The 225,686-nt window shown below is 60.4% G+C and carries 219 protein-coding genes and 1 tRNA gene (2 of these 220 cut by a window edge); 126 read left to right on the forward strand and 94 right to left on the reverse strand.

Annotated features, from left to right (window positions below):
- Window positions 1–611 carry the 5' portion of a glycosyltransferase family 2 protein gene (locus AC1Q5O_RS04315; RefSeq protein ID WP_492561948.1) on the reverse strand. It extends 391 nt beyond the left edge of the window, so the window shows 611 of its 1,002 coding nt (coding positions 1–611); it begins with the start codon at window positions 609–611; its stop codon lies beyond the left edge, outside the window.
- An 847-nt stretch (window positions 612–1,458) separates the two neighbouring features.
- On the opposite strand from AC1Q5O_RS04315, the gene proS reads away from it, so the two are divergent.
- From proS to AC1Q5O_RS04330, 3 genes are read left to right on the forward strand one after another with little or no spacing between them, the layout of a single operon-like run.
- The gene (gene proS, locus AC1Q5O_RS04320; protein ID WP_403173263.1) at window positions 1,459–2,808 is read left to right on the forward strand and encodes a proline--tRNA ligase; all 1,350 of its coding nucleotides are present in this window, start codon (window positions 1,459–1,461) and stop codon (window positions 2,806–2,808) included.
- Complete coding sequence (locus tag AC1Q5O_RS04325) at window positions 2,805–4,094, forward strand: lipoprotein-releasing ABC transporter permease subunit (protein WP_223615177.1); 1,290 nt, start codon at window positions 2,805–2,807, stop codon at window positions 4,092–4,094. Before proS ends, AC1Q5O_RS04325 begins: the two co-directional genes overlap by 4 nt.
- Window positions 4,094–4,780 (forward strand): ABC transporter ATP-binding protein, encoded by a 687-nt coding sequence (locus AC1Q5O_RS04330; RefSeq protein ID WP_105735461.1) that lies wholly within the window; start codon window positions 4,094–4,096, stop codon window positions 4,778–4,780. Before AC1Q5O_RS04325 ends, AC1Q5O_RS04330 begins: the two co-directional genes overlap by 1 nt.
- 5 nt (window positions 4,781–4,785) lie before the next feature.
- Here the strand turns inward: AC1Q5O_RS04330 and AC1Q5O_RS04335 are convergent, their stop codons facing one another.
- A complete protein-coding gene (locus AC1Q5O_RS04335; RefSeq protein ID WP_492561949.1) occupies window positions 4,786–5,049 on the reverse strand; it encodes a hypothetical protein in 264 nt (87 codons plus the stop codon).
- 84 nt (window positions 5,050–5,133) lie between these two features.
- The gene (locus tag AC1Q5O_RS04340; RefSeq protein ID WP_492561950.1) at window positions 5,134–5,715 is read right to left on the reverse strand and encodes a histidine phosphatase family protein; all 582 of its coding nucleotides are present in this window, start codon (window positions 5,713–5,715) and stop codon (window positions 5,134–5,136) included.
- 138 nt (window positions 5,716–5,853) lie between these two features.
- Here AC1Q5O_RS04340 and dnaE point away from each other — a divergent pair, with 138 nt between their 5' ends.
- Together dnaE and AC1Q5O_RS04350 are read left to right on the forward strand one after the other, a co-directional pair.
- Entirely contained in the window at window positions 5,854–9,363 is a 3,510-nt protein-coding gene (dnaE, locus tag AC1Q5O_RS04345; protein WP_492561951.1) for a DNA polymerase III subunit alpha, read from the forward strand.
- A 117-nt stretch (window positions 9,364–9,480) separates the two neighbouring features.
- Window positions 9,481–10,362, forward strand: a complete 882-nt coding sequence (locus AC1Q5O_RS04350) for an AraC family transcriptional regulator (RefSeq protein ID WP_492561952.1) — start codon at window positions 9,481–9,483, stop codon at window positions 10,360–10,362.
- A gap of 266 nt (window positions 10,363–10,628) precedes the next feature.
- Here the strand turns inward: AC1Q5O_RS04350 and AC1Q5O_RS04355 are convergent, their stop codons facing one another.
- Both AC1Q5O_RS04355 and AC1Q5O_RS04360 read right to left on the reverse strand, forming a co-directional pair.
- Window positions 10,629–11,945, reverse strand: coding sequence for a DNA polymerase IV (locus AC1Q5O_RS04355; protein WP_492561953.1), 1,317 nt, complete (start codon window positions 11,943–11,945; stop codon window positions 10,629–10,631).
- Window positions 11,946–12,015: 70 nt separating this feature from the next.
- The gene (locus AC1Q5O_RS04360) at window positions 12,016–12,306 is read right to left on the reverse strand and encodes a DUF3572 domain-containing protein (protein ID WP_223615170.1); all 291 of its coding nucleotides are present in this window, start codon (window positions 12,304–12,306) and stop codon (window positions 12,016–12,018) included.
- A gap of 301 nt (window positions 12,307–12,607) precedes the next feature.
- Between AC1Q5O_RS04360 and AC1Q5O_RS04365 the strand changes: the two genes are divergently transcribed.
- Window positions 12,608–12,979 (forward strand): response regulator, encoded by a 372-nt coding sequence (locus tag AC1Q5O_RS04365; RefSeq protein ID WP_008122893.1) that lies wholly within the window; start codon window positions 12,608–12,610, stop codon window positions 12,977–12,979.
- A gap of 28 nt (window positions 12,980–13,007) precedes the next feature.
- Window positions 13,008–14,387 (forward strand): PleD family two-component system response regulator, encoded by a 1,380-nt coding sequence (locus AC1Q5O_RS04370; protein ID WP_464660032.1) that lies wholly within the window; start codon window positions 13,008–13,010, stop codon window positions 14,385–14,387.
- Between the two features lie 83 nt (window positions 14,388–14,470).
- Here the strand turns inward: AC1Q5O_RS04370 and rpmG are convergent, their stop codons facing one another.
- From rpmG to topA, 8 genes are all read right to left on the reverse strand, one after another.
- A complete protein-coding gene (gene rpmG, locus AC1Q5O_RS04375; RefSeq protein WP_105735448.1) occupies window positions 14,471–14,638 on the reverse strand; it encodes a 50S ribosomal protein L33 in 168 nt (55 codons plus the stop codon).
- Window positions 14,639–14,849: 211 nt separating this feature from the next.
- Window positions 14,850–15,137: a DUF982 domain-containing protein gene (locus AC1Q5O_RS04380; RefSeq protein ID WP_492561954.1), complete on the reverse strand. Its 288-nt coding sequence runs from the start codon at window positions 15,135–15,137 to the stop codon at window positions 14,850–14,852.
- Window positions 15,138–15,141: 4 nt separating this feature from the next.
- Window positions 15,142–19,041 (reverse strand): autotransporter domain-containing protein, encoded by a 3,900-nt coding sequence (locus AC1Q5O_RS04385; protein ID WP_492561955.1) that lies wholly within the window; start codon window positions 19,039–19,041, stop codon window positions 15,142–15,144.
- Window positions 19,042–19,187: 146 nt separating this feature from the next.
- Window positions 19,188–20,366: an MFS transporter gene (locus tag AC1Q5O_RS04390; RefSeq protein WP_346307232.1), complete on the reverse strand. Its 1,179-nt coding sequence runs from the start codon at window positions 20,364–20,366 to the stop codon at window positions 19,188–19,190.
- A gap of 3 nt (window positions 20,367–20,369) precedes the next feature.
- Complete coding sequence (locus AC1Q5O_RS04395) at window positions 20,370–21,131, reverse strand: NUDIX hydrolase (protein WP_492561956.1); 762 nt, start codon at window positions 21,129–21,131, stop codon at window positions 20,370–20,372.
- Entirely contained in the window at window positions 21,106–21,537 is a 432-nt protein-coding gene (locus AC1Q5O_RS04400; protein WP_472461292.1) for a DUF983 domain-containing protein, read from the reverse strand. Before AC1Q5O_RS04400 ends, AC1Q5O_RS04395 begins: the two co-directional genes overlap by 26 nt.
- Window positions 21,534–23,858 carry a ribonuclease R gene (gene rnr, locus AC1Q5O_RS04405; RefSeq protein ID WP_492561957.1) on the reverse strand — a complete coding sequence of 775 codons (2,325 nt, stop codon included), beginning with the start codon at window positions 23,856–23,858 and terminating at the stop codon, window positions 21,534–21,536. The genes AC1Q5O_RS04400 and rnr overlap by 4 nt, the downstream gene beginning before the upstream one ends.
- Window positions 23,859–23,869: 11 nt before the next feature.
- Window positions 23,870–26,476 carry a type I DNA topoisomerase gene (gene topA, locus AC1Q5O_RS04410; RefSeq protein ID WP_492561958.1) on the reverse strand — a complete coding sequence of 869 codons (2,607 nt, stop codon included), beginning with the start codon at window positions 26,474–26,476 and terminating at the stop codon, window positions 23,870–23,872.
- Between the two features lie 351 nt (window positions 26,477–26,827).
- On the opposite strand from topA, the gene AC1Q5O_RS04415 reads away from it, so the two are divergent.
- The gene (locus tag AC1Q5O_RS04415; RefSeq protein WP_492561959.1) at window positions 26,828–27,028 is read left to right on the forward strand and encodes a hypothetical protein; all 201 of its coding nucleotides are present in this window, start codon (window positions 26,828–26,830) and stop codon (window positions 27,026–27,028) included.
- Here AC1Q5O_RS04415 and dprA read toward each other — a convergent pair.
- The 7 genes from dprA to AC1Q5O_RS04450 all read right to left on the reverse strand — a co-directional run bounded on the left by dprA (window position 27,002) and on the right by AC1Q5O_RS04450 (window position 34,013).
- A complete protein-coding gene (gene dprA / locus AC1Q5O_RS04420) occupies window positions 27,002–28,129 on the reverse strand; it encodes a DNA-processing protein DprA (protein ID WP_492561960.1) in 1,128 nt (375 codons plus the stop codon). The genes AC1Q5O_RS04415 and dprA overlap by 27 nt on opposite strands.
- Entirely contained in the window at window positions 28,126–28,734 is a 609-nt protein-coding gene (gene plsY, locus AC1Q5O_RS04425; protein WP_464660041.1) for a glycerol-3-phosphate 1-O-acyltransferase PlsY, read from the reverse strand. Before plsY ends, dprA begins: the two co-directional genes overlap by 4 nt.
- 22 nt (window positions 28,735–28,756) lie before the next feature.
- The gene (locus tag AC1Q5O_RS04430; protein ID WP_492561961.1) at window positions 28,757–30,043 is read right to left on the reverse strand and encodes a dihydroorotase; all 1,287 of its coding nucleotides are present in this window, start codon (window positions 30,041–30,043) and stop codon (window positions 28,757–28,759) included.
- Entirely contained in the window at window positions 30,040–31,005 is a 966-nt protein-coding gene (locus AC1Q5O_RS04435; RefSeq protein WP_403173316.1) for an aspartate carbamoyltransferase catalytic subunit, read from the reverse strand. Before AC1Q5O_RS04435 ends, AC1Q5O_RS04430 begins: the two co-directional genes overlap by 4 nt.
- 276 nt (window positions 31,006–31,281) lie before the next feature.
- Window positions 31,282–32,067 carry an ABC transporter ATP-binding protein gene (locus AC1Q5O_RS04440; protein ID WP_492561962.1) on the reverse strand — a complete coding sequence of 262 codons (786 nt, stop codon included), beginning with the start codon at window positions 32,065–32,067 and terminating at the stop codon, window positions 31,282–31,284.
- A complete protein-coding gene (locus tag AC1Q5O_RS04445) occupies window positions 32,064–32,840 on the reverse strand; it encodes an ABC transporter permease (protein WP_223615159.1) in 777 nt (258 codons plus the stop codon). The genes AC1Q5O_RS04440 and AC1Q5O_RS04445 overlap by 4 nt, the downstream gene beginning before the upstream one ends.
- A gap of 225 nt (window positions 32,841–33,065) precedes the next feature.
- Window positions 33,066–34,013, reverse strand: coding sequence for an ABC transporter substrate-binding protein (locus tag AC1Q5O_RS04450; RefSeq protein WP_346307223.1), 948 nt, complete (start codon window positions 34,011–34,013; stop codon window positions 33,066–33,068).
- A 281-nt stretch (window positions 34,014–34,294) separates the two neighbouring features.
- Here AC1Q5O_RS04450 and AC1Q5O_RS04455 point away from each other — a divergent pair, with 281 nt between their 5' ends.
- Together AC1Q5O_RS04455 and AC1Q5O_RS04460 are read left to right on the forward strand one after the other, a co-directional pair.
- A complete protein-coding gene (locus AC1Q5O_RS04455; protein WP_464660048.1) occupies window positions 34,295–35,926 on the forward strand; it encodes an acyl-CoA dehydrogenase family protein in 1,632 nt (543 codons plus the stop codon).
- 413 nt (window positions 35,927–36,339) lie between these two features.
- A complete protein-coding gene (locus AC1Q5O_RS04460; RefSeq protein ID WP_130269200.1) occupies window positions 36,340–36,687 on the forward strand; it encodes a DUF6105 family protein in 348 nt (115 codons plus the stop codon).
- On the opposite strand, the gene ruvX is transcribed toward AC1Q5O_RS04460, so the two are convergent.
- Complete coding sequence (gene ruvX, locus AC1Q5O_RS04465; RefSeq protein WP_105733017.1) at window positions 36,657–37,151, reverse strand: Holliday junction resolvase RuvX; 495 nt, start codon at window positions 37,149–37,151, stop codon at window positions 36,657–36,659. The two genes, AC1Q5O_RS04460 and ruvX, sit on opposite strands and share 31 nt — an antisense overlap.
- A gap of 129 nt (window positions 37,152–37,280) precedes the next feature.
- Here ruvX and AC1Q5O_RS04470 point away from each other — a divergent pair, with 129 nt between their 5' ends.
- The 10 genes from AC1Q5O_RS04470 (at window position 37,281) to AC1Q5O_RS04515 (ending at window position 45,517) form a co-directional block, all read left to right on the forward strand.
- A complete protein-coding gene (locus AC1Q5O_RS04470) occupies window positions 37,281–37,985 on the forward strand; it encodes a metal-dependent hydrolase (RefSeq protein WP_223615155.1) in 705 nt (234 codons plus the stop codon).
- 69 nt (window positions 37,986–38,054) lie between these two features.
- On the forward strand, window positions 38,055–39,647 hold the full coding sequence (locus tag AC1Q5O_RS04475; RefSeq protein WP_492561963.1) for a hypothetical protein: 1,593 nt from the start codon (window positions 38,055–38,057) through the stop codon (window positions 39,645–39,647).
- 90 nt (window positions 39,648–39,737) lie between these two features.
- Window positions 39,738–40,025, forward strand: a complete 288-nt coding sequence (gene gatC, locus AC1Q5O_RS04480) for an Asp-tRNA(Asn)/Glu-tRNA(Gln) amidotransferase subunit GatC (RefSeq protein WP_223615153.1) — start codon at window positions 39,738–39,740, stop codon at window positions 40,023–40,025.
- Window positions 40,026–40,034: 9 nt separating this feature from the next.
- Window positions 40,035–40,517 carry a GNAT family N-acetyltransferase gene (locus AC1Q5O_RS04485; RefSeq protein WP_492561964.1) on the forward strand — a complete coding sequence of 161 codons (483 nt, stop codon included), beginning with the start codon at window positions 40,035–40,037 and terminating at the stop codon, window positions 40,515–40,517.
- Window positions 40,518–40,529: 12 nt separating this feature from the next.
- A complete protein-coding gene (gene gatA, locus AC1Q5O_RS04490; RefSeq protein WP_346307125.1) occupies window positions 40,530–42,011 on the forward strand; it encodes an Asp-tRNA(Asn)/Glu-tRNA(Gln) amidotransferase subunit GatA in 1,482 nt (493 codons plus the stop codon).
- Window positions 42,002–42,481: a GNAT family N-acetyltransferase gene (locus AC1Q5O_RS04495; RefSeq protein WP_463011310.1), complete on the forward strand. Its 480-nt coding sequence runs from the start codon at window positions 42,002–42,004 to the stop codon at window positions 42,479–42,481. The genes gatA and AC1Q5O_RS04495 overlap by 10 nt, the downstream gene beginning before the upstream one ends.
- Window positions 42,482–42,490: 9 nt before the next feature.
- Window positions 42,491–43,285: a YdcF family protein gene (locus AC1Q5O_RS04500; RefSeq protein WP_288195072.1), complete on the forward strand. Its 795-nt coding sequence runs from the start codon at window positions 42,491–42,493 to the stop codon at window positions 43,283–43,285.
- Entirely contained in the window at window positions 43,285–44,463 is a 1,179-nt protein-coding gene (locus AC1Q5O_RS04505) for a BaiN/RdsA family NAD(P)/FAD-dependent oxidoreductase (RefSeq protein WP_492563075.1), read from the forward strand. Before AC1Q5O_RS04500 ends, AC1Q5O_RS04505 begins: the two co-directional genes overlap by 1 nt.
- Before the next feature lie 12 nt (window positions 44,464–44,475).
- The gene (locus tag AC1Q5O_RS04510) at window positions 44,476–45,216 is read left to right on the forward strand and encodes a GNAT family N-acetyltransferase (RefSeq protein WP_492561965.1); all 741 of its coding nucleotides are present in this window, start codon (window positions 44,476–44,478) and stop codon (window positions 45,214–45,216) included.
- A gap of 121 nt (window positions 45,217–45,337) precedes the next feature.
- Window positions 45,338–45,517, forward strand: coding sequence for a hypothetical protein (locus tag AC1Q5O_RS04515; RefSeq protein ID WP_346305684.1), 180 nt, complete (start codon window positions 45,338–45,340; stop codon window positions 45,515–45,517).
- Between the two features lie 437 nt (window positions 45,518–45,954).
- On the opposite strand, the gene AC1Q5O_RS04520 is transcribed toward AC1Q5O_RS04515, so the two are convergent.
- The gene (locus AC1Q5O_RS04520; RefSeq protein WP_464660065.1) at window positions 45,955–46,110 is read right to left on the reverse strand and encodes a hypothetical protein; all 156 of its coding nucleotides are present in this window, start codon (window positions 46,108–46,110) and stop codon (window positions 45,955–45,957) included.
- Window positions 46,111–46,200: 90 nt separating this feature from the next.
- Window positions 46,201–47,733 carry an acyl-CoA carboxylase subunit beta gene (locus tag AC1Q5O_RS04525; RefSeq protein ID WP_223615145.1) on the reverse strand — a complete coding sequence of 511 codons (1,533 nt, stop codon included), beginning with the start codon at window positions 47,731–47,733 and terminating at the stop codon, window positions 46,201–46,203.
- Between the two features lie 178 nt (window positions 47,734–47,911).
- On the opposite strand from AC1Q5O_RS04525, the gene AC1Q5O_RS04530 reads away from it, so the two are divergent.
- Together AC1Q5O_RS04530 and AC1Q5O_RS04535 are read left to right on the forward strand one after the other, a co-directional pair.
- Window positions 47,912–48,994: a YjgN family protein gene (locus AC1Q5O_RS04530; RefSeq protein ID WP_492561966.1), complete on the forward strand. Its 1,083-nt coding sequence runs from the start codon at window positions 47,912–47,914 to the stop codon at window positions 48,992–48,994.
- A gap of 1 nt (window position 48,995) precedes the next feature.
- The gene (locus tag AC1Q5O_RS04535; protein WP_492561967.1) at window positions 48,996–50,054 is read left to right on the forward strand and encodes a M48 family metallopeptidase; all 1,059 of its coding nucleotides are present in this window, start codon (window positions 48,996–48,998) and stop codon (window positions 50,052–50,054) included.
- 1 nt (window position 50,055) lies between these two features.
- On the opposite strand, the gene AC1Q5O_RS04540 is transcribed toward AC1Q5O_RS04535, so the two are convergent.
- The 6 genes from AC1Q5O_RS04540 to AC1Q5O_RS04565 form a co-directional block, all read right to left on the reverse strand.
- A complete protein-coding gene (locus tag AC1Q5O_RS04540) occupies window positions 50,056–50,526 on the reverse strand; it encodes an SRPBCC family protein (protein ID WP_492561968.1) in 471 nt (156 codons plus the stop codon).
- Window positions 50,516–50,884, reverse strand: a complete 369-nt coding sequence (locus AC1Q5O_RS04545) for an ArsR/SmtB family transcription factor (protein WP_464660075.1) — start codon at window positions 50,882–50,884, stop codon at window positions 50,516–50,518. Before AC1Q5O_RS04545 ends, AC1Q5O_RS04540 begins: the two co-directional genes overlap by 11 nt.
- A gap of 46 nt (window positions 50,885–50,930) precedes the next feature.
- Window positions 50,931–51,170: a helix-turn-helix domain-containing protein gene (locus tag AC1Q5O_RS04550; protein WP_492561969.1), complete on the reverse strand. Its 240-nt coding sequence runs from the start codon at window positions 51,168–51,170 to the stop codon at window positions 50,931–50,933.
- Between the two features lies 1 nt (window position 51,171).
- Window positions 51,172–51,357, reverse strand: a complete 186-nt coding sequence (locus AC1Q5O_RS04555) for a helix-turn-helix domain-containing protein (protein WP_492561970.1) — start codon at window positions 51,355–51,357, stop codon at window positions 51,172–51,174.
- 70 nt (window positions 51,358–51,427) lie between these two features.
- A complete protein-coding gene (locus AC1Q5O_RS04560; protein WP_403173420.1) occupies window positions 51,428–51,664 on the reverse strand; it encodes a hypothetical protein in 237 nt (78 codons plus the stop codon).
- Between the two features lie 80 nt (window positions 51,665–51,744).
- On the reverse strand, window positions 51,745–51,984 hold the full coding sequence (locus AC1Q5O_RS04565; protein ID WP_492561972.1) for a helix-turn-helix domain-containing protein: 240 nt from the start codon (window positions 51,982–51,984) through the stop codon (window positions 51,745–51,747).
- A 124-nt stretch (window positions 51,985–52,108) separates the two neighbouring features.
- On the opposite strand from AC1Q5O_RS04565, the gene AC1Q5O_RS04570 reads away from it, so the two are divergent.
- Complete coding sequence (locus AC1Q5O_RS04570) at window positions 52,109–52,267, forward strand: hypothetical protein (RefSeq protein WP_492561973.1); 159 nt, start codon at window positions 52,109–52,111, stop codon at window positions 52,265–52,267.
- 23 nt (window positions 52,268–52,290) lie between these two features.
- On the opposite strand, the gene AC1Q5O_RS04575 is transcribed toward AC1Q5O_RS04570, so the two are convergent.
- From AC1Q5O_RS04575 to AC1Q5O_RS04595, 5 genes are all read right to left on the reverse strand, one after another.
- Window positions 52,291–52,611 carry a BrnA antitoxin family protein gene (locus AC1Q5O_RS04575; RefSeq protein WP_492561974.1) on the reverse strand — a complete coding sequence of 107 codons (321 nt, stop codon included), beginning with the start codon at window positions 52,609–52,611 and terminating at the stop codon, window positions 52,291–52,293.
- Window positions 52,611–52,856 carry a BrnT family toxin gene (locus AC1Q5O_RS04580; protein WP_492561975.1) on the reverse strand — a complete coding sequence of 82 codons (246 nt, stop codon included), beginning with the start codon at window positions 52,854–52,856 and terminating at the stop codon, window positions 52,611–52,613. Before AC1Q5O_RS04580 ends, AC1Q5O_RS04575 begins: the two co-directional genes overlap by 1 nt.
- An 81-nt stretch (window positions 52,857–52,937) precedes the next feature.
- Window positions 52,938–53,252 (reverse strand): BrnA antitoxin family protein, encoded by a 315-nt coding sequence (locus AC1Q5O_RS04585; RefSeq protein WP_492561976.1) that lies wholly within the window; start codon window positions 53,250–53,252, stop codon window positions 52,938–52,940.
- A complete protein-coding gene (locus AC1Q5O_RS04590; RefSeq protein ID WP_492561977.1) occupies window positions 53,252–53,497 on the reverse strand; it encodes a BrnT family toxin in 246 nt (81 codons plus the stop codon). The genes AC1Q5O_RS04585 and AC1Q5O_RS04590 overlap by 1 nt, the downstream gene beginning before the upstream one ends.
- A 111-nt stretch (window positions 53,498–53,608) precedes the next feature.
- Window positions 53,609–54,049 (reverse strand): VOC family protein, encoded by a 441-nt coding sequence (locus tag AC1Q5O_RS04595; protein ID WP_492561978.1) that lies wholly within the window; start codon window positions 54,047–54,049, stop codon window positions 53,609–53,611.
- Between the two features lie 332 nt (window positions 54,050–54,381).
- Here AC1Q5O_RS04595 and AC1Q5O_RS04600 point away from each other — a divergent pair, with 332 nt between their 5' ends.
- The 5 genes from AC1Q5O_RS04600 to AC1Q5O_RS04620 all read left to right on the forward strand — a co-directional run bounded on the left by AC1Q5O_RS04600 (window position 54,382) and on the right by AC1Q5O_RS04620 (window position 57,863).
- Window positions 54,382–54,963 carry a cold-shock protein gene (locus tag AC1Q5O_RS04600; protein ID WP_223615133.1) on the forward strand — a complete coding sequence of 194 codons (582 nt, stop codon included), beginning with the start codon at window positions 54,382–54,384 and terminating at the stop codon, window positions 54,961–54,963.
- A gap of 8 nt (window positions 54,964–54,971) precedes the next feature.
- Window positions 54,972–55,484, forward strand: a complete 513-nt coding sequence (locus AC1Q5O_RS04605; protein ID WP_492561979.1) for a DUF192 domain-containing protein — start codon at window positions 54,972–54,974, stop codon at window positions 55,482–55,484.
- Window positions 55,485–55,693: 209 nt separating this feature from the next.
- A complete protein-coding gene (locus AC1Q5O_RS04610) occupies window positions 55,694–56,464 on the forward strand; it encodes an alpha/beta fold hydrolase (RefSeq protein ID WP_492561980.1) in 771 nt (256 codons plus the stop codon).
- A gap of 261 nt (window positions 56,465–56,725) precedes the next feature.
- The gene (cysE, locus tag AC1Q5O_RS04615; RefSeq protein ID WP_492561981.1) at window positions 56,726–57,550 is read left to right on the forward strand and encodes a serine O-acetyltransferase; all 825 of its coding nucleotides are present in this window, start codon (window positions 56,726–56,728) and stop codon (window positions 57,548–57,550) included.
- 106 nt (window positions 57,551–57,656) lie between these two features.
- A complete protein-coding gene (locus tag AC1Q5O_RS04620; protein WP_105733161.1) occupies window positions 57,657–57,863 on the forward strand; it encodes a DUF3126 family protein in 207 nt (68 codons plus the stop codon).
- Between the two features lie 43 nt (window positions 57,864–57,906).
- Here AC1Q5O_RS04620 and AC1Q5O_RS04625 read toward each other — a convergent pair whose 3' ends face one another.
- A complete protein-coding gene (locus AC1Q5O_RS04625; RefSeq protein ID WP_492561982.1) occupies window positions 57,907–58,632 on the reverse strand; it encodes a hypothetical protein in 726 nt (241 codons plus the stop codon).
- A 151-nt stretch (window positions 58,633–58,783) separates the two neighbouring features.
- Between AC1Q5O_RS04625 and AC1Q5O_RS04630 the strand changes: the two genes are divergently transcribed.
- On the forward strand, window positions 58,784–59,311 hold the full coding sequence (locus tag AC1Q5O_RS04630; protein WP_492561983.1) for a gamma carbonic anhydrase family protein: 528 nt from the start codon (window positions 58,784–58,786) through the stop codon (window positions 59,309–59,311).
- Window positions 59,312–59,323: 12 nt separating this feature from the next.
- On the opposite strand, the gene AC1Q5O_RS04635 is transcribed toward AC1Q5O_RS04630, so the two are convergent.
- The 3 genes from AC1Q5O_RS04635 to AC1Q5O_RS04645 all read right to left on the reverse strand — a co-directional run bounded on the left by AC1Q5O_RS04635 (window position 59,324) and on the right by AC1Q5O_RS04645 (window position 61,568).
- Window positions 59,324–59,941 carry a transglutaminase-like cysteine peptidase gene (locus AC1Q5O_RS04635; protein WP_403173460.1) on the reverse strand — a complete coding sequence of 206 codons (618 nt, stop codon included), beginning with the start codon at window positions 59,939–59,941 and terminating at the stop codon, window positions 59,324–59,326.
- Window positions 59,942–60,226: 285 nt separating this feature from the next.
- Window positions 60,227–60,835 (reverse strand): PilZ domain-containing protein, encoded by a 609-nt coding sequence (locus tag AC1Q5O_RS04640; RefSeq protein ID WP_464660094.1) that lies wholly within the window; start codon window positions 60,833–60,835, stop codon window positions 60,227–60,229.
- Window positions 60,836–60,938: 103 nt separating this feature from the next.
- A complete protein-coding gene (locus AC1Q5O_RS04645) occupies window positions 60,939–61,568 on the reverse strand; it encodes a PAS domain-containing protein (protein ID WP_492561984.1) in 630 nt (209 codons plus the stop codon).
- Window positions 61,569–62,013: 445 nt separating this feature from the next.
- On the opposite strand from AC1Q5O_RS04645, the gene AC1Q5O_RS04650 reads away from it, so the two are divergent.
- Together AC1Q5O_RS04650 and AC1Q5O_RS04655 are read left to right on the forward strand one after the other, a co-directional pair.
- A complete protein-coding gene (locus AC1Q5O_RS04650; RefSeq protein WP_288193936.1) occupies window positions 62,014–62,712 on the forward strand; it encodes a rhomboid family intramembrane serine protease in 699 nt (232 codons plus the stop codon).
- Between the two features lie 125 nt (window positions 62,713–62,837).
- Entirely contained in the window at window positions 62,838–63,269 is a 432-nt protein-coding gene (locus AC1Q5O_RS04655) for a CBS domain-containing protein (RefSeq protein WP_492561985.1), read from the forward strand.
- Between the two features lie 19 nt (window positions 63,270–63,288).
- Here AC1Q5O_RS04655 and AC1Q5O_RS04660 read toward each other — a convergent pair whose 3' ends face one another.
- The 3 genes from AC1Q5O_RS04660 to folE all read right to left on the reverse strand — a co-directional run bounded on the left by AC1Q5O_RS04660 (window position 63,289) and on the right by folE (window position 65,476).
- Complete coding sequence (locus AC1Q5O_RS04660) at window positions 63,289–64,188, reverse strand: patatin family protein (protein WP_464660099.1); 900 nt, start codon at window positions 64,186–64,188, stop codon at window positions 63,289–63,291.
- Window positions 64,189–64,403: 215 nt separating this feature from the next.
- On the reverse strand, window positions 64,404–64,823 hold the full coding sequence (gene hisI, locus AC1Q5O_RS04665) for a phosphoribosyl-AMP cyclohydrolase (protein WP_403173479.1): 420 nt from the start codon (window positions 64,821–64,823) through the stop codon (window positions 64,404–64,406).
- Window positions 64,824–64,849: 26 nt separating this feature from the next.
- Window positions 64,850–65,476, reverse strand: coding sequence for a GTP cyclohydrolase I FolE (gene folE / locus AC1Q5O_RS04670; protein WP_223615120.1), 627 nt, complete (start codon window positions 65,474–65,476; stop codon window positions 64,850–64,852).
- Window positions 65,477–65,754: 278 nt separating this feature from the next.
- On the opposite strand from folE, the gene AC1Q5O_RS04675 reads away from it, so the two are divergent.
- Together AC1Q5O_RS04675 and yidD are read left to right on the forward strand one after the other, a co-directional pair.
- Window positions 65,755–66,201 (forward strand): iron-sulfur cluster assembly scaffold protein, encoded by a 447-nt coding sequence (locus AC1Q5O_RS04675; RefSeq protein ID WP_288193931.1) that lies wholly within the window; start codon window positions 65,755–65,757, stop codon window positions 66,199–66,201.
- 7 nt (window positions 66,202–66,208) lie between these two features.
- The gene (gene yidD / locus AC1Q5O_RS04680) at window positions 66,209–66,574 is read left to right on the forward strand and encodes a membrane protein insertion efficiency factor YidD (RefSeq protein ID WP_492561986.1); all 366 of its coding nucleotides are present in this window, start codon (window positions 66,209–66,211) and stop codon (window positions 66,572–66,574) included.
- A 41-nt stretch (window positions 66,575–66,615) separates the two neighbouring features.
- On the opposite strand, the gene AC1Q5O_RS04685 is transcribed toward yidD, so the two are convergent.
- Both AC1Q5O_RS04685 and AC1Q5O_RS04690 read right to left on the reverse strand, forming a co-directional pair.
- On the reverse strand, window positions 66,616–67,035 hold the full coding sequence (locus AC1Q5O_RS04685) for a hypothetical protein (protein ID WP_492561987.1): 420 nt from the start codon (window positions 67,033–67,035) through the stop codon (window positions 66,616–66,618).
- Complete coding sequence (locus AC1Q5O_RS04690; protein WP_492561988.1) at window positions 67,032–67,697, reverse strand: nucleotidyltransferase domain-containing protein; 666 nt, start codon at window positions 67,695–67,697, stop codon at window positions 67,032–67,034. The genes AC1Q5O_RS04685 and AC1Q5O_RS04690 overlap by 4 nt, the downstream gene beginning before the upstream one ends.
- 176 nt (window positions 67,698–67,873) lie before the next feature.
- On the opposite strand from AC1Q5O_RS04690, the gene AC1Q5O_RS04695 reads away from it, so the two are divergent.
- Both AC1Q5O_RS04695 and thrS read left to right on the forward strand, forming a co-directional pair.
- Window positions 67,874–68,125, forward strand: a complete 252-nt coding sequence (locus tag AC1Q5O_RS04695) for a helix-turn-helix domain-containing protein (protein ID WP_492561989.1) — start codon at window positions 67,874–67,876, stop codon at window positions 68,123–68,125.
- A gap of 319 nt (window positions 68,126–68,444) precedes the next feature.
- Window positions 68,445–70,427: a threonine--tRNA ligase gene (gene thrS, locus AC1Q5O_RS04700; RefSeq protein WP_492561990.1), complete on the forward strand. Its 1,983-nt coding sequence runs from the start codon at window positions 68,445–68,447 to the stop codon at window positions 70,425–70,427.
- 80 nt (window positions 70,428–70,507) lie between these two features.
- On the opposite strand, the gene AC1Q5O_RS04705 is transcribed toward thrS, so the two are convergent.
- Window positions 70,508–70,825 (reverse strand): hypothetical protein, encoded by a 318-nt coding sequence (locus AC1Q5O_RS04705; RefSeq protein ID WP_492561991.1) that lies wholly within the window; start codon window positions 70,823–70,825, stop codon window positions 70,508–70,510.
- On the opposite strand from AC1Q5O_RS04705, the gene AC1Q5O_RS04710 reads away from it, so the two are divergent.
- The 3 genes from AC1Q5O_RS04710 to AC1Q5O_RS04720 all read left to right on the forward strand — a co-directional run bounded on the left by AC1Q5O_RS04710 (window position 70,824) and on the right by AC1Q5O_RS04720 (window position 72,960).
- The gene (locus AC1Q5O_RS04710) at window positions 70,824–71,237 is read left to right on the forward strand and encodes an MbcA/ParS/Xre antitoxin family protein (RefSeq protein WP_492561992.1); all 414 of its coding nucleotides are present in this window, start codon (window positions 70,824–70,826) and stop codon (window positions 71,235–71,237) included. The genes AC1Q5O_RS04705 and AC1Q5O_RS04710 overlap by 2 nt on opposite strands.
- A complete protein-coding gene (locus AC1Q5O_RS04715; protein ID WP_492561993.1) occupies window positions 71,231–71,929 on the forward strand; it encodes an RES family NAD+ phosphorylase in 699 nt (232 codons plus the stop codon). The genes AC1Q5O_RS04710 and AC1Q5O_RS04715 overlap by 7 nt, the downstream gene beginning before the upstream one ends.
- 206 nt (window positions 71,930–72,135) lie before the next feature.
- Entirely contained in the window at window positions 72,136–72,960 is an 825-nt protein-coding gene (locus tag AC1Q5O_RS04720; RefSeq protein WP_464660107.1) for a lysophospholipid acyltransferase family protein, read from the forward strand.
- Between the two features lie 29 nt (window positions 72,961–72,989).
- Here AC1Q5O_RS04720 and AC1Q5O_RS04725 read toward each other — a convergent pair whose 3' ends face one another.
- Window positions 72,990–74,018 carry an RgsD C-terminal domain-containing protein gene (locus tag AC1Q5O_RS04725; RefSeq protein ID WP_492561994.1) on the reverse strand — a complete coding sequence of 343 codons (1,029 nt, stop codon included), beginning with the start codon at window positions 74,016–74,018 and terminating at the stop codon, window positions 72,990–72,992.
- A 124-nt stretch (window positions 74,019–74,142) separates the two neighbouring features.
- On the opposite strand from AC1Q5O_RS04725, the gene AC1Q5O_RS04730 reads away from it, so the two are divergent.
- Entirely contained in the window at window positions 74,143–74,724 is a 582-nt protein-coding gene (locus AC1Q5O_RS04730; protein WP_223615112.1) for a nitroreductase family protein, read from the forward strand.
- A gap of 6 nt (window positions 74,725–74,730) precedes the next feature.
- Window positions 74,731–75,336 carry a flavin reductase family protein gene (locus tag AC1Q5O_RS04735; RefSeq protein ID WP_492561995.1) on the forward strand — a complete coding sequence of 202 codons (606 nt, stop codon included), beginning with the start codon at window positions 74,731–74,733 and terminating at the stop codon, window positions 75,334–75,336.
- 212 nt (window positions 75,337–75,548) lie between these two features.
- Here the strand turns inward: AC1Q5O_RS04735 and AC1Q5O_RS04740 are convergent, their stop codons facing one another.
- Window positions 75,549–76,418 carry an HpcH/HpaI aldolase/citrate lyase family protein gene (locus tag AC1Q5O_RS04740; protein WP_492561996.1) on the reverse strand — a complete coding sequence of 290 codons (870 nt, stop codon included), beginning with the start codon at window positions 76,416–76,418 and terminating at the stop codon, window positions 75,549–75,551.
- Window positions 76,418–76,873, reverse strand: coding sequence for a MaoC family dehydratase (locus AC1Q5O_RS04745; RefSeq protein ID WP_223615109.1), 456 nt, complete (start codon window positions 76,871–76,873; stop codon window positions 76,418–76,420). The genes AC1Q5O_RS04740 and AC1Q5O_RS04745 overlap by 1 nt, the downstream gene beginning before the upstream one ends.
- 182 nt (window positions 76,874–77,055) lie before the next feature.
- Between AC1Q5O_RS04745 and AC1Q5O_RS04750 the strand changes: the two genes are divergently transcribed.
- From AC1Q5O_RS04750 to lpdA (AC1Q5O_RS04770), 5 genes are all read left to right on the forward strand, one after another.
- Window positions 77,056–78,204 (forward strand): DUF2336 domain-containing protein, encoded by a 1,149-nt coding sequence (locus AC1Q5O_RS04750; protein WP_492561997.1) that lies wholly within the window; start codon window positions 77,056–77,058, stop codon window positions 78,202–78,204.
- A 290-nt stretch (window positions 78,205–78,494) separates the two neighbouring features.
- Window positions 78,495–79,742 carry a 3-methyl-2-oxobutanoate dehydrogenase (2-methylpropanoyl-transferring) subunit alpha gene (locus tag AC1Q5O_RS04755; RefSeq protein WP_346305911.1) on the forward strand — a complete coding sequence of 416 codons (1,248 nt, stop codon included), beginning with the start codon at window positions 78,495–78,497 and terminating at the stop codon, window positions 79,740–79,742.
- Window positions 79,743–79,745: 3 nt separating this feature from the next.
- The gene (locus AC1Q5O_RS04760) at window positions 79,746–80,759 is read left to right on the forward strand and encodes an alpha-ketoacid dehydrogenase subunit beta (protein WP_492561998.1); all 1,014 of its coding nucleotides are present in this window, start codon (window positions 79,746–79,748) and stop codon (window positions 80,757–80,759) included.
- Window positions 80,760–80,768: 9 nt separating this feature from the next.
- Entirely contained in the window at window positions 80,769–82,064 is a 1,296-nt protein-coding gene (locus tag AC1Q5O_RS04765) for a dihydrolipoamide acetyltransferase family protein (RefSeq protein ID WP_492561999.1), read from the forward strand.
- Window positions 82,065–82,068: 4 nt separating this feature from the next.
- Window positions 82,069–83,466 carry a dihydrolipoyl dehydrogenase gene (gene lpdA / locus AC1Q5O_RS04770; RefSeq protein WP_492562000.1) on the forward strand — a complete coding sequence of 466 codons (1,398 nt, stop codon included), beginning with the start codon at window positions 82,069–82,071 and terminating at the stop codon, window positions 83,464–83,466.
- A gap of 637 nt (window positions 83,467–84,103) precedes the next feature.
- On the opposite strand, the gene parE is transcribed toward lpdA (AC1Q5O_RS04770), so the two are convergent.
- Together parE and AC1Q5O_RS04780 are read right to left on the reverse strand one after the other, a co-directional pair.
- The gene (parE, locus tag AC1Q5O_RS04775; RefSeq protein WP_346305109.1) at window positions 84,104–86,209 is read right to left on the reverse strand and encodes a DNA topoisomerase IV subunit B; all 2,106 of its coding nucleotides are present in this window, start codon (window positions 86,207–86,209) and stop codon (window positions 84,104–84,106) included.
- A 131-nt stretch (window positions 86,210–86,340) separates the two neighbouring features.
- Entirely contained in the window at window positions 86,341–86,721 is a 381-nt protein-coding gene (locus AC1Q5O_RS04780) for a helix-turn-helix domain-containing protein (protein ID WP_223615098.1), read from the reverse strand.
- A 184-nt stretch (window positions 86,722–86,905) separates the two neighbouring features.
- On the opposite strand from AC1Q5O_RS04780, the gene AC1Q5O_RS04785 reads away from it, so the two are divergent.
- Window positions 86,906–87,832 carry a DMT family transporter gene (locus AC1Q5O_RS04785; protein ID WP_288193913.1) on the forward strand — a complete coding sequence of 309 codons (927 nt, stop codon included), beginning with the start codon at window positions 86,906–86,908 and terminating at the stop codon, window positions 87,830–87,832.
- Between the two features lie 98 nt (window positions 87,833–87,930).
- Complete coding sequence (locus AC1Q5O_RS04790; protein WP_492562001.1) at window positions 87,931–89,943, forward strand: acetyl-CoA carboxylase biotin carboxylase subunit; 2,013 nt, start codon at window positions 87,931–87,933, stop codon at window positions 89,941–89,943.
- A 124-nt stretch (window positions 89,944–90,067) separates the two neighbouring features.
- On the opposite strand, the gene lipB is transcribed toward AC1Q5O_RS04790, so the two are convergent.
- Window positions 90,068–90,784 carry a lipoyl(octanoyl) transferase LipB gene (gene lipB / locus AC1Q5O_RS04795; protein ID WP_492562002.1) on the reverse strand — a complete coding sequence of 239 codons (717 nt, stop codon included), beginning with the start codon at window positions 90,782–90,784 and terminating at the stop codon, window positions 90,068–90,070.
- On the opposite strand from lipB, the gene AC1Q5O_RS04800 reads away from it, so the two are divergent.
- The 4 genes from AC1Q5O_RS04800 to AC1Q5O_RS04815 all read left to right on the forward strand — a co-directional run bounded on the left by AC1Q5O_RS04800 (window position 90,783) and on the right by AC1Q5O_RS04815 (window position 95,355).
- Window positions 90,783–91,088 (forward strand): hypothetical protein, encoded by a 306-nt coding sequence (locus tag AC1Q5O_RS04800; RefSeq protein ID WP_403173555.1) that lies wholly within the window; start codon window positions 90,783–90,785, stop codon window positions 91,086–91,088. The genes lipB and AC1Q5O_RS04800 overlap by 2 nt on opposite strands.
- Window positions 91,053–91,137 (forward strand) — tRNA-Leu (locus tag AC1Q5O_RS04805). The genes AC1Q5O_RS04800 and AC1Q5O_RS04805 overlap by 36 nt, the downstream gene beginning before the upstream one ends.
- Window positions 91,138–91,350: 213 nt before the next feature.
- Complete coding sequence (locus tag AC1Q5O_RS04810; protein ID WP_492562003.1) at window positions 91,351–94,512, forward strand: autotransporter domain-containing protein; 3,162 nt, start codon at window positions 91,351–91,353, stop codon at window positions 94,510–94,512.
- Between the two features lie 105 nt (window positions 94,513–94,617).
- Complete coding sequence (locus AC1Q5O_RS04815; protein WP_492562004.1) at window positions 94,618–95,355, forward strand: BPL-N domain-containing protein; 738 nt, start codon at window positions 94,618–94,620, stop codon at window positions 95,353–95,355.
- Between the two features lie 114 nt (window positions 95,356–95,469).
- On the opposite strand, the gene AC1Q5O_RS04820 is transcribed toward AC1Q5O_RS04815, so the two are convergent.
- From AC1Q5O_RS04820 to AC1Q5O_RS04840, 5 genes are all read right to left on the reverse strand, one after another.
- Window positions 95,470–95,832 carry a hypothetical protein gene (locus AC1Q5O_RS04820; RefSeq protein ID WP_346307721.1) on the reverse strand — a complete coding sequence of 121 codons (363 nt, stop codon included), beginning with the start codon at window positions 95,830–95,832 and terminating at the stop codon, window positions 95,470–95,472.
- Window positions 95,833–96,054: 222 nt separating this feature from the next.
- On the reverse strand, window positions 96,055–97,326 hold the full coding sequence (locus AC1Q5O_RS04825; RefSeq protein WP_492562005.1) for an alkyl sulfatase dimerization domain-containing protein: 1,272 nt from the start codon (window positions 97,324–97,326) through the stop codon (window positions 96,055–96,057).
- Window positions 97,327–97,454: 128 nt separating this feature from the next.
- Window positions 97,455–98,201 (reverse strand): ABC transporter ATP-binding protein, encoded by a 747-nt coding sequence (locus AC1Q5O_RS04830; protein ID WP_223615090.1) that lies wholly within the window; start codon window positions 98,199–98,201, stop codon window positions 97,455–97,457.
- Window positions 98,202–98,242: 41 nt separating this feature from the next.
- On the reverse strand, window positions 98,243–99,049 hold the full coding sequence (locus tag AC1Q5O_RS04835) for an ABC transporter permease (RefSeq protein ID WP_492562006.1): 807 nt from the start codon (window positions 99,047–99,049) through the stop codon (window positions 98,243–98,245).
- Between the two features lie 185 nt (window positions 99,050–99,234).
- Window positions 99,235–99,699 (reverse strand): GNAT family N-acetyltransferase, encoded by a 465-nt coding sequence (locus tag AC1Q5O_RS04840; RefSeq protein WP_472461252.1) that lies wholly within the window; start codon window positions 99,697–99,699, stop codon window positions 99,235–99,237.
- Between the two features lie 270 nt (window positions 99,700–99,969).
- On the opposite strand from AC1Q5O_RS04840, the gene AC1Q5O_RS04845 reads away from it, so the two are divergent.
- A complete protein-coding gene (locus tag AC1Q5O_RS04845) occupies window positions 99,970–102,015 on the forward strand; it encodes an oxidoreductase (protein WP_492562007.1) in 2,046 nt (681 codons plus the stop codon).
- Window positions 102,016–102,080: 65 nt separating this feature from the next.
- Here AC1Q5O_RS04845 and AC1Q5O_RS04850 read toward each other — a convergent pair whose 3' ends face one another.
- The 7 genes from AC1Q5O_RS04850 to AC1Q5O_RS04880 form a co-directional block, all read right to left on the reverse strand.
- Entirely contained in the window at window positions 102,081–103,082 is a 1,002-nt protein-coding gene (locus AC1Q5O_RS04850) for an ABC transporter substrate-binding protein (protein ID WP_223615085.1), read from the reverse strand.
- 399 nt (window positions 103,083–103,481) lie between these two features.
- Window positions 103,482–104,864 (reverse strand): FAD-binding oxidoreductase, encoded by a 1,383-nt coding sequence (locus AC1Q5O_RS04855; RefSeq protein ID WP_492562008.1) that lies wholly within the window; start codon window positions 104,862–104,864, stop codon window positions 103,482–103,484.
- Entirely contained in the window at window positions 104,861–105,673 is an 813-nt protein-coding gene (locus AC1Q5O_RS04860; protein WP_223615083.1) for an ABC transporter permease, read from the reverse strand. Before AC1Q5O_RS04860 ends, AC1Q5O_RS04855 begins: the two co-directional genes overlap by 4 nt.
- 3 nt (window positions 105,674–105,676) lie before the next feature.
- Window positions 105,677–106,507 (reverse strand): ABC transporter permease, encoded by an 831-nt coding sequence (locus AC1Q5O_RS04865; protein WP_492562009.1) that lies wholly within the window; start codon window positions 106,505–106,507, stop codon window positions 105,677–105,679.
- Between the two features lie 69 nt (window positions 106,508–106,576).
- Window positions 106,577–107,692: an ABC transporter substrate-binding protein gene (locus AC1Q5O_RS04870; protein WP_223615081.1), complete on the reverse strand. Its 1,116-nt coding sequence runs from the start codon at window positions 107,690–107,692 to the stop codon at window positions 106,577–106,579.
- A gap of 229 nt (window positions 107,693–107,921) precedes the next feature.
- Complete coding sequence (locus tag AC1Q5O_RS04875) at window positions 107,922–109,028, reverse strand: ABC transporter ATP-binding protein (RefSeq protein ID WP_464660153.1); 1,107 nt, start codon at window positions 109,026–109,028, stop codon at window positions 107,922–107,924.
- Window positions 109,029–109,154: 126 nt separating this feature from the next.
- A complete protein-coding gene (locus AC1Q5O_RS04880) occupies window positions 109,155–110,045 on the reverse strand; it encodes a LysR substrate-binding domain-containing protein (RefSeq protein ID WP_492562010.1) in 891 nt (296 codons plus the stop codon).
- Window positions 110,046–110,152: 107 nt separating this feature from the next.
- On the opposite strand from AC1Q5O_RS04880, the gene AC1Q5O_RS04885 reads away from it, so the two are divergent.
- The 3 genes from AC1Q5O_RS04885 (at window position 110,153) to AC1Q5O_RS04895 (ending at window position 114,397) form a co-directional block, all read left to right on the forward strand.
- A complete protein-coding gene (locus AC1Q5O_RS04885; RefSeq protein WP_492562011.1) occupies window positions 110,153–111,742 on the forward strand; it encodes a zinc-binding metallopeptidase family protein in 1,590 nt (529 codons plus the stop codon).
- A gap of 15 nt (window positions 111,743–111,757) precedes the next feature.
- A complete protein-coding gene (locus tag AC1Q5O_RS04890) occupies window positions 111,758–112,693 on the forward strand; it encodes a dimethylarginine dimethylaminohydrolase family protein (RefSeq protein ID WP_492562012.1) in 936 nt (311 codons plus the stop codon).
- A 279-nt stretch (window positions 112,694–112,972) separates the two neighbouring features.
- Window positions 112,973–114,397 (forward strand): aldehyde dehydrogenase family protein, encoded by a 1,425-nt coding sequence (locus AC1Q5O_RS04895; RefSeq protein WP_492562013.1) that lies wholly within the window; start codon window positions 112,973–112,975, stop codon window positions 114,395–114,397.
- A 30-nt stretch (window positions 114,398–114,427) separates the two neighbouring features.
- On the opposite strand, the gene AC1Q5O_RS04900 is transcribed toward AC1Q5O_RS04895, so the two are convergent.
- Genes AC1Q5O_RS04900 through AC1Q5O_RS04915 form a run of 4 tightly spaced genes read right to left on the reverse strand, consistent with a single transcriptional unit; the run spans window position 114,428 to window position 118,723 of the window.
- The gene (locus AC1Q5O_RS04900; RefSeq protein ID WP_492562014.1) at window positions 114,428–116,014 is read right to left on the reverse strand and encodes a 5-guanidino-2-oxopentanoate decarboxylase; all 1,587 of its coding nucleotides are present in this window, start codon (window positions 116,012–116,014) and stop codon (window positions 114,428–114,430) included.
- The gene (locus AC1Q5O_RS04905) at window positions 116,011–117,198 is read right to left on the reverse strand and encodes a pyridoxal phosphate-dependent aminotransferase (RefSeq protein WP_492563077.1); all 1,188 of its coding nucleotides are present in this window, start codon (window positions 117,196–117,198) and stop codon (window positions 116,011–116,013) included. The genes AC1Q5O_RS04900 and AC1Q5O_RS04905 overlap by 4 nt, the downstream gene beginning before the upstream one ends.
- The gene (locus AC1Q5O_RS04910; RefSeq protein WP_492562015.1) at window positions 117,198–117,854 is read right to left on the reverse strand and encodes a TetR family transcriptional regulator C-terminal domain-containing protein; all 657 of its coding nucleotides are present in this window, start codon (window positions 117,852–117,854) and stop codon (window positions 117,198–117,200) included. Before AC1Q5O_RS04910 ends, AC1Q5O_RS04905 begins: the two co-directional genes overlap by 1 nt.
- Window positions 117,851–118,723 (reverse strand): dimethylarginine dimethylaminohydrolase family protein, encoded by an 873-nt coding sequence (locus tag AC1Q5O_RS04915; RefSeq protein ID WP_492562016.1) that lies wholly within the window; start codon window positions 118,721–118,723, stop codon window positions 117,851–117,853. Before AC1Q5O_RS04915 ends, AC1Q5O_RS04910 begins: the two co-directional genes overlap by 4 nt.
- 170 nt (window positions 118,724–118,893) lie before the next feature.
- Between AC1Q5O_RS04915 and AC1Q5O_RS04920 the strand changes: the two genes are divergently transcribed.
- The 9 genes from AC1Q5O_RS04920 to AC1Q5O_RS04960 all read left to right on the forward strand — a co-directional run bounded on the left by AC1Q5O_RS04920 (window position 118,894) and on the right by AC1Q5O_RS04960 (window position 129,752).
- A complete protein-coding gene (locus tag AC1Q5O_RS04920; RefSeq protein WP_105732939.1) occupies window positions 118,894–119,718 on the forward strand; it encodes an ABC transporter ATP-binding protein in 825 nt (274 codons plus the stop codon).
- Window positions 119,719–119,778: 60 nt separating this feature from the next.
- Window positions 119,779–120,558 carry a transporter substrate-binding domain-containing protein gene (locus AC1Q5O_RS04925; protein ID WP_403173655.1) on the forward strand — a complete coding sequence of 260 codons (780 nt, stop codon included), beginning with the start codon at window positions 119,779–119,781 and terminating at the stop codon, window positions 120,556–120,558.
- A gap of 264 nt (window positions 120,559–120,822) precedes the next feature.
- Window positions 120,823–121,536, forward strand: a complete 714-nt coding sequence (locus AC1Q5O_RS04930; RefSeq protein ID WP_223615218.1) for an ABC transporter permease — start codon at window positions 120,823–120,825, stop codon at window positions 121,534–121,536.
- Window positions 121,536–122,375 (forward strand): ABC transporter permease, encoded by an 840-nt coding sequence (locus AC1Q5O_RS04935; protein ID WP_492562017.1) that lies wholly within the window; start codon window positions 121,536–121,538, stop codon window positions 122,373–122,375. Before AC1Q5O_RS04930 ends, AC1Q5O_RS04935 begins: the two co-directional genes overlap by 1 nt.
- Window positions 122,376–122,569: 194 nt before the next feature.
- Window positions 122,570–124,576, forward strand: a complete 2,007-nt coding sequence (locus AC1Q5O_RS04940; protein WP_492562018.1) for a CocE/NonD family hydrolase — start codon at window positions 122,570–122,572, stop codon at window positions 124,574–124,576.
- A 121-nt stretch (window positions 124,577–124,697) separates the two neighbouring features.
- Complete coding sequence (locus AC1Q5O_RS04945; protein WP_346307278.1) at window positions 124,698–126,287, forward strand: ABC transporter substrate-binding protein; 1,590 nt, start codon at window positions 124,698–124,700, stop codon at window positions 126,285–126,287.
- Window positions 126,288–126,298: 11 nt separating this feature from the next.
- Window positions 126,299–127,258 carry an ABC transporter permease gene (locus AC1Q5O_RS04950; protein WP_223615068.1) on the forward strand — a complete coding sequence of 320 codons (960 nt, stop codon included), beginning with the start codon at window positions 126,299–126,301 and terminating at the stop codon, window positions 127,256–127,258.
- 9 nt (window positions 127,259–127,267) lie between these two features.
- Window positions 127,268–128,098, forward strand: a complete 831-nt coding sequence (locus AC1Q5O_RS04955) for an ABC transporter permease (protein WP_288193685.1) — start codon at window positions 127,268–127,270, stop codon at window positions 128,096–128,098.
- Complete coding sequence (locus AC1Q5O_RS04960; RefSeq protein WP_464660164.1) at window positions 128,091–129,752, forward strand: ABC transporter ATP-binding protein; 1,662 nt, start codon at window positions 128,091–128,093, stop codon at window positions 129,750–129,752. The genes AC1Q5O_RS04955 and AC1Q5O_RS04960 overlap by 8 nt, the downstream gene beginning before the upstream one ends.
- A 28-nt stretch (window positions 129,753–129,780) precedes the next feature.
- Here the strand turns inward: AC1Q5O_RS04960 and AC1Q5O_RS04965 are convergent, their stop codons facing one another.
- The 6 genes from AC1Q5O_RS04965 to AC1Q5O_RS04990 form a co-directional block, all read right to left on the reverse strand.
- Window positions 129,781–130,731, reverse strand: coding sequence for an alpha/beta hydrolase (locus AC1Q5O_RS04965; RefSeq protein ID WP_492562019.1), 951 nt, complete (start codon window positions 130,729–130,731; stop codon window positions 129,781–129,783).
- Window positions 130,728–131,510 (reverse strand): carnitinyl-CoA dehydratase, encoded by a 783-nt coding sequence (locus AC1Q5O_RS04970; RefSeq protein ID WP_223615064.1) that lies wholly within the window; start codon window positions 131,508–131,510, stop codon window positions 130,728–130,730. Before AC1Q5O_RS04970 ends, AC1Q5O_RS04965 begins: the two co-directional genes overlap by 4 nt.
- Window positions 131,503–133,575, reverse strand: coding sequence for an acetate--CoA ligase family protein (locus AC1Q5O_RS04975; RefSeq protein WP_492562020.1), 2,073 nt, complete (start codon window positions 133,573–133,575; stop codon window positions 131,503–131,505). The genes AC1Q5O_RS04970 and AC1Q5O_RS04975 overlap by 8 nt, the downstream gene beginning before the upstream one ends.
- 189 nt (window positions 133,576–133,764) lie before the next feature.
- On the reverse strand, window positions 133,765–134,928 hold the full coding sequence (locus tag AC1Q5O_RS04980) for an acyl-CoA dehydrogenase family protein (protein WP_130269263.1): 1,164 nt from the start codon (window positions 134,926–134,928) through the stop codon (window positions 133,765–133,767).
- A gap of 3 nt (window positions 134,929–134,931) precedes the next feature.
- Window positions 134,932–135,993 carry a carnitine 3-dehydrogenase gene (locus tag AC1Q5O_RS04985; protein WP_464660169.1) on the reverse strand — a complete coding sequence of 354 codons (1,062 nt, stop codon included), beginning with the start codon at window positions 135,991–135,993 and terminating at the stop codon, window positions 134,932–134,934.
- A gap of 4 nt (window positions 135,994–135,997) precedes the next feature.
- Complete coding sequence (locus AC1Q5O_RS04990; RefSeq protein ID WP_105732925.1) at window positions 135,998–136,903, reverse strand: beta-keto acid cleavage family enzyme; 906 nt, start codon at window positions 136,901–136,903, stop codon at window positions 135,998–136,000.
- Window positions 136,904–136,979: 76 nt separating this feature from the next.
- Between AC1Q5O_RS04990 and AC1Q5O_RS04995 the strand changes: the two genes are divergently transcribed.
- The gene (locus AC1Q5O_RS04995; RefSeq protein ID WP_464660171.1) at window positions 136,980–137,969 is read left to right on the forward strand and encodes a GlxA family transcriptional regulator; all 990 of its coding nucleotides are present in this window, start codon (window positions 136,980–136,982) and stop codon (window positions 137,967–137,969) included.
- A 93-nt stretch (window positions 137,970–138,062) separates the two neighbouring features.
- A complete protein-coding gene (locus AC1Q5O_RS05000; RefSeq protein ID WP_223615059.1) occupies window positions 138,063–138,542 on the forward strand; it encodes a thioesterase family protein in 480 nt (159 codons plus the stop codon).
- Window positions 138,543–138,727: 185 nt separating this feature from the next.
- Here AC1Q5O_RS05000 and AC1Q5O_RS05005 read toward each other — a convergent pair whose 3' ends face one another.
- Complete coding sequence (locus AC1Q5O_RS05005; RefSeq protein WP_492562021.1) at window positions 138,728–139,624, reverse strand: LysR substrate-binding domain-containing protein; 897 nt, start codon at window positions 139,622–139,624, stop codon at window positions 138,728–138,730.
- Between the two features lie 157 nt (window positions 139,625–139,781).
- Between AC1Q5O_RS05005 and AC1Q5O_RS05010 the strand changes: the two genes are divergently transcribed.
- The 3 genes from AC1Q5O_RS05010 to AC1Q5O_RS05020 are packed head-to-tail and all read left to right on the forward strand — an operon-like array spanning window position 139,782 to window position 145,945.
- Window positions 139,782–141,014: an aromatic ring-hydroxylating oxygenase subunit alpha gene (locus tag AC1Q5O_RS05010; RefSeq protein WP_492562022.1), complete on the forward strand. Its 1,233-nt coding sequence runs from the start codon at window positions 139,782–139,784 to the stop codon at window positions 141,012–141,014.
- Between the two features lie 42 nt (window positions 141,015–141,056).
- Complete coding sequence (locus AC1Q5O_RS05015) at window positions 141,057–143,504, forward strand: GcvT family protein (protein ID WP_492562023.1); 2,448 nt, start codon at window positions 141,057–141,059, stop codon at window positions 143,502–143,504.
- Entirely contained in the window at window positions 143,501–145,945 is a 2,445-nt protein-coding gene (locus AC1Q5O_RS05020; RefSeq protein ID WP_492562024.1) for a GcvT family protein, read from the forward strand. The genes AC1Q5O_RS05015 and AC1Q5O_RS05020 overlap by 4 nt, the downstream gene beginning before the upstream one ends.
- Before the next feature lie 181 nt (window positions 145,946–146,126).
- Here AC1Q5O_RS05020 and rocD read toward each other — a convergent pair whose 3' ends face one another.
- The gene (gene rocD / locus AC1Q5O_RS05025) at window positions 146,127–147,335 is read right to left on the reverse strand and encodes an ornithine--oxo-acid transaminase (protein WP_492563080.1); all 1,209 of its coding nucleotides are present in this window, start codon (window positions 147,333–147,335) and stop codon (window positions 146,127–146,129) included.
- Between the two features lie 28 nt (window positions 147,336–147,363).
- On the reverse strand, window positions 147,364–148,347 hold the full coding sequence (rocF, locus tag AC1Q5O_RS05030; protein WP_374042729.1) for an arginase: 984 nt from the start codon (window positions 148,345–148,347) through the stop codon (window positions 147,364–147,366).
- A 176-nt stretch (window positions 148,348–148,523) separates the two neighbouring features.
- Here rocF and AC1Q5O_RS05035 point away from each other — a divergent pair, with 176 nt between their 5' ends.
- From AC1Q5O_RS05035 to AC1Q5O_RS05060, 6 genes are all read left to right on the forward strand, one after another.
- Complete coding sequence (locus AC1Q5O_RS05035; protein ID WP_492562025.1) at window positions 148,524–148,949, forward strand: Lrp/AsnC family transcriptional regulator; 426 nt, start codon at window positions 148,524–148,526, stop codon at window positions 148,947–148,949.
- 29 nt (window positions 148,950–148,978) lie between these two features.
- Window positions 148,979–150,373, forward strand: a complete 1,395-nt coding sequence (pabB, locus tag AC1Q5O_RS05040; RefSeq protein ID WP_492562026.1) for an aminodeoxychorismate synthase component I — start codon at window positions 148,979–148,981, stop codon at window positions 150,371–150,373.
- Entirely contained in the window at window positions 150,370–150,960 is a 591-nt protein-coding gene (locus AC1Q5O_RS05045; protein WP_492562027.1) for an anthranilate synthase component II, read from the forward strand. Before pabB ends, AC1Q5O_RS05045 begins: the two co-directional genes overlap by 4 nt.
- A 150-nt stretch (window positions 150,961–151,110) precedes the next feature.
- A complete protein-coding gene (locus tag AC1Q5O_RS05050; protein ID WP_472461231.1) occupies window positions 151,111–152,559 on the forward strand; it encodes an aldehyde dehydrogenase family protein in 1,449 nt (482 codons plus the stop codon).
- Window positions 152,560–152,707: 148 nt separating this feature from the next.
- Window positions 152,708–154,120 (forward strand): magnesium transporter, encoded by a 1,413-nt coding sequence (gene mgtE / locus AC1Q5O_RS05055; RefSeq protein WP_223615051.1) that lies wholly within the window; start codon window positions 152,708–152,710, stop codon window positions 154,118–154,120.
- Window positions 154,121–154,245: 125 nt separating this feature from the next.
- Window positions 154,246–154,632 carry a MerR family transcriptional regulator gene (locus AC1Q5O_RS05060; RefSeq protein WP_105733149.1) on the forward strand — a complete coding sequence of 129 codons (387 nt, stop codon included), beginning with the start codon at window positions 154,246–154,248 and terminating at the stop codon, window positions 154,630–154,632.
- 182 nt (window positions 154,633–154,814) lie between these two features.
- Here the strand turns inward: AC1Q5O_RS05060 and AC1Q5O_RS05065 are convergent, their stop codons facing one another.
- Window positions 154,815–155,789, reverse strand: coding sequence for a heparan-alpha-glucosaminide N-acetyltransferase (locus AC1Q5O_RS05065; protein ID WP_492562028.1), 975 nt, complete (start codon window positions 155,787–155,789; stop codon window positions 154,815–154,817).
- Window positions 155,790–156,003: 214 nt separating this feature from the next.
- On the opposite strand from AC1Q5O_RS05065, the gene AC1Q5O_RS05070 reads away from it, so the two are divergent.
- Window positions 156,004–157,203, forward strand: a complete 1,200-nt coding sequence (locus AC1Q5O_RS05070) for an MFS transporter (protein ID WP_492562030.1) — start codon at window positions 156,004–156,006, stop codon at window positions 157,201–157,203.
- Here AC1Q5O_RS05070 and AC1Q5O_RS05075 read toward each other — a convergent pair.
- Complete coding sequence (locus tag AC1Q5O_RS05075) at window positions 157,198–157,917, reverse strand: DUF599 domain-containing protein (protein ID WP_464660191.1); 720 nt, start codon at window positions 157,915–157,917, stop codon at window positions 157,198–157,200. The two genes, AC1Q5O_RS05070 and AC1Q5O_RS05075, sit on opposite strands and share 6 nt — an antisense overlap.
- Before the next feature lie 584 nt (window positions 157,918–158,501).
- Between AC1Q5O_RS05075 and AC1Q5O_RS05080 the strand changes: the two genes are divergently transcribed.
- The 3 genes from AC1Q5O_RS05080 to AC1Q5O_RS05090 all read left to right on the forward strand — a co-directional run bounded on the left by AC1Q5O_RS05080 (window position 158,502) and on the right by AC1Q5O_RS05090 (window position 162,125).
- Window positions 158,502–159,902, forward strand: a complete 1,401-nt coding sequence (locus AC1Q5O_RS05080; protein WP_464660193.1) for an L-serine ammonia-lyase — start codon at window positions 158,502–158,504, stop codon at window positions 159,900–159,902.
- Between the two features lie 155 nt (window positions 159,903–160,057).
- Window positions 160,058–161,587 carry a nucleobase:cation symporter-2 family protein gene (locus tag AC1Q5O_RS05085; protein ID WP_492562031.1) on the forward strand — a complete coding sequence of 510 codons (1,530 nt, stop codon included), beginning with the start codon at window positions 160,058–160,060 and terminating at the stop codon, window positions 161,585–161,587.
- A gap of 103 nt (window positions 161,588–161,690) precedes the next feature.
- Window positions 161,691–162,125: a DUF1489 family protein gene (locus AC1Q5O_RS05090; protein WP_492562032.1), complete on the forward strand. Its 435-nt coding sequence runs from the start codon at window positions 161,691–161,693 to the stop codon at window positions 162,123–162,125.
- Window positions 162,126–162,135: 10 nt separating this feature from the next.
- Here the strand turns inward: AC1Q5O_RS05090 and AC1Q5O_RS05095 are convergent, their stop codons facing one another.
- Both AC1Q5O_RS05095 and AC1Q5O_RS05100 read right to left on the reverse strand, forming a co-directional pair.
- On the reverse strand, window positions 162,136–162,405 hold the full coding sequence (locus AC1Q5O_RS05095) for a hypothetical protein (protein ID WP_464660197.1): 270 nt from the start codon (window positions 162,403–162,405) through the stop codon (window positions 162,136–162,138).
- A gap of 48 nt (window positions 162,406–162,453) precedes the next feature.
- The gene (locus tag AC1Q5O_RS05100; RefSeq protein WP_492563083.1) at window positions 162,454–163,914 is read right to left on the reverse strand and encodes a serine hydrolase; all 1,461 of its coding nucleotides are present in this window, start codon (window positions 163,912–163,914) and stop codon (window positions 162,454–162,456) included.
- A gap of 173 nt (window positions 163,915–164,087) precedes the next feature.
- Between AC1Q5O_RS05100 and AC1Q5O_RS05105 the strand changes: the two genes are divergently transcribed.
- From AC1Q5O_RS05105 to AC1Q5O_RS05130, 6 genes are all read left to right on the forward strand, one after another.
- A complete protein-coding gene (locus AC1Q5O_RS05105) occupies window positions 164,088–164,420 on the forward strand; it encodes a phasin family protein (protein WP_464660199.1) in 333 nt (110 codons plus the stop codon).
- Between the two features lie 186 nt (window positions 164,421–164,606).
- On the forward strand, window positions 164,607–164,960 hold the full coding sequence (gene clpS, locus AC1Q5O_RS05110; protein WP_105733146.1) for an ATP-dependent Clp protease adapter ClpS: 354 nt from the start codon (window positions 164,607–164,609) through the stop codon (window positions 164,958–164,960).
- A gap of 6 nt (window positions 164,961–164,966) precedes the next feature.
- Window positions 164,967–167,441 carry an ATP-dependent Clp protease ATP-binding subunit ClpA gene (clpA, locus tag AC1Q5O_RS05115; protein WP_492562033.1) on the forward strand — a complete coding sequence of 825 codons (2,475 nt, stop codon included), beginning with the start codon at window positions 164,967–164,969 and terminating at the stop codon, window positions 167,439–167,441.
- 66 nt (window positions 167,442–167,507) lie between these two features.
- A complete protein-coding gene (locus AC1Q5O_RS05120) occupies window positions 167,508–168,266 on the forward strand; it encodes an AzlC family ABC transporter permease (protein ID WP_492562035.1) in 759 nt (252 codons plus the stop codon).
- Window positions 168,263–168,613: an AzlD domain-containing protein gene (locus tag AC1Q5O_RS05125; RefSeq protein ID WP_464660203.1), complete on the forward strand. Its 351-nt coding sequence runs from the start codon at window positions 168,263–168,265 to the stop codon at window positions 168,611–168,613. The genes AC1Q5O_RS05120 and AC1Q5O_RS05125 overlap by 4 nt, the downstream gene beginning before the upstream one ends.
- A gap of 79 nt (window positions 168,614–168,692) precedes the next feature.
- On the forward strand, window positions 168,693–169,631 hold the full coding sequence (locus AC1Q5O_RS05130; protein WP_464660206.1) for a phosphatase PAP2 family protein: 939 nt from the start codon (window positions 168,693–168,695) through the stop codon (window positions 169,629–169,631).
- Here AC1Q5O_RS05130 and AC1Q5O_RS05135 read toward each other — a convergent pair.
- From AC1Q5O_RS05135 to AC1Q5O_RS05150, 4 genes are all read right to left on the reverse strand, one after another.
- Window positions 169,628–170,062 (reverse strand): HIT family protein, encoded by a 435-nt coding sequence (locus AC1Q5O_RS05135; RefSeq protein WP_492562036.1) that lies wholly within the window; start codon window positions 170,060–170,062, stop codon window positions 169,628–169,630. The genes AC1Q5O_RS05130 and AC1Q5O_RS05135 overlap by 4 nt on opposite strands.
- 250 nt (window positions 170,063–170,312) lie before the next feature.
- Window positions 170,313–171,497 (reverse strand): GNAT family N-acetyltransferase, encoded by a 1,185-nt coding sequence (locus AC1Q5O_RS05140; RefSeq protein ID WP_492562037.1) that lies wholly within the window; start codon window positions 171,495–171,497, stop codon window positions 170,313–170,315.
- 115 nt (window positions 171,498–171,612) lie between these two features.
- Window positions 171,613–172,332 carry a glycerophosphodiester phosphodiesterase gene (locus AC1Q5O_RS05145; RefSeq protein WP_492562038.1) on the reverse strand — a complete coding sequence of 240 codons (720 nt, stop codon included), beginning with the start codon at window positions 172,330–172,332 and terminating at the stop codon, window positions 171,613–171,615.
- A gap of 2 nt (window positions 172,333–172,334) precedes the next feature.
- Window positions 172,335–172,799: a RidA family protein gene (locus AC1Q5O_RS05150; protein ID WP_492562039.1), complete on the reverse strand. Its 465-nt coding sequence runs from the start codon at window positions 172,797–172,799 to the stop codon at window positions 172,335–172,337.
- Between the two features lie 120 nt (window positions 172,800–172,919).
- Here AC1Q5O_RS05150 and AC1Q5O_RS05155 point away from each other — a divergent pair, with 120 nt between their 5' ends.
- The 16 genes from AC1Q5O_RS05155 to lpxB all read left to right on the forward strand — a co-directional run bounded on the left by AC1Q5O_RS05155 (window position 172,920) and on the right by lpxB (window position 187,645).
- Window positions 172,920–173,744 carry a cell envelope integrity EipB family protein gene (locus tag AC1Q5O_RS05155; protein ID WP_403173760.1) on the forward strand — a complete coding sequence of 275 codons (825 nt, stop codon included), beginning with the start codon at window positions 172,920–172,922 and terminating at the stop codon, window positions 173,742–173,744.
- A gap of 77 nt (window positions 173,745–173,821) precedes the next feature.
- Window positions 173,822–174,049 carry a type II toxin-antitoxin system RelB family antitoxin gene (gene relB / locus AC1Q5O_RS05160; RefSeq protein WP_105732895.1) on the forward strand — a complete coding sequence of 76 codons (228 nt, stop codon included), beginning with the start codon at window positions 173,822–173,824 and terminating at the stop codon, window positions 174,047–174,049.
- Entirely contained in the window at window positions 174,033–174,299 is a 267-nt protein-coding gene (locus AC1Q5O_RS05165; protein ID WP_492562040.1) for a type II toxin-antitoxin system RelE family toxin, read from the forward strand. The genes relB and AC1Q5O_RS05165 overlap by 17 nt, the downstream gene beginning before the upstream one ends.
- 192 nt (window positions 174,300–174,491) lie before the next feature.
- On the forward strand, window positions 174,492–175,286 hold the full coding sequence (gene rpsB, locus AC1Q5O_RS05170) for a 30S ribosomal protein S2 (RefSeq protein ID WP_223615036.1): 795 nt from the start codon (window positions 174,492–174,494) through the stop codon (window positions 175,284–175,286).
- 117 nt (window positions 175,287–175,403) lie between these two features.
- On the forward strand, window positions 175,404–176,327 hold the full coding sequence (tsf, locus tag AC1Q5O_RS05175; RefSeq protein ID WP_346306826.1) for a translation elongation factor Ts: 924 nt from the start codon (window positions 175,404–175,406) through the stop codon (window positions 176,325–176,327).
- Window positions 176,328–176,428: 101 nt separating this feature from the next.
- Complete coding sequence (gene pyrH, locus AC1Q5O_RS05180; protein ID WP_105732891.1) at window positions 176,429–177,151, forward strand: UMP kinase; 723 nt, start codon at window positions 176,429–176,431, stop codon at window positions 177,149–177,151.
- Between the two features lie 57 nt (window positions 177,152–177,208).
- Complete coding sequence (gene frr, locus AC1Q5O_RS05185; protein WP_105732890.1) at window positions 177,209–177,769, forward strand: ribosome recycling factor; 561 nt, start codon at window positions 177,209–177,211, stop codon at window positions 177,767–177,769.
- Window positions 177,770–177,809: 40 nt separating this feature from the next.
- Window positions 177,810–178,529: an isoprenyl transferase gene (locus tag AC1Q5O_RS05190; protein WP_346306825.1), complete on the forward strand. Its 720-nt coding sequence runs from the start codon at window positions 177,810–177,812 to the stop codon at window positions 178,527–178,529.
- Window positions 178,526–179,377, forward strand: a complete 852-nt coding sequence (locus AC1Q5O_RS05195) for a phosphatidate cytidylyltransferase (RefSeq protein ID WP_464660220.1) — start codon at window positions 178,526–178,528, stop codon at window positions 179,375–179,377. Before AC1Q5O_RS05190 ends, AC1Q5O_RS05195 begins: the two co-directional genes overlap by 4 nt.
- Before the next feature lie 54 nt (window positions 179,378–179,431).
- Window positions 179,432–180,571: an RIP metalloprotease RseP gene (gene rseP, locus AC1Q5O_RS05200; protein ID WP_492562041.1), complete on the forward strand. Its 1,140-nt coding sequence runs from the start codon at window positions 179,432–179,434 to the stop codon at window positions 180,569–180,571.
- 229 nt (window positions 180,572–180,800) lie between these two features.
- Window positions 180,801–183,170, forward strand: a complete 2,370-nt coding sequence (gene bamA / locus AC1Q5O_RS05205; RefSeq protein WP_346306822.1) for an outer membrane protein assembly factor BamA — start codon at window positions 180,801–180,803, stop codon at window positions 183,168–183,170.
- 53 nt (window positions 183,171–183,223) lie between these two features.
- On the forward strand, window positions 183,224–184,282 hold the full coding sequence (gene lpxD / locus AC1Q5O_RS05210) for a UDP-3-O-(3-hydroxymyristoyl)glucosamine N-acyltransferase (protein WP_223615029.1): 1,059 nt from the start codon (window positions 183,224–183,226) through the stop codon (window positions 184,280–184,282).
- Window positions 184,275–184,760, forward strand: a complete 486-nt coding sequence (gene fabZ, locus AC1Q5O_RS05215) for a 3-hydroxyacyl-ACP dehydratase FabZ (protein WP_223615028.1) — start codon at window positions 184,275–184,277, stop codon at window positions 184,758–184,760. The genes lpxD and fabZ overlap by 8 nt, the downstream gene beginning before the upstream one ends.
- Window positions 184,760–185,593: an acyl-ACP--UDP-N-acetylglucosamine O-acyltransferase gene (gene lpxA, locus AC1Q5O_RS05220; protein WP_464660225.1), complete on the forward strand. Its 834-nt coding sequence runs from the start codon at window positions 184,760–184,762 to the stop codon at window positions 185,591–185,593. Before fabZ ends, lpxA begins: the two co-directional genes overlap by 1 nt.
- Window positions 185,577–186,467, forward strand: a complete 891-nt coding sequence (locus AC1Q5O_RS05225) for an LpxI family protein (protein WP_472461219.1) — start codon at window positions 185,577–185,579, stop codon at window positions 186,465–186,467. The genes lpxA and AC1Q5O_RS05225 overlap by 17 nt, the downstream gene beginning before the upstream one ends.
- Window positions 186,464–187,645 carry a lipid-A-disaccharide synthase gene (gene lpxB / locus AC1Q5O_RS05230; RefSeq protein WP_492562042.1) on the forward strand — a complete coding sequence of 394 codons (1,182 nt, stop codon included), beginning with the start codon at window positions 186,464–186,466 and terminating at the stop codon, window positions 187,643–187,645. Before AC1Q5O_RS05225 ends, lpxB begins: the two co-directional genes overlap by 4 nt.
- A 62-nt stretch (window positions 187,646–187,707) precedes the next feature.
- Here lpxB and gltA read toward each other — a convergent pair whose 3' ends face one another.
- Both gltA and gltX read right to left on the reverse strand, forming a co-directional pair.
- A complete protein-coding gene (gltA, locus tag AC1Q5O_RS05235) occupies window positions 187,708–189,000 on the reverse strand; it encodes a citrate synthase (RefSeq protein WP_105732880.1) in 1,293 nt (430 codons plus the stop codon).
- 301 nt (window positions 189,001–189,301) lie between these two features.
- Window positions 189,302–190,726: a glutamate--tRNA ligase gene (gene gltX / locus AC1Q5O_RS05240; protein ID WP_463012919.1), complete on the reverse strand. Its 1,425-nt coding sequence runs from the start codon at window positions 190,724–190,726 to the stop codon at window positions 189,302–189,304.
- A gap of 232 nt (window positions 190,727–190,958) precedes the next feature.
- Between gltX and AC1Q5O_RS05245 the strand changes: the two genes are divergently transcribed.
- Window positions 190,959–193,280: a ComEC/Rec2 family competence protein gene (locus AC1Q5O_RS05245; protein ID WP_492562043.1), complete on the forward strand. Its 2,322-nt coding sequence runs from the start codon at window positions 190,959–190,961 to the stop codon at window positions 193,278–193,280.
- On the opposite strand, the gene lexA is transcribed toward AC1Q5O_RS05245, so the two are convergent.
- Complete coding sequence (gene lexA / locus AC1Q5O_RS05250; protein ID WP_105733144.1) at window positions 193,274–193,993, reverse strand: transcriptional repressor LexA; 720 nt, start codon at window positions 193,991–193,993, stop codon at window positions 193,274–193,276. The genes AC1Q5O_RS05245 and lexA overlap by 7 nt on opposite strands.
- A 188-nt stretch (window positions 193,994–194,181) precedes the next feature.
- On the opposite strand from lexA, the gene AC1Q5O_RS05255 reads away from it, so the two are divergent.
- Window positions 194,182–195,024, forward strand: a complete 843-nt coding sequence (locus AC1Q5O_RS05255) for a GNAT family N-acetyltransferase (RefSeq protein ID WP_492562044.1) — start codon at window positions 194,182–194,184, stop codon at window positions 195,022–195,024.
- A gap of 4 nt (window positions 195,025–195,028) precedes the next feature.
- On the opposite strand, the gene AC1Q5O_RS05260 is transcribed toward AC1Q5O_RS05255, so the two are convergent.
- Window positions 195,029–196,057: a substrate-binding domain-containing protein gene (locus tag AC1Q5O_RS05260; protein ID WP_223615020.1), complete on the reverse strand. Its 1,029-nt coding sequence runs from the start codon at window positions 196,055–196,057 to the stop codon at window positions 195,029–195,031.
- Window positions 196,058–196,477: 420 nt separating this feature from the next.
- Between AC1Q5O_RS05260 and AC1Q5O_RS05265 the strand changes: the two genes are divergently transcribed.
- From AC1Q5O_RS05265 to AC1Q5O_RS05290, 6 genes are all read left to right on the forward strand, one after another.
- A complete protein-coding gene (locus tag AC1Q5O_RS05265; RefSeq protein ID WP_464660236.1) occupies window positions 196,478–197,740 on the forward strand; it encodes an ABC transporter substrate-binding protein in 1,263 nt (420 codons plus the stop codon).
- A gap of 116 nt (window positions 197,741–197,856) precedes the next feature.
- Window positions 197,857–198,804: a carbohydrate ABC transporter permease gene (locus AC1Q5O_RS05270; RefSeq protein WP_346306815.1), complete on the forward strand. Its 948-nt coding sequence runs from the start codon at window positions 197,857–197,859 to the stop codon at window positions 198,802–198,804.
- Window positions 198,804–199,634 (forward strand): carbohydrate ABC transporter permease, encoded by an 831-nt coding sequence (locus tag AC1Q5O_RS05275; RefSeq protein ID WP_223615017.1) that lies wholly within the window; start codon window positions 198,804–198,806, stop codon window positions 199,632–199,634. The genes AC1Q5O_RS05270 and AC1Q5O_RS05275 overlap by 1 nt, the downstream gene beginning before the upstream one ends.
- Window positions 199,635–199,639: 5 nt before the next feature.
- Complete coding sequence (locus AC1Q5O_RS05280) at window positions 199,640–200,650, forward strand: ABC transporter ATP-binding protein (RefSeq protein WP_472461213.1); 1,011 nt, start codon at window positions 199,640–199,642, stop codon at window positions 200,648–200,650.
- A 46-nt stretch (window positions 200,651–200,696) separates the two neighbouring features.
- Window positions 200,697–201,479: a ThuA domain-containing protein gene (locus tag AC1Q5O_RS05285; RefSeq protein ID WP_492562045.1), complete on the forward strand. Its 783-nt coding sequence runs from the start codon at window positions 200,697–200,699 to the stop codon at window positions 201,477–201,479.
- Window positions 201,480–201,586: 107 nt separating this feature from the next.
- Window positions 201,587–202,636 (forward strand): Gfo/Idh/MocA family protein, encoded by a 1,050-nt coding sequence (locus tag AC1Q5O_RS05290; RefSeq protein WP_492562046.1) that lies wholly within the window; start codon window positions 201,587–201,589, stop codon window positions 202,634–202,636.
- 92 nt (window positions 202,637–202,728) lie between these two features.
- Here the strand turns inward: AC1Q5O_RS05290 and AC1Q5O_RS05295 are convergent, their stop codons facing one another.
- The 5 genes from AC1Q5O_RS05295 to AC1Q5O_RS05315 are packed head-to-tail and all read right to left on the reverse strand — an operon-like array spanning window position 202,729 to window position 208,189.
- Complete coding sequence (locus AC1Q5O_RS05295; RefSeq protein WP_492562047.1) at window positions 202,729–203,937, reverse strand: molybdopterin molybdotransferase MoeA; 1,209 nt, start codon at window positions 203,935–203,937, stop codon at window positions 202,729–202,731.
- A gap of 3 nt (window positions 203,938–203,940) precedes the next feature.
- Window positions 203,941–204,441, reverse strand: a complete 501-nt coding sequence (gene moaC, locus AC1Q5O_RS05300) for a cyclic pyranopterin monophosphate synthase MoaC (RefSeq protein ID WP_464660246.1) — start codon at window positions 204,439–204,441, stop codon at window positions 203,941–203,943.
- Entirely contained in the window at window positions 204,438–205,256 is an 819-nt protein-coding gene (trpC, locus tag AC1Q5O_RS05305) for an indole-3-glycerol phosphate synthase TrpC (RefSeq protein WP_492562048.1), read from the reverse strand. The genes moaC and trpC overlap by 4 nt, the downstream gene beginning before the upstream one ends.
- Before the next feature lie 2 nt (window positions 205,257–205,258).
- Window positions 205,259–206,278: an anthranilate phosphoribosyltransferase gene (gene trpD / locus AC1Q5O_RS05310; RefSeq protein ID WP_426136858.1), complete on the reverse strand. Its 1,020-nt coding sequence runs from the start codon at window positions 206,276–206,278 to the stop codon at window positions 205,259–205,261.
- An 18-nt stretch (window positions 206,279–206,296) separates the two neighbouring features.
- Complete coding sequence (locus AC1Q5O_RS05315) at window positions 206,297–208,189, reverse strand: SurA N-terminal domain-containing protein (RefSeq protein ID WP_492562049.1); 1,893 nt, start codon at window positions 208,187–208,189, stop codon at window positions 206,297–206,299.
- A 154-nt stretch (window positions 208,190–208,343) separates the two neighbouring features.
- Here AC1Q5O_RS05315 and tpiA point away from each other — a divergent pair, with 154 nt between their 5' ends.
- The 17 genes from tpiA to AC1Q5O_RS05400 all read left to right on the forward strand — a co-directional run bounded on the left by tpiA (window position 208,344) and on the right by AC1Q5O_RS05400 (window position 224,112).
- Complete coding sequence (tpiA, locus tag AC1Q5O_RS05320) at window positions 208,344–209,108, forward strand: triose-phosphate isomerase (RefSeq protein ID WP_492562050.1); 765 nt, start codon at window positions 208,344–208,346, stop codon at window positions 209,106–209,108.
- A gap of 112 nt (window positions 209,109–209,220) precedes the next feature.
- A complete protein-coding gene (secG, locus tag AC1Q5O_RS05325; protein ID WP_492562051.1) occupies window positions 209,221–209,682 on the forward strand; it encodes a preprotein translocase subunit SecG in 462 nt (153 codons plus the stop codon).
- Between the two features lie 208 nt (window positions 209,683–209,890).
- Window positions 209,891–210,571 (forward strand): L,D-transpeptidase, encoded by a 681-nt coding sequence (locus tag AC1Q5O_RS05330; RefSeq protein WP_223615007.1) that lies wholly within the window; start codon window positions 209,891–209,893, stop codon window positions 210,569–210,571.
- 145 nt (window positions 210,572–210,716) lie between these two features.
- Window positions 210,717–212,345: a CTP synthase gene (gene pyrG, locus AC1Q5O_RS05335; protein ID WP_223615006.1), complete on the forward strand. Its 1,629-nt coding sequence runs from the start codon at window positions 210,717–210,719 to the stop codon at window positions 212,343–212,345.
- A 55-nt stretch (window positions 212,346–212,400) separates the two neighbouring features.
- On the forward strand, window positions 212,401–213,297 hold the full coding sequence (locus AC1Q5O_RS05340) for a VOC family protein (RefSeq protein WP_492562052.1): 897 nt from the start codon (window positions 212,401–212,403) through the stop codon (window positions 213,295–213,297).
- Entirely contained in the window at window positions 213,294–214,127 is an 834-nt protein-coding gene (gene kdsA, locus AC1Q5O_RS05345; protein WP_223615211.1) for a 3-deoxy-8-phosphooctulonate synthase, read from the forward strand. The genes AC1Q5O_RS05340 and kdsA overlap by 4 nt, the downstream gene beginning before the upstream one ends.
- Window positions 214,128–214,269: 142 nt before the next feature.
- Complete coding sequence (eno, locus tag AC1Q5O_RS05350; protein WP_223615004.1) at window positions 214,270–215,547, forward strand: phosphopyruvate hydratase; 1,278 nt, start codon at window positions 214,270–214,272, stop codon at window positions 215,545–215,547.
- Window positions 215,548–215,730: 183 nt separating this feature from the next.
- Entirely contained in the window at window positions 215,731–216,063 is a 333-nt protein-coding gene (locus tag AC1Q5O_RS05355; protein WP_223615003.1) for an FtsB family cell division protein, read from the forward strand.
- A gap of 128 nt (window positions 216,064–216,191) precedes the next feature.
- Window positions 216,192–217,223 (forward strand): pyruvate dehydrogenase (acetyl-transferring) E1 component subunit alpha, encoded by a 1,032-nt coding sequence (pdhA, locus tag AC1Q5O_RS05360; protein WP_346305418.1) that lies wholly within the window; start codon window positions 216,192–216,194, stop codon window positions 217,221–217,223.
- 13 nt (window positions 217,224–217,236) lie between these two features.
- Window positions 217,237–218,625, forward strand: coding sequence for a pyruvate dehydrogenase complex E1 component subunit beta (locus tag AC1Q5O_RS05365; RefSeq protein ID WP_492562053.1), 1,389 nt, complete (start codon window positions 217,237–217,239; stop codon window positions 218,623–218,625).
- A gap of 16 nt (window positions 218,626–218,641) precedes the next feature.
- A complete protein-coding gene (locus AC1Q5O_RS05370; protein ID WP_492562054.1) occupies window positions 218,642–219,973 on the forward strand; it encodes a pyruvate dehydrogenase complex dihydrolipoamide acetyltransferase in 1,332 nt (443 codons plus the stop codon).
- Between the two features lie 8 nt (window positions 219,974–219,981).
- Complete coding sequence (locus tag AC1Q5O_RS05375; protein WP_492562055.1) at window positions 219,982–220,620, forward strand: SGNH/GDSL hydrolase family protein; 639 nt, start codon at window positions 219,982–219,984, stop codon at window positions 220,618–220,620.
- A 23-nt stretch (window positions 220,621–220,643) separates the two neighbouring features.
- Window positions 220,644–222,089, forward strand: a complete 1,446-nt coding sequence (gene lpdA / locus AC1Q5O_RS05380) for a dihydrolipoyl dehydrogenase (RefSeq protein WP_492562056.1) — start codon at window positions 220,644–220,646, stop codon at window positions 222,087–222,089.
- A 22-nt stretch (window positions 222,090–222,111) separates the two neighbouring features.
- Window positions 222,112–222,375, forward strand: coding sequence for a hypothetical protein (locus AC1Q5O_RS05385; protein ID WP_403174018.1), 264 nt, complete (start codon window positions 222,112–222,114; stop codon window positions 222,373–222,375).
- Window positions 222,376–222,390: 15 nt separating this feature from the next.
- Window positions 222,391–222,669, forward strand: coding sequence for a GlsB/YeaQ/YmgE family stress response membrane protein (locus AC1Q5O_RS05390; RefSeq protein WP_223614997.1), 279 nt, complete (start codon window positions 222,391–222,393; stop codon window positions 222,667–222,669).
- Window positions 222,670–222,683: 14 nt separating this feature from the next.
- The gene (lipA, locus tag AC1Q5O_RS05395; protein WP_130269307.1) at window positions 222,684–223,649 is read left to right on the forward strand and encodes a lipoyl synthase; all 966 of its coding nucleotides are present in this window, start codon (window positions 222,684–222,686) and stop codon (window positions 223,647–223,649) included.
- Between the two features lie 4 nt (window positions 223,650–223,653).
- Window positions 223,654–224,112 carry a type II toxin-antitoxin system RatA family toxin gene (locus AC1Q5O_RS05400; RefSeq protein WP_105732851.1) on the forward strand — a complete coding sequence of 153 codons (459 nt, stop codon included), beginning with the start codon at window positions 223,654–223,656 and terminating at the stop codon, window positions 224,110–224,112.
- A 76-nt stretch (window positions 224,113–224,188) separates the two neighbouring features.
- On the opposite strand, the gene AC1Q5O_RS05405 is transcribed toward AC1Q5O_RS05400, so the two are convergent.
- Entirely contained in the window at window positions 224,189–224,818 is a 630-nt protein-coding gene (locus AC1Q5O_RS05405) for a DUF1062 domain-containing protein (RefSeq protein ID WP_492562057.1), read from the reverse strand.
- Window positions 224,819–225,173: 355 nt separating this feature from the next.
- A protein-coding gene (locus tag AC1Q5O_RS05410) for a class I SAM-dependent methyltransferase (RefSeq protein WP_492562058.1) crosses the window boundary here: on the reverse strand, window positions 225,174–225,686 show its 3' portion. Its footprint extends 216 nt past the window's final position; 513 of the gene's 729 nt are visible here — the last part of the coding sequence; the start codon falls outside the window, past its right edge; its stop codon occupies window positions 225,174–225,176.

Below are 225,686 nucleotides of genomic sequence, written 5' to 3' on the forward strand. Positions count from 1 at the left end.
TCGTCGAAACGCAGGCCCGTCCGGTCAAAGAAACTCAGCCTGCCCATCCAGCTGCCGGTTGCCAGCAGAATCCTGTGCGCTTCGTTGCGCTGGCACCGCCGCCGGGCCTTGCGTTCGCTGTCCATGCCCCTGCGGTTGAGACCGGCCCAGACCAGTTGCGCGGAAAACGGCGCGTCGGCGGAAATCGGCGCGGCGCGCACGGGGGAGCCGACGATATCGAGCGTCGAGGCATCCAGTTCCGCCAGCAGTTCAATCAGCCAGTCGGGTTCCACCCGTTCATCATCATCGGCAAATGTCATGAGATCGTGATTGCCGGCCAGGGCGCATGCCAGCGCATGGTTGCGGGCGCGGGCAATGCCGAGACGCGGTTCCACCTCGTACTGGACCGTCCATTGCGGCACGAGCGCCCGGAAATGCGCGATGACATCGTGCAGCGTTGCCTTCTCATTGTTCTCGACGATGAGAAAATGGAGGTTGACACCATGGGGCACGCCCATGGTGGCATAGGACTGCAACAAGTTCTGCAGCATGAGCGGACGATTACGTGTAATCGTGCTTATGCATATGCTGCGCTTGCCGGGCTCAGCCGCGCCGCGTGTGTAAATTCCCATGGTTCGTCCCCGAACATTGTAACGTCGCTGATGTGCCAATCCCCGCGCCTGGCACACCGATCCTGCGACGCCGATTTAACAGGCGAAGATGAGCTGAACATTGCGACATTGGTCTAAGATCGCGCTGCGGGGATGAGACGACATCGCGCGAATCGACACCGGCATCATCGTGCCGTTGCGGATCTTCCGGATGGTGGGGGTGAAGGGAAATATCCCATCAGGTGTGAAGGCTGGTCGGGGTGAAGCGCGTCTGCCTGTCGCCCAAGTAGTTGCAAAATAGAACTGAAGCAACGTGATCGAGGCGCGGCAGTCTGCGCAACCACCTTTAAGTTTATTTGATAAGTGCTTGTATTGCCGCAACAAGACAAAAAAAATGCAAGGCTTTCGCCTTGCATTGTTAGATCGCGTCTGACCCTATTCCATTTGCATGGTGGCTGCGTATTACCGCGCCAAAGGTCACATCCTCCCAAGACTTTGACCGCGCTGGAAAGCAGAATTATTCTTACTTTCTCATTATGATTAAAAAAATAGCGGACTGCCTTCGAAATGTCACGAAAAATATTCGGTACAGTCATTTTTTGCTTACAAATCTGGCAGCGTAACAAAACTGTCACAAATCTGAGATGTCTCATTTGGCGTTGGCGGGTTCCCAACCCGCTGTTAAGCCGCTAAGAAACATTGCTGCGTCGCGGATTAATCCGGGTTTTGGGCGGGACGCGGCAACACATTTGGCGGCGTATGAGTCTTTCCGGAAATCGGCAACGATTTTTGGGTAATACGCTAACTTTGCACTTGGTTTTGCCTGATTCTTCAAGCATTCAGGCTGTGTTTCAATTTGGTGATCTCAATGCGGCTTTCCCGTTATTTCCTGCCTATCCTGAAAGAAAATCCCAAAGAGGCGGAAATCGTCTCGCACCGGCTGATGCTGCGTGCCGGCCTGATCCGTCAGGAGTCGGCCGGCATCTATGCCTGGCTGCCGGCAGGCCTGCGCATCCTCAACAAGGTGTCCAACATCATCCGCGAGGAACAGAATCGGTCCGGCGCCATCGAGCTGCTGATGCCGACGATCCAGTCCGCCGATCTGTGGCGCGAAAGCGGCCGTTATGATGCCTATGGCGACGAGATGCTGCGCATCAAGGATCGCGGTGACCGCGAGATGCTGTTTGGCCCGACCAACGAGGAAATGATCACCGAGATTTTCCGGGCTTATGTGAAGTCGTACAAGGACTTGCCGCTCAATCTTTATCACATCCAGTGGAAGTTCCGCGACGAGCGCCGCCCGCGTTTCGGCGTCATGCGCTCGCGTGAATTCCTGATGAAGGATGCCTACAGCTTCGATATCGATTTCGAAGGCGCCAAGGCCGCCTACAACCGCATGTTCGTGGCTTATCTCCGCACCTTCTCGCGCCTCGGCATCAAGGTCATCCCCATGCGTGCCGATACCGGCCCCATCGGCGGCGACCTCAGCCACGAATTCATCATCCTGGCCGAAACCGGCGAGAGCCAGGTCTATTGCGACCGTGCCTATCTCGACCTGCCGGTTCCCGGTGCCGATACCAATTTCGATGACAATGCGCAGGTCGCCGATATCGTGACGAAATGGACGACGCCCTATGCGGCGACGGATGAAATGCACGACGAAGCCGCCTGGGACAAGGTCGGTGCATCCGAACAGCTTGCCGCACGCGGCATCGAGGTCGGCCACATCTTCCATTTCGGCACCAAATATTCCGAACCGATGGGCGCCAAGGTCACCGGTCCCGATGGCAAGGAACACATGGTTTCCATGGGCTCCTACGGCATCGGCCCCTCGCGTGTCATCGCCGCGATCATCGAGGCATCCCATGACGAGAACGGCATCATCTGGCCGAAGGCCGTTGCGCCGTTCGGCGCGGGCATCGTCAACATGAAGCCGGGCGACGAGGCGTGCGACGCGGCATCCGCCAAGGTCTACGAGGCCTTGACGAATGCCGGTCTCGAGCCGCTGCTGGACGATACGGATGATCGTCCCGGTGCGAAATTCGCCAAGATGGACCTGATCGGCCTGCCGACGCAGGTGATCATCGGGCCGCGCGGTGTTGCCGCGGGCGAAGTCGAGATCAAGGATCGCGCGACGGGTGAACGGGAAACCCTGAGCATTGAAGCTGCAATCAACAAGCTTGCAGGCCCCGCTGACTTTCAGGCTGGAACTCTATGACAGAATCGGCCGTCACTGCTGTACAACAGGGTCCCAAGCCGTTCTCTGCCTATGAACGGATGATCGCATGGCGCTATCTGCGCGCCCGGCGCAAGGAAACGTTTATTTCGGTGATCGCCGGTTTCTCCTTTACCGGCATCATGCTCGGCGTGGCGACGCTCATTATCGTCATGGCCGTCATGAACGGTTTTCGCAGCGAATTGCTGACGCGCATTCTCGGCATCAACGGCCATGTCATCATGCAGCCCATGGACCGGCCGCTGGATGACTATGACAATGTGATCAAGCGGATCGATGCGGTTCCCGGTGTTTCCTTCGCCATTCCCGTCGTGGAAGGCCAGGTGCTCGGCCAGGGCAATGTCGGGCAGGGCACCGGCACGCTCGTGCGGGGTCTGCGCGAAGAGGATATCAACAAGCTCCAGCTCGTCGCCAAGAACGTCAAGCAGGGCACCTTCGCCAATTTCGACAAGGCGGGTGGCGTGGCCATCGGCACGCGCATGGCGGAAAATCTGGGGCTCGGCATCGGCGACAAGCTGACATTGATGTCGCTGGACGGCGATGTGACGCCGCTCGGGGTTTCGCCGCGGGTAAAATCCTATCCCGTCGTCGCCATTTTCCAGATCGGCATGTCCGAATACGACGCCTCGATCGCGCTCATGCCGCTGGATGAAGCGCAGCTCTATTTCAACCAGGAGGGCAAGGTCCAGTCCATCGAGATCTTTGCCAACAATCCCGACAATGTCGACGCGCTGAAAAAGCCCATCGAGGATGCGGCGCAGCGTCCGCTGATGCTCACCGACTGGCGCCAGCGCAACGTCACCTTCTTCTCCGCCCTGCAGGTGGAGCGCAACGTCATGTTCATGATCCTGACGCTGATCGTTCTCGTGGCGGCCCTGAACATCATTTCCGGCCTGATCATGCTGGTGAAGGACAAGGGACGCGATATCGCCATCCTGCGAACGATGGGCGCGACGCGCAACTCGGTCATGCGCATCTTCCTGATGACGGGCGCGGCGATCGGCGTGACCGGTACGATTGCCGGCGTGGCCCTGGGTGTCCTCGTCTGCCTCAACGTCGAGCGCATCCGGCAATTCTTCTCCTGGTTGTCTGGTACGACCCTGTTCAATCCGGAGCTTTATTTCCTGAGCACCTTGCCCGCCAAGATGGATTTCAATGAAACCTTCACGGTTATCCTGATGGCGCTTGTCCTGTCGTTTCTGGCAACGCTTTTCCCCGCATGGCGCGCGGCCAAGCTCGATCCCGTTGAAGCCTTGAGGTACGAATAATGTCAGCCGGGCCCATTCTTCAGCTGACCAGCGTCGGCCGCCGGTACAATGAGATCGACCGGGAGCTGGTTATTCTGGACGATGCCAATTTCTCCCTCGGCAGGGGCGAGATGGTCGCGCTTGTCGCGCCGTCGGGCGCCGGCAAGTCAACGCTTCTGCACACGGCGGGTCTCCTGGAGCGGCCTGACAATGGCGATGTGATTCTGGACGGCCGCGCCTGCGGTTCGCTGTCCGATGAAGAGCGCACCGCCATCCGCCGCAACGACATCGGTTTCGTCTATCAATTCCACCATCTCCTGCCGGAATTTTCCGCGCTGGAGAACGTGATGATGCCGCAGATGATCCGCGGCATGAAACCGCGCGTTGCCTCCGAACGCGCACAGCAGCTGCTTGATTACATGAAGGTGGGGGCACGCGCCTCGCACCGGCCGTCGGAACTGTCCGGCGGCGAGCAGCAGCGCGTTGCCATCGCCCGCGCGGTGGCCAATGCGCCGCTTGTGCTGCTTGCCGATGAGCCCACCGGCAATCTCGATCCGGTGACGTCCTCCTATGTGTTCGAGGCGCTGGAAGCCCTGGTGCGCCAGTCCGGCCTGTCGGCGATGATCGCCACGCACAATCACGAACTGGCCCGCCGCATGGATCGCCGCGTCACGCTCAAGGACGGCAAGATCACTACGGTCTCCTGATCCGTTCACACCATGGAAAGTAAACGGGCGCGGAAAAATCCGCGCCCGTTTGCGTTTGGCGGCACCCGCTCGCCGGTCCGCGTTTTACCCTCTGTTAAGAAATCGACAACCATAGCGCCAATGGCAGCTTTGGCACGCTTGACTTTGGAACAAAAATAGAACAAAACATATACATAGAGCAAACGAAGAAGGGTTTTACCGATGAGCGAACTTTTCCAGGACGTCATGTCATTCGTTACAGTCAGTCTGTTTATTGCAACATTCGCCATGTGGGTCAGCGTTATCTGAAAGAACCGGCGGGGCCGGGATGACTAGGTTTTCCCTGGTTCCTGGCCCGCGGGCGTCGCCCATCATCATGTCTGGTTCCACATGCGGACAACCGGTTCGGTCAGGTCGTGCTCATAGCCGAGGACGCTGATGCTGGTGGTATCCAGAACGAAAAGCGCGCCGCCTTCGGGCGGCAAGCCAAGCCAGCGGGCCGTAAGCACCCGCAGGAAATGCGAACTCGAGAAGATGAGAATCCTGTCATTCGCCGCGCGGATGGCATGGATGATCCGGTCGGCGCGCGCACCGACATCGGCTGCGGATTCGCCGCCGGGGCAGCTGTCGCGAAAAAGCTGCCAGCCGGGGCGCTCCGCCAGGATCGCCTTGGTGGTGATGCCCTCATAGGTGCCGTAATCCCATTCCGCCAGATCGTCCTTGATGATGCTGGCGTCGCCGAATCCGGCGAGGGCACAGGTTTTCGATGCGCGCTGGGAAGGGCTCGACCATACGGCGGAAAAGGCAAGGCCCTGCAGGCGGCCTGCCAGGGTGCGGGCTGCCGCTTCGCCAGCTGCCGTCAGCGGCATGTCGGTTCGCCCGGTGTGCTGGCCGGACAGGCTCCATTCCGTCTGCCCGTGTCGCACCAGATAGATTTCGGGATATGCATTGCTCATTCACGGGCCTTTCGCTGGCACATCACAGGTTGTTCACAGTCGCACGATCCGGCGGTCAAAGTATAGGTGGACACCCCCTGACCATTGTTCGAGAATGCGCGGGTGGTGAATCAGCGCGTTCGCCGGAATTTTCTGGAGATGGATACAGTGGCAGACGGACAGGGCAGACCCGGCGAAGGCAGTGCGGAAAAGCAGGCGCTTCGTTTCGTCCATCTGCGGGTGCATTCCGCCTATTCCCTGCTGGAAGGCGCGCTGCAGGTCGCCAAGGTCATCGATCTCGCCACGTCCAACAAAAGCCCGGCCATCGCCATCACCGACACCAACAATCTGTTCGGGGCGCTCGAATTTGCCCAGAAGGGTTCGAAGTCCGGCTTGCAGCCGATCATCGGCTGCCAGCTCGACATCGCCTTTCACGACCAGGCGGAGGAAAGCCGCAGCGCCAACCGGCGCGAAGCGCTCGGGCTTGCGCCGCTCGTGCTGCTGGCGGCGACGGAAACGGGCTATGCCAATCTCGTCCGGCTTGTCAGCCGCGCCTATCTGGAAACGCCCGCCGGCGATCCCGTCCATGTTGCCGCGTCCTGGCTGCCGGGTCTTACCGACGGTATCATCGTTCTTTCCGGCGGTCCCGAGGGGCCGATCGCCAAGGCGATCAAGGACGACCGCATCGACCGCGCCCGCCAGCGGCTCATCCATCTGCGCTCGCTCTACGGCGACCGGCTCTATGTCGAGCTGCAGCGTCATCGCGGCTATGACCGCGCCCTCGAAGCGACCCATATCGCGCTTGCCTATGAGCTGGAACTGCCTCTGGTTGCCACCAATGACGTGTTCTTCTCCAAGAGCGCCGACTATGAGGCGCATGATGCGCTGCTGGCCATTGCGGCGGGTTCACTGCTGTCCATCGACGATCGCCGCCGCCTGACGCCGGACCATTATCTCAAGACCGAAGACGAGATGGTGGCGCTGTTCGCCGATCTGCCCGAGGCGCTGGAAAATACCGTCGAGATCGCGCTGCGCTGTTCCTATTATCCGAAGAACCGCGCGCCGATTCTGCCGCGCTTTACCGGCGAAAGCGACGATCCTGAAGCGGCCCTGCAGGAGGAAGCCGACGAACTGGCCCGGCAGGCGCGGGAAGGCCTGGCAAGCCGCATTGCGACGCTCGGCATGGCCGATGGTCATACGGCGCAGGAATATGCCGACCGGCTGGAATATGAGATTTCCATCATCACCCGGATGAAATATCCGGGTTACTTCCTCATCGTTTCCGACTTTATCAAATGGGCGAAAGCCCATGATATTCCTGTCGGTCCCGGCCGCGGCTCCGGTGCGGGTTCGCTCGTTGCCTATGCACTGACGATCACCGACGTCGATCCGCTGCGCTTCTCCCTGCTGTTCGAACGCTTCCTCAATCCCGACCGCGTCTCGATGCCCGACTTTGACATCGACTTCTGTCAGGAGCGGCGCGACGAGGTCATCCGCTATGTTCAGGCCAAGTATGGCCGCGATCAGGTGGCGCAGATCATCACCTTCGGAACGCTGCAGGCGCGCGCCGTGCTGCGCGACGTCGGCCGCGTGCTCGAAATGCCCTATGGGCAGGTGGACCGCCTGACCAAGATGGTTCCGGCCAACCCGGCCAATCCGGTGACGCTGGCAAAGGCCATCGAGGATGAGCCGCGCCTGCGCGAAGAGCGCGACAAGGAGCCGGTTGTCGAGCGCCTTCTGGACATTGCGCTGAAGCTGGAAGGGCTGTACCGCCACGCCTCGACCCACGCCGCCGGTATCGTCATCGGCGACCGTCCGCTGTCGGAACTTGTGCCAATGTACCGCGATCCGCGCTCGGACATGCCGGTTACGCAGTTCAACATGAAGATGGTGGAAGAGGCCGGGCTGGTCAAATTCGACTTTCTCGGCCTGAAAACCCTGACGGTGCTGCAGACTGCGGTCAATCTGGTCAAGCGGCGCGGCATCACCGTGGATTTGTCCAATCTGCCGCTCGATGACAAGCTCAGCTATGAAATGCTGTCGCGCGGCGAGACGGTCGGCGTGTTCCAGGTGGAAAGCACCGGCATGCGCAAGGCGCTGATCGGCATGAAGCCTGATCGGATCGAGGACATCATCGCGCTTGTGGCGCTGTACCGTCCGGGTCCGATGGAAAACATCCCGACCTACAACGCGCGCAAGAATGGCGATGAGGAGATGGCGTCGATCCATCCCAAGATCGACCATCTCGTCAAGGAAACCCAGGGCGTCATCATCTACCAGGAACAGGTGATGCAGATCGCGCAGGAAATGTCCGGCTATACGCTGGGCGAAGCCGATCTGCTGCGCCGCGCCATGGGCAAGAAGATCCGCTCCGAGATGGACATGCAGCGCGTCCGTTTCGTTGACGGCGCGGTGGAACGCGGCGTGACCAAGCCGCAGGCCAACTTCATTTTCGACCTCTTGGCAAAGTTCGCCGACTACGGCTTCAACAAGTCGCACGCCGCCGCCTATGCCATCGTGTCGTTCCAGACCGCCTATATGAAGGCGCATTATCCCGTCGAGTTCCTCGCTTCGTCGATGACCTACGACATGGCGAACACCGACAAGCTCAACGATTTCCGCCGCGAGGCACTGCGGCTGGGCATCGAGGTGGTCACCCCTTCGGTCAACACGTCGTTCCGCCTGTTTGAAGTGGGCGACAACCGTATTTTCTATTCGCTCGCCGCCATCAAGGGCGTGGGCGAGGCGGCGGTCGACCATATTGTCGAGAAGCGCGGCGACGCGCCCTATGCCAGCCTTGAGGATTTCTGCGAACGCATCGATCCGCGCGTCGTCAACCGGCGCGTCTTCGAAAGCCTGATCAATGCCGGGGCGTTCGACTGCTTCGGGCGTGAACGCCCGGCGCTCATAGCCGGTCTCGACCGCATCATCGGCCATGCGCAGCGCACGCAGGAAGACAGTGTCAGCGGGCAGGCGGATATTTTTGGCGGCATGGCCGCAGGGGGCTCGCAAGGGCTGCAGCTGCCCAATGCGGCGCCATGGCTGTCGGCGGAAAAACTGCGGCGCGAATTCGAAGCGGCGGGTTTTTACCTCTCCGCCCATCCGCTCGACGAATACCGGCCGATCCTGGAAAAGATGCGGGTGCAGAGCTGGGCCGAATTTTCCGCTGCGGTCAAGCGCGGCGCCAATGCCGGACGGCTTGCCGGAACCATCACCGCCAAGCAGGAACGCAAGACCAAGACCGGCAACAAGATGGGCATCATCCAGTTTTCCGATGCATCGGGTCAGTTCGAGGCCGTGCTTTTCTCCGAGGCGCTGGCGCAGTACCGCGATCTCCTGGAGCCGGGACGCTCCGTCGTGGTGACGGTCGGCGCCGAAGACCGGCCGGAGGGCATCAGCCTGCGCATCCAGACGGCGCAGTCGCTCGAGGATGAAGCCACGCGCATGCAGAAGGCCTTGCGCCTCTATATGCGCTCCAGCGAGCCGCTGAGCGCCATCACGCCCTATCTCGCCCCGCAGAATGACGGCCAGATCGTCTCGCTCATCCTGATCAAGGAGAATGGCGCCAGCGAAGTGGAGATCGAACTGCCCAACCGCTACCGCGTCGGCCCGCAGGTCGCCAGCGCCATGAAGGCCATTCCCGGCGTCGTCGATGTGGAGATGGTTTAGGTCACACCGTACTGAGGCACGTTGGACTGCACTGATCGATCCCTCCCAAACCGCAAGATCGGTCGAGCGTCGTATATCCGCGAGGGGCTAGCTGGTGCCGCCACGGAGGAACAGGCGATGAAGGCGGCACTTGAAAACTACCATGCCCGGATGCAACGGGTGCTGGATCACATCGAACAGCATCTTGACGATGATCTGGGCCTGGAAGCGCTGAGCGGCGTCGCGGCGTTCTCGAAATACCATTTCCACCGGCAGTTCATGTCGACCTTCGGGTTATCAGTGCATCGCTATGTCCAGCTTGCCCGTATGAAGCGCGCTTCGTACCGGCTGGCCTACATAGACGCCCAAAGCGTCACGGATATAGCGATGGATGCCGGTTACGACGCACCCGATGCCTTCGCCCGCGCCTTTCGGCAACGGTTCGGGCAATCGCCTTCGTCGTTCCGGAAATCTCCCGACTGGGAGCCGTGGCTTGCGGCCTTCGGGCCTTTTGACAACGCAAGGAGCAAGCTCATGCAGAAGACTTTTACCACCAGTGACGTGACGATTCGCGATGTCGCCCCGACGCGGGTGGCGATCATGGAACATCGGGGTGACCCCGCGATGATCGGTGCCACCATCCAGCGGTTCATCGCATGGCGCAAGGCCGCTGGCCTGCACCCCAGGACAAGTCCGACCTTCACGGTTTGGCATTCCGAGCGGCGTCCCGCATCGCCCGCCGATTACAGCATGGACCTTTGTGTCGGCACCGGCCAGCCGATCGAGGCGAACGGCGAGCAGATCAAGGCCGGCGAGATTCCCGGTGGTCGCTGTGCGGTGCTGCGCGTCGTCGGCAACACCGACAATCTGGAGCCCGCCGCGCTCTATCTGTATCGCGACTGGCTTCCGGCCAGCGGCGAGGAAGCGCGCGACTTCCCGATCTATTGCCAGCGTCTGAGCTTCTTCCCGGAGGTGCCGGAGCATGAAGCGGTTGCGGACCTGTTTCTGCCGCTGAAATAGCGCCGGTCAATGGTGGCCTGGCCATCTCTCCTTCGCTTTGCTGCAAAAGGCATCTTGTGTGGTGCGTGGTTCGACAGGCTCACCATGAGGGAGCGTGAGGATTGCAGGGAGCTATATCCTGCAGGATTGCTCATACCTCGATGTTTCCGAATAGTCTTGCAGCCCACTCAGCCCCTCATGGTGAGCCTGTCGGACCACGCACAAATGGTCTTGCAGCAGGGCCGGATTCAATCTTTTAAACAAATCTGACAAACCTTTGAATCAAATCAATCAATCTCGTCCGGGACCGGCCGTGTCCTTTGCCTGATCTTGCCGAAGGTATAGCCGGTTTCGACGGCATTGTTGCCGAATTTTCCGCGCAGCTTGTCGATGGCCGTCTCCGCCACGGCCCGCTTGGTCGCCTGCACATCGACGAGGTCGAGCGGATCGGCGCGGCCATCGTCGCTGAGGTCACTCACGCCGATGCCGATGAGCCGGAACCGCGTACCGTCGATCTCCTTTTCCAGCAGCGCCAGTCCCGTGCGGAAAATCCGGTCGGCAAGCTGGGTCGGGTCGGCCAATTGCCGGTTGCGGGTTTTCAGCTTGAAATCGCTCGACTTGAGCTTGAGAACCACCGTCCGTCCGGCAATGTCGGCGGCCTTCAGGCGGCGTGACACTTTTTCGGACAGCGAGCGCAGAATCGGAACCAGCTCTTCCAGCGTGCCGATATCCTCGTTGAACGTTGTTTCCGCCGAAACGCTCTTGGATTCGCCGTCCGGCTCCACCCGGCGCGTGTCGATGCCGCGCGACAGCTGGTAGAGGCGCTGGCCCATGCTGCCATAGGCAGCCATCAGCGCGCCAAGCTCCATGGTCTGCAATTGGCCGATGGTGCGGATGCCGTCCCGTTCCAGCGTGGCGGCAAACACCTTGCCGACGCCCCAGATCATCGTCACCGGCTTGTCATGCAGGAAATGCGGGGTTTCCGCTTCGCCGATGACGGAAAAGCCGCGCGGCTTGTCAAAATCCGAGGCGATTTTTGCCAGGAACTTGCAATAGGACAGGCCGACGGAAACCGACAGGCCCATTTCCTTCTCCACCCGGTTGGAAAACTGCGCCATGACCCGCACCGGCGGATCGTGGTGCAGGCGCTGCGTGCCCGACAGGTCGAGAAACGCCTCGTCGATCGACAGCGGTTCCACCTGCGGCGTCAGATCGCGCATCATCTGGCGGATTTCGCGCCCCACGCGCACATATTTTTCCATGTTCGGACTGATGACCACCGCATGCGGGCAGGCCTCCAGCGCCTTGAACATCGGCATGGCGGATTTCACGCCATGAATGCGCGCGACATAACAGGCGGTGGAGACCACACCGCGCTTGCCGCCGCCGATGATGACGGGCTTGTTGCGCAGCTCCGGATTGTCGCGTTTTTCCACCGAGGCGTAGAATGCATCGCAATCCACATGGGCAATGGAGAGCCTGTAGAGTTCCGGATGGCGCAGCAGGCGCGGGCTGCCGCATTGCTGGCAGCGGCGCCCGGCCGAGGTCTGCGCTGTCAGACAGTCGCGGCAGAATCCAAATTCAGGATCGTTGAGGGGGGCCATGATGCTCGGAACATAAATAGAACATGCCGAACTTACTGAAGAGACAAGCCTCTTGCAAGCCGTTTGCGCGTTAGTACACATCCTCCTGCCGTCCGCCCGGCAGCAGCCGCAGCGCCTGCTGGAACAGGGCAGGGTCCGTCTCTGTCGCCTCGCAATAGCGCATCAGGGTCGGCTCATGCGCCAGGTAGAACTGCAGCACGCCGGCCAGAAATCCCGGCTCCTGCGCCGCTTGGCGGATTTGATCCGCCGTGATGCCCGTAAGGGCAAGAAAGCGCGGCAGCAATTCACTGTCCTGCGCCAGGAAAACCAGGGCATTGATCGCCAGATCCTGTGCGTTCTCGAGGTTCATCTGCTGTTTCATTCTGCCTGTCTGTCCCGAAATGTGTGTTCATCCGAACACCCTTGAAAACAATATTCCCGTTTGACCGCCTGCCGCGACCCCATTGCAGGCGGAAGGGCCAATGACCAATTGAATCTCTACAAAAGAAGATGTTCAATAAAGCCTTGGTTAAACATGATCTGCAGCATTTTTTGACCGCCGTGAAGAGTTACCTTTTCATCAATCAAAACGCGCTATTACTTGCATCCATTCAATGATGCTGCGGTGGGAGCCTTGTCAAGGCGGCAATCCCACGCCACGCATGATCAACGGGACGTTGCCAATGGTGAAGAAAGTCATGATTGTCGAGGACAATGAGCTCAACATGAAGCTCTTCCGCGACCTTATCGAAGCCAGCGGCTATGAAACGATCCGCACACGCAACGGTCTCGAAGCCCTCGATCTGGCGCGCGAGCATCGGCCCGACCTGATCCTCATGGATATCCAGCTGCCGGAGGTTTCCGGGCTCGAAGTGACCAAATGGCTGAAGGCGGATGATGATCTGCATGTGATCCCCATCATCGCCGTCACGGCCTTCGCGATGAAGGGTGACGAGGAGCGTATCCGGCAGGGCGGCTGTGAGGCCTATATATCCAAGCCGATTTCCGTGCCGAAATTCATCGAAACCATCAAATCCTACCTTGGCGACGCTTGACCCGTCAGTTTTCCCGGAGAAGTGAACTATGACGGCCCGCATACTTGTCGTAGATGATGTTCCTGCCAACGTGAAGCTTCTGGAAGCGCGGTTGAGCGCCGAATATTATGAAGTCGTGACGGCGTCGAACGGCTATGAAGCGCTGGAATTCTGCGAAAACAACAGCGTCGATGTCATCCTTCTCGATGTCATGATGCCGGGGATGGACGGGTTCGAGGTCTGCCGCCGGCTGAAATCGCAGCCCGCCACCGCGCATATCCCGGTCATTCTGGTGACAGCGCTCGATCAGGATATGGACCGGATCACCGGCTTGAATTTCGGCGCCGATGATTTTCTCACCAAGCCGGTCAACGACCTGCAACTGCTTGCCCGGGTGAAAAGCCTGGTGCGGCTGAAGAATCTCACCGACGAATTGCGGCTGCGGGTGGCAACGACCCGCGATGTCGGCCTTGAATCCATCCTGCGCTTTCCCAGCGGTGTCGAAGCCATAGCCCGGGATGCCAAGGTACTGCTCATCGACGAGCGGCCCGGCAGCGTCGAACGAATCAGAACCATTCTGGCGGAAGAATGCACCGTCGACGTGCAGACCGATCCGCAGACGGGTTTTTTCGACGCCATTCAGGGCAATCACGATTGCCTGATCATCGCATCGAGCTTTGCCGATTACGATCCGCTGCGCATTTGCGCACAGTTGCGCTCGCTCGACAACACGCGGTCGATGCCGATCATATTCGTCGCGGATCAGGGCGAGGAACCGAAGGTCCGCCGCGCGCTGGAGCTTGGCGTCAACGATTATGTGGTGCGGCCGCTCAATTCCAACGAATTGCTGGCGCGCCTGCGCACGCAGCTGCGCCGCAAGGCCTATCATGACGGCCTGCGCGCCAGTGTCGTCAAGACTTACGAGATGGCGGTCACCGACAGCCTGACGGGCCTGCACAACCGGCTGTATCTGGAAACGCACCTGGCAACCCTGTTCAAGCGCGCGGTGGACCGCCGCCGTCCGCTGTCGATCCTGATGACGGACATCGACCGCTTCAAGCTGATCAACGACACCTATGGCCATGATGGCGGGGATGAGGTGCTGCGCGAATTCGCCCAGCGCCTGCGCCGCAACGTGCGCGGCAGCGACCTCGCCAGCCGCTATGGCGGGGAAGAGTTCTTCATCGTCATGCCCGATACGGACCTGACGATGGCGGCCATTGTCGCCGAGCGTATCCGGCGTGAAGTGGCCTCGACGCCGTTTTTCGTCGATGACGGCGCCACCAGCGTGCCGGTGACCATCAGCATCGGCATTGCCAGCGTGCAGTCGAAGGATGACAGCGTGCAGAACATGCTCAAGCGTGCCGACGAGGCGCTGTATGGCGCCAAGGCGTCGGGCCGCAACAAGGTTGTCTCCGAGGCGGCCTGAGGCCGCCCGAATCGGATTGCCTATCCCCAGAAACAAAAATGCCGCCCGAAGGCGGCATTTTGAACATGCGGGAAAATCCAGGATTACTTGATCTTGGTTTCCTTGAATTCAACGTGCTTGCGTACGACCGGGTCGTACTTGCGGAAAGAGAACTTCTCTGTCTTCGTACGGCTGTTCTTGCTCGTAACGTAGAAGAAACCGGTGTCAGCGGTCGACAGAAGCTTGATCTTGATATTTGCAGCCTTAGCCATTTTCAGTTTACCTGTCTTTATTAGAAGAGGACCGCCGTTCAGTCCAACAACGTGGCTATAAGCGGAAATTCAGGCGGACATGTACCAACACCCGCCGAAAAGTCAAGGGTGGAGCTATTATTATCTGGCCATCCGCTTGACGTCTCGTTGTGCCCATAAGCGAAACGCATCGCATAATACGTGATTCAGAATGAGGCGCAGATACTCACTTTTATATCTTGACGGAAGACTTCTCCTGGTTGAAATAAATTCCGGCTTCTTTTGCAGCTTCGATGAACGCCCTTTGAACACTCGCAGCACTCGCCTTTCTGCTTGTGGCGTCAATGCACGCCTGATGGGCGATGGACCATCGCACGCCCCGATACTGTTTGGGCCAATAAAGCGTAAGCAATTCAAACGCGTCCTCCACGCAAGTGACGTTGCGTAGAGTTCCGGCCCTGCCAGTCTCGATTGTGACATATGGGAAAGACAGCTTTCTCATCGCAATAGCCGTATTCATTGTCTCAGAACCGTACCGTCAGATCGGCTTTGACGGAGTTGTCGTTGACGCCGGCGGAGAACTGGCCGGTATAGGTGAGGCCGAGCGTCGTTGCCCTGCCGATATCGAAGGCGAGGCCGGCTTCGACCAGTGCCGCATCGGCGGCAATGGGCCGGCCGCTGATGTCGAAGCTTTCGCCGCCGCTGGCAAAGGCGAACTGCGCCTGCGGCGTGACATCGCCATAGGCATGCCGCCAGCCGGCCATGCCCCGCGCCCTCAGCGTTGTGGCATTGCCGAGGGTGAAGGCGCGCGAGGCCCTGAGCCCGAGCGTCGTCGTCGTCAGGTCCGTCGTGGATGATGGCGCCGACAGGGCGGCGATGCCACCGGTTTCGGCAAAGCCCGATGTCTTCAGGTGGGTATAGGCCGCCGCGGCAAAAGGTTCGAGTGCCGCATAGGGCGTCTCGATGCGGTAGGCGGCTTCACCGAAGAGCTGCACCGTGTTGGCGCTGTAGCCGGCGGTGTCCGTCTCCTCCAGCGAGCCGAACGACACCGTGCGGCGCGTATCGATCTCGTGATGCGCCAGGATGGTGCCGAGGCTTAAACGTAGCGCATCGATTGTCGTGCCGCCATAGACACCGAGCTGATAGCTGTCGGCGGAGACGGACGACCCCGCCCCATGCAGCGATGTCGAGCCGTAACCCGCCAGCAGACCAAAGCGCCATGTCTCCGCAATCACCCCATCCATGCCGGTGACGATGCCGCCGGTGCTTCTGTTGTAGGCGGCGGCATTGCCATCGCTCGAACCATGGCTCCAGCCGCCATAGGCCTGCCCCCACAAAGCGGTGGTTGAAACGGCCGGAGCTGGTGTTGCCGCATCAAACGCCTCACCGGCATACCGCTTGTCCTTGGCCTCCGGGCCATAGGCGAGCGGCGGTGCAACCGGCGCGGCTTTGGCGGCGACACCGTCAAAGGCGGCGCGCACCCGCTCGGACGCCGCCCCGCTGACCAGCCCGGCATCCTGCAACAGCGTGCCGCGCAACGAGGCATGCGCCTCGCCCGACAGGGCGGAGAAACCGGCGGGCAGATCCTGCGTCACTGTTGAGACAGCCACTGTGTCATAGAGGAGATTACCGCGACCCAGACTTTCAACCCCGGAAGCCGCTGCCTTCTGGTTCTTTGTCTCGCCGACATCGGCAAAGGCAACATTGTTGCGGGCAAGGCTGACTGTGACGTCATTGGCTGCATAGGCGAGTGCGGCGCCGATGAAGTAATAGTGCGGCAGGGCCTTATCGAAGGTCCCGCTCACACCACCCGCAGTTGCTAGTATCATGTATGTCTTATCCAGGAGCGCTAGCGTTTCGGCTGGCGACAGGGGCGCTTTTCCCTCTTCAGTGGTGACGGTGACAACGCCGCCGAGCAGTGTCGCCTTGCCGGCAATCTCCAAACGGTCGCTACGCCCGTCGGCAGCCACCTGAATGAGCAAACCTGTATCTTTGTCGAAAGTGGCATCGGTTGCCACATGTAATGTGCCGATGGAATTGCCCGGCGCGACCATGCCACCCTCATGCACAGCCAGACGCTCCACGGTGCCGATGCCACTGAGCACACCGCCAGTGTTGACCGCCGCTGCGCCGCTGCGGCCATCGACGGAGGCAAAGCCGCCGTTCAAGGCGAGATCGCCGGTCACACCCGTGGCATTGACCTTCACCTGCCCGCCCGCATTCGCGGTTACCGCCGCCGTCGTGCCATCGACGGTTAGAAGCCCCGTATCATTAATGATCGATGTTGAAACCACAGAACCGCCAAGCCCGATGCCAAGCTCGCCGCCATTGATCAAGGTATCGCCGCGATAGGTATTCTTGCCCGTCAGCCACAGCGAGCCCAGCCCCGATTTCGTCAGCCCCGCATCATAGGATTTCGGATCGGCAAGCTTGTCGGAGAGATAGGCCGTGCGCGATTCGGTGAATTGATATTCCGTTTCCAGCGCGGCTATCTGTTCAGCCAGCATTGTCTGTTTCAGCACCGTAAGCGGGTCTTGCTTTCGGCCGGTTTTGTAATCTGCATAATCTGCAGTGGGATCACTCCCGTACGTTGTGACAGATTTCGGATAAGCCTTTTTGAAATCGGCTAGTAGGGCCGAGGCGAGGGGATTTACTGTGATTGTGATATTTTTTGCGAGTGTTATTTTCCAATTAACTTCGGTGGCAGCAGCCACGGCTTTGAACAGCGCCGTCAACAAGGCTTCGGCCGCAGCAATCTTGTCAGAGGAAAATTGTGGTTCGATTGTCTTCGCCAGCTCCGAGCGCTGTTTCTCGCCAAAACCGCTCTCCCAGCCCCGCACCTTCTTCCGCGTAGTCCAAGCCGCCACTTCCTCTGCTTCCTCCCGCTTGCGCTGATCCAGCGCCACCTGCGAGATGTCGTTGCTCCAAGTGTCTTTTACACCGGCACCTAGGTTGGCATCAAACCGGCCGAGGAATTGGGCAGGGCCGTTCATAGCCTTCTTAAGATCGATTAGGCCCCAACCAAAGATATTGGGAAGATTTGTCAAACCAGGTTTCAAAGGAGACACGCTGCGATACAAGCTTCCTAAGGTATGCTGTGATCTGTTGGGATCGTCCTCCATGTTCTGTGCCGTTGTCAGCATTACAGACAAGGATTCAGCATTGGTCATGTAAGGAAAACGCTGCATAATCAATGCAAGCGAGGCCGACGCATGGGGAGTAGCTGCGGACGTGCCATTAAAATTAGGACTATAGCCACCATTTATGCCCGTTGATAGAACATCTGTTGGAGCCATGATGCACCAATATTTGGCAACGCCACATTTATTGTAAACTTGGCCTGTGTCGCGCGCATATCCACTGACTGCGAGCCAATGTCCCTCCAACTCCGGTCTGAAATAGGCGAGGTTTGGCTCCAGACTTGGACTGGTCGGGGACCCAACATCGGCATTGCCCGCCCAATTGGTTTGAAGCACATCATGCTTCTCTACAGATTCTGCAATGGCGTCGAGCCACGTTTTATGGCCACTTGTTCTAAGCTGCTCGAAGTTTTTGTAAGCGTTGGCCAGTTCGTTTGGCGTACTCACTAGACTTTCCGATGGTATACTGGATATTTGTCCCCAGCTATTATTGATAATTCGCGTTCCTTGCTTGCCTAGAGCATCATAAATTGCCTTGAAATAATTATAATCCAGGTTGTTGGAGCCTTGCTGAATACTATCTGTCCCGTTGGTATTCGCTGAATAGATATCAGCCTCGAAGGACACCCCATGAAATTGAACTCCGTCTTTGGCAGCGCCTATTGTGCCACTGACTTCAGTTCCGTGAGCATCGTTGACCCCAGGAATGTAAACTCCGGGCACATTGAAGGCTTCACCCCTTTTGAACGTGCGTTTTTTTTTGTCAGTCCAATTGTTGTCCGCGGAATAACTTCCTTCAACGGCGACTGGATGAAAACGTGAAGTGGTAAATTCCGAGTGAGGTAGATAAATCCCAGAATCCACTACGCCGATTTTGATGCTTTGCCCGTACAAGCCGCGCGCATAGGCATATTCCGCTTTCAAAGCACCAATGCCCCAATTGCCCTGAAACTCCTTGTCGGCACGCCATGTCGCCGCGGCCTTCTCCAGATCATCCGTCCTGCTGCCATCGGCGTTGAAATATTTGCCCGGCACCTCCTGCGCATGGGCGCCGGGTCCAGCGGCAGCGATGATCAGCGCGGCACAGACGCTGCTCATCAGATGGTTGCGGAATTTGGACAAACGATCAGAACGCGCGGAAAAAGCCGCACCTGTGGCGTGAAAAGACATGAAATATGGTTCCCGATATAAGCGTCGTTTGAAATGCAGAAATAGAAAACTAAAATGTGAGGCAAAATAGAGTTGCAATGACGTGTAATAGTCAAGTGCAAAATATATGGGCAAAGCGTTAACCCGCCGGTTTTGACGGCAAGTCAGACTAAAGTATTCCGAATTTCCGCCCGTATTGCTCGCATAACTAGAGGGGGTAAGGAGGTTATACTTTGTGGTGTATCTCTGGATGATTCTCCGAGAAGAGACAAATAGGTGGCCTAGTTCCTGCGTCTTATCAGCCGGGAACCGACCAGAAGCGCGTAACCGGCGAAGAATATTGCCAGCGACACCGCAAATCCGCCGGGGCCCATCGCGTCCATGCCAAGCCCCAGTGCCTGCGGACCGACCAGCATGCCGACGGCATAGCAGAACACGAACGCCGCATTGGCCGAGGCGAGTTCGCGGCCAGTCAGCTGTGAGCCGAGATGCGCGAGGCCGACCGTATAGAGCCCGGCCACCACGCCGCCCCAGATGAAGAACAGGCCCGCCACCAGATACCAGTTGGCGGTGATGAAGGGCAGGATGCACATGCCGGCAAGCCCGACCAGCGCGCAGACAAGCAGGATCTTGCGGCGGTCCTGCACATGGTCGCTGAGCAGGCCGATCGGGATCTGCATCAGCACATTGCCAAGGCCGATCGTGGTCAGGAGCAGGGCGGCATCCGCCTCGCTGTAGCCGATGCGCGAGCCATAGACCGGAAACAGTGCAAAGCCGCCGGTTTCCACCGCGCCGAACACGAAGACGGCCGCCGTTGCCGTCGGCACCGCCCAGATGAAGGGGGCGAAGGGCACGTGTTCTTCCTCGTGAAAATCGGGGCTTTCCTTCCAGGCAAGGAGAACAGGCAGCATAGCGAAAATGATGATGCCGAAGCCGACGGCAAACGGCGTGATGCCGGTGCTGCCGATGCGCGAAAACAGCCAGGGCCCGAGCGCAAAGCCCATGGACAGCACCGTGGCGTAGACGCCGAGCACCAGCCCGCGTTTTTCCGGCGGCGCGGCGGTGTTGATCCAGTATTCCGACAGGATGAACAGCATGGTCAAGGCGAAATGCAGGAAGACGCGCAGCACCACCCAGACCCAGAAATCGCTGAAGACATAGAAGCCGAAGAAGGAGCAGGCGCCGATCAGAAGCATCAGCAGCAGGGTCGGCACCACGCCGAGACGGGCGGCGATGGAGGCGGCGAAGGGCGCGGCAACGATGGAGGCGATGCCGGCAACCGCCGCGTTGAGGCCGATCATCGTGGCGGAATGGCCGCGATTTTCCAGGATGACGCTGAGCAGCGGAATGCCGAGGCCGATGGCGACACCGACGGCACTGATCGTCGCGATGGCCGCAACAAGGGCGCGCCAGGATGACCGGACCACGATCTGGTCGGACGTCTTCTGCATTGCATCCATGAACTAGAAGACCTCTCGGACGAAGCGCCCGTATTTCATGCGGTATTCAACGACGGTGTGGCCGGGTTGCAGGGCCGGATTGGTCTCCAGCACCGCCTGCGCCTCCTGGATGATGGCGCGGGTGATCGTCGGAATATCGAGCTTCAGGGCGTCGTTGAAGGGGAGCCAGCACAGCTCCTCAAGCTCGAGCGACGATCCGGTGCCTTCGGGCAGGCTGTCGGCCACCGCTTCGCGGAAGGCCATGAAAAAGCGCGTATCGAAGCGGCGCGAGCCGCCGGGCGGCGTGGTGGCGCGGGCAAAATAGCGCATGGCCGAAAGGTCGGGCAGGATGCCGCGCTGGTCAAAGGCCGCCCAGTCGGGGTGGCCGATGGCGGCGGGTGCGTGCCGGCCGAGGAACAGCCCGGCTTCCTCAAATGTCTCGCGGATGGCGGAAAGGGCGAGGGCGCGGCAGCGCTGGGTGCTGGGGCGCGTGCCCATGCCCTTCAAAAGATTGCCCTCGTCGGCCGGCGTCAGCTCGCCAAAGGCGGCAATCCGGCCATCGGCCCGTTCGGTGCGCCCGCCCGGAAACACGAATTTCCCCGGCATGAAGACATGGCGCATGTGGCGCCGGCCCATGAGGATGCGCAGTTCCTTGCCCGTGCGGTCAACGAGCAGCAGCGATGCGGCGTCGCGCGGCCGCAGGCGGGCATGTGCAGCTTTGGCAGGCGCGGATTTGTCGAGGTCGCTCAATGGCATCGTATCACCGTTCCGGCGGTTCCAGCTCATCGGTTTCGCCGCCGAAACCATGCATGTAATTGGCCCATTGCAATCCAATGATCGCGCCCTTTATCGGTTGGAGCAGGGCGATGGACATGGCAACCGTGAGGGGTGCCCAGATTGCCAGATGCACCCAGCTTGAAAGCAGAACGAGCGTTTCCACCGCGAGGAATCCGCCCAGCACAATATGGCCTACAATTGTGATGGTTATATAAGCAGGAAAATCATCGGCTTGCTGGTGGGTATAGTCCTCGCCGCAGACGGCGCAGCGGTCGACCGATTTGACGAAGGCGCGGAACAGTTTTCCTTCGCCGCAATGCGGGCAGCGGCCGCGAAAGCCGCGCCACATGGCCTGACCGACCGGGCGGACGGGTCTTGCCGGGGCAGTATCCGCACCAAAAATATGTTCCGTCATCCCTTACCTCTTCGCCCGCCGCGGGAAAACCCGCCCGGACGTTTCTGGCTTCCGCGCGCAAAACGCTTGGCCTTGTGGTGCGAGCGCACGCCGCTTGGAACGGCATGCGGTTCGGTCAGCATTTCGAACCGCAATGCACCCGCCACCGGCAGGGCCTCGATCAGGCGCACATCGACGATGTCGCCCAGCCGGAAGCCCTTGCCGCTTCTTTCGCCCGAAAGGGCATGGTTGGTTTCATCGTAAAGATAGTAATCATCGCCGAGGGTTGAAATGGGAATAAAGCCATCGGCACCATATGTCGCAAGGGCAACGAACAGCCCGGCCTTGGTCACACCGGAAATCCGCCCCTGGAAACTGCTGCCGACCTGTCCGGCGAGGTGATGGGCGATCAGCCGGTCGACGGTGTCGCGTTCGGCCGCCATGGCGCGCCGCTCCGAGGTGGAAATCAGCGCGGCGATCTCCGGCAGGTCTTCCTCTTCCTTGCGGGTGATGCCGTCGGGGCCGAGTGCCAGCGCCGCGATCAGCGCGCGGTGCACGATCAGGTCGGCGTAACGGCGGATCGGCGAGGTGAAGTGCGCATATTTCTGCAGGTTGAGACCGAAATGGCCAATATTCTCGGGGTTGTATTCCGCCTGCGACTGCGAGCGCAGGACGACCTGGTTGACCAGTTCCTGCTGTTCGCTGCCTTCGACGCGCTTGAGAATATGGTTGAACTGGTTCGGGCGCAGTTCGGCGCCGCGCGCCAGCGAAATATCCAGCGTGCGCAAAAACTCGCGCAGAATTTCCTGCTTGGCCAGCGAGGGCGCGTCATGGATGCGGAAGATCAGCGGCTGGCGCTTGCGCTCCAGCGTTTCGGCGGCGGCGACATTGGCCTGGATCATGAATTCTTCGATGAGCTTGTGCGCATCGAGCCGCGGCGGAATCACCACCTTGTCGACCTTGCCTTCCGGCGTCAGCAGGATTTTCTTTTCCGGCAGGTCGAGTTCCAGCGGTTCGCGGGAATCGCGCCCGCGCTTGAGCACGGCGTAGGCTGCCCAGAGCGGCTTCAGGATGCTGTCGAGAATGGGCGCCGTCTTCTCGTCGGTCGCACCGTCAATGGCCGCCTGTGCCTGCGGATAGGACAGGCGCGCATGCGAGCGCATCATGATGCGGTGGAATGTGTGCGAAATCTTGCGCCCGTCGGCACCGAAAATCATGCGCACGGCAAGGGCGGGGCGGTCGACCAGTTCCTTCAGTGAGCACAGGTCGTTGGAAATGCGTTCCGGCAGCATGGGAACGACGCGGTCGGGAAAATAGACCGAATTGCCGCGCTTCAGCGCTTCGCGGTCGAGCGCCGAACCCGGCGTGATGTAGGCGGCGACGTCGGCGATGGCGACGGTTGCGATGAAGCCGCCGGTATTCTTCTCGTCCGTGTCCGCTTCGGCGCAGACGGCATCGTCGTGATCCTTGGCGTCGGCCGGATCGATGGTGACGAGCGGCACGTGCCGCCAGTCCTCCCGGTGCGCCATGGTGGCGGGCTTGGCCTTTTCCGCCTCGGCAATGACGCTGTCGGGAAACACGTGCGGGATTTCATGCTCGTGGATGGCGATCATCGATAGCGCCCGCTCGCTGGCAACGGAGCCGATGATCTGGCTGATCCGGGCAAGCGCCAGCCCGTAGCGGCCGATCTTGCTCACTTCGACTTCAACAAGGTCGTTCGCCTTGGCATTGTTCAGCTGGGCCGGGTCGACGGAAAGCTCCGCCTGCCGCCGCTCCACCGGCTCGATCCGCCATTCGCCATTGTCGAGATGGCGCAGCACGCCCAGTACCGCATCCTTGCGGTGTTCGATGCGCTTGATGACGCGGGCCGTATAGGCCGGACCGCTGGGATCGGCGCCCTGGAAAATGCGGGCGAGAACGCGGTCGCCGACGCCGGGCGTCGGGCCCTTCTGGTTGCGCGAGGCGCGGATGAAAACGGTAGGCGGCCGATCCTCGTGATCGGCAGGCCATTCGGCCGGCTTGGCAATCAGCCCGCCATCACCGTCGCGTCCGGTGATATCGAGGACGGCAACACTTGGCAGGCTGCCGGGCACGGCGAGGCGCTTTGCCCGCTTTTCCACAAGGCCGTCATCGGCCAGATCGCGCAGAATGTCTTTCAGGCCGATGCGTGCATCGCCCTTGAGGTTGAAAGCCTTGGCGATATCGCGCTTGCCCGCGCGGTCCGGATTCTCCTTGATGAACTGGAGAATTTCCTCGCGGCCCGGCAGATAGGGCTCGCGACCGGTGTCTGCGGAACTGGCAGGCCGCTTTTTTCCTTTGGGTGGAGAGATACGGCGTGCCAATGTTCGGGTCCTTAACTAGCTTTTTTCGTCGCCGCCTTTTTGGCGGCTGGTTTCTTGGCGGCGGGCTTTTTCGCCGCAGCCTTGCGGGCAGGGGCTTTCTTGGTGCCCTTGGCCCCGGCCTTCTCGGCGATCAGGAGCAGAGCTTCCTCGACGGTGACGGTTGCCGGGTCCTTGCCCTTCGGCAGGGTCGCATTGACCTTGCCCCAATTGACATAGGGACCGTATTTGCCGTCGCGCACGGTGATCGGCCCGCCATCGGGATGTTCGCCCAGATCCTTCAGCGCCGCTGGTGTGCCGCGCCCGCGACCCGGGCCCTTGGCCAGCTTTTCCGCCAGTACTGTGACGGCGCGGTTGAGGCCGATGGAGAACACGTCCTCCGCGCTTTCCAGATTGGCATAGGTGCCGTCATGCGAGAGGTAGGGGCCATACCGGCCGATACCCGCCGAAATCATCTTGGCCGATTCGGGATGCTGGCCCACATCCCTTGGCAGGGACAGGAGCGCCAGCGCCTTTTCATGGTCCATGGCCTCGATGGTCCAGCCCTTCGGCAGGCTGGCGCGCTTGGCTTCCTTGCCGTCGCCGCGCTGCACGTAGGGGCCGAAACGGCCGTTGCGCACGCTGACGTCCTCGTCGGTATAGGGATCCTTGCCAAGCACCTTCGGCTCGTCGCCATTGCCGTTCTCGCCGGAGGCTTCGCTGCCGCCGAGCTGACGGGTGAACTTGCATTCCGGATAGTTCGAGCAGCCGACGAACGCGCCGTACTTGCCGAGCTTCAGCGAGAGATTGCCGGTTCCGCAGACCTGGCAGATGCGCGGATCGCTGCCGTCTTCGCGCGGCGGGAAGACGAGCGGGCCGAGCTGGTCGTTCAGCGCATCGAGAACGTTGGTGACACGCAGTTCCTTGATGCCGTCGACGGAGCCGAAGAAATCGGTCCAGAAGTCGCGCAGAACATCCTTCCAGCGCAGCTTGCCATCGGAAATCTCGTCGAGCTTTTCTTCGAGGTCAGCGGTGAAATCATATTCCACGTAGCGCTGGAAAAAGCTCTCGAGGAAGGCAATGACCAGACGGCCCTTGGCTTCGGGAATGAGCTTGCGCTTTTCGATGGTGATGTATTCGCGGTCGCGCAGGGTGGCGAGGGTTGCCGCATAGGTCGAGGGACGGCCGATGCCGAGCTCTTCCATCCGCTTGATCAGCGTGGCTTCGGAATAGCGCGGCGGCGGTTCGGTCGAGTGCTGCGTCGCGTTGATCTTTTCGCGGGCGAGGGCCTCGCCGGCACGGATCTCGGGCAGGCGGGCGCCGTCCTCATCGACATCCTCTTCCTCGCGGTGATCCACATAGGCACCGAGGAAGCCATCGAACTTCACCACGGAACCATTGGCGCGCAGCTGGGCAAAACTTGAACCGTTCTGCGCGTCAATGTCCACGACGGTCCGTTCGATATCGGCCGACTGCATCTGGCTGGCGATGGCGCGCTTCCAGATCAGCTCATAGAGCCGCGCCTGGTCGGCATCGAGGAACTGGCGCACGTCCTTCGGGTGGCGGTTGAAATCGGTCGGGCGGATGGCTTCGTGCGCTTCCTGGGCGTTCTTCGCCTTGGTCGAGTAGAAGCGCGGCTTCTCCGGCACGTATTTTTCGCCGAATACCTTGCTGATCGTCTGGCGCGCGGCCTGAACCGCTTCCGGCGCCATCTGCACGCCGTCCGTACGCATATAGGTGATCAGACCGGCGGTCTCGCCGCCAAGGTCCATACCCTCATACAGGCGCTGGGCGATCTGCATGGTGCGCGAGGCCGAGAAGCCGAGCTGCCCGGATGCCGCCTGCTGCAGGGTGGAGGTGGTGAAGGGCGGTCCGGGATTGCGCTTGGTCGGCTTGGCTTCGACGGATGCCGCCTTGAAGCTTGCGCCCTCCAGCATGGTGCGCAGCGCACCCGCCTGTTCGGCGTTCTTGATATCGAGCTTGGCGAGCTTCTTGCCGTCGACGGAAATCAGCCGGGCTTCGAAGCCGTCATTGCGCGGCGTCTTCAAGAGCGCTGCAATGTTCCAGTATTCCTCGCGCACAAAGCGTTCGATCTCGGCTTCGCGATCGGCAACGAGCCGCAGGGCGACCGATTGCACGCGGCCGGCGGAGCGGGCGCCGGGCAGTTTGCGCCAGAGCACCGGCGACAGGGTGAAGCCGAAGAGATAGTCAAGCGCACGCCGGGCCAGATAGGCATCGACCAGCGGCATGTCGATGTCGCGCGGATTGGCCATGGCGTCGAGCACCGCGTTCTTGGTGATCGCATTGAACACCACGCGCTTGACCGGCTTGGTGCCGATGGCCTTTTTCTGCCGCAGCACTTCCAGGACGTGCCAGGAGATTGCTTCACCCTCGCGATCCGGATCGGTTGCGAGAATGAGGCCGTCACTGTCCTTCAAGGCCTTGACGATATCGCCCAGACGTTTGGCCGATGCCCCGTCGACTTCCCACGACATGGCGAAATCTTCATCCGGACGTACGGACCCATCCTTGGCAGGCAGATCACGGACATGGCCGAACGAGGCCAGAACCGTATAGCCTGAACCCAGATATTTGTTGATTGTTTTAGCCTTGGCGGGCGATTCGACGACGACAACGTTCATTATTGAATTGGGCTTTCCTGCTCTTGTCACATTACAAAAGCACAGTTTTCACTTCGAAACAGGTCTTGTGAAATGAACAGGCTTGCTCGGAACGTCAAGGCCTGTGCGTGAAAAATCGTTAAATGCAACTTAAAGTTGCTATTTGAAATATTGCAATTAATGATATTATCCATGCGTCTCAGACGCTTTATTGAGAAAGGCAGCGAGTCCCGCCTTTTTTAAGAAAGCGAATCACTATTTGATTGTTTTTGTGGAGGTTCGGACTGGCAAACTGTGAAATCCACCGGATTAAAGACCTATATAATATAACTTTATTTATTTCTGTATAAATGCGTATTTAAGGACGAAGTCATGGGTGAGAACAAGTTCAGTCGGACAGAAAACATAAGATATATTCAGCAAATGCTGGGAGAATTGCGCAGTATGGCCAAGTTGAATGACCTGGACATGCTGGCCTATCTGATCGAAATCGCTTACATCGAAAGCAATGATCTTTTGGCAAAAGAGACAAATATTGTCTCCTCTCTAAAGAAGCGAAACACTTCCACCTGAGTGACGCTGCAGCCGGCCGGCCAGATCGAGTTCGAGCAGAATAAGCGATATGGCCGCCGGATGAATTCCGCTTGTCCTGATGAGGTCGTCGACATCGGCGGGCGTTGGACCCAAAAGGGTGACGACCCGGTCGCGGTCTGTCTCGTTGGGCGGGGGAATGGACGGAAAGGCGGATTCCGGCGCGAAAAATGCCGTATCGTCGAGGGCGGGCCGGTCCACAAGCGGTCCGATGGCCGACAGGATGTCGGCGGTTTCAGTCACGAGAATGGCGCCGTTCTTCAAGAGAGCATTGGTGCCCTTGGCCCTCGGATCGAGCGGCGAACCGGGGATGGCGAAAACCAGGCGACCGAGTTCTCCGGCAAACCGGGCGCTGATCAGCGAGCCGGATCGCTCCGCCGCCTCGACAACCAGCAGGCCGAGGGAAAGCGCCGCGATGATCCTGTTGCGGCGCGGAAAATCCCGGGCGCGCGGCTCCCAGCCGAACGGCATTTCGCTGATGACGGCGCCGCCGCTTGCGGGGATCGCTGCGAAGAGGTCGAGATTATCCGGCGGATAGGGCTTGTCCAGGCCGCCGGCCATGACGGCAACGGTGCCGCTGTCAAGGCTTGCCTCATGCGCCGCCTTGTCGATGCCGCGGGCAAGCCCGGAGATGACGGCGTAACCCGCCTGTCCCAATTCCCGTGCAATGATCCGCGTGAGCTTGATCCCGATGAGCGAGGCATTGCGCGCGCCGACAATGGCGACAGCCGGACGGCGAAACACCGCCGCATCGCCCTTGATCGCCACCAGCGGCGGCGGATTGTCGGCGTGGCGCAGATAGCGGGGATAGTCGGGTTCGCCGATACCGGTGAAGACGGCACCCACGCGCGCGGCCATCGCCATTTCGCGCCGGGCCTCGTCGAGGCTGGCGATCCGGATGGGACGGCGGCCGCCGCCGCGCCGTACCAGTTCCGGCAGCATTTCCAGAGCGTCGGAAGCCGAGCCGTAGCGGGCAATCAGATGGCGGAAGGTGACCGGGCCGACATTCTCACTGCGGATCAGCCGAAGCCAGCTCAGTCGCTGGCTGTCAGAAAGGCGGATGCCTTTCTGATCCTCCGTCACCCCTTGGACCCGATCTTGCCCTCGGTGCCGGCCAGGAGGCGCTCGATGTTGGCGCGGTGCTTGATGAAGACGATGACCGTCAGGATGAGGAAGAGCAGGGCGATGGCGTGGTAGCCCATGACATAGAGAATGATCGGGGTGGCAACCGCCGCGATCAGCGCCGACAGCGAGGAATAGCGGGTGGTGTAGGCAATGATCAGCCAGATGGCGGCGAAGATCAGCGCCACCTGCCAGACAAGGCCAAGCAGGACGCCGAGATAGGTGGCGACGCCCTTGCCGCCCTTGAATTTCAGCCAGACCGGAAAGATGTGCCCGAGAAAGGCGCCGAGACCGGCGACAATGGCGGCCTGCGGGCTGATGGCGCCGGCGATCAGTACGGCAGCGGTTCCCTTGAACATGTCGAGCAGCAGCGTTGCCGCCGCCAGCTTCTTGTTGCCGGTGCGCAGCACGTTGGTGGCGCCGATGTTGCCGGAGCCGATGCTGCGCACGTCGCCGAGGCCCGCGAGCCGTGTCAGGATCAGCCCGAACGGAATGGAGCCGAGCAGGTAGCCCAGGACCAGCGCGGCGAAAAGATATCCTGCCTGCCCGTTGATGAAATCCGACATGCTCTCTTCCCCGGTTTTCTCTTCAGATGGTGAAAACGGACTTGCCCGCCACAAATGTCTGCAGAACGCGGCCCTGGAAACGGGCGCTTTCAAAACAGCTGTTCTTGGAGCGCGACCGCAGCTGTTCTTCCTTCACAATCCACGGCTCGTCAAGATCGACTATGGTCATATCCGCCCGGGTGCCTGGCTTGAGCGTGCCCGCATCGAGGCCGAAAATTTTGGCGGGGCCGCTGGAAAGCGCCTCGACGACGCGGATCAGCGGCACATCGCCATTGTGATAGAGCCGCAGGGCGGCGCCGAGCAGTGTTTCCAGGCCGATGGCCCCGGCCGCCGCATCGGCGAAGGGCAGGCGCTTGGTGTCGACATCCTGCGGATCGTGCGACGAGACGATGATGTCGATGGTGCCGTTGCGCAGCGCCTCGACCATGGCCAGCCGGTCCTCCTCGAGCCGCAGCGGCGGCTGCAGGCGGAAGAAGGTGCGGAATTCGCCGATGTCGTTCTCATTGAGCGAAAGATGGTTGATCGAGACGGCGGCGGTGGCATTGACGCCGTTCTGCTTGGCGCGGGCCACCACCTCGGCGGACATGGCCGTCGAGATTTGCGCGGCGTGATAGGTGCCCTTGGTCAGCGCGGCGAGACGCAGGTCGCGTTCGAGCGGAATGACTTCCGCTTCGCGCGGCGTGCCGGAAAGACCGAGCCAGCTGGCATAGAGGCCTTCATTCATCACGCCCGAAATGCCGAGATAGGGATCCTGTGTCTCGTGCGACAGGACAACCCCGAAATCCCTGGCATAGGTGAGGGCGCGGCGTAAGAGCTGCGTATCGGCGATGGAATGGCGCCCTTCCGTGATCGCCACGGCACCCGCTGCGCGCAGCAGGCCGATTTCGGTCATTTCCTGGCCCTGCAGCCCCTTGGTGACCGCCGCAGCCGGATAGACATTGACCACGGCCGTATCGCGCGCCGTGCGGCGGACGAATTCGACCAGCGCCACATTGTCGATCACCGGATCGGTATCCGGCATCATGATGATGGAGGTCACGCCGCCGGCCGCTGCCGCCTGGCTGGCCGAGGCGATGGTCTCTCGGTGTTCAGCACCGGGCTCGCCGATGAAGACGCGGGCATCGACGAGCCCCGGCAAGACGGTTTTTCCCGTGCAGTCGATAACAGTCGCGCCTTCGGGCGCACCCTGGTTGCGGGCATCGGCGCCGCTGGCAACGATGCTGCCGTTCCTGATGATGATTGTTCCGGTCTCATCGAGACCGCGGGATGGATCGACGATCCGGGCATTGTGCAGAACGGTCGTGCTCATCCCGCTACTCCTTCCGCGTTGCGGCGCGGGTCCAGCAGCGCTTCCATCACCGCCATGCGCACGGCGACGCCCATTTCAACCTGCTCCTGAATGACGCTCTGCGAGCCGTCGGCCACATCCGAGGCGATCTCGACGCCGCGGTTCATCGGTCCGGGATGCATGACCAGCGCGTCGGGCTTGGCATGCTTGAGCTTTTCGCGATCAAGCCCGTGATAGTGGAAATATTCACGCACCGACGGCACGAAGGCGCCCGCCATGCGCTCACGCTGCAGGCGCAGCATCATCACCACGTCGGCGTCTTTCAGACCCTCCTCCATCGAGTTGAAAACCTCGACGCCCATCTGGCTGATCCCGGCGGGCAGGAGGGTCGAGGGGGCGATGACGCGCACCCGCGCCCCGAGGGCGTTGAGCAGCAGGATATTGGAGCGGGCCACGCGCGAATGCAGCACATCGCCGCAGATCGCCACGATCAGCCGGGCAACCTTGCCCTTGGCGCGCCGGATTGTCAGCGCATCGAGCAGGGCCTGCGTCGGGTGTTCATGCGCGCCGTCGCCGGCATTGACCACCGAGCAGCCCACCTTTTGCGCCAGCAGGGCGGCGGCACCGGCGGAGCCATGCCGGATGATCAGGATATCCGGCCGCATCGCATTCAGCGTCATGGCGGTATCGATCAGCGTTTCGCCCTTTTTCACCGAGGAATTGCCGACCGACATGTTCATCACATCGGCGCCGAGCCGTTTTCCGGCCAGCTCGAAGGATGACTGTGTCCGGGTCGATGCCTCGAAGAACAGGTTGATCTGCGTCCGTCCGCGCAGGACACTCTTTTTCTTCTCGGACTGGCGCGAAACCGCGATCTCGCTGTCGGCAAGGTCGAGAAGAATATTGATGTCCTCGGGGGAAAGGTTCTTGATGCCAAGCAAATGGCGGTGGGGAAACAGAAGGGGGAGCGTTTTTGATGTCATATCAAGTCCCCCCTATAGGCTTGATGCCGCCGCCCCGCAAGCGTTTGGCAGCATATCCCGCCCTGTTCCCCCAAAAAATCCCTTGTTCTTATAAGTTCGTGACGCTGCATGAATATTGTGCGTGGTTCGACAAGCTCACCATGAGGGAGGTGGTTTGGCTGCAGGGCTCATCACAAACGTTGCAGAATAGTGCTCCCTGCAATCCCCCGTTTCCCCTCATGGTGAGCTTGTCGAACCACGCACCACGCACGATGCCGATGCAACGAAGCAAGACCCCTAATGCGCCTCGGCGGCCAGAATGGCCTCGCTGCGGATTTCTTCCGTCAGCTTCAGCCGCATCCCGGTGAACTCGGGGCTGGCCTTCACCGTATAATGCCGGGGGTGGCCGAGTGGCACGGGCATGATGGATTTGATCCGGCCCGGCCGTGCTGACATCGTCACCACCCGCGACGCCATGAAGATTGCTTCCTCGATATCGTGCGTGACGAAGATGACGGTTTTCTGCTCGTGTTCCCAGATACCGAGCAGCAGCTCCTGCATCAGCCCGCGCGTCTGGTTGTCGAGCGCGCCGAAGGGTTCGTCGAGCAGCAGGATTTTTGGATTGTTGGCCAGCGCCCGGGCAATCGCCGTGCGCTGCTGCATGCCGCCCGACAGCTGTTTCGGCCAATGGTTTTCGAAACCGCGCAGGCCCACCTTGTCGATATAGGAGGCAACGATGTCGCGCTTTTCTTTTTCGGCAACGCCGCGTTCACGCAGGCCAAAGCCGATATTCTGCTCGATCGTCAGCCATGGAAACAGCGTATAGGACTGGAACACCACGCCGCGATCAGCGCCGGGACCTTTGACCTCCTGCCCATCAAGCGTCACGGTGCCGCTGGTCGGGCGGTCGAGCCCGGCGACAATGCGCAGGAGCGTGGACTTGCCGCAGCCGGACGGACCGAGGATCGAAACGAAGTCGTTATGCGCCACGGTGAGGTCGGTGGGTTGCAGCGCCTCGGTCGGCTTGCCGCCGTGCACGCCCGGAAAGATGCGGCTGACGCCTTTGATGACAAGCGTGCTCATGCGAGCCTCCAGGCGAAAAGCCGGCGATTGACCGATTTGAACAGGAAATCCGAAATCAGGCCGATGACACCGATGACGATGATGCCGAAAATGATCTGCCCGGTGGCGAGCAGCGCCTGGCTGTTGATGATCATGTAGCCGATGCCCGAGGAGGCACCGATCATTTCGGCAACGATGACATAGGTCCAGGCCCAGCCCAGCACCAGCCGCAATGTTTCGGCGATATCCGGCGCATTGGCCGGGATGAGGACACGCTTGACGATGCCGCTGTCATTGGCGCCGAGCGTATAGGCGGCTTCCACCAGATCGCGGCGCGTATTGGCGACGGCCACGGCCACCATCAGGATGATCTGGAATACCGCGCCGATGAAAATCACCAGCAGCTTTTGCATCTCGCCGATGCCCGCCCACAGGATCAGGAGCGGAATGAAGGCCGAGGCGGGAAGATACCGGGCAAAGGAGACGAAGGGTTCCAGCATGGCCTCGATGGGCTTGTAGGCGCCCATGGCAATGCCGAGGGGAACGGCGATGATGGCCGCGATGACAAAGCCGCCGACAACCCGCCAGATCGTCATGCCGATATCATAGAGAAAATTCTGCTGGGACAACAGGAGCCAGCCGTCATGCAGCATGGTCAGGGGATCGGCGAGAAATGTGCTGGATACAAAGCCGCCGAAGGTGGCGGCGGACCATGCCGCAATGAACAGGATAAAGAAGAGGACGCCAAGCAGGACGCGTGACGACGCCCCGATCGGCTGGAGAGGTTGAACCATGAGTGTTCCGATGCAAAGAGTGAAGGTATAACCCTAGGAGTGCCGATGTTGTCCGGTTGAAGTGGCTGCAAGTTGCAGTGCGTGGTTCGACAAGCTCACCATGAGGGAGGTGGTTTGATGCAAGGCCAATCCGATGGGTTGCAGAATAGTGCTCCCTGCAATCCCCCACCTCCCTCATGGTGAGCTTGTCGAACCACGCACCCTCCTCTTGCAGCCATCAGCTGATTACTTGATGAAGCTGGTATCGACGATGGTGCTGATATCCGGCTTCTTCTTGATGACGCCAATTTCAAGCAAAAGGTCTGCCGCCTCGTCGGAGAATTTGGCAAAGTCTTTCTCGAAGAAGGCCTGGTTGGCTGCCTTGTCCTGCCAGCGCAGATATTGCGCGGAATTGCCGAACACCTCTGCTGTCTGCTTCACGTCGGCACCCATGATCGCGTAGGCCTTGTCCTTGTCGGCTGCGATCAGCTCGAGCGCGTCGAAGTAGCTCTTGGCGAAGGCCTTGGCCGCTTCCGGATTCTTTTCGAGGAATGCATTGGTGCAGCCAAAAGTGTCCATCACGACGGGATAATCCAGCGTGGTGGCGATGATCTTGCCCTTGTCCGGGGCGGCGCGCACGGTGGACAGATAGGGCTCATACGTCATCGCCGCGTCGTTCTGCCCGGCGACAAAGGCCTGGGCCGCCGGTCCCGGCTCGAGATTGACGACCTTCACGTCCTTCAGCGACAGGCCGTTGTGCTTCAGCATCCATGCCAGGACGAAATAGGGCGATGTGCCGGGCGCCGATGCGGCGATGGCCTTGCCCTTGAGGTCGGAAATCTTGGCGACATCGCTGCGCACGACCATGCCGTCGGCGCCGAATGACTTGTCCATCTGGAAAATCTGCTTGGTGGCGACGCCATTGGCGTTCCAGGCGATCCAGGTTTCCACCGTGGTGGCGGCGCACTGCACGTCGCCCGATGCCAGCGCCAGATGGCGGCTAGCCTGCGGAATCTTGGTCAGCGTGACGTCAAGGCCGTTCTTCTTGAAGATGCCGGCCTCCTTGGCCAGCGTCAGCGGGGCAAAGCCGGTCCAGCCGGACAGGCCGACGGAAACCGCCGTGTCCGCCTGTGACGGGACGGCGGATGCCAGAAGCGCCGCGCATGCAGCGCCGAGATACCATTTGAATTTCATCTGATTGACCCCTTTGTTCATTTTTTTGGCACGATGAATATAAAGGCATGATAGGCAGGCAGCTTTTCATTTGTCTAGACATAAGCTTGCGCCCGGATACAGAAAAAGCTGCCTGAGACATTTTGCATCGGCGCCGTCATTCGGCTAGAAGAAGATGGATCGGTTAACCGCTTGTCAGAACCTTCATTCCATAAATGCGCGACTCATGATTGCGGCGCTGACGTGTTCGGATGAAACGGGCCATGCCGTGAAGACAGCTCATATTGGATCAGGACATTTTCTTGAAAACCCACGACGTTCTCAACCAGACACCCTCCATGATCGGCCTCAACGCCTATCTCGGCGATCCGTTGCTGATGCAGATCACCAAGCGGTTTCCGCAGGCGACCCGGACGGAGCTGGAACAAAGCGGCCGGTTTGTCCTGTCCGGTGATGCGCAGGATCTGGCGCGGCTCGCCAATACGGAAACGCCCAAGCTGCGCACCCATGACCGCCAGGGCTTTCGCGTCGATGTCATTGATTACCATCCGGCCTATCATGCGCTGATGCGCCGTTCCGTGGCGCAGGGCCTGCATTCGTCCATCTGGGAAGACGGCCCGACGGAAAACGGCCTGCGCCACCAGGCGCGCACGGCGCGCTTCTATACGGCAGCGCAGCTGGAATGCGGGCATCTCTGCCCGATCACCATGACCAGCGCGTCGCTGGCGGCCTTGATGTCGTCGCCAAGCCTGTACCGCGAGTGGTCGCCGCTGGTCCTGCCGCGCAAATATGATTCCAGCAACAAATCCCCGGCCAAGAAGGCAAGCCTGACTCTCGGCATGGGCATGACGGAGAAGCAGGGCGGCACGGATGTGCGCACCAATACGACGCGCGCCGAACCCGCCGGCAGCGGTTTTTACCGGATTACCGGCCACAAATGGTTCATGTCGGCGCCTATGTCCGATGCGTTCCTGGTGCTGGCGCAGGCGCGGGAAGGCCTGTCCTGTTTCCTCGTGCCGCGCATCCTGCCGGACGGATCATCCAACGGCTTTCGCTTCCAGCGCCTGAAGGACAAGCTCGGCAACCGCTCCAATGCCTCGTCCGAAGTCGAATTCGACAATGCGCTGGGCCAGATGGTCGGCGGTCCGGGCGACGGTGTCAAAACCATCATCGACATGGTGACGCTGACGCGGCTGGACTGTGCCATCGCCTCGGCCGGGATGATGCGCGCCGGTCTCGCCGAGGCGGTGCACCATGCGCGCCATCGCATCGTGTTTGACGGGCCGCTGTTCGACAAGCCGCTGATGCTGCGGGTCATGGCCGACATGGCGCTGGATGTGGCCGGCGCGACGGCGCTGACCTTCCGGCTGGCCCGCGCCTTCGACAATGCGGCACAGAATCGCGGTGAGGCGGCCTTCGCCCGGGTGATGACCCCTGTGGTGAAATACTGGGTTGCCAAGATCGCGCCCGCCTTGCTGTACGAGGCGATGGAATGCCTCGGCGGCAATGGCTACATCGAGGAGGGCAATCTGGCCCGCCATTACCGCGAAGCCCCGGTCAATGCCATCTGGGAAGGTTCCGGCAATGTCATGGCGCTGGACGTGCTGCGCGTTCTCAAGCGCGGGCCGCAGCTGTTCGACGAGGTGCTGAACTGGATCGGCGCCCAGCTCGGGCGCGGCGGGCAGGGTACGGTCGAGGTGCTGCGCGCCGCCATGCGTGTTGCGGAAAACGACGAGGGCGCTGCGCGCATCCTGACTGAGCAGCTGGCGCTGGCCGCTGCGGGTGCGGAACTGCGGCACCTGCACTCGGAAGATATCGCCGATGCGTTCATCGAAACCCGCCTCGGCGGGCAGTGGCGCACCACCTACGGCATGCTTGATGCCCGTCACAACGCCAAGAGCATCGTCAACTCGCTCTATCCCCCAGCCAACTGAGCGCCGTTTCTGCCGGCATAGCCGTTGCGCGTGGTTCGACAAGCTCACCATGAGGGAAGTGGTTTGGCTGCAATGCTAATCGGAAACATTGCGGGATAAGGCTCCCTGCAATCCTCACCCTCCCTCATGGTGAGCTTGTCGAACCACGCATAACGCACAGTGGCCGCTGTTTTTCGACGCGCCTTCACACCGCTTTTGTCAAATCTGCGCATCGGCCGCTGATCGGCCCTCTCGCAGGGCCGAAAAGTGCTCCGGCTAATACCTTCAATTTTAATAAAATTTTTTTAAATTAACCTTAACAAACGGTTTACGTTGCGCCTAAACTCTTAGCAGATATCAATGTGATTCGAAAATACCTCGTGATTTCACGGGGTTACACAAACCGCCACCAACTTCCCCGCTAGGAGAAATGAATGCGCAGCTTCCTGATATTCTGGGCAGGCCCGTTAAGCTTTCTGTGGGGTTGGTATTTTCTGTCGTACTACGATCTGAGCATGGGGATGTACTTCTTCAGCCGTGAAATGCACGATCTGGTCTTCACCATTTACGGCAATATTCTCGGGATCGCGCCGGACAGCATTCCGCCGCTGGTCGCCCGTGCCTGCATCGTCGATACGGGGCTGGTTTTCTGCCTGATCGCCTTCCGCCGCCGCAAGCAGATCATCGCCTGGGTCAAGGTGTGGCGGGCAAACCGTGCCGCCGCCGCGGCATCGGCCAATACGGCGCTGGCCTATTCGAAGGAATTGCCGTCTGCGTTCTGACGCAGGCTCTGCAGGCGGTCCAATGCCCCTTGCAGGATGAACGCCGCCGCAGCGGAATCAATCCGCTCGGCGCGTTTTTGCCGTGATACATCCATGCCGATCAGCGCGCGTTCCGCCGCAACCGTCGATAGACGCTCGTCCCAGTAGACGAAGGGCAGGTCGGTCAGCTTTTCCATGTTGCGCACGAAGGCGCGGGTGGCTTGCACGCGCGGGCCTTCGCTGCCGTCCATATTGACCGGCAGGCCAATGACGATGGCGCCGACATTGTCGCTTTTCAGCGCCTTCAGCAGATCCTGCGCGTCGTGGGTGAACTTGCTGCGCTTGAGCACCGGGCGCGGATTGGCAAAGGAAAAACCCCGGTCCGAAATGGCGATGCCGATGGTTTTCGTGCCCAGGTCGAGCCCCGCGACGGTCTGGCCGTCGGCGACGTGATCTTCGAGCTGTTCAATGGTCAGAACCGTCAAGGGTGTTTCCTGCACTTGAATTGGCCGGCGAAAGGCCGTTGTAATTCGCCGTTGTAATTCGAATGAATGTCACATAGCTGCAATAGACGGTTGTGGCGAGCAAAGACTGACAATGGAAGGGAAAACCCCATGAAGATTACCTGGCTTGGCCATTCGGCCTTTCGCATTGAAATCGCCCAGAGCACGATTCTGATTGACCCTTTCCTCAACGGCAATCCGGGTGCGCGCGGCGTTGACCCGAAGGAAGCGACACGCGGCGCCACCCACATCATCCTGACGCACGGTCACGGCGATCATGTCGGCGATACCGCCGCCATTGCCAAGGATACGGGTGCGGTGGTGATCGGCAATGCCGATCTGGTGACCTGGCTCAACAATCGCGGTGTCGCCCGCGTCGATCCAACCAATACCGGCGGGACCGTATCGCACAATGGCTTCACCGTGACCTATGTCAACGCGCTGCATTCCTCGGCACAGATCACCGAAGATGGCGTGTCGCATTCGCTGGGTTCGGCCAATGGCGTCGTCCTGCATTTCGACAATGAGCCGACGCTCTATCACATGGGCGATACGGATATCTTCTCCGACATGGCGCTGGTCAACGAACTGCACCAGCCGGAGATCGGCATCGTGCCGATCGGCGACCGCTTCACCATGGGTGGTGCCGTCGCCGCGTTGGCAACGCAGCGCTATTTCAAATTCGCCAGGGCGATCCCATGCCATTACGGCTCGTTCCCGATCATCGACCAGACCGCCGACAAATTTGTCGCGGCGATGGAAGGCAGCAAGACGCAGGTCTTTGTCGCCGGGACAAATGATCAGTTTACGGTTTGAGTTTGGGTTGCTAAAGCCGTTGTGATTTTGGTCGTCACCACGACGATAGGCTGAGCTATTGGAGGTATTGTGCGTAAACTATTCCTGATTTCCTGCGTCATGGCGTTGTCGACACCGGCTTTCGCCCAGACAATCGATGCCAAGGGCGCCGATGAGCTTGCCAATACCCTGTCGAAATATGTCGGCAAGACCGCACTCAGCAACGGCATTCTCAAGGTAACGCCCGAGGCCGACGGCTACCGCGTTACCTTCAGCACCGATGCTTTCCTCAAAACCATGCCGAAGCAGGACCTGCTGAAGGGCAGCCTGGGGGATTACAGCATCCTGACCAAGCCGCTGGCCGACGGAACATGGAATGTGTCCTCGGGCAACATACCTGCGGCGGCCTTCGACGTGAGCGGGCCCAAGGGCCCTGAGTCGTTCCATTGGTCGGTCGATGGCGGCAGCTGGACCGGATTGTTCGATCCGAAGATCGGCACGTTCTCGACCTCGACCTTCGCCTATGATGCGTTCAAGCTGTCGCTGAAGTCGGCGGAACAGGATATCGACGCCAGCGCCAGCGGGGCAAAAGGGCAGATGCTTGCCAAGGCCGCTGCATCGGGCGGCATCGATATCGATATGACGCAATCCCTCGCAAATTTCAGCGAAACGATCGTCACGAAGCTCCCCACGCCTGATGCGGCCACCGAAGAGGGCGAAGCAGCCAAGACCGAAACGCCGGCTGCCGGTGAACCGGTGAAGGTGACGCTGCGCAGCGGCGAACTCGGCAGCGTTGCCGAGGGCAAGGGCTTCCGCAACCGGGAGCTGCTGGACCTGTGGGCATTCGTCATCGCCCATATGGACGAGAAGAAGCTCAACAAGGCCGGACAGGACGAGCTCAAGCTGAAGCTGCGGGCGGCCCTGCCGCTCTGGGACAAGCTCAAGGGCGAGTATCATTTCAAGGACTTCAACGTTGAAACGCCGCTGGGCAATTTCGCCGCCCAGAACATTTCGCAGGAAACCAACCTCGACGGCATCAGCAAGGATGGCGCCTATCACTACGCCATGCGCACCAACGGCCTGAAATATCCGGCCCTTCCGATCCCCGAATGGGGTGTGCCTTTCCTTCCGACCGATGTGGAACTGGTGATCGGGACTGCCGGTGTCGATCTTGATACGGTCGTCAAGGGCGCCATCGACGATATGGACCTGAACCGCGACAAGGTTCTCTCCGAGGAGTTTGAAGCGGCAACCGCCGCACAGTTCCTGGTTGCGCCGCCCAAGCTGGTGATTTCGAAGAGCCTGGTGCGTACCGCCGATGCGGAACTGACGGTCGAAGGCGAGATGACCTTTGCCGGCCTGAAGCCCGCCAGCCACACCACCTGGGAAATGGCCGGTTTCGACAAGGTTGTCGAGCGCCTGAACAAGGCGGCGGAAACCGACGCCGAAATCCAGAATTACATCACCTTCGTCAAGCTGGCGAAGGATTTCGGCACGGAAGTCGACGGCGGACGGATCCGGTGGGTCGTCGATCAGCAGGCCGACGGTTCCGTTGCGATCAATGGCAATCCCGTGAAAGGTCCGGACCCGGTTGTCGAACCCGGCAGCGAGGATGTCATTGATGTGCCTGCACCCGACGATGAAGAAGACAATCCGGATGCGCAGGCGGACAAGGCGCAGTAATCGGCGCCCGGCATGCCGACTTGTCCGTTGCGCTTGCCCGCAACGGACACTATAGCTGCTTGATCAAGAATTGAATTTTCGGGAATCCCAATGTCTGTCGATATTTCCACCGTCAAACGCGTTGCGCGTCTTGCCCGTATTGCCGTGAGTGAGGATGATGCAACCCGCATGACCGGCGAACTGAATGCCATCCTCGGTTTCGTCGAACAGCTGAACGAAGTCGATGTGGCGGGTGTCGAGCCCATGACATCGGTCACGCCCATGGCCATGAAAAAGCGCCGGGACGTGGTCAATGACGGCGGCAAGGCGGCCGATATCGTTGCCAATGCGCCCGTCACCGAAGAGAATTTCTTCGTCGTTCCGAAAGTGGTGGAGTAAGGCGCAGCCATGACGATCACGGTCGCCATCGAAACGCCCCTGCAGGATGACGTCCGCGCCCTTGTGGATGCGCTGAATGCGCATCTTCTGCCGCTGTCGCCGGTCGAATTCCAGTTCAAGATGACGGTGGAAGAGATGGCGGGCGACGACACCACGGTGTTCATCGCCCGCGACGAAACCGGGCGGGCGGTGGGCTGCGGTGCGCTCAAGCAGCATGACGCGGAAACCGGCAAGATCAAGCGCATGTTCACCCTGCCGTCCGTGCGCGGCAAACGCGTCGGTTCGATCCTGCTCGAGGCCATAACCGGGCTCGCCCGCGACAAGGGCATGTCCCGGCTGGTGCTGGAGACGGGCGTCGGTCCCGGATTTGACGCGGCATGGCGGCTGTATGAGCGTTCCGGCTTCACCCGCTGCGGTGCGCTCCTCGATTATCCGGATTCGGAACACAGTGCATTTTACGAAAAGCGGCTCGCCCTCGCGCCAGCCCAATAAACAGGACTTGATATGACCGATCTGACCGCTCTCACCATTGCCGAGGCGCGCGACCAGCTGAAAGCCAGGGCGATCACCGCCACTGAGCTGACCAGTGCCTATCTCAAGGCAATCGAGACCGCGAACGGGGCCCTGAACGCCTATATCGCCGTCACGCCGGAGAAGGCGCTTGACATGGCCAAAGCATCCGATGCCCGTCTGGCTGCAGGCAAGGCGGGGGCGCTGGAAGGCATACCGCTGGGTATCAAGGACCTGTTCGGCACCGAAGGCATCCACACGCAGGCCTGTTCGCATATTCTCGACGGCTTCAAGCCGCATTATGAATCCACCGTCACCTCCAACCTGTGGGCCGATGGCGCCGTGATGCTCGGCAAGCTCAACATGGATGAGTTCGCCATGGGGTCATCCAACGAAAGCTCCTATTACGGTCCGGTGAAAAACCCGTGGCGCGCCAACGGCTCCAATGCCGATCTGGTGCCCGGCGGTTCGTCCGGCGGCTCGGCCGCTGCGGTCGCAGCCCGCCTGTGCGCCGGTGCGACGGCCACCGATACCGGCGGTTCCATCCGCCAGCCCGCCGCCTTCACCGGTACCGTTGGCATCAAGCCGACCTATGGCCGCTGCTCGCGCTGGGGCATTGTCGCCTTTGCCTCGTCGCTGGATCAGGCCGGACCGATTGCCCGCGACGTGCGCGATGCGGCGATCCTGCTCAAATCCATGGCCTCGGTCGATACCAAGGACACGACATCGGTCGATATCGCCGTTCCCGATTACGAATCCATCATCGGCAAGCCGCTGACCGGCCTCAAGATCGGCATTCCCAAGGAATACCGTGTCGAGGGCATGCCGGAAGAGATCGAAAAGCTGTGGCAGCAGGGCATTGCCTGGCTGAAGGACGCCGGTGCATCCATCGTCGATATCTCCCTGCCGCACACGAAATACGCGCTGCCGGCCTATTACATCGTGGCCCCGGCGGAAGCCTCGTCGAACCTTGCCCGCTATGACGGCGTGCGTTACGGCCTGCGCGTGCCGGGCAAGGACATTGTCGACATGTATGAAAGGACCCGCGCCAGTGGTTTCGGCGACGAGGTCAAGCGCCGCATCATGATCGGCACCTATGTGCTGTCAGCCGGTTATTACGACGCCTATTACCTGCAGGCGCAAAAGGTGCGCACCCTGATCAAGAAGGATTTCGAGGACGTCTTCCATGCCGGTGTCGATGCGATCTTGACACCCGCAACCCCGTCGGCAGCCTTCGGCATCGCCGATCAGGATCTGGCGTCCGATCCGGTGAAAATGTACCTGAACGACATTTTCACGGTCACGGTCAACATGGCGGGGCTTCCCGGCATCGCCGTGCCTGCCGGACTGGACAGCCGGGGCCTGCCGCTTGGCCTGCAGCTGATCGGACGCCCGTTCGACGAGGAAACCCTGTTCCAGACCGCCTATGTCATCGAACAGGCCGCAGGCAGGTTCAACGCGCCGAAATGGTGGTAATCAGGCCTGCCACGCAAGCCGACATCGCGGCACTGGCCGCGGTCGGCTCACGGGCCTGGGCATCGAATATTTTCTCGTTCGAACCGGAACTGCCCGGCATGCGCGCGCATGTCGAGCGTGCCTACCAAGCCTTTGCCGAGGAACATTTTGCCCGCGTGCTGGTTGCCGAGGTGGATGGTGTCATTCTCGGCTGGGGCGCGCGCGAAAAGAACGATGACTACATCTCGGATATGTGGGTCGATCCCGGCCATCAGGGGCAGGGCATCGGTTCGCTCCTGCTCAAGGCGCTGAAAGCCGACATTGCCGCGGCGGGATATGCAACCGCCCGGCTTGAATCCCATGCGCGCAATGCGGGTGCCATACGCCTGTATGAGCGTGAGGGCTTTGAAATCGTGCACCGGAGCCTCGAATGGTCGGAGAGCCTCGAACGCAAGATCGAGAAGGTCAAAATGCTGGCGAACCTGACGTAGGAACTTTCAATGTTTTTCTTTGTTTCCAAGGTGTTCTGGTTCGTTGCTCAACCCCTGAATTTTTCCATTCTGCTGATGGGCCTCGCATTTTTTGCCGTGTGGTTCTCCTGGCGGCGCATGGCGATGACCGCATCCGCCGGGGCATTTCTGATCCTGGGGCTGGCCGTCTGGAGTTCGCTGGGCGCGCTTCTCATGCATCCGCTGGAAGACCGGTTCCAGCGCCCGTCGCCCGCACCGTCGCATGTCGATGGCATCATCGTCCTTGGCGGCGGTTTTGAAGGCGGGGTCAATCTGGTGCGCGGCGGCTACGAGCTCAATGCCAGCGGTGACCGCTTCGTTGAAACGGCGGTGCTGGCGCGGCGTTACCCCGAGGCAAAGGTCGTGGTTACCGGCGGCGGCGGCACGCTGGTGCTGGAGGGCGAGGGCGATGCGGCCACGGCGCCGCGCCTGTTGACGGCGCTCGGCGTTGCCGCCGACCGGCTGGTTCTCGAGAATGAATCGCGCAACACCTACGAGAATGCCCAGTTCACCAAAAAGCTGCTCGACATCAAACCCGGCGAGACGTGGCTGCTCGTCACGTCCGCCTTCCACATGCCCCGGTCGGTCGGGCTGTTCCGCAAGGCGGGTTTTGATGTGGTGCCGTGGCCTGCCGATTACCGCACCTCCGGCATCGAATATCCCGGATTTGCCCAGGACAACCCGATCGATTCCCTGCAGAACCTGACGATTGTCCTGAAGGAATGGGTCGGGCTTTTCGCCTATTGGGCGACCGGCCGCACCGATGAACTGCTGCCGTCGCCATGATGAAGCAGGTGGACGTTCTCATCATCGGCGCGGGCGCTGCGGGCATGATGTGCGCTGTCGAGGCGGGCAAGCGCGGCCGCTCGGTTCTCATTGTCGATCACGCCAGGGCGCCGGGCGACAAGATCCGCATTTCCGGCGGCGGGCGTTGCAATTTCACCAATCTCAACGCCGCCCCGCAGAACTACATCAGCAGAAACCCGCATTTCTGCATTTCTGCGCTGCGCCGCTATACCCAGCGCCATTTCATCGCGCTGGTCGACCGCTATGGGATCGCCTGGCATGAAAAGACGCTGGGCCAGCTGTTCTGCGATGGTTCGGCCAAGCAGATCATCGATTTGCTTGTCACGGAGATGAAGCAGGCCAATGTCGAGCTGCGGTTGCAGACGGCGGTCGAGTCCATCGAGGCGACGGCGGGCGGCTATACCGTTGCACTGTCCGGCGAGCGCGTGCGCTGTACCTCGCTGGTGGTCGCCTGTGGCGGCAAGTCCATTCCCAAAATGGGCGCAACCGGCTTTGGCTATGATGTTGCCAGGCAGTTCGGCCTGGCGCTGACCGACATCCGCCCGGCGCTGGTGCCGCTGACCTTCGATGACAACACGCTGGCGCCGCTGAAACCCCTGTCCGGTATTTCCGTCGATGCCGTCATCAGCCACGGCAAGACAAAATTTGCCGAAGCCATGCTCTTCACCCATCGCGGTCTCAGCGGCCCGTCGATCCTGCAGATTTCGTCCTATTGGCGCGAAGGCGACACGATCAGCGTCGCCATGCTGCCGGGTGTCAAAATTCTTGACGCGCTGCGCGCCGCCCGCGCGCGCAATGGGCGGCAGGCGCTGCAGACAGCCCTGTCGGAGCTTCTGCCGAAGCGGCTGGCGCAGCTGATCGCCGAAAACAGCGGCATCCACAGCCATCTCGCCGATGTCTCCGACAAGCAGTTGCTCGGCGTCGAGAAGGCCATCAATGAATGGCAGGTCAAGCCCGCCGGGTCCGAAGGCTACCGCACGGCGGAAGTCACGCTGGGCGGTGTCGACACGGATGGGCTCGACCAGAAGACGATGGAAGCCAAATCCGTCAAAGGCCTCTACTTCATCGGTGAAGTGGTCGACGTGACGGGCTGGCTCGGCGGCTACAATTTTCAGTGGGCCTGGTCATCCGGCTGGGTGGCAGGGCAGGCGGTTTAGGAGAAAGCAGTGATGGATGATCTGAACTGGCGTGTCGAGGAAGCATGTTTCAATGCGTGGCCGTCGCCGCGGCAGGTTCTGCATGGCGGCTGGCTGCTGCGGTTTTCCGGCGGCGGCGTTCGCCGCACCAACTCGGTCAACCCTTTGCGCGGACCGCGCGCCGAACCTGCCGGCGTGATCGATGCGGCGGAAAAACTCTATGGCGCGCTCGGCCGCGACTTCATTTTCCGGGTTCCGACCATCGCCGATGAAATGGAGTCGCATCTGGTCGAGCGCGGTTACCGTTTCGAGGGCGGCAGCACGGTTCTGCATTGCGACCTGCGCCGCCATCGCCCAGTCGGCGCTGCTGCCGCCGAACTGTCACGCGAGATGACGCCGGGCTGGTCACGTGACGGCAAGCGCATCTCCGGCTGGTCGGACGCCGAACAGGCGGTTTTCACCGATATGATCGCCTCCATCGTCGTGCCAAAGGCCTTTGCCTCCGTCACCATGGATGGCCGGATCGTCGCGAAGGCCTATGGTGCCATCAGCAACGGCCTGCTGGTGCTGGAATCCGTCGCCACCGATGCGGATCACCGCAAACGCGGCTATGGCCAGCGGGCGGTTGGAACCTTGCTCGACTGGGCGCGGGACGAAGGCGCCGAGGGTGCCTGCCTGCAGGTTCTCACCGACAATCAGCCGGCGCGGGCGCTCTATGCCTCGCTGGGTTTTGACCGCGAACTGCACAGCTATCACTATCGCCGGAAACCATAGTCGGCAAGAATCTCCGGCAATGCCGTTAATCGAATTGCCTGATGCCGGGAAACCTGCTTCCCTGACGGCACAGCGTGTCTGTTGAAGCCGCTGTGCAGTCAAACTGGGAGGGAAGACAGCCATGTGGATCAAACTGACCGACGTCAACGGCGATCTCATCACACTCAACTTTGCCCATGTCGTATCGTTCAACCCTTACGGGACGGGAACGCACATCGTGACCGTAACCGCTGGCCTGACCTTCTTCGTCAAGGAGACGATTGACCAGATCCAGCGCAAGGTCGGCATCGAGTCCATTTAAGCCGCCACACGATCACCCCGGTTGCAAAGCCCTTGATGCGTGGTTCGACAAGCTCACCATGAGGGATGTGGTTGGGCTGCAATGCCAATCGCGGGCGCTGCAGAATATCGCTCCCTGCAATCCACGGCCTTCCTCATGGTGAGCTTGTCGAACCACGCACCACAACCACGCACTGAGCCTCCGCCATGCCGGTTGCGTTAACCATAAGAGCGGGATCATCCCGGCCGAAACGGCCTTTTACTGTTGTTTCATAGTGTAATATTTACGTGATATTTACGGACGGGGAACCTTTTTACGATTTGTTGGTTTTATTCAAACGAGAGTCAAAATCGGATACAAATAGTGATTTGTTAAATCGTTTGAATTTTCTTAATGTCACAATGCATCCGAAATACAGACGCATGCTGAAACAGGATTATTCTCTTGGCGAGAGTAGTTTAACTAGAGGTGTGAACAATGCTAACAATAAATAAAGAAACGTCGTCGCCGTCTGAAGCACGTGTCATCAAACTGCCGAAGGTCGGCGTGAAGTCGAGCGCAACAATGGTCAAGGCCGCCGCCAAATTGGCAGAGCCATGTGACAAGCGCACCATTTCGCAGATCCTTCGCGAATCCAGCGGCGGCTTCAGCTTCCGCCGTTAATTCCCCGATATTCTTTCTGTCTTGAATACCGATATCCCGCCCTAGAGCGGGATATTGTCATGTTTCTTCCAGGGATTTTCGAGATCCTTGTTGCGCAGCATGCGCAGTGCCCGTGAAACCCGCTTGCGCGTGGAATGGGGCATGATCACCTCATCAATGTACCCACGCTCGGCCGCCACGAACGGCGACAGGAACCGGTCCTCGTAGCGCTTCGTGTGCGCCGCGATTTTCTCCGCATCGCCAATATCCTTGCGGTAGATGATTTCCACCGCGCCCTTGGCACCCATCACCGCGATCTGCGCCGACGGCCAGGCATAATTGATGTCGCCGCGCAGATGCTTGGAGGCCATCACGTCATAGGCGCCGCCATAGGCCTTGCGCGTGATGATGGTGATCTTCGGCACCGTTGCCTCCGCATAGGCGAACAAGAGCTTGGCGCCATGCTTGATCAGGCCGCCATATTCCTGCGCTGTGCCGGGGAGAAAGCCCGGCACGTCGACGAACGTGACGATGGGAATGTTGAAGCAGTCGCAGAAGCGGACGAAGCGCGCCGCCTTGCGCGAGGCATCGCTGTCCAGCACCCCGGCCAGAACCATCGGCTGGTTGCCGACGATGCCGACGGTGCGGCCCTCGACGCGGCCGAAGCCGACGACGATGTTTTTGGCAAAACTTTCCTGGATCTCGAAAAAATCCGCCTCATCGACGGTTTTGCGGATCAGTTCCTTGATGTCGTAGGGCTTGTTGGCATTGTCCGGCACCAGCCGGTCGAGCGAGTAATCCGGCTCGTCCGTGTCCTGGAAACATTCGATCTCGGGAATATCGGCGGTGTTGGATGCCGGGAGAAAATCAATCAGGCGGCGCATCTGCAACAGCGCCGCCACGTCATTGTCATAGGCGCCATCGGCAATCGACGATTTGGTGGTGTGGATCGACGCGCCGCCCAGCTGCTCGGCCGTCACCGTTTCATTGGTCACGGTCTTCACCACATCCGGCCCGGTGACGAACATGTAGGACGTGTCGCGCACCATGAAGATGAAATCCGTCATGGCGGGGGAATAGACGTCGCCGCCCGCACACGGTCCCATGATCACCGAAATCTGCGGGATGACGCCTGACGCAAGCACGTTGCGCTGAAAGATTTCCGCATAGCCGCCGAGCGCCGCCACGCCTTCCTGGATGCGCGCGCCGCCCGCATCGTAAAGCCCGATGACCGGCGCGCGGTTGCGCAGGGCCATGTCCTGGATTTTCTGCACCTTTTCCGCATGCGCCTCGGAGAGCGAGCCGCCGAACACGGTAAAATCCTTGGCGAAGACGAAAACCGTGCGCCCGTTGATGGTGCCCCAGCCGGTCACGACGCCATCGCCGGCAAATTTTGTCTCTTCCATGCCGAAATCGGTCGAGCGGTGTTCGACGAACATGTCGAACTCCTCGAACGAGCCTTCGTCGAGGAAAATGTCGATGCGCTCGCGCGCCGTCAGCTTGCCGCGCTTGTGCTGGGCCTCGATCCGCGTCTTGCCGCCGCCCTCCCGCGCAATGGTCCTGCGGCGCTCCAGCTCGATCAGCACATCCTTCATGGCATCCTCCTCATTGTGACATTTCTGATATCAGGACAAACCGGCCTGCGAAAGCGGTTTGTCGGCGATATCAAACGTCCGTCGCGGCGAAATTCCGGCCGCGTGATTGCCATCCCGTCCCAAGTCGGGCTAAGCCTGTTCCTGGAGTCCTGTCGGACAAAACTGTTTCGGGGGAAACATGGAAGGCTCGCCACAACCACGGTTCGGCCGTCCGGCTGAATATACCGGTCACCGGTTTTCGTTCTCCGGCACCGCCAAGGAATATTTCGGCATCTGGATCGTCAATGTATTGCTGACGATTGTGACGCTCGGCATCTATTCCGCCTGGGCAAAGGTGCGGCGCAATCGCTATTTCTACGGCAATACCAAACTGGCCGATGGCCGGTTCGATTATCACGCCCGGCCGAAGCAGATTCTGATCGGGCGCATCCTCGTCGTCGGCTATCTCATCCTCTACAATATACTGCTCCGGTTTTCGCCGCTCCTCGGCGGGCTGCTCGGCCTGGTGTTCATCGCCGCGATCCCCTGGCTGATCGCGCGCGGCCTGCGTTTCAGCGCACGCGTCACCAGCTACCGCAATGTGCGCTTCGATTTCACCGGCGGTTACTGGGGTGCGGTCAGGGCTTTCTTCCTCAGCAGCCTTGTGGCGGGGATTTCCTTCGGCCTGCTCGCGCCCGTCGCCAGCCGGTGGACCTTGCGCTACACGCTCGGCAACCTGCGCTATGGCGGCAAGGTGTTTTCGCCGGACCCGACGATCGGCGCGCTTTATCGCGTCTGGGTTTTACCTGCCATACTCACGGTTGCCGGGCTTTTTCTTTTCGGAATCCTGATCGCCGGCGCATCGGCCGGGCTTGCGGCAATGAAGGCGGAGGCTTCGAGCGGCGAAGTGGCATTCATTCTGCTCATATATCTTCTGTTCGTGCCCGTGCTGCTGATCTATGCCGTCACGGGACTGCTCTATTCCGCCGGCATACGCAACGCCGGTGTGAGTGCCACGACATTCGATGACAGGCACTATCTCTATTCCGACATGCCGCGCTGGACCTATGCCTGGGTGATGATTACCAATCTGGTTGTCACCATCGTCACCCTCGGGCTGATGCGGCCCTGGGCTGCCGTCCGGCTGGCGCGTTTTCATGCGGACTACACGGCCATTGTCTTTGACGGCGATGTCGGCGAGATTTTCTCGGATATCAAGGACAGCGGTTCGGCTGTCGGTTCGGAATTCATGGATATCGAAGGTATCGACTTTGGCTTCTGACATGGGAAAACTGACGACAGGCCTCTGGTACCGCGAAGGATCGAGCGCGGGCCGGGGAGCCAGTCTGGTTTTCGCCGACGATGCCGTATCGGTCGTTGCCGTGGATGGAACGGTCCTGTCCGCCGCCGCCTTCGATCAGATCGGCATCAGCGACCGTGTCGGATCGATACCGCGGCGCCTGACCTATCCCGACAGGACCAGCTTCGAGACGATGGACAATGACGCCATCGATGCGCTGGTGGCGGCGCAGCAGGGGCGCAGCGCCGGGTGGGTGCACCGGCTGGAGCGGTTCCATCCGCGGCTGCTGGTGCTCGTCCTCCTGACCTTTGTCTTCGCCTTCTCGATCTACCGCTTTGCCGTGCCCGCGCTGGTTGAAGTCGCCGTGGTGGTCACGCCGCCGGTTGTCCCCGCCCTCATGTCGAAAGGGACGCTGCAAACGCTCGACACCACGGTTTTCTCGCCCAGCACTTTGCCGGATGCCGACAAGGTCAAGCTGAATGAGGGCTTCGGCAAGCTCGCGGCCAAATCCAGCCTCGGTGCTGGCGGCTTCAACCTGAATTTTCGCGACGGCGGCATCATCGGCCCCAATGCCTTCGCCTTGCCGGATGGCACGGTCGTCATCACCGACCAGCTGGTCAGGCTGGCGGCTGGCGACACGGACATGCTGCTCGGCGTGCTTGCCCACGAGATCGGCCATGTGGAGCTGAAACACAGCCTGCGCCAGCTCTACCGCGCCGCCGGGGTTGCCGGGCTGATCATGCTGATCGGCGGCGATATCGGCGGCAGCACCCATGACGTGCTGGTGCAGGGCGGCGGTCTGCTGGCCTTGTCCTACTCACGCGCCGACGAAAGCGCGGCCGACCGGCACAGCGTCGAACTGATGCAGAAGGCTGGTTTTGACCCCGCCGCCATTGCCCGCTTCTTCGCGCTGGTGGAGGACAAGCTCGACGACCACAGCCCCACCAGCATGCTGCAAACCCATCCCGGTACGCCCGAGCGGCGGAAAATGGTGCTCGACTATGCCGGGGAGTTGAAGGCGAGGGCCGGGACGAGCAATTAGTTCAGGCCAAGTGTTGGACGACGGCTGCCAGCTGGCCGATGGCGGTGCCCCAGCCCTCGTCAAATCCCATTTCCTCATGCTTGCGGGCATCGGCGGTGTCCTTGTGCAGGACGCGCGAGGCGTAGCGGGTGCCGCTGCCCTCGGCCGCGAAGGTGATGATCGCGGTCAGGGCCAGCCAGGGTTCGGCCGGTTTCCAGCCGCCGGTCATGACCGTGGTGAACACCAGTTTCGCTTCCGGCACGATCTCCAGGAAACAGCCATCGACGTGCGGCTGGAAATCGCCGCCGTCCTCGCGCATGCGCGTCTCGAACGCGCCGCCGGGGTGAAGGTCAAGCTGGACCACCTTGCATTCGATGGGGGCGGGGATCCACCATTTCGCCAGATGCTCCGGCGTGCTCCAGGCCTGCCAGACGAGGGCGGGCGGCGCCTTGATGAAACGCGCAATGGTCAGTTCGGATGGGTCAACCGGCATCTTCAACACTCCCGTGCATCTGGGTTTCAACATAATCGGCCAGCCGGTCCGCCCGGCCCTGCCAGAGGGCCCGCTGCTCGGCGAGCCAGGTTTCGGCGGCCGCGAGCCTTTCGGTATCCACCCAGCAGGTGCGCACGCGGCCGATCTTTCTGGAATGGATCAGCCCGTCGGCCTCAAGCACCCGCAGGTGCTTCATGAAGGACGGCAATCCCATGGCAAAGGGTTCCGCCAGTTCCTTGACCGGGGCGGGGCCCCGGGTCAGGCGGCTGACCACGGCCCGGCGGGTGGGGTCGGCGAGGGCGTGAAAGGCGGCATCCAGCGATATCTGATAGTTTTCCATATGGAGAACTATAGTCAAAAGTTTTCCATTTGGCAAACTGTTTTAGGTGCAGAAGTGTATCGCGCTAATCCGCCAGCCGGACACCGGCGCCGCCGGCGCGCTCAGTGCCCTTGTCGAGAAAGACCACCCCAGCCGCCGTCAAGGCGTCCTTGAGATCGTCAAGCGTCCGGTCATAGGGGATGCGTTTGCCGGTTTCGAAGGTTGCAATGGTCGCCGGCGCAACCTTTGCCACGTCCGCAAGCTTGGATTGCGACCAGCCAATCAGGGCGCGTGCAGCACGGCACTGTGCGGGGGAGATTGTCACTCTATTTCAGCCTGACACCGGGCCCGCCGTCGACGGTCTGGCCATCGGCGAGGAAGGAAACCCGTGCCTCAAGCACCTGTATGATGGCTTGCAGATTGTTGGTCACCGGCGTTGACTTGCCGGTTTCGAAATTGCGGACGGTGGACAGGCCCACCCGCGCAGCCTTGGCCAGATCCTCCTGGGACATATTGGTGAGCGCGCGTGCAGCCCTGCATTGATCGGCGGTTAAAGGCTTTTTCTCCACGAGGTGTTGACCCTCAGTCCTTCCGGAGTCGTACGCCCGGCTGGCCATGATTGAGAAATTCCACGCCCGCTTCCTCAAGTACGCGCATGACAGCCCGTATCTTGTCGAGGCCGCTTGTGAGTACAGCAGGCCCCTTCTTCTCCATGGCGCTTATCGTATTGATGTTCAGGCCTGCGCCCTTTGCGAGGGTTGTCTGGTCCATATCCACAAGAGCGCGTGCCGCGCGAAGCTGGTTTCCCGTCGTCAGCAATGCACGCTCCCGATCTGGTCCACTTGTGATTGTTCCATAGCCCCGGGCTGGCAGCAATATAGACGATGGTATGAGGGAACTTATTCCCGCCGCAGCCGGATACCCGGCCCGCCATCGATGTTTTGCCCATCGCCGAGAAAAACCACGGACTTGGCTTCAAGCGCCGCTTGAATAGCCCGCAAGGTGGACGCCTTGGGGTCGGCCAGACCGCGCTCGATATTGTTGAGGCCGGTTGTCGACATGCCAGCCAGCGTTGCGAGCTCCGCCTGGGTCAGTCCCAGCATCGCCCGTGCGCCGCGTATTTGCTCAGGAGTAATCATGGTTTTTTGTATTCTGTAATTGATTTTTTAACAAGCGAGCTTGACGCGGTGGATAATTGATAATAACTTAAGTATGGTTGATAAAATAACAATTTTTGGATTTATATGATAGCGAGACTCCCTCATGAGCAATCGATCAACCCAGCTGGTGGATGCCAGCAATCTGCTGATTGAAGTCAAGAACCTTGTCGAAGTGCTGTGCATGGCCGCGTCCGATATCCACGATGAGCGGATTGCCGCGATCAGTGCGGTGCTGGACGCTGTACGCCAGGAGCCGGTTTGAAGCCGTGCGTAGCGGGCGGATGATTATTTCACCTTGGCCTGTTTGAGGGCGTCGTTGATGCGGCTCTGCCAGCCTTTGCCCGTGGCCTTGAATTTTGCCAGAACATCCGGGTCGAGCCGCAGCGTGACCGACGTCTTGGTCACGGCCAGAGGCGGGCGGCCACGCGCGGCGATCTCCTTGTCGATTTCGCGGGCGAGTTCGGGAAACACCTCCCTGAACGGCCGCATCTGTTGGATTTCGTCGTCGGTCAGTTCGGGATTGTCCGGATCTTCGGCAATTCCCCGCTGTATTCGGGCTTCCTCCTCATCGCTTAGGGGGAGCAGGTGTTTGAATTTGCTGTTCATCATAGGCTCCTTTCCTTCCGGCTGGCGGGGCGCATGGAGACAATCGACAGGGCTTCCGAGCCCAGCGGGCGAAACAGCACGGCGATGACAAGCTGCCCGTTGAATGCGCCAACGGCTTTGAACCGGCTGTTCCTTGCCGATCCGACATATGCCGTCAGGAAGAATTCAATAGGCAGGTCGGCAAAATCCAAGCCGTGCTTGGCTATGTTCTGTCGGCGCTTCGGTTCATCCCAGACAATCTGCATTTAATGTACGTACATTAAATGCATTGCGCAAGGTATTGGTAGTCGTACGGAGGTGTTTTGCCATCCGCATCGGGCGGATGATTATTTCACCTTGGCCTGTTTGAGGGCGTCGTTGATGCGGCTCTGCCAGCCTTTGCCCGTGGCCTTGAATTTTGCCAGGACATCCGGGTCTAGCCGCAGGGTGACCGGCGTCTTGGTCACGGCGAGAGGCGGGCGGCCACGCGCGGCGATCTCCTTGTCGATTTCGCGGGCGAGTTCGGGAAACACCTCCCTGAACGGCCGCATCTGTTGCATTTCTTCCTTGGTCAGCTCGGGGCTGTCGACGGCATCCCAGTCTTCCCTGGTATAGCCGCGACCCGGTTGGAATGCCTTCTGCAATTCGCGTTTGACAGCCATCAGATCAGCTTCCTTTCATCTTTCCGGGCGGGGCGCATCGATATGACCGAAAGTGCCTCCGTTCCAAGGGCAAGGAAAATCACCACGATTGTTCCATCTGCCAGGCGCCCGACGGCTTTGGAACGGCCTCGATTGACCGGCATCGTAACCGCATGGACGAAAAACTCGGAGGACAAATCGGCAAAGTCGAGACCGTGTTTCTCGATATTGGCAAGCCGCTTCAGTTCGTCCCAGACAATCTGCATTTAATGTACGTACAATAAATGCTTTGCGCAAGGTATTGGTAGTCGTACGGATGTTCCTAGTGATCCATCACCGCCGCCTCTCAGGCGGCGGCGATGACATCGGCATAAAAATTACCAGCTGCCGGTATTCGGCATCGACAGCCAGGGTTCCTGCGGCGGCAGCGGTACGCCTTTCTGCAGGATTTCGATGGAAATGCCGTCGGGCGAGCGGACGAAGGCCATGTTGCCGTCGCGGGGCGGGCGGTTGATGATGACGCCGCTGTCCTGCAACTTCTGGCAGGTGGCGTAGATGTTGTCGACGACATAGGCGAGGTGGCCGAAATTGCGCCCGCCCGTATAGGTTTCCGGGTCCCAGTTGTAGGTCAGTTCCAGTTCCGGCGCCCGTTCGGCCACGGCGCGGCCCTTGTCGTCGGGAGCGGCCAGGAAAATCAGCGTGAAACGGCCTTTTTCGTTTTCCGTACGCCGAATTTCCTCAAGGCCGAATTTGTTGCAGTAGAAATCCAGCGATTCATCGATATCGCGGACGCGGACCATTGTGTGAAGATAGCGCATCGTTTTCCCTTGATGTGTGCGTCAGTGTATGAAAGGCGGCAGCAACCGGACGGCTGCCCCGGGCAATTGTGCAATTGCCCCGGGCAATCGTGTCATTGCCCCGGGGTGATCATGCGATCGCCGGGCTAGGCGCCTACATCTTTTTGGTAACATTATTTTCATGACGCCACAAATTGACAGGCTTACAACGGGTGGTTGAACCGGTCATCACAAGATTTGCACCTGTTTTTCAACAAAAACAGCCAGATGATACTTGCCCTCATCCATTGGACAGGTGTTATTCTGACTCCAGAGAATCAGTGGTTGCTTTCAGGAGAGGAGGGGCTCGCTTCATGTCAGACAGACCAGTATCAGCCCGGCATTCCCCCGATGATGAACAATTAGCCGATGGCCTCGACCTCATCGAGGTTTCGGGCGCTATCAAATGGTTCGATGTCGCCAAGGGATATGGCTTTGTGATCCCCGACAATGCTGATCTGCCTGATATCCTGCTGCATGTGACCTGCCTGCGCCGCGACGGCTTCCAGACTGCGCTCGAAGGCGCGCGTGTCGTGTGCGAAGTCAAGCAGGGCGAGCGCGGCATGCAGTGCTTCCGCGTGCTCTCGATGGACAGTTCCACCGCCGTTCACCCGACCGAACTGCCGCCGGTGCGCACCCATGTCACCGTCACGCCGTCGAGCGGACTGGAGCGCGTTCTGGTCAAGTGGTTCAACCGCACCAAGGGCTTTGGCTTTCTTACCCGCGGCGAAGGCACCGAGGATATCTTTATCCACATGGAAACCCTGCGCCGCTTCGGCCTGACCGAATTGCGTCCGGGACAGGTGGTGCTGGTCCGCTTCGGCAATGGTGACAAGGGCCTGATGGCTTCGGAAATTCACCCGGATATCGGCACGCAGCTGCCGGCATCCCACTAAGACATCCCATGAACAGGCTGTTGCGCGTGTGCCGGTCTTTGCTGATCGGCCTTCTTGCGCTGGTCCTTGCCACATCGGCCGTGCCCGCCGCCGATCAGAAGCCGATGCATCTGCCCATCGATGCGGCGCCGCTGGTGATCAACACCGCCAGGGGCGATGTTCCCTTTCAGGTGGAGGTGGCCGATACCGACGAGGAGCGCGAGCGGGGATTGATGTTCCGCACCGACCTCAGGGACAACAGCGCCATGCTGTTCGTGTTCGAGGACAGCCGTCTCGTCACCATGTGGATGGAGAATACCCCTTCGGCGCTCGACATGATTTTCCTCGATGAAAACGGCCGTGTGTCGGCGATTCGCGCCAATGCGGTGCCGTTTTCCCGGACGACGATTTCCTCCGGCGGTCCCGCGCGGTTCGTCATCGAAGTCAAGGCAGGCACGGCCCGGCGGCTCGGCGTTGCGGTCGGCGACAAGGTGCATCACCCGGCCATCGCCGCGGTCTGCGGCACCTGCAGCAAAAAATAGGCTGCATTCGCGTGGTTCGTGGTTCGTGGTTCGACAAGCTCACCATGAGGGAGGTGGTTTGTTGCAAGGCCAATCTGATGGGTTGCAGAATATAGCTCCCTGCAATCCTCCACCTCCCTCATGGTGAGCTTGTCGAACCACGCACGATGACCCATAGCATTGCGCCTTGTTTCCAGGAAAAAAGCCCCTTACCATTTTTGACCAGATCAATGAGTCCCGACCCCATGCAGTTTTTTGAGAATGATGGATTGAAGCTCGCCTATCTCGATGAGGGCGCGGGCGAACCGGTCCTGCTGATCCATGGCTTTGCCTCGTCGCACTTCTACAATTGGGTGCAGCCCGGCTGGGTGCCGGCCCTGACCGCCGCCGGCTACCGGACCATTGCCATCGACAATCGCGGCCACGGCCAGTCGGACAAGCCGCATGAAAAATCGCTGTATACGCCGACCCTGATGGCCGGGGATGCCGCGGCCCTGCTCAGGCATCTCGGCATCGCGAAAGCCCATGTGATGGGCTATTCCATGGGCGCGCGCATCACCGCTTTCCTGGCGCTGGAACATCCCGAACTGGTGCATGACGTCATTTTCGGCGGGCTTGGCATCGGCATCGTGGAAGGCGCTGGCGACTGGAATCCCATCGCCGAGGCGCTGCTGGCGGAAGACGCCGAGACGGTGACGCATCCGCGCGGAAAAATGTTCCGCATGTTCGCCGACAAGACCAGAAGCGACAAGATTGCCCTGGCCGCCTGCGTTATCACCTCCAAGGAGGAAATCAGCGAAGCCAATATGGCGCGCATCACCCAGCCGGCGCTGGTTGCGGTGGGAACCAAGGACGACATCGGCGGCAGCCCGCACCGGCTGGCGGCGCTGATGCCGCAGGGCGAAGCCATCGACATCCCCAACCGCGATCACATGCTCGCCGTCGGCGACAAGGTGTTCAAGGAAGCGGTGATCCGGTTCCTGCAAGCCCATCCGCTCTGATGGCGGCGGTGTAAACCGCAAGAAGATGTGTGGTGCGTGGTTCGACAAGCTCACCATGAGGGATGTGGAGGATTGCAGGGAGCACTCTTCTGCAATGGTTCCGATGAGCGTTACAGCACCAACCTCCCTCATGGTGAGCTTGTCGAACCACGCATAGACCGCGACACTGTTTCAGCCCGGTGAATTTGGGGTGTCAACCCATCGCTTTTGCCGTATGCTGGTGACAACGCAAGACTATTGGCTGATTGCCTGGAGTAGGACATGTCCACAAGCAACCCGATGAAAATGACCGGATCGGTCAAGCAGATGGATCCGATCTGGCTGTCCATCCGTGCCGAAGCCGAGGAAACCATCCGCCAGGAGCCACTGCTGGCGACGTTCCTGTACACCACGATTCTCAACCACCAGTCGCTGGAGCAGGCGGTTATTCACCGCATTTCGCAGCGGCTCGATCATCCGGATGTCGAGTCGGAGCTGCTGCGCCAGACCTTTACCGCGATGATGGACGCCACGCCGTCCTGGTCGCAGATTCTGCGCGTCGATGTCCAGGCCGTCTATGACCGCGATCCCGCCTGCACGCGGTTCATCGAGCCGATCCTCTATTTCAAGGGGTTCCAGGCGATCCAGACGCACCGGCTGGCCAACTGGCTGTGGAACGAGGGCCGCAAGGACTTTGCTCTCTACCTGCAGAGCCGCTCATCCTCCGTCTTCCAGACGGATATCCATCCCGCCGTGCCGATGGGGCAGGGCGTGTTCTTCGACCATGCCACCGGCATCGTCGTCGGCATGACCGCCGTCATCGAGGACAATGTCTCGATCCTGCAGGGCGTCACCCTCGGCGGCACCGGCAAGGAAACCGGCGACCGTCATCCAAAAATTCGCCACGGCGTGCTGATCGGCGCCGGGGCCAGCATCCTTGGCAATATCGAAATCGGCCATTGCTCGAAAGTTGCCTCCGGTTCCGTGGTGCTCAAGCCCGTGCCGCACAATGTCACCGTCGCCGGGGTTCCCGCCCGGGTCGTTGGCGAAACCGGCTGCGCCGAACCGTCCCGCGCCATGGACCAGCTCATCACCAATTTCGACTGAAACCGGGCGCTTCAGTGATTGAAACGAACATGCCGGCCCTTTACAGGGCCGGTTGCTGCATGCCACAAGCCCGCTTCACAATTTTGCATTCGACAGGAGAAACCGCGTGAAACCCGAAGAACTGAAAAAACTCGACAGCTATTTCAAGCGTACATTCAGAAACACGGAACTCACGGTAAAGGCCCGTCCCCGCAAGGACGATTCGGCTGAACTCTATCTTGGCGATGAATTTCTCGGCCTGATCTACAAGGATGAAGACGAGGGCGAACTGTCCTACAACTTCTCCATGGCCATTCTCGACATGGATCTCTGACGGTTAACGCCGTTTGGAATGGAAGTGCCGCCCGCATTCGGCGTCACTTCGGTGTCTTGAGATGGCCTTGCGCAAAGGCCAGGACCTTTTGCTCCAGTTCCTGCCAGTTGGCGAGAAATTCGCGCGGGAATCGGTAGGTCAGCTGCAGATCCTCACCGATGAAAACATCCCGCTGGCAGGAGGCGAGGTTGCTTTTCGACGTCGCCTCGTCGAGGCAGCGTGCGACAAAGAAGCTGCGGCCCTTGCTTTCCGGTGAGGAGACGAGCTGTTCACTGACGAAACCGCTGGTGGCGCGAAAGGTCTGGATGGTCAGGCCTGCCGGGCCTTTGATGCCGGGGCCGTCCGTCAGGGTACTGTAGACCGGACCGTAGCGGCCGGACATGTCGCGCGAGGTTGCGCGCGGCTCAAACGTCAGGAAGAGCAGCGCCTTCTTTTCGCCCGCGCCGTTGAAATCCCGGATGAATTCCGGCTGGTAGCCCTGCATGTCGGGCCAGTGCAGGTAAAGGTCAACCCGCTGCGCCACCCCATCGCGCCGCTGCGCCCGGAAGCGGATGGTGTTGGCCGGCAGCGCCAGCACGCTGTTGCCGATCACCACCTCATGCACATCGGTGTTTTCCGTGTGCCCGCCGAGGGAAATCGTATGGCCGAAATAATGCCCGGCAACGACAAGCCCGATGGTCAGGAGCGCCAGCGCCGCGACGCCATAGAAAATGCGCTGCAGAAAGGGGCTGCCCGTTATCGATTCCACGCGCTGTGCGGAAGCTTGCATCAACCTTCAGGTCCTGTTGCCTCGGTTGACAGGAAGGCTAACGTCAAAGTGCTGATTTATGGTTAACCACACGTGAAAGTTGTATTCGCATCGGCATCGCCAAGCGGGCGGCGGCTCGCTAAGCTAAGCGTGAAGAATCTGAGGAGGAACGATGCCCCTATTCACGCTCGACGGCCACGCGCCTGAATTTGAACACCGCCCGTCAAACTGGATCGCACCCGATGCGACGCTGGTCGGCAAGGTCTTTCTCGGTGAAAATGCCGGCATCTGGTTCGGTGCCGTTCTGCGCGGCGACAATGAACTGATTCATGTCGGCCGCAACACCAATGTGCAGGAACATACGGTGATGCACACGGATATGGGCTATCCCCTGACGATCGGCGAGGGCTGCACCATCGGCCACCGCGCCATGCTGCACGGCTGCACCATCGGCGAGAACACGCTGATCGGCATCGGCGCCATCATTCTCAACGGTGCGAAAATCGGCAGGAATTCGCTGGTGGGTGCCGGGGCGCTGGTGACGGAGCGCAAGGAGTTCCCTGACAATGCGCTGATTGTCGGATCGCCGGCGCGGGTGATCCGCACGCTGGACGAGGCTGCCATCGAACAGCTCCGGCTTTCCGCCGCCCACTATGTCGAGAACGGCCGGCGCTTCATGCGGGGGCTTGAGGTCAGCTGATCCTGTCCGGCATTATTTCCCGATGCTGCCGACCAGAACCTGGCGGTCGTCGGTGATGGACACCCATGCGCCGGTATAATGTGTCGACTGGCGCTTCAGATAGTCATAGCTCGTTTCGTTCCACGGCTTGATCTGCGGTTCCAGATTGTCGAGGACATAGTCTCCCCGGTCGGTGCGCACGGTCAGAACCGCGTGGCCTTCGCCATTCATCTGGCGCACGACGGTGATCAGCAGCGCGCTGACGGGCAGGCCGCGCTGCATCAGCATCCGGCGCTTGAGCAGCACATAGTCTTCGCAGTCGCCGACATTGCCGACCTTGTCGGGATAACCCCAATATTCCTCGACGCCGTAGATTTCCATATCCGTGGCTGGCTTGATATCCGTGTTGACCTGGGTGTTGACCTGAACCAGCTGCGCCCAGACTTTTGGCGTCAGGGACACCGGCGTGTCGCTGATGCTGCGGATGCGGCATTCGTCCTGGTAGATCTGGCAGAAATCGTAATGGCCGATGGGCTGCGAAGTGCGCCCGCCGGTCTGCATCACCGTCGCCGTGGACCGCGCCGGGCCCGCCTGGGTGCCTATGCTCATCAACAGAAGGGCTGCGCCCGCAAGAATTATGCTTTTTATCATACCGTCGTCTCCCCGGTTGAGGTGACAATGACAGGGAGACCTTGATCTGACGGAAATCTGAAGCAATAAATCCGAACAAAACGGGTAGCAAAAAATAAACTATCGCCCGTTGCAAAGTATTATTGAATATTACTGTTTTGTTTAAAGCATGAATTGAGTGAAGTATGCGAAGTATATTTCGGTTAAAGTTTGGTTTTTCTCAGAGGGCAATTATTTATGATCGCTTAAAGCGCGCCGCTCTATGGCTTGCACGCTGAAGTCATTTGGTAACCAAGCGAAGGATATTTAATTCTGCAGGGAGATTTCGATGGCTTCCCGGCTCTGGACCGTCGCGAACTCGATGGCAATGCCTTCCTCGAAATGGCGCACGACGCGCCCGCGCATGGAGCCGAGAACGACCTGGCTGTGCAGGGCAGGGCGCATGCGGATTTCAACCGCCGCGCCGGAGATCGACAAATCGATGATGCGGCAGGGATATTCGCGGCCATCCGCCATGCCGAGCTTGGCAATGGGATTGCGCGGCGCGATACGCTGGTGGCGCCGGTCTTCCGGCATGTCCAGTTCATGCTTGTTGGCAAGCCAGGTCAGCTGCGCCGCGATCTTGTTCTTCTTGCGCTCCGATGCGACGAGCGAAAGGTAAAAGCCGTTGCTGACGAGGCGCTCCACCGTGCCTTCGATGCGGCCGATATGATCGACATAGGCAATGATGCGCTCGCCCGTGCCGGCCATGACCTCCGTGGTGAACAGGGCCTCGCCCGGCGACATTTCACTGATCTGACCGACATGTTCGGTCCGGTCTTCCAGCATGAAGCGGCCGTAAAGTTCGACCTTCACGCGATGGAATTTTCCCGTCGTGGCGATAGTCTGGGTTGAATCGTCACGGGTCAGATGCATGAAGTGTGTCCGAAGGCTTAAAATGACTCTTTATCTCTGAAGATTAGAACACAAGTCTTAACGGCGATGTAACGCAGGCGTGCTCTGCTTAGGTTTTACTAACCTAGTCCAAGATTTTCCCGCCGTCGAAGACCATGAGATGCCTGACCCGGCGGCTGCCATTGGGAGCAGGCAGGAGTATATTGGAAATCAGGGGCTTGTGATCTTCAGCCCGGACCCCGCCGGCAGGCTTGTTGGCTGCATTGCGCGGATCGATCATCGCGATGGACCGCAGGCTGTTTTCGATGATCGCGTCGGATTCCAGCCAGAACGGCTTGCCGGCCGGTGCGATCATGCCCAGCAGGTGCCGTTCATGCACCTCGTTGGCGAGGGGCAGCAGGATGAGGTTGAACAGCATCTTGCGCCCGCGGCTGCTCTTGCCCTCATAGGTCGACTGGACGACGGTCTTGCTGGTCAGGCTGCTGGCGACGATGCGCGCGATGACGGCCTTGTCCTTGGCCTGCCAGATGGAGCTGAAGCTCTGGCCTTTCAGTTCGCGGCCATAGATCGAGCAGATGCGCGTTCCGGCCAGCCGGAACCGCGCTTCGCCGGGGCCGCTGGCGCGCAGGATGAAGGTTTCGGACAGGCGCGAGCGGATGAGCGCGGGCGAAATCTCCCGCCGTTCCGGCGCTGCGCGGGTTCCGCGCAGATCGTTCCAGTAGGCGAAGATCTCGCTGGTTCCGTCGTGCCGCATATGCTGCTTCCTGTTGATATTCCGGTCTTGCGCCGTATGGGGTGCGTGGTTCGACAAGCTCACCATGAGGGTGTGGTCTGGCTGCAATGCCAATAGCAAACGCCGCAGACTATGACTCCCTGCAACCCACAACCTCCCTCATGGTGAGCTTGTCGAACCACGCGCCGCGAACCCCCGCTGTCCACGAGCGCTGACTTTGGCACCGGCAGGCGGGAAGCGCCATTGGCGAAGCGGCTGCGTCCACCGCAGGGGACGATTAAGGTTAACAAATGGTTTAGATTGAGCGGGCGGTGCAGGCATGCGACAAGGGGGGCGAGTAGAGTTCTATGTTCATGTATCCAGCTCGGGGCCGTTCAACATCATTGAACGGCCTTATTTTTGTTTGGAGAGTTTGCTGCTAAGCACGGCATTGCACTGAATCAGTTGCGGGAAGAATGACGGACCTATGAGCACCCCTGATCAATCACCGGCACGCGAGCCGATCTTCAACATTCCCGGCGTCATCCTCGCCATATTCGCCATCTGCGCCGCGGTGTTTCTGGTTGAAAACTATGTGCTGACCGAGGCGCAGGACAACAATTTCCTGCTGGATTACGCCTTCATTCCCGCGCGGTTTTCCCAGTTCGGCGGATTTTATTCGCCCGCCGCCTGGCTGACCACCATCACCTATTCCTTCATGCATGGCAGTTTTGCCCATATAGCGCTCAATATGGTCTGGCTTGCCGCCTTCGGCTCGCCATTGGCGGCGCGCATCGGGCCGCTGCGCACGTCGCTGTTCTGGATCGTCACCGCCGTTGCCGCCGTCATGATGCACTTTGCCATTTATCCCGCCAGCCCGATCCCGCTGGTCGGTGCCTCCGGCGCCATATCCGGTATGATGGGGGCGGCCGCGCGCTTCGGTTTCCGCCGCTCGACCCAGCGCAATTCCGCGGCGTTTACCGGGCCGATCCTGCCGATTGCCGTTGCGCTGCGGACCCGCACCGTTCTCGTTTTCGTCGCCGTCTGGTTCATCACCAACATCGGCACCGGCCTTTTCGCCGTCGTGCCGGGAGATGCCGCGACGATTGCCTGGGAAGCGCACATTGGCGGCTTTCTCATCGGGTTTCTGGGCATTGCCCTGTTTGACCGCAGCGACCGGCGCTGAATTGTCGGCATGATTGCAAAGCTGTTGCATTGGGGGCAACATACGCGCACCATGGCGCATTGATCGCCGGGATAAAGGAGGATCGCGGCGGTCAGCGTTAGGACTTATGTGCAAGGAGGACGTACATGACAGTCAAAATGATACTGGAACGCAAAGGCTACGACGTTTTTAGCGCAGCACCCGAAACGACCCTTGGCGACGCGGTCGCCGCACTGGCCAAGCACAAGATCGGCGCCATTGTCATCGTCGATGACGAGAAGGCCATCAAGGGTATTCTCTCCGAGCGCGACGTCGTGCGCGCCATTGCTGCCGATGGCGCCGATGTGCTCTGGCGTCCCGTTTCCGAAATCATGACCATCAAGGTCAGCGTGTGCTCGGAAAAGCATACGGTCAACCAGGTCATGGAAATGATGACCCGCGGCCGCTTCCGCCACCTGCCGGTCGAGAAGGATGGCCGGTTGCACGGTATCGTGTCCATCGGCGACGTGGTGAAGCTGCGCATCGAGGAAGTGGAGCGCGAGTCCCAGGAAATTCGCAGTTATATCGCAACCGCCTGAAGCGGTTGCTGAGGTCGTGTCAGAACACGACCTTCTGCATGCGCTCGAGCTCGCCGAGCCGGGCCATGGTTTCCTCATAGCCGAGTTTGATCGCCTCGTCGGCGCGGTGAAACTCGGCAAGTCCCACATGGCCGATTTTCGGCAGCAGCGCGATGTCAGGCGGATCGCCGGCCATGCGGGCGCGGGAAATCCGGTCCTGAATGATGTTGAACGATTCCATCATCACGCCCGTAATGCCAAGCCGCGTGGCGCGCGCCGCGCGGAAATGCGCCACCGCGCCCTCGCGTTCGGCATCGGCGGCAAGCGTCGCTCCGGCGGAATGCTTGATCACGGCGGCACGCCCGAACTGGTCGTAGTGCAGGTTCACCGCCACCACCAGCGGCTGCTCGTAGGAACGGCAGACGGAAACCGGCACCGGATTGACCAGCGCGCCGTCCACCAGGATGCGGCCGTTGCACTCGACGGGCTCGAACACGCCGGGCAGGGCATAGGATGCCCGCATGGCGGTGATCAGGTTGCCGCGCGTCAGCCAGATTTCATGGCCGGTATTGATCTCCGTGCACACCGCGATGAACGGTTTCGGCAGGTCTTCGATGGAAAGCGCGGAGAGATGATCGCGCAGGCGCTTGTCAAGCTTCATGCCGCCGAACAGGCCGCTGCCGCCGAACCGCAGGTCCAGCAGCGAGAAAATGCCGCGCTTGGTCAGGCTGCGCGCGAACTCTTCCAGCTGGTCGAGCTTGCCGCCGAGATAACAGCCGCCGACCAGCGCGCCGATCGACGTGCCCGCAATCATCGAAATCTCGATACCGGCCTCGTCGAGCGCGCGCAGCACGCCGATATGCGCCCAGCCGCGCGCCGCGCCGCCGCCCAGGGCCAACGCGATTGGGGCTCTCTTGTCACTGTGGGGGGACGGATCCATGACCGGTGTTTCAGGACCGTTCGTAACGCCAATCGGTTCTGCCGCACGTAGCCGTCGCGATGCCCATTCGAGCATGGCATGCACTCCTAAAGTCGTATTCGCACATTATCCCCTCACTTTGGTATCCAAAGGATGAATATTGCGGAATTATGGCCGCTTAGCCAACCAACGAAAACGAGAGCATCCGATCAACGGCACCGGAGAGCAGAAATATGCTACGCCTCCGGCGTCATGACCAGATGGGATGTGCCATTTTCGCTGACGACCTGACGGTAGAAACATGATCGGCGGCCAGTATGGCACGTCGGGCCGTTTCCAGCCACCGTTACCTCCAGCCAAAGCGCGTCCTGATCGCAATCGGTGCGCATTCTGACAACGGTCTGCAGGTTTCCGGAGGTCTCGCCCTTCTTCCACAGCGACTGGCGCGACCGCGACCAGTAATGGGCGATGCCGGTCTCCAAAGTCAGGCGCAGCGATTGCGCATTCATGTGCGCCACCATCAGGAGGTGGCCGTCACGCGCGTCGGTGACGACGGCGGTCACCAGACCGGCGGCATCGAAGCGCGGTGCGAACACCGCGCCTTCTTCGTTTGCATGTGTGTCGGCAAGGGGCGACGAAAAGGAACCGTTGGACATGACTGCCAATTCTGGAAAAGACTGGTTTAGCGACCCTTGACGAGGGTCATGAAGCGGACCTGTTCGTTGACGTCACCCTTGAAGGCACCGGTAAAGGTGGTGGTGGTCGTCGTCGAACCGGACACGCGGATGCCGCGCATGGCCATGCACATATGCTCGGCCTCGATCATGATGGCCACGCCGCGCGGGCGCAGCGACCCCTGGATCGCATTGGCGATCTGGGCTGTCATGCTCTCCTGCGTCTGCAGGCGGCGGGCATAGATATGCACGACGCGGGCGATCTTCGACAGGCCGACCACTTTCTCGCCATCGGGCAGGTAGGCGACATGCGCCTTGCCGATGATGGGAACCATGTGATGCTCGCAGTGCGAAAAGAACGGTATGTCCTTGATGAAGACGATGTCGTCATAACCGGCAACTTCTTCAAAGGTGCGTCCGAGCACTTCCTCCGGGTCTTCATCATAGCCCGAAAACAGTTCCTTATAGGCTTTTGCCACGCGCTGCGGCGTGTCGAGCAGGCCTTCACGGTCCGGATTGTCGCCGGCCCAAAGCAGCAGCGTGCGAACGGCAGCTTCCGCTTCTTCCTGGGTTGGGCGTCGTAGGTTGTTCTGATTGCCAGTCGGTGACTGCAAACTTTTTATTACCGCATCCATCGCGATCTCCCGTAGTCGCCCTCAAGGGAGCGACGAGTTAAACGGCAATACACGATAGTCGTTCCGAAACGAATACGTGGTGTATTGAAGCCGGCTTGGCCCTGAGGCTGAACCTGGGCGACTACATCTACCATTGACGCAGAATTTACGCCATGGCGCTTTGTGCTCGCCCGCTCACATACTATATAGAGAGTGAATTCGGGATTCATAGGGCCAAAGCGATGGACAATTGTCTGTTTGCGCTTCGCTTCGGGCCGTGTCACCAGCGGAAGCTCAATATGATCAATGACGTCTACAACACGCGCATTCTGGAGTTTGCCGGGAATATCCAGCGCCTTGGCCGTCTGGACAATCCCGATGCAACCGCTACGGCGCATTCGAAACTGTGCGGATCGACGGTGATCGTCGATCTCAAGGTCAAGGACGGCGTGGTGACGGATTTCGCCCATGACGTCAAAGCCTGCGCGCTCGGCCAGGCGTCGTCGTCGATCATGGCGCGGCATGTGGTCGGCGCGACCAGCGAGGAATTGCACGCTGTGCGCGATGCCATGTTCAAAATGCTGAAAGAGAATGGGGCGCCGCCGCAGGGGCGCTTTGAAGACCTGAAATTTCTCGAGCCGGTGCGCGACTACAAGGCCCGGCACAATTCCACCATGCTGACCTTCGAGGCGGTGGTGGATTGCCTCGACCAGATCGAGAAGAAAAACGCCGAAGCGGCCGCCTGAACCGCCGATGTGCGCTGACCCCGCCCACAACCATTCCCCTGCGGCGGGAAAGAAATATTCCCGCAACTGGAACGGACCATGGCGCAAAACGCCGGGGCGGCTGTTCGGCACGGCCTTCGTCCGGCTGTACCAGCTGACGCTGTCCGGCTTCATCGGCAATTCCTGCCGCCACTTGCCGACCTGTTCCGAATATGCCTATGAATCCATCGCCCGTTACGGCCTGTGGACCGGAGGCTGGATGGGCCTGTTCCGGTTTGTCCGCTGCGGGCCGGGCGGCACCAGCGGTCACGATCCCGTGCCGACGACGCTGGACAAGCGTTTTGTCTGGTACCTGCCGTGGCGGTACTGGGGTGTGAGCAAACAAAATACATAGAATGGGTTGTCAGCATTGGTCTAACGCCACCCGGGCGCCGATTAAGCGCGGGCCATCTCGGATTCGGCCCACACGGCGTATTCTTCGAGTTGGGTCAGCAGTGACTGGGCGTCAGAGAGCAGCATGAAACGCCCGCCATATTGGGCCAGGTCTTTATTCCCGAGTATTCGGGCCAATTTCGTTTCTTGGGCCTTCGGTAGGCGATTACCCATAACCTGACGCAGGGTCTTCACCATAGCCGAATGGTCCTGCTGGTTTATCTTGTTTCCGAAGGTTGCAGTCAAGGCATCCGTATAGGCGATTGCCGCATTGACGATCGTCGCGGCGATCGGGTTTCCCAGGGTGCCGCATTGCGCTATGGCCACCTGATTCTGCGCGGATTCCAAAAATGCTCTGGCGATCGTCAGGCGATTTAAACCATGGCTGGCATCAACTGCTTTCGTGGAGCCGCTTCTGGTCACGCCGGAGTTTCCTTATCGGGAGTTGCTTGGAAGATGGACGTGGGTCGCGGACCGCTTACCACCAAAGCATCGGCAGCAAATGCTTTCCATAACGGATCATTGTTTTCCATTAATCGTCTAAGATCGGCGCGTGAAAGCGTATTGACCGATGGCGAGAACGATAGGGCCTCACCTCTGGCCAACAGAAAATCGACGCTCCCGCCTTGCACAGACGAAACATCTTCGTCTTGAGCGATAAGGACAACATCCAGATCGCTCTCCGCACGGTCTTCTCCCCGGGCGACACTGCCATAAATCCATGCCGCCATCACTTTGTTGCCGAGTGAGGCCACACACTCTCTTACAGCGTCGATAACAGCATTGAAGCGTGCCTCTTCTGCATCGAAGAGAGACAGAATGGACGTGTTGAGCGGCGATATTCGGCTCATGCTGAAAAGTCGAGTGCGTCCGCTGCCCACTTCGTCAAGTATGCCGAACGCGACGAGAATGGAAAGCGCATTGAGCACAGAAGGCAGCGTCAGTTTTGTTCTCTTGACGAGAGTGGATGCATCCAATTGACCGCCATGGCGTGACAGTTCACGCACGACCCTGACGTTGGCTTCGGTTCCGAAAACCGACGAGAGAGGAAAGCGAATAGCGCTTTGGGGTTTGGGGCGGGCCACGACGACTCCTGAACGATATCTGCCTTTATATATGAATGTCTTTAGAAAACAATAGATATCTTTAGTTTACTATTGTTATCTATATTAAAGTCAGTTCTGTCCCGATACGTAGGGCTGCCGATTTGTGCCAGCGCCACAACGCGGTAAAAACCCAAATAAATGTGTCTGGAGTGTGCATGCCGGTATCAGGGAACCAGATTAAAGCGGCGCGTGCCTTGGCGGGGATGGACCAGAAAGCCCTTGCCGATGCAGCCGGGGTTGGCATCAACACGATCCGTAATTTCGAGGGGGCGGGCCAAGCAATCGTTCGCGGCAGGATCGACACGCTGGAAGCCATTCGCAGCGCGCTGTTTACGGCCGGTGTCGAACTGCTTGATGACGGCCAGACCTCCGCAAGCGGTCCGGGGGTGCGCTTGCGCCGGGAATAGGGCCGCACGTTGGATGATGATTGGCATCAGATTGTGCGTGGTTCGACAAGCTCACCATGAGGGAGGAGGATGATTACAGGGAGCTAAGTTCTGCAACGTTCGCGATTGGCCTTGCAGCCCACCCAGCTCCCTCATGGTGAGCTTCCTGAGCTTGTCGAAGGGCGAACCACGCACCACCCACTTGCAGCGGCCAAAACCCGCTTTTCCGCAACCGCCACTTTACGCCGGATCATTCTGCGCATAAAAGTCCGCTCGCCGGAGCCGTTCCGGTCATGAAACACCACCCGCGATTGTTGGCGGGACTGGATAGGAGCAACTGATGTCACAGACAGTTTCCAAAACTGTATCCATGCAATTCCCCGATGGCTCGAAGCGCGAATACGACGCGGCCATATCCGGTGCGGAACTTGCCGAATCCATTTCGAAATCCCTGGCCAAGAAGGCCGTGGCCTATGCGGTCGACGGGGTCGTGCGCGATCTGTCCGACCCGCTGCAGCATTCCGGCAGCATCGAGATACTGACCCGCGACGATCCGCGTGCGCTCGAGCTGATCCGGCACGATTGCGCCCACGTCCTGGCCGAGGCCGTGCAGGAGCTGTTTCCGGGCACCCAGGTCACCATCGGCCCGGTGATCGAGAACGGGTTCTATTACGATTTTGCCAAGAACGAGCCTTTTACCCCCGATGACCTGCCGCTCATCGAGAAGAAGATGCGCGAGATCATCGCCCGCAACAGGCCGTTCACCAAGGAAATCTGGTCGCGCGAAAAGGCCCGCAAGGTCTTTGCCGACAAGGGCGAGGCCTACAAGGTCGAGCTGGTCGATGCGATCCCGGAAGGGCAGGACCTGAAGATTTACGCGCAGGGCGACTGGTACGATCTGTGCCGCGGCCCGCACATGGCCTCGACCGGCCAGGTCGGCAATGCCTTCAAGCTGATGAAGGTGGCCGGTGCCTACTGGCGCGGCGACAGCAACAACCCGATGCTCAGCCGCATCTATGGCACTGCCTTTGCCACCGATGCCGAGCTGCAATCCTACCTGCATGTGCTGGAGGAGGCGGAAAAGCGCGATCACCGCAAGCTCGGCCGCGAAATGGACCTGTTCCATTTCCAGGAGGAGGGCCCCGGCGTCGTGTTCTGGCACGCCAAGGGCTGGCGCATGTTCCAGACGCTGGTCAGCTACATGCGCCGCCGTCTCGACGGCGTCTATCAGGAAGTCAACGCGCCGCAGGTGCTCGACAAGTCCCTGTGGGAGACGTCGGGTCACTGGGGCTGGTATCGCGACAACATGTTCAAGGTGACGGTCGCCGGCGATGAAACAGACGACGAGCGCGTCTTCGCGCTCAAGCCGATGAACTGCCCGGGACATGTGCAGATCTTCAAGCATGGCTTGAAGTCCTACCGCGATCTGCCGGTGCGGCTTGCGGAATTCGGCAATGTGCACCGCTATGAGCCGTCGGGCGCGCTGCATGGGCTGATGCGCGTGCGCGGGTTCACGCAGGACGATGCGCATGTCTTCTGCACGGACGAACAGATGGCGGCCGAATGCCTGCGCATCAATGACCTGATCCTGTCCGTCTACAAGGATTTCGGGTTCGACGAGATCACCATCAAGCTGTCGACGCGCCCGGATAAGCGCGTCGGTTCCGATGCGCTGTGGGATCGGGCTGAAAACGTGATGATGGGTGTGCTGGAGCAGATCCAGCAGCAGTCGAACGACATCAAGACCGGCATTCTGCCGGGCGAGGGTGCCTTCTACGGCCCCAAGTTCGAATACACGCTGAAGGACGCCATCGGCCGCGAATGGCAATGCGGCACGACGCAGGTCGATTTCAACCTGCCCGAACGGTTCGGTGCCTTCTACATCGACTCCACGTCGGAAAAGAAGCAGCCGGTGATGATCCACCGCGCCATCTGCGGCTCGATGGAGCGCTTCCTCGGCATTCTCATCGAAAACTTTGCCGGTCATCTGCCGCTGTGGTTTGCGCCGGTGCAGGTGGTTGTGGCCACCATCACCACGGAAGCCGACGATTACGGCAGGCAGGTCGCCAAGGAGCTGAAGGCGGCGGGGCTGCAGGTCATCACCGATTTCCGCAATGAGAAGATCAACTACAAGGTGCGCGAGCATTCCCTGCAGAAGGTACCGGTCATTCTTGTCTGCGGCATGCGCGAGGCGGAGGAGCGGACGGTGAACATGCGCCGTCTGGGTTCGCAGAACCAGACGTCGCTCAGCCTTGATGATGCGATCCGGCAGCTCGGCGAGGAAGCCACGCCGCCGGACCTGTTGCGCGCCGCTGCGGAGTAATCCCGCCCATTGCTTTGTGACAGCGTGGTGACTTTCATCACGCTGTCATGGAGTTGCGTGTGCCAGTGAATACAGTTGTTTCAGCGGGCGTTGAGCAAGGCGGGCTTGTATGCCTCGGTAGCTCTGCGGATTCCTGGGATGCGCATCGCCTGATAAACTGCCTCCACAAATGCAATGTGGATGGGCGCCGTGATCGGGGAAAACGAAGCATAAATCGCATATGGCAGGTGTCGAAGCGTTTGAGCTGAATCTGACCGGCGCTCACCCAAAACAATCCAATGGAAGTGCGACGAGATTGTCGTTTGCAAAAGCCGTCCGCTTGATCTGGTCGCTGAAAAGATGACTCTTGCCAATTGGCGATAATGTGCTAATTTTATGCCAGAAAGAGAGAGTGCCATGCAACTCCAGCCTATTGCTTCAACCCCATTCAACAGATCATCTGCTGAGATCACCGATGTGGAAGCAGGGGCGCTTGCCCGCACAACGGTGAACCTCTTCAGTGCCTGGAAGCTCACGGATGCACAAGCTTGCACCTTGCTCGGTGGTTTGTCAGCCCGCACGTGGGCACGCTGGAAAGAAGGCAATGTGGGGCGTGTCGACCGAGACCTGAAAATGCGGATGGCTCACCTGATGGGTATTCATAAGGGCGTCCGACACCTGTTTAAGGAGCCAGCACGAGGATATGAGTGGATTAAAGCGCCCAATACGGCTTTTGGCGGTAAGTCAGCGCTCGACGTGATGCTGCAAGGCGAGCTTTCTGATCTGGCGGTAATGCGTGAATGGCTCGATGCGGAGCGCAGTGCGTGGTAAGTGGGCTTGCTGTCCGAACCCAGGTACAGTGGCCCAAAACCTACCGCATCATCCGATCCATCTATCCGCCTATCGATTTGTTCGAGGACATCGCCGATCCGCGTGACTGGGAGGCTCTTGTCGCTGTCGAGGCGAAAACGAATCCGCGCATTCGATTTGAGGTGGGCGATCTTGGCAAGGTACCCGCGCACCGTCGCGTTTCGGGCATCGGCGCCAGTTATGTCATGGCCCCCTTTGTCCATTGCTCCACAGGACGGCCGGGTCGCTTCACGGACGGAAGCTATGGCATCTACTATGCAGGCGAGAGTGAAGATGTCGCCGTCGCCGAAACCATACATCATCATCAGAAATTCATGCGTTCAACGCCGCAGCCTCCGGGGTGGACGTCTGACTTTCGCGTCTTGGTGGGCAGCGTGGACCGGGCACTGGATGACGTGAATGTGGTGCCTGACGTTCTTCATCCGCACGATTACACCGCTTCGCACGTTGAGGGACGTAGACTTCGGGCCGCGGGAAGCGATGGCCTCCTGTGGAACAGCGTTCGAATGCCCGGTCAACGATGCATCGGCATCTTCTGGCCGGACGTCATAACCATTCCTGTCCAGGGACGGCACTACAGCTATCACTGGAACGGCACGCGGGTCGATTTTGTGCGTCAGTACGATACCGGAGCCGTCCTGGCGGTAACGTGACAGGCGGCTTGTGGCACTTGCCCTATACGGCGGGAAAAATGAACGAACGCCGCAAAGGTGTCGTAAAATGCGTCCTCTGTTGCGCCAGTACACAAAGTAATCTAGCAGATGCCGCACATTGCTTTGTGACAGCGTGGTGACTTTCATCACGCTGTCATGGAGTTGCGTGACTATTCAGCCGTTTCATTATTTGCCGGGATGCGATCGTGCAGTTCAGAGAACTCTCCTACGCCAATGACACCCAGTCGCGCATCACCCAATGGTTGATCCGTTCGATTGAAGGCCTGTCCGGCCGCGACCATTATGTCCGGCTCTACAATGCCTGGCGCACCGACATCGTCCCGGCGGGAATCGATGTGTTCTGCCGCATGATGGACCTGATCAACATCAGGCTCGACGTTGCGGACCAGTGGCCGCCGCAGCATCTGCCAGATACGCCGCTGGTGATCGTCGCCAACCATCCCTTCGGCATCGGCGACGGCATTGCCGCGCTGGCGCTGGCCGAACAGCTCGGCCGGCCGTTCCGCGTGCTCATCAACAACGACCTGATGAAGGTGCCGGAAATCCGCCCCTATGCGCTGCCGGTCTGCTTCGACGAAACCAAGGAAGCGGTGGCGATGAACATGGCCACCCGCCATGAGGCGGTGCGTTTGCTGAAGGAGGGCGTCACCATCGTCGTCTTTCCGGCGGGCGGCGTAGCCACGGCGCCCAAGGGTTTTGGCCGGGCGGAGGATCTGCCCTGGAAGATTTTTCCGGCCAAGCTGGTGCAGCAGGCCAAGGCGTCGGTCATCCCGGTGTATTTCGGCGGGCAGAACGGCCGGGTTTTCCATCTCGCCAGCAAGATTTCAATGACGCTGCGCATCTCGCTGCTCATCCGCGAATTCCGCAAGCTGTCCGGCAAGGCCATCACCGTGCGCATCGGCCGGACAATGGACTGGTCGGAACTGGCGCCGCTGGCCGACCGCAAGAATTTGCTGGATTATATGTATGGCGCGGTGTTTGCGCTGGCTCCGGCCGCAACGCGCCGCTGAGCCCCGGTCCAGCGGCCCGGTCCTGCGGCTCAGTCCAGCGGATCGTCGCCGCTGGCGGGCTGATTGGCGGTGGAGGCGGCGCTGGCACCGTTGGTCGCCAGAAGTTCCACATCCTGGTTGCGCCCGGCAACGACCTTGAAATCGCGCTGGTAAATCTTGTCCTTGTTCTTGGCGATGATGACGTATTCGCCTTCCGCCAGCACCATGGAGGCGAAGGCGCCGACGCTTTCGCGCACGATGTCGCCCGAGGTCGTCAGCACCGACCAGGCGGTATCGGCAAGCGCTTCGCCGCCCGCCTCGCGCACCAGCTTCATCGTCAGCTGCGCGGCACGGTGCTCCACATTGGCCTCGGTGATCTTGCCGGCCTCGACGCGGATATCCGCGCGGATGACCGCATTGGCCGTGCCGTAATTGGAGACGATCTGATAGGTCCCGGCATTCAGCCGCACGACGCTTTCCGGCTTGACGTCGGGGATGATGAGCGCCCGTTCGCCGCTGGCGTCCTCGTGATCCTCATAGATGGAGAATCGCAGCTGGTCCTGCGGGATGCGCGCGCCGCCGGACAGAACCGCGTTGAGCTTGACGCCGCCCGCGTCGAGAATCATCGTCTCGTTGCGCTTGGTGCGGGTCATGGTGATGCGCTTGGTGGCGCCCGCCCGGCCGAAGGCCACATGCACGAGATAGCTGCCGGGGGCGAGGTTGAACGAGGTCGTGCCACCCTTGGCCGTTGCCAGCAGGGGCAGCTTGCCATCCGCATCGGCATCCGGCGAGAACACGCGCCAGACGAGGCCGCGGCCGATGTTTTCGCCGTTCTCCGCCAGTTTCGCCGACAGGACCAGCTCGGCTTCCGCGGCAAGCGGATTGTTGGCCGGGGCTTTCGGGTTGGCATATTGGTTGAGGTTGGGGATCGACGGCAATTCCACATCGGGCGTGGCGATGTCGGGTGCAAGTGCCTGCGCCCAGGCGCCCGTGGTCAACAGGGTTGCTGCCAGTGCCGCCGGCAAAATCCAGGATGTGCCGGAGCCGAAGCCCACTTTCTGAGTGTCGAATATGCCCATGCACTGTTTTGATCCGAAGCCGGTGGCAATTTCAAGGCTTTTTCACGCGATCATGACTTTACACGGCCGGTGAAACCGCGACATTGTCCGCCCATTCGAAAAACAGCATCTGGTACCCCGTTTCATGCCTTCTCCCATCATTGAATTTCTGTCGCAGCGCAGCTCAACCCCCATTTCCGCCATTGGCCTTCCCGGTCCAAGCGATGCGGAGATCGAAACCATGGTCCGCATCGCCGCGCGCGTGCCCGATCACGGCCGCCTGACACCCTGGCGTTTTGTCCTCTATCGCGGCGATGCGCGCGTCGAGGTCGGCAAATATCTCGCCGATCTGGCCGAGGAGCGGGAAGGGCCGCTGACCGAACAGCGGCGTGAGCAGGAGCTGAAGCGCTTTGCCCGCGCGCCGCTGGTCATCGGCGTGATCTTCTCCAAGGTCGATCATCACATTCCGGAATGGGAGCAGTTCCTGTCCTCCGGCGCGGCGGCGATGAACCTCGTCCATGCGGCCAACGGCCTCGGCTACGCCACCAACTGGATCAGCAACTGGTATTCATCCGATGAGAAGGGCCGGGCGCTGCTCGGGCTGGCGCCGCATGAGCGGGTGGCCGGTTTCGTCCATATCGGCAGCTGCGACACGAAAGTGCCGGAACGCCCGCGTCCCGAGGTAAAGGATATCCTGTCCGAATATGCCGGACCGTGGAAGGGCTGAGCCGCCATGTTCTACAAGTTCGATGATGGCCATGGCCTGCCGCACGATCCCTTGAAGGCCATCGTTTCGCCCCGTCCTATCGGCTGGATATCCAGCCGTTCGGCGGAGGGCAAAATCAACCTGGCGCCCTATTCCTTCTTCAACATGATCAGCACGAAACCCTGCCTGATCATGTTTTCCTCGGAAGGCCGCAAGGACAGCGTCACCTTCATCGAGGAAACGCGGGAATTTGCCGCCAATCTCGTCAGCGCCAACCTGTCGGTGGCCATGAACAAGACCTCGGTCAATGCGCCGCGCGGCGTCAGCGAGTTCGAATATGCCGGCCTCAATGCCGCCGATTGCCGGCTGATCGGCGCGCCGCGCGTGGCAGAAGCCTTTGCAACGCTGGAATGCGTCGTCACCGACATCCGCCATCCGGCCGACCGTCATGGCAATCCGGTGCAGGCGCTGATGGTCACCGGCGAAGTCGTCGGCGTTCACATCGACGAGGCGATCCTGACCAACGGCCTTGTCGACATGACCAAGGCGCAGCCGGTGTCGCGGCTCGGCTACATGGACTTTGCCACGGTGTCGGAAACGTTTCAGATGTTCCGGCCGAAGTGGGAGGGGTGAGGGTGTTCGCCGGGGCTTGCACATATCATTGCAAATACCCCCTCTGGGCTGCCGCCCATCTCCCCCACAAGGGGGGAGATCACATCGGCATCAATGGCATCGCGCTATTTTCAATGTTGAATATTGGCTGAAATAGTTTTGAAAGCTGATCTCCCCCCTTGCGGGGGAGATGTCCGGCAGGACAGAGGGGGGTGATCTCATCCCGGACGGATTCAAGTTGCCGCAACCCGCCCCATCAGCCGTTCCGCCCGGCGCAGGTGCGGGCGGTCGAACATCAGCCCGTCAATGCCGATGACACCCGCTGCGGGATCCTCGGCGAAGGCCCGGATGATCTTTTGCGCCTGTGCCACCGCTTCGGCCGAGGGCGTGAACACCGCGTTGATCACCGGGACCTGCGCCGGATGGATCGCAAGCTTGGCGGTAAAACCGTCGCGTTCCGCCTCAGTGCATTCGAGGGCAAGCCCGGCATCGTCCTTGTAGTTGATGTAGACCGTATCGATGGCGGCGACATCGGCGGCCGAAGCGCCGAGAATGGTCAGGGCCCGTGCCAGCCGGAACACGTCGGTATAGCGCCCGTTGTCATCGCGCACCGCGCGTGCGCCGATGACCGCCGACAGGTCTTCGGCACCCCAGGTGAGGCCGATGAGGCGTGCCGATGCATCGGGGTAGCTGGCCGCCGACAGTGTGCCGAGCGCGGTTTCGGTGATGATGGCGAGAATCCGCGTCGAGCCTTCCGCCGCGTCCGCATGGGCCTCGTGCACGTTCAGCTTGGCCGACAGCCGCGTCACATCCTTGCCGCTGTTGGATTTGGGCAGCAGGATCCCGTGGGGCAGTGACGGCATGACCGCGCCGAGGTCGGCATCGGCAAGGCCGCTCGCCAGATCGTTGATGCGCACGAACAGGCGCGGCGAACTCTTGTCGCGGTTCGATTTGAGAAAATCCGCCGCGATCTGCCGGGCAGCGGGCTTGCGCTCGGCGCTGACCGAATCTTCCAGATCGATCAGCAGCACATCCGCGCCGCTGGCAAGACCCTTTTCCAGCTTCTTTTCCGAATCGCCCGGCACGAACAAAAGCGAGCGCATCAGGCAGCGCTCCTGGATTTCATCATCGCCTGACGCGTGCATTTGGCAACGAGAACGCCGTTCTGGTTGTAGGCGCGATGCTCGAACGCGACGATGCCGCGATCCGGTTTGGATTGGGACGGCCGCGTTGAAAGCACCGTTGTCTCCACCCGCACGGTATCGCCGTGGAACAGCGGCGCGGGGAAGGTCACGTCGGTCATGCCCAGATTGGCAATCGTCGTGCCGATGGTGGTGTCATTGACGGAGATGCCGATCATCAGGCCGAGCGTGAACAGCGAATTGACCAGCGGCTTGCCCCACTCGGTCTTGGCGGCGAAGTCGAAATCGATGTGCAGCGGCTGCGTGTTGAGCGTCATGACCGAGAACAGCATGTTGTCGCTCTCGGTGATGGTCTTGCGCAGGCTGTGATTGAACACGTGCCCGACTTCGAATTCTTCCAGATACAGTCCGGCCATGTGCTGGCGTCTCCTCAATGCGATTTTTGGCGAAAGACTAGGGCGGCTTCGGCGGGTTCGCAACGGGGAAGGATCAAAGTTCTCTCGCGGCGCCGAAACAACATGGTTAATCGACATGGTGAACCGATCGTAAACCTTTTGCCGCTAGCCTTGGCTGCAATAAGGGCTTGGGGTATAAATTCATGACAATACAGCATTATCTGGCGATGGTCGGACATGCTTCTGCGGCGCAGCGTTGCCATGCCGCAGGCGCGCTGGCCCATGTCTATCTCGAAACCGGACGCGCCTTCGAGGACCGCTGTGCGGCGGAGGCGGCGCTGACGCTGCTGCTGGACGACCCGTCGCCAAAAGTGCGCCTTGCGCTGGCCGAAGCTTTCTCCACCAGCGCCCATGCGCCGGCTCACATCGTCGCCGGGCTGGCGCGCGACCAGGCGGAAATCGCGGCCTACATGCTGGCGCGCTCGACGGTGCTGACCGACATCGACCTGATCGACTGCATTGCCGGCGGCTGCGCGGAAAGCCAGAGGGTGATTGCGGGCAGGGCCAAGGTGTCCTTTGCCGTCAGCGCTGCTCTCATCGAGATCGCCGAACCGGTTGCCATTCTGGAACTGCTGGCCAACAGCCGCGCCGAGATTGCCGATATCAGTTTCCGCCGTCTGGTCGAGCGCCTTGGCCATGTCGCCGATATCCGGTCGCTGCTCGCCGATGATGACCGCTTGCCCGCCGATTGCCGCCACGCGCTGGCGATCAAGGTGGCCGAAGCCCTGTGCCAGATGGATATGGTCATGGCCCTGATGGGCGAGCGCCGTGCCAGGCGCATCACCAGCGAAGCCTGCGTCAAGGCCTCGATCAGTCTGGTTGCCGAAACGCCGCCAGCGCAATATCCGGCGCTGATCGAGCATCTGCAGCTGCGCGGCGACCTGACCACCGCCTTCGTCATCCGCATCGTTGCCTCCGGCAAGATCGATTTCTTCGGTGCCATTCTGGTGGCGCTGTCCGGGCACAACCTTGCCCGGGTGCGCAACCTTTTGATCGATGGCCGCGATGCGGCGCTCGGTGCGCTGTTCAGTGCCGCCGGACTGCCCGACAGCACGCACCAGCCGCTGCGCGTCGCGCTGCATGCCTGGCGCGATGTCGCCAATGGCCGGCTGGCCATCGGGCCGCAGGAAGTCACGCGCCGCATGATGGAGCGTCTGGCGCCGGAAAAGCCTGTAATGGCGCATGACCTGACCGCGGCCAATGACGGCATGCAGTCGCTCCTGCGCAAGATTTATCTGGAAGCGATTCGGGAGAATGCGCGCAGTCACGCCCTGGCCATCGCCGCCGCCTGACCCGGCTTTTTTCGCCATGAGCACGCATTTGATTACAAAATCCGATGCCCGTGTGAACGAATGAATATGCGGGCCGCGTGTTCCGTGATGCAAAATTGCTTTTTTCCGGCGCAGCGCCGTGGCCCGGTCCCGAAGCCGCGCCGGAATGATCATAGATTTCATATTGTTGCCGCCGGATATTGATGCTTGCAGGCATTTTCGGCGAGCAGGGCGGAATAATAAGACAGTATTACTGACCTAATATTTCATGGTAGAGTGCGGAAACGTCGCGTGACTGGGAGGTCTGCTGAATGCCCGATGATTCCACGAGTGAATTTGGTCCACTAAGCCTGCACGTGCCGGAACCGGCCGTGCGTCCCGGCGGCGAGCCGGATTTTTCCAATGTGAACATTCCCGAAGCGGGTTCGGTGCGCCGTCCGCCCGTCGATGCCAATCCGGAGGAAATCCGCGATCTGGCGTTTTCGATCATCCGTGTTCTCAACCGCGATGGCGAAGCTGTCGGCCCCTGGGCTGGCGAACTGACGGACGAGCAGCTGGTTGAAGGCCTGCGCCACATGATGACGCTGCGCACCTTCGATGCACGCATGCAGATCGCCCAGCGGCAGGGCAAAACCTCCTTCTACATGCAGCATCTGGGCGAAGAAGCCGTGAGCTGCGCCTTCCGCATGGCGCTGTCGCCGGGCGACATGAATTTCCCAACCTATCGTCAGGCCGGTCTGCTTATCGCCGGCGGCTACCCGATGGTCGAGATGATGTGCCAGATCTATTCCAACGAAAGAGATCCGCTCAAGGGCCGCCAGCTCCCCATCATGTATTCCTCGAAAGAACACGGGTTCTTCTCGATCTCCGGCAATCTGGCGACGCAGTATATCCAGGCCGTCGGCTGGGCCATGGCATCGGCGATCAAGAAGGACACCAAGATCGCGGCTGGCTGGATCGGCGACGGATCGACGGCGGAATCGGATTTCCACGCCGCACTGGTCTTTGCCTCCACCTACAAGGCCCCGGTTGTCCTCAACATCGTCAACAACCAGTGGGCGATCTCCACCTTCCAGGGCATTGCCCGCGGCGGTGCCGGCACCTTCGCCGCGCGCGGCCTCGGCTTCGGCATGCCTGCCTTGCGGGTTGACGGCAATGACTATCTCGCCGTTTTCGCCGTGGCCAAATGGGCCATCGAGCGGGCGCGGCGCAATCTCGGCCCGACCATTGTCGAATATGTCACCTACCGTGCCGGGGCGCATTCCACCTCGGACGATCCGTCCGCCTACCGGCCGAAGACCGAATCCGATGCCTGGCCGCTTGGCGATCCCGTCATGCGCCTGAAGAACCACCTGATCGGGCGCGGCGTCTGGTCGGAGGAGCGCCACACCCAGGCCGAAGCGGAAATTCTCGACAGTGTGATCACCGCCCAGAAGGAAGCCGAAAGTTTCGGCACGCTGCATGCAGGCGGCAAGCCGTCGGCGCGCGACATGTTCGAAGGTGTCTACGAGGAAATGCCGCCGCATCTGCGTCGTCAGCGCCAGCAGGCGGGAGTGTGAGCGATGCCGCGTAAGACAATGATTGAAGCCATCCGCGATGCGATGGATGTGATGATGGAACGCGACGACAACGTGGTCGTGTTCGGCGAGGATGTCGGGTTTTTCGGCGGCGTGTTCCGCTGCACCCACGGCCTGCAGGCCAAATACGGCAAGACCCGCTGTTTCGATGCGCCGATCAGCGAGGGCGGTATCGTCGGTGCTGCCATCGGCATGGCGGCCTACGGCCTGAAACCCTGCGTCGAAATCCAGTTCGCCGACTATGTTTATCCGGCCTATGACCAGATCGTTTCGGAAGCCGCGCGCCTGCGCTACCGCTCCAATGGCGGCTTTACCTCGCCGATCGTCATCCGCATGCCGGCGGGCGGCGGCATTTTCGGCGGCCAGACCCACAGCCAGAGCCCGGAAGCGCTGTTCACGCATGTATCCGGCCTGAAGGTAGTCGTGCCGTCCAATCCGCACGATGCCAAGGGCCTGCTCATTTCATCCATCGAAGACCCGGACCCGGTGATCTTCCTCGAACCGAAGCGGCTCTATAACGGTCCGTTCGACGGTCATCATGACCGCCCGGTGACACCGTGGTCGAAGCATGAGCTGGGCGAGGTGCCGGACGGGCACTACACGGTGCCGCTGGGCAAGGCCATCAAGCGCCGCGAGGGCAAACAGCTGACCGTGCTTGCCTATGGCACCATGGTCTATGTGGCGGAAGCTGCCGCCGAGGAGACCGGCATCGATGCGGAGATCATCGATCTGCGCACGCTGCTGCCGCTCGATCTGGAAACCATCGTCGAATCCGTCACCAAGACGGGCCGCTGCGTCATCGTGCATGAGGCAACGCTGACCTCAGGTTTCGGCGCCGAACTCGCCGCACTGGTCCAGCAGCATTGCTTCTACAATCTGGAAGCGCCGGTGGCGCGGGTGACGGGCTGGGATACGCCCTATCCGCATGCGCAGGAGTGGGACTATTTCCCCGGTCCCGCGCGCGTTGGCCGTGCATTCCTTGAAACGCTGGAAGGGTAGGAGCAGACGATGGGTGAATTTGTCATCAAGCTGCCGGATGTCGGTGAAGGCGTTGCAGAAGCCGAACTCGTCGAATGGCATGTGAAAGTCGGTGATCTCGTGCGCGAGGACATGATCCTTGCCGCCGTCATGACCGACAAGGCGACCGTGGAAATTCCATCCCCGGTCGACGGTGAAATCCTCTGGCTGGGCGGCGAGATCGGGCAGGTGATCGCCATTGGTTCGCCGATCATCCGCCTGAAGGTCGAAGGCGAGGGCCATGCCCCCGCTGCGGAACCGGCGAAGCCGGTCAAGGCGGAAGAGCCGAAGGCCCAGCCCGCCAAGGCAGAACCAAAGCCGGAGATCAAGGCTGCAAAGCCCGAAAAGGCCGCAGCCCCGGTTGTGCATGCGCCGGTATCCGTGCCGCTTGGCATCGGTGCGCCGCGCGCCGAGGGCGACAAGCCGCTGGCTCCGCCGGCGGTGCGCCTGCGGGCGCGCGAGGCGGGTGTCGACCTGCGCCAGGTGACCGGCACCGGTCCGGCCGGGCGCATCACCCATGAAGATCTCGACACCTTCTTTGCCCGCGGCGCGCAAAAGCCCGTGGTCTCCGGTCTTGCGCCGGACACGTCGGTCAAGGAAATCAAGGTGGTGGGCCTGCGCCGCAAGATTGCGGAGAAGATGGCGATTGCCAAATCGCACATCCCGCACATCACCTATGTCGAGGAGATCGACGTCACCTCGCTGGAAGAACTGCGCGCTTTGCTCAACGGCAAGAAGCGTGCCGACCAGCCGAAGCTGACGCTGCTGCCGTTCCTGATGCGCGCCATGGTGAAAGCCATTGCTGAACAGCCGCAGCTGAATGCCCTTTATGACGATGATGCCAATATCATCCACCAGCATGGCGGCGTGCATATCGGTATCGCGGCGCAGACGCCGTCCGGCCTCGTGGTTCCCGTGGTCAAGCACGCGGAAGCGCGCGATCTCTGGGGCTGCGCCGCGGAAGTCAATCTTCTGGCCGAAGCGGCCAAGACCGGCACGGCAACGCGCGAGCAACTGACCGGTTCGACCATCACCATCACCTCGCTGGGCAGCATGGGCGGTATCGTCACGACGCCCGTGATCAATTATCCGGAAGTCGCCATCATCGGCGTCAACAAGATGATGACCCGGCCGGTATGGGATGGCGCGGCCTTCATTCCGCGCAAGATGATGAACCTGTCCTCAAGCTTCGATCACCGCGTGATCGACGGTTGGGACGCCGCAGTCTTCATTCAGCGGATCAAGACGCTGCTCGAAACGCCAGCGCTGATATTCGTGGAGGGGTGATCCGATGAAAGATATTTCCTGCAAGCTGCTGGTCATCGGCGCTGGCCCCGGCGGCTATGTCTGCGCCATCCGCGCCGGACAGCTCAATGTCGATACGGTGATCGTCGAAGCGGCGAAGGTAGGCGGCACCTGCCTGCTGGTCGGCTGCATTCCGTCCAAGGCGCTGATCCACGCGGCCGATGAATTTGCCAAGGTCGCGCATTTCGCCGCACGGCAGACGCCTCTCGGCATCTCGGTTGCCGAACCGGCCATCGATTTCACCAAAACAATCGCCTGGAAGGACGGCATCGTCAGCCGCCTCAACAACGGCGTTGCCGGCCTGCTGAAGAAGGCGAACGTCAAGATCGTCACCGGCAAGGCCCGCTTCCGCGACGGCAAGACCATCGAGGTGGAAACCTTGACCGGCCTGCAGATCATCCGCGCCGAAAACGTCGTTATCGCCACGGGTTCGGCGCCGGTCGAAGTGCCGTCGCTGCCGTTCGGCGGCAATGTCATTTCCTCCACCGAAGCGCTGTCGCTGCCGGACGTCCCGGAAAAGCTCGTCGTGGTCGGCGGCGGCTATATCGGGCTCGAGCTCGGCACGGCCTATGCCAAGCTTGGCTCCAAGGTCACGGTTGTCGAAGCCCAGTCAAAAGTTCTGCCGCAATATGACGCGGAGCTGACGCGCCCGGTGGTCAAGCACCTGAACACGCTCGGCATCACCGTCCTCACCGGCGCCAAGGCCAAGGGGGTCAGCAGCAAGGGCGATGCGCTGTTGATCGAAACTGCCGACGGCAAGGACGAGCGCATTGCCGCCGACAAGATCCTGGTGACGGTCGGGCGCAAGCCGGTCACGTCGGGCTGGGGTCTTGAAGAGATCGACATTGACATGGATGGCCGCTTTGTCCGCATTGATGACAAGTGCCGCACCTCGATGCGCGGCGTCTATGCCATCGGCGATGTCACCGGCGAACCCATGCTGGCGCACCGCGCCATGGCGCAGGGCGAGATGGTGGCCGAGATCGTTGCAGGCGAAAACCGCAGCTGGGACAAGCGGGCCATTGCCGCCGTCTGCTTCACCGATCCGGAAATCGTCACGGTGGGCTTGTCGCCGGATGATGCCAAGCAGGCCGGGCATGAGGTCAAGATCGGGATGTTTCCCTTTGCCGCCAATGGCCGCGCCATGACCAAGGAAGGCGAGGAGGGCTTTGTCCGGGTGGTGGCTGCCGCCAGCAATCATCTCATCCTCGGCATTCAGGCCGTCGGCCATGGCGTCTCCGAACTGTCGGCTTCGTTTGCGCTGGCCATGGAAATGGGCGCGCGCCTGGAAGACATCGCCGGAACCATCCATGCGCATCCGACGCAGGGCGAGGGGTTTCAGGAAGCCGCGCTCAAGGCGTTGGGCCACGCGCTGCACATCTAATCAACCTGTCTTCGTATCAAGGGCGCCGGAAACGGCGCCCTTTGCATGCGCCGGGCGCGGCATTGCCTTGCCACGCCCGCGATCGCATCTGGCCATTGCAAAAGAGGAAAGACGGGCGGTCCCTGGAACGCGGGTCTTGGGGTATGTGGTATGCTATGCTTGCGATCCTGGGACCACCCGCCCCGGCGATTTCAGGTCTTGCCTGTTCTGCCTTGTTTCCTCATCGGAAACGCGCACAGCCTCAGCGCAACCTCCTCATCCCGCAGGTTTTCCCTGCGGGATGAAGTGCCGGTCCTTTCCCGACTTTCGAAGGTTTCCGGAAGCATTCCCGCCGGAAAGGACAGGGATGAGAATATCTCGGCTTGGGATGTGGTGGATAAGTTTCAGCCCAAATACTTTTCACCCCCCCCTGTCCTGCCGCCCATCTCCCCCACAAGGGGGGAGATCGCATCGGCATCAATCATCTCGGTCAACTTTCATCCTTGAAGATTAGCTGAAACAGCTGTGAAAGCTGATCTCCCCCCTTGTGGGGGAGATGTCCGGCAGGACAGAGGGGGGTGAAAGCCATTGAGCGCTTGCCCAAAACAAAATGGCGATGCAAAGCACCGCCATTTGAAACAGGTTTCATCGCTGAATATCAGATGTCCAGCTCTTCCACGAACGCGGCGCGGTCCTGGATGAAGCGGAAGCGGGCTTCCGGTTTCGTGCCCATCAGATCATCGACCGCGAGTTTTGTTTCCTCGATCCACTCCTCGTCGATCTGCACCCGCAAAAGCGTGCGCTTCTTGCGGTCCATCGTGGTTTCCTTGAGCTGGTCGGCGCGCATTTCGCCGAGGCCCTTGAACCGTCCGATTTCGATCTTGCCCTTGCCGGTGAACAGGGTGCGCATCAGTTCATCCTTGTGCGCGTCATCGCGGGCATAGGCGACCTTGCCTCCCTGGGCGATGCGGTAGAGCGGCGGCACGCCGAGGAACAGGTGGCCGTTGCGGATGAGTTCCGGCATTTCCTGATAGAAGAAGGTGATCAGCAGCGAAGCGATGTGCGCACCGTCGACGTCGGCATCGGTCATGATGATAATGCGGTCGTAGCGCAAATCCTCGTCGCGGTATTTTGACCGCGTGCCGCAGCCGAGCGCCTGGATCAGGTCGCCGATCTGCTGGTTGGCCGTCATCTTTTCCCGCCCGGCGCTGACGACGTTGAGAATCTTGCCGCGCAGCGGCAGCACCGCCTGCGTGGCGCGGTCCCGCGCCTGCTTGGCCGAGCCGCCGGCGGAATCACCCTCGACGATGAAGAGTTCGGCGCCGAGCGCACCCGTCTGGGTACAGTCGGCCAGCTTGCCCGGCAGGCGCAGCTTGCGCACCGCCGACTTGCGGTTGACTTCCTTTTCCTGGCGGCGCTTGACGCGCTCGTCGGCACGCTCCACCACCCAGTCCAGCAGCTTCGACGCTTCCTGCGGCGAGGCGGCAAGCCAATGATCGAATGGATCGCGGATGGCATTTTCGACAATGCGCTGCGCTTCGACCGTGGCAAGCTTGTCCTTGGTCTGGCCGACGAATTCCGGCTCGCGGATGAACACCGACAGCATGGCCGCCGACGAGATCATCACGTCATCGGTGGTGATGATCGACGCGCGCTTGTTGCCGGTCAGTTCCGCATAGGCCTTCAGGCCGCGGGTGAGGGCGATGCGCAGGCCCGCCTCATGCGTGCCGCCTTCGCCCGTGGGAATCGTGTTGCAGTAGGAATGGACAAAGCCGTCGCCGCCATACCAGGCAACCGCCCATTCCAGCGCGCCGTGCCCGCCGGACTTTTCCGTCCTGCCCGCGAACATGTCGCGCGTGACCTGAAAATCCTTGCCGAGCGAGGCCGCCAGATAGTCCTTCAACCCGCCGGGGAAGTGAAACACCGCCTTGTCAGGCGTCGGGTCCTTCGGGTCGAGCAGGGATGGCGCGCAGTTCCAGCGGATTTCCACGCCGCCGAAGAGATAGGCCTTTGACCGGGCCATCTTGAAAAGCCGGGCCGGATCGAACTTGGCGCCCTGGCCGAAAATCTCCGGGTCCGGATGGAAGGTCACGCGCGTGCCGCGACGGTTGTGCACCTCGCCGACATCCTCGATCGGTCCGAGCGGATGGCCGCGCGAGAAGCGCTGGCGGTAGAGGCGCCGGTTGCGGGCCACTTCCACTTCCACGTGATCGGACAGGGCGTTCACCACCGATATGCCGACGCCGTGCAGACCGCCGGAAGTTTCGTAGACGTCGGAATCGAATTTGCCGCCAGCATGCAGGGTGGTCATGATGACTTCGAGCGCGGATTTGCCGAGCTGCTTGGGATCGGGATGCGGATCGACCGGGATGCCGCGGCCATTGTCGGTGACCGAGAGATAGCCGTTCTCGTCCAGTTCGATATCGATGAAGTTGGCGTGCCCGGCAACCGCCTCATCCATCGAGTTGTCGATGACTTCGGCAAAGAGATGGTGCATCGCCCGCTCGTCGGTGCCGCCGATATACATGCCCGGACGGCGGCGAACGGGTTCGAGACCATCGAGAACCTGGATCTGCGCCGCATTGTAGCCGCCGCTGCTGTCGGGGGCGGCCCGTGCCGGGGCCTTCGCGGCCGCAACCGGCGCGATTTTCACAGGCGGTGCCACCGGCGTCGCGGCGGGTTCGACCCTGGTCTGGTCCACCGCTGCCTGGCGTTCCCGGGCTGTTTTGACTACCGCTGAAAAGAGGTCGTTATTGTCATCCATATCGTATTTTGGCCAATGCTACAGGGGCTGCGAATCACCGGCAATCTTGACATGCTTCGCCGGGAAACGCGATGGGCGTTCGTGATCTGTTCCGGGGTTCACCACAGAACTATGCGGTTAAAACCCAAGTTTCAAGCGGCTTTGAGGCGCGAGACGGCTTTTTCGAGCTCTTCGATCCGCTCGCCCAGCTCCTGGTGCAGAGCCTTGAGATTGGCGATCTGGCTTTTCAGCAGGCGGTTTTCGTCCGCCGTGTCGCTCTCGTCGGGCGATTGTCCGACCCCGTGTATGAGCCAGGTCTGCGTGACCCCGAGCGATCCGGCCAGCATGAACAGGCGGTGGACACCGGGCTCCGACCGGTCGGATTCCCAGGCCGCGATGGTTTCCGGCTTGACGCCGACACGCACCGCGAGCTGCGCCACCGTCATCGACTTGGCGTCGCGCGCGCGGGAAAGGCGGCCGCCCAGCGTGTCCGTGTCGGGCATGGCGGTGATGATGTTGGAGATGAAATTCATGGCTTTCTCCATCTTTTTCTTGTTTTTAAAGTGTAGACGAAAGCTTTTGCACCATTTGGAAGCAGAAAAGTCAAATCCGGCGGCATTCTGCTTCCATTTTGCATTATGCGGATGATTGCATTTTTCCGCAGAGCCGATATGGCTGGGGCCCCACCTGAGCCATTTGTCCCGGAAAGGCCGCACCATGGAAAACACAACCTCGCCGCAAATGAGGGGCGTCGGAACGATGGCCGGTGCGATGTTTATCCTGCCGATGATGGATGCCATCGCCAAATGGCTGTCGACCGTGGACAGCCTGCCGCCGGCCACGGTGACGTTGTCACGCTTCGTTGTCCAGACGATCCTGACCATGCTGATCATCGTGGCGCTGACCGGCATGCGCTCGCTCAAGCCGCACAACCTCTGGGGCAACCTGCTGCGCGGTTTTCTGATGGGCATCGGCAGCCTGTGCTTCTTTGCCGCCGTCAAATACATGCCGCTTGCCGACGCGATGGCGGTGTTTTTCGTCGAGCCGCTGATGCTGACGCTGCTCTCGGCTGTGGTGCTGAAGGAAACCGTCGGCTGGCGCCGGCGCATTGCCGTTGCGGTCGGGTTCATCGGGACGCTGATCGTCATCCAGCCGAGCTGGGAGCTGTTCGGCTGGGTTTCGCTGCTGCCGCTGGGTACGGCGGCGCTATTTGCGGTCTATCTCGTTCTCAATCGCCGCCTGGGCGTGCACGACACGCCGCTGGTCATGCAGCTCTATGCCGGCATCGGCGGTACGGTGACGGTGATCGTCGCGCTGTTCCTCGGCGCCGCCTTCGGCGTCAGCGACATGACGCTGGGCACGCCCGCAACCGGCATGTCCTGGTTCCTTTTGTTTGCCATCGGCGCGATCGCCACGGGCGGGCATCTCCTCGTGGTGCAGGCTTCGCGCCTTGCGCCGGCGTCACTGCTGGCGCCGTTCCAGTATCTGGAAATCGTCATGGCCGTCATCATCGGCCTGTTCGTATTCCAGGAGTTTCCGACCGCGTCGAAATGGCTGGGCATCGCCATCATCATTGCCTCGGGTGCCTATGTGGTCTGGCGCGAGGGGAAAAAGCAGAAAACGCCGGAGCCCGCTTTCAATTAACCGGTCTGCTTTCCATGCAAGCACTGACAATAGCAGTTGAGCAAATCAGCCATTGGCAATAGAACCAGAGGCGCATTTTGTGCGGGAGGTCCATAAAAGTGTTCAAGAAAATCCTGATTGCCAACCGTGGGGAAATTGCCTGCCGCGTGATCAAGTCGGCAAGGAAAATGGGTATCGCCACGGTGGCGGTCTATTCCGACGCGGATCGCGATGCGGTTCATGTCGATATGGCCGACGAGGCGGTGCATATCGGTCCGGCGGCGGCCTCCGAGAGCTATCTCGTCGCCGACAAGATCATTGCCGCCTGCAAGGCGACCGGGGCTGAGGCCGTTCATCCCGGCTATGGCTTCCTGTCCGAGCGCGCCTCCTTCTGCGAAGCGCTGGAGAAGCAGGGCATCGTCTTCATCGGGCCGAAACCCAGGGCGATCATCGCCATGGGCGACAAGATCGAATCGAAGAAATTCGCCAATGCCGCCAAGGTGAATACGGTTCCGGGTTTTCTCGACATCATCACCGATGCGGCGCATGCGGAAAAGATCGCCGGTGAAATCGGTTATCCCGTGATGATCAAGGCCTCCGCCGGCGGCGGCGGCAAGGGCATGCGCATCGCCTGGGACGAGAGCGAAGTGCGCGACGGCTTTGAACGCGCCACCTCGGAAGCGCGCAATTCCTTCGGGGATGACCGGGTTTTCATCGAAAAATTCGTGGTCGAGCCGCGCCACATCGAAATCCAGGTGCTGGGCGACAGTTTTGGCAATTGCATCTATCTCGGTGAGCGCGAGTGCTCCGTGCAGCGCCGCAACCAGAAGGTGGTTGAGGAAGCCCCGTCGCCATTCCTCGACGAGGCCACCCGCAAGGCCATGGGCGAACAGGCCGTGGCCCTGGCCAAGGCGGTGGATTACCAAAGCGCCGGTACGGTCGAGTTCATTGTCGACAAGCACCGCAACTTCTATTTCCTCGAGATGAACACCCGTCTGCAGGTCGAACATCCGGTGACCGAACTGATCACCGGCATCGATCTGGTCGAGCAGATGATCCGCGTGGCGGCGGGCGAAAAGCTCGCGCTGAAACAGTCGGACGTCAAGCTGAACGGCTGGGCCATCGAAAGCCGCCTCTATGCCGAAGATCCCTACCGCAATTTCCTGCCGTCGATCGGCCGCCTGACCCGTTACCGCCCGCCAAGCGAAGGCCCGGTCGGCAAGACCATCATCCGCAACGATACCGGTGTGACGGAAGGCTCGGAAATTTCGATGTTCTACGACCCCATGGTGGCAAAGCTCTGCACCTGGGCGCCGACCCGGCTGGAAGCCATCGACGCCATGGCCGATGCGCTCGATACCTTCGTGGTCGACGGCATCGAGCACAACATCCCGTTCCTGGCGGCGCTGATGCAGCATCCGCGTTGGCGGGAAGGGCGGCTGTCCACCGGCTTCATTGCGGAGGAATTTCCCGACGGTTTCCATCCGATTGCACCAACGGCCGGCGACAGGGACGTGCTGGCCGCCATTGCCCTTGTGGTGGAACTGGTGCGCAAGGGACGCCTCGACGGCCTCAGCGACCGCCTGCGGCCGCATACGGGCAGGATCCGCGCCGAATGGGAGGTGCGGATCAACGATGAATACGTGCCGGCGAAAATTCACCGCAGCGTGGCCAAGCCGCCGGTCAAGATCGAACTGTCGCTGCATGGTGGCGAAGCCATCACCATCCGCAGCGACTGGCGGCCCGGAGATGCGGTCTGGGACGGCTATATCGACGACCGCGCGGTGAAGGCGCAGCTGCGTCCGGTGCTCAACGGCGTGCGCATCGACTGGAAGGGCATGTCGGTGATCGGCCATGCCATGCAGACGCATGTGGCGGCGCTGGAAAAACTGATGCCGGTGAAACTGCCGCCGGATACGTCGAAAATGCTGCTCTGCCCGATGCCCGGCCTGATCGTCTCGATCAACGTGGCGGAGGGTCAAGAGGTGAAGGCGGGTGAAACGCTGGCGATTGTCGAAGCCATGAAGATGGAAAACGTGCTGCGCGCCGACCGCGATCTCACCGTATCGGCCATCAATGCCAAGCAGGGTGACAGCCTGGCCGTGGATGCGGTGATCATGGAGTTTGCCTGATCCGGTTGCATGACCATAGTGCGTGGTTCGACAAGCTCACCATGAGGGATGTGGGGTGATTGCAGTCAGCAAGCTCCCTCATGGTGAGCTTGTTGAACCACGCAGATCGGTTCTGCCAAATCCTCTAGCGCTCGACCGGCCCGAACACAGGCTCGAATGCGTCCCGCAGCGCCCGGTCGAGATCGTCCATGCCGACGGGCAGGCCGAGATCGACGAGGCTGGTCACGCCATGGCCGCGCACACCGCACGGCACGATGCCGTCGAAATGGGCAAGCTCCGGTTCCACATTGATCGAGATGCCGTGGAAGCTCACCCATTTGCGCAGGCGGATGCCGATGGCAGCGATCTTGTCTTCGGCGGGAGACCCGTCCGGCAGCGGCGGGCGTTCCGGCCGGGTCACCCAGACGCCGACGCGGTCCTCGCGCCGCTCGCCGCGCACGTTGAACGCGCCAAGCGTGGCAATGATCCATTGCTCCAGTGCCGCCACGAAGGCGCGGATATCCTCGCGCCGCCGCTTCAGGTCGAGCATGACATAGGCCACGCGCTGGCCGGGGCCGTGATAGGTGTATTCGCCGCCGCGCCCCGTGGCATAAACGGGAAAGCGGTCGGCAGCCAGAAGGTCGCCGTCCTTGGCGCTGGTGCCGGCGGTGTAGAGCGGCGGATGTTCGACCAGCCAGACCAACTCCTTTGCCGTACCGGCGCGAATCGCCGCGACGCGGTCTTCCATGAAGGCGAGGGCGGCATCGTAATCGGTCAGCCCATCGGCGACGCGCCACTCCACTTTCGGGGAATCGCTTTGGGCAAAAAACGCGGAGACGAGATCGTCGCGGTTGTTCTTCATGATCGGAAACCAAACTTTCGACTGTCGCTTCATCCCGGATGAATGGCGGCGGATGGGCCGTTTGCGGCCATCAAAGCGCCGATTCCCTTGGGATAAAGATGGTGAGCCGCATATGGACTTTTTCCTGGAAGATTTCCAGTGTGCGGGGTGCGGCATAACTTTCACCCGGCTTTGTGAAAAACATTCGGGTTTATTGCCGACAGGGCTTGTTTCACTGAAATTCATTTGCTACATGCCGCGAGCCGACACGTTCGGCTTCTACCACAGTGCGGTCGTGGCGGAATTGGTAGACGCGCAGCGTTGAGGTCGCTGTGTCGCAAGACGTGGAAGTTCGAGTCTTCTCGACCGCACCATTTGGTTTCTCTTCAACATTGAAATCATTGCAGAATAGGGCAGCCTAACGGCTGCCCTATTGCATTTCCGGCCGGCACTCTGCCTGCGAACATCACGGTCTCTCCGGTTCCGGTCAAAATAGTCGGGAACTACGGCATCTGCCGTATTGATGCAATGAACGGCGCACATTAGGGATGATGGTTGCGTTGGGGATGCAATGGGGCGGGGGAATAATGCCGAGATCGAATTGGCCGGAGGGGCTTGTCCCCCACCGGCAGGTATGTGGTGCTCGCCCAACACCATTGGCGGCATGGCTGTTCTTCGTCTGTTTGGCCGTATTCTGGCCCGCCCTGTCGCAGGCCCAGACAGCGCCGATTGTAGGTCCCGTGCACGTCACCGTCGGCTATGGCAGCACTGCCAATCCTGTAACGCTCAGTATTGGCGGCGGCGCGCCGACATCAGTGGCGGTAGCAAGCGCTGCAGCGAATGGGACTGCGACTGCATCCGGAACGTCGATCACCTACACGCCGGTACGCGGCTATGCCGGAGCTGACAGTTTCACCTATACCGCCACCAACCTGGACGGAACGTCGGCTCCAGCCACTGTTGACATGACAGTCTCACCGCCTGTTCTTACCATCACGCCATCCTCGTCGCATATCACCCAGGTAGGCACCCCATATACGCAGACCTACACTTTCGCTGGCGGCCAAGCGCCTTTCCGTAACGTTCTCATCAGCGGCATCCCGCAAGGCATGCTCGTCACGCCAGTGACAGGCAACAGCGTTACCTTCTCCGGGACTCCGCAGGTTGCCGGCAACTATTCCGTGATGGTGAGTGCGCAGGACAGCAGCACCGGTGATGGCCCCTTCACAATCGTCAGCACTTTCACACTGACTGTATCGCAATTAACAGTGACGTTAAGTCCGGCAGGGCCGACGCTGCCGGATGCCAGTTCTGGTTCCGCTTATAGCCAGACATTCTCAGCCAGTGGTGGCACAGCCCCCTATAGGTTCACGATTGTGAGCGGCGCACCTCCCGCGGGCATGACATTCAACACCGCGACGGGAGCCCTATCGGGGCTGCCAACCGCCAGCGGTACTTTCCCTTTCAGCGTGCGGGCGACGGATACCAGCACAGGCCCCGGCGCGCCGTTTTCCGCCACGAATAATTATACGCTGACTGTCAATGCCGCTAGCATCAGCTTGGCGCCTTCAACTCTTCCCAACGGCAAAACCGGCGTCAACTATTCCCAAACAATGGTGGCGACCGGCGGGGTGGGCCCCTATACGTTTGCAATCACATCCGGCGGACTGCCAAACGGCATGACGTTAAGCAGCGCGGGCTTTTTGTCTGGTGCACCGGATACGGCTGGAGCGTACAGTTTTACCATCACGGCGACGGACCATCAGAGTTTCAACGGTGCTCAGGCCTACACATTGATAATCAATCAGGCCGCGCCGGTTGCGGTCAACGATGCCGCCGCAACCTTGGCCAACCAGGCCGTCACCATTCCCGTGATTTTCAACGATGGCGGCCCAATAACCTCCATTGCCGTCACCAGCGCGCCCTTGCACGGCACGGTGACCGTGAACGGTCTTAGCGCCGTGTATACGCCGGCCGCAAATTTCTTCGGCACCGATACTTTCACCTACAGCGTCACCGGGCCCGGCGGCACCTCCGCCCCGGCGACGGTCACCATCACCGTATCGCCGCAGGCTGTCCCGGTTGCCGCTGCGCATAGCGCTGCAACGATGGCTGGACATGCCACCACCATTGACACGACGGCGGGCGCCACCGGCGGTCCGTTCACGGGCGCGGCCATTGTGACCCCACCGGCTTTCGGTAGCGCGACCGTGTCGGGCACCAATATCATCTACACGCCGCCAGCCGGGGCGTCAGGCGCGGTCAGCATCGGCTATACCCTGAGCAACGTGTTCGGAGCGTCGCCGCCGGCCACGATCACGCTGACGGTCAATCCGCTGCCGGTGGCCGCGGCCCATTCCGTCTCCACAAGGGCGGGAACGCCGGTGACGGTGAACCTGACGGACGGTGCAACCGGCGGTCCGTTTACCGCCGCGACAATGGTGTCGCTCAGTCCATCGGGGTCGGGCACCGCAACCATTCGCGACGGTGGCAGCCGGGCTTTCCAGCTGGATTTCACGCCCGCCGCCACGTTCAGCGGTGTTGCTACGGTCAGCTACACCCTTGGCAATGCATTCACCACATCGGCGCCCGCTAATGTTACGATTACGGTGATGGCAAGGGCCGACCCATCAAAGGACGTGGAAGTCATCGGTATCGTCAACGCCCAGGCGGAAGGTGCGCGCCGGTTTGCCGATGCCCAGCTGTCGAACTATGGCGACCGGTTGCGCCAGCTGCGCCGGGGCGGCGGCAATGAGTCCAGCCAGGGCATCAGCCTGAACACGCCGCGCAGCGACGACGGGACAAAAGATCGGCGCGACCCGGCCGACGCAACGCCGCTCGGGTTTTTCACCGAGCCGAGACGAACCCGGCCTGCCGAGCCGTTCAACAGAGTGGTCGCGGAAAAGCCGGTTCCATCCCGCTTCGGCGTCTGGACGGCCGGTCAGGTCGACATTGGCGACACATCCGGCAAATCCTCCGGATCAGCCCGGGATTTTACAACCTCCGGTGTGAGTGCCGGGCTGGATTACCGTTTCAACGAACGGTTGACCGCCGGTATCGGTCTTGGTTACGGCAGGGACAGGACGGATATTGGCAGCAATGGTACGCGCAGCGAAGGTGAAAGCTGGAGCATCGGAACCTATGCCAGCTGGCGGCCGATCAGGAATACCTATTTTGAAGCCGTGCTCGGCTATGGCGCGCTTTCCTTCGACAGCAAGCGCTACCTGACGGAAGATGGCGGCTTCGCCAATGGTTCCCGCGATGGGCAGCAGGTGTTCGGCAGCGTGAAGGCCGGGTATGAAATAAGCCGGGATGCCCTCTACTTCACTCCTTATGTCGGGATGGACGCATCCTGGACGAAGCTCGATGCCTTCAACGAAAGGGATGGCGGATCGAACAGCCTGCGCTACGGCAACCAGACGGTGAATTCACTCGTTGCCGTCGTGGGTTTTGAGGCGGATTATACCTATCGTTTCACCGGCTACACGTTCACGCCGAACCTGAAGGCCGAATGGCGCTACGACATGGCAAATGCGAGCGACATTGACCTGAATTATATCGATTGGTCCGGCGGCCCGTTGTTCAGTCTCAAGGGGGATGGCACGGTTCGCAACGCGGTCCGGCTGGGCCTGGGTTTCGACGTGGTCCTCGACCAGGGGCTGAATCTCGGCCTTGCCTACAACACCACGCTTGGAGAAGGCGGCGCCATTCGCCATGGCTTCAATGCAAAGGCCGGTCTGAGGTTCTAGACCTCGTCACTCCGTGCAGCTTGCTCTGGCTGGTTCCTTCTCAAAATTAAACCGCAATTCGATTTAGGGTAGATCGCACCGCATCACTCTAAAGGATTTGTTCTGATGTTCAGCGCCGCAAAATACGCACTTCTCGCATGTTTTCTCGTGTTGAATGCTCCCGCCAATGCATCGCAATCCGCCGTTGCGCTCGTATATCGCGGGCCTGCCGGTTGTGATGATTGTTCATCGGCGGCCGCCGAAGCCCTGAGGAACAGCACCTTTCATTTTGATGTTAAATTCATCGGCCCCAATGAGCAGCTGAAGCTGGTGCCATCCAGTTTCATTGGAGCTTCCTTATATGTACAACCCGGCGGCGGACAGGACATTGACGGCGCAAGGAGAAGCCTGGGCAAGGCGGGCATCCAGGCCGTCCGGGATTTTGTATCCAAAGGCGGCCGGTATTTTGGAATTTGCATGGGCGCGTATCTCGGTACGGATTTGGGCTTTGACATCGTCGAAGGAGAAACGGATTCCGAGGTCGGGAGGCCGGGGTTTTCCGTGTCCGATATCGGCGATCACGTGGTGCCGGTTCAATGGGCAGGGGCGTCATTGTGGACATATTTTCAGGATGGTCCGCATCTGCCCAGAAATCATGCGAATTCAGGTTTCCGGGAACTTGCCCATTATCAGAATGGCGATCTGGCGGCCGCTCGTTACGCATTTGGCAAAGGCAGCGCGACTTTGGTCGGGCCGCACCCTGAAGCGCCCCAGAAATGGTATGATCATTACGATCTGCACAATCCTGATGGTGTGAACTCCAGGCTGATCCAAGGATTGCTGAATGCGGCGATGGCAGAATGAGGCTCCGGGGATCAGACCCGTCATCATCCGCGTGGATGCCGCTGGCAATACCAGAACAATAGCGGTCATCCCCGGGCGGAAAGAGGGGGAAAGTCCGGGGCGTCGCCGATCAGGTCAAAAACTCGGGCCGCTGTTGGTCGTCCACTCCGCATCGGGCACACCATCGGTAAAGCCGCGTTGCGCAACCACGAACGTGATGTCGGACTCCAGGACAAAGGGCGTCGTTTCATAATAGGCGGTTGCAATGCAATCTTTTTCGGCGCGTGTCAGCCCGCGGCTGGTGATGACGTCGACGTTGTATTCGTTCTCGTCGGTGGGTGCCAGTTTTACTTTATAATGACAGTCACGTGGAATATGGATCCTGATTACTTCGATGCCAAAGGGCCATCTGACCTTCACGGAATCTCCGCGATCGTAGTATTGATCGGTTGTGATCTCGTTCGACAGTGCTGGAGATGATGACTTGTGCTTTGTCATTTGCTTTTTTCCTCCAATATCCCGGAAGTATCCAACAACGGTTGCATCAGGAAATCAAGGTGACGACGATGTCCCTACTTGGGTCATGCGGGCGTCTGCAGGTTGCCGGATGCACACCTGCCAGCAGGGGAAACAAAGCCAGATAAGAATGGCTGGATAGCGGCCGTCCCGGCCCTGTGCCGGCGAAGCATGCTAGGCCCGGCGCTTTGCCGCCTGAGCCTGCTATTGCAGGTGTTCTTCGGACTCGCGCTGCGAATAGGCTAGGATCGCCTTGCCGATCAAGGAGGTCTCCGCGTCGATGCAGTCGGCATAGATGGCCGCGCGCACGCGGTGCACCGCCTTGTCCTGCGGCGCGGCCGCCACGGCAAATTCGATCAGGTGTACGGCCAGGCGGGCCTGGCCCGCGGCCCGCAGCGCCTCGGCTCGTTGCGCCAGGTTTTCGACGCCGCCTGCAAGGCGCGCGATTTCCCGGCCGAGGTCCCGGTCAGCCGCCGGCTTGAGATGCGCGGGGTTTCCGTCAAACCAGCCGGCATAGAGATGCCAGACGCTGCGCACGACAAAGGCGGGATCATCATATTTCGGCAGAAGATAGGGTTTGCCGAGAAGCTCCGAGGGCGCCTGGACGCTCTGCAGGATTGAATTCAGCGTGTCGCCCCCGTTCATCCGCTCAAGTGTCTGGCTAACGAGGCTCTCCAGGGCGCTGGCAGCGTCATCCAGCATCTGCGCCACGCGCGCGGCGCCAGCAACGACCGGTCCATGGCCGGGAACCAGGATGTGGGGTTCGAGCGTATGCATATTGCGCAGCGTTGACGCCCAATCCTGCGGATATCGCTGCACCTTGCGCGGATTGCCGGCATTTGGGAACACCCAAATGACAAAATCGCCGCTGACCAGAGTTTTCTTCTGCGGCAGCCAGACAAAGGTTGCATCGTCCGTTTCGCCGCGCCCATGCGTCAGTTCCATGCGCAGGCCGCCGATATCGAGGCTGAGCCGATCGTCATAGACCTCGTCGGGGCGCCGGTGCTCGCCGGGGAAGACATAGCCGGCTTTGTTGAACTGGCGTCCCATGACGAGACTGTTCAGATCCTGCGACTGGTCATAGCGTGCGAAGCGCTGCAAGACGTTGCGGTGTGCAACGATCCGCGGGCGGGCAACGCCGTTGGCGTCCGCTTCCGCATCCAGGAGGCGGGCACCCCAGGTATGGTCGATATGGCCGTGGGTATAGATGACCGTGTGGACGGGACTGCTGTCCCAGCGGCGGATCACGTCGAGCGTTTCCCGCGCGGTCTCCCGGCCGCCCGTATCGATGAGCACCAGTCCGGCGCCGGTGCGGATTGCCGTGACATTGCCGACGACGTAATGCGTGGAGACAACGATCATATCGTCGCAGACGGCTTGCGCGGAACCGCCGGTGACGGCTGCGCTCCATTCTTCCATGGCCGCTTCGCCGCGCCATAATCTCTCGAAAAGGCGGTTCATGTCTGTGTCATGCATGGAATGGATCCTTCATCGCGATGGTCCCGCATACAACAGGCCTCCTGACAGCTTCATGTCAGGAGGCATTGTCCTTCCGCGCGGGTCAAGAGCGACCCGGATGTCTCCAGCATGTTTCGTGCTTGGCGCTATTGGTGGCCGAAATACGCATTCGCGACGGTTTCGGCATCTCCATCCATCTTGACCTTGCCATGCTCGAGCCAGACGATACGGCTGCAATTGGCGAGGAGCAACTGTCTGGAGTGGCTGGCGATGATCAGGATCTTGGTCTTGTTGACGAGGTCGTGCAGGCGCTCATTGGCCTTGTTCTGAAAGCTTTCATCGCCCGCCGCCAGCCATTCGTCCATGATCAGGATTTCCGGCTGGATGACGGTCGAGATCGAAAAGGCCAGGCGCAGCTGCATGCCGGTCGAATAGGTCCTGACCGGCATGTCGAGGAAGTTGCCGAGTTCGGAGAATTCTTCGATCTCCGCCTGTTTGGCGGCCATCTCGCGCTTGGAAAAGCCGAGCAGCGCGCCGCGGATGCGGATGTTTTCCCGCCCGGTGGCTTCCGCATCGATGCCCAGCGAGATGTTGATCAGCGAGGTGCATTTGCCGTTGATGGCGATGCGCCCGCCGGAGGGATAGTACACGCCGCTCATCACGCGCAACAGCGTGGTTTTCCCCGAGCCGTTGTGGCCGATCAGGCCGAGCCGTTCGCCGTCGTTCAGGCTCAGGCTGATCGATTCCAGGCCGCGGATGATCACATGGCCTTCGGCGTTCGAGCCGATGGTGCCGCCCGTCGCCAGACTCATGACCTGGTTCTTGAGGGACCGGCTTTTCGCATTGTAGATCGGAAAATCCACAGTGACGTTATCGAGTATCATAGAAGTCATGTTGGCCTTCGCAGGAAAAGGGTGGGGCGTGCCGAAAGGGTTTAGAGCCAATAGGTGATGCGCGAGCGGTAGCGGTTGAGGAAGAGCAGGGCGACGATCCATCCGATGATGGCCATGCCGGCGACCATGCCCCAATTGAGCGCGGTGCCCGTCTGCCCGAGCAGCGGCTCGCGGACCACGCTGATGAGATGATAAAACGGGTTGAGATCCAGCATCAGCATGGATTTGTCCGCCGGCAGCTGGTGCGGCTGCCACATGATGGGCGTCACATACATGCCGACCTGCATGACGTTCTGGATGATCTGCGTCAGGTCGCGGTAGCGCGTGCACACCACCGCCAGCACCACCATCATCCACAGAAGGTTGAGCGAGACGAGAACGAACGCCGGGAAGACCAGCAGGGCGGTCCATCCCATGAACTTGCCGAACAGCAAGAGCACGATGGGGAAAATGACGATGTTGTGGAACAGGATGATCGAGTTGCGCCACCAGGTGCGCAGGACATAGGTGAAGAACGGCAGCGGCAATTGCAGCATCGTCTCGGTATTGGAGATGAAGCTGAGGCAGCCCTCGTTGATGAGCTGCGAAAAATACCCCCACATGATGAGGCCGACGCAGATGAAGGGCAGGAACTCGGACATGGGCGAGCGGAAAATGGTGCCGAATATCACGCCCAGGGCGCCGATCAGCACGCCCATGTTGATGGTCAGCCAGAAGGCGCCCACGCTGGAGCGCCGGTAGCGCTGCGCCACGTCCTGCCAGCCGAGAAGCGCGGCGAGATGAAAATTGTTCACGGCAGCCGTGATATCTTCCCATGCGGTGATTTTCTGCGAATTCGCTATGGTCATGTCGACGCGCGTCTTTCCTTACAATGCGGGCTTTAGCATGCGGGCAAGGCCCTGCCGGACCTGCCTATACACCGGTTGGCAGAACAATTCCAAGCCGCATCGCATTTCATCAACACGGTAGAAGCGCGGAGGATGGCGATGGATCGAGCAAAACCGGCTCCGGACAGGAGATTTGAAATGATCGCCTAGTTCAGCGGTTTGACCAAAAAGAGGCATGGATGGCCTTCCGCCCACAATGTGGGGAAGATTTCCGCCTTGAGAAAACCGTTGCGGTCATAGAAGGCGCGCGTGCTGTCGAGATGCGGTTCATGCCGGCCGCGCGGCGCCAGCGTCTTGACCGTCAGCAGGGAGCAGCCGGACTGGCGCGCATGGGCTTCGGCGGCCTGGAGGAGGGAACGGCCGATCCCCCGGCCATGGAATTGCCGGCGTGTGGCGATCACAAGGATTTCCGCCGCCGCCGGCGGGTGGTATTTGAGCGCGATGAAGCCGGTGCAGGTTCCCATGTCCGTATGGGCGAGAACGGGCAGCCCGGTCACCAGATCGGCGCAGGCGGCAATGCCATCCGGTTCCTCGAACCATTCCGGCAGGCCGCTCATGATGTCGGCGCACAGGGCGCTCTTGTTGTCAGGGCAGGTGATTTCACTGATCATCGGGACGATCTCTCCGCTGTTGGTTGCATCCATGCGAAACACGGCATGAAAAATTTCATCCAGGATGTAGACGCGGCGCGGCGGAGCGGATTTAGGGAATTTCTGTGCGATCAAGCGGTTGTGAATGCCGGTAAGCTTTGCACTGAAATCGCAAGGCCGGACGGGCTGCGGCGTGCATCTGACGAATCCGCACCACAATAGGTCGCGCGGGAGAAACCCGTCGGGTGATTCCCGCTGTAGGATCGCGGAAAACAACGGGAACCCAGACCATTGTCCTCACATGCCGATCCGCTTCTGCAACCCTATCAGCTGAAACATCTGCGCCTGAAAAACCGTCTGATGTCGACCAGCCACGAGCCGGCCTATTCGGAAGACGGGATGCCGAAGACCCGCTACCGGCTTTACCATGCGGAGAAGGCCAAGGGCGGCATCGCCCTGACGATGACGGCGGGGTCGGCGGTCGTGTCGCGCGAGTCGCCGCCGGCCTTCGGCAATCTGCATGCCTATAAGGACGAGATCGTGCCCTGGCTGCGCGACCTTGCCGACGATTGCCATGAACACGGCGCCGCCGTGATGATCCAGCTGACGCATCTCGGCCGCCGCACCAGCTGGAACAAGGCTGACTGGCTGCCCGTGGTTTCGGCTTCGCCGGTGCGCGAGCCTGCCCACCGGGCCTTTCCCAAGGAAGCGGAAGACTGGGATATCGAGCGGATTGTTGCCGACTATGCATCGGCGGCGCAGCGCATGCAGGCGGCGGGGCTCGACGGCATCGAGTTCGAGGCCTACGGCCATCTCATGGACGGGTTCTGGTCGCCCGCCACCAACCGGCGCGACGATGAATATGGCGGCTCGCTCGACAATCGCCTGCGCTTCACCTGGGCGGTGATCGACGCCGTGCGCCGGTCCGTCGGCCCGGATTTCATCGTCGGCATCCGCATGGTGGCCGACGAGGACTGGGAGCAGGGCCTGTCGCGGCGGGAGGGCGTCGAGATCGCCCGGCGCATCGCGGCATCGGGCAAGTTCGACTTTCTCAACATCATTCGCGGCCATATCGATACGGATGCGGCGCTCAACGAGGTCATTCCGGTGCAGGGCATGCGCTCGTCGCCGCATCTCGATTTTGCCGGGGATGTCAGGCAGGAAACAAAGTTTCCGGTCTTCCATGCGGCGCGCATCGCCGATGTGGCCACGGCCCGCCATGCCATTGCCGAGGGCAAGCTCGACATGGTCGGCATGACCCGCGCCCATATTGCCGATCCGCATATCGTGCGGAAAATCGAGGCGGGCGAGGAACACCGCATCCGCCCCTGTGTCGGCGCGACCTATTGCCTTGACCGCATCTATGAGGGCGGCGAGGCCCTGTGCATCCACAATGCGGCGACCGGCCGCGAAGGCAGCATGCCGCACGCCATCGCCAAAGCGGCAACCAGCCGGACGGTCGTGGTCGTCGGGGCAGGGCCTGCCGGACTGGAGGCGGCGCGTGTTGCGGCCGAAGGCGGGCATAGCGTCACCGTGCTGGAGGCCTCGGACCATGCGGGCGGGCAGGTGCGCCTTGCCGCGCAGAATCCGCGGCGCAAGGAGATGATCGGCATTGTCGACTGGCGGCTCGAGGAGCTGCAGCGGCTGGGTGTTTCCCTGCGCTACAATGTCTGGGCCGAAACCGGCGATGTGCTTGGGCTTTCGCCCGATGTGGTGGTGATCGCCACCGGAGGGTTGCCGCAAAATCCGCCCCTGGCGGCGGGCGATGATCTGGTCACCTCAAGCTGGAATATCCTGGCGGGCGCGGTGAAGCCGGGCGAAACGGTGCTGCTCTATGACGACAATGGCGGCCATCAGGGCATGAGCGCGGCGGAGATGATCGCGCGCGCCGGTTCAAAGCTCGAACTTGTCAGCCCGGAACGGTTTTTCGCACCGGAAATGGGCGGCATGAACCACGTGCCCTATATGCGGGCGTTCCACGAGCACGGCGTGCGGGTGACCATCAACACGCGGCTGATGAGCGTCGCCCGCAACGGCAACCAGCTTGTCGCGACACTGGGCTCGGATTTCGATCCGGACTATCACGAGGAACGGCTGGTGGATCAGGTGGTTGTCGAGCACGGCACCTTGCCGATCGATGATCTCTACCGCGAGTTGAAGCCGCTGTCGCGCAATGGCGGTGCGGTGGATTACGGCAACCTGGTCAATGGCGGCGCCATTTTCCCGCAGCGGCTGGCGGAGGGGCAATTCGATCTGTTGCGGATCGGCGATGCGGTGCACGCCCGCAATATCCATGCCGCCATCTATGACGGGCTGCGTTACGCCATCCGGTTTTGACGGCGCCCGCGTGATGCGGCAGCTATCTCCCCCAATGAGGGGGAGATAAACGACGCCAGCCAGTGTTACTTCAGCGAAGCCTTCACCTTTGTTGCCACGTCGGCGCTGACCCATTTGGTCCAGATGTCCTCGTGGTTCTTGAGGAAGTATTTTGCACCGTCTTCGCCGGTTGCCTGATTGTCGGTCATCCAGGCGAGCAGTTCGTTGACGGTCTTGTTGGACCATGACCGCGCCTTCAGATAGTCCATGACCGGGCCGGACTTTTCGCTGAACTTCTTGGTGACCACCGTATCCACTTCGGCCAGTTCCCAGGCGTTCTTTTTCGGGTCGGCGCAATCGGCCACGGTGTTGCAGCGCTTCCATTCCGCCGCGTTGAAAGGTGCGCCGTGATCAAGCCTGACCATCTGGTACTTGCCGAGGAGGGCGGTGGGTTCCCAGTAGTAACCGACCCAGCCCTGCTTGCGTTCATAGGCCTTGGCGAGCGACCCGTCGAGGCCGGCAGCCGACCCGGTGTCAACCAGGGTAAAGCCCTTCTTCTCCGCATCATAGGCCTTGAAGAACTGTGCGGTCGCCAGCGTGCCGCCCCAGCCGGGAGGACCATTGAACACAGCGCCCTTGGAAGCGTCTTCCGGCGCCGGGAACAGTTCGGGATGTTTCAGCGCATCGTCGATGGTCTTGATGTCGGGGTGGGCATCGGCGATGTATTTCGGAATCCACCAGCCCTGAACGCCGCCGTCCGACAGCGATTTTCCGGTATAGACGAGCTTGCCGTCGGCAACGGCCTTGTCGAGGATATCGCGCATGAAATCGACCCAGCCTTCGGGAGCGATGTCCGGCTGGCCCTTTTCGGTCATCGATGTCAGGGTCGGGATCGTATCGCCCTGCACGATGTCGGCATTGCAGCCATAGCCCTTGTTGAGAATGATCTTGTCGAGATTGGCCAGAACCTCCGCCGATTGCCAGTTCATGCTGGCAATGGTCACGTCACCGCACTCGGCTGCCGAAGCCGCGCCCGCGGCACCCATCAGGGCAAAGGCCATGACGCTGCTCATCAATAGTGTCTTCATGTGAGAACCCCTTTTGTTGGTTTTATGGTGTTGGTGGTGGAGATGGCCGTTCGCAGCAGCACCGGACGCAGGGACTGCACCCGGCCTGTACAAAGCCGATTGGAGAAAGGCTGGACCATGGCTGAAACGATAACCCTGCATGGGGTGCCCGAGAAGCCCGAACGCGCCACATGCTTTGTTCTCAGCGACATGGCTGGGAAGAGCAGAATACGCTTGTTGCAATGATATCGTGCGTGGTTCGACAAGCTCACCATGAGGGAGATGGCGGGCTGCAAGGCCAATCGGAAATGTTGAGTTTGAACACTCTTGCAGAATATGGCTCCCTGCAAAGCACCAATCTCCCTCATGGTGAGCTTGTCGAACCACGCACACCAGTAATGCCATGTGTTATTTGAATGGCTAACCAATAATTTTGCCGGGGTTCATGATGCCGTTCGGATCGATGGTCCGCTTGATCGTCCGCATCAGGGAAAGTTTCACCGGGTCGGCCAGCGCCTGCAGTTCCGGCATCTTTTCCAGGCCGATTCCATGCTCGGCGGAGAAGGAGCCGCCCATCTGCCGCAGGTTGGCATAGACGATATCCTTGACCGCATCCTTGCGCGGGTTCTCGTCTTCGCCCGCCACGCAGATATGCAGGTTGCCGTCGCCGAGATGGCCGAAGGCAAAGCCCCTGACATCGGCGCCGAGCGCCGCGACACCCCTGTCGAACTGCCTGAGATAGGCATCCAGATGCTGCAGCGGCACGGAAATGTCGAACCAGTAGCCATGCGGATAGGCACGGGTGATGACATTGCTGTCTTCGCGGATATTCCAGATGTCGTTCCGTTCCTTGCCGCTCTGGGCAATGATGGCATCGAGCACCAGTTCGTTTTCGATGGCAGCGCCAAGCGCCTCTTCCAGCGCTGTTTGTGCGGCTTGCTGGTCGAGGCCCTCGGTTTCGACAATGAGATAGACAGGCGCCGCGGTGAATGCGGCGAGCGATGCGGGACCAAGGGCTTCGACGGCAAGGCTGAAGTAGGTCTGCGCCATGAATTCGGTGCGCAGCAGACGCAGCGCGCGATCCTGCCGGAGCGTCTGGAACAGCGACACCGCCGTTGCGGCGGACGGGCAGGCGACAAGCGCGGTGGCGGTAAACCGGTCGACCGGCGCCAGTGCGAGGACGGCGCGGGTGACGATGCCGAGCGTGCCTTCCGCGCCGATGAAGAGCTGCTTCAGGTCATATCCCTCATTGCTCTTGGTCACCTCGGCGAGATCGCTCATGACGGAGCCGTCGGGCAGGACCACTTCGAGCCCCAGCACACGCTGGCGCATGACGCCGAGCCGGAATGCCTCCATGCCGCCGGCATTGGTGGAAATCATGCCGCCGATGGTGGCGCTGCCGCGCGAGGGGATGTCGATGCCGGTGGTGAGGCCGACCTTGGCGGCCTCCTCCTGCAACGCCTGCAGGGTGACGCCGCTTTCGACGATGGCGGTTCCCGCCGCGGCTTGCACGGATTCGATCCGGTTGAGCGCAGCCAGCGACAGAATGATTTCGTCCCTCTGCGAGACGGCGCCGCCGGCAAGGCCGGTGCGCCCGCCATGCGGGACAATGGCGATCCGGTTGTCGTTGCAGAATTTGACGACGGCGCAGACCTGTTCGACATTCCGGGGGATGACCATCAGCCCCGCATCGAGATTGTGCGGATCGGAGCCCGGATGAATGGCCCGCAAGGCGTCGCCCGTCTTGATTCCGCCCGCGCCGGTTATCGCCTCAAGCGCTGTTACACTATGGTCTGCAATCATTTTGTCTCCGATGTCCCGCGCCGTTCGATAAAAATCCTCAGGGCGAGGATGACCGCGGTGACGATGATCAGAAGCACGGAAATGGCGGCGATGGCAGGATCAATATTGTCGCGCAGGCCCATCCACATCAGGCGCGGCAGCGTAATAGCATTGACGCTGGTGATGAACAGGGTGACGCCGATCTCCTCCCAGGACAGCACGAAGGACAGCAGCGCCGCCGTGGCGATGCCGAACTTGATGTTGGGAATGATGATGCGGAAGGCGCGGGTGGTCAGATCAGCGCCAAGACCGCGCGCCGCAAGATCGATGCGCCGGTCCACCTGGAACAGCGCGACAAGGATGAGAACCACGGCAAAGGGCGTGATCATCACCGCATGGGCCAGCGCCACGCCGATCCAGGTGTCATAGCCGATGAAGCTGTTGAAGGCGGAAAGCGTCGTCATGAGGAAATACAGCGTCATGGCCGACACGACGGGCGGGACGATCAGCGGCAGCAGCACGAAGCCGATGAGCAGCGCGGAAAAGCGCGGCTGGAACATCCAGATGCCGAGGCCGAACAGGGTGGCCAGCACGGTGGCGATGGCGCTGGAAAGAATGCCGATGCGCAGGCTGAGCAGCACGCTTTGTCCCCATGCCGGATTGTCGATGAGGGCCTGATAATGCCGCAGCGACAGCGTGCCCGTCGGCATCGACAGAAACCGTTGCGGCGTGAACGACACGGGCACGACGGCCAGAAGCGGCATCAGCAGGAACAGCGCGACGGCGGTGGCAATGATCAGGAGGACGGGACCGGGACGGGATGATTGCATGGGTCAGCCCACCAGATGCGCGGGTTTGATGAAGCGGCGCATGAGTGCGAGCAGGATGCCGATGAACAGCACCAGCACGACGCTGATCGCCGCACCGAGCCCCCAGTCGGGGCTCTGGAAGATCCGCAGATACACCAGCTCGGCCACCATGACGCTGCGGCCGCCGCCGAGAATGGCCGGGGTGACGAAGAAGCCGAGGGCGAAGACGAAGACGATCAGCGCCGCGCCGATCAGGCCGCCATAGGTCAGCGGCACGAAGACGCTCCAGAAGATGCGGCTGCGCGATGCGCCCATGCCGCGCGCCGCCAGAAGCACGCGCTCATCAATGGCGCGCATGGCCGAGGCAATGGGAAAGACCGCGAAGGGAATGAGAAAATGCGTCATGCCGACGACGACGCCGAACTCGTTGCGGGCAAGCGCCAGCGGTTCGCTGATGATACCGGCCGCCTGCAGCCAGGTGTTGATCAGGCCGCGATTGGAGAGAAGCGCCAGCCAGCCGAAGGCGCGGGTGAGCACGGAAATCCAGAAGGGTACGAGAATGCAGAATTCCGCCAGCATGCGCTGCACCGGTGTTCCGCGCACCCAGACATAGGCGATGGCATAGGCCATGACCAGCACGGCGGCGGTGACGATCAGGCAGATGCGCAGCGTACGGATGAACACGGACTGGACGAGCGGATCGGTAAGCACGGCGCGATATTGCCCCAGACCCGGTTCGGGCAGGGTGACGCTCCATCTGACGACACCGAGAAACGGCACCACATAGGCAAGCCCGAGAAACAGCAGCAGCGGCGCAAGCAGCAGGATTGTTCGTGATGTCGCCGACTTTCCCATTCAAAATTCCTGTTGCTGTCAAAATGCGGCCGGTGATCTCCCCCGCAAGGGGGGAGATGACCACTTCTGTCAAGCCGAGATGACTTTCGTGTATTCGTCGAAAGCCGAGGCATAGTGTTCGGCATACCATTCCATGTTCAGCGGGATCTGCTTGGCCATGTTGGCCGGATCGACGCAGTTGACCCGCTTCTTGTCGGCTGGAATGAGCGCATCGGTGGCCGGATTGGCCGGGCCCTGTCCGAGCAGTTCGAACATCTGCAGCTGGCGTTCCGGCGTCTGCGCGCTGGCGATGAACTTCATCGCATTATCCTTGCCGCCGGGATTGTTTTTCATCACGGCCAGGGCGCCGGGTGAAATCAGGCCCTGATCCCAGACGAATTTGATATTGCCGCCGGAATCCTTTTCGAGCAGTTGCGCGCGGGTCGACCAGATCAGCGCCATGGAGGCTTCGCCGTCCATGAGCACGGACTGGCTCTCGGCGCCGCCGCCCCAATAGGCCACGACGTTTTCCTTGAAGGCGGCGATCTTGTCATGGGCGCGCTTCAGGTCGAGCGGGTAGAGTTTTTCCGGCGCCACGCCATCGGCCATCAGCGCCGCTTCCCACATCGCCGAGCCCCATTTGTAGAGGGAGCGCTTGCCGGGGAATTTCTTCACATCGAAAAAGTCGGCCATCCCCGTTGGAACGTGATCGCCGAATTTCGACGAGTCATAGGCGATGATGTAGGAGAAGAAATAGGTCGATGCGGCATGATCCCAGCCGAAGCCGGGGCGCATCTTTTTCCTGTCGACAATGGCGTAGTCGATGGGCTCAAGCATGCCCTGCTTGCCGAGGGTAATGCCGGAGAACGGATCGATGTCCATCAGGTCCCAGCTGGGCTTGCCGCTCTTGAACTGGGCGGTAATGGCGCCTTCCGTCGGGCCGGAACCGTCCATCTTGACGGCAATGCCGCTCTCCTTGGTGAAGGGCTGGCCATAGGCCTTGTCATAGGCGGTCATGGCATCGCCGCCCCAGTTGACCAGCACGAGGTCTTTCGCCTGTGCCAGTGCCCGGTTCGAGCGCATGAGGGCCGGCGCACCCGCCAGCAGCATCGCGGCCATCTGGGTGAAACGGCGGCGGCTGATTTCGCCGCGTTCCACCTTTTCAGCCAGTATTTCCAGGCAGTCTTTTTGAAATGCGTGATCCATTGTGTTCCCCTAGGATTGTTATTGTCACATTCCGTATGTCCGGCTGTCTTGCCGTATGCATGGTTCTAGTGGAACGAATTTGACATTCGCCCCCGTTTCACATCACGCAAGCCACGCGAATGTCAAATTCAAAGTTCCACTAGAATCATATACTTACTAGTGGTCCTTTGATTCTGACATTTGCCTCAATGGCTTGTATCAACGGGATGCAAATGTCAGAATCGGACCACTAGGTCTGGTGCGGCAGTAAAAACCCCTGTTCTATGGGCCAGGACACCCAGACATCGGCGCGATGCGCAAAGGGCGGCGTTGCAACCGTCGGCATCGACACCGCGATCGATGCACCGGTGCGGGTTTTCAGGTGATAGCGGGTGACGGCGCCGAGATAGGTCGCGTCCTCGACCCGGCAGGCGATGGCATTGTGCCCGGCGTTGTTCGGCGCCGCTGCGATGGTCATATGTTCGGGGCGCACGGCGGCGACGGCTCTTGGCCCGATCTGCGGCTTTGTCCGGGCAAGCACGATGGTCCTGTCCTCGAACTGCCCGGCCGCCCTGTCGCCGTCGAGGCGCAGCGCATCGAGCGGCAGAAGGTTGATCTCGCCGAGAAACTCCGCAACGAAGCGATTGGCCGGCCGTTCATAGACGTCCTGCGGGCGTCCGACCTGCAAAAGCTCGCCATGGTTGAAAATTGCCACGCGGGAGGACAGGGCGAGGGCCTCCGACTGGTCATGCGTGACGAAGACGAACGTCGTGCCGGTTTCCTGATGCAGCCGTTTGACTTCCTCCTGCATCATCTCGCGCAGATTCTTGTCGAGAGCGGAGAATGGCTCGTCCAGCAGCAGCACCGCGGGTTCGAAAGCCAGCGCCCGCGCAAGAGCAACACGCTGCTGCTGGCCGCCGGAGAGTTTTGTCGGCAGCTTTTTCTCGTGCCCGATGAGGCCGACCCGCTCGACCATCTCGCCGACGCGGCGCTTGATATCGGCGGCGGAGCGACCGCGCACCTTGAGCGGGAAGGCGATATTCTGTTCAACCGTCAGGTGCGGGAACAGGGCATAACCCTGGAACACCATGCCGTAGGAGCGGTCTTCGGCCGGCACATCGGTGATATCCCGGCCATCCATCATCAGGCGGCCTTCGCTCGGCGCGGTAAAGCCGGCGAGAATCATCAGGAACGTGGTCTTGCCCGACCCGGAAGGACCGAGAAGGGTGAGAAACTCGCCGCGTCCGATGTCGAGCGACAAATCCTTCAGCGCACGGAATGCACCGAACGTCTTGCCAATGGAAACAGCCTTGATCTCGGCGGCTTTCGCATCGCCCAGTTGCATGCGTTGAGGCATTGATTGACCTCTTTCCCCTTCTTTTCGGGAAAGCCTAGGCACAATCTCCGGTGACGACAATTGAAATATATTGCCGCGATACGTGAATGAAATTCACGCCAGCATGAGCAGATGTTATTCCTGGCTTCATGCGTTGCGCGTTTGCGACAGACGCGATTTCAGCCATTCCGTGAATGCCAGCTGGGCCGGATGCTCGATCTTGGCGAAATCCGTGACGAGAAAATACGACTTCGGCGACTTGATGCTGAGGTCGAACGGACGGATGAGTTGACCTGCCTTCATGGCTTTGCGGCAGGTGAGCTCGTCGCCCATGGCGACGCCCTGCGCCGTGATGGCGGCGGAATAGACAAGGTTCATGTCGGAAAAGATGATGCCGCGCTCCGAATCCGGGTTCTCGACATTGGCCAGCGCCATCCAGCGGGTCCAGTCCTCGAAATCGCCCAGATGCAACAGCGGCGCGCGCAACAGGTCTCTTGGCTCGGCGATGCCGCCGATCTTGTTGAGCAGCACCGGGCTGCATAGCGGCGTGAATTCCACCTCGCACAGCAGTTCCACCGCGCGGTTCGGCCAGTTGCCGTCGCCGAAGGCTATAAAAATATCGACAGTGGAATCAGTCACGTCGTCGAGCTTGCGCGGCGTGACGATGCGCAGCGCGACATCGGGATATTTCTCCTGAAACTCGGCGATATGGGTGCACAGCCACAGCGACGCGAAGCCTGCCGTCGAACTCACGCACAATGATCCGCCGACACCCGCCGGGCTCTGCCTGCCGGCGGCATCGTCGATGACGATCAGCGCCTTGCGCACGTCATTGGCATATTTGCGGCCGCGCGGCGTGAGCGCAACGCCCTTGCCGTCGCGCTGCAAGAGTTCGAAGCCGAGATCGCGCTCCAAAAGGCGCAGTTGATGGCTGACCGCACTGCGGGTGAGATGCAGCTCTTCCGCCGCACGCCAGACGCTGCCGTGCCTGGCAAAACTCTCGAGCGACCGCAGGGCCTGGGTGGAAGGAATGCGCATGAATGGAATTCCGGTTGATGAGGTGAATAGAATTTGCACGTTTTGAAAAAACATATCACTTTTTGTCCCGCCTTCCAGATGATTATCTCGCCGCAACGGGGAGATGGATGGTGATCACGGCAGCAGGAAGCACAGCGCTGGATTTTGTCGACGCGCATCAGGCCGACCTGTCGGCATGGACGCGCACCATTTTCGATTTCGGCGAAACCGCCTGGCGCGAATATCAATCGGCGGAGTGGTATGTGGCGCTGTTGCGCGGCGAGGGGTTCGACGTCGAGGTCGGCTCGGGCGGCATGCCCACGGCATTCTGCGCGCACTGGAGCAACAGGGCGGGAATGACAGGCAAATCCCCTGTCATCGGCATGTATGCGGAATATGATGCGGTTCCCGGCAACTGCCAGGACGCGGCAACGGTCAAACGGCCAAGACCCGGCCTGAACGAGCATGCGGGCGGGCACACCGACCCGCATTCGGGGCTCGGCATTTCCAGCCTTGGCGGGCTGCTGGCAACAAAAGCCGCCATGCAGAAGCACGGCATTGCGGGCACGCTGCGCTTCACCGGCGAACCCGCCGAAAAGGTGCGGGGCTCGAAACCCATCCATGCCGCCAAGGGCTATTATGACGGGCTGGACGGGATGATCTCGTTTCATCCGTTCTACATGCTGCCGCTGTGCAATACGGTACGCTGGGAGACCCATTGCGGTGCCGCCTATTCCATGATCTACCGCTTTGTCTGCGACCAGCCGGAGGGTTGGGGGCTCAGTGACGGCGCGCCGATCCCGCAATCCCATTCGGCGGTGCGCGCACCCGGCGCCAACGATGCGCTGATGATGATGTACATGGCCTCGAAGGCGCTGCGCGATTCCATGCTGCCGCATCAGGGCGGCTGGTCGATCAGCGAGGCGATCCTGACGGCGGGGCAGGCGACCGCCGACAATCTTCCCGCCGGGCTTGCCGAAATCCAGTACATGATGCGCGTGCCTGACATTGCCATGGCCGAGCGCGTCACCGCCGTGCTCGACCGCAACGCCGAGCACGCTGCCGCCATGACAGGCTGCCGGGTGGAGCGGCACTGGGTGTGCAAATCGCGGCCCGGCCTTGCCAACCATGCCATGGCCGAAGTGACCTGGGATGCCCTGCAGGCTGTCGGCGCACCGCGCTGGAACGAGGCGGCAAAGGCGGTTGCGCGGGAGATTCAGGTGAATGCCGGGATCGATGCGATGCAGGACCCGTTTCTCGATGAATGCGAGGCATTGATCGCGCCTGTAGAGGCCGAAGCGATCCTGCGCCGCGACCTGCCGCCGTCGCAGATCAATTCCACCTCCGACGACTATACCGACATGACATGGCATGCGCCGACCGTACGGTTCTACGTGGCGCGTCCCGCCCTGAAGGCACCGAAAGGCTTTGCCTATCCGGGCTGGGTGATGAATGCGCTCGGCGGTATTCCTGCAACGATCGATCCGATGGTGCTGACCGCCGCCAGGACGGTGGCGCTGACGGCCCTGCGCCTGCTTGAGGATGGCGGGGCGAGGGACAAGGCAAAGGATGAATTCATTCAACGCACCGGCGGCGGCATTGGCGGCTCCAACTGGATCGCACCGCTGTGCGACTACGAACCGCCGATTCATTTCCGCTGGCCGGAATATGTGACCACTGCACGCGGGCGGGAGTGGTGGATACCCACGCGCCCCTGACGAGGAGACGGACCAATGACACGCCATGAACAGGGTTTTGACGGCGATGCTTTCACGCTGAAGCGCCGCAATCCGAACGGTGGCACCGCGCCGCTGAAAGGCTGGGGTTTTCGCAACGAAACCGACCCGCTGACCGAAGTCCTTTTGGGCTCGCCCGCCTTCCTGCGTCACATGGCGACAAGCTCGCTGTCGCGCAAGCATCTGCGCGAGGCGCCGTGCAACATTCAGACCGCACAGGCCCAGCACAAGGAACTGGTCGCCGCCTATGAGCATTTCGGTGTGAAGATCCACTGGCATGAGCCGGAACCGGAACTGCCGATGCAGGTCTATTCCCGCGATTCCAGCGTCATGACGCCCTATGGCGCCATCATCACAGCCATGTCCAACTGGTGGCGGCGCGGCGAAAACTATGCCGCGATCCGCACCTATGAAAAGCTTGGCATTCCGATCTACGACATGGTGACCGCCGGCACCTTCGAGGGCGGTGATTTCAACGTGATCGAGGAGGGCTGCGTCCTCATAGGCTGCGGCGGCGCCCGCACGCAGGAAGAGGGCGCGCGACAGGTGGAGGAATGGTTCCGCCGGGAGGGCTGGGAGACGCGCCTTGCCTTCATCGACGAGTATTACGTGCATATCGACCTGATGGTGGTGCCGATTGCGCCGAAACTGACCGCCGTGTGCCTCGCCTGCACCGAGCCGGGCATTGTCGACTGGCTGAAGGCCAAGGGCCACGAGATCATCGACGTGCCGTTTGAGGATACGATGAATCTCGGCTGCAACTTCATGGCGCTGGGCAAGGACCGGATCATCGCGCCGTCGTCGAGCAGGACGCTGATCGACAAGCTGCGCGCACGCGGATTCGAGGTGGCTGCGGTGGATATGAGCGAGATTTCCAAAACCGGCGGCGGCATTCACTGCATGGCGCAGGCGCTGGTGCGCTCGGCGGGGTGAGAGTGGATTCAACCCCCCTCTGTCCTGCCGGACATCTCCCCCACAAGGGGGGAGATCTCATTGACATCAATGATTCCGTATCATTTTCAACGTTGAAGGTTGGTTGAAACAATTGTGAAAGCTGATCTCCCCCCTTGTGGGGGAGATGGGCGGCAGCCCAGAGGGGGGTGATACCGATAACCGGCCACCACATAAACTTTCCGTCGCTTTTGCGTCTGGTATCCGGATGAAAAGCCCCATACCATTTCCGGGACAAACGGCATTCATAAGGAGGCGACGATGCTCATCAAGCGGGATTTCTACATCAATGGCGCATGGGTGCCGCCTCTCAAGGCCAACGATCTAGAAGTGATCAACCCGGCGACGGAAAAGCCGGTCGCCGTCATCTCCATGGGCACGGCCGCCGATATCGACCGCGCCGTGGCTGCGGCGAAGGCGGCCTTCCAGACCTACAGCCGGACGTCGGTGGAAGAACGGCTGGCGCTTCTGGAAAAGCTGCTCGCGATCTACAAGCGCCGCTACGACGAGATGGCACGGACCATCACACTGGAACTCGGCGCGCCGATCACCATGAGCACCCAGCAGCAGGCGGATGTTGGCGTCGGCCATCTCCAGGGTTTTATCGACGCGCTGAAAGCCCTGCACATGCGCGAGGAACTGCCGAACGGCGATCTGCTGGTGCGTGAGCCCATCGGTGTGTGTGGGCTGATCACGCCGTGGAACTGGCCGATCAACCAGATCGCGCTGAAGGTCGTCCCGGTTCTGGCCACCGGCAGCACCTGCGTGCTGAAGCCGAGCGAGTTCACGCCGCTCAATGCGCTGCTTTACGCGGAGATGGTGGATGAAGCGGGCTTTCCCGCCGGCGTGTTCAACCTCGTCAATGGTGATGGAGCGACGGTGGGCGCGGCCCTGTCCAAGCACAAGGACGTCGACATGATGTCGTTCACCGGCTCGACCCGCGCCGGTATCGCCGTCAGCAAGGACGCGGCCGAAACGGTCAAGCGCGTCACGCTGGAACTCGGCGGCAAGTCACCCAACATCGTGTTCGAGGATGCCGATCTGGAAGATCGCGTGGCGGGCAGCGTGCTCGAATGTTTCAACAACAGCGGCCAGTCCTGCGATGCACCGACGCGCATGCTGGTGCAGCGCTCGGTCTATGACAAGGCAGTGAAAATCGCCGAAGCCACCGGCAGGCAGGCACAGGTGGGTGATCCGCAGGAGGAGGGCGATCATATCGGCCCGCTCGTCAGCCATATCCAGTATGGCCGGGTGCAGAACCTGATCGAAGCGGGTATTTCCGAGGGCGCGCGCGTGCTGGTCGGCGGTGCAGGCAAGCCGGAGGGCTATGAGACCGGTTATTTCGTCCGCCCCACCATCTTTGCCGACGTGCGCAACGATATGCGCATTGCGCGGGAAGAAGTATTCGGGCCGGTGCTCGCGCTCATTCCGTTCGACACGGAGGAAGAAGCCATCGCCATCGCCAATGACACGCCCTACGGCCTTGCCGCCTATGTGCAGACGGGAGACGCCAAGCGTGCGGAGCGCGTGGCGTCACGGTTGAAAGCCGGCATGGTGCATATCAATGGCGGCCCGCATCGCTATGGCAGCCCGTTCGGCGGCTACAAGCAGTCAGGCAATGGCCGCGAGGGCGGCAAATTCGGGCTGGAAGACTTTCTCGAGGTCAAGACGATCCATCGGCCGTAACCGGCAGACATGGTTGATGGCGCAAAGCCATCAACCAATCAATGTTTCATCGATTTCAATCAGATATGACTTTCCGCTCGCCTTGGCTTTCAACAGGGCGGCGGGCAGTTCCTCCAATGTTTTCAGCTTCTGCGAAGCCACGCCATAGGCCTCGGCGATTTTCAGGTAATCGGGCGCCGAGGGACGCACGCCCACCGGATTGATGTGGACATCGCGCATGGCGCGCTCGATTTCCTGATAGCCCTGATTGTTCCAGACGACGAAAATAACCGGCACTTTCTCGTCGACCGCAGCGCCGAGTTCCCCCAGCACGAACTGAAACCCGCCATCGCCGACAATGCAGATCGTCGAGGTCTCGGGTTTCCCGAGGGCTGCACCGATGGCAGCGGGCGGGCCGAAGCCGAGCGCGCCGAAGCCTGTCGCCGCATTGAACCAGCCGCTGACGCGGTCATGATCGTAATAGAGATTGCCGGAATAGATGGCCTGCGTGGAATCCCCGACGATGAGTGAGCCCGGCAGCGTGTCGCGAAGGGTGTTGAGGAAGCGCACATGGCTTTGCGTACGCGGACCGATCTCGGTCCATGCGGCATCGCGTGTTGCCAGGGCGCGGTCTTCGCCGGACTTCGTGTTGCGCCGCGCGGGCAAGGTAGCGGCGAGCGCTTCGACGGTTTCCCTGGCCGAAGCCTCGATGGGCATGAAGGCGGGACGCCGGTCGAGCTGTCCGGCATCGATGTCGATGCGCACAAGGCGTTTCAACTCGGGAAAACCGCCATCGCCATACATGTCATAATCGGTCGGTCCCATTTCCGTGCCGATGGCAAGGACAAGGTCGCTTTCCGCAAGAAGGGTGCGCACGGCGGTGAGGCTGGCGCTCGCCGGGATCAGCAGCGGGTGATTGTGCAGGATGCCGCGCGCATTGGTGGTTGCCACCACGGGCGCATCCAGCTTTTCCGCCAGATCCCTGAGTTCCGCCGCAGCGCCCTTGGCGCCGCCGCCGATGAGAATGACCGGACGTTCCGCCGCAAGGCACTGGCGGGTGAGTTCCGCCATGGTTTCGGTCGATGCCTGCGGGATCGGCGCATCGGACAACTGGCGGCTCGCACCATCCAGCGGCTGCGCCATCACGTCGAGCGGTATCTCGATATGCACCGGGCCGGGACGCCGCGAGGCGAACAGCGCAAAGGCGCGGGCGAGCACGATGGGCAATTCGTCCGCTTTTTCAATGCGATGCGAGAACATTGCAACCGTCTGCAACATGGCGCGCTGATTGGGCAGTTCATGCAGGAAACCCATGCCCTTGCCGAGCGACTCCCGCTGGTTGACGCCCGAGATCACCAGCATGGGAATGGAATCGGCGCGCGCCTGACCCATCGCGGTGATCGTGTTGGTGATGCCGGGGCCGGTGATGACGAAGGCGACGCCGGGCTTGCCGGTCGCCCGGGCATAGCCGTCGGCCATGAAGCCCGCGCCCTGCTCGTGGCGCGGCGTGATGTGGCGTATCGTCGATGCGGCAAGGCCGCGATAGAGTTCGATGGTGTGGACGCCGGGAATGCCGAAGACGGTATCGACATCGTAGGATTCAAGCAGATGGACGAGGGCTTCACCGACCGTGGTCATGCGGATTTCCGTTGCTGGAGGCGGGTTGCGAGGCGGACGATCCCGGCGCAGGCGGCATCGATCTTGTCATCGGCGACGCTGAGGCTGAGACGCAGGTAACCGGCGAGGTTGTCGCCGAAGGATTCGCCGGGCATGACGGCCACGTGTTCCTCTTCGAGAAGGCGCATGGCGAAATCATTGCCGCTCAATCCGGTGGCGCGGATGTCGGCGAGAATGAACATGCCCGCCTGCGGCACGTCGGCGCCGATGCCGGCAATGCCGTCGAGCCGCTTGGAAATCAGCTGGGCGCGGCGGAAATAGCTCTCGCGCATCGTGGCAGCGGCAGCCGATGGCTGGCCGAGGGCATAGGCGGTCATGTCGGCGATGAAGGGCTGGACGCCGAACAGCATGGATTCGGACAGCGGCAGCAGTTTCTGCGTGAACTCCGCCGGACCGACGCACCAGCCGCTGCGGAAACCCGGCGCGGCATGGGATTTGGAAATGGAGGCAACCGCAATCGTCCGGTCGGCGAGTTCCGGCCGGTCGAGCGGCGAGGCAAAAGTGCCGTCGAAGATCAGCAGTTCGTAGACCTCGTCGGAGACGATCCACAGATTGTGTCTGCGGCAGACTTCACCGATCTCGGCCACTTCCTTGGCGCTCAGCACCGCTCCGGTCGGGTTGTGCGGGGTGTTGAGGAGGAGGACACGGGATTTCGGCGTGATCGCCTTTTCCAGATCGGCGGCCTGCATGCGGAAACCGTTTTCCGGCCGCAGGGGAACGGACACGCGCGTTGCGCCGGTGGCACGGACGACGCCGTCATAAGTGGCATAGAGCGGATCGCCCGTGATGATCTCATCGCCTTCCTCGGCAAGGCCGAGCATGACGAGTGACAGGGCGGTCTGCGTACCGGGAAAGCACAGGATGTGTTCCGGACCGATGGCCCGGCCGGTGCGTGCGGTGTACTTTGCCGAAAGCGCCGCGAGAACGCCGGGTTCGCCGCGGCCGTTGGAATAGCCGGTGCGGCCGGAGCGCATGGCGTGTTCGGCCACATCCAGCATGTCGGTGGGGGTGGGAATATCCGGTTCGCCGATGGTGAGCTCAATGATCTCATGACCGGCGCGCTTCATTTCGCGCGCACGGATATGCACGGCCCATTTATCCGATCCCAGTCCGGCCAGACGGCCGGTCACAGACGCATAGCGCATCATTGGGCGCCTCCTTTAGCTTGTAATGAAATTCCCAGTACGGCTTCAATAGCGGCAACCCCGGTTTCCGCCAATTCCCCATCGTCGAAAATATCGCCGGCAAGACAGCCTTCCAGCCACAATCCGTCGATGATGGCGTTGATGGCGATGGCGTGGCGGCGGGTGTGGTTCGGTTCCGCCGGTTTGCCGGCGGCGCGCAGCGCCTCGCGGATCAGGATTTCCAGCTCGTCGCGAAAGCCGAGATAGCCGTCGCGGTGGGCTGCGGCCATGGCCGGGTCGGCATGCACGAGCGCGATGAAACCCGCCCACAGCGAGAGGTTGTGCGGGTCCATGATCGGTTCGCCGAGATTGGCGGTAACGAACGCCTGCAGGCGCGAACGCGGATCGTCAGCGGCATTCTGCAAGGCATCGCTGGCCTGCACGGTCATGCGGTTCATCACGGCGCGGTAGGCGGCGCCGATCAGGTCGTCCTTGGTAGGGAAATAATAGCGGATCAGCCCGGCGGTTACACCGGCCCGCTGGGCGATTTCGCGCACGGTCGCACCGGCAAGACCGCGCTCGGCCACACATTCAAGCGTCGCGGCGATCAGATCCTCGCGGCGCTTGTCCTCGCCTTCACGGCGAAAGGTTTTGCGTGTGGCCGATTGTGCGTTCATTGCCGGAAAACCGGACGGGTGAGGCAGGTCGGGCCGCCTTCGCAGGCAATGCACAACGCATCCGCCTCGAAGGTCGTGACGGTGCAGCCGGCGGCTTCCATGGCGGCCTTGGTCTTTTCGAAGCCTGCCACGGCGATGACTTCGTAGGGCGCAGTTGGCAAAACGTTGAGGTTGAGGCCGTTGCTGGCGGCAAATTCGTCCTCCGGCGCGGCGATCAGGCGGATGCCGCGCTCCTTCAAAAGCTGGTAGAAGGCGGCGGGCAGCAGCGGCAGGTGCACCAGCGCCAGGTCTTCGGCCAGCGGCGAAATGATCGACATCAGGTGCAGGCAGGCTTCTTCGCCCTGCCACAGCGGCAGGTCGAACCCGAGGACGGTGACGCCAAGCGGCTCGAGGATGGCGGCCATCTGCTCGATACCGGCCTGATTGGTGCGCACGCCGCGGCCGATGGCCAGCGTCTTGCTGTCGACCCAGACGCAGTCGCCGCCCTCGACGGTGCCCGGCGCGACGATGCGGCCGAGCACTGGCACATCCATCCGGCTGTAGGTTTCGTGGTGCAGGTCCGTCTCGTCGAGGCGCAGGGATTTGCCCATGCGCAGGAGAATTGCGCCCCTGTCGGTGACGAGCGAGGGATCGTGCGTGAACACGGAATCCGACAATCCATCATTGCCGTCCCTGATCCAGGTGATGTCGGCGCCCGACTGGGCGACGAGACCGGCAAAGACGCGGTGCTGTTCGGATGCGCGGCGCGGATCGAACTGCGGACCGTAATGCCAGACGTCGCGTTCGGCGCCCGCCATGACGCGGTCAGGCATGCGCATGATGACGCGTTTCAGGGGAAGGGCCATGGACTGGGAACCGAATGCGCTCATGCGACTGCTCTCTCGTAAAAATTGCATCTGGGAGTATTTATACGCTTGCATAATTAGAGCGCAAGTGGTGTGATGCCCTAAATTAGGCAGTTTCGCCTCATGCTGACAAAACAGGCAGAAATGAACGGTGTCATGACAGCAGGTGCAAGACAACCCATGGGAACCCGGCAATGACGGAGGCGTTGCGCGCATCCGTTGCCACGGACCCGCTCCAACCCGGTGCGGCCGAACGGGCCGAAGCCATCCACGTCTGGAACCTGCACAAGAAGTTCGGCGCCCTTGAGGTTCTCAAGGGCGTTTCGCTGACAGCCAGGGACGGCGACGTGGTTGCCATGATCGGCGGCAGCGGCTCGGGCAAATCCACCTTCCTGCGCTGCATCAATTTCCTCGAAAACCCGACGAGCGGCGTCATCCGCATCAATGGCGAGGACGTGCAGATGGTCAGCGACGGCGAGGGCGGCCAGTATCCCGCCAACCGGCGCCAGATCGAGCGTATCCGCAGCCGCCTTGGCATGGTGTTCCAGAATTTCAATCTCTGGCAGCACATGACCCTGATCCAGAACGTCATCGAAGTGCCGGTTCACGTGCTGGGGATGAAGCGTGACGAGGCCATGGCCATCGGCGAGCAATTGCTGGAGCGGGTCGGGCTGTCGGCCAAGCGCGATGTCTATCCCGCCTTTCTCTCCGGCGGCCAGCAGCAGCGCGGCGCCATTGCCCGCGCGCTCGCCATCCAGCCGCGCGTCATGCTGTTCGACGAACCGACCTCTGCGCTCGATCCGGAACTGGTCGGAGAAGTCCTGAAAGTTATCGGTGACCTCGCCAAGGAGGGGCGGACGATGCTCCTGGTCACGCATGAGATGAAATTCGCCCGGGAAGTGGCGAGCCATGTCATGTATCTGCACAACGGCATTGTCGAAGAAGAGGGGCCGCCGGAAGAATTGTTCGGATCACCAAAATCCGAACGTTTGAAGCAGTTTATCCGCACTGTTTCATAAGTCGCATGAAAAAATACAGGGAATAATCCTGGGGAACAATAAAGAGAAATGGAGATAGGAATGAAAGCTTTCTTGAAATCAGCGGTTGCCGCCGCTGTGCTGGTTGCCGGAATGGGAGTCGCCAGCGCCGAACAGATCAAGGTCGGCATTGCCGCCGAACCCTATCCGCCCTTCGCCTCGCCGGATGCCTCGGGCAAGTGGGAAGGCTGGGAAGTCGATGTCGCCCTTGCCATCTGCGCGCAGGCCAAGCTTGATTGCGTCATCACGCCCGTGTCGTGGGACGGCATCATTCCGGCGCTGACCACCAAGAAGATCGATATGATCGCTGCCTCCATGTCGATCACGCCGGAGCGCGAGAAGACCATCGATTTCTCCGACAAGTATTACAACACGCCCACGGTCATTCTCGGCTCGAAGGACGTCAAGATGGACGCGTCGCCGGAAGGCCTGAAGGGCAAGGTGCTCGGTGTGCAGGTGTCGACCATCCACCAGGCCTATGCGAAGAAGCATTTCGCCGCGACCGCCGCTGAAATCAAGGAATACCAGACGCAGGACGAGGCCAATCAGGATCTGGCGGCCGGACGCATCGACGCCACGCAGGCCGATTCGCTGGCGCTCGAGACCTTTGCCCAGACCGATGCGGGCAAGGCCTGCTGCGAGATCAAGGGCAAGGTCGCGCCCGATCTGGAAGTGCTTGGACCGGGTGTCGGTGTCGGTCTGCGCAAGGGCGAGACGGAGCTGAAGACCAAGATCAATGCGGCCATCAAGGACATTCGCACCAACGGCAAGTATGACGAGATTTCGAAGAAATATTTCAACTTCGATATTTACGGGGGGTAAGCCGCTCACTTGATGGTGGTTCGCGGTACTGGTGCGTGGTTCGACAAGCTCACCATGAGGGAGAGGGGTGCTGTAAGGCTAACCGGAAAGATTGCAATCCGAACGGTCTTGCAGAACTTGGCTCCCTGAAGTCTTCACTCTTCCTCATGGTGAGCTTGTCGAACCACGCACCAGCACCATGGGCCTTGTGAGAACGGTAACGCATTGTTTTGAATCGAGGATCGCTTGGCCGACGCATCGATTGCTCCCGCCGCAATAGCCGGCATGTTCGACCTTCTGTCGCCCAATCCGCCGGGTTGGGGCGGCAACCTCCTGCGCGGTCTGGCGAATTCGCTGCAGATCGCCGTCGGTGCCTTTGGCATGGGATTGCTCATCGGCACGGTCGGTGCCTATGGCAAGCTTTATGGCGGCCCGCTGGTGCGCGACATCGCCGCCATCTACACCACCATCGTCCGCGCCGTGCCGGAACTGGTGCTGATCCTTTTGCTCTATTATGCCGGTACCGACATGATCAACCGGGTGCTGGAAAGCCTCGGCTATCAGCGCGTCGACATCAGCGGACTGGTGGCGGGGATCGTGGTTCTCGGCTTCGTGCAGGGCGCCTATGCAACCGAGGTGCTGCGCGGTGCCATCAAGGCCATTCCGCAGGGGGAAATCGAGGCGGCGCGGGCCTATGGCATGTCGCCTGTTCTGATGATGCGCCGCATCACCCTGCCGGCCATGCTGCCGCATGCGCTGCCGGGCCTTGCCAATCTGTGGCTGATCTCGACCAAGGATACGGCGCTGCTGGCAGTCGTCGGTTTCAGCGAGTTGACGCTCGTCACCCGGCAGGCGGCGGGCACGACAAAGGCGTATTTCCTGTTCTTCATCGCCGCCGGCATCCTCTACCTCGCCATCACGCTGTTTTCCAATGTCATCCTTGCCAAGGTCGAGCAATGGGCGCGGCGCGGCATGCCTTCCGTCAAGGAGGCGCGCTAATGACCGAGACGCCGCTGGAAACCCCGATCGAGACGTTCCCGATCCACAAGGACAGCGACACGAGCGGTCAGGCGCGCGCACTGCCGCCGCACCGCATCGTTCTCATCCTCATCGGCCTCGCGCTTGTGGCCTCGGCTATTGTCTTCATGCGCTGGGACTGGCTGCCCAATTACGGCGATCTGATCCTGCAGGGCCTGTGGCGGACGATCTGGATACTGGTCGTCACCGTGATCATCGGTTTTCTGCTGGCGGTTCCGCTTGGGCTGGCACAGGCAGCCGGGCCCGCTATGGTGGCGGTGCCGGCGCGCGTGTTCTGCACGGTCATCCGCGGCACGCCGCTGCTCCTGCAGCTCTGGCTGCTCTATTACGGCCTGGGCTCGCTGTTTCCGCAATATCCGTGGATACGCAGTTCCGAACTCTGGCCGTATCTGCGGCAGGCATGGCCCTATGCCGTTCTCGCGCTGTCCCTGTCCTATGCGGGCTATGAGGGCGAAGTCATGCGCGGGGCCTTCGCCGGTGTGCCCAAGGGACAGCTCGAATCCGCGCGCGCCTTCGGCATGCGCCGCTTCACGATTTTCCGCCGCATCTGGCTGCCGCAGGCCATTCACCGCGCTCTGCCGACACTGGCGGGCGAGGCGGTCCTGCAGCTGAAATCCACGCCCCTGGTGGCGACGATTACGGTCGTCGATCTCTATTCCGTGGCCTCGCGCGTCAGGCAGGATACCTACATCACCTATGAGCCGCTTCTGCTGCTGGCGGCCGGGTATCTCGTCATCACCGGCATCATCGTTTTCCTGTTCCGGCGGCTGGAAAAGCTCATACCATCGAGGCTCGGATGAGACTTTTTCATCGTGACGCAAATGACCGCACATATGTCGCAAGTGTTTGGTCCGCTTAGCCGGACAGATGCGCATAGTAGGATAAAAAGGAACACCTCGCAAAAGACGAGAAAATGGGATTGATGTTTTCACCGGGTGTTCTGCCCGGTGTGCGTTATCTGTTTTCAGCTCCGCTGTGAGGACGAAAGATGATAATGCGGACAGTCGAAACATTTCAGCATCAAGTGAAAGAAACCGCCGATCTGGGCATTGTCCTGCCCGATGGCTGCCGCCTGTCGGCCCGGGTCTGGATGCCCGAGGACGCCTTGGAAAATCCGGTGCCCGCGATTCTCGAATTTCTGCCCTATCGCAAGCGCGACGGCACGACGGCGCGCGATAATCTCACCCATCCCTATATCGCCGGGCATGGCTATGCCTGCCTGCGCGTCGACATGCGCGGCAATGGCGATTCGGAAGGGCTGATGGAGGATGAATATTCGGTTCAGGAGCTGAACGATGCCTGCGCGGTGATCGAATGGATCGCGGCGCAGCCCTGGTCAACAGGCAAGGTCGGCATGATGGGCATTTCCTGGGGCGGGTTCAATTCGTTGCAGGTGGCCGCGCTGCAGCCGGAAGCGCTGAAGGCCATCATCACGCTCTGCTCCACCGATGACCGCTATGCCGATGACATCCATTACAAGGGTGGGCTGCTGCTCAACGAGAATCTGGGATGGGGCGCCACCATGCTCGCCTATTCCTCCCGCACGCCCGATCCGGCTCTGGTCGGCGACAAGTGGCGCAGCATGTGGCTGGACCGGCTCGATCATGAACCGTTCCTGCCAGCCGTCTGGCTGGCGCACCAGACGCGCGACGCCTATTGGAAGCGCGGCTCGGTCTGCGAGGATTTTTCCGCCATCAAGGCCGCCACGCTGGCCGTCGGCGGTTGGGGCGATGCCTACAAGAACGCGGTGCCGCGCCTGATGGAAGGCATAAAGGCACCGGTCAAAGGCATTGTCGGGCCGTGGGTGCACAAATACCCGCATTTTGCCGTGCCGGAACCGCGCATCGGCTTCCTGCAGGAGGCACTGCGCTGGTGGGACCGCTGGCTGAAGGACATCGATACGGGCGTCGAGAACGATCCGGCCTATCGCGGCTATCTCATGGATTCGGTCCGTCCGAAGAGCTGGTACATGGAGCGTCCGGGGTACTGGATTGCCGAGCCGCAATGGCCGTCCAAAACGATCCGCAGTGAAATCCTTCAGCTCGGTGCCGACAAGTCCCTGAGCGCCAGACGGGGTGGGGCGTTTTCCCATCTCGTCGCCTCGCCGCAGGATTGCGGCATGATGGGCGGCGAATATTGCGCCATCTGGCTCGGGCCGGAGCTTCCCGGCGACCAGCGCCGCGATGATGCGCTGTCGGTCTGCTATGACGGCGATATCCTGGAAAAAGCGGTCGATATTGTCGGCGCGCCGGAAATCAGCCTGACCGTGTCCAGCGACAAGCCCGTTGCCATGGTTGCCGTGCGCCTGTGCGACGTGCATCCCGATGGTGCTTCAACGCGCATCACCTATGGCGTGTTCAATCTGTGCCACCGCGACAGCCATGAAAAACCCCAAGCGCTCACGCCGGGCGAACCGGTAAAAATCCACTTCAAGCTCGACGATATCGCCTATCGCGTGCCCGCCGGGCACCGGCTGCGCATCGCCGTTTCCTCCAGCTACTGGCCGATGGTCTGGCCATCGCCGGAAGCGGTCAGCCTGACGCTGCATGCGGGCGCGCTCGACCTGCCGTCGCGCGATCTCGCCACCGGCGATGAATGGACCTTTCCCGAGCCCGAGGCCGCATCGCCCTGGCAGCTCGACATCCTGCGCAAGGGCACCAACAGCCGCCGGATCGAACATGACCAGGTCAGCGGCAGGATCATCCTGTCGATCGAGGATGATTTTGGCGAGGCGCGGGACAAGGAACATGGGCTCGTCCACGGCAGCGTGGCGCGCGAACGCTGGGAAATCCACGCGGACGATCCGCTGTCCGCCTATGGCGAGACGCATTGGACGGAACTGTCCGGCCGCGACGAATGGCGCGTCCGCACGGAAACGTTCACCACGATGCGGTCGGACAAGGCCAATTTTCATCTGACCGGCCGGATCGAAGCCTACGAAAATGACGAACTGGTTTTCGAGCGGAATTTCGCCGAGACGATCGCGCGTCAATACATCTGATTGCTGGAGGAGAACGTTAGACAGTCACGTTAACGGTTGAAATTTACGGGTATCAAGTCGCATAATTCACAAAAACCGAATTTGGACGCCATGCGTTCCAAGCAACAAAAGGGGAATGGGTATGTCAAGAGAACTCGATTATCTGAGCCGCAAGGTCGCCCGCGGACATCTGTCGCGGCGTGACTTTCTCGGCCGTGCAGCAGCCCTCGGTGTCACCACCGTTTTTGCCAATTCACTTCTGTCCAGTGCGGCCCTCGCCGAAGGCCCGGTCAAGGGCGGCACGCTGAAAGCCGGCATGCAGGGCGGTGCCTCGACCGACAGCATGGACCCCGCGACATGGCAGAGCCAGGTGCCGTACAAGTTCGGCCGCCAGTGGGGCGAGCAGCTTGTCGAAATCCAGCCGGATGGCACGCTCAATCCAAAACTGGCGACCGAATGGGGATCAACCCCCGACGCCAAGGTCTGGACCTTCAAGATCCGCAAGGGCGTGCAGTTCCACAACGGCAAGGACATGACGGCCGATGACGTCGTGGCCACGATGGAGCGCCACTCCGACGCCAATTCGAAGTCCGGCGCCCTTGGCGTCATGAAGGGCATCGAAAGCGTGAAGAAAGACGGCGATACCGTTGTTTTCACATTGAAAGAAGCCAATGCCGACCTGCCGTTCCTGATGGATGACTACCATCTGATGATCCAGCCGAACGGCGGCAAGGACAAGCCCACTGCCGGTATCGGCACCGGACCGTACAAGGTGGTCAAGGACGAGCCGGGCGTAAGGCACATCGGCGAAAAATTCGCCAATTACTGGGATGGCGACAAGCGCGGCCATGCGGCGCAGATCGAAATCATCGTCATCAACGATGCCACCGCCCGCACGGCTGCCCTGCAGTCCGGCCAGGTGCACATGATCAACCGCGTCGAGCCGAAGATCGTCGATCTGGTCAAGCGCGTGCCGGGTGTGACCATCCAGAACGCGGCAGGCAAGGGACACTACGTCTTCATCGCCCATTGCAACACGGCGCCGTTCAACAACAATGACCTGCGTCTGGCGCTGAAATACGCCATGAACCGCGAAGACATGGTGCAGAAGATCCTGCGCGGCTACGGCACCATCGGCAATGATTTCCCGATCAACAAGGCCTATCCGCTGTTCTCGGACGATATCGAGCAGCGCGCCTACGATCCCGACAAGGCGGCTTTCCACTTCAAGAAATCCGGCCATGACGGCGCAATACTGCTGCGCACCTCCGATGTTGCCTTCCCCGGCGCCATCGATGCGGCCCAGCTGTACCAGCAGAGCGCGGCCAAGGCCGGCATCAAGATCGAGGTCAAGCGTGAACCGGGCGACGGCTACTGGTCGGAAGTCTGGAACAAGCAGCCGTTCTCGACATCCTATTGGGGCGGCCGTCCGACCCAGGACCAGATGTATTCGACCGCCTATCTGTCCACCGCCGACTGGAACGACACGCGCTTCTTCAATGAAAAGTTCGACAAGACATTGATTGCAGCGCGCGCCGAACTCGATCCGGTCAAGCGCAAGCAGATGTACCGTGACATGTCGGTCACGGTGCGCGACGAGGGCGGCGTCATCGTGCCGATGTTCAACGACTTCATCGACGCCACCAGCGCCAAGGTTGGCGGCTGGGTGAAGGACGGCAATCAGGAAATGAGTGGCGGCTATGCCTTGTCCCGCTGCTGGCTGAACGCCTAAGGCCGGGGCGAATGAGCGGTCCTGTCCTCAAACTGGTGGCCCAGCGCATTGCGATGGGCCTTCTCCTTCTCCTTGCCGTCTCGGTGCTGATTTTTGCAGGCACCCAGATATTGCCGGGAGACGTGGCGCAATCCATTCTCGGCCAGTCGGCCACACCGGAGGCATTGGAAAACCTGCGGCGTGACATGGGGCTGAACGATCCGGCCTATATCCGCTACCTGCATTGGCTCGGTGGCATATTGACCGGTGATCTCGGCACGGCGCTTTCCAGTGGGCAGGACATCGCATCGTCGCTCAAGGGGAGGTTGTGGAATACGCTGTTCCTTGCCTTCTGGGCGGCGGTGGTTTCCATTCCGCTCGCCATCGGACTGGGTTTGCTGGCCGTGCGCTACCGCAACGGCTGGGTGGACAAGATCATCTCCGGCCTCGGCCTCGCATCGACGTCGTTGCCGGAGTTCTTTACCGGTTATCTCCTGATCTACTTCGTCGCCGTGCGCCTGCAATGGTTTCCGAGCGTCTCGACCGTCTATGACGGCATGCCGCTCGGCGAAAGGCTGAGCGCCATCGCCCTGCCGGTGACGGTGCTGACCCTCGTCGTTCTGGCGCATATGATGCGCATGACCCGGGCGGCCATTCTCAACGTCATGCAGTCGGCCTATATCGAAACGGCTGAGCTGAAGGGGCTGACGCCGTTCCAGATCATCGCCCGCCATGCGTTCCCCAATGCCATTGCCCCGATCATCAATGTGGTGATGCTCAACCTGGCCTTCCTTGTCGTCGGTGTCGTCGTGGTGGAGGTGATCTTCGTCTATCCCGGCATGGGGCAGTATCTGGTCGACCACGTGGCCAAGCGCGACGTGCCGGTCGTGCAGGCCTGCGGACTGGTGTTCGCGGCTGTTTACATCACCCTCAACATCATTGCTGATATCGTGGCGATTGTTTCCAATCCCCGCCTCAGACATCCCAAGTGAGGCCGCGCCATGCTGAATGTTAAGAACATCCCCATCAGCGCCTGGATCGGCCTGATCATCACGGCGGTCTTCCTGTTCGCGGCCATCTTTGCGCCGTGGGTTGCGCCTTATTCCGTCGGCGAAACCGTCGGCGACGTGTGGGAGCCCATGTCGGCGAAATACTGGCTCGGCACGGACAATCTCGGCCGCGACCTGCTTTCCCGCATGATCTACGGCGCGCGCATCACCATCTTCATCGCCGCCATGGCGACGGCGCTGTCCTTCATTCTCGGCTCGGTGCTGGGTTTTGCCGCCGCCGTCATCGGCGGCTGGTTCGACCAGCTGATGTCGCGTTTCGTCGATCTGATCATGGCGATCCCGACGCTGATCTTCGCGCTTGTGGTGCTGTCGGTCCTGCCCGGCAATGTCACCACGCTGATCCTCGTCATGGGCCTGCTCGATGCCACGCGCGTCTACCGGCTGGCGCGGGCCGTGGCGGTCGATATCAATGTCATGGATTTCGTCGAGGCGGCAAAGCTGCGCGGCGAGGGGCGCATCTGGATCATTTTCCGCGAGATACTGCCCAACGCCCTGACCCCGCTGGTTGCCGAACTCGGCCTGCGTTTCATCTTTGCCGTGCTGTTCCTGTCGGCGCTGTCCTTCCTTGGTCTCGGCGTTCAGCCGCCGGATGCGGACTGGGGCGGCATGGTCAAGGAAAACAAAGAAGGCATCGTCTTCGGCATTCCGGCCGCGCTGATCCCGGCGGCGGCCATCGCGATCCTTGCCATCTCGGTCAATCTCGTCGCCGACTGGATTCTCAACCGGACCACCAGCCTGAAGGGAGGACGCGGCAATGGCTAAAGCGCCTGCGAAGGACAAGACCGGCCTGCTTCTCGACATCCGCAATCTGCGGATCGAGGCCACCAGCTATCCGCCCGGCGAAGCGCCGCGCAATGTGGTGATCGTCGACAATGTCTCGGTAAAGGTTGAACGCGGCAAGGTGCTCGGCCTGATCGGCGAATCCGGTGCCGGCAAATCCACCATCGGCCTGTCCGGCATGGGATTTGGCCGTGGCGGCGTGCGCATCACCGGCGGCGAGGTATTGCTCAACGGCCGCGACATTCTCAAAGGCGGTGCGACCATCCTGCGGCAAATCCGCGGGCGCGAGGTCTGCTATGTCGCGCAGTCCGCCGCCGCTGCCTTCAATCCGGCGCGCAAGCTGATGGACCAGGTCGTCGAAGCAGCGCTGCAGCACAGGATCGCCACGCGCGCCGAGGCGGAAAAACGCGCCATCGGCCTGTTCAAGAAGCTCGGTCTGCCCAATCCTGAAACCTTCGGGCAGCGCTTTCCGCATCAGGTCTCGGGCGGGCAATTGCAGCGGGCCATGACCGCCATGGCGCTGTGTTCCGAGCCGGATCTGATCGTGTTCGACGAACCGACAACGGCGCTCGACGTGACCACGCAGATCGATGTGCTTGCCTCGATCAAGGATGCCATCCGCGACACCAACGTCGCCGCGCTCTACATCACGCACGATCTGGCCGTCGTGGCGCAGGTCGCCGACGACATCATGGTGCTGCGCCACGGCAAGATGGTGGAATACGGCGATACGCGTCAGATCATCAAGGAACCGCGCGAGGACTATACGCGCCAGCTGGTGTCGGTGCATCACATCCCGCATCAGGAAAAGACGAGCGCAGGCGCGCCCATCCTGTCGGTGAAGAACATCACCGCGGCCTATGGCGGCGGGCTGGTCAAGGTGCTGAAGAACGTCTCTGTGGATCTGCATCCCGGCCAGACACTGGCGGTTGTCGGCGAATCCGGCTCGGGCAAATCCACCCTGGCGCGTGCCATCACCGGTCTGCTGCCGCCGATGGAAGGCACGATCACCTTTGACGGGCGCACGCTTTCGCCGCGCCTTGCCAACCGCACGCGCAACGATCTGCGCGAGTTGCAGATGATCTACCAGATGGCCGACGTGGCGATGAACCCGCGCCAGACCATCGGCACCATCATCGGCCGTCCGCTCGAATTCTATTTCGGCATGCGCGGCAAGGAGCGCGACGCGCGCATTGCCGAACTGCTCGACAAGATCGAGATGGGCAAAGGCTTTGCCGACCGCTACCCCGCCGAACTGTCCGGCGGACAGAAGCAGCGTGTCTGTATCGCCCGGGCACTCGCCGCCAAGCCGAAACTGATCATCTGCGACGAGGTGACCAGCGCGCTCGATCCGCTCGTGGCCGACGGTATCCTGAAACTGCTGCTCGACCTGCAGGCGGACGAACATGTCGCCTATCTCTTCATCACCCACGATCTTGCGACGGTGAAATCCATCGCCGACGCGATCGCCGTGATGTATCGCGGCGAGGTGGTGCGCTACGGTCCGAAAACGCAGGTGCTGAAGCCGCCCTTCGATGCCTATACCGACCTGCTGCTGTCATCGGTTCCGGAAATGGAACTGGGCTGGCTGGAAGGTGCGGTCAAGAACCGGCGCATGGCAAGCGCCGGGAATTGATCTGTATCACCAAACTGCAAAATCAGGTTTAAAGCTGGCCCGGCCAGCGCCCCTGACCCAGCAGGTGCACGGCGGTGCAGATGCGGCGGAAACTGGAGCGCGCGCGCGTAACACTGTGGCGGGCACGCAGATAGCCGTGCACGAGGCCGGGCTCATTGTTCCAGATCGCCTTGCCGCCCGCAGCAGAGATGCGCTGACAATACTGCCTGCCATCGTCGGAAAGCGGATCGCATTCGGCCGAGATCACGACGGTATCGGGCAGGCCGGAAAAATCCGTATCGGCCAGCGGGGCAAAGCGCGGGTCTTTCGACCAGTCGCGGTCGCCGCTTCGGATTTTCGCATAATAGGCGGTGTCGCGCGTCGTCAGCATCGGTGCTTCCGCATGGGTGAGGTAAGACCCCTGGTCCTGCGCGCCGCCCAGTCCCGGATAGACCATGACCTGGCCGATCGGCGCGCGATCGCTATGGCGCACATGGTGCGACACGGCTGCCACCAGATTGCCGCCGGCGCTGTCACCGCACAGGACAATCGGCAGGCTGGATGTTGCCGCCACGTGTTCGAATGCCGCAAGGCAATCCTCGAAGGCGGCGGGGTGCGCATGTTCCGGCGCAAGGCGATAGTCGACCGCGATGACGTGAAAGCCGGTGCTCTCGCAAATCTCGGCACAGACATCGTCATGGCTGTCGAGACCGCCGACGACAAAACCGCCGCCGTGGAAATAGAGGCACACCGCTTCCGGATTGCTACCTGCCTTGTCGTAGAGACGCACCGGAATCGTGCGGCCATCGGCCTCGATGAAACGATCCATTGCCGAGATGCCCGCAGGGTAGCCGGCAAAGAAGGCCTTGCACATGGTGTTGTAGACGTCGCGCTGCTGCGCGACGGTATAGTCGACGGCATCGGGCGGATAAAAGCTGTTCGTCCGCTCGATGAAGGCCCAGGTTTCCGCGTCGATCAGGACTGAATAATCCGTGCTCATCTGCCCTTCCATACGGGATCGCGTTTTTCGGCAAAGGCTTTGAACCCTTCCTGACCGTCTTCCGAAGCATAAAGCATGTCAACCGTGCGGAATTTGCGCTTGGTGATCCAGTTCATCGCGTCCTGGAAGCTCATGTCTTCCGCTTCGCGCGCCACTTCCTTGATGGCGGCGAACACCAGCGGCGGACCGCTTTCCAGGAGCCGGGCGATCTCCCACACCCGTTCCATCAGCTTGTCCTTGGGCAGAACCTCGTTGACGAGCCCCCAGCGATGCGCCTCGGCGACATCCATCCAGCGGCCGGTCAGAAGCAGGTCCATGGCGACGTGGTAGGGAATGCGCTTGGGCAGTTTCACCGTGGCGGCGTCGGCCAGCGTGCCCGCGCGGATTTCCGGCAGGGCAAAGCTCGAATGATCGGATGCGTAGATGAGATCGCAGGAGAGGGCGAGTTCGAACCCGCCTCCCACCGCCATGCCGTTGACCGCGGCGATGACAGGTTTGTTGAAATCGCGCAGTTCCTGCAGCCCGCCAAAGCCGCCGACGCCGTAATCGCCGTCCACCGCATCGCCGCCTGCAGCGGCCTTGAGGTCCCAGCCCGCGCAAAAAAACTTGTCGCCTTCGGTCTGCACAATCGCGACCCGAAGCTCCGGATCGTCGCGGAACTTTTGAAACGTTTCACCGAGCAGGCGGCTGGTCTTCAGGTCGATGGCATTGGCCTTCGGACGGTCCAGCGTGACTTCAAGAATACCGCCCTCGCGGCGCGTCCTGACAACATCATTCATGCAGCTCTCCCCTGGTGATCAACAATGCATCGGCGATCCATGCGCCCTGGCCGCTGCGGCATACAAGCAGCGGATTGATATCGAGTTCAACGATCCGGCCGGCATTCTTGACCGCAAATCCGGCAATGCCAAGGATGGCATCCAGCGCCGCGTCCAGATCAGCCTTCGGCTTGCCGCGATAACCGTCGAGCAGCGGAAACATGCGCAGGGAGCGAAGGGCGGCTTCGATCTGCGCACGGCTGGAGGGCAGCAGCAGCGTGACACTGTCCTGCAGCAGTTCCACCAGCACGCCACCGGTCCCGAGGGTCATCAGCGGCCCGAACTGCGGATCATCGACAATGCCGACGATCAGTTCCGCAACGGCGTCGGTCACCATGCGCTCGACATAGAGGCCGCTGCCGATGGCAATCAGGTCGGTTGCCGCCGCGCGGACGGCTTCCGCATCGCGCAGATTGAGCCGCACGGCATTGTGCTCGGATTTGTGCGCAACGCCGAGCGCCTTGAGCGCAACCGGGAACGTCAGGTCCTCCGCAGCCGCAACCGCGGCGTCGACCGTCTGGCAGCGCCAGCCCAAGGGTACCGGCAGGCCGTGCTTCGCCAGAAGAGCCTTTGCGGCGGCTTCGTCGGGCGCCTGTTCGTCCGTGTCACGGATTTCCGGGGAGACGACCGGCTGGGCAAGGGGTGTCTTCCATGCCTTGCCGATGAAGGCGGCGGCCTCGGCCGCGTCGAATGCCTCGGTGATGCCGCAGAGCGGCGCAATGCCCCGCGCCATCAGCCCGGCCATGTACGCCTCCGGGATGTTTTCCGGCAGCGAGGCGACGATGGCGCCCTTGGCCCTGTTGGTTTTGAGGGCCGATTCAAGGCCGCGCACCGTCGACCACCAGTCGACATCGGAACAGCGGTCCTTGCGCGGAAAATCGAGCACGAGACAGCTCAGGGCAAAACCGCCGGATACCATGGCCGTGAAAGTCTCGGTCAGCGCCGGTTCGTTGTTCCAGATGAACGTATGGTAATCCAGCGGGTTGGCGACCGCGACCAGCGGCCCCAGCGTGGATTTGACATGGGCGCGATGTTCCGGCGTGAGCGGTGGAAAGTGGATGCTCCGCCCCTCGGCGCTGTCAGCCATGACGGAGGCTTCGCCGCCGGAACAGCTCATGGAACACAGCGTATCGCCATCGAGCGGCCCGTGCACATGCAGCAGTTTCAGCGTTTCGAGGAACGAGGCGATGGAATTGACGCGGGCAATGCCGAGCCGTTTCAGGAATGCATCGGACGCCGCATCCGATCCGGCCAGCGAGGCGGTATGCGACACCGTGGCGGCGCGCGCCTGGGCGGAGCGTCCAACCTTCATGGCGACAATGGGCTTGTTCAGTTCCCGCGCCCGTTTTGCCAAAGCTTCGAATTTCGCCGCCGACTGAAACGCCTCGATGTGCAGACCCAGCGCCGTGACCCGTTCATCCTCGAGCAGGGCAATGGCCATGTCGGGCAGGCCGGTCTGCGCCTGGTTGCCTGCCGTCATGACATGGGCAATCGGCAATCCGCGCGTCTGCATCGTCATGTTGATGGCGATGTTGGAGGATTGGGTGATGATGGCGACACCGCGCTCATCGGCGGCGAGTCTGCGCCCGCCATGCTGGTCCGGCCAGAGCAGGGCGCCATCACAATAATTGATCAGGCCATAGCAGTTCGGCCCGATGATGGGCATGTCGCCCGCCGCCGCGATCAGTTCATCCTGCAGGCGTGCGCCATCCGCGTCGTCGGCGCCCGCTTCAAGAAACCCCGAGGCGTAGCAGACGGCAACACCCGCGCCGCGTTCGCGCAATTGGCGGACGATATCGAGGGTCAGAAAGCGGTTGACCCCGACAAAGGCTGCATCGGGACTGCCGGGCAGATCGGCAACGGAGCGGTAGGCCTTGAGGCCAAGCACTTCGTCATGCTTGGGGTGGACCGGCCATATCTCGCCGGAGAACCCCATTTTCTGCGATTGCTTGATGACTTCGGCAGCCTGAAGGCCGCCGAAGACAGCGATGGTTTTGGGACGGAGCAGACGATCGAGTGCGCGCATGTGTCAGACACCCCCCTCTGTCCTGCCGGACATCTCCCCCACAAGGGGGGAGATCACATTGGCATGAGTGCTTTCGCACAACAGGAAACGTTTCAAATTTCGCAGAAACGGCAATGCAGGCTGATCTCCCCCCTTGTGGGGGAGATGTCCGGCAGGACAGAGGGGGGTAAAACCTGACCGCATAATCACTTACGCTCCATGCGGGCGAAGCAGGGCGCGCGAGATGATATGCCGCTGGATTTCGGATGTGCCTTCCCAGATGCGCTCGACGCGTGCATCGCGCCAGATGCGCTCAAGCGGCAGGTCGTCCATCAGCCCCATGCCGCCATGAATCTGGATCGCCTCGTCGGCGACGAAGGCGAGCATTTCCGTTGCCTTCAGCTTGGCCATGGCCATGTCCTGATCGGTGACGGTGCCCTGATCGAACTTCCAGCCCGCCTCGAAGGTCAGGAGATCGGCGGCCTTCAGCTCCGTTGCCATGTCGGCGAGTTTGAACGAGACGCCCTGGAACTTGCCGATCTGCTGGCCGAACTGTTCGCGCTGTGCGGCATATTCGATGGCATGACCAAGCGCCCGTTCGGCGCGGCCGAGACAGGTCGCCGCGACCTGCAGACGCGTCGCACCGAGCCATGTGTTGGCAACCTCGAAACCCTTGTGCACCTCGCCAAGAATGGCGTCGGCGGGCAGCCGGCAATCGTCGAATTCGACGATGGCATTGGTATAGCCCCGGTGCGAGACGTTGCGATACCCTTCGCGGATCGTCATGCCGGGATGGCCCTTGTCCACGAAGAAGGCGGTGATTTTCTTCTTCTTGCCGCGCGGCGTGTCTTCCTCGCCCGAGGCCACGAAGAGGATGACGAAATCCGCTTCCAGCGCATGGCTGATGAAATGCTTGGTGCCGTTGACGACCCAGTCACCGCCCTTTTCGACGGCCGTCGCCTTCATGCCGCGCAGGTCGGAACCGGCGCCCGGTTCCGTCATGGCGAGGCAATCGGACTTTTCGCCGCGAATGCAGGGATAGAGGTATTTTTCCTTCTGCGCGTCGGTACCGGCGAGCAGGATGTTGGACGGACGGCCGACACAGGACCAGTGCAGCGCATAATTGGCGCGGCCAAGCTCCTTTTCGTAGAGCAGCCATGTCACGGTATCGAGACCGGCGCCGCCGACGGATTCCGGCATGTTCGCCGCATAAAGACCGGCTGCTATCGCCTTCTGCTTGAGTTCGTCCGCAAGCTCCTTGCGCAGGACGCCGGTGCGCTCCACTTCCGCCTCATGCGGATAGAGCTCGTTTTCGACAAAGGCCCGCGTCGTCTCGACAATCAGCCTTTGCTCCTCCGAAAGACCGAAATCCATGATTTAAGCCTTCTTCTTGGGTTTGGTGGATTTGGCCTTTTCAGCCGCCTTGGAGACCGCAGGCTTCTTTGCCAGTTTCGACAACTGCTTGGTGTAATCCTTGTAGAGCGCACCGGCACCCCAGCCCTTGCCCTTGTTCTGGCGGGAGAGGGCATCCATGATCGCCACGAGGTTATCGTCGCGGATGCGTTCCAGTTCGCGGATGGACAGGCCATGCGCCTGTTCATCGGACTGTGCGGCGATCTTGTCGACGAGTTCATCGGTGAGTTCGGGCACATCCATCAGCTTGGTCCACGGCCAGGACAGGCAGGGGCCGAACTGGGCCATGAAATGGCGCATGCCGGCTTCGCCACCCGCCACGCGATAGACCTGGAACATGCCCATCTGCGCCCAGCGGATGCCGAAGGAATAGCGCATGATGTCGTCGAGTTCCTCGACGGTGGTGATGTCGTCCTTGATCAGCCACAGCGCTTCGCGCCAGACGGCTTCCAGCAGGCGGTCGCCGACAAAGGCTTCGATTTCCTTGCGGATGACCACGGGCTTCATGCCGATGGAGGCATAGAGTTCCCGCGCTGTCTCGATGGCTTCCGGCGAGGTCAGCTTGCCGCCGACGATTTCAACCAGTGGCAGGAGATAGACCGGATTGTAGGGATGGCCGACGACAAGGCGCTCGGGGTGCTGCATCGATGTCTGCATGTCCGATGGCAGGATGCCTGAGGTGGACGAGCCGATGATGGCATCGACCGCCGCATGCTTGTCGATCTCCGCCAGCACCTTGTGCTTGAGGTCGAGGCGTTCCGGCACACTTTCCTGGATGAAATTGGCACCGGCAACAGCCTCGGCGATTGACTTGGCGAAGGTCAGCTTACCCTCTTGCGGCAGGCCGCCGGGCACCATGGTCTTGTAGGCGCGGCGTGAATTCTTCATCACCTCGCTGACCTTGCGTTCCGCCTCCGGGTCCGGATCGAAGATCGATACGTCGATGCCGTTGAGAATGAGACGGGCAACCCAGCCCGCACCGATGACGCCGCCGCCGACGGCTGCCGCTTTGCGAATGACGCTCATGATCTCACCAGCCCTTTGTCAGTTTCATGCGGGCCCGAACCTCGTCCGGTCCCAGAATGCGGGCGCCGATGCCCTCGGCAACCTTCACGGCCCGTTCGACCAACTGGCCGTTGGTGGCAAGGACACCCTTGTCGAGCCAGATATTGTCTTCGAGACCGACGCGGATATTGCCGCCGGCGAGCATGGCCATGGCTGCATAGGGCAGCTGGTTGCGGCCGATGGAGAAGGCCGAAAACGTCCAGTTGGCGGGCAGGTTGTTGGTCAGCGCCAAAAGCGTGTTGATATCGTCCGGCGCGCCCCACGGAATGCCCATGCACAGTTGGACCATGACCGGGTCTTCCAGAAGCTTCTGGTCATAGAGCCACTTGGCGAGGAGCAGGTGGCCGGTGTCGAAAATCTCGACTTCCGGGCGCACGCCCAGCGCCTTGATCTGTGCCGCCATGTCTTTCAGCATGGCAGGCGTGTTGGTCATGACGTAGTCGCCTTCGCCGAAATTCATCGTGCCGCAATCGAGCGTGCAGATTTCCGGGCGCAGCTTGGCCACATGCACGAGCCGTTCGGTGGCGCCGACCATGTCGGTGCCGACGGGTGAGGGCGGCATCGGCTGTTCGGTGCTGCCGAGCGTCAGGTCGCCGCCCATGCCGGCGGTGAGGTTCAGCACCATGTCGACGCCCGATGCCTTGATCAGCTCGACCACTTCCGCATAAAGCGCGACATCGCGCGACCCCTTGCCGGTTTTCGGATCGCGCACATGGATATGCGCCACCGCGGCACCGGCATTGGCGGCGGAAATGCATTCGTCGGCGATCTGCCGCGGGGTGACCGGAACCTTGTCGGACCGGCCTGTGGTGTCGCCCGCGCCGGTGACGGCACAGGTGATGAATACGTCGCGATTGGGGGTGAGTCCCATTGCTTTGCTCCCATTTTTTCGTTGGGCAAATCATGCAGCTGTTGCAAATGCATGCTTTGCAATATACGAACTTGATTTGATGAATAGCGAAACGTCGCCACTCTTTTTGCCCAACACCAAAACGCTTGACGTGACGGTCCTCGTCTTCAGCGGCGCGTCGCTGATGTGCGTGGCATCGACCATCGATCCCATGCGTGCCGCCAACCGCGTCTCGGGCAGCACCCTGTTCAAATGGCGGATCGTTTCGCTGGACGGCAACCCGGCAATCACCACCTGCGGCCTGCCGATTGCCGTTTCCGGCGCATTCGATCCGGCTGACAAAGCCGACATGCTGCTGATGATCGGCGGCTTCGGCACATCGGATATTTCGCGCACCACCTTTACCGCCGGCCTGCGCCGCGCCATGCATCACTACCAAATGATCGGCGGCATCGAGGCGGGGTCATGGCTGCTTGGCCGGGCGGGGCTGCTGCGGGGACGGCGTGCCACGACGCACTGGGAGGACATGGAGGAATTCACCGCCGAATTTCCCGAGGCGGATATCCGGCCGGACCGCTATGTCATCGACGGGCCCGTCTTCACCACGGGCGGCGCGTCGCCGACCTTCGACCTGATGCTGCATCTCATCCGCTCACGTTGCGGCATGTCCGTGGCGCTCGATGTGGCGAGCGTCTTTATCTACGATGAAGCGCATGCATCCAACGTTGCGCAGCCGCTTGTCTCGCTGGGGCGGCTCGACGGCGTGCATCCGAAACTCGCCACGGCGATTCGGCTCATGGAGGGGCATCTCGATGCGCCGCTCACCATCGGTGCGATCGCCAAACGCTGCGGCCTGAGTGCGCGCAGCCTGGAAAAGATTTTTGCGAAGGCCGTGGGCGAGGGACCCGGCCGCTACTATCTGCGCCTGCGTCTGAAGATCGCGCGGCGGCTGATCACCGACACCAAAACCCCGCTGGCCGATATCGCCGCGCGTACGGGTTTTTCATCCGCTGCCGCGTTCGCCCGCACGTTCCGCACCTTCGAGGGCAAGCCGCCGAGCAGCCTGCGCGCGGCAGCCAATCGTTAGGCAGCCGCCATTATCAGTCGTTTTTGACACAGTGGACGGGCGGCTGCCATGGTTCAAATGCCGCCGAGTTTTACCAATGAGGGGACTGCCAGCATGCCAGAAGGTGATTTGTACCGCTCCGCTCCGATAGCCATGGAAAAGGAATGGATCGATTATAACGGCCATCTGAACATGGCCTATTACAACGTGGTGTTCGACCGGGGCGGCGACGAATTCCTTGCCGAACTGGGATTTGGCCCGAAATATGCGGCGGAACGCAAGCTGACGATCTACACGGCGGAGGTTCACATCTGCTACGTGCAGGAGATCCATCTCGACCATCTGGTGACGGTCACCAGCCAGCTCATCGATTTCGACGGCAAGCGTCTGCACACCTACAACGAGATCATTCACGTCGATGGCTGGGTTGCCGCGACGTCGGAAGTTCTGTCACTGCACGTGGATATGAACGGCCCGAAGGTTGTGCCGTTCCCGGAGGACGTGCTGCCAAAGCTTGAGTTTTACAAGACTGCCCATGCGAAACTCGGGATTCCGGCGCGGGTTGGAAAATCGATCGGGATTAAAAGGAAGTGATTTGTACCCCCCTCTGTCCTGCCGGACATCTCCCCCACAAAGGGGGAGATCGCATCGGCATCGATCATCTGGGTCAACTTTCACCCTTGAAGGTTGGCTGAAACAACTGTGAAGGCTGATCTCCCCCCTTGTGGGGGAGATGGGCGGCAGCCCAGAGGGGGGTGAAACAACAGCAATCGTTGGTTTCATCCGCCGAACTGCTCCACCAGCCACTTCTCGAACTGGCGGATGCGCGCTTCATTGACCCGCTCCTTGCGGCAGATCATGTACCATGCACTGGGTTGCGGGACTTTCAGCGCGAACGGTGCCACCAGACGCCCCGCCTTCAGATCGTCGGCGACGAGAAAGCCCGGTGCGATTGCCAGTCCCTGACCATCGAGAGCCGACTGCAGGGCGGCGAGGTAGGTGTCGAACTTCAGCGTCACCGCCTGGCCGCTATCGGCAATCCCTGCGGCATCCAGCCATGTGCCCCAGTCCTCCGGCGCGGTATAGAGCGCCAGACGCGGCACCTTGTTGAGTGCCTTTGCCTCGGTGTCGCCCGCGATCCGCGCCGCAACCGCCGCGCTGCACACCGGAAACATCTCGGCTTTGACAAGCAGCCGGTAATGCAGGTTCATCCGCTCCGGCCGGGTCGTGTGAATGATGCCGATATCCGAACTGTCGATATTGAGTTCCCAGTCGAGCTGGCTGGTGCCGATGCGGATGGCAAGGTTCGGATTGACCTTGCGGAAATCGGTCAGGCGCGGAATGAGCCAGCGGATGGCGAAGGTCGCATAGGTTTCAATCGCCAGATCGTCCGTCGTGCCCAACCTGTTGATCAGCGCCGTGCCGCGGGCGATCTTTTCGAAGGCATCGCGCATATAGGGATAATACAGCGTCCCGGCATCGGTCAGCGCCACGCCGCGCGGCAGGCGTTCGAACAGCTTTACCCCGAGAATCGCCTCCAGCTCGGAAATGCGGTGGCTGATGGCCGATTGGGTGACGCCGAGCTCGTCGCCTGCCAGGCGAAAGCTCAAAAGACGGGCCGAGGCTTCAAACGCGCGCAACGAGCCGAGCGGGGGTATTCGGGGCTTCGACATCATCGGGCGGCATCCTGTAAAACAGACTGTTGAGAATAATTCATGTCTTGATGAGCAACCATCGCTTGAACGGCGCCCAATGCGGAATCATTCTAATCTGCGACGCATCCGGGAAACAAGGGAGCGCGTCGGGGGACCACTCTTTTTGAGCGAGGCTAACATGGGCGCGGAACAGGCATTGGCCGGCGTTGCACTGGCAGGCGACAAGATCGACCGCATGATTGCGGACCACCGGCCCGGCCATGGGCTGGCGCGCGCCTTCTACATGGACCCGGATGTCTATGCCCGGGACATGGAACGGGTGTTCCGTCGCCATTGGCACTGCATCGGCCATGCCAGCATCATTCCCAATGCGGGCGATTTCGAATTGTTCAAGATCGATTCGGAGGCGGTGATCGTTTCGCGCACCGAGGATGGTTCGATCCACGCATTCCTCAATGTCTGCCGCCATCGCGGCGCCGAGGTCTGCACCCAGCAGAAGGGCAATGCCCGCTTCTTCGTCTGCCCCTATCACGCCTGGACCTACATGAATGACGGCAGCCTGCGCGCAGCGCGGCTGATGCCGCGGGATTTCGACCGTAGCGCCCATGGCCTGAAAAAGCTGCATGTGCGCGTGGCCGAAGGGCTGATCTTCATCTGCTTTGCCGACGAACCGCTGAATTTCGACATTATCGAGCAGTCGCTGCGCACCACCTGCGGCCAGTATGGCTGGGCCGATGCCAAGGTGGCGCACCGCGAGACCTATCCGGTGGATGCCAACTGGAAACTGGCCGTGGAAAATTATGTCGAGTGCTACCACTGCGGCCCGGCGCATCCGGAATATTCGCAGACCCATGCGCTTGAGCAGCCGCTGGAAAAAATCACCGAGCTGAATGCGCGGATGGAGCAGCGCACCTGCGCGCTCGGCATCGACATTGCGACCGGCGACCACTGGCAGAGCTCCGCACAGGGCAATGAAACGATTCATACGTTCCGCTATGCGCTCTATGACGGCGTATCGAGCGGCAGCCAGGACGGCTCGCCCGTCGGCCCGCTGATGGGCCGTTTCACCGAATTCGACGGCGGCGTGACCTCAATCCACCTTGGCGGCACCAGTTTCCTCGTGTGCTACCCCGATCATGGCATGATTTATCGTTTCATTCCGAAGACAGCCGATACCTGCGAGATGGAGCTGATCTGGCTGGTGCGCGGCGATGCCGAGGAGGGCCGGGATTACGACCTGGACAAGCTGACATGGCTTTGGAAGGTGACCACCGCCGAGGACAAGACGATCATCGAACATACGGCGCGCGGCGTGCGCTCGCACTATTTCGTGCCGGGGCCCATCGCGCCGATGGAACACAACGAGTTGCGGTACATCCAGTGGTACCTCGATGAAATCGCCCGGGCATGACCGGGCAGCAAAACCACAGCATGAGACCACGGGAGACTATGCATGTCTGAATTTCCAACGTCGGCGCGGGTCGTCATCATCGGCGGCGGGGCGGTCGGTGTCTCGTCGCTGTATCATCTCGCCAAGGCGGGATGGACCGACTGCGTGCTTCTGGAGAAGAACGAGCTGACATCGGGCTCCACCTGGCATGCGGCGGGCAATGTGCCGACCTTCTCCGCCTCGTGGTCGGTGATGAACATGCAGCGTTATTCCGCCGAGCTGTACCGGCGGCTGGCGCAGGAAGTCGATTATCCCATGAACTACCATGTCACCGGCTCGCTGCGGCTCGCCCATGGCAAGGAGCGCATGCGCGAGTTCCAGCGTGTCAAAAGCATGGGCCGATACCAGGGCATGGATATCGACGTGCTCGGCGTCGATGAAATCAATGGCCGCTATCCCTTCATCGCGACGCATGATCTGGCGGGCGCGCTGTACGATCCCAATGATGGCGATATCGATCCGGCCCAGCTGACGCAGGCGCTGGCCAAGGGCGCACGCGACATGGGCGCAAAGATCATCCGCTTCTGTCCGGTGACAGGTGCCCGGCGCGACGGCGACGAATGGGTGATCGCGACCCCGCAGGGCGAGATCCGCTGCGAATATGTGGTCAATGCCGCCGGTTACCGGGCGCAGGAAATCGGCAGGCTGTTCGGCCGCGACGTACCGATGATGGTCATGAGCCATCAATATCTGCTGTTCGATGAAATCCCCGAAATTGCCGCATGGAGCCGCGAGCAGGGCCACAAGCTTCCGCTGCTGCGCGATGTAGATTCGTCCTACTATCTCCGGCAGGAGAAGAACGGCATGAATCTCGGCCCCTACGAGCGCAATTGCCGGGCGCATTGGGCCACCTCAGACGATCCGATGCCGGACGATTTCTCCTTCCAGCTGTTTCCCGACGATCTGGAGCGGCTCGAATGGTATCTGAACGACGCGATCGCCCGCGTGCCGATCCTTGGTACGGCCGGTCTGTCGAAAATCATCAATGGCCCCATTCCCTATGCGCCGGATGGCAACCCGCTGATCGGGCCGATGCCCGGTGTGCCCAACGCGTTCGAAGCCTGTGTTTTCACCTTCGGCATCGCGCAGGCAGGCGGGGCAGGCAAGGTGCTGGCGGAATGGGTGACGGAAGGCGCGACCGAATGGGACATGTGGTCCTGCGATCCGCGCCGCTTCACCGCCTTTGCCGATCATGATTACAGTGTCGCCAAGGGCGTGGAAGTCTATGGCCACGAATACGCCATCCATTTCCCGCGCCATACGTGGTCTGCCGGACGCAACAAGAAGCTGTCGCCGCTGCATGCGCGCGTGACCGGTTTGGGCGCGCAGTTCGGCGTCTATAATGGCTGGGAACGGGCAAACTGGTATGCGCAGCCGGGCGACGATACCTCGGAAGAGGCGACACAGACATTCACGCGGGAAGGGCCGTGGCAACGGCGCATCCGCGAAGAGTGCCATGCGGTACGCGACGCGGTCGGCATTCTCGATCTGCCCGGTTTCTCCCGCTTCAAGGTGAGCGGCGCCGGGGCACGCGACTGGCTATCCGGCCTGATCACCGGTCTGGTGCCGAAACCCGGCCGCATCGGCCTTGGCTATTTCGCCGATGCCAAAGGCCGTGTCGTCACCGAAATGTCGATCATGGCCATCGACGAGGACGTGTTTTTCCTGATCACCGCAGGCGTTGCCGAGTGGCACGATCTGGAATGGCTGCAAAAACACCTGCCCAGGGGTAGCGCGATCAGCATCAGCAACGTCACCGAGCAGTTTTCCTGCCAGATCGTCACGGGCCCGAAGGCGCGCGATCTGTTTGCCGGCATCTGCGATGCGGACCTCGGCAAATCCTGGCTGTCGCACCAGACGACACAGATCGCCGGACGCTATTGCCAGCTTGTGCGCGTGTCGTTTGCCGGGGAACTGGGCTGGGAAATCCACAGCAAGGTCGCCGATACCCAGGCGATTTTCGATGCGGTCTGGCAGGCGGGGCAGCCATACGGGCTGAAACCGTTCGGCATGTATGCACTGGACTCGCTGCGGCTGGAAAAAGGCTACCGCGCCTGGAAGGGCGATCTGTCCACCGATTACACGCCGTTGCAGAGCGGGCTGGACCGTTTCATCAAATGGGAAAAGCCTGATTTTCTCGGCAAAGCCGCGCTGGAAAGCGAAAAGCAGCACGGTGTGAAGAAACGCTTCGTCACGCTGACCGTCGATGCCGGGGATTGCGACGCGCCCTATATGTCGACGCTCTGGCACCAGGGTAGCATTGTCGGCGAAACCACCTCGGGCGGCTGGGGGCACCGGATCGACAAATCCATCGCGCTCGGCATGCTCAAGACCGAACTTACCGAACCTGGAACGCAAATCGAGGTCGAGATTTTCGGCGAACGTTTCAAGGCTACCGTGCATCCGGATCAGCCGCTCTGGGATCCCGCTAACGAAAGAATCCGCGCATGAGTTCTCTTCCGGCCAAGGCCAGAGCCGTCATCATCGGGGGCGGCGTTTCCGGCTGTTCCGTCGCCTATCACCTTGCCAAGCTGGGCTGGACCGACATCGTTCTCTTGGAACGCAAGCAGCTGACCTCGGGCACCACGTGGCATGCGGCCGGGCTGATCGGCCAGCTGCGCGCCTCGCAGAACATGACGCGGCTCGCCAAATATTCCGCTGATCTCTACGTCAAGCTGGAGGCGGAAACCGAGGTGGCCACGGGCATGCGTCAGGTGGGATCCATCACCGTGGCGCTGACCGAAGAGCGCAAACACGAGATCTATCGCCAGGCTTCTTTGGCGCGTGCCTTCGATGTGGATGTGCGGGAGATTTCTCCACGGGAAGTCAAGGAGATGTACCCGCATCTTAACATATCGGATGTGGTCGGCGCCGTGCATCTGCCGCTGGACGGGCAGTGCGATCCCGCCAATATCGCCATGGCACTGGCCAAGGGCGCAAGGCAGCGCGGCGCGAAAATCTTCGAGAACGTGAAAGTCACCGACATTCACAAGAAGAACGGCCGGGTATCCGGCGTTTCCTGGGCCAAGGGCGAGGAACAGGGCACGATCGAGACCGATGTGGTGATCAACTGCGCCGGCATGTGGGCGCGTGATCTGGCGTCGATGTCAGGCGTGACGGTGCCTCTGCACGCCTGCGAGCATTTCTATCTTGTCACCGAGGCCATCGAGGGGCTCGGCCGCCTGCCGGTGCTGCGCGTGCCTGATGAATGCGCCTATTACAAGGAAGATGCCGGCAAGATGATGCTCGGCGCCTTCGAGCCCGTGGCCAAGCCGTGGGGCATGAACGGCATTTCCGAAGATTTCTGCTTCGACCAGCTGCCGGAGGATTTCGAACATTTCGAACCGATCCTCGAAATGGGCGTCAACCGCATGCCGATGCTCGGCACGGCGGGCATTCACACTTTTTTCAACGGCCCGGAGAGCTTTACCCCGGATGATCGCTATTATCTCGGCGAAGCACCGGAACTGGGCGGTTACTGGGTGGCGGCGGGCTACAATTCCATCGGCATCGTGTCGTCTGGCGGAGCCGGCATGGCACTGGCCCAGTGGATTCACGACGGTGAAGCACCGTTCGACCTGTGGGAAGTGGATATCCGCCGGGCCCAGCCATTCCAGAAGAACCGGCGCTATCTGAAAGAACGCGTCTCCGAGACGCTTGGCCTGCTCTATGCCGACCATTTTCCCTACCGGCAGATGGCGACCTCCCGCAATATCCGCCGTTCGCCCATCCATGAACATCTGAAGGCACGCGGTGCCGTTTTCGGCGAAGTGGCCGGATGGGAACGGGCAAACTGGTTCGCCAATGACGGGCAAGAGCGCGAATACCGCTATTCCTGGAAGCAGCAGAACTGGTTCGACAATCAGCGCGCGGAACATCTGGCGGTGCGCAATGGCGTCGGCCTGTTCGATATGACCTCCTTCGGCAAAATCCGCATCGAGGGCCGCGATGCACTGGCTTTCCTGCAAAGACTTTGCGCCAACCAACTCGATGTCGAACCCGGCCGCATCGTCTATACGCAAATGCTCAACAATCGCGGCGGGATCGAAAGCGACCTGACCGTCACGCGCCTGTCGGAGACGGCATTCTTTGCCGTTGTTCCCGGCGCCACCCTGCAGCGCGATCTCGCCTGGATGCGCAAGCATCTCAACGACGAATTCGTGGTCATCACCGATGTGACGGCGGCGGAATCCGTGCTGTGCCTGATGGGGCCGAAATCCCGCGAGGTGATCGAAAGGATCAGCCCCAACGATTTTTCCAATGCGGGTCATCCCTTCGGCACCGCACGGGAAATCGAGATCGGCATGGGCCTCGCCCGCGCCCACCGCGTCACCTATGTCGGCGAACTCGGCTGGGAGCTTTATGTCGCGTCGGACCAGACCGCCCATGTGTTCGAGGCGCTGGAGGAGGCCGGTCAGGAGCTGGGTCTAAAACTGTGCGGCCTGCACACGCTGGATTCCTGCCGGATCGAAAAGGCCTTCCGGCATTTCGGCCATGATATCACCGACGAAGACCATGTGCTGGAGGCAGGGCTCGGCTTTGCCGTCAAAACCACGAAGGGCGACTTCATCGGGCGTGATGCGGTGTTGCAGAAGAAGGAAAACGGGCTGGACCGCAGGCTGGTGCAGTTCCGTCTTGCCGATCCCGAGCCGCTGCTGTTCCACAATGAAGCCATCGTGCGCGATGGCGAAATCGTCGGAACGATCACCTCGGGCAATTACGGCCATTATCTCGGCGGGGCGATCGGGCTTGGCTACGTCGCCTGCAAGGGCGAAAGCGCGGAGCAGGTGCTGGCGTCGAGTTATGAGATCGAGATCGCCGGAGAGCGGGTGAAAGCCGTGGCATCGCTCACGCCGATGTACGATCCGAAGGCGGAACGGGTGAGGATGTAAGTATTTCACCCCCTTCTGTCCTGCCGGACATCTCCCCCACAAGGGGGGAGATCAAATCGGCATCAATGGTTTCGCCTTATTTTCAATGTTGAAGATTAATTGAAATAGCTGTGAAAGCTGATCTCCCCCCTTGTGGGGGAGATGGGCGGCAGCCCAGAGGGGGGTGTTGAACCCCTAGGCCTCAATTCATGCTGGTCAGCACTTCGTTGAACTGTTCCAGTGCCCAATCGATCTGATCGCGCTTGATCACCAGTGGCGGCGCGATGCGGATCGTATCGCCATGGGTGTCCTTGGCGAGAATGCCGCGTTCCTTCAGCTCGTAGCAGAAGCGGTTGGCGCCACCGGCTTCCGGATGCAGCTCGATGGCCAGCATCAGGCCGCGGCCGCGCACTTCGCGCACGATATTGCTGCGGATACCCTTGAGCTGCTGCAGGAAATACTCGCCCTCGATGCGCGAATTCTCGATCATGTTCTCTTCGGTCAAAACACGCAGCGCGGCGCGGGCGATGGCGCAGGCCAGCGGATTGCCGCCGAATGTGCTGCCGTGCTGGCCGGGCTTCAGAACCCCGAGTACATCGCTGTTCGACAGCACGGCCGAGACCGGATAGAAGCCGCCCGAGAGCGCCTTGCCGATCAGCGTCACGTCGGCCTCGATTGCCTCATGTTCTTCCGCCAGCAGCGTGCCGGTGCGGCCGAGGCCGGTCTGGATTTCATCGAGGATCAGCGTGATGTTGTTCTGCGTGCAGAGCGCGCGCACCTTGGAGAAATAGCCTTTCGGCGGGATTTTCACGCCGGCCTCGCCCTGGATGGGCTCGACAAGGAACGCCACGGTATTGGGCGTCAATGCCGCCGCAAAGGCATCGATATCGCCGAAGGGAACGACCTTGAAGCCCGGCGCAAACGGGCCGAAATTCTCGCGGGCGGACGGGTCCGTGCTGAACCCGACGATCCCCATGGTGCGGCCGTGGAAATTATCGGAACAGACGATGATCTCGGCGGCATTCTCCGGCACGCCCTTGACCTCGTAGCCCCATTTGCGCACGGCCTTGATGGCGGTCTCGACGGCTTCGGCACCGCTGTTCATCGGCAGGATCTTGTGCGAGCCGGTGAGGGTTGCCAGCTCTTCGTAGAACAGGGCCAGCTGATCGTTGCGGAAGGCGCGCGACGTCAGCGTCAGCTTTGACGCCTGTTCGGTCATGGCTGCCAGGATCTTGGGATGGCAATGGCCCTGGTTGACGGCGGAATAGGCTGAAAGACAGTCGAGATAGCGGTTCCCATCGATATCCCAGACATGCACGCCTTCGCCGCGCGACAGAACCACATCAAGCGGCTTGTAGTTGTGAGCGCCAAGACGGGACTCGGTCGAAATCAGTTGGGCGGCTGTTTGCAGCAAAATATCCTCCTATTTGCCAATTTTCTTATACGTTGAGCGCCGTGGTGCTCTGGTCTGAAACGGCGGGCCGTTCATAGATCTGCCGGCCGAACAGGCTGGCGACGAGATCGACGAGCAGCATGGCGCTCTTGCCGCGATCGTCGAGGAACGGATTGAGCTCGACGATGTCCAGCGAGCCGACAACGCCGGAATCATGCAGCATTTCCATCACGAGATGGGCTTCGCGGTAGGTGGCGCCGCCCGGAACCGTCGTGCCGACACCCGGCGCAAGCGACGGATCGATGAAATCCACGTCGAAGCTGACATGCAGGATGCCATTGGCCTTCTGCACCCGCTCGATGATGCGGCGCATCAGCTTGGCCACGCCGAACTCATCGATCTGGCGCATGTCGATGACATCGATGCCGCGTTCGCGCAGCAGCTTGCGCTCCACCGTGTCGATGGAACGGATGCCGAAGAGATGCAGGTTTTCCGGCTTGATCAGGCCGTGCGGCTCGTCGCCGAACACCCCTTCAAGGCCGGGCTCGTTGCACAGGAGCGCTGCGGACATGCCGTGCATGTTGCCGGATGGCGAGGTTGCCGGGGTGTTGAAATCGGAATGCGCGTCGAGCCAGAGCACGAACAGTTCGCGGTTGTTTTCCTGGCAGTAGCGGGCGATGCCGCCGACCGAGCCCATGGACAGCGAATGGTCGCCGCCCAGAATGACCGGAAAACTGCCGTCCTTCATGGCCTCATAGGTTTCAACGCAGAGCATGCGCGACCATGCGGCGATCTTTTCGATGTGATGGGCAAGGCCGGTGACAGGTGCAACGGCGGGCAAGGTCTGCGGCAGGCGAAGATCGCCATGATCGTCCACCGGGTGGCCCATCTCTTCCAAAGTGCGGATGAGACCGGCGGTGCGCAACGCTGCCGGGCCCATCAGGGCGCCGAGACGACCGGCACCTTCCTCGATGGGCGCGCCGACGATCATCAATTTCTGTTTGGGGTCGTTCTCAAAGTTGCTGAGCATGTTCATCAACAAGCGCCACTTTCGCGTTTGAATGGTCAATCAAATGAAGCCGGGGGATTCACCGGCGCAGCCAGTATACTGCCACCCCGAGACGGTGACAAATAGACAGCATCCTGATAGAAATGCGCTACTTAATGCGCAGTTTGCGCATCTCAATTGTACAAATTGGAGCAGACATGGATGATCTTGACCGCCGCCTCTTGTCACTGCTGCGCGATGACTGCCGCATGCCCGTCTCGTCGATGGCAACGCTGCTCGGCACTTCGCGCGCCACCGTGCGGGCCCGCGTCGACAAGCTGACGACCGACGGCACCATTCAGGGTTTTACCGTGACGCTGAAGGCGGGTGCCGGCGTTTATGGCGTTCGCGCCATCGCCATGATCGAAGTGGCCGGGCAGGGCGCGGAAAAGGTCATCCGCCGCCTGCAGGGCTTTCCCGAAATCCGCGCGCTGCATACCACCAACGGCCGCTGGGATATTGTTGCGGAGATCGAGGTGGAGACGCTGGAGGCGTTCGATCACACCCTGCGCGACATCAGGCATATTGACGGAATCACCCTGACCGAGACAAGTATACTTCTTTCCACCCGCAAGAGCGGGTAACGCCATCGTTCGGGAAAGGCTGACAACGGATGTACATCCGGGAAATCCCTTGGCTGGAACCAGTCGACGCTGCCGAACGCCTGAAGCCGTTCGGCGGGCTGAGCTTTCTTGACAGCGCCATGCGGCACGACCAGCTTGGCCGCTATTCCTACGTGGCTGCCGATCCCTTCGGCACGCTGGCGGTCCGGGATGGTGCGGCCCGCTGGAACGATCAGCCACTGGATCTTGGCCCGCTGGAGGCTCTTTCCCAGTATCTCAAACGTTTCCGCCTCGACGATCAGGCTGGTCTTCCGCCATTCCATGGCGGGGCCATCGGCTATTTCTCCTATGAATTCGGACGGTTGCTGGAAAATCTTCCAGAACCGCGCAAACAGTCGCAGGGCGATGTGCCCGACGCCATCTGGCATTTCCATGATGTCGTGCTTGCCTTCGATCACCTGACGCAACGGGTCTGGCTTGTCTCGTCCGGTTTGCCCGAACAGGCGGATGAAAGGCGTGCCGCCGAACGCGCTCATGTCTTTCTCGCGGCGCTCGAGAAGCCGGTGCACACGCAAGACTCCGCGCGGCCACGCGTTGCGCGCAATATCTGGCAATCCAATTTCACGCGCGAAGCCTATAAGCAGGCGGTGGCGAAAGTTGTCGAATACATTCTCGATGGCGATATTTTCCAGGCCAATATCGCGCAACGCTTTATCGCCGATCTTCCCGAAAACTATCCTGTCTGGGCCTTCTACAAGGCGCTGCGCCAGCGCAATGCCGCGACATTTGCCGCCTATCTGGAGCACGATGATCTGGTCATCGCGTCGAGTTCGCCGGAGCGGTTTCTTTCCGTTCGGGGCCGGGACGTGCAGACACGGCCGATCAAGGGCACGGTGCCGCGCTCGGCCGATCCGGATATCGACCGGCGGCATGCGGAGACCCTGCTCGCCTCGGAAAAGGATCGCGCCGAAAACCTGATGATCGTCGACCTGATGCGCAATGATCTGTCGCGGGTCTGCAATCCCCATTCCGTGCTCACGCCCGTGCTGTGCGGGCTGGAATCCTATGCCAGCGTGCATCATCTGGTGTCGGTCGTCACCGGGCGTCTGGCGGACGAAAAATCACTGCCGGATCTGATCCGCGCGGCTTTCCCCGGCGGGTCCATCACCGGTGCGCCGAAACTGCGGGCGATGGAAATCATCACCGAGATGGAACAGGTCGCGCGCGGTGCCTATTGCGGCTCGATCGGCTTTTTCGGTTTCAACGGCAATATGGACACCAACATCGCCATCCGCACCGTGCTGTTCCAGGGCGGCAAGGCGGTGTTCCAGGCGGGCGGCGGCATCACGGCGCTCTCCGATCCCGCAGCGGAGTATCAGGAGACGCTCGACAAGGCGGCGCGGATTTTCGATGTGTTTGACATGGCCGGAGATGCCGGCTCATGATCCTTATCATCGACAATTATGATTCCTTCGTTTTCACCGTGGCACGCTATTTTGCCGAGCTCGGCGAGGAAACACGCGTCGTGCGCAACGACGCAATCACCGTCGCCGACATTGAAACGCTGCAACCCGCGGCTCTGGTCATCTCGCCCGGTCCCTGCGGGCCACACGAGGCGGGGCAGTCGCTCGCCATCATCGAAGCTTTCAGCGGCAGCATTCCCATTCTCGGCATTTGCCTTGGCCACCAATGCATCGGCGAGGCCTTCGGCGGCACGGTGCTGCGGGCGCAGGAACCCATGCATGGCCGCTCGTCGCTGATCCAGCATGACGGAACGGGCGTTTTCAAGGGATTGCCGAGCCCGTTCAAGGCAGGGCGCTATCATTCGCTGATTGTCGTTGCGGACGAGGACAATGCGTCGCTCACCGTAACGGCCCGCTCCGACAGGGGCGAGATCATGGGGCTTGCCCATCGGGCGCACCCGACATTCGGGGTGCAGTTCCATCCGGAGTCGGTGCTGACGGAATATGGCCACGCCATGCTCGGCAATTTCCTGCGCATCGGGCGTGCCTTCCACCACCGCAGGAAATGACGATCAGACGTCAGCGCGCCGCTATTTTCGCCTCTTTGTTCGATATTCCTGTTGGCTGCCGGTCCATTCATCCGCTACACCAGCAGTCCAACGGATGCACATCCGCCCCTGAACCAACCCAATCCGACAGCACCAGGCAGGAGACCAACCATGCTTCGCAAGACCGATTTCTATATCAATGGAAAATGGACCGCTCCGGCCGTGGCAAAGGATCTTGATGTCATCAATCCTGCCGATGAGCAGCCTTTCGCCGTCATTTCAATGGGCTCGGCCGCCGATGTCGATGCCGCCGTTGCCGCCGCACGCAAGGCATTCGCCACCTGGAGCCTGACAAGCCGCGAGGAGCGCATTGCCTGGCTCGAGCGCCTGACTGCCGTCTACGAGACGCGCATCAATGACATGGCGCAGGCCATCTCGTCCGAAATGGGCGCACCGATCAAGATGGCGCTGGAAGAGCAGGCAGCCTCGGGCACCGGCCACCTCAAGGCCTTCATGCGGGCGCTGAAGAGCTTTGAATTCGAACGTCCGCTCGACGAGCACAACCCCAATGTCCGGATCGCCTATGAGCCCATCGGCGTCTGCGGCCTGATCACGCCGTGGAACTGGCCGATGAACCAGGTTGTGCTGAAAGTCGTGCCTGCCATCGCCGCCGGTTGCACCGTGGTGCTGAAGCCCTCGGAAATCGCACCGATTTCGTCGGTGGTTTTTGCTGAAATCATCGATGCATCGGGCCTTCCCGCCGGTGTGTTCAACATGGTCAATGGCGATGGTCCGTCCGTGGGTGCTGTCATGTCGGCGCATCCGGGCATCGACATGATGTCCTTCACCGGCTCGACCCGTGCCGGCATTGCCGTGACCAAGGCTGCTGCCGATACGGTCAAGCGCGTATCGCTGGAACTCGGCGGCAAGTCGCCCAACATCGTTTTCGCCGACAGCGATGTGGAAGCGGCGGTAACACGCGGCGTCCTGCACGTGTTCAACAACACGGGCCAGTCCTGCAATGCGCCGACGCGCATGCTGGTCGAGCGCTCGGTCTACGACAAGGCGACTGAGGTGGCTGCTGCCACGGCGAAGGCGACCGTTGTCGGTGATCCCGCGCAGGACGGCGATCATATGGGCCCGCTTGTCTCCGAGGCGCAGTTCAACAAGGTGCAGGGGCTGATCGAACAGGGCATCAAGGAAGGTGCACGCCTGATCGCCGGTGGCACTGGCCGTCCGGAAGGCTTCAATCGCGGCTATTTCGTCCGTCCGACGGTGTTCGCCGATGTGAACAACGACATGACGATTGCCCGTGAGGAAATCTTTGGGCCGGTACTGGCAATGATCCCGTTCGATACGGAAGAAGAAGCCGTCGAAATCGCCAACGATACGCCATACGGTCTTGCCGCCTACATCCAGTCGGGCGATCGCGAGCGGATCAAGCGCGTGTCGAAGCAGCTGCGTGCGGGCATGGTGCGCATCAATGGCGCGTCGCACAAGGCCGACGCCCCGTTCGGCGGCTACAAGCAGTCCGGCATCGGCCGCGAAGGCGGTCACTGGGGGCTGGAAGACTTCCTTGAGGTCAAGGCCATCAGCGGCTGGGAAGACAGCGCCGCCTGACCCGGCTGCGCCGCGCACACGATCCCGCAGGGGGGATAACCTTCTGAATTGACGCGCAATCCCCGGAGAAATCGATTTGGATTTCGGGGGTTATGCGTTAACTGACACTGTATGGTGCAAGTCGTGTCGGGAAGGCAGGTGCGGATCGATGGACGAAACGGAAACATTGCCTCCGCCCGCCGATGACGAGCGGGACGTCGACATTTACGGCGAAGACGGTGCCGTCCGCTCGTCCTATCTCGCCCGTGTCGGCGCCGCCATTGCGGATCGTGATGTTCTGTTCCTGCGTTCCCATGTCGGCAAACTGCACCAGTCCGAGCTGGGCCACGTTCTTGAAGCGCTGCAATCGGAGCAGCGCGCGGCCCTCGTTGAACTGCTTGGCGATGAATTTGATTTTGCCGCGCTGACCGAAGTCGACGAGGCCGTGCGCCTCGAAATCGTCGATGCCATGCCGAATCAGCAGATCGCTGAAGCGGTTCAGGACCTGGATTCCGACGATGCCGTCTACATCCTGGAAGATCTCGACCAGGAAGATCGCGACGAGATTCTGGCGCAGCTGCCATTCACCGAGCGCGTGCGCCTGCGCCGTTCGCTCGGCTATCCGGAAGAAACCGCCGGACGCCGCATGCAGACGGAGTTCGTTGCCGTGCCGCCGTTCTGGACCGTCGGCCAGACCATCGACTACATGCGCAACAATGCCGACCTGCCGGAATCCTTCTCGCAGATTTTCGTCATCGATCCGATGTTCCGGCTGCTCGGCGCCATCGATCTCGACCGCATCCTGCGCGCAGGCCGCGACAGCAAGATCGACGAGATCATGCACGAGACGCGCCACGCCATTCCCGCGACGATGGACCAGGAAGAGGCGGCGCAGATTTTCGAGCAGTATGACCTGCTGTCCGCCGCCGTTGTCGACGAGAATGAACGGCTTGTCGGCGTGCTGACCATCGAAAATATCGTCGACGTCATCCAGGAGGAGGCCGAGGAGGACATCATGCGCCTCGGCGGCGTCGGCGACGAAGAACTGTCCGACTCCGTCCTGTCCACCTCGCGCTCGCGCACGCCCTGGCTGGTCGTCAACCTGTTCACGGCGTTTCTCTCCGCCTCCATCATCGGGCTGTTTGACGGCACCATCCAGCAGATGGTGGCGCTGGCGGTGCTGATGCCCATCGTTGCCTCAATGGGCGGCAATGCGGCGACCCAGACCATGACCGTGACCGTGCGCGCGCTGGCGACACGCGACATGGATATCTACAATGCGGGCCGCATCATCCGGCGCGAGGCTTCGGTCGGTTTGATCAACGGCATGGTGTTCGCCGTGCTGATCGGCATGGTCGCCGGCTTCTGGTTCCACAATGCCGAATTGGGCGGAATCATCGCCTCGGCCATGATCATCAACATGATGGCCGCTGCCCTCGGCGGTATTCTGATTCCCCTGCTGCTCGACAAGTTCGGGGCCGATCCCGCCATTTCGTCGGCTGTCTTTGTCACCACCGTGACCGATGTGGTCGGGTTTTTCTCGTTCCTGGGACTGGCAACCTGGTGGTTCGGACTGGCCTGACAGCTGATTTCCCGGCATTTGAGACTAACGTTCATTTATGCTAACAAAGGTACAATTGACTTTTACGTAATTGCGTGGCCAAACATCCATGTGAAATAGTAAGAAAAATCAGAGCAATGTCTGTCATGCGCGAATATTATTCCATTACTGAGCTGACGCGGGAGTTCGGCGTTTCCACCCGGACATTGCGCTTCTATGAGGATGAGGGGCTGATCCACCCCGTCCGGCGCGGGCGGACACGCCTGTTCCGGCCATCGGACCGGCATCTGCTCAAGCAGATCCTGCGCGGCAAGCGGCTCGGTTTTTCCATCGCGGAAATCCACGAGATCGTGCAGATGTACCGCGAGCCGCCGGGGGAAATGGGTCAACTGCACCTGTTGATGAAGCGCGTCGAGGAAAAGCGCGGCGACCTGCGCCAGAAGCGCCGTGACATCGAGGAAACCCTGGCCGAACTTGATCAGGTTGAAGAAGCCTGCATCGAACGGCTGGCGGAACTGGGCGTTAATACCTGAGAGCTGGTAATGTCCTTCTGCATGGTTCGTGCTGTGTGGTTCGACAAGCTCACCATGAGGGTGGTGGGTTGGCTGCATGCCAATCGCGAACGTCGCGGAATACGGCTCCTCCGCAACTCTCAACCTTTCTCATGGTGAGCTTGTCGAACCACGCACACTGCAACTGCCGATAAAAATTTCGATCAGGGCTGCATCGCTTCCTGGGTGCACATGCCGGTGATGTCCTGTATCTGCGGGTCATTGTCCTGGTTGCGCTTACCCGAATAGACGTCATCGAAAATCTTCTGGGTCTCCAGCTGACCCACCGTGCAGGTGCAAAAACGTTCGCAGAACGCCCTGTCATTATCCACCGAGCAGCTACGGGTGCATTCCCGGTCGAAAACCTCGTGCGGTGTAAGCGTGGCTGGCGGAAACACCTGCGCGATCAGGAAAACGCAGCTGATCAGCACCGGCTGATGGATCAGATAGAACGCCAGGCTGTGCTGGCCGATGAACCGCAATCCCCGGTCGAGCCAGGCCGGACGGATGGTTCCGGCGAAAATGCGCATCCGGTCTAAGTGCAGCAATGTCTTGGCGAGTGCCATGCCCGCCAGGACCGGGCCGAACCACGGGAAAATGGGCACGTAATCATTGGAACGGATGGGCATTTCCGACAGGCCGAGCGGCCAGAGCGCCGGTGCGTCGAATGCAGCGGAGGTCAGGTAATGCGGCGCGGCGATAACGGCCGCGGCTGCGGCAGCGATGACAATGGCGGGAAGGCGCAGAAACAACAGGCCGAGCACGCTGGCGGCGGCAATCTCATGCAGGATGCCGAAGAACACAAAACTGTCCGGCGTGACGTACCGGGTGACGAGGGTGATGGCGAGGGATGCCGCAACGATCTGCGCCAGGCGGATGCCGAAAGAGCGCCAGCGGATACCGTTGCGATGGGCCAGCACGAGGCTGAAACCGACAAGCAGCAAAAAGGTCGAGGCAATGATGCGGGCATAAAGCTTCCAGGCCCCATGGCCCGTGGTGCCAGGCTCCATGTAGCCGAAGAATTCGAAATCCCAGCCCGTGTGATAGGTCGCCATGGCAATGAGCGCGATACCGCGCAGCACATCAAGCCTGCCGAGACGGGATTTGGCGGGCGGGGCAAGCGTCTCGGTCTGGCTCATGCGGGAATCTCGATGATTGCAACTCCTGACAGGCTAGGGGAGTTACAACACAAAATCCATGTGTTTCCGGCACGCATCACGGCTGATATTTCGCACTTGTTTCAAAGGTTTCTGCGAAACAGACATATAATGTCGCTTGATTGACTGCTATCCATGGTTTCGCGCTCCACTGTCAGGGGGCGCTCGAATCAGCATTTCCCCGATAGCCAAGCCAGTGATCAATCAAGTTCGCCATCCCATCTGGATCAGCACGGCCAAACGTCCGACAGCCCGGGTGTTTGCAATCCTGTTTGGCATCGAGTCGATGGCCCGGGCGATCATCACCAGCGTGGTGCCGATCCAGACCTACGACCTGCTGCAGAGCGAACGCAGCGTCAGCATCCTCTACACCTGCATGTCGATGCTGGGGCTGATGGTCACCCTGTCGATTCCGCTGCTGATCGTCCGCATCCCGCGCCGCTGGGTCTATACGGCCGGCGCCACCTCGCTGATCCTGGGCTGCTGCGCCTTCGCGCTCGACACCGTGCCGGGGCAGGCGGCGGGGTTGTTCCTGCGCACGTTCGGGGCAGGCGCACTGTCCATCACGCTCAGCCTCTACATCATGGACCATATCAAGAAGGGCGAACTCGTCCGCGCCGAGTCCGTGCGCATGGCGACGGCGACCTTTGCCTGGACGGCCGGGCCGTTCCTCGGCGTCTTTCTTTACAGCACCATCGGCATGATCGCGCCGTTCCTGTTGTCGATCGGCTTTTCGCTGCTGCTTCTGACGCTGTTCTGGTACTTTCGCCTCAGCGACAATCCCGCCCTGCAGAAGGGCCCGAGCCGCGCCGCCAATCCGATTGCCAATGTCCGGCGGTTTGTCGCTCAGCCACGGCTGCGGCTCGCTTGGCTCATCGCGTTTTCGCGGTCGTGCTACTGGAGCACGTTCTTCGTCTACGGGCCGATCCTGATGGTGGCGACGGGCCAGGGCAAGCTGGCCGGCGGCCTGCTCGTCTCGCTCGGCAACCTGTTCCTGCTGGGATCGATCCTGTGGGGCAAGGTCGGCATGGCCAAGGGGCTGATGCGGACGATATCAGGCGTTTTCATCCTTCTGGCCATTGCGCTGGCCGGCGCCGGGCTGGCGGGTGAGAAATTTCCGATGATCGCGGCGCTCATGCTGCTTGCCGGGGCGTTTTTCTGCGTTGCGCTGGATACGTTGGCCTCGACCACCTTCATTCGCGCGGTTCACCCGCACGAGCGGGCGCAGATGACCTCGGTCTACCGGACCTATCTCGATTTTTCCGAGCTCCTTCCGGCGTTTTTCTATTCGATCATCCTGACATTCTTCAGCCTTGGCGCGATCTTCATCGCCCTGGGGGCGCTGATGGTCTTCACCGCCGTCGTCGTCTGGCGCTATCTGCCGCGCAGCCTATGAATCCGCATTGGCATTGTTGCGCATCAGCGCGTCGCGGGCATTGGAGAAGAACTGACGGCGCAACAGCACAACCGCCACAAGGCTCGTCGTGATCATGAACAGCAGCGGATCGAGAAACCATCCGAGATAGCCGATGGAAAAGAAGATGCCGCGCAGTCCGCTGTTGAAGTGCTGGCCGGCGAGGATGTTGATCTCCGCCGCCCGGTTGACGCTGACAATGACCTGCGGATCATCCGGCGCCTTGTCGCGCGCCATGGGCACGCCGCCAATCAGGATCGAGCAGTAATTGAACAGCCGGTAAGCCCAGGCGAATTTGAAAAAGGCATAGGCGAAGAGCACCAGCAGGCCGAGAACCTTGGTTTCAAACAGCCGCTCGGTTGTCTCGCCGAGGAACGGGATATCGTGGAACAGCGTGACCACCCGGCCGGATGAATTCAGCAGGCCGAAACAGCCGCCGATGGCCAGAATCGATGTTGACGCAAAAAAGCCGGTGCCCTGCTGCAGGCCGATCATGATGCTGGTGTCGATCATGCGCAGTTCGCGGCTCGACATCGTGGTCATCCATTGCCGCCGGGCGAGATTCATTTCCGATGTCAGCGAGCGCCGGTTGAGAAATCCCTTGTCCGTGGTGCGCGAATAGAGCACCCACACGCCAAAGAAATAGACGAGGGCCAGCGCATCGAGCCAGTAGGACATAAAGCGTGCGGGTTCCATGCGGGCTCTCTCGGTGTGAGACAAAGACGTGCACAAACACATGACTCAGTTTGCAGATTCACTCAACACGAATTTACCCCAATCGTAAACGGCGCAGCCTGCTGAAGCTTCATTTAACATATTGAAATCATTGAAGTCATGCGGCTGGCTCAACGCAGCCATGCGCCGCGCCGCCCTGATTTTGCCATCTTTGGCGTTGCGAAGGACGGCATGGACGGATATACCCGCGTTCCCAGGGAGGGAGCGTTTCGACAGAATCGTGTCCTTCCGAGAGCAACAGGGAAATACAAAATTCATGGACGATAGCGTTCAAAAATCCTGCTGGGGCATTACCGCCTGGGCAGTTGTCGGTTTCGCAGTGATCATGCTGGTGACCTATCTCATCGCGATGCACTGATAAAAAATCAGGCTCCAGTCCCGTTGAGCCGGAATAAATTTCTGATGGAGGGGTGCAGTGCGTCTGCACCCTTTTTCTTTGGTCCGGCATGTCGTAGAAACACAACGCTAGGTCGGTGGCTGGCTTCGGCTTATGTCTTGGAGCAGCCATTATAGCGCGATGCAATTTCACCATTTGAGGTAGCCGGATGTTCCTGTCGGTTTTCGATCTTTATAAAATCGGCATTGGTCCTTCGAGTTCCCATACGATGGGCCCGATGACCGCCGGCAGCCTGTTCCTCGAAGAGTTGAAGAACGGGCAATGGCCACGCCCGACCGGCGTGAAGGTGGATCGCCTGCGCGTGCATCTGCATGGATCGCTGGCGTTCACGGGCATTGGTCATGCGACGGACCGGGCGGTGATCCTTGGCCTCTGCGGCCTTCTGCCCGCGACGGTCGATCCCAACCAGATGGATGCGCTGCTTGAGACCGTCAAACAGGAAAAACGTATTCGCCCCGAGGGGCATCCCGCCTACCGCTTCGATCCGGCTACCGATCTGATCATGGACCGCAGGACGCCGCTGCCGGGACATGCCAACGGCATGGCTTTCGAAGCCTATGATGCCGATGAACGCCTGCTTCTGCGCCGCATCTTCTATTCGATCGGCGGCGGTTTCGTCGTCACCGAAGAAGAGCTGGAAAGCGCGAAGACCCGCACAGCACCAAAACCCGAACATCCCGTGCCGTTCCCGTTCAAGAACGCGGCCCAGATGCTGGCCATGAGCGCGGAAAGCGGGCTCTCCATCGCGGAAATGAAACGCCGCAACGAAGAAGTCTTCATGAGCAGGGATGAGCTTAACGCCGGTCTTGATCGCATCTGGTCGGCCATGCGCTCCTGCATCGATCGCGGGTTGGAGCAGGAAGGCATCATGCCGGGCGGCCTCAAGGTCAAGCGCCGCGCCCGCTATTTGCATGACCGGTTGCAGGAGGAATGGCGGCAGAACCGCATGAACCCGCTGCTGGCCAATGACTGGCTGTCCGTCTACGCCATGGCGGTGAACGAGGAGAACGCTGCCGGCGGGCGCGTCGTCACCGCGCCGACCAATGGCGCTGCGGGCGTGGTTCCCGCCGTGCTGCGCTACTACCTGCATTTCCATGACGATGCCGACGCGGATGGCATTCGCGATTTCCTGCTGACATCGGCGGCCATTGGCGGCGTCATCAAGCACAATGCCTCGATATCAGGCGCGGAAGTCGGCTGTCAGGGCGAGGTGGGCTCTGCCTCGGCCATGGCGGCGGCCGGGCTCGCTGCCGTTATGGGCGGCAATGCCGCGCAGATCGAGAATGCGGCGGAAATCGCGCTCGAGCACCATCTCGGCATGACCTGCGACCCCGTGGCCGGGCTCGTCCAGGTGCCCTGCATCGAGCGCAATGCGCTGGGCGCGGTCAAGGCGGTGACGGCGGCATCCCTGGCGATCAAGGGGGATGGCACGCATTTCGTGCCGCTCGACGCCTGCATCGAAACCATGCGCCAGACCGGCAATGACATGAACGAACGCTACAAGGAAACCAGCCTTGGCGGTCTTGCGGTCAATGTCGTGGAGTGCTGAGATTGATTGAACCGGCGCGTGCAATACCTGCACGCAGCCGAAAACACTTTCAATAAATCAGATACAGTCAAATCCCAAAAAGCTGCCATAGTTTTCGTCCCGCCCGATCAGCAATGTTTGGTTGGGCTGCATAAAGGTATTGGGAGGACACTACCTTGGCATCACGATTGAATGAAAATACGCCAGAGGACCGTCCGGAGGACGAGAATCTGGGGCTGGCGGCCAATATGGCCTATGGCTTTCAGCATGTTCTGACCATGTATGGCGGCATCATTGCCGTTCCGCTGATCCTTGGCCAGGCGGCAGGGCTGTCATCGAACGACATCGGCCTTTTGATCACCGCGTCGCTGTTTGCCGGCGGGTTGGCGACAATCCTGCAGACGATGGGCCTGCCTTTTTTCGGCTGCCGCTTGCCGCTCGTTCAGGGCGTGTCGTTTTCCGGCGTGGCGACCATGGTCGCCATCACGGGCAATGGCGGCATCGAGGCGGTGCTGGGCGCCGTCATGGTCGCCTCGTTCATCGGCCTGCTGATCACGCCGGTCTTTTCCAGGATTACCCGGTTTTTCCCGCCATTGGTCACCGGGATTGTCATCACCACCATCGGCTTGACCCTGATGCCGGTTGCCGCGCGCTGGGCGATGGGCGGCAACAGCAAGGCGCCGGATTTCGGCAGCATGGCCAATATCGAGCTGGCAGCGGTGACCCTTGTCATCGTGCTTTTGCTCAGCAAGGTCGGCAGTGCCCGGATTTCACGGCTGTCGATCCTGCTGGCCATCGTCATCGGCACCCTGATTGCGCTGGCACTGGGCATGACCGACTTCTCCAAGGTGAGCGAAGGGCCGTTCATCGCCCTGCCGACGATCTTTCAATGGGGGTATCCGACCTTCCAGGTGGCGGCGATCATTTCCATGTTCATCGTGATCATGGTCACGCTGGTCGAAACATCGGCGGATATCCTGGCGGTTGGCGAGATCATCGAGACCAAGGTGGACTCGCGCCGTCTCGGCGATGGTCTACGCGCCGACATGCTGTCGAGCCTGATCGCACCGGTGTTCGGCTCATTCACGCAGAGCGCCTTTGCCCAGAATGTCGGGCTGGTTGCGGTGACCGGCATCAAGAGCCGCTATGTGGTGGCGACGGGCGGTCTGTTCCTTGTCGTTCTGGGTTTGCTGCCCGTCATGGGACGCATCGTTGCGGCGGTGCCGAGTGCCGTCCTCGGCGGCGCTGGCCTCGTGCTGTTCGGAACCGTGGCTGCCAGCGGCATCCGCACGCTGTCCAAGGTCGACTATGCCAACAACATGAACCTCATCATCGTCGCGACGTCGCTGGGGTTCGGCATGATCCCGATTGCATCGCCGAATTTTTACGATCATTTCCCCACATGGTTCGCCACGATCTTCCATTCCGGCATCAGTTCGGCCGCACTCATGGCGATTGCGCTGAACATCGTGTTCAACCATCTGACCGCGGGCAATTCGGACCAGCAGTCGGTCTTCGTCGCCGGTACCGAGCGGGTGCTGCGCTATCAGGACATCGCGCAATTGCATGACGGCGACTATTTCCTCAACGGCAAGCTCTATGATGCCAAGGGCGTCGAGGTGCCGGTCGTTGCGGCGGACGTTCATGCCCCGGCGGTCAAACGGCAACCGGGCGGCGGGGCGGCCATACCCGCAACCGGTCACTGAGACTTTCACCGGCGGGCGGCATCGCCATGCTTCCCGCCGGCGCTTTGTGGAGAACCCGCCGGTTTCGGTTGACCTTGCCGCCTGAAAGCGTCAAATCTCCTGCATGGCTCTCAATCTCGTCAAACTTTGTGTCGGCTGCACTGCGATCGAAGATCTCGCGGCGTGGATCGATTTTCGCCTGGATGAGCGCAGGCGTGCCGGCCTGTCGCCCGAACAGTTCCATACGACGCGCATGGTTCCCAAGCGCGTCGAGGAATTGCTGGCCGGTGGATCGCTCTACTGGGTGATCAAGGGCAATGTCCAATGCCGCCAGATACTGACGGACATTCGCACCTTCATCGATGATGAGGGGATTTCACGCTGCCATCTGGTGCTGGATCCGCGCATCATCGCGACGGAATGGCAGCCGCGGCGGGCGTTCCAGGGCTGGCGCTATCTGACAAGCGAGGATGCACCGGCGGATGAGGGGCAGGGCAAGGGCCGGGCCAAACTGCCGCCGGAACTGCGCAACGAGCTGGCATCGCTGGGGCTGCTCTAGACCCGAACTCTCAGGAAACCTTGAGACGGACTGCGGTAACACCATTGTGACCGGCGGTGCGGATGTGCAAGCGCACGGCAGGCATGGCCGCGCGGCGCGTTCTCGCCGCCTGGCACAGCAGCACGTTCACCAGGTCCATCGTCTTGAACGCTGCGTTGCCGCGCCGCAGATCGGCAAGGCGCTGCGCCGCCTGCTGCAACGCGTGCATACCGCCAAAGAGCGACCGGGATTCCTTGCCGGCAGCACCGGCAGAACCATGGAAATCATTGACACTCGACATTCGCAAAACCCTCAACTCTGTACAAACTGGGTCTTTCAGATCACTGCCTTACGATTGGGGCGCAATTGCAAAGCAGTGGTAGTTTTGACGCTTCAGTGCGGTGCAGGCATTGTTTGCAGCCTTGGCTGAGGCAATGCCGGCAAAGCGGGCGCGGTAATAGGTTGCCGAACCCTTCTGGAATTTTTCGGTGTAGGGCGACAGGGTGGCAAGCGAACCGCCGACTTCTGATGCCGCGCGGGAAAGGATCGCCTTGGCTTCGTCAGCACTGCCCATCGAGCCGATCTGCACCATCCAGCCGCTGGCCGTACCCTTGTCCGAAGCCGAAGCGGTGGTGACCGGATCAACCTCTGCCTCATCGTCGGATTCGGCTGCCGCAGCGCGTGCGGTCGGGGTCGGAACGGTCAGGATCTGCGCGGCTGGCGACTGGGCCGGGGCGGAGGCATAGGCCGTCACGACATTGCTGGTTTTCGCAACAACTTCGGCACGCTGTGTCGGCATTGGTGCATCGTCATCTTCAGGCAGTTCGACGGCTGCGACCTGAACCTTGCTGTTCTTGCGCGAGGCCAGCAGATTGCCGCCGTCGCGGCGCGAGGCGCCGGGCAGGTACTGTTCGATCAGCTTGGCCATCTGCGCATCGCGGGCGCCGCCGCTGGTGCCGCCCATCACGACCGCAACCATCTTCTTGCCGTCGACATTCACCGACGAAACGAGGTTGAAGCCGGAATCGCGGGTATAGCCGGTCTTGATGCCATCGACACCGCGCACCTTGCCGAGCAGGCGGTTGTGACCGGCGATGCGGCGGCCGCGATAGCTGAAGCTGCGTGTGGAGAAATAATCATAATATTGCGGGAAATGCTCACGCAGGGCGATGCCGAGCAGGGCAAGGTCGCGCGCCGACGAGCGCTGCTGCGGATTGGGCAGGCCCGAGGCGTTGCGGAAGGTGGTGTTGCGCATGCCGAGCTGGCGCGCCTTGTTGGTCATCATCTGGGCAAAGCGCTGTTCCGAACCGCCGAGATATTCGCCGATGGCTGTCGCCGAGTCGTTGGCGGATTTGGTGATGACGGAGAGAATGGCCGCTTCCGCGCTGATGGTCTGGCCGGGCTTGAAGCCGATCTTTGTCGGCGGCTGGCCGGCGGCATAGGCGGAAACGGGAATGGGTGTCGACTTCGAGACCTTTCCGGCTTCCATCGCTTCAAACAGCATGTACAGCGTCATCATCTTGGTGAGGGATGCCGGAAAACGCTGGGCATCGGCATTGGACGAGTAGAGCGTCTTGCCGGTGTTGGCATCCACCACGATGGCCGATGCCTTCGAGGATGCTTCTGCCCTGGGTGTCTGTGTCAGGCCTATTCCGGAAGCGAGCGCCAAAGCCAGGAATGTATGGGTAAGTCTGGTAAAAAGTCTGGAACCTTGGCGGGCTGGATAAAGCACAATCAACACCTGCTCATACTGAAGCGTATATGGAATTTGACTGACGTAATGTTTCGTCAGGTACGGATCGTCGAACATTACCCGCAACAGCGTTACCAAACTGTTTATGGTAACCGGAATGTTCACGAATTCCGCGGCATTGCGTTGTTTAAAATTGTCGGAAATTATTGCGATGCACAAAAAAATTGACTTTTTGTGCAGTGCACACTAAATACGGCTACGCAGAAATTTAATCCATGGAAGGATTTATCATGGCCAGCCCATTCGAAACTCTGAGTGAATCCAGCAAGGAATTCGTCAACAACTCGATGAAGAGCGTTTCGGTCCTGTCGCAGGGTTTGCAGACAATCGCCAATGAAGCGGCTGAATATTCGAAGAAGTCCTTCGAAGACGGCACGGCACTTGTTGAGAAGCTCGGCACGACCAAGTCGGTCGAGCAGCTCTACGAAGCGCACACCGCATTCTCCAAGAAGGCCTATGAAGCCTTTGTTGCCCAGGCAACCAAGTTCGGCGAACTCTATGCCGACCTCGCCAAGGAAGCCTACAAGCCCTACGAGGCGGCAGTTGCCAAGGTTACCAAATAAATCCAGCCTTATTGGCGGCTTGCGAAAGGTCCGGTTGCGCGTGCAACCGGACTTTTTTTATTTGCGCGCCCGAAAACGGGCCGAGTGATATTGCATGCTTTGTGAGAGGGCTTAAAATCAGCGCGTTGCGACCTACATAGAATGCACAGGGCAACACATGACCACCAAATGCGGGTATTGGAAGAGATGAAGCGGTTTGCACCAACAATGCAAGATGAAGACAAAGGCAGCGGCAATGGCCCCGGCCGGGGAACGGCTGTCATCACACGTACCAAGCCTAAGCTGAAGAAGCCGAGTCTTTACCGGGTGTTGCTCCTGAATGACGATTACACCCCCATGGAATTCGTCATTCATGTTCTGGAACGCTTTTTCCAGAAAAACAAAGAAGATGCCACACGCATCATGCTTCATGTGCATAATCATGGAGTCGGAGAGTGCGGCGTCTTTACCTATGAGGTCGCGGAGTCCAAGATGACCCAAGTCATGGACTATGCGCGGCAAAACCAACATCCGCTACAATGCGTGATGGAGAAAAAGTGAGGTTTCATGCCATCTTTCTCACCTAGTCTGGAGCGGGCCCTCCATCAGGCGCTGACAATCGCGAACGAGCATCATCATGAATATGCGACGCTGGAGCATCTGCTCCTCGCGCTCATCGATGATCAGGACGCGAGCAGTGTCATGCGCGCCTGCAATGTTGACCTCGCACAGCTGACCCGCACGGTGACCGACTATGTCGATCACGAACTGGACAACCTTGTCACCGGGTATGACGAGGATTCAAAACCAACTGCCGCGTTTCAGCGCGTCATCCAGCGCGCCGTTATTCACGTTCAATCCTCCAACCGTGAAGAAGTCACCGGCGCCAATGTTCTCGTCGCTATTTTCGCCGAGCGGGAAAGCCATGCGGCGTTCTTCCTGCAGGAACAGCAGATGACCCGTTATGACGCGGTCAACTACATCTCCCATGGCATCTCGAAGCGCCCCGGCGCATCCGAGCCGCGCACCCCGCTGGGTACGGAGAGCAACAACGAAGAAAACCACGCTTCCGAGTCGGAAGAGGGTGCAACGAAGAAGAAGCAGGACGCCCTGACGGCCTACTGCAACAATCTGAACGACCGCGCGAAAGCCGGCAAGATTGATCCGCTGATCGGCCGCGATCAGGAAATCAACCGGACGATCCAGATTCTGTGCCGCCGTTCCAAGAACAACCCGCTCTATGTCGGTGATCCCGGCGTGGGCAAGACAGCCATCGCCGAAGGTCTTGCCAAGCGGATCGTCGAAGGCAAGGTGCCGTCGGTCCTGGCCGACGCAACGGTGTTTTCGCTCGATATGGGCACGTTGCTGGCCGGAACACGCTATCGCGGTGATTTCGAAGAGCGTCTGAAGCAGGTCATCAAGGAGCTCGAAGAGTTTCCGGGTGCGATCCTGTTCATCGACGAGATTCACACGATCATCGGTGCCGGAGCCACGTCAGGCGGCGCAATGGATGCGTCGAACCTTCTGAAGCCGGCCTTGTCGTCCGGTGCGATCCGCTGCATCGGCTCGACGACGTACAAGGAATTCCGCCAGTTCTTCGAGAAGGACAGGGCGCTTGTCCGGCGTTTCCAGAAGATCGATGTCAATGAGCCGTCCATCCCGGATGCCATCGAGATCATGAAGGGTCTTCGCCCCTATTTCGAGGACTTCCACAAGGTCAAGTACACGGTGGAAGCGATCAAATCGGCGGTGGAACTGTCGGCGCGCTATATCAACGACCGCAAATTGCCCGACAAGGCAATCGATGTGATCGACGAGACAGGTGCCAGCCAGATGCTGCTGCCGGAAGGAAAGCGCAAGAAGTCCATCGGCGTGAAGGAAATCGAGGCAACCATTGCCACGATGGCCCGCATCCCGCCGAAAACCGTGTCCAAGGATGACGAAGCGGTTCTGTCCAATCTTGAGGCCGAACTGAAGCGCGTCGTTTACGGCCAGGACCTGGCAATCGAAGCTCTGTCCTCCTCGATCAAGCTGGCTCGTGCCGGCCTGCGCGAACCGGAGAAGCCGATCGGCTCCTACCTGTTCTCGGGTCCGACCGGCGTCGGCAAGACCGAAGTTGCCAAGCAGCTGGCGCTGTCGCTCGGCGTGGAACTCCTGCGTTTCGACATGTCGGAATATATGGAGCGTCACACGGTTTCGCGTCTGCTCGGTGCACCTCCCGGCTATGTCGGTTTCGACCAGGGCGGTCTTCTGACCGATGGCGTCGATCAGCATCCGCATTGCGTGCTGCTGCTCGATGAAATCGAAAAGGCCCATCCGGATCTGTTCAACATCCTGTTGCAGGTCATGGATCACGGCAAGCTGACGGATCACAACGGCAAGCAGATAGATTTCCGCAATGTCATCCTGATCATGACAACCAATGCGGGTGCTTCCGATGCCGCACGTTCGGCCATCGGCTTCGGCTCCTCGCGTCGTGAAGGCGACGACATGGAAGCGATCAACCGGCTGTTCACGCCGGAGTTCCGCAACCGTCTCGATGCCATCATTCCGTTCGGTCCGCTGCCGATCCCGGTCATCCATCAGGTGGTCCAGAAATTCGTCATCCAGCTTGAGGCACAGCTTGCCGATCGCGGCGTGACGTTTGACCTGAAGCCTGAGGCAATCGCCTGGCTGGCCGAAAAGGGTTACGACGACCGTATGGGCGCCCGTCCGCTCGGCCGCGTCATTCAGGAGTACATCAAGAAGCCGCTGGCTGACGAAGTGCTGTTTGGCAGGCTGAAGAAGGGCGGTACCGTGGTCGTCTCGGTTGCCGAGAAGGCCGATGGTTCCAAGGGTCTCGTGCTCGACTATATCGCCGACGAAGTGGCGGTGAAGCCGAAGCAGGAAATCGCGGTCGAGAAAAAGCCGGTGGCGAAGAAGAAGCCTGCGCCGAAGAAGCCGATACTTGAAAAAGTGACGGCCGGTCCTTCCATCGCCGACGAGCCAACGCCGCCATCGCGCGGCAAGGCATCGGTGCCCAAGGTGCCGCGCAAGAAGTAACGAAAAGGCCGCCTCCGGGCGGCCTTTTTCTTGCTGGCATGGCAGGATCGGGCTATCGGTTGAAACATGGGCGATTCCGAATTTCCTTCATCACAGACGCCGACAGACGACACCGTGAGAACGCGGTTCTCCTGGTTTCTGTCCGGCATGGCGATGATCTTCAGCATCCCGGCCTTCATTCTGATGACGGCGCATGTGGGCTTTGCCGGTTTTGCCAGCGAGAATGGCGTATCCCTGCTGCAGGCAACCTTCATGGTCGCGACGATCTGGGCGCTTCCGGCCAATATCGTCCTGATCGGCGCAATTTCCGGCGGTTATTCGCTGATAGGGGCAGCGGTTGCGGTCACCCTGTCGTCGATCCGTCTCATGCCGATGGTTGCCGCCTTCATCCCGGAAATGCGCGGGCCGAAGACGCGCAGGATCACGCTGCTTTTCCTGTCGCATTTCATTGCCGTCACCGCCTGGGTCATGGGCATGGAGCGATTCCGCCACATTCCGCGCGATATGCGCGTCAGCTACTTCGCCGGGCTCGGCATCACGCTGACCGTGACAAACTCGCTCGTGGTGGCACTGGTCTATTTTCTGTCGACGGATTTTCCGCCGATTGTTTTCGCCGCGCTGTTCTTCCTGACGCCGATGTATTTCCTGACGTCGCTGTGGGGATCGGCGCGCGACCGGTCGGTGCACGTGGCCATGGTATCAGGCCTCGCGCTGTTCCCGCTCATTCATCACCTGGCACCGGCCTATGATCTGCTGCTGACGGGCTTTGCCGGCGGCGCGGTGACGATGGGCTATGTGCGGTGGGCGAGGGGGCGCGCAGCATGACTTGGCACAGCCTGACCGACTGGTGGTGGCCCTATCTCTTCATCCTGCTGGCGGGCTGGCTGCCCACGGATATCTGGCGCTATCTGGGGGTTCTCATCGGCGGCCGCGTGCGCGAGGATTCCGATGCGCTCATCGCGGTGCGTGCCGTTGCAACGGCGCTCGTCGCGGGTGTCATCGCCCAGCTTATTCTCTATCCCAGCGGGGCGCTGGCCGAGTCCTCGGTGTTCCTGCGCATTGGCGCTGCAGCCGTTGGGTTTCTGGCCTATCTGCGCCTTGGCCGCCATGTGATCGTCAGTGTGATCGCGGCGGAGATCGTCTTGATAATCGGGCTTTTTCTCCATTTTTAACTTTGATTAAGCCAATCGCTTAACGGGATAAACATCCCCGCTCTCTAGGTTTGCCGGAGTACTCGTGCGGGGAGTTCAGATGAGGTCGAAGAGTCAGACCCTTTGGAAAGCATTGATTGTTGCCGGAATACTGCTGATCGACGCGGTGTGGATTGCCGTGTCTGATTTCCGGTTCGACACTTTCAGTGCCTTGAAGGCGGTCGTCCTGACGGGCCTCTGCAGCATCGTAGCCTATATCTATCATGCAAAGCGGCCGGTGCGTCATCTGAGTGTGATGTGCGTTGAAACGGCGATTCTCATGGCATTCAGCGCTGCCGCGGCGGTGTTGAGCTATCTGGTGACATCGCTTGATTTTCCCTCCGTCGACGTCCCGCTTATGCGCCTCGACGCTCTGCTTGGCTTCGACTGGCTCGCCTATGCGCAATATGTTGGCGATCACCCATGGCTGGGTCTGTTGTTCTCGATCACCTATCTGACGACGCTGGCTCAAGTCGCCTGCGCCGTCATCATTCTCGGCGTGATGGAGGATGCGAAAAGGGCGCAGCACTTCGTTGCAGCCGTCATGGCGGGCGCCCTTGCGTGCATCCTGATTTCGGCGGTTCTGCCTTCAGCAGGAGCATTGGCGACAATCAAACCCGCCGATGCCATTTGGAAAATACACAGGCCGGTGGTGGATCTCGCCTATAAGCAGACCTTCTTTGATCTTCGCTCCGGCGTTGATCAGTGGATTTCGTTCTACTCCATGAAAGGACTGATTGCATTTCCGTCCTATCACGGGACCCTCTCTGTCCTGCTGGTGCTGGCTTTTTCCGGTGTCCGGTTCTGGTTTCTGCCGATCCTGATATTGAACACCATTATCCTGATCGCCACGCCGATCGAGGGAGGACATCATCTTGTCGATGTCATCGCAGGCGTCGGCGTGGCACTGATATGCTGGTACGGTACCGGCCTGCTTTACAAATCGGGCCGTGCTGTCGCCGCCAGAACGATCTCGCGTCCTGCCATGGCGACAGCCTAAGCGGCCTGTGCGAGCGCCTGTCTGATTTTCTCAGCGTTGGCGGCGAGCACGCCCTGATCTTCCATCTGACCCGTATGAGGCTTCAGTGCAATGCCTTCAAAGCGCGGAATAATATGGAAATGCAGGTGGAAAACCGTCTGGCCCGAGGCCGGTTCATTGAACTGGCTGACCGTCACGCCATCCGCGTCAAAGGCCGTCTTGACGGCGCGCGCAAGCTTCTGCGTCGTGGCAATGGCGGCCGCGAGGCTGGCCGGTGCGGCATCGAGGATGTTGCGCGAGGGCTGCTTGGGTATGACCAGGCAATGGCCCTTGCCCTGCGGCATCACATCCATGAAGGCATAGGTGTCGGCATCCTCGTAGAGTTTGTGGGACGGAATCTCGCCGCGCAGGATTTTTGCGAACACATTGTTGTCGTCATAGGTCTGGCTCATGGGGCACCCGTCTTTCCTGAATGATGAATCGGATGTTTGCCATGTGCTAGTGGTCCGATTCTGACATTTGCAACCCCTTTGATACAAGCCATTCTGGCAAATGTCAGAATCAAAGGACCACTAGCAAGCATATAATTCTAGTGGAACTTTGAATTTGACATTCGCATGTTGCAGATGATGTCAAATGGGATGCGAATGTCAAATTCGTTCCACTAGCGCAAGGTCAAGCGTGCCCGGGCAAATGGTGTGTTCAGCAGTCGGATTTCTTGAAGGGGGCGTGTTCGTTCAGCACGTCGCTCATCAGCGCAACGTCATTGCGCTCGTGCTCAAGAAAACCGGCGACGGCGCGGCGCAGGCCCTCATGCGCGATATAGTGGGCGGAATGGGTGGTAACCGGCAGATAGCCGCGCGCCAGCTTGTGCTCACCCTGGGCGCCTGCCTCGACCACATGCAGCTTGCGTTCAATGGCAAAATCGATGGCCTGATGATAGCAGACCTCGAAATGCAGGAACCGGTGGTCTTCGATGCAGCCCCAGTGGCGGCCAAAAAGCCGGTCGGAACCGATGAAATTGATGGCTCCGGCGATGTAGCGGCCGCCGCGCCGCGCCATCATCAGGACGATGTCGCCGGGCATGCGCTCGCCGATCAGCCGGTAGAATTCCCGGTTGAGATAGGGGCGGCCCCATTTGCGGTTGCCGGTGTCGGTATAGAAGGTGAAGAAGTCGTCCCAGACCGGTTTGGTCAGGGCGCTGCCGGTGAGGCGGTCGATCACGATGTCATCGGCCAGCGCTTCGCGCCGTTCGCGCTTCAGGGCCTTGCGTTTGCGCGCGGCAAGACTGTCGAGAAAATCATCATAGGTTGCATAGCCTTCGTTGAAGAAGTGAAACTGCTGGTCGATGCGATGCAGGAAACCGGCTTCGTTGAATGCCGGCAGATCGTCGGCATTGACAAAGGTCGAATGCGCGGATGAAACCCCGAGCTGCCCGGTAAGTTGCCGCAGGCCATTGGCAAGAGCGGTCCGGACAGCCGGACCGTCCCAGTCCCGATGCACAAGCAGACGAGGGCCCGTTGCGGGCGTGAAGGGAATGCTGGCCTGCAATTTGGGATAATAGCGCCCGCCGGCCCGTTCGAAAGCGTCGGCCCAGCCATGGTCGAAAACATATTCGCCCTGGCTATGGCCCTTCAGATAGCACGGCACCGCGCCGATGACGGTTCCAGCGGCATCCTCGAGGCGCAGGAACTGCGGCAGCCAGCCGGACTTGCGGTCGACGCAGCCGGAATCCTCAAGGGCGGAGAGAAAGGCGTGCGAAAGAAACGGATTGTAACCGGGCGCGCCGCTCGACGTTCCCGAGAGCTGCGACCACTCCTCCGGCGTAAACGCGCCGATTCCATCGCCGACGCGCAAGGTAAACTCGCCCTGATCAAGATTTGACATTGCTGAACTTGGTTTCCTGACGTTGCCGGCAGGATGAAAGTCGCCTCGCTGCCTCTGATTAAACTAGGTATTCCACCCGGCGATACAAGAGGCAGCGCGGCATGACAGCCGTGTTTCAAACGGCGCGGGGATCGAAGCCCTCGAACGTGATCTGATCCACATGCGCATCGCTCGTGGCCTTGTCAGCGGGGCTGCGCACCGTCCACGAAATGACCGGCAGGCCGAGCCTGCCCTTCACGAAGCCGACAAAGCGGTTTTCCAGATGATGGACATTGTAGGAGACGAAATCGATATCATGGGCGAGCATGGAGAAATGCGCCTCCAGATCGCTGTCATCGAGACCCTCCGCCGTGAGCCCGGCCGGGATCCCCGGAGCGTCCCTGCCGAACAGCCGGATGAGGTGATGGTCGAATGACATGATGGCGGCATTGCCCTCATACCCGGCCAGATCCCCGGCGACTGCCTTGACGAGACCATCATCCCTTCCCGGAATACCCTTCAATTCGATGACGATCGGCACGCGGCCGGCAATGAGCTTGAGCGCCTCAGCGAGTGTCGGCACGTGGTCCTTTGTGCCGCCGACCCGCAACGCGGCGGCGTCGGCCACCGTGACATCATGAATGTTGCCGGGCTTTGCAACCAGACGATCCAATGTGCCGTCGTGAAACACCAGAGCCTTGCCATCGGCAGAAAGGTGCACATCGCATTCGATGGCAAAGCCGGCACTTGCCGCCGCATCAAAGGCTGAAAGCGTGTTCTCCCAGCGGGATTTGTTGAGGTCATGCAATCCGCGATGGGCAATGGGCGTCTTTGTCAGCCATTCCAGTGATGCCATGATCAGCGGACCTCGATGATCGCTTCGATTTCGACCGGCGCATTCAACGGCAGCACCGCTGTGCCCACGGCGGAACGGGCGTGGCGGCCCTTGTCGCCCAGCACGGCCACGAGCAGGTCGGACGCACCATTGGCGACGAGGTGCTGTTCGGTGAAATCCTTGGAGGAGGCGACAAACACCGTGATTTTCACGATGCGCTCGATCTTCTCGAGATCGCCGAGCGCGGCCTTTGCCTGGGCAAGGATATTGACGGCGCAGGCCTTTGCCGCTTCCTGGCCCTGCGCCAGATCGACATCAATACCGAGCAAACCGGTATGGACCAGCTTGCCCCCAGCCAGCGGCAATTGCCCCGAGGTGAGAAGCAGTGAACCGCTGCGTGCGAAGGGCACATAGTTTGCGGCCGGAGCGGCGGCAACGGGCAGGGTAATTCCAAGGTCGTTTAGACGGCTGTCGATGGTGCTGGTCATTGGGTTTCTCATCCTTCTCATGCGGAATCGCAAGTGATTGTGAATGAAGTTGCGATTTTTGCCTCGCTTCCGCCAAGAGTTTTTTTAATATGGCCATTCGAAAACTGGAGAATCTTGTCAATGCGTCTATTCCCCGTCCTCGTTTTCAGCCTGAGTGCCCTTGGTCTTTCCGGATCGTCGATGGCACTTGCCGCTGGAACAGCGACTCTCGTACCACACCGCGCCATTTATGATCTCAAGCTGGATAACGCGCAGGAAAGCAGTGGTATCACGGGGCTGACAGGCCGCATGGTATACGAATTCAATGGTTCGGATTGTGAAGGTTACACGACAAATTTTCGCTTTGTGACGCGCGTCGACATGGAAGAACAGCCTCAAAGGGTGACCGACCAGCAGACCACCACGTTCGAGTCGGGTGACGGCGCCAAATTCCGTTTCGTCAACAAGACATTTGTCGATCAGAGCCTGACCAAGGAAGTGCGCGGCGATGCGCTTCTGGACAAGGACAAGACGGAAATCTCCCTCACCAAGCCGGAAGCGAACAAGGAAAATCTCGAGCTTTCGCAGTTCCCGACACGCCACATGCAGGAACTGATCGAGAAGGCGATCGCCGGGGATGTGTTCTATCAGACAAAGCTGTTCGACGGTTCCGAGGATGCCGACAAGGTCATGGCGACGACGGTGGTCATCGGCAAGCCCGCTCCCGGTGATTCCGATGACGAGACGAAGAAGATGGGCGCGCTCGAGAAGGAAAACACCTGGCCGGTTTCCATCGCCTATTTCGACGATACGGACAAATCGGAAGGGCTGCCCAGCTACCGCATCAATTTCAAACTCTATCGCAATGGCGTGACCCGCGATCTCAAGATGGATTACGGCGATTTCTCCATGACCGGCAAGCTCGTCAATCTGGAGCTTTTCGATGCGCCGAAGTGCACGAAGTAGAGGACCAAATCTCCCATTCTTGAATTTTCGCGATAAAGTGAATACATTGAATGCAGTGAATACAACTGGCGGCAATCATGGCGACATCTATCCGTTTAACTCCTGAAATCGAACAGAGACTGGATACCCTCGCGTCCAAGACCGGCCGGAGCAAAGCATTCTATTTGCGCGAAATTATCGAGAATGGCCTGGATGACATGGAAGATTACTATCTAGGCCTTGGCGTTCTCGAGCGGATACGCAAAGGAGAAGAGCGCGTTTACTCCTTGGATGAAGTGGAACGCGATCTTGGTTTGGCAGATTGAGCTATCTGCTACCGCCGCAAAGCAACTGGAAAAACCTGATCGACATGATGCAAAGCGAATTGCTGCGTTTTTGCGAGAACGTCTGGCTTCAGTCGACGATCCTCGGCAATTGGGCAAAGCGCTGACAGGGCCGCTTGGCGGCCTTTGGCGCTATAGAGTCGGAAACTATCGCATCATTTGCGATCTGCAGGGAAAACGGCTTATTATTTTGGTTCTTGAGATTGGCCATCGCGGAGCCATTTATCGATGATGCGGCGGTGAAACCTGTGAAAATCGCCTTTTCTCACCGTAGCTCTTGCGTTTGCCGGTAATATCCATTAACAGCCGCTTCATTCCACACACGGGATTTGGGTTGATATCGGGAGAAATCCGATATGGCCTCCGGTGGCGGGTTTCCCGCCTCTTTCCTGTGGAGGTTAAACCGGAAAAGGAAAACTAAGAGATGGCATTGCCTGATTTCAGCATGCGTCAGCTCCTCGAAGCTGGCGTTCACTTCGGCCACCAGACACATCGCTGGAACCCGAAAATGGCACCATACATTTATGGTGACCGCAACAACATTCACATTCTCGATCTGGCCCAGACTGTTCCGCTGCTTCACCGCGCGCTGCAGAAGGTTTCGGACACCGTAGCCCGTGGCGGCCGCGTTCTGTTCGTCGGCACCAAGCGCCAGGCTTCGGACATCATTGCCGATGCGGCAACCCGTTCGGCCCAGTACTACGTCAATGCCCGCTGGCTCGGCGGCATGATGACCAACTGGAAGACGATCTCGAACTCCATTCAGCGTCTGCGCAAGCTGGACGAACTTCTTTCCGGCGAAGCACAGGGCTTCACCAAGAAGGAACGCCTGAACCTCGATCGTGAACGCGAAAAGCTCAACCGCGCCCTCGGCGGTATCAAGAACATGGGTTCGATCCCGGACCTCATCTTCATCATCGATACCAACAAGGAAGCGATTGCCATTCAGGAAGCCAAGCGTCTCGGCATTCCGGTTGTAGCCGTTATCGACTCCAACTGCGATCCGGACCAGATCGACTTCCCGATCCCCGGCAACGACGACGCCTCGCGCGCCATTTCGCTCTATTGCGATCTGATTGCCAAGGCTGCCCTCGATGGCATCCTGCGTCAGCAGGGCTCGCTCGGCATCGATATCGGCGCCCAGGACGAAGCACCTGTCGAGCCAGCGCTCGAAGAGCCGGCACCGGCTCCTGCACAGGACGGTGAAGCCTCCGCTTGAGGCTTCATATACCCGTCGTAACGGGTGACTAAAAACAATTGTATTGGCGCATGACGCGCCGCAAAGTTGGCATGCTGGTTTCCCCAGTATGCCTTCGCTTTGAGAAGAGGCGACATAATGAGCATTTCTGCATCACAGGTAAAAGAACTCCGCGAAATCAGCGGTGCCGGCATGATGGACTGCAAGGCAGCCCTGACCGAAACCAATGGCGACATGGAAGCTGCCGTTGACTGGCTGCGTGCCAAGGGCATTTCCAAGGCCGACAAGAAGGCCGGCCGTACGGCTGCCGAAGGTCTCGTTGGCGTTGCAACCAACGGCAAGAAGTCGGTTATCGTTGAAGTCAACTCCGAAACGGACTTCGTTGCGCGCAACGACGCGTTCCAGGACATCGTTCGCAACGTTGCGACTGTTGCTCTTGGTAGCGATGGTTCCACGGCTGCCGTTGCTGCTGCGACCTATCCGGCAACCGGCAAGTCCGTTGTCGACACCATCAAGGATGCGGTTGGCACAATCGGCGAAAACCTGTCTTTCCGCCGGTCTGCAGCGCTCAGCGTTGGTGAAGGCGTTGTTGCAACCTACATTCACAACGCTGTTTCCGACGGTCTCGGCAAGCTCGGCGTTCTCGTTGCCATCGAAACAGCCGGCAATGCCGACGCTGCCAATGCATTCGGCCGCCAGGTGGCCATGCACGTTGCGGCAACCAACCCGCTGGCTTTGACCGCCGCTGAAGTCGATCCGGCTGCTGTCGAGCGTGAAAAGGCGGTTTTCACCGAATCTGCACGCCAGTCCGGCAAGCCAGACAACATCATCGAAAAGATGGTCGAAGGCCGTCTGCGCAAGTTCTATGAGGAAGTTGTTCTTCTCTCGCAGGCTTTCGTCATCAATCCCGACCTGACTGTCGAAGCCGCTCTGAAAGATGCGGAAAAGGCAATCGGCGCACCGGCCAAGATCACGGCATTTGCCCGTTTTGCTCTGGGCGAGGGCATCGAGAAGGAAGAGACCGATTTCGCAGCGGAAGTTGCAGCAGCTGTGAAGAAGTAATTTCACAACTGACGAAATCAGAGGGCATCGCGTGACAACGCGGTGCCCTTGGTGTATCCGGGCTTCGAATATCTGAAATGCACGACTCTGCGGGAGGTCTTATGGTTGGTACGGCTGTCTATAAACGCGTTCTACTGAAAGCCTCCGGTGAAGCCCTCATGGGCGATCAGGGTTTCGGTATCGACGTTGCGGTTGCCGACCGTATTGCCAGTGATATTGCCGAAGCGCGGGCGCTCGGCGTTGAAGTCGGGGTGGTGATTGGCGGCGGCAATATCTTTCGCGGTGTCGCTGTCGCGTCCAAGGGTGGCGACCGGGTCACCGGTGACCACATGGGCATGCTTGCCACGGTGATCAATTCACTGGCCTTGCGCACCTCCCTCGTCAAGATCGGCATAGACACCGTCGTCCTCTCCGCCATTGCCATGCCTGAATTGTGCGAGACGTTCTCGCAGAGACAGGCGACAGCCTACATGGACATGGGGAAGGTCGTGATTTTTGCCGGCGGCACGGGCAATCCATTCTTTACGACAGATTCGGCCGCAGCGTTGCGCGCAGCCGAAGTGGGTGCCGATGCCCTGTTCAAGGGCACGCAGGTTGACGGCGTTTACACCGCCGATCCCAAAAAGGACCCCAGCGCCGTCCGCTTTGAGCGACTTACCCACAAGGAGATGCTCGATCGCGGCCTTACGGTGATGGATACAACAGCCGTGGCCCTTGCGCGCGAGAACAATATCCCAATAATTGTCTATTCAATCCACGAAAAGGGTGGTTTTGCCGAAATTCTGCAGGGCAGAGGACGCGCGACAATCGTTTCCGACGATTGACCCGCCAACCTCGCAGGGGCTGACCAGAATAACGGAAAGAATATAGGAGCGTTGAATATGAGTGATGCACTCGATTTGAATGACCTGAAGCGCCGTATGGATGGTGCCGTGCAGGCATTGAAACATGACCTCAACGGCCTGCGGACAGGCCGTGCATCGGCGAGTTTGCTGGAGCCGATCACCGTCGAGGCCTATGGCTCGCATATGCCGCTGAACCAGGTCGCCAACATCACCGTGCCCGAATCACGCATGCTTGCCGTCTCGGTCTGGGACAAGTCGATGGTTGGCAAGGTCGAGCGTGCCATTCGCGAGTCTGGTCTCGGCCTCAATCCGATCACCGACGGCAACAATCTGCGCATTCCCTTGCCGGAACTCAACGAGCAGCGCCGCAAGGAACTCGTCAAGATTGCCCATCAGTATGTGGAGCAGGCGAAAGTTGCCGCCCGCCATGTGCGCCGCGATGGCATGGACGAGTTGAAAAAGCTCGAAAAGGATGGCGCGATCAGTCAGGATGACAACCGCGTTCTTTCCGAAAAAGTACAGAAGCTGACGGACGAGACCATTGCCGAAATGGACAAGGTTGTTGCAGTCAAGCAGACGGAAATCATGCAGGTTTAGTCTGTTTTTAGCCCGTTAATACCACCGGAGGTTGAATGCCATGTCCAATCCGCGCCACATTGCCATCATCATGGATGGAAATGGCCGTTGGGCAAAAGCACGTGGCCTGCCACGCACCGCCGGTCACAAGGCGGGCGTCGATGCGCTGCGCGAGACCATTCGCGCCGCCGGCAAAATGGGCATTCCGTACCTGACCCTGTTTGCGTTCTCATCGGAAAACTGGTCGCGCCCGCGATCCGAAGTGTCTGATCTGATGGGCCTGCTCAAGCTGTTCATCCGGCGCGATCTGGCTGATCTGCATCGCGAGAATGTGCGCGTGCGCATCATCGGCGAGCGGGAAGGCCTGGCGAAGGATATTCGCGCCCTCCTGACCGAAGCGGAAAGCCTGACCGAGAAGAACACGGCACTGACGCTGATCATTGCCTTCAACTACGGTTCGCGCAATGAAATCACCCGCGCGGTGAAGGCGCTGCTGTCCGACGTGGCGGCGGGTGTCCTGACGCAGGACGAGGTGACCGCCGAGGCTATCGGCGAGCGGCTCGATACGGCGGGCATCCCGGATCCTGACCTGATCATCCGCACCAGCGGCGAGATGCGGCTGTCGAACTTCCTGCTCTGGCAGGCGGCCTATTCGGAGTTCATGTTCCTGCCGTGCTACTGGCCGGATTTCAAATCGACCCACCTGGCGGAAGCGATCGAAACCTTCCACATGCGCGAGCGGCGCTTTGGCGGCGTCAATCAGCAGGAAATAGCTCTGTGACGGCTTCGGGGCCATCCGCACCGGACAAGGGCACCGGCCGTCTCAGCAATCTGCATATACGAACCCTTAGTGCCGTTGTCATGATTGCAATCGCCGTCGCCCTGACCTGGGTTGGCGGCGTGCCATTTGCGCTCATGGCCAGTGCCATCGGATTGGGTGTCTTCTATGAATGGCATGCCATAACGCTCGATCGCTCCAGTCCGCTGACCCGCGGCGTTGCCTGGGCCTGCCTGATCGTGGTGCTTGGACTTTTGCTGCTGTCGCACAATGGACTTTTAATCATCGGCATATTGCTGGCTGGAGCCGTGCTGACGGCAGTGTTGGGCGGACGCCAGTCCGGCCTGTGGCCGGCGATCGGCCTGCTCTATGCCGGATTTCCGGCCATCGCGCTGACATTCGTGCGCGGCGACACCGGGGATGGCTTTGCCGCTGTTCTGTTCCTGTTTGCCGTCGTCTGGTCGACCGATATCTTTGCCTATTTCAACGGGCGGGCACTGGGCGGGCCAAAACTGGCTCCGCGTTTCTCGCCGAATAAAACCTGGTCTGGCGCCATTGGCGGCGCTGCCGCGGGCGTGGCTGCCGGTGTGGCCTGCGCAGCCTTCATTACCCCGGCCGGCGGTGTGCCCGTTCCGCTCATCGCCTTCGTGCTGTCGGTGACCGCGCAGATCGGCGATCTCGGCGAATCATGGGTCAAACGGAAATTCGGCGTCAAGGATTCGGGATACATGATCCCCGGTCACGGTGGCGTGATGGACCGGGTGGATGGACTTGTAGCCGCAGCGGCATTGCTGTACCTCATCGGGGCAATTCTGGTGAAGCCGGAAACGCCTTACGACATTCTTTTCTAGCAGGCTGAGCTTAGGTGACCCTCTGACGGGGTTGGGCAAGGCCCGGAGGACACTTTGACGGATACGCTGAGCTATATCTTCGGCACGCACGGTTTGCTTATCGGTACGATTTTACCCTTTCTGATTGTACTCACGGTTGTCGTCTTCGTTCACGAGATGGGGCACTATCTCGTGGGACGGTGGTGCGGCATCGGCGTCAAGGCCTTTTCGATCGGTTTCGGGCCTGAATTGTTCGGGTTCAACGACCGCAGCGGCACCCGCTGGAAATTATCGGCGATTCCCCTGGGCGGTTATGTGAAGTTCGCCGGCGACGAGAGCGTGGCCAGTTCGCCGATCGGCTTGTCTGAAAACATGACCGCTGAAGAGCGTGCCGTTGCTTTTCACACCCAGCCCGTGTGGAAGCGCGCGGCGACGGTCTTTGCCGGCCCGGCGTTCAATATTCTGCTGACCGTTGCGATCTTTTCCGTCTTCTTTGCGCTCTATGGCCGCATGGTGGCAGACCCGGTGGTTGCGGAAGTGCGTCCGGGCGGCCCCGCTGCGGTGGCCGGATTTCTGCCGGGCGACCGCTTCATCAGCGTGGACGGAGACAAGGTGGAAACCTTTGCCGATGTTCAGCGCCATGTTTCGGCACGGGCGGGCGATTCTCTGAAATTTGTCGTCGAGCGCAAGGGGCAGGAGGTCAGCCTGACCGCCACTCCGGAGCTTGCCGAACAGAAGGACGCCTTGGGCAATCCGGTGAAAGTCGCCGCGATCGGTGTAGTGAACAATCAAGAGTTCGGCAACTTCCGGCGGGTGACCTACAACCCCATCGAATCAGTCGGCCAGGCGGTGCGTGAAAGCGGTTTCATCATTGCCCGGACAGGCCAGTTTTTCAGCCGTTTCTTTGCCGGCAGGGAAGACAAGTGCCAGCTGGGCGGACCGGTCAAAATTGCCACGATGGCAGGGCAGGCTGCCAGTCAGGGTATCGACTGGCTGATTCAGCTGACCGCCATGCTGTCGATCGGCATCGGTTTGCTCAATCTTTTCCCGCTGCCGCCCCTGGATGGCGGACATTTGATCTTTTACGCCGTGGAAGCGGTCATCCGCAGGCCGGTAAAGCCGGCCGTTCAGGAGATTTTCTTCCGGATGGGCTTCCTTCTGGTGCTGGGATTCATGGGTTTTGTTGTGTTTAATGATCTTTTCGCCTGCCGGTGATGAAAATTAAACATTAGTGAAAATTAGAGGGGTGGGGTGGAAAAGCGTTATGATCTGTTTACTATAAGCTGTGAATGGCGTGGCAGGGATGCCACGCTTTCGTGTGAAGTAAATAGATTTTAACCGTAAGCCTTGCGTGTATGTAAAAACCGGCTATGACGGTGTGCGAGTAATTGCTTAGTCCGGGATCTCGCCCGGGGACAACGAGAAACAAAGGTTTAGTAGGCCTATGGCGGCAAGTTCAAAATTCGTTGGTGCAGCGTCGGCGCTCGCCATTTCAGCGGCTCTGGTAAGTTCGGGAGCGATCGTTACGACGGTTGCGGGGATTACAGCAGCACAGGCAGCAACCGTCAGCCGCATTGAAGTGCGCGGGAATACCCGTGTGGATGCCCAAACGGTCAAGGACAATCTCGGCATTACGCCAGGCAAGCCTTTTTCCAACAATGATATCGATGCTGCCACCAAGCGCCTGTTCAACACGGGTCTGTTCGGCGATGTGCGCATCACCCAGTCCGGCGGTGCGTTGATCGTTACCGTGTCCGAGCATCAGGTCGTCAATCAGGTCATTTTCCGCGGCAACAAGAAGATCAAGGACGCGCAGCTGACCGGTGTCGTGCAGTCGAAGTCGCGTAGCGCCTTCAGTCAGCAGACGCTCGACGCTGATACCGAGGCTGTCCGCGCCGCTTATCGCAACATCGGCCGCAGCGATGCTACGGTAAGTTCGCGCATCATGGATCTCGGTCAGGGTCGCGTCAACGTTGTCTTCGACATCAACGAAGGTGACCGCACCAAGATCGCCAACATCGTGTTTGTCGGCAATAACGCCTTTGGTGAGCGCCGCCTGCGCGACGTGATCTCGACCAAGCGTTCCAACCCGTTGTCCTGGCTGACGCGCAATGACGTGTACAGCGAAGACCGCATGCGGGCGGACGAAGAGTCGCTGCGCCGCTTCTATTACAACCGCGGTTATGCGGATTTCCGCGTCGTCTCGTCGACGGCCAATCTCGATGCTGCCACCAACGAATACACGATCACCGTTACGGTTGAAGAGGGTGAGAAGTATAAGTTCGGCGGCGTAGAAATCCAGAGCTCGGTCGAGGGTGTCGATACATCCAAGCTGGGTGGTCTCGTGCAGACATCCGAAGGCGATACGTATAACGCCAAGGAAGTCGAAGACTCCATCATCAAGCTGTCCGAAAAGGTGGCTGGCCAGGGTTATGCCTTTGCCAAGGTGGAGCCGCGCGGCGACCGTAACTTCGAGAACCACACGATTTCGGTCGTCTACAACATCGACCAGGGTCCGCGCGCCTATCTCGAGCGCATTGAAATCCGCGGCAACGAGAAGACGCGTGACTACGTCATCCGCCGTGAGTTCGATGTGAGCGAAGGCGATGCGTTCAATCAGGTTCTGATCCAGCGCGCCAAGAAGCGCCTGGAGCGGCTTGAATTCTTCCAGACCGTCAATATCTCGACCGCTCCCGGCTCGCAGCCTGACCAGGTTATTCTGGTTGTGGACGTTGTCGAGAAGTCGACCGGTGAATTCTCCATCGGTGGCGGTTATACGACCGGTGGTGAAAGCCCCGGACCGACAGTGGAAGGCTCGATCACCGAGCGCAACTTCCTTGGTCGCGGCCAGTATATCCGTATTGCTGCCGGTGGCGGTCTGAACAACAACCGTACCTACTCGCTGTCCTTCACCGAGCCTTACTTCCTCGGTCAGCGTATTTCGGCTGGTTTCGATCTGTTCAAGCGCCAGTCCGGCGTCAATGACAAGTATCAGACCGATCTGACCGGCGGTACGATCCGTTTTGGTCTGCCGATCACCGAAACACTGACGGCGGGTGTTGCTTACAACCTGTCGCAGGAAAAATACACGATCGAAGACGCTGCGAAGATCCCGGGAACGGACATTCCTGATCCGTCGCAGATTTCGCAGGCATTCATTGATGCGGCAAATCGCGGTACATGGATCAAGTCGTCGGTCAGCTGGTCGCTTGTCTACAATACCATCGACGATACGAAAAACCCGCATGATGGACTCTATGCCAAGTTCAACCAGGAATATGCTGGTGTCGGCGGCGATGCCAACTACCTGAAGACAACGTTCAAGGGCAGCTACTACAAGACGCTTTCCCAGGAAATGGACATTGTCGGCCTCGTCGGTGTCGGCGCTGGCTACATCAAGGGATTTGGCGACGATCTGCGCGTGTTTGACACGTTCAAGAACAATCAGGAAATGATTCGCGGCTTCAAATATGCCGGTATCGGTCCACGCGACTTGAGCGTGGCGGATGCCAAGGGCAGCTTCCTGGGTGGTAATACCTACTTCAATGCCACCGTGGAAACGCAGTTCCCGCTGCCGATCGTTCCTGAGAGCCTGGGTATTCGTGGCGCCCTGTTTGCCGACGCTGCTACATTGTATGGCAATGATCTCAAGCAGGCATCGAACACCAGCATGGAATGGCGCGCATCCGCGGGTGTAAGTATCATGTGGGCATCGCCGTTCGGTCCGCTGCGCTTCGACTACGCTTTCCCTGTCAAGAAAGTGGATGGCGATCAGGTGCAGAATTTCAACTTCGGCATGTCGAGCAAATTCTGATAGATTGCTGACCTCCCGGGGGAGCATATTTCCCCGGGGGAGAAAGTTAGTCGATGGCCGATCCGATCTTTTATGAGCCACTGCTGAACGTGACTGTTGGTCAGATCGCCGATCTGACCAATGGCGTTCTTGTGGACAGTTCTCTGGCCAACCGGCCGGTCGCCCGCCTCGCATCCCTGGCTGATGCCGGTCCCGATGCACTTGTGTTCATCGATGGCAAGAAAAACGCGCAAAATCTCGAAGGTTTGAAAGCCGCCGGCGTTCTGTGCACGGACGAAGTCAAGGCAAGCGTGCCCAAGACCGTTGCCGTTATCGTCAGCCGCCATCCGCAGCAGGATTTCGCCGCCATTGGCCGCGCGCTTTATCCGCGGGCGGTGAATGCGCATCTCTGGAGCGGCGAAGAGACGGGTGTTTCACCGCACGCCATCATTGATCCGACCGCCGAAATAGAAGACGGCGTGACGATCGAGCCCGGTGTCATCATCGGCAAGCGCGTTTCCATCGGTGCCGGCACCGTCATTGCCGCCAGCGTGGTGATCGGCAACGGCTGCAAGATCGGCCGCGATTGCTATATCGCGCCGAGCTGCTCGGTCCAGTATGCCTTTCTTGGCAATCGCGTGCTGCTGCATCCGGGCGTGCGTATCGGGCAGGATGGTTTTGGTTATGTCCCGGGCAAGGCCGGCCTCGACAAGATGCCCCAGCTTGGCCGCGTCATCATCCAGGACAATGTCGAAATTGGTGCCAACACGACCATTGATCGCGGCGCGCTCGCCGATACGGTGATCGGTGAAGGCACGAAAATCGACAATCTCGTGCAGATTGCCCACAATGTTCGTATTGGACGCCATTGCGTGATTGCTGCGCAATGTGGCATTTCCGGTAGTGTGGTGCTTGGCGACATGACGATGCTGGGTGGCAGCGTCGGCATCAAGGATCACGTCAATATTGGTTCCCGCGTGGAAATCGCCGCAGCAAGCGGTGTGATGAATGATATTCCGGACGGTGAGCGGTGGGCCGGTGCGCCCGCGCAGCCGTTCAAGCAATGGTTCCGTGAAATCGCGAGTGTCCGCGCGATGACCAGGACCAAGAAGGAGAGCAGTTCAGATGAATGAAAATGTACAGGCGAGCAGTCTTGGCGTCGCGGACATCCAGAAGCTTCTGGCAAATCTGCCGCATCGCTATCCCTTTCTGCTGATTGACCGCATCGTCGATATCGATCGCGATGTCTCGGCCACGGGCATCAAGAATGTCAGCATCAACGAGCCGCATTTTGCCGGTCATTTTCCTGAACTGCCGATCATGCCCGGCGTTCTGATCATTGAGGCCATGGCGCAGACCGCCGGTGCTATCGTTCTGTTCCATAATGGCAGCGGCAAGCCGGGCAAGGTGTTCTTCATGACCATCGACAATGCCAAGTTCCGCAAGCCTGTCGTGCCGGGTGATCAGCTCAAGCTGCGCGTGACCAAGCTCAAGCAGCGCGGCAACATCCACAAGTACAGCTGCGTTGCGGAAGTTGACGGCGTGAAGGTTGCCGAAGCTGACGTGGCGGCAATGGTCAGCTTCCCAGAAGAAGACGAGACCGGAGCTTGATGTCCAATTCCAGCATTCATCCCACGTCGATTGTCGAGGCGGGCGCAAAGATTGGTGACAGGGTAAACATCGGGCCATTCTGCCATATCGGACCGGAAGCGGTCATTGGCAATGATGTCACTCTGCTGAGCCATGTCGTCATCATGGGGGCGACCACCCTCGGCGATGGTGCCAAGGTCTATCCGAACGCCATTCTGGGCGGCGATCCGCAGAACACCAAGCACAAGGGCGGGCACACAACGCTTGTCATTGGCCGGAACTGCACGATCCGCGAAGGCGTCACGATGAATCGCGGCACCGATGGCAGCCGGGGTTTGACCACGGTTGGCGACAACTGCATGTTCCTGGCCTATTCGCATGTGGCGCATGATTGCGACATCGGCGACAATGTGACCTTTGCCAACAATGTCATGATCGGCGGCCACGTGTCCGTCGGCAACAACGTCATCATCGGCGGCGGCGCTGCCTTGCATCAGTTTGTGCGGGTTGGCCACCATGCGTTTGTCGGCGGGCTTGCAGCCGTGGCACTGGATGTCATTCCCTATGGCATGGTGATCGGCAATCATGCCTATCTGGGCGGCCTGAACATTGTCGGCATGAAGCGCTCGGGCATGGCCCGTCCGGAGATACACAATCTGCGCCGTGCGGTGCGCATGCTGTTCGACCGCAGCAAGCCGGTCCGCAATCGCGCCGGTGACGTGCGTCTTGCCTTTTCTCAATCGCCGGCGGTTCTCGATCTGGTCGATTTCATCACCGCTGATACCAAACGTGCCTTCTGCACGCCGCCCCTCGGTTCCGGAATCGAGACCAGCGACAGTGACGACAACAGCTAAGACAACGGATGGGACGCAACCGGCGGCCATAACGGGCCGCACGGCGATTGTCGCGGGCAACGGGCTCCTGCCCATTTCCATCGCGGAAAGCCTGCAGAAGCAGGGTGCGAACCCCCTGATCATCGCCATCAAAGGCGAGGCATCGCCCGAGATCAATGCGCGCAAGCACGCCGAAATCTCGATCGTCGAGCTGGGCGGCCTGATGAAAATCCTGAAATCGGAAGAGATCAGCAACGTCGTTCTGGCGGGTGGCGTGCGCCACCGGCCGGAATTCTCCGCGGCGCTGCGGCCCGGTAACGGCAATCTCGTTGCGTTGTATCGTTTCATGCGGGCTTTTCGCCTCGGTGACGATGGTTTGCTCAAGGCCGTGATCTCAACCATTGAGTCCTACGGTTTCCGGGTTGTCGGTGCGCACGAGATCGTTCCGGATATTCTGGCGCCTGAAGTGGGCACCATCACCCGGAAGAAAGCCGATCAGGCAAGCATTGCCGATATGCGGGCCGCCCGCGAGGCGGCCATCATGATCGGCTCGCTCGATATCGGGCAGGCGGCCATTGCCGTCGGCAGCCGCGTGGTGGCGCTGGAGGGCGTGGAGGGCACCGATGCGATGCTGCAGCGGGTCGCCGAACTGCGCATTGCCAAGCGGATCAACCGCAAGGGCGGTGTGCTGGTGAAATGCGCCAAACCGCAGCAGGAAGTGCGGGCGGATTTGCCGGCCATCGGCGTAAGCACTGTGGAGAATGCGGTGAAGGCCGGTCTGAAGGGCATTGCCATCGAAGCGCGGCGCACGCTGATCCTTGGCTATGCCGAAACGATCGCTGCTGCCAACGAAGCTGGTATTTTCATCGAAACTTTTGCGCAGGAGGCCGAGTGAAAACAGCAGCAAAGCCGCTTCGCCTTGCCATTGTCACCGGCGAAGAGTCCGGCGACCTGCTTGGTGCCGATCTGGTGCAAGCCCTGCGGCGGCAGTATCCGGGCGAGGTGACGCTGACCGGTGTCGGCGGCGAGCATCTCTCAGCCCTCGGCCTCAACTCCTTGTTCGACCAGCACGAAATCGCTCTGGTCGGGCTGACGGCCATCGTCACCAAACTGCCGCAGCTCATCCGCCGCATAGCGCAGCTGGCCAAAGCGATCATTGCGGCGAAACCCGATTGCCTCGTGATTATCGACAGCCCGGATTTCACCCATCGCGTCGCGCGCAAGGTGCGGGCTGCCGATCCATCGATCCCGATCGTCAACTATATCAGCCCGTCGGTCTGGGCCTGGCGCCCGGAACGCGCCAAGGCGATGCGCGGCTATATCGACCATGTGCTGGCCATTCTGCCGTTCGAGGTGCAGGCATTGCAAGATCTCGATGGCCCGCCTGCCACCTATGTCGGCCACAGGCTGGTGACCCATGCGCCGCTGCTGGCGGCGGCAGAGCGGAACCGGGCGCGGGAAAGCAGTTTCGCTGACAGAACCGAACACAATCTTGTTGTCCTGCCGGGGTCGCGCAGAGCAGAAATATCAAGCCTTTCCAAACCTTTCGGTGAGGCAATTGAACTGCTGGCGGAACGCGGCAACCGCTTCAGGCTGACATTGCCGACGCTTCCCAAAGTCGAACCACTGGTGCGACAGCTCACTGCCGGCTGGAAAGTCCAGCCAGACATCGTGGTGGGTGAAGCGGAACGTCTGAAAGCCTTCGCCGAAGCCGATGCGGCTCTGGCCGCGTCCGGGACCGTGTCGCTGGAACTCGCACTGGCGCGCATCCCGACGGTGTTGTCGTACCGGCCTGACTGGCTGGCGCGCATGTTCATTGCGCCGCGCATCAAGGTCTGGAGTGCGGCCTTGCCCAACATCATCGCCGACAAGCGGGTTGTTCAGGAATATTTCAACCAGTTCGTTCGTCCCGGCCCGCTGGCGCGCGAGATCGAACAACTGCTGAAACCGGGTTACGCCAGGGCGTTGCAGCTCGAGGGTTTCGACGAGATCGCGGCATTGATGCGGACCGAACGGCCGTCCGGCGAGATTGCCGCCGAGAAAGTTCTCGAATACGTGCATCAGAGGGCCTGAGGAACAGGCTTTTGGATATGAAAAAGGCGCCGAATGGCGCCTTTTTTCGTATTCTGGAGATCTTATTTGCGATTGCCGACCGGAACGTAGTCGCGCTGCGTTGCACCGGTGTAAAGCTGGCGCGGGCGGCCGATCTTCTGGTGCGGGTCTTCGATCATTTCCTTCCACTGGGCAATCCAGCCAACCGTCCGGGCAACGGCGAACAGCACGGTGAACATGGTGGTGGGGAAGCCGAGCGCCTTCAAGGTGATGCCGGAATAGAAATCGACGTTCGGATAGAGCTTCTTCTCGATGAAATATTCATCGGTCAGGGCAATGCGCTCCAGCTCCATGGCGACGTCGAGCAGCGGATCGTCCTTGATGCCGAGTTCGGCGAGAACTTCCTTGGTGGTCTGCTGCATGATCTTGGCGCGCGGATCGTAGTTCTTGTAGACGCGGTGGCCAAAGCCCATCAGGCGGAACGGATCGTTCTTGTCCTTGGCGCGGTTGATGAATTCCGGAATGCGGTCAACCGTACCGATTTCGCCGAGCATGTTGAGCGCGGCCTCATTGGCGCCGCCATGGGCAGGGCCCCAGAGGCAGGCAATGCCGGCAGCGATACAGGCGAACGGATTGGCACCGGACGAACCGGCAAGACGCACCGTCGACGTCGAGGCATTCTGCTCGTGATCAGCGTGCAAAATGAAAATCCGGTCCATTGCGCGGGCAAGAACCGGATTGGGGACGTAGTCTTCGCACGGCACGGCAAAGCACATGTGCAGGAAGTTGGTGGCGAAATCGAGATTGTTCTTCGGGTAAACGAAGGGCTGACCGATGTGATACTTGTAAGCCATCGCAGCCAGGGTCGGGATCTTGGCGATCATGCGGATGGATGCAACCATGCGCTGATGCGGATCGGAAATATCGGTCGAGTCGTGATAGAAGGCGGACAGGGCGCCAACGCAGCCGACCATGACCGCCATGGGATGGGCGTCACGGCGGAAGCCGCTGAAGAAGCGCGACATCTGTTCGTGCACCATGGTGTGGTGCGTCACGCGATAGTCGAAATCATGCTTCTGGCTCTTTGTCGGCAGTTCGCCGTAAAGCAGGAGATAGCAGGTTTCGAGGAAGTCGCCCTTTTCGGCGAGTTGTTCGATCGGATAGCCGCGATGCAGCAGAATGCCTTCGTCACCGTCGATATAGGTGATCTGCGACTCGCAGGAGGCTGTGGATGTAAAACCCGGATCGTAGGTGAATGCACCCGTGTTCTTGTAGAGTGTTCCAATGTCCACGACATCAGGTCCGATGGTGCCTTTTTTAATCGGTAACGCAAACTCGTGACCATTCAGATCGATGTTGACGCTATTCTCAGACATTGCCGTTCCTTTCTTGCTTCAGCTCCCGCTGACATCCCGTGTACCATTCCGAAGTTCGCTGCTTGAGCAGTAGACTCTCGTCGAACTTCGGAAGTGAAAGCACACGAGTTACTTCATATTCCAGTATGCCTTTGAAACAGGATGTTCCTTCCAGGCAGGTTATTTTCTGACCTCTGCGTTCAGCACACTGGCCCAAAGCCTTGACCTCTTTGCAAGGTCTTTATCCTGATTTTCTCAGGCACGTCACCGTAGCCGAACGGCATAATGTTGCAATGCAAAAATGCACCGTCGAGGCTGCGGATTAACCTTTTATCCGGTCTTCGATACGCCCCAGTGACTCCTCGCGGCCAAGCACCGCCAGCACGTCGAAAACCCCCGGAGATGTTGCTCTTCCCGTCAGCGCGGCGCGCAAGGGCTGGGCAATTTTACCCAGCTTCAGGCCGGTATTTTCCGCATGAACCCGCACGGCCGCATCCAATGCTTCGGCAGTCCAGTCATTGACGGCCGACAGCGCTGGAAGAACACCGGAAAGCACACCCAGGCCCTCTTCATTCAACAGGCCAGCTGCCTTTTCATCCAATGCCAACGGGCGTTGCGCAAACAGGTATTTCGCACTGTCCGCCAGTTCGACCAGCGTCTTGGCGCGTTCCTTCAGGCCGGGCATTGCCGCCAGCAATTGCTGACGGGTCCGGTCATTCAGCCGCGACAGAATGTCGGCGCCGCCTTCGATCTCCGGCAGGATGTCGATCATCGCCTTGACCAGGTCGGCATCGGCGGAGAACCGCATGTAGTGGCCGTTGATCGCTTCAAGCTTCTGGAAATCGAAACGCGATGCACCGCGATTGATGTCGGAAATCTCGAACCACTCGATCATCTGCGCATCGGACATGATCTCGTCATCGCCATGGCTCCAGCCGAGGCGGACGAGATAGTTGCGCAGGGCGGCAGGCAGATAGCCCATGGCGCGATAGGCTTCGACGCCAAGCGCACCGTGACGCTTAGACAGCTTGGCCCCATCCGCACCGTGGATCAGCGGAATATGACCCATCACAGGGATATCCCAGCCCATCGCATCATAGATGATAGCCTGGCGCGCGGCATTGGTCAGGTGATCGTCACCACGGATGATGTGGGTGACGCCCATGTCATGGTCATCGACGACAACCGCGTGCATGTAGGTCGGATTGCCATCAGAGCGCAGGATGATGAAATCATCGAGATCCTTGTTGGGAAAGCGTACATCGCCCTGTACGAGGTCGCGCACCAGGGTTTCGCCGTCCTGCGGTGCCTTGATGCGGATAACCGGCTTGACGCCCGCTGGGGCTTCCTTCGGATCGCGATCGCGCCAGCGGCCGTCATAGCGCGGCGGGCGGCCCTCGGCGCGGGCTTTTTCGCGCATTTCCTCAAGCTCTGCCGGCGAGGCATAGCAGTAATAGGCCTTGCCCTTGGCGACCAGCTCTTCGGCCACTTCCCGGTGACGGGGCGCGCGCTCGTATTGCGACACCGCATCGCCATCCCAATCGAGGCCCAGCCACTTCAGGCCATCGAGAATGGCCGTGACAGCCGCTTCCGAGGAGCGTTCCCGGTCCGTGTCTTCGATGCGCAGCAGCATCTTGCCGCCCGTATGCTTGGCATAGAGCCAGTTGAACAGGGCCGTGCGGGCACCGCCAATATGGAGGTATCCGGTCGGGGAGGGTGCAAAACGGGTAACAACAGGTGACGACATAAGGACTCCAACAGACGTCTCGGCCATTAGCCTAACATCCAATCGATTTGATCTGGCGTTGATGTAGCATAGGAGCGCTGTCGTGCAAGTGCATTGGCAGAATTGGAGGCAAATGCAGGGGCCCGGCACCAGTACACAAACGAGTGAACGGCAGTTTTTTGATCGTCCGGCGGACGATGAGCCGGGTCTTGCGACCCAAATATCCCAAAATATTGCCGTCACCCGGCGAGGCGTGAGTCTGTCCATAGCGCTGCGCCGGCGCATGGGGTTGGGGCAGGATTTGCTCCCGGCCGTTTCCCGGGCATGCGCGCAGGATTATGATCGCGGCAGTCTTTTTCTGTTCGTTCCGGTTTTTGCCGGCAGCGGCGCCATCGTCTATTTCGGCTTACCAGTGGAACCGCGGCTGAGCGCCATCCTCTTTGGATTGACCGCGCTTGCCGGGTTCAAACTCCTGGCACGTGAGCGGCATCTGACGGGGATGTGCCTTTCCGCCGCCGTGCTGGTTGTCATGGGCATGCTCTGCGCCAAGCTGGAAACGCTGCGGCTGGATACACCGATGCTTGGCTCCGCCGTCACCACGCGGCTGACCGGCCGCATCGTCGCGATCAACCGCGCCGACCGGGGCGGCTGGCGCGTGACGGTGGATGTCGTGGCGACAGAGCGCCCGCAGCTGCGCTATGCCCCGGCAAGGCTGGTTGTGTCGGCCCGCGCCTTGCCACCTCAAGCTGCCATAGGCAGCGGGTTGCGCGGTCTGGCGCATCTGCGCCCGCCATCCGGTCCCGTGCGATCCGGCAATTACGACTTTGCCTTCCACAATTACTACAGGGGCATCGGCGGCAGCGGCTTCTTTCTTGGAAGGCCGGAAGCAGCCTCTCTGCCGGAACCGGCCGATTTGACAACCAGAACGCTGTTTGCCGTCGCTGCGATGCGCCAGGCACTCACCGATCGTATCCTCGGTCATATACTGGGAGAAGCCGGTGCCATCGCCGCATCGCTCATCACCGGCCAGCGCGATGGCATCGGCGAGGCCACCAACAACGCCATGCGGCTGAGCGGCCTGTCGCATATCCTCTCCATTTCGGGATTGCACATGGCGCTCGTGGCCGGGATCGTCATCGGCTCGCTGCGCGCATGCATGGCTTTCTTTCCGGACTTTGCCGCGCGCTATCCCATCAAGAAATTTTCGGCATGCGCGGCGCTGCTGGCGTCGGCCTTCTATCTGCTGCTCTCGGGGATCGACGTGGCGGCCCAGCGCAGCTTTGTCATGCTGGCAGTCATGCTTGTCGCCATGACCGTGGACCGGGCGGCGCTGTCGCTGCGCAATGTTGCCCTGGCCGCCTTGGTAACCATTACCATCGCGCCGCACGAGGTGATGGGGCCAAGCTTCCAGATGTCGTACTCGGCCACCGCAGCACTGATCGCATTTTACGGCTGGTGGTCGCCGCGCAGGGCCGGCCGCAATACCCGGCGTGCCTCCCGCAGCGGCCTGTTGCTGCAACTGCCCGGCAAGATCGGCGATCACATCAGCGACATTGCTCTGACATCCCTGGTCGCCGGTTCGGCCAGCGCGATCTTTGCCGCCTATCATTTCAACAATACCGCACCGCTCGGGCTGATCGGCAACGCATTTGGCTTGCCCGTGGTCTCGGTTCTGGTCATGCCCTTCGCCGTACTGGCGCTGTTGCTGATGCCGTTCGATCTGGATTTCCTGCCGTTCGCCGTCATGGAGCGCGGCATCGAGCTGGTGGTGTTCATTGCCCATCACGTTGCCGCACTCTCGCCCTCGGGCAATCTCGGTCCGATGCCGCAGCCGAGCCTGATCCTGATGAGCTTAGCGCTTGTGATCCTGCTTCTCACGACGTCATGGTTGCGTCTGTGCAGCCTGCCGCTGTTTGCTGCGGCCGTCCTGATCATGGCACGCACAGCGCCGCCGGATCTCGTCCTGTCGGAGGATGGCCGGCTGGCCGGTGTGCGCAATGGCACGGTATTGATGATCAATCGCCCGCAGGGCGGCGCCTTCACGTTGAACAACTGGCGGCAGGGCTTTGGGCTGGAACAGATCGTCAAACCGGCGGGGATCGGCAAAGAGGCAGCGGAGGGTGTCTTCGAATGCGCCGGAAAGCTCTGTCTGGCGCGCGAACCGGGCGGTCTCATCATTGCCTATACGGATGATCCCGCGCAAAGGAACGCCGCCTGCAGCGAGGGGAATATTGTCGTGCTGGCCTTTGCCGGCGCGGAAACCGGTTGCCCCGTTCCGGGCCCGATGGTGATCACGCGCCGTGATCTCGCCTTGAACGGTGCTGCGGAAATCCGGTTCGGTTCCGGCGGGCAAGGGCAGGGTGACCTGACGGATCAATCGAAAGCCGGAGAAGCGCTGGAGCAAAGAGTGCAGTCGGCCCGTTTGACCTGGGCGATCGGTCCGCCGGACCGCCCCTGGAACAAGTACCGCATCCACTCCAATGCGGCGCGCAACCGGCCGGAGCATTCACGCAAGGCCCACGCGACCGAAGGCGTCCCGGACAATGCCGAACGGGACGCGGCGGCCGGTCAGTAACGGCGGATCAGGCCGACAAGCTTGCCCTGCACCCGAACGCGGTCCGGTCCGAAAATCCGCGTTTCGTAGGCAGGATTGGCGGCTTCCAGGGCAATCGAGGCACCCTTGCGGCGAAACCGCTTGAGGGTGGCTTCCTCGTCATCGACCAGTGCCACGATGATTTCGCCGGGGCTTGCGGTGTCGCCACGCTTGATGACAACGGTATCGCCGTCGAAAATGCCCGCTTCGATCATCGAGTCGCCCTTGACCTCAAGCGCATAATGTTCGCCGCTGCCGATCATGTCTGGCGGAAGGCTCAGCATGTGCGTCTGGTTCTGGATGGCGGAAATCGGCACACCGGCGGCAATCCGGCCCATGACCGGAATGCTGACATTGGCAGGCATGTCCATGTCGTTGGAGGCGCGCGGCTGCGGCTTCGGCGGCGCAACATTGCGTCCGAGACTGCCCTCGATGACACTCGGCTCGAACTTTCTCTGGCTGTTGAGGCCGGGTGCGATGGAGTCCGGCAGGCGCAGGACTTCCAGCGCGCGTGCCCTGTTCGCAAGCCGGCGAATGAAGCCGCGCTCTTCCAGCGCAGTGATCAGCCGGTGAATGCCGGATTTGGAGGCCAGATCCAGCGCATCCTTCATTTCGTCGAAGGATGGCGGAATGCCCGTCTCCTTCAGACGCTCATGAATGAAGAGAAGAAGTTCATGTTGTTTACGCGTGAGCATTGGCGATCCTTTAGCAGGGAATCGGAAAAACAAAACCAGAACAAACACTATCTGTTCCAGCATTGTTCTACAAGTGCTTAATATTCCGTTGCGGCAATGCTGGAAGCTTGGTTACGAAGCATGTGCGGGCAGAAATGCGCCCGTTCAGGGTACTGTTCCGTCGGTTTCCAGTTGGATAACACAATATCATGACAGCTTTCATCCGAATCGCCGAGCGCCGGGACCTTGGCGCGATCATTGACTGGGCAGCTGCCGAGGGCTGGAACCCCGGTTTGGACGATGCGGATGCATTCTGGGCCGCGGACCCCAAGGGCTATCACGTGCTTGAGGTGAATGGTGAACTGACGGCAGCGGTCTCGCTGGTCCGCTATGCGCGAGACTACGGCTTTCTCGGTTTCTACATGGTGCGTCCGCAATCGCGCGGTCTGGGTTTCGGCTGGTCGCTCTGGCAGGACGTGCTGAGCGGATTTGCCGGACAGACCGTCGGCCTTGATGGTGTCGTTGCCCAGCAGGAGAACTATCGGAAGTCGGGGTTTGTCTATGCCCATGCGAATTACCGTTATGGCGGCGCACCCGGCTGCAAGGCACCCGTCAGCGGCGATATCGTCGCCATCGATGCGCAATGGATCGGCGCCGTCGCCGCCTATGACCGTCAATTCAATCCCGAACCACGGGAATCGTTTATCCGTGCCTGGCTTGGCCCGTCCGGCTCCCGCCACGGCCTGGCCTGTATTGTCGACGGAAAAATCGCAGGGTATGGCGTCGTGCGCGCATGCCGCGAGGGGTGCAAAATCGGTCCCTTGTTTGCCGAAACCGAAGAGATCGCCGACCGGCTGTTTCAATCGCTCTCAGCAAAAGTCGGGGATGCGCAGGTCTTTCTGGATATTCCCGGGACCAATGGGGCCGCGCGGCGCCTTTGCGACCGGTACGGTCTGGCGCCGGTGTTCGAAACCGCACGCATGTATCGCGGACCGGCGCCCGAATTGCCGCTCGACCGGATTTTTGGCATCACAACCTTCGAATTGGGCTAGGCACTCACCGGCGCGGGGCGACGGGCGGACCGCTCGATTGGCGCAGGATGAGTTCGACCGGCCATATCTCATGGATGTTTTCGACCGGCTCGCCGTCGAGGACCCGCACCAGCAGTTCGGCGATACGCGACCCGGCGGAGCGGATCGACGACCGGGTGGTGGTCATGGCGGGGACCATGTTGCTGGCATTGAGATAGGGGAACACGTCGTCATGGGCGATCACCGAAACTTCCTTGCCCAGTTCATAGCCCTTTGAACGGATGGCGCGGAAAATGCCGAGCGCCGTCATCATCGAGCCGGCGAGAATGGCGGTCGGATGCGGCGTATAGGACAAGAGCCGCTGCGCCTCATGGAAACCGGTTTCATCGGAAAAACGCTCATGCACGATGAAGCGCGGATCAACGGCAATGCCGCGCTCGAGCAATGCTTCGCGATAACCCATTTCGCGGTGTTCGGAAAACGTGTGGCCCTTCAGCCCGTCAATCATCGCGATATGCCGGTGGCCGAGATCGATCAGGTGTGATGCCGCCTGCCGGAAGGCGCCGGCATTGTCGATATCGAGCCAGGCATGCGGGGCGGCGATATTGGTTCGCCCGTGCAGCACAAAGGGAAATTTCGCTTCCGTCAGCATGGCGACCCGCTCGTCCATCAGGGTGGGGCCGGTGACGATGATGCCATCCACGCGCTTGCTGGAAATCAGCCGCCGGTAGGCCGCAAGCTCGTCATTGTTGATGCTCGGGCTCATCAGCAGGTCCATTTCATGCTGCGATAGCTGCTCGGCCAGACCGGAGAAGAACTCGCTCGTGTGCGGACCGAAACGTTCGCTGCGGTCGCGCGGCATCAGGATGCCGATGGCGCCGATGCGGCCGATGGCGAGGCGGCGGGCATTGGCATTGGCGCTGTAACCGAATTTGAGGGCTGCCTGGCTGACGCGTTCGCGCGTCGCCTTGTTGACTTCAGGATAGCCGTTCAGGGCGCGACTGACGGTCGTTTGCGAGAGGCCCAGTTGTTCAGCCAGTTCCTTGAGTTTCATGGCAAGCAATCCAGTACGGTCTGTTCAGGCAATGCAGATATGACTCCAAATAATAAACATAACCAGAGGCTAAATTCAAAGCGCTTTGGTAAATTGCTCGCGATATTGTGATCTGTGATCGACGCTGTGCTGTTTCAACAGGGTGGCAGCCCGGAATTCTTGTGCTCAGAAATACCGTATAATGCACTGTATCATATATATAATAATCCATTTCTCCATGCGGTTGACCTTGATGCATTGTTTGTGCCGCCAATTTGCAGCTTGACAGGTGAGAGGGCCTTTGTCATTTTTCATTCAAAGCGCTTTGAATTTTGATGTTTCAAATGTTTTCCAAAGCGCTTCAGGAGGAGTTTTTGAAGAGGGGCCAAGCATCGCTGCGATGTGCGGCAGCCGATTCTGTCAGATTTTTGGGAGGAAATCATGAAAGCCAAATCATTCATTGCGACCCTTTTGACCACGACCTTGCTGGCTTCAGGGGCTTTTGCCGCCAATCTGGCGATCGTATCCGGCGACACCGGCAATGGACGCGAGTTCCTGCGCAAGCAGCTTGACCAGTTCGAGAAGGAAACCGGCAACAAGGTGTCCATCGTTGCCATGCCAGCCAACAGTTCCGACAATTTCGGTCAGTACCGCCTGTGGCTCGCCGCCGGCAATACCGATATCGACGTCTACCGCACCGACGTGATCTGGGCGCCGCAGCTGGCCGACCAGTTCCTCGACCTGAAGGAAGCCGCAAAGGACGTTATCGATCAGCACATACCTTCGATCATCGAAAGCCAGACCGTCGGCGGCAAGCTGGTCGCCTTGCCGATGTTCACCGACGCCCCGGCGCTCTACTACCGCAAGGACCTGCTGGAAAAGTACAAAAAGCCGGTGCCAAAAACCTGGGACGAGATGGCGGCAACCGCCAAGGAAATCCAGGACGGTGAGCGGGCGGGCGGCAACAAGAGCATTTATGGCTTTGTCTTCCAGGCCAATGCCTATGAGGGCCTGACCTGCAACGCGCTCGAATGGGTAAAATCCTCGGGCGGCGGGCAGATTGTCGAGGCGGACGGCACGATTTCGATCAACAATCCGGAAGCCGCAGCGGCCATCGACCGCGCCAAGGGCTGGGTCGATACCATCTCGCCCAAGGGCGTGCTTGCCTACACGGAGGAAGAGGCACGCGGTGTCTGGCAGACCGGCAATTCCGTTTTCATGCGCAACTGGCCCTATGCCTATGCGCTGGCCGGGGCCGATGGCAGCGCCATCAAGGGCAAGTTCGACGTGGCGCCCCTGCCGAGCGGCAAGGAGGGCCAGAACTCCGCTGCAACGCTTGGCGGCTGGAACCTGGCGGTTTCAAAATATTCGAAGGCGCCCGAAGAGGCGATCAAGCTGGCGCTGTTCCTCGGCTCTCCCGCACAGCAGAAGGCGCGGGCGATTTCCCAGGCCAGCATGCCGACCATCAAGGCGCTTTATGACGACAAGGATATCGCCGCCGCGCAGCCGCTCATTCCAAACTGGAAGCCGGTGTTTGAAAATTCCGTTCCACGCCCCTCGGCGCCGACGAAGGTGAAATACAATGAAGTGTCCAACATGTTCTGGAGCGCGGTCCACGATACATTATCGGGCAATGGCACCGCTGCCGAAAACCTTGAGCTTCTGGAAGCAAAGCTGACCGAACTCAAGGGAAACAGCTGGTAGACCCCTGCCAGCAAAAGGGCACGGTGCGGATGGCGTTCACAACCTCCCGAACCCCGTTCGCACCGTTTGCCTGACGCTTTCGCTTCATCCGGAACCACACGGGCAGGAATACGAGCATGACGCCTTCCACCGCACGTTCAGAGCTTTTGCGGCAGCGCGCCCGCTCGGCGCAGCTGTTTCTCATTCCGATGATCATCGCGCTGGCCATTGTTGCCGGCTGGCCCTTGCTTCGGACAATCTATTTCTCGTTCACCGATGCCTCGCTGACCAATATGAGCGCGGCCAAATGGGTGGGATTCAAGAACTATCTGTCGTGGATCCAGCTGAAGAGCGGCCGCACGATCTTCTCAGGACTTCTGGTCGATCCGACCTGGTGGAACGCCGTGTGGAACACGGTGCGCTTCAGCATCATCTCCGTGGCGCTGGAAGCCTTTTTCGGCATGATCGTCGCGCTTGTTCTGAATGCCGAGTTCAAGGGCAGGGGCATTGTCCGCGCTGCCATCCTCATTCCCTGGGCGATCCCGACCATCGTGTCGGCCCGCCTGTGGGGCTGGATGCTGAACGACCAGTTCGGCATTCTCAACGATTTGTTCATGCGCCTTGGTTTCATCAGCCATCCCATCGCCTGGACGGCAAGTGCCGATACGGCCATGACGGCGGTGCTGATCGTCGATGTCTGGAAGACCACGCCCTTCATGGCGCTGCTCATTCTGGCAGGCCTGCAGATGGTGCCGAAGGACATTTATGAAGCCGCGCATATCGACGGCGTGCATCCGATCCGCCAGTTCTTCCGCATCACCCTGCCGCTGATCAAGCCGGCGCTGATGGTCGCCATCATTTTCCGCCTGCTTGATGCCATGCGCATTTTCGACCTGATCTATGTTCTGACGCCCAACAGCTCGCAGACCAAGACAATGTCGGTACTGGCGCGGGAAAATCTCATCGAGTTCGACAAATTCGCCTATGGCTCGGCACAGTCGACGCTGCTGTTTCTGGTGATCGCGCTGATGACCGTGCTGGCGATCTGGCTTGGCCGCGTGCGCCTCGACGGAGGAGACCGCTGATGATCTGGAATCTCACCAAGAACACGGCGTTTTATGCGCTCGTCACCCTGATTGTCGTGCTGGCGGTCTTTCCGTTCTACTACGCCATCATCACCAGCTTCAAAACCGGCAGCAACCTGTTCACCGTCGAGTATTTTCCGTCGTCGTTCTCGCTGGAAAATTACGTATCGGTCATCAATGCCGGCAGTTTCACCCGCAATCTGCTCAATTCGCTTGTCGTGTCGACACTGGTGGTGCTGCTGGCTTTGCTGATTGCCGTCACCGCATCCTTTGCGCTGGCCCGTGTGCGGTTTCGCGGCCGCTCGCTGCTTCTGCTGACCATCCTGTCCGTCTCGATGTTCCCGCAGATCGCGGTGCTGGCAGGCCTGTTCGAGGTCGTGCGCTTTCTCGGCCTCTACAACACGCTGTGGAGTCTCGTCTTTTCCTACACGATCTTCACATTGCCGTTCACCGTATGGGTGCTGACCACCTTCATGCGCGATCTGCCTGTCGAAATCGAGGAGGCGGCCATTGTCGATGGGGCCACTCCCTGGGTCATCATCACAAAGGTGTTCCTGCCGCTGATGTGGCCGGCGATGGTAACGACCGGACTGCTCGCCTTCATCGCGGCGTGGAACGAGTTCCTGTTTGCCCTCACATTCACGTCTTCGACCGAGGTGCGCACGGTGCCGGTCACCATCGCGCTTTTGTCCGGAGCCAGTGCGCATGAAATCCCGTGGGGCACGATCATGGCCGCATCCGTCATCGTGACGGTGCCGCTCGTTGTTCTCGTCCTGATTTTCCAACGCAAGATCATTTCCGGCCTCACCGCCGGCGGCGTCAAGGGGTAACTCAAATGACAGCTATTCATCTCAACAATGTCCGCAAGTCCTTCGGTACGTTCGACGTCATCAAGGGGGTCGATCTGGAAATCAGCCCGAGCGAATTCATGGTGTTCGTCGGCCCTTCCGGCTGCGGAAAATCCACCTTGCTGCGGTTGATCGCCGGGCTTGAGGACATCACCGCCGGAACGCTCGCCTTCGACGACAAGGTGGTCAACAGCCTGACGCCGTCGCAGCGCGGCATTGCCATGGTGTTCCAGTCCTATGCGCTCTATCCGCACATGACGGTGTTCGACAACATGGCGTTCGGCCTGAAACTCGCCAAGGGCGGCACAGATGAAATCAAGCGGCGGGTGAACGAGGCGGCGGACATGCTGCAGATCACCGCCTATCTCGACCGCCTGCCGAAACAGCTTTCCGGCGGCCAGCGCCAGCGCGTGGCCATCGGTCGGGCCATCGTGCGCGATCCGAAAGTCTTCCTGTTCGATGAACCGCTGTCCAATCTCGATGCCGCTTTGCGCGTGCAGACACGGCTTGAAATCGCCAAACTGCATGCAAAAATGCACGAGACCACGATGATCTACGTCACCCACGATCAGGTGGAGGCGATGACGCTTGCGGATCGCATCTGTGTGCTGCGCGACGGCATCGTTGAGCAGGTCGGCACGCCGCTGGAGCTTTATGAGAAGCCGCAATCGGTCTTTGTCGCCGGTTTCATCGGATCACCGAAGATGAATTTCCTCACCGAGAAACATGCGGATACCTACCGCGCCCACACGCTCGGCGTGCGGCCGGAGCATCTCGAAATCAAGGACAGGGGCGGCACATGGAACGGCAAGCTGATCCTGTCCGAAAACCTCGGTTCCGAGACCTATCTCTACATCGATATTGGCGCAAAGGACCCGCTTGTCGTCAGGCAGGACGGGACTGCAAGCCAGCAGCCCGGCGAACTGCTCCACATTTCGCCGATCAACGACAATGTCCACCGCTTCGATCAATCGGGCAGGCCGGCAGCGTCAAACTGAACTGAGCATCCTCCCAACCGCATATGCAATGAATAGGAAGACAAAGATGACCATCCGCACGCTCGTCTGGGGCGAAAATGTTCATGAGAAGATGAACAAGACCGTCGCCGAAATCTATCCCGAAGGCATGCACAACCAGATTGCCAAGCTTCTGAAGTCCGACGGCAATATCGCGGTCAAGACCGCCACCCTGCAGGAACCCGAACATGGCCTGACCGACAAGGTGCTTGACGAAACCGATGTGCTGATCTGGTGGGGGCACCGCGCCCATGGCGATGTCGCCGACGACGTGGTCGAGCGCGTTGCCAAGCGCGTCTGGGAAGGCATGGGCATCATCGTCCTGCACTCAGGCCATTTCTCCAAGATTTTCAAGCGCCTGATGGGCTCGCCATGCGCGCTGCACTGGCGTGAAGCCGGTGAGCGCGAGCGGCTCTGGGTGGTCAATCCCGGCCATCCCATTGCAAAAGGCCTGCCACGCTATTTCGAGCTGGAAAACGAAGAGATGTATGGCGAGCCGTTCTCCGTGCCGGAACCGCTCGAGACGATCTTCGTCTCGTGGTTCCAGGGCGGCGAGGTGTTCCGTTCCGGCCTGACTTACCGCAAGGGAGCGGGCAACGTGTTCTATTTCCGTCCCGGCCACGAAACCTATCCAACCTATCACGATGAGACGGTCGGGCTGGTGCTGCGCAATGCGGTGAACTGGGCCTACAATCCCAACCGCTATCCGGAACTCAATACGGCGCCGAACACGCCAGTCGAACAGGCCATCGAGCCTATCACCGCCCGCGGCGGCAGCCTGCATGAAGCTGGCGAGGAAGGTTTCCGCTAAGCCGATCCGATCGGGGACGGCCCGCGCGCGGCCGTTTCCAATATCCGCAGTATCAATGCCGGCACCGCGTTGCAGCGTGCGGCACATTCATGTGAAGGACTGGACCAATGCGTCTTTTGATCTTGGGTACCGGCAGTATGGCCAATTCCCATGCCAAGAATTTCGCTGAAATCGAAGGGGTAACACTGGCGGGCGCGGTGGATGTCGATCCGGGCCGGGCGGAAGCATTTCGCACGGAATATGGCATCGAGCGGGCATTCACCTCGCTGGAGGAGGCACTGGCCTGGGGCGATTTCGATGCGGTGGCCAATGTCACGCCCGACAGCATCCACCACGCCACGACCCTGCAGTGCATCGCGGCGGGCAAGCACGTGTTCTGCGAAAAGCCGCTTGCGGCCAATTATGAAGATGCCGCCGAAATGGCCGACAAGATCGAGGCGGCGGGTCTCGTCGGCATGGTGAACCTGACCTATCGCAACGTCGCGCAGCTGCAGGCGGCCCGCAAGCTGGTCACCAGCGGCCAGATCGGCAAAGTCAGGCACGTGGAAGCATCGTACCTGCAAAGCTGGCTTGTCTCGAAAATGTGGGGCGACTGGCAGACGGAAAGCCGCTGGCTCTGGCGTCTGTCAAAGAAGCACGGCTCCAACGGCACGCTTGGTGATGTCGGCGTGCATATTCTCGATTTCGTCGTCTATGGCACCGATACGGAAATCGATGAGGTGTTCTGCCGGCTCAAGGCATTCGACAAGGCGCCAGGCAATCGCATCGGTGAATATGAACTCGACGCCAATGACAGTTTCACCATGACGGTGAGCTTCACCAATGGCGCGCTGGGTGTCGTCCATTCAAGCCGCTGGGCCACGGGACACGTCAATGAGCTGCGCCTGCGCGTCTACGGCGACAAGGGTGCATTCGAAGTCGTGCACCGTCATGACGGCTCCAAGCTGCTGGTCTGCCTCGGCGATGACGTGGAAACGGCGGTGTGGCAAGAGGTCGAGGTCGAGCCTGTCGCGACGAACTATCAGCGGTTTGTCGAGGCGGTCAAACAGGGCAAAACACTCGAACCATCTTTCCGGCACGCGTCTAGGTTGCAAAAAGCAATAGACCTTGCCAATATAACGGAAAGTGACCGTAGAGAGCACCGGTTAACTGCCTGATTTGAGTATAAGAATTGCCTTGGGTTGCTCTCAGGCGATACCGCTCTGGAGTTGTGGACTGACCCATGACTCCAGAGGCCCGGTTTTTTAAATCAGCGTAACATCAGGATTGTACAGGGCGAACCGGCGGCAAGGGCTGGCGCATGCGGTTCGCGGATGATCAGGCCATTGGCGTCGGCGAGGAATTTCAGCATGGATGAATCCTGCAGCGGAAACGGCGTCGCGGTCAGCGTGCCATCCGGTCCGGTGGCGATGCGCGCCCGGACATAATCCTGTCTCTGGTCATTGGTGGGCATATCAGTGCCGAGAACCGCAGCGCGCAGATCGGGCGCGTGCGATAGTCCCACGAAGGTGCGGATAAGCGGCGTCAGGAATATACGCGCACAGATCAGGCTCGATACGGGATTGCCGGGCAGGCCGAGAATGCGCATGCCCTGGAGATGGCCGAACATCAGCGGCTTGCCGGGACGCAGGGCGATTTTCCAGAAATCGAGTTCCATGCCGCGCGCGGCAAGGGCGGGCTGGACCAGATCATGGTCGCCAACCGAGGCGCCGCCCAGTGTCACCAGGATATCGGCCTGCGCTGCAACAGCGCGGTCCAGCGCATCGCTCAGCGCTTCGAGCCGGTCTTCGGCAATGCCCAGATCGATGGCGATGCCGCCCGCATTGCGGACGATTTCAGCCAGACCGTAACTGTTGGAAGCAATGATCTGGTCGGGCCGGTAGCTTTCGCCGGGGCTGACCAGTTCATCGCCGGTCGCCAATATCGCGACGCGCGGACGCCGCACGACGGACAGATGCGGATGATCGGCGGATGCGGCGAGGGCAAGGGCCGCCGGATCAAGCTGCCGGCCGGCGGCAAGCAGGACATCGCCGCTGTTGAAATCGAGGCCGGCCGCGCGGATGTTGCGGCCAAAAGCAATGGTCTCGACGATCTCCACCTCGTCGCCATGCGGCAAAGTATTTTCCTGAATGACCACACTGTCGGCACCCGCCGGCACCGGTGCGCCGGTGAAGATGCGCACGGCTTCGCCCGGATCGACCGAGCCTTGGAAGGCGTGTCCGGCAGCGGACTGACCCACAAGCTTCAGGCGGACAGGCACGCTGGCGACATCGGCGGCGCGTACGGCATAGCCATCCATCGCCGAGGCGGCAAAGGGCGGTTGCTGGCGCCGGGCATGCAGGTCGGCAGCGAGCACGCGTCCGCCCGCATCGCCGAGCGCAACGGTTTCCGGTTCAAGCAGATCCACATTGGCCAGGATGCGCCGCAGCGCTTCGTCAACCGGAAGGAGGTCTGCCATCGTTCAATTCCCGTCTGAAGTTTCCGCGGACCAATCGCCGGATTTTCCGCCCGATTTCTGCAACAGGCGAATGTCCTGAATGATCATACCCTTGTCGGCGGCTTTTGCCATGTCGTAGATCGTCAGGCATGCAATGGAAACCGCGGTGAGCGCTTCCATTTCGACACCGGTTTTACCCGTCAGCTTGACGGTGGCACGCACCCGCAGACCCGGCAGGGCCTTGTCGGCGTCAATATCGACACTGATCTTGCTCAGAAGCAGCGGATGGCAGAGCGGAATGAGGTCATGGGTTTTCTTGGCGGCCATGATCCCGGCGATGCGGGCCGTGCCGATGACATCGCCCTTCTTGGCATTGCCGGAAAGGATCAGCTCGAGCGTTTCCGCCAGCATCCGCACGGACCCTTCCGCCACGGCAACCCGTTCAGTCTCGGCCTTGCCACCGACATCGACCATATGGGCCGCGCCGGTGCTGTCGAGATGGGTCAGCTTCGGCGCGGTTGTCATGCGGCGCTTGTCTGCTGGTCCGCTGTGCCATGCAGAAGCGCGTGGGTCGCCGCCGCCACATCGCTCTGGCGCATCAGGCTTTCGCCGACGAGAAAGCTGCCGATGCCGGATTTGGCCAGGCGCTGGCAGTCCGCATGGGTGAAGACGCCGCTTTCGCTGACGAGCAGCTTGTACGCCGGCACCATTCTGGCCAGTCGTTCGGATACGGCGAGATCCACATGGAACGTGCGCAGATCGCGATTGTTGATGCCGAGAAGCGGCGAGGTGAGCTTCAGCGCCCGTTCCATTTCCGCTTCGTCATGCACTTCGACCAGCACATCCATATCAAGCGCCATGGCCGTTTCTTCGAGCGCTGCGGCCAGCGCATCATCGACGCTGGCCATGATGATCAGAATGCAGTCGGCGCCCCAGCTGCGGGCTTCAAAGACCTGATAGGTGTCGAAGAGAAAATCCTTGCGCAGGGCAGGCAGGCTGACGGCGGCGCGGGCTGCAGTCAGAAATTCCGGCGCACCCTGAAACGACGGTGCATCGGTCAGCACGGAAAGGCAGGCTGCGCCACCCTGTTCATAGGCCTTCGCCAGCGCGGGCGGATCGAAATCCGGACGAATCAGGCCTTTGGAGGGGCTCGCTTTCTTGATCTCGGCGATCAGGCCGAATGCATTGGCGGCGCGTTTCTGCTGCAAGGCGCTGAGAAAACCGCGAGGGGCGTCCTGATCACCGATCCGGGCCTTGAGGTCATCGACGCTCAGGCGTGTCTTGGCCGCAGCAATCTCTTCACGCTTGTAGGCTTCGATCTTGCGAAGAATATCAACCATGGTCAGTCAGCCTTGCTGTTGGATACGTGCACCAGCTTCTTTAGCACATTTCGCGCCGCACCGCTGTCGATGGAATGGGCCGCCATGCTGATACCGGTTTTCAAGTCGCCGGTGGCGCCAGCGACAACCAGTCCGGCACCCGCATTGAACAGGGTGATATCGCGATAGGCACCATGCGCGCCGTCAAGGACGGAGAGCAGCGAAACCGCGTTTTCTTCCGCCGTGCCGCCCTTCAGATCCTGGGGATCGACAAGGCGCAGGCCAAAGGCTTCGGGTTCGATCTCGAAGGTGCGGATCACACCGTTTTCAAGGGCAGCGACTTTGGTGACGCCCGCCGTGGTGATCTCGTCGAGACCATCGCCATGCACGACCCATACGGATTCCGAACCGAGGTTCTTCAATACCTGCGCGATGGGTTCAACCCATTCGGGCGCATAGACGCCGACGAGCTGGCGGGTAACGCCTGCGGGATTGGTCAACGGGCCCAGCAGATTGAAGATGGTGCGGGTGCCAAGTTCGACCCGGGCGGGGCCGACATGCTTCATCGCCGGATGGTGCGACGGCGCGAACATGAAGCCGATACCGGCTTCCTCGATGCAGGTGGAAATCAGATCCGGACCGATTTCGATGTTGATGCCGAGCGCAGCCAGCGTATCGGCCGCGCCGGAGCGCGAGGAGAGGGCGCGATTGCCGTGCTTGGCAACCGGCACGCCGGCGCCGGCCGCCACGAAGGCAGCGCAGGTTGAAACGTTATAGGAACCCGACTGGTCCCCGCCGGTGCCGACGATATCGATGGCGCCGGGCACGGCCTTCACGGGAAGCATTTTCGAACGCATGGCCGAGACCGCTCCGGCAATCTCGTCAACCTGCTCGCCGCGCACCCGCAAGGCCATGAGCAGGGCTCCGATCTGTGCCGGGGTTGCCTGTCCCGACATCATGATGTCGAAGGCTTCCACGGCTTCCTCGCGGGAAAGCGCTTTTCCCGCTGCCGCAATGCCGATGAAACGTTTCAGTTCAGCCATTCCTGGGTCTCACTGCAATCACTGGCGGGCAAGCGCCTGATTAATAACGGTCTTGTTGATGGTGACGGGATAAACGGTCTGCAACTGCATGACCAGCTGATCGAGCAGATCGTCGGACAGGCGCGACGTGAAGGAATCCTTCTCCGCCTTGGTCAGCGAGTCCGGTCCCACATTCAACGGTTCGATCGATTCCGTCACCTTGAAGATCAGCTTCGACTGGTCCGCCGCCGATTCCGTAACGCCGACCAGACCGTTGGGCCCGTCGAACACCGAGGCAACGCCGCCAACACCGAGGTCGGTATCCTTTGACTGGCGCGTGATGCCGCGTTTGGTTTCCTTGGTGAACTTGAATTCGGCCGCGATGTCATCAAGCGATGTGCCGGATGCAACGCGCTTGCGCACTTCCTCGGCCTTTTCATTGAGGCGCTTTTCAAGCTCGGCCGTCCGCCAGTTGTCCGTGACCCGCGCCTTCACTTCGTCGAGAGTGCGGTCGCGTGCCGGGGTGATGCCGGTGACATCGTACCAGAGGAAACTGTTCGGACCGATATTGAGCGGCTCATTGTCAAAACCCTGATCGGCAAGGAAGGCGGCGGCCAGAAGATTTTCACCGAACGGAATACCGGGAATCTCCTTGTCGTCCGGTCCGCGGCCCGACTGGTCGACGGCATCAATGGTGACCACCTTGAGGTTCTGTTTGGCGGCGGCATCGGCCATGGTCGCGCCGTCGGCCCGGGCATTCTCATAGGCGTCGTGCACGGACATGACAGACGATGCGGCGAGGGAAAGCGCGATCGTCTCGCGAATATCCTTCTCCACCTCGGAAAGCGGCTTGATGACTTGCGGTGCGGCGGCAGTCACCCGCACGATGACCGGGCCAAACGCGCCGGTGATCACGTCGCTGACATTTCCGGCCTGAAGCTTGAAGATCGCATCGGCAATGGTCTGGTCGGGCAGGGCGTTGCGCTGGAACGTGCCAAGACGCACGTCATTCATTGTCTTGCCTTCGGCCTTCACTTCATCATCGAACGAGGCGCCTGCAGCCAGACGGTCATGGGCAGCCTTGGCCGCATCGGCATTGGCAAAGGTCAGCTGTTCGATGGTGCGGGTTTCCGGCGAGGTATAGCGGGCAATGTTCTTGTCATATTCCGCCTTGATCTCCTCGGGCGAAACCGACGCCTGGTCGGCAATGTCCTTGGGTTCAAGCTTGACGTAGGTGATCTTGCGGTACTGCGGCGCGGCGTAGGCTTCCTTGTTCGCGTCGAAATAGGTCTTCAGGTCCGCATCGCTGGGGGCGGGAATGTCGGTGATGAAGGATTTCGGCATCGAGACGTAATCGATGGTGCGGGATTCGCCTTTATAGGTCGCGACCGCCTTCAGCAGCGTATCGGGCACAGTGATGCCGTCGGCGACGGCTTCGACGATCTGCTGGCGGCGGGCGATCTTGCTGCGGCTGTCGAGATAGCCCTGCGGGGTCATGCCGGCATTGCGCAGCACCAGATCAAACTGGCCGGGATTGAAACGGCCGTCAGGTCCCTGAAACGCCGGATCTTCGGCGGCCAGCTGTGCCAGGCGATCCTTGGACAGGCCAAGCGACATCTTCCGCGCTTCCTCATCGAGCACGACACCGGCGACAAGCTGCGCCTGCACCTGATTGCTGACGCCAATGGCATCCGCCTGTTCGCGGGTGAAACGCTGGCCAAAACGCTGCTGCAGGGCGGCAAGCTGGCGGTCATAGGCCAGACGATATTCGACCGGTGAGACTTTCGAGCTTCCGGCGCTGATCGCCGAACCATTGCCGACGGCGCTGAGAATGGTATTGGAAACGCCCCAGCCAACAAAACTGACGCCAAGAAGAGCAAGAAGCAGCTTGGCTACCCAGGTCTGGGCCACGTCGCGCAAGGAATCGAGCATAGAAAGTCACCGTAACAGTATGAGGCTCAAATTGAATTGCTTAGGGGAATAGCGTCATGAAGGGCTTGTGTCGATTGCTTTATCAAGTGAATTTGCTAGTCAGACAATCAAATGACCGAGAAATCATCAAATCTATCGTCTTGAGGAACGCCGAATGACCCCTGATGTCCGTCCACTCGTCGCTGGTAACTGGAAAATGAACGGGACGGGAGAGTCTCTGGATGAACTGCGCATTATCGTCAACCGGCCGAATTCGGCCATTGGCGAGAAGATTGACGCATTGATCTGTGTGCCGGCCACGCTGGTTTTCCGGGCAGCCCAGTCCGTCGAAGGCGAGGCGCTTGCCATTGGCGGCGAGGATTGCCATGCGAAAAAGTCCGGCGCGCATACGGGCGATATCTCCGCCGACATGTTGAAGGATGCCGGCGCATCGCATGTCATTGTCGGACATTCCGAGCGGCGCACGGATCACGGCGAGACCGACGCGATGGTCAATGCCAAGGCCGTGGCCGCATGGGACGCCGGACTGGTTGCGATCATCTGCATCGGCGAGACCGAAGCACAGCGCAAGGCCGGAGCGACGCTCGATATCATTGCAACGCAGCTCGCCGGTTCCATCCCCGATGGAGCCACCGCCGCCAATACGGTTATCGCCTACGAGCCCGTATGGGCGATCGGGACCGGTTTGACGCCGACCGCGGGGGATGTCCGTGAGGTTCACGCGTCGATCCGTGCGGCGCTGACCGCGCGTTTTGGCACGGAAGGCGCGCGGCAGCGCATTCTCTATGGCGGCTCGGTAAAGCCCTCCAATGCGGTCGAGCTTCTGGGCATCGCGAACGTCGATGGTGCACTTGTTGGCGGCGCGAGCTTGAAAGCGGTGGACTTCCTGGCCATCTGTGAGGCGTACCATTCGCTCTGACGAGCATCAAAAGCGCCGAATTGCCGAGAAAACTGTCCGCTGACGGGCTTGGTTTATTAAGAGATACGGTGTAAAGAGCCGCGTCCGACACCTAGAAAGCAGAAAATACCCCATGCAAACCGTCGTCATCGTCATTCATCTTCTGATTGTACTTGCCCTCGTTGGAGTTGTGCTCATGCAGCGCTCTGAAGGCGGCGGTCTTGGGATCGGTGGCGGCTCGGGTTTCATGAGCGCACGCGGCGCTGCCAACGTGCTCACGCGGGCAACGGCGATTCTTGCGACGGGCTTTTTCATCACGTCCCTGGCGCTCGGCATCATGTCGCGCTACGCCGAAAGCCCGACGGATATTCTCAACCGTATCCCGGCAACGACAGGTGGACAGCCCGCAACCGGCGGACAGCCAGCTGGCAGCGGCGGCATTCTCAATCAGCTTCCGGGTGCTGCGACCACAACGCCGCCGGCATCTGACGCTTCGGCACCAGCGGCTCCGGCACCGGCCGAATCAACAGCGCCTGCGCCTGCTGCTCCGGCCGCGCCAGCACAGCCTGCAAACCCCGTTCCCAATTCGCAGTAACCGCCGCTGAAACTGATTCTTTGCGGATGCGCAGCAAATGTGTTGCGCTTCCGCAACCCTTGGCGGTGAAGAATCAGTCTGGGCTGTTCTTCACGGTGATTTGCATTGAGTGGAAAACAGTCTTCAGATATCGCCATAGTCAGGTTTGGCCTTGGGGGCCTGGCAAGTGCCGCTGATGGCGCGTGCATATTATCCGGGAACTAACACTATGATTTCACGTCGCTCTCTGCTCATCGGAATTTCTGTTCTGGCCATGTCCGGATCGGCATTCGCTCAGTCCACTGTCAATACGGCCGCAACGCCTGCCGATGCGGCAAAGGTTGACACGACGCCAACCGCTTCCACTGCAAAACCAGCCAAGGTTTCGCAGGCCCGCAAGCCTGCCCGTGCAACGGCGGCAGCGGCCAAGCGCAACTATTCGCTCGATCCAAAGTATCTGCCGCAGGACGTTTCCTTCACCGGTTACAAGACCGGCACCATCGTCATCGATCCGAAGCAGAAGTTCCTTTATCTGGTTGAGTCCTCCACGACCGCACGCCGCTATGGCATTGCCGTCGGCAAGGAAGGTCTCGAATTCAAGGGTACCGCCGAAATCCGCACCAAGCGCGAATGGCCCCGTTGGATCCCGACCAAGGAAATGATCGAGCGCGAACCAAATCATTACGCCAAGTATGAGAACGGCATGGACGGTGGTCCAGGCAATCCGCTCGGCGCGCGCGCTCTCTACCTTTCACAGGGCAACAAGGATACCTATATCCGTATTCACGGTACCGTGCAGCCCTGGACCATCGGCAGCTCCGCTTCGAACGGTTGTTTCCGCATGGTCAATGATCACGTGATCGATCTTTACAACCGCGTCACTGTTGGCACGGAAGTAGTTGTACTGTAAGAACTATTCGTCGCTGAATTGAAACGGCCAGACCTAACGTCTGGCCGTTTTGCTTGTTTGAAAAAGATATTGGCACGGGAAAAACGGCTTTCATGCCGATTTTTTTGTGGCCAAATCACTCACAAAGGACTAACGAGATAAGCCCATGGCCCGATATGTTTTCATCACTGGCGGCGTGGTTTCTTCCCTCGGAAAAGGCATCGCCGCAGCTGCTTTGGCAGCCCTCCTTCAGGCTCGTGGATACCGTGTACGGATTCGCAAGCTTGATCCTTATCTCAACGTCGACCCCGGCACGATGTCGCCGTATCAGCACGGCGAGGTCTTTGTGACCGACGATGGCGCTGAAACTGACCTCGATCTTGGTCATTACGAGCGCTTTACGGGGCGTCCTGCCAACAAGCAGGACAATATCACCACCGGACGCATCTACCGCAACATCATCGAGAAGGAACGCAGGGGCGACTACCTCGGCGCGACCGTTCAGGTGATTCCGCACGTCACCGATGAGATCAAGAATTTCATCGTCGACGGCAATGAGGATTACGATTTCGTGCTGTGCGAAATCGGCGGTACGGTCGGCGATATCGAAGCGATGCCGTTCCTCGAGGCGATCCGCCAGCTCGGCAACGACCTGCCGCGCGGCAGCGCTGTCTATATCCACCTGACCCTGATGCCCTATATCCCCGCAGCGGGCGAACTGAAGACCAAGCCGACCCAGCACTCCGTCAAGGAACTGCGCTCGATCGGTATCGCACCGGATATTCTGCTGATTCGAGCGGATCGCGAGATTCCGGAATCGGAACGCCGCAAGCTGTCGCTGTTCTGCAATGTTCGCTCGTCTGCGGTCATTCAGGCGCTCGACGTCGATACGATCTATGACGTTCCGATGGCCTATCACAGGGAAGGCCTCGATTCGGAAGTTCTGGCGGCATTCGGGATCGATCCCGCACCAAAGCCCCGCATGGAGCGTTGGGACGAGGTCAGCAAGCGTATCCACAATCCGGAAGGCGAGGTCACGATTGCCGTTGTCGGCAAGTACACCGGCCTCAAGGATGCCTACAAATCGCTGATCGAAGCCCTGCACCATGGCGGCATGGCCAACAAGGTGAAGGTCAATCTCGACTGGATCGAATCGGAAATCTTCGAACAGGAAGACCCGACGCCCTATCTGCAGAAGGTACACGGCATTCTGGTGCCGGGCGGCTTCGGCGAGCGCGGCTCGGAAGGCAAGATTCTGGCGGCAAAATTCGCCCGCGAGAAGAAGGTCCCGTATTTCGGTATCTGCTTCGGCATGCAGATGGCGGTCATCGAGGCCGCTCGTTCGCTGGCAGGTGTCGAGAAGGCATCGTCCAGCGAATTCGGCCCGACGAATGAACCGGTCGTCGGTCTCATGACCGAGTGGCTCAAGGGCAACATGCTGGAGAAGCGCACGCAGGCTGGCGATCTCGGCGGCACCATGCGTCTGGGCGCCTACGAAGCCATGCTGAAATCCGGCACGCGGATTGCCGACATCTATGGCTCGACCGATATATTCGAGCGGCATCGCCACCGTTACGAGGTGAACATCGATTACAAGGACCGTCTGGAAGATTGCGGTCTGGTGTTTTCGGGGATGTCGCCGGATGGTGTTCTGCCTGAGACCATCGAATATGCCGATCATCCATGGTTTATCGGCGTTCAGTACCATCCGGAACTGAAGTCGCGACCATTCGAACCGCATCCGCTGTTCGCCTCGTTCATCCGGGCGGCCATGGACCAGAGCCGGCTCGTTTGAAACAATACAGGGTGTGGCTTGAATTGCAGTCCGCATTGAGGCACACCCTTTTCCCATGACCATAGCAACGCCGCGCACGCCCCGACCTGTTGATCATCTGGTTCTACCGACGGTGGACCTCGATACGGCGCGCCAGCGTCTGGAAACACTCGGCTTTACTGTTGCGCCCGCCGGTATCCATCCGTTCGGTACCGAGAACGCCTGTATCTTTTTCAGCGACGACACGTTTCTGGAACCATTGGCCATCGCCCAGCGCGAGACCTGTGAAACCGAGGCGCGCAACGGCAATGTCTTCGTCGCCCGCGATCAGGCCTACCGTTTCCGCCAGGGCCAGGAAGGTTTTTCCGCTCTGGTCATGGGAACGCAGGATGCCGGCGCCGATCACGATGCTTTTGTAAAATCCGGTATATCGGCCGGCCGTATGCTGGAATTTTCGCGCGGCTTCAAAACACCGGATGGTGCGGAAGGCGTGGCGGGTTTCCGTCTTGCCTTTGCCGCGGACCTGCGGGCTCCCGATGCCTTCTTCTTTACCTGCCAGCGTGTCAATCCGCCGAAAGTGGACCGCACGACCCTGCAGACTCACAGGAATGGCGCGGTCGGCCTGCGTGAGATCGTGCTGTCGGAAGTCAATCCGACGGATTTCCAGTATCCCTTGCAGGAACTGGTCAACCAGCGCGACGTCAACGCCCATTCCTTCGGCATGGATATCCGTGCTGCCAATGCCAATATCACCGTGCTGACGCCTGCCGGCCTTCGATCCTTTCTCGGTCTGGATGCGCCGGAAAACGAGCGGGGTTTGCGCTTGCAGGCCTTTGTTGTCGGTGTTCGCGATCTGGCTGCGGTTGAAACGCTGCTCGCCAACAACAATATCTCCACCGAAAAGCGCGGCTCCCGCCTGATTGTGCATAGGGCACCGGGACAGGGCGCTGCCATTGTATTTGAGGCTGCCTGATGTCCCTGAATTCCACTGTCTCCGCCGGCCCGGTTGCCTTTTCCAATACCGCGCAGTTTTCGCTGATTGCCGGACCCTGCCAGATGGAAAGCCGCCAGCATGCCTTCGACATGGCGGGCGCGCTGAAGGAGCTGACGGGCAAGCTCGGCATCGGACTGGTCTACAAGTCGAGTTTCGACAAGGCCAACCGGACGTCGCTGACCGGCAAGCGCGGATTCGGCCTTGAAAATTCGCTGCCGGTTTTCGCCGATATCCGCAAGGAGTTCGGACTGCCGACGCTGACCGACGTTCACACGGAAGAGCAGTGCGCGGTTCTGGGCGAAGTCGTCGATGTGCTGCAGATCCCGGCGTTTCTTTGCCGCCAGACGGATCTGCTGATCGCCGCCGCCAGGACCGGCAAGGTGGTCAACATCAAGAAGGGCCAGTTCCTTGCGCCCTGGGATATGAAGAACGTCATCGCCAAAGTCACGGAAAGCGGCAACCCGAATGTGATGGTGACCGAGCGCGGCGCATCCTTCGGCTACAACACGCTGGTATCGGACATGCGTTCGCTGCCGATCATGGCGGGCTTCGGCGCGCCGGTGATTTTCGATGCGACTCATTCGGTGCAGCAGCCGGGCGGGCAGGGCGGTTCCACCGGCGGGCAGCGCGAGTTTGTCGAGACGCTGGCGCGTGCCGCCGTTGCCGTCGGCGTGGCCGGTGTGTTCATCGAAACGCACCAGGACCCGGACAATGCGCCATCGGATGGCCCGAACATGGTGCCGCTCGACCAGATGCCGCGTCTTCTGGAAAAGCTGCTGGAGTTCGACCGGATCGCCAAGTCGGCGTGATCTGATTTTCAGGAAAAGGCCGTCTCTGACGGCCTTTTTTCTGTTTTGAGCAACAATTCGTCTTCATGGGGATTTTCCTTGTCATCTTCATTCGCTATTCCAGTGGCGAATGCTGCCCAATGCAAATTGAAGGAAAAGCCTTATGACTGCTATTGTCGATATTATTGGCCGTGAAATTCTGGATAGTCGCGGGAACCCGACTGTTGAGGTCGATGTCATTCTCGAAGACGGCTCTTTGGGCCGCGCGGCGGTCCCATCCGGCGCCTCGACGGGTGCACATGAGGCCGTGGAATTGCGCGACGGTGGCACACGCTATCTCGGCAAGGGCGTTCTGAAGGCTGTCGATGCCGTCAATGGCGAGCTGTTCGATGCAATCGGCGGTCTCGACGCGGAAAACCAGATCCACATCGACAAGACCATGATCGATCTCGATGGCACGCCGAACAAGAGCCGTCTTGGCGCCAACGCCATTCTCGGCGTATCGCTCGCCGTTGCCAAGGCCGCCGCTGAATCCTCCGGCCTGCCGCTCTACCGCTATCTCGGCGGACCGAACGCCCATGTCCTGCCCGTGCCGATGATGAACATCATCAACGGCGGCGCGCATGCCGACAATCCCATCGATTTTCAGGAATTCATGATTCTCCCGGTTGGCGCATCGTCACTGGCCGAAGCCGTGCGTTATGGTGCGGAAGTGTTCCACACGCTGAAGAAGCGCCTGAAGGATGCCGGCCACAACACCAATGTGGGCGACGAGGGCGGTTTTGCGCCGAACCTGAAGACGGCACCGGCTGCACTGGACTTCATCATGGAGTCCATCGAGAAAGCCGGTTTCAAGCCGGGCGAAGAAATCGCCATCGGTCTCGATTGCGCTGCAACCGAATTCTTCAAGGACGGCAATTACGTCTATGAAGGCGAGAAGAAGAGCCGCGATCCGAAGACCCAGGCAAAGTATCTGGCCAAGCTGGCGGCTGACTACCCGATCATCAGCATCGAAGACGGCATGTCCGAAGATGACTGGGAAGGCTGGAAATACCTGACTGACCTCATCGGCGACAAGTGCCAGCTCGTCGGCGACGATCTGTTCGTCACCAATTCGGCGCGTCTGCGCGATGGCATCAAGATGGGCGTGGCCAATTCCATTCTCGTCAAGGTCAACCAGATCGGCACACTGTCGGAAACCTTCGACGCGGTCGATACGGCGCACCGCGCTGGCTATACCGCCGTCATGTCGCACCGCTCCGGTGAAACGGAGGACTCGACCATTGCCGATCTCGCCGTCGCCACCAATTGTGGACAGATCAAGACCGGCTCGCTTTCCCGCTCCGACCGGATCGCCAAGTACAACCAGCTGATCCGTATCGAGCAGGAACTCGGACCGCAGGCCCGTTATGCCGGCCGCGGCATTTTCCGCAGCCTCTGATACGCGTCACATGCGAACGATTGAGATGGCGGGCCCTGTGCCCGCCATTTTGTTTTGGTGGGGGCGGCCCCGGGGCAGCCGGAACGGCAAATTTAATCGGCTGTTAAGCAAAACATTGTTTTATGGCCGTGTGACTAATCGGGCCATCGTGACCTGATTCCGCATCCCTTCGGGTCATTTGCCATGTGGACAAAACAAAGACGGAAAACCAATCGCGGACGGCTTGTCGTGCCGATCCTTGCCTCGATGTTTTTCGCCTATTTCGGTTTCCATGCCTATCACGGCGAATACGGTCTCTACTCCACCATCAAGCTGCAGGATCAGACCCGGCTGCTGCGCGCCCAGTACGACGCGGTCAAGGCGTCGCGTACGGAGCTTGAACGGGAAGTACAACTTATGCATGATGGAACAATCGAGCGGGACATGTTAGATGAACAGGCCCGCAAGGCGTTGAATGTATCGCGGCCGGACGAAGTCACAATTATGCGTGGCTCGGGTGATTTAACTATTAACTGAATTCCTGTTAATTCACTTTTTATCGTGCATTTTGAACGTCTTATTTGCATAGCTCTTATTCAATTCTGCATATTGTAAGTTCTGCTCCTGCTGCTATTGTCGTCCGACAAAATAACAGGGAGTGAGATATGGCTACGAGGGCGAAAAAAAGCCCTGCGCGTTCTGCGCAGACCTCTGCTGTCAAAGCACCAAAACCAATCGAGTACACAAAGGAGCAGGAGCTCCACGCCTACGGCGAAATGCTGCTGATCCGGCGCTTCGAAGAAAAGGCCGGCCAGCTCTACGGTATGGGTTTCATTGGCGGTTTCTGTCATCTCTATATCGGTCAGGAAGCTGTTGTGACCGGCATGCAGGCGACACTGGTTGAAGGCGATCAGGTCATCACCGGTTATCGCGACCACGGCCACATGCTGGCCTGCGGCATGAGCGCCCGGGGCGTCATGGCCGAACTGACCGGACGCCGCGGCGGCCTTTCCAAGGGCAAGGGCGGCTCCATGCACATGTTCTCGAAAGAGAAACACTTTTACGGCGGTCACGGCATCGTCGGTGCGCAGGTCTCCCTCGGTACGGGCCTCGCCTTTGCCAATCGCTACCGCGACAACGGCAATGTCTCCCTGGCTTATTTCGGTGATGGCGCCGCCAACCAGGGCCAGGTCTACGAAAGCTTCAACATGGCCGCGCTCTGGAAGCTGCCGGTCATCTACATCATCGAAAACAACCGTTACGCCATGGGTACGGCGGTTTCCCGCGCTTCGGCCGAAACCGATTTCTCCCGTCGCGGCATTTCCTTCAACATCCCCGGTATTCAGGTCGACGGCATGGATGTCCGCGCCGTTCAGGCTGCTGGCGAAGAAGCCACCGCATGGGCGCGCTCCGGCAAGGGCCCGATGATCCTGGAAATGCAGACATACCGGTATCGCGGTCACTCCATGTCGGATCCGGCCAAGTACCGTTCCAAGGACGAAGTGCAGAAAATGCGCTCCGAACACGATCCCATCGAGCAGGTGAAGAGCCGGTTGATCGACAAGGGCTGGTCCACCGAGGACGACCTGAAGAAGATCGACAAGGACGTTCGCGACATCGTTGCCGACGCAGCGGATTTCGCCCAGTCCGATCCGGAGCCGGATGCATCCGAGCTCTATACCGACATTCTGCTCTAAGGGAGGCGCAACCATGCCTGTAGATATTCTGATGCCAGCGCTCTCGCCGACCATGGAAGAGGGCAAACTGTCGAAATGGCTAATAAAGGAAGGTGACAAGGTCACGTCCGGCGACGTTCTCGCAGAAATCGAAACCGACAAGGCGACGATGGAAGTAGAAGCGGTCGATGAAGGCACCATCGGCAAGATTCTCATTGCTGAAGGCACCGACAACGTGAAGGTCAACACCGTCATCGCCGTTCTCCTGGGCGACGGTGAAAGCGCCGATAGCGCGCCAAAGGCTGCAGCCGCTGAAGCGCCTGCCAAGGTGGAAGAAGCCCCGCAGCAGGAAGCGGAGGCTGCAAAGCCGGCCGCGACCGTTCCGGCAGCACCGAAGACCGAAGTTGCCGCCGATCCGGATATTCCGGCAGGCACCGAGATGGTCTCGACCACCGTGCGCGAAGCGCTGCGCGACGCCATGGCGGAAGAAATGCGCCGTGACCCTAACGTTTTCGTCATGGGTGAAGAAGTCGCCGAATATCAGGGCGCCTACAAGATCACCCAGGGTCTGCTCGACGAATTCGGCCCGCGCCGTGTTGTCGATACGCCGATCACCGAACACGGCTTTGCCGGCGTGGGTGTTGGCGCGGCCATGACCGGCCTGCGTCCGATCGTGGAATTCATGACCTTCAACTTCGCCATGCAGGCGATTGACCAGATCATCAATTCGGCGGCCAAGACGCTCTATATGTCCGGCGGCCAGATGGGCGCACCGATGGTGTTCCGTGGTCCATCCGGCGCGGCTGCCCGCGTCGCGGCCCAGCACTCCCAGTGCTATGCCGCTTGGTACAGCCATATTCCGGGCCTCAAGGTCGTCATGCCCTACACGGCTGCCGATGCGAAGGGCTTGCTGAAGGCTGCGATCCGCGATCCGAACCCGGTCATCTTCCTCGAAAACGAAATCCTCTACGGTCACTCCTTCGATGTGCCGAAGCTCGATGATTTCGTCCTGCCGATCGGCAAGGCCCGTATCCACAAGAAGGGCACGGACGTTACGCTCGTCTCCTTCGGCATCGGCATGAACTACACGGTCAAGGCGGCGGAAGAGCTGTCCAAGCTCGGCATCGATGCTGAGATCATCGATCTGCGCACCATCCGCCCGATGGACATTCCGACGGTTGTCGAATCGGTCAAGAAGACCGGTCGCTGCGTCACCATCGAGGAAGGCTATCCGCAGTCTTCGGTCGGCACGGAAATCGCTACCCGCGTCATGCAGCAGGCTTTCGATTATCTCGATGCGCCGATCCTGACGATTGCCGGCAAGGACGTCCCGATGCCTTACGCGGCCAATCTGGAAAAGCTGGCATTGCCGAACGTTCAAGAAATCGTCGAGGCCGTCAAAGCTGTGACATACACAGCGTAAAGGGGAGGAAATCGATATGCCGATCAATATCACCATGCCGGCTCTTTCTCCCACGATGGAGGAGGGCAATCTTGCCAAATGGCTTGTCAAGGAAGGCGATAAGGTTGGTCCCGGCGATGTGATTGCCGAGATCGAAACCGACAAGGCAACGATGGAAGTCGAAGCGGTCGATGAGGGCACGGTCGCCAAGATCGTGGTTCCCGCCGGTACGGAAGGCGTCAAGGTCAACGCGCTGATCGCCATTCTGGCGGCGGACGGCGAAGATGTCGGCGCTGCTGCCAAGGGCGGCGACGCAGCTCCTGCGAAAGCAGAAGCCGCACCTGCGCCCGCCAAGGCCGAAGCACCTAAGGAAACGGCGCCAGCGCCGGCCGCACCAGCCGCCGCTGTAGCTGCTCCGGCAAAGTCCGGCGACCGGACATTCTCGTCGCCGCTGGCCCGCCGCATCGCCAAGGATGCCGGTGTCGATCTTTCCGCAGTAACGGGCTCCGGCCCGCATGGCCGCGTCATCAAGAAAGACGTCGAGGCAGCAATCTCCGGTGGCGGTGCCAAGGCCCCTGCGGCAGCTGCAGCGGCCACGCCGGCAGCGGCTCCAAAGCCCATGTCGGACGATACGGTGCTGAAACTGTTCGAGGAAGGCTCCTACGAGCTCGTGCCGCATGACGGCATGCGCAAGACGATTGCCAAGCGTCTGCTGGAAGCCAAATCGACGGTTCCGCATTTCTATCTGACGGTCGATTGCGAACTCGACGCATTGCTGGCGCTGCGTGCCCAGATCAATGCGGCATCGCCGATGCGCAAGACGGAAAAGGGCGATGTTCCCGCCTACAAGCTGTCGGTCAACGACATGATCATCAAAGCGATGGCTCTGGCCCTGCGCGACGTTCCAGACGCCAATGTGTCCTGGACCGAAGCCAACATGGTCAAGCACAAGCATTCCGACGTGGGCGTTGCCGTGTCGATCCCCGGCGGCCTGATCACGCCGATCATCCGCAAGGCCGAGGAAAAGACCTTGTCCACCATCTCCAACGAGATGAAGGACCTGGCCAAGCGCGCGCGCGACCGCAAGCTGAAGCCCGAGGAATACCAGGGCGGCACGACTGCGGTTTCCAACCTCGGCATGTTCGGCGTCAAGGACTTCGCCGCCATCATCAACCCGCCGCATGCCACCATACTGGCAATCGGTGCGGGTGAAGAGCGGGCCGTCGTCAAGAAGGGTGAGATCAAGGTCGCCACGGTCATGTCCGTGACGCTTTCGACCGATCACCGCGCCGTCGATGGAGCCTTGGGTGCCGAGCTTGCTCAGGCCTTCAAGCGCCACATCGAAAACCCGATGGGCATGCTGGTCTGAGGCCGACGATGAAAACGGTCCTCTGCTATGGCGATTCACTGACCTGGGGGTACATTCCCGACGGGTCAGGACGCCATGCGCTGGGCGATCGCTGGCCACAGATTTTGCAGGCAGAGCTTGGCGGCAGCGTGAATGTTGTCGCGGATGGTCTGAACGGGCGGACAACCGCCTTCGACGACCATCTCTCGGGGTTTGAACGCAATGCTGCCAAGACGCTGACCACCGCGCTTGGCACGCATTTTCCGCTCGACCTCGTGATTGTCATGCTCGGCACCAACGACATGAAGAGCTTTATCTGCGGCAATGCGTTAGGCGCCAAGCGCGGCATGCAGCGGCTGATCGAGATCATCCGTACAGCACCCTACCAGCTTGATGCGAAAGCACCTGACATCCTGATCATGTCACCGCCGCCGCTGGGCGAGACGGACGGTCCGGAATTCCGGCTGGTGTTCGAGCAGGGCATCGAACAGTCCCGCCTGCTCGCCGCCTTTTATGAAGATGCCGCCCGGCAGGCCGATTGCGCGTTTTTCGATGCGGGATCGGTGGCGAAGACATCGCCGGTCGATGGCGTGCATCTGGATGCAGACAATACACGGGCAATCGGCAAGGCCATTGCACCAATCGTTCGAGGCATACTCGATATTTAGTTCAGTCTTAGGAGGACCGAGACTTGGCCAATAATTACGACGTGATCATCATTGGTTCCGGCCCGGGCGGCTATATCGCCGCTATCCGTTCCGCGCAGCTGGGATTGAAGACGGCCATCGTGGAACGCGAGCACCTCGCCGGTATCTGCTCCAACTGGGGCTGCATACCGACAAAGGCGCTGCTGCGCTCGGCGGAAATCTTTCATTACGCCGAACACGCGAAGAATTACGGCCTGAAGATCGAAGGCAGCGTGACTGCTGACCTCAAGGCCATCGTTGCACGCTCGCGCGGCATTGCTGAGCGGATGAATGGCGGCGTCGGCTTCCTGATGAAGAAGAACAAGGTCGATGTCATCTGGGGCGAGGCCAAGCTGACCAAGCCCGGCGAGATCGTCGTGTCCAAGACCACCAAGAAGCCGGTCGAGCCGCAGGCGCCGCTGCCCAAGAATACCCTGGGCGAGGGCACTTATACGGCCAAGCATATCATCATCGCCACCGGTGCCCGTCCGCGCGCGCTTCCGGGTATCGAGCCGGATGGCAAGCTGATCTGGACCTATTTCGAGGCGATGAAGCCGGAAGAAATGCCAAAGTCGCTGCTCGTCATGGGTTCCGGTGCCATCGGTATTGAATTCGCATCGTTCTACCGCACGATGGGCGTCGATGTGACCGTCGTCGAAGTCATGCCGCAGGTCATGCCGGTTGAAGACACCGAGATTGCCAGTTTTGCCCGCAAGCAGTTCGAAAAGCAGGGCATGAAGATCATTCTCGACGCCAAGGTCACCAAGGTCGAGAAGTCAGCCAATTCCATCACCGCCCATGTGGAAAAGAAGGACGGCAAGGTCGAAAAAATCACCGCGGACCGCATGGTCTCGGCTGTCGGCGTGCAGGGCAATATCGAAAACATCGGCCTTGAGGCACTCGGCATCAAGACCGATCGCGGCTGCATCGTCATCGACGGCTATGGCAAGACCAACGTTCCCGGCATCTATGCCATCGGCGACGTCGCCGGACCGCCCATGCTGGCGCACAAGGCCGAGCACGAGGCTGTCATCTGCGTCGAGAAGATCGCCGGATTGCCGAACGTGCATCCGATGGACAAGGCCAAGATCCCGGGCTGCACCTATTGCAACCCGCAGGTCGCTTCCGTTGGTTTGACCGAAGCCAAGGCGAAAGCGGAAGGCTATGACGTCCGCGTCGGCCGTTTCCCGTTTGTCGCCAACGGCAAGGCGATTGCGCTGGGTGAAGATCAGGGCATGGTCAAGACCGTCTTCGACAAGAAGACCGGCCAGCTCCTCGGCGCCCATCTCGTCGGTGCTGAGGTGACGGAACTGATCCAGGGTTTTGTGGTTGCGATGAACCTCGAAACGACCGAAGAAGAACTGATGCACACGATCTTCCCGCATCCGACCCTGTCGGAAACGATGAAGGAAAGCGTGCTGGATGCCTATGGACGTGCACTGAACGCCTGATAACGAAAGGAATTCCGGTCCGTTGGTCACCATCAAGGACAGCAAACCCTGGATCCGCCTGTCATGGGCAATCCTCAAATGGTCGACCCTGATCGGCTTTGGGCTGGGGTTTGCTGCGTCTGCCTTGAGTCTGGTTTCCGGCAACACCATATCCATCAATGGCACGGCCATCGGCGGCTGGACCGGTGTGTGGGTAGTGACTTTTGCCTGCGGGTTGGGTGGTTTTCTTTTCGGTGCTATATGGGCTCTGGTGTTTCGTGCCATTGCGATTGCATCAGGACGATAGGGCGAGCGAGGGAAGATGGATCAGCCAGTCGGTATCATGAGCATGCCCGGTGTCGGTTTCTTCGGGATGCTGGTCATTGGCTTCATCGCCGGATATATCGCGGAAAAGGCGATGAGCCGCAATCATGGCTTGTTCACCAATATTCTTGTTGGTATTGCCGGATCGTTCGTCGGTGGCACGCTGGCCGGATTGTTGAATTTCAACTTTTACGGCTTTTTTGGAAATCTGATTGTTGCGACGGCGGGCGCGATTATCATTCTGTGGATTTTTGGCAAAGCCAGATCCTCGAATTAAACTAGGAAGTCCTGATGGTAACGGTTCTCGATACGATCGATCAAAAGCGGCGCCTGCGGCATCCGGAAAAGGCGCATCGTCCGGATACGGAAATTCTGAAGAAGCCGGACTGGATTCGCGTCAAGGCGCCAGTCTCCAAGGGCTATGCCGAGACGCGCGAGATCGTGCGCTCGCACAGCCTCGTGACCGTGTGCGAAGAGGCCGGTTGCCCGAATATCGGCGAGTGCTGGGACAAGAAGCACGCCACCTTCATGATCATGGGCGAGATCTGCACCCGTGCCTGCGCGTTCTGCAACGTCGCAACGGGATTGCCGACGGCGCTTGATCCGAACGAGCCGGAAAATGTCGGCAAAGCCGTCAAGAAGATGGGCCTGACCCATGTGGTCATCACCTCGGTCGACCGCGACGATCTTCCCGATGGCGGCGCCCAGCATTTTGCCGACGTCATCAACGCGATCCGCGCGATTTCTCCCGGCACAACGGTTGAAATCCTTACGCCGGATTTCCTGCGCAAGGACGGTGCGCTTGAGATCGTCGTTGCCGCGCGCCCCGACGTGTTCAACCACAATCTGGAAACAGTGCCTTCCAACTATCTCAAGGTGCGTCCGGGTGCCCGTTATTTCCATTCCATCCGCCTGCTGCAGCGGGTGAAGGAACTCGATCCGACCATCTTCACCAAATCCGGCATCATGGTCGGCCTCGGCGAAGAGCGTAACGAAGTGCTGCAGCTGATGGACGACCTGCGTTCGGCCAATGTCGACTTCATGACCATCGGCCAGTACCTGCAGCCGACGCGCAAGCATCATCCGGTTCTCAATTACGTCACGCCAGACGAATTCAAGTCCTATGCGACCATCGCCAAGACCAAGGGCTTCCTGGTGGTTGCATCGAGCCCGCTGACACGCTCGTCGCACCATGCGGGTGATGATTTCGCCAAGCTGAAGGCTGCACGCGAGGCGCTGCACGCCAACAGAAGCTGACTGAATGCCGAAATTCGATACGACACGCCCCGTGGTGCATCGGGCCGAGCAGATGTTCGATCTGGTGGCGGATGTGGAAAGCTATCCGCAGTTCCTGCCGATGTGCGAAAGCCTGAAGGTGCGCTCACGCAAGGAGCGGGACGGCAAGACGCTGCTCATCGCCGATATGACCGTAGGCTACAAGCTGATCCGCGAGACATTTACCAGTCAGGTCCTGCTCAAGCCGGACGAGAAGGTGATCGAGACCAAATATGTCGACGGGCCGTTCCGCTATCTCGACAACAAATGGCAGTTCGTTCCCTCCGCAAACCCGGAACATTCCGAGGTCAAATTCTACATCGATTATGAATTCAAAAGCCGCACGCTCGGTTTTTTGATGGGGTCGATGTTCGATATTGCCTTCCGGAAATTCACCGAGGCCTTTGAAAAACGCGCCGACCAGATTTACGGCCGCGATTCATAACACAAACCATCTTTTGATTTGCCGGATAACTAAAGCACCCCACAGCGCAGGAATCGCCGCCGTAGGGTGTGCTGTTTCAGCCGTTCACCTGTCTGCTTGCCGCATCGATAATCCTGCCGCGCTCTGGTTCGTCGGAAATATCCAGGAGAACGACCAGACCGTCTCCAACGCTTTTACGCAGAATGTTGCGGCGGGACGGTACCGTGGACAGCAGACCGTCGCTTTCGAGTGTCTGTATCCGGCTGCGGGACAAAGCCAGTTCCGACGCCAGAAGCCGATCGAGGCGCACGGTTGCTGTCAGTGGCAGTATGAGTTCAATCGACAGATGGGTTACATCCGGCGCGTGGGATAGAACCTGCTTCCTGACGGTAACATCCGAGAACTCCGTGACCTCCATTGCCTTCAACCCCATTGGATTGAATGCCAGACGGTTGAGCCATTCCGGATCGCTGGTCTGAAGCGCTGCAAGGGTTTGCAGGTCGATATCCCGGACATGCCTGCGCTCGAAAATCGTGCGGTTCCACGTATTGTCGCAGACCGTGCACTTGTAGATGAGCCAGGCATCGAGTTTGCGGCCATTGGCGTTGAGCCGGGCCTTGCCGCTGGATTGGAAGGGCCGCACGCCGCGGCAATGGCTGCAGGCGATGCGAGGCTGGGGAGCCGTTCGTGGAACAATGGTCCATTGGACACAGAGAGTATTGGACATGCCGTCTTGATCTTCCTTTTGGAAGTTCAGCAAGAAGGCTGTCAGACAGTCATGGACTGAGCGCGGTGTGGCGTGTTCGGGGATGGGAAGAGTTTTGGGCCGATGCGTCTGCGCAAAGCACACGCTTGAATTGCCAACCGGCCTCTAACTCTGCCACCCGCTGAACATGTGTCAGCACTGCCGGAACGCAACGCGCGTCGTCAGCAGCACAGGGTAATACAGGCGAGACCGGTCTTTACGATGGCAAAATGAGACTCCAGGCGGGGCAAAAACTCTTCCGCGCTGAGCCGTATCAAAATCGGGGCGCCATTGGAAGCCCCCGGATTTCTCCCGATTAAACGGCGTCTTGCGGCTTTTAGCGCTGTGCGGCAACCAGCAGGAACATCGGCCGCTCCAGCTCCTCGGCAAGCTCGGGCCTCGCGATGATCTGTTCTTTCGTCGGCTTCCATTCTTCCACGTGGGAGATGGTGAAACCCGCCTTCATCAGCAGATTGAGGATGGTGCCGATTGTCCGATGCTGTTTGATGACGCCTTTGGCCAGCCAGTCGGTCACACGCGGTCCCTCGACCAGATAGCCGTCGATGGGCCAGGATTTGCGGCCTTCCGCATCAATCGACCAGCCGGGACGGGATGGTGCCATAAAGATGGGATGTTCCGTCGAGAAGATGAATGTCGCGCCAGGAACGAGTGCCTTGTGAACGGTCCGGAACAGCCCGGCCAGATTGTCGATATAATGCAGGGTGAGTGAACTGTAGGCAAGATCAAACGCTGCCTCGGGCAAGTCAAGCACCTCCAGATCGGCTCTGTCATAACGAATGGCCGCATCTGTCGACATTGATCGCGCCCGCGCCAGCATGTTTTCCGAAAC

It is taken from the genome of Phyllobacterium sp. MT110, from assembly GCF_058792715.1.

Excerpts from the sequence above, each read along its gene's own strand:
- gatA (WP_346307125.1), top strand. The coding sequence starts at position 40,530 with ATGACCGATCTGACCGCTCTCACCATTGCCGAGGCGCGCGACCAGCTG.
- AC1Q5O_RS04380 (WP_492561954.1), bottom strand. The coding sequence starts at position 15,137 with ATGAATACGGCTATTGCGATGAGAAAGCTGTCTTTCCCATATGTCACA.
- AC1Q5O_RS04430 (WP_492561961.1), bottom strand. The coding sequence starts at position 30,043 with ATGAGCACGACCGTTCTGCACAATGCCCGGATCGTCGATCCATCCCGC.
- AC1Q5O_RS05150 (WP_492562039.1), bottom strand. The coding sequence starts at position 172,799 with ATGACCAGCACCATCGACAGCCGTCTAAACGACCTTGGAATTACCCTG.
- gltX (WP_463012919.1), bottom strand. The coding sequence starts at position 190,726 with ATGTCGTCACCTGTTGTTACCCGTTTTGCACCCTCCCCGACCGGATAC.
- AC1Q5O_RS04520 (WP_464660065.1), bottom strand. The coding sequence starts at position 46,110 with ATGGTGCGCTTGTCACATGGCTCTGCCAATTTGGCGGCGGCCTTGACC.
- AC1Q5O_RS04940 (WP_492562018.1), top strand. The coding sequence starts at position 122,570 with ATGCGGACAGTCGAAACATTTCAGCATCAAGTGAAAGAAACCGCCGAT.
- AC1Q5O_RS04735 (WP_492561995.1), top strand. The coding sequence starts at position 74,731 with ATGTTCTACAAGTTCGATGATGGCCATGGCCTGCCGCACGATCCCTTG.
- lpdA (WP_492562000.1), top strand. The coding sequence starts at position 82,069 with ATGAAAGATATTTCCTGCAAGCTGCTGGTCATCGGCGCTGGCCCCGGC.
- lipB (WP_492562002.1), bottom strand. The coding sequence starts at position 90,784 with ATGAAGAACAACCGCGACGATCTCGTCTCCGCGTTTTTTGCCCAAAGC.
- AC1Q5O_RS04965 (WP_492562019.1), bottom strand. The coding sequence starts at position 130,731 with ATGAGCACGGATTATTCAGTCCTGATCGACGCGGAAACCTGGGCCTTC.
- AC1Q5O_RS04785 (WP_288193913.1), top strand. The coding sequence starts at position 86,906 with ATGGAAAACACAACCTCGCCGCAAATGAGGGGCGTCGGAACGATGGCC.
- AC1Q5O_RS04640 (WP_464660094.1), bottom strand. The coding sequence starts at position 60,835 with ATGCATCTGACCCGTGACGATTCAACCCAGACTATCGCCACGACGGGA.
- AC1Q5O_RS04415 (WP_492561959.1), top strand. The coding sequence starts at position 26,828 with ATGGGTGAGAACAAGTTCAGTCGGACAGAAAACATAAGATATATTCAG.
- eno (WP_223615004.1), top strand. The coding sequence starts at position 214,270 with ATGACTGCTATTGTCGATATTATTGGCCGTGAAATTCTGGATAGTCGC.
- AC1Q5O_RS04725 (WP_492561994.1), bottom strand. The coding sequence starts at position 74,018 with ATGGGCATATTCGACACTCAGAAAGTGGGCTTCGGCTCCGGCACATCC.
- AC1Q5O_RS04440 (WP_492561962.1), bottom strand. The coding sequence starts at position 32,067 with ATGAGCACGCTTGTCATCAAAGGCGTCAGCCGCATCTTTCCGGGCGTG.
- AC1Q5O_RS04535 (WP_492561967.1), top strand. The coding sequence starts at position 48,996 with ATGGGAAAACTGACGACAGGCCTCTGGTACCGCGAAGGATCGAGCGCG.
- pdhA (WP_346305418.1), top strand. The coding sequence starts at position 216,192 with ATGGCTACGAGGGCGAAAAAAAGCCCTGCGCGTTCTGCGCAGACCTCT.
- AC1Q5O_RS04710 (WP_492561992.1), top strand. The coding sequence starts at position 70,824 with ATGCAACTCCAGCCTATTGCTTCAACCCCATTCAACAGATCATCTGCT.
- AC1Q5O_RS04955 (WP_288193685.1), top strand. The coding sequence starts at position 127,268 with ATGCTGAATGTTAAGAACATCCCCATCAGCGCCTGGATCGGCCTGATC.
- AC1Q5O_RS04585 (WP_492561976.1), bottom strand. The coding sequence starts at position 53,252 with ATGGCTGTCAAACGCGAATTGCAGAAGGCATTCCAACCGGGTCGCGGC.
- lpxA (WP_464660225.1), top strand. The coding sequence starts at position 184,760 with ATGTCCAATTCCAGCATTCATCCCACGTCGATTGTCGAGGCGGGCGCA.
- AC1Q5O_RS04870 (WP_223615081.1), bottom strand. The coding sequence starts at position 107,692 with ATGGATCACGCATTTCAAAAAGACTGCCTGGAAATACTGGCTGAAAAG.
- AC1Q5O_RS05140 (WP_492562037.1), bottom strand. The coding sequence starts at position 171,497 with ATGTCAAATCTTGATCAGGGCGAGTTTACCTTGCGCGTCGGCGATGGA.
- gltA (WP_105732880.1), bottom strand. The coding sequence starts at position 189,000 with ATGTCTGAGAATAGCGTCAACATCGATCTGAATGGTCACGAGTTTGCG.
- AC1Q5O_RS04340 (WP_492561950.1), bottom strand. The coding sequence starts at position 5,715 with ATGAGCAATGCATATCCCGAAATCTATCTGGTGCGACACGGGCAGACG.
- AC1Q5O_RS04930 (WP_223615218.1), top strand. The coding sequence starts at position 120,823 with ATGTTCGACCTTCTGTCGCCCAATCCGCCGGGTTGGGGCGGCAACCTC.
- AC1Q5O_RS04500 (WP_288195072.1), top strand. The coding sequence starts at position 42,491 with ATGTTTTTCTTTGTTTCCAAGGTGTTCTGGTTCGTTGCTCAACCCCTG.
- AC1Q5O_RS04330 (WP_105735461.1), top strand. The coding sequence starts at position 4,094 with ATGTCAGCCGGGCCCATTCTTCAGCTGACCAGCGTCGGCCGCCGGTAC.
- AC1Q5O_RS05145 (WP_492562038.1), bottom strand. The coding sequence starts at position 172,332 with ATGGCATCACTGGAATGGCTGACAAAGACGCCCATTGCCCATCGCGGA.
- fabZ (WP_223615028.1), top strand. The coding sequence starts at position 184,275 with ATGAATGAAAATGTACAGGCGAGCAGTCTTGGCGTCGCGGACATCCAG.
- AC1Q5O_RS04880 (WP_492562010.1), bottom strand. The coding sequence starts at position 110,045 with ATGCGCATTCCTTCCACCCAGGCCCTGCGGTCGCTCGAGAGTTTTGCC.
- clpS (WP_105733146.1), top strand. The coding sequence starts at position 164,607 with ATGAAGCGGTTTGCACCAACAATGCAAGATGAAGACAAAGGCAGCGGC.
- AC1Q5O_RS05065 (WP_492562028.1), bottom strand. The coding sequence starts at position 155,789 with ATGAGCCAGACCGAGACGCTTGCCCCGCCCGCCAAATCCCGTCTCGGC.
- AC1Q5O_RS04370 (WP_464660032.1), top strand. The coding sequence starts at position 13,008 with ATGACGGCCCGCATACTTGTCGTAGATGATGTTCCTGCCAACGTGAAG.
- AC1Q5O_RS04450 (WP_346307223.1), bottom strand. The coding sequence starts at position 34,013 with ATGAAATTCAAATGGTATCTCGGCGCTGCATGCGCGGCGCTTCTGGCA.
- AC1Q5O_RS05275 (WP_223615017.1), top strand. The coding sequence starts at position 198,804 with ATGATCTGGAATCTCACCAAGAACACGGCGTTTTATGCGCTCGTCACC.
- AC1Q5O_RS04590 (WP_492561977.1), bottom strand. The coding sequence starts at position 53,497 with ATGCAGATTGTCTGGGACGAACTGAAGCGGCTTGCCAATATCGAGAAA.
- AC1Q5O_RS05015 (WP_492562023.1), top strand. The coding sequence starts at position 141,057 with ATGTCTGAATTTCCAACGTCGGCGCGGGTCGTCATCATCGGCGGCGGG.
- AC1Q5O_RS04950 (WP_223615068.1), top strand. The coding sequence starts at position 126,299 with ATGAGCGGTCCTGTCCTCAAACTGGTGGCCCAGCGCATTGCGATGGGC.
- AC1Q5O_RS04650 (WP_288193936.1), top strand. The coding sequence starts at position 62,014 with ATGAGCACCCCTGATCAATCACCGGCACGCGAGCCGATCTTCAACATT.
- AC1Q5O_RS04325 (WP_223615177.1), top strand. The coding sequence starts at position 2,805 with ATGACAGAATCGGCCGTCACTGCTGTACAACAGGGTCCCAAGCCGTTC.
- AC1Q5O_RS04925 (WP_403173655.1), top strand. The coding sequence starts at position 119,779 with ATGAAAGCTTTCTTGAAATCAGCGGTTGCCGCCGCTGTGCTGGTTGCC.
- AC1Q5O_RS05370 (WP_492562054.1), top strand. The coding sequence starts at position 218,642 with ATGCCGATCAATATCACCATGCCGGCTCTTTCTCCCACGATGGAGGAG.
- AC1Q5O_RS04595 (WP_492561978.1), bottom strand. The coding sequence starts at position 54,049 with ATGCGCTATCTTCACACAATGGTCCGCGTCCGCGATATCGATGAATCG.
- AC1Q5O_RS05080 (WP_464660193.1), top strand. The coding sequence starts at position 158,502 with ATGTTCCTGTCGGTTTTCGATCTTTATAAAATCGGCATTGGTCCTTCG.
- mgtE (WP_223615051.1), top strand. The coding sequence starts at position 152,708 with ATGGACGAAACGGAAACATTGCCTCCGCCCGCCGATGACGAGCGGGAC.
- AC1Q5O_RS04390 (WP_346307232.1), bottom strand. The coding sequence starts at position 20,366 with ATGGATGCAATGCAGAAGACGTCCGACCAGATCGTGGTCCGGTCATCC.
- AC1Q5O_RS04840 (WP_472461252.1), bottom strand. The coding sequence starts at position 99,699 with ATGATCAGTGAAATCACCTGCCCTGACAACAAGAGCGCCCTGTGCGCC.
- lexA (WP_105733144.1), bottom strand. The coding sequence starts at position 193,993 with ATGCTCACGCGTAAACAACATGAACTTCTTCTCTTCATTCATGAGCGT.
- AC1Q5O_RS04985 (WP_464660169.1), bottom strand. The coding sequence starts at position 135,993 with ATGAGCGTCATTCGCAAAGCGGCAGCCGTCGGCGGCGGCGTCATCGGT.
- AC1Q5O_RS04505 (WP_492563075.1), top strand. The coding sequence starts at position 43,285 with ATGAAGCAGGTGGACGTTCTCATCATCGGCGCGGGCGCTGCGGGCATG.
- secG (WP_492562051.1), top strand. The coding sequence starts at position 209,221 with ATGCAAACCGTCGTCATCGTCATTCATCTTCTGATTGTACTTGCCCTC.
- AC1Q5O_RS04920 (WP_105732939.1), top strand. The coding sequence starts at position 118,894 with ATGACGGAGGCGTTGCGCGCATCCGTTGCCACGGACCCGCTCCAACCC.
- folE (WP_223615120.1), bottom strand. The coding sequence starts at position 65,476 with ATGGATGCGGTAATAAAAAGTTTGCAGTCACCGACTGGCAATCAGAAC.
- rpsB (WP_223615036.1), top strand. The coding sequence starts at position 174,492 with ATGGCATTGCCTGATTTCAGCATGCGTCAGCTCCTCGAAGCTGGCGTT.
- AC1Q5O_RS05005 (WP_492562021.1), bottom strand. The coding sequence starts at position 139,624 with ATGATGTCGAAGCCCCGAATACCCCCGCTCGGCTCGTTGCGCGCGTTT.
- tsf (WP_346306826.1), top strand. The coding sequence starts at position 175,404 with ATGAGCATTTCTGCATCACAGGTAAAAGAACTCCGCGAAATCAGCGGT.
- AC1Q5O_RS04935 (WP_492562017.1), top strand. The coding sequence starts at position 121,536 with ATGACCGAGACGCCGCTGGAAACCCCGATCGAGACGTTCCCGATCCAC.
- AC1Q5O_RS04815 (WP_492562004.1), top strand. The coding sequence starts at position 94,618 with ATGTTCAGCGCCGCAAAATACGCACTTCTCGCATGTTTTCTCGTGTTG.
- AC1Q5O_RS04970 (WP_223615064.1), bottom strand. The coding sequence starts at position 131,510 with ATGAATGATGTTGTCAGGACGCGCCGCGAGGGCGGTATTCTTGAAGTC.
- AC1Q5O_RS04575 (WP_492561974.1), bottom strand. The coding sequence starts at position 52,611 with ATGAACAGCAAATTCAAACACCTGCTCCCCCTAAGCGATGAGGAGGAA.
- AC1Q5O_RS04780 (WP_223615098.1), bottom strand. The coding sequence starts at position 86,721 with ATGAATTTCATCTCCAACATCATCACCGCCATGCCCGACACGGACACG.
- AC1Q5O_RS04365 (WP_008122893.1), top strand. The coding sequence starts at position 12,608 with ATGGTGAAGAAAGTCATGATTGTCGAGGACAATGAGCTCAACATGAAG.
- AC1Q5O_RS05390 (WP_223614997.1), top strand. The coding sequence starts at position 222,391 with ATGGATCAGCCAGTCGGTATCATGAGCATGCCCGGTGTCGGTTTCTTC.
- AC1Q5O_RS05340 (WP_492562052.1), top strand. The coding sequence starts at position 212,401 with ATGACCATAGCAACGCCGCGCACGCCCCGACCTGTTGATCATCTGGTT.
- AC1Q5O_RS04855 (WP_492562008.1), bottom strand. The coding sequence starts at position 104,864 with ATGATTGCAGACCATAGTGTAACAGCGCTTGAGGCGATAACCGGCGCG.
- AC1Q5O_RS04835 (WP_492562006.1), bottom strand. The coding sequence starts at position 99,049 with ATGACCATAGCGAATTCGCAGAAAATCACCGCATGGGAAGATATCACG.
- AC1Q5O_RS04945 (WP_346307278.1), top strand. The coding sequence starts at position 124,698 with ATGTCAAGAGAACTCGATTATCTGAGCCGCAAGGTCGCCCGCGGACAT.
- AC1Q5O_RS05295 (WP_492562047.1), bottom strand. The coding sequence starts at position 203,937 with ATGGCAGACCTCCTTCCGGTTGACGAAGCGCTGCGGCGCATCCTGGCC.
- AC1Q5O_RS04630 (WP_492561983.1), top strand. The coding sequence starts at position 58,784 with ATGCCCCTATTCACGCTCGACGGCCACGCGCCTGAATTTGAACACCGC.
- AC1Q5O_RS04875 (WP_464660153.1), bottom strand. The coding sequence starts at position 109,028 with ATGCCTCAACGCATGCAACTGGGCGATGCGAAAGCCGCCGAGATCAAG.
- AC1Q5O_RS04755 (WP_346305911.1), top strand. The coding sequence starts at position 78,495 with ATGCCCGATGATTCCACGAGTGAATTTGGTCCACTAAGCCTGCACGTG.
- AC1Q5O_RS04800 (WP_403173555.1), top strand. The coding sequence starts at position 90,783 with ATGATCGGAAACCAAACTTTCGACTGTCGCTTCATCCCGGATGAATGG.
- AC1Q5O_RS05130 (WP_464660206.1), top strand. The coding sequence starts at position 168,693 with ATGAGGTCGAAGAGTCAGACCCTTTGGAAAGCATTGATTGTTGCCGGA.
- AC1Q5O_RS04820 (WP_346307721.1), bottom strand. The coding sequence starts at position 95,832 with ATGACAAAGCACAAGTCATCATCTCCAGCACTGTCGAACGAGATCACA.
- AC1Q5O_RS04635 (WP_403173460.1), bottom strand. The coding sequence starts at position 59,941 with ATGATAAAAAGCATAATTCTTGCGGGCGCAGCCCTTCTGTTGATGAGC.
- AC1Q5O_RS05375 (WP_492562055.1), top strand. The coding sequence starts at position 219,982 with ATGAAAACGGTCCTCTGCTATGGCGATTCACTGACCTGGGGGTACATT.
- AC1Q5O_RS04830 (WP_223615090.1), bottom strand. The coding sequence starts at position 98,201 with ATGACTTCTATGATACTCGATAACGTCACTGTGGATTTTCCGATCTAC.
- frr (WP_105732890.1), top strand. The coding sequence starts at position 177,209 with ATGAGTGATGCACTCGATTTGAATGACCTGAAGCGCCGTATGGATGGT.
- relB (WP_105732895.1), top strand. The coding sequence starts at position 173,822 with ATGGCGACATCTATCCGTTTAACTCCTGAAATCGAACAGAGACTGGAT.
- AC1Q5O_RS05095 (WP_464660197.1), bottom strand. The coding sequence starts at position 162,405 with ATGTCGAGTGTCAATGATTTCCATGGTTCTGCCGGTGCTGCCGGCAAG.
- AC1Q5O_RS04435 (WP_403173316.1), bottom strand. The coding sequence starts at position 31,005 with ATGACATCAAAAACGCTCCCCCTTCTGTTTCCCCACCGCCATTTGCTT.
- AC1Q5O_RS04625 (WP_492561982.1), bottom strand. The coding sequence starts at position 58,632 with ATGCAAGCTTCCGCACAGCGCGTGGAATCGATAACGGGCAGCCCCTTT.
- AC1Q5O_RS04610 (WP_492561980.1), top strand. The coding sequence starts at position 55,694 with ATGAGTCCCGACCCCATGCAGTTTTTTGAGAATGATGGATTGAAGCTC.
- AC1Q5O_RS04400 (WP_472461292.1), bottom strand. The coding sequence starts at position 21,537 with ATGACGGAACATATTTTTGGTGCGGATACTGCCCCGGCAAGACCCGTC.
- AC1Q5O_RS04810 (WP_492562003.1), top strand. The coding sequence starts at position 91,351 with ATGCCGAGATCGAATTGGCCGGAGGGGCTTGTCCCCCACCGGCAGGTA.
- proS (WP_403173263.1), top strand. The coding sequence starts at position 1,459 with ATGCGGCTTTCCCGTTATTTCCTGCCTATCCTGAAAGAAAATCCCAAA.
- AC1Q5O_RS05330 (WP_223615007.1), top strand. The coding sequence starts at position 209,891 with ATGATTTCACGTCGCTCTCTGCTCATCGGAATTTCTGTTCTGGCCATG.
- AC1Q5O_RS05355 (WP_223615003.1), top strand. The coding sequence starts at position 215,731 with ATGTGGACAAAACAAAGACGGAAAACCAATCGCGGACGGCTTGTCGTG.
- AC1Q5O_RS04645 (WP_492561984.1), bottom strand. The coding sequence starts at position 61,568 with ATGCGGCACGACGGAACCAGCGAGATCTTCGCCTACTGGAACGATCTG.
- bamA (WP_346306822.1), top strand. The coding sequence starts at position 180,801 with ATGGCGGCAAGTTCAAAATTCGTTGGTGCAGCGTCGGCGCTCGCCATT.
- AC1Q5O_RS04605 (WP_492561979.1), top strand. The coding sequence starts at position 54,972 with ATGAACAGGCTGTTGCGCGTGTGCCGGTCTTTGCTGATCGGCCTTCTT.
- AC1Q5O_RS05260 (WP_223615020.1), bottom strand. The coding sequence starts at position 196,057 with ATGAAACTCAAGGAACTGGCTGAACAACTGGGCCTCTCGCAAACGACC.
- AC1Q5O_RS04975 (WP_492562020.1), bottom strand. The coding sequence starts at position 133,575 with ATGCGCGCACTCGATCGTCTGCTCCGTCCCAAAACCATCGCTGTCTTC.
- gatC (WP_223615153.1), top strand. The coding sequence starts at position 39,738 with ATGTCTGTCGATATTTCCACCGTCAAACGCGTTGCGCGTCTTGCCCGT.
- yidD (WP_492561986.1), top strand. The coding sequence starts at position 66,209 with ATGTGCGCTGACCCCGCCCACAACCATTCCCCTGCGGCGGGAAAGAAA.
- AC1Q5O_RS04395 (WP_492561956.1), bottom strand. The coding sequence starts at position 21,131 with ATGAGCTGGAACCGCCGGAACGGTGATACGATGCCATTGAGCGACCTC.
- AC1Q5O_RS04525 (WP_223615145.1), bottom strand. The coding sequence starts at position 47,733 with ATGAAGGATGTGCTGATCGAGCTGGAGCGCCGCAGGACCATTGCGCGG.
- AC1Q5O_RS04765 (WP_492561999.1), top strand. The coding sequence starts at position 80,769 with ATGGGTGAATTTGTCATCAAGCTGCCGGATGTCGGTGAAGGCGTTGCA.
- AC1Q5O_RS04565 (WP_492561972.1), bottom strand. The coding sequence starts at position 51,984 with ATGATTACTCCTGAGCAAATACGCGGCGCACGGGCGATGCTGGGACTG.
- AC1Q5O_RS04600 (WP_223615133.1), top strand. The coding sequence starts at position 54,382 with ATGTCAGACAGACCAGTATCAGCCCGGCATTCCCCCGATGATGAACAA.
- AC1Q5O_RS05405 (WP_492562057.1), bottom strand. The coding sequence starts at position 224,818 with ATGTCCAATACTCTCTGTGTCCAATGGACCATTGTTCCACGAACGGCT.
- AC1Q5O_RS05105 (WP_464660199.1), top strand. The coding sequence starts at position 164,088 with ATGGCCAGCCCATTCGAAACTCTGAGTGAATCCAGCAAGGAATTCGTC.
- pyrH (WP_105732891.1), top strand. The coding sequence starts at position 176,429 with ATGGTTGGTACGGCTGTCTATAAACGCGTTCTACTGAAAGCCTCCGGT.
- rpmG (WP_105735448.1), bottom strand. The coding sequence starts at position 14,638 with ATGGCTAAGGCTGCAAATATCAAGATCAAGCTTCTGTCGACCGCTGAC.
- AC1Q5O_RS04745 (WP_223615109.1), bottom strand. The coding sequence starts at position 76,873 with ATGGCCGGACTGTATCTGGAAGAATTCGAAGTCGGGCACGTGTTCAAT.
- AC1Q5O_RS04850 (WP_223615085.1), bottom strand. The coding sequence starts at position 103,082 with ATGAAGACACTATTGATGAGCAGCGTCATGGCCTTTGCCCTGATGGGT.
- AC1Q5O_RS04675 (WP_288193931.1), top strand. The coding sequence starts at position 65,755 with ATGATCAATGACGTCTACAACACGCGCATTCTGGAGTTTGCCGGGAAT.
- AC1Q5O_RS04860 (WP_223615083.1), bottom strand. The coding sequence starts at position 105,673 with ATGCAATCATCCCGTCCCGGTCCCGTCCTCCTGATCATTGCCACCGCC.
- AC1Q5O_RS04730 (WP_223615112.1), top strand. The coding sequence starts at position 74,143 with ATGCCTTCTCCCATCATTGAATTTCTGTCGCAGCGCAGCTCAACCCCC.
- AC1Q5O_RS05050 (WP_472461231.1), top strand. The coding sequence starts at position 151,111 with ATGCTTCGCAAGACCGATTTCTATATCAATGGAAAATGGACCGCTCCG.
- AC1Q5O_RS05365 (WP_492562053.1), top strand. The coding sequence starts at position 217,237 with ATGCCTGTAGATATTCTGATGCCAGCGCTCTCGCCGACCATGGAAGAG.
- AC1Q5O_RS05315 (WP_492562049.1), bottom strand. The coding sequence starts at position 208,189 with ATGCTCGATTCCTTGCGCGACGTGGCCCAGACCTGGGTAGCCAAGCTG.
- AC1Q5O_RS05255 (WP_492562044.1), top strand. The coding sequence starts at position 194,182 with ATGACAGCTTTCATCCGAATCGCCGAGCGCCGGGACCTTGGCGCGATC.
- AC1Q5O_RS04825 (WP_492562005.1), bottom strand. The coding sequence starts at position 97,326 with ATGCATGACACAGACATGAACCGCCTTTTCGAGAGATTATGGCGCGGC.
- AC1Q5O_RS04905 (WP_492563077.1), bottom strand. The coding sequence starts at position 117,198 with ATGCGCTATGCGTCTGTGACCGGCCGTCTGGCCGGACTGGGATCGGAT.
- AC1Q5O_RS04705 (WP_492561991.1), bottom strand. The coding sequence starts at position 70,825 with ATGGCACTCTCTCTTTCTGGCATAAAATTAGCACATTATCGCCAATTG.
- AC1Q5O_RS04750 (WP_492561997.1), top strand. The coding sequence starts at position 77,056 with ATGACAATACAGCATTATCTGGCGATGGTCGGACATGCTTCTGCGGCG.
- AC1Q5O_RS05075 (WP_464660191.1), bottom strand. The coding sequence starts at position 157,917 with ATGGAACCCGCACGCTTTATGTCCTACTGGCTCGATGCGCTGGCCCTC.
- AC1Q5O_RS04740 (WP_492561996.1), bottom strand. The coding sequence starts at position 76,418 with ATGCGCTCGCTTTTGTTCGTGCCGGGCGATTCGGAAAAGAAGCTGGAA.
- AC1Q5O_RS04485 (WP_492561964.1), top strand. The coding sequence starts at position 40,035 with ATGACGATCACGGTCGCCATCGAAACGCCCCTGCAGGATGACGTCCGC.
- AC1Q5O_RS05000 (WP_223615059.1), top strand. The coding sequence starts at position 138,063 with ATGCCAGAAGGTGATTTGTACCGCTCCGCTCCGATAGCCATGGAAAAG.
- AC1Q5O_RS04760 (WP_492561998.1), top strand. The coding sequence starts at position 79,746 with ATGCCGCGTAAGACAATGATTGAAGCCATCCGCGATGCGATGGATGTG.
- AC1Q5O_RS05125 (WP_464660203.1), top strand. The coding sequence starts at position 168,263 with ATGACTTGGCACAGCCTGACCGACTGGTGGTGGCCCTATCTCTTCATC.
- AC1Q5O_RS04580 (WP_492561975.1), bottom strand. The coding sequence starts at position 52,856 with ATGCAGATTGTCTGGGATGAACCGAAGCGCCGACAGAACATAGCCAAG.
- AC1Q5O_RS04910 (WP_492562015.1), bottom strand. The coding sequence starts at position 117,854 with ATGAACGCACAATCGGCCACACGCAAAACCTTTCGCCGTGAAGGCGAG.
- AC1Q5O_RS05120 (WP_492562035.1), top strand. The coding sequence starts at position 167,508 with ATGGGCGATTCCGAATTTCCTTCATCACAGACGCCGACAGACGACACC.
- AC1Q5O_RS05010 (WP_492562022.1), top strand. The coding sequence starts at position 139,782 with ATGGGCGCGGAACAGGCATTGGCCGGCGTTGCACTGGCAGGCGACAAG.
- AC1Q5O_RS04865 (WP_492562009.1), bottom strand. The coding sequence starts at position 106,507 with ATGGGAAAGTCGGCGACATCACGAACAATCCTGCTGCTTGCGCCGCTG.
- topA (WP_492561958.1), bottom strand. The coding sequence starts at position 26,476 with ATGAACGTTGTCGTCGTCGAATCGCCCGCCAAGGCTAAAACAATCAAC.
- tpiA (WP_492562050.1), top strand. The coding sequence starts at position 208,344 with ATGACCCCTGATGTCCGTCCACTCGTCGCTGGTAACTGGAAAATGAAC.
- rocF (WP_374042729.1), bottom strand. The coding sequence starts at position 148,347 with ATGCTCAGCAACTTTGAGAACGACCCCAAACAGAAATTGATGATCGTC.
- AC1Q5O_RS04915 (WP_492562016.1), bottom strand. The coding sequence starts at position 118,723 with ATGAGCGCATTCGGTTCCCAGTCCATGGCCCTTCCCCTGAAACGCGTC.
- AC1Q5O_RS04555 (WP_492561970.1), bottom strand. The coding sequence starts at position 51,357 with ATGTCCCAGGAGGATCTGGCCAAGGCTGCGCGGGTGGGCCTGTCCACC.
- trpC (WP_492562048.1), bottom strand. The coding sequence starts at position 205,256 with ATGGTTGATATTCTTCGCAAGATCGAAGCCTACAAGCGTGAAGAGATT.
- dnaE (WP_492561951.1), top strand. The coding sequence starts at position 5,854 with ATGGATACAGTGGCAGACGGACAGGGCAGACCCGGCGAAGGCAGTGCG.
- AC1Q5O_RS04495 (WP_463011310.1), top strand. The coding sequence starts at position 42,002 with ATGGTGGTAATCAGGCCTGCCACGCAAGCCGACATCGCGGCACTGGCC.
- AC1Q5O_RS04990 (WP_105732925.1), bottom strand. The coding sequence starts at position 136,903 with ATGGGACTCACCCCCAATCGCGACGTATTCATCACCTGTGCCGTCACC.
- AC1Q5O_RS05270 (WP_346306815.1), top strand. The coding sequence starts at position 197,857 with ATGACGCCTTCCACCGCACGTTCAGAGCTTTTGCGGCAGCGCGCCCGC.
- moaC (WP_464660246.1), bottom strand. The coding sequence starts at position 204,441 with ATGACAACCGCGCCGAAGCTGACCCATCTCGACAGCACCGGCGCGGCC.
- AC1Q5O_RS04355 (WP_492561953.1), bottom strand. The coding sequence starts at position 11,945 with ATGGCCCCCCTCAACGATCCTGAATTTGGATTCTGCCGCGACTGTCTG.
- AC1Q5O_RS04895 (WP_492562013.1), top strand. The coding sequence starts at position 112,973 with ATGCTCATCAAGCGGGATTTCTACATCAATGGCGCATGGGTGCCGCCT.
- AC1Q5O_RS05290 (WP_492562046.1), top strand. The coding sequence starts at position 201,587 with ATGCGTCTTTTGATCTTGGGTACCGGCAGTATGGCCAATTCCCATGCC.
- AC1Q5O_RS04540 (WP_492561968.1), bottom strand. The coding sequence starts at position 50,526 with ATGCCGGTTGACCCATCCGAACTGACCATTGCGCGTTTCATCAAGGCG.
- AC1Q5O_RS05045 (WP_492562027.1), top strand. The coding sequence starts at position 150,370 with ATGATCCTTATCATCGACAATTATGATTCCTTCGTTTTCACCGTGGCA.
- AC1Q5O_RS04980 (WP_130269263.1), bottom strand. The coding sequence starts at position 134,928 with ATGGATTTCGGTCTTTCGGAGGAGCAAAGGCTGATTGTCGAGACGACG.
- thrS (WP_492561990.1), top strand. The coding sequence starts at position 68,445 with ATGTCACAGACAGTTTCCAAAACTGTATCCATGCAATTCCCCGATGGC.
- AC1Q5O_RS05285 (WP_492562045.1), top strand. The coding sequence starts at position 200,697 with ATGACCATCCGCACGCTCGTCTGGGGCGAAAATGTTCATGAGAAGATG.
- AC1Q5O_RS05100 (WP_492563083.1), bottom strand. The coding sequence starts at position 163,914 with ATGTTCGACGATCCGTACCTGACGAAACATTACGTCAGTCAAATTCCA.
- AC1Q5O_RS04470 (WP_223615155.1), top strand. The coding sequence starts at position 37,281 with ATGAAGATTACCTGGCTTGGCCATTCGGCCTTTCGCATTGAAATCGCC.
- pyrG (WP_223615006.1), top strand. The coding sequence starts at position 210,717 with ATGGCCCGATATGTTTTCATCACTGGCGGCGTGGTTTCTTCCCTCGGA.
- hisI (WP_403173479.1), bottom strand. The coding sequence starts at position 64,823 with ATGTCCAACGGTTCCTTTTCGTCGCCCCTTGCCGACACACATGCAAAC.
- AC1Q5O_RS04660 (WP_464660099.1), bottom strand. The coding sequence starts at position 64,188 with ATGGATCCGTCCCCCCACAGTGACAAGAGAGCCCCAATCGCGTTGGCC.
- AC1Q5O_RS04890 (WP_492562012.1), top strand. The coding sequence starts at position 111,758 with ATGACACGCCATGAACAGGGTTTTGACGGCGATGCTTTCACGCTGAAG.
- AC1Q5O_RS05155 (WP_403173760.1), top strand. The coding sequence starts at position 172,920 with ATGCGTCTATTCCCCGTCCTCGTTTTCAGCCTGAGTGCCCTTGGTCTT.
- pabB (WP_492562026.1), top strand. The coding sequence starts at position 148,979 with ATGTACATCCGGGAAATCCCTTGGCTGGAACCAGTCGACGCTGCCGAA.
- AC1Q5O_RS04515 (WP_346305684.1), top strand. The coding sequence starts at position 45,338 with ATGTGGATCAAACTGACCGACGTCAACGGCGATCTCATCACACTCAAC.
- AC1Q5O_RS04695 (WP_492561989.1), top strand. The coding sequence starts at position 67,874 with ATGCCGGTATCAGGGAACCAGATTAAAGCGGCGCGTGCCTTGGCGGGG.
- AC1Q5O_RS04335 (WP_492561949.1), bottom strand. The coding sequence starts at position 5,049 with ATGGCGAATGTTGCAATAAACAGACTGACTGTAACGAATGACATGACG.
- AC1Q5O_RS05090 (WP_492562032.1), top strand. The coding sequence starts at position 161,691 with ATGGCTCTCAATCTCGTCAAACTTTGTGTCGGCTGCACTGCGATCGAA.
- clpA (WP_492562033.1), top strand. The coding sequence starts at position 164,967 with ATGCCATCTTTCTCACCTAGTCTGGAGCGGGCCCTCCATCAGGCGCTG.
- parE (WP_346305109.1), bottom strand. The coding sequence starts at position 86,209 with ATGGATGACAATAACGACCTCTTTTCAGCGGTAGTCAAAACAGCCCGG.
- AC1Q5O_RS05265 (WP_464660236.1), top strand. The coding sequence starts at position 196,478 with ATGAAAGCCAAATCATTCATTGCGACCCTTTTGACCACGACCTTGCTG.
- AC1Q5O_RS04460 (WP_130269200.1), top strand. The coding sequence starts at position 36,340 with ATGCGCAGCTTCCTGATATTCTGGGCAGGCCCGTTAAGCTTTCTGTGG.
- AC1Q5O_RS05135 (WP_492562036.1), bottom strand. The coding sequence starts at position 170,062 with ATGAGCCAGACCTATGACGACAACAATGTGTTCGCAAAAATCCTGCGC.
- AC1Q5O_RS05190 (WP_346306825.1), top strand. The coding sequence starts at position 177,810 with ATGTCCAATCCGCGCCACATTGCCATCATCATGGATGGAAATGGCCGT.
- AC1Q5O_RS04510 (WP_492561965.1), top strand. The coding sequence starts at position 44,476 with ATGGATGATCTGAACTGGCGTGTCGAGGAAGCATGTTTCAATGCGTGG.
- AC1Q5O_RS05035 (WP_492562025.1), top strand. The coding sequence starts at position 148,524 with ATGGATGATCTTGACCGCCGCCTCTTGTCACTGCTGCGCGATGACTGC.
- AC1Q5O_RS04885 (WP_492562011.1), top strand. The coding sequence starts at position 110,153 with ATGGTGATCACGGCAGCAGGAAGCACAGCGCTGGATTTTGTCGACGCG.
- AC1Q5O_RS05060 (WP_105733149.1), top strand. The coding sequence starts at position 154,246 with ATGCGCGAATATTATTCCATTACTGAGCTGACGCGGGAGTTCGGCGTT.
- AC1Q5O_RS04960 (WP_464660164.1), top strand. The coding sequence starts at position 128,091 with ATGGCTAAAGCGCCTGCGAAGGACAAGACCGGCCTGCTTCTCGACATC.
- AC1Q5O_RS04445 (WP_223615159.1), bottom strand. The coding sequence starts at position 32,840 with ATGGTTCAACCTCTCCAGCCGATCGGGGCGTCGTCACGCGTCCTGCTT.
- AC1Q5O_RS05280 (WP_472461213.1), top strand. The coding sequence starts at position 199,640 with ATGACAGCTATTCATCTCAACAATGTCCGCAAGTCCTTCGGTACGTTC.
- AC1Q5O_RS04350 (WP_492561952.1), top strand. The coding sequence starts at position 9,481 with ATGAAGGCGGCACTTGAAAACTACCATGCCCGGATGCAACGGGTGCTG.
- AC1Q5O_RS05020 (WP_492562024.1), top strand. The coding sequence starts at position 143,501 with ATGAGTTCTCTTCCGGCCAAGGCCAGAGCCGTCATCATCGGGGGCGGC.
- plsY (WP_464660041.1), bottom strand. The coding sequence starts at position 28,734 with ATGTCGGATTTCATCAACGGGCAGGCAGGATATCTTTTCGCCGCGCTG.
- trpD (WP_426136858.1), bottom strand. The coding sequence starts at position 206,278 with ATGGCTGAACTGAAACGTTTCATCGGCATTGCGGCAGCGGGAAAAGCG.
- AC1Q5O_RS04360 (WP_223615170.1), bottom strand. The coding sequence starts at position 12,306 with ATGAAACAGCAGATGAACCTCGAGAACGCACAGGATCTGGCGATCAAT.
- AC1Q5O_RS05400 (WP_105732851.1), top strand. The coding sequence starts at position 223,654 with ATGCCGAAATTCGATACGACACGCCCCGTGGTGCATCGGGCCGAGCAG.
- AC1Q5O_RS04530 (WP_492561966.1), top strand. The coding sequence starts at position 47,912 with ATGGAAGGCTCGCCACAACCACGGTTCGGCCGTCCGGCTGAATATACC.
- AC1Q5O_RS04570 (WP_492561973.1), top strand. The coding sequence starts at position 52,109 with ATGAGCAATCGATCAACCCAGCTGGTGGATGCCAGCAATCTGCTGATT.
- AC1Q5O_RS04655 (WP_492561985.1), top strand. The coding sequence starts at position 62,838 with ATGACAGTCAAAATGATACTGGAACGCAAAGGCTACGACGTTTTTAGC.
- lipA (WP_130269307.1), top strand. The coding sequence starts at position 222,684 with ATGGTAACGGTTCTCGATACGATCGATCAAAAGCGGCGCCTGCGGCAT.
- AC1Q5O_RS04900 (WP_492562014.1), bottom strand. The coding sequence starts at position 116,014 with ATGACCACGGTCGGTGAAGCCCTCGTCCATCTGCTTGAATCCTACGAT.
- cysE (WP_492561981.1), top strand. The coding sequence starts at position 56,726 with ATGTCCACAAGCAACCCGATGAAAATGACCGGATCGGTCAAGCAGATG.
- lpxD (WP_223615029.1), top strand. The coding sequence starts at position 183,224 with ATGGCCGATCCGATCTTTTATGAGCCACTGCTGAACGTGACTGTTGGT.